This is a genomic window from Shinella curvata, from assembly GCF_022899935.1.
Classification (GTDB): Bacteria; Pseudomonadota; Alphaproteobacteria; order Rhizobiales; family Rhizobiaceae; genus Shinella; species Shinella curvata.
In genome coordinates this window covers 1-230686 of record NZ_JALJCJ010000005.1, presented here as the reverse complement: position 1 = coordinate 230686, position 230686 = coordinate 1, and the positions used below count along the sequence as shown (strand labels likewise).

Below are 230686 nucleotides of genomic sequence, written 5' to 3'. Positions count from 1 at the left end.
AGTAGCCGCCTTCACCGAAGCGCATGGCCATCACGTCGGCGATCGCGCGCGTCTTGGCTTCCTCGATGGGCAGCGCGCCCTCATTGGCGAGCTTCTCGTAGGACGCGATGACGGAAATGGCGGATTCCGTGACGTTGCGCAGCATCTGGCGGCGCTCGGCATTCACCTCCTCGTTTGCGACCTGCGTCTTGTAGATCATGGCAGCCGCCATGAAGACGAGCGCCATGGCGGTAAGGAGATAGATGCGGGTGGAAATGCGGATGTTTTTCACGGCTTGAACCTGAAGAGAGCAATGGTGCGCGAACTGCACCATTAAAAATCTAAACAAAGTTTAAGGAGCCGCCTCAGTTTTAGGGAGAAAACCTTTGGAATATAGGGATTTACCTATGATTTCTATGGGTTTTTAGGCCTTTTTCTCCTTCGGGCGCCCCCATTCGGCAATCGCGATGCCGCCGAGCACCAGAAGGAGGGCGACGAAGTGGAAGGGGCGAATGGTCTCGCCGATAAGGAGCACGGAGAGGAGTGTGCCGAACACCGGAATGGCGTTGATGAACAGGCCGGCCCGGTTTGCGCCGATCATCTCGACGCCGCGTACATAGAGAACTTGCGAGAGGAGGGAGGGAAAGATGCCGGCATAGAGCACGATGGCCCAGCCGGTCGCATCCGGGAAGATCGCGACATCGCGGGACACCTCCCAGAAGAGGAGCGGTATGGCGCTGAGGAGTGCGCCCAGGGCAGGCGCGGCGATGAAGCTCTGCCAGTGCAGGTTCGGTTTCCAGCGTAGCGAGACCGTATAGGCGGCATAGACGATGCAGGCGACCAGCATCAACGCGTCGCCGAAATTGAACTCGAGTTCGGCAAGCGCCGAGAATTCGCCATGAGCGGCTGTTATCAGCACACCGACGAGCGTTACCGTGAAGCCGATGACCTGCGCGATGGATGCCTGGATGCGGAAGAGCAGGAAGTTGAAGACGAAGATCAGCATGGGAATGCCGGCCTGCTCGATGACGGCATTGATGGCGCTGGTGTGGCCGAGCGCGGTATAGAGGAGGGCGTTGAAGGCCGTGAAGCCGAAGACGCCGTAGAGCAGCAGTTGAAGCCAATGCTTGCGGATGACCGGCCAGTCGCGTTTCACCTGTGGCATCATGAAGGCGAGGATGATGAGAAGCGCGACGACCCAACGGAAGGTCGTCAGCACCATCGGGCTCACATGACCGACCGCGAGCTTGCCCGCAACCGAGTTTCCGCCCCAGAAGAGTGACGTGATGCACAGGTATAAATAGGCTCTGGTGGTCAAGGCGGCAGGATCCGGATGGTGAAAAGGGCGGGCAGGACGCACCGGCAGGTGGTCGACGTAACGTGAAAAAGCGCTTGGTGTCATTCAAAAAGCGGATGTGGGCCGTCATAACAGGGTCGCATTCCCAAAGACAACACAGTATAGATGCGCGGGTTTGTGTCAGGCGCACGCGTATGCATGCGTAAACGGTAGCGCGTTCGCGCGCGAAAACGGGATAGGTGAAATGGCGAGTGTCGTAGTTGTCGGTTCTCAATGGGGTGACGAAGGCAAGGGCAAGATTGTCGACTGGCTTTCGGAACGGGCCGAGGTAATCGTTCGCTACCAGGGCGGCCACAATGCCGGCCATACGCTCGTCATCAACGGCGTGAGCTACAAGCTTGCCTTGCTGCCGTCCGGCCTCGTGCGCGGCAAGCTCAGCGTCATCGGCAACGGCGTGGTCGTTGATCCCCACCATTTCGTTGCGGAAGTCGAAAAGCTGCGTGCACAGGGCGTGGCCGTCACGCCCGAAGTGCTGCGGATCGCCGATAACGCGCCGCTCATCCTGTCCCTGCACCGCGACCTCGACGCGCTGCGCGAAGACGCGGCGTCGGCCACCGGCACCAAGATCGGCACCACCCGCCGCGGCATCGGCCCGGCCTATGAGGACAAGGTCGGCCGTCGCGCCATCCGCGTGATCGACCTTGCCGAGCCCGAGACGCTGCGCCCGAAGATCGAGCGCCTGCTGACGCACCACAACGCGCTGCGCCGCGGCATGGGCCTTGCCGAAATCTCCGTCGAGTCGATCGAAGAGGAGCTGACCTCGGTCGCCGGCCACATCCTGCCCTATATCGACCGGGTCTGGGATCTGCTCGACAAGCAGCGCCGCTCGGGCGCGCGTATCCTGTTCGAAGGCGCGCAGGGTGCGCTGCTCGACAACGACCACGGCACCTATCCCTTCGTGACGTCGTCCAACACGGTTGCCGGCCAGGCCGCCGCCGGTTCGGGCCTCGGCCCGACGGCGATCAACTACGTGCTCGGCATTACCAAGGCCTACACGACCCGCGTCGGCGAAGGCCCGTTCCCCTGCGAGCTGGATGACGAGATCGGCAAACATCTGGCGACCGTCGGCCGCGAAGTCGGTGTCAACACCGGCCGCCCGCGCCGTTGCGGCTGGTTTGATGCGGTTCTGGTGCGCCAGACGGTCAAGACCAACGGCATCACAGGCATCGCGCTCACCAAGCTCGACGTTCTCGATGGTCTCGACGAGCTGAAGATCTGCGTCGGCTACAAGCTCGACGGCAAGGAGATCGACTACCTGCCGGCCAGCCAGACCCAGCAGGCCCGCGTCGAGCCTGTTTACATCACGCTCGAAGGCTGGAAGGAATCGACGGTCGGCGCACGCAGCTGGGCGGATCTGCCGGCCCAGGCGATCAAATATGTCCGTCAGGTCGAAGAGCTGATCGGCGCGCCGGTCGCCCTGCTTTCGACCAGCCCGGAGCGGGACGACACCATACTTGTGACGGACCCGTTTGAGGATTAATCTCAAGCCTAGCACCAGTTCCGTGACGTATTCCAATGGGATAGCGTGCGGACACCACGGAAAGTTCTGATGGCGGATTTTGTAGCAGTCATTCGAAGGGCCGTTGATGGCCTCTCGGACAACAATGCCGAGATGCGGCTGAAGGTTTACGAGAAGGCTCGCGGCGCTGTCCGCCGGCAACTCGAATCCATGAACCCGCGCCCTTCCGATGACCTCGTGAAGCGCCAGCTCGACAAGCTCGAGACGGCGATCAGCGATGTCGAAGGCGAGCACGCCGAGGCGCTGCCCGCCGACGATCTTGCGCCGGAAACCGTTCAGGATCCCGTTGTCGAGGCCGCAGAGCCGGAACCCGTGGAAGCGGTGGTGGAAGAGCCCGCCGCCGTCGAAGAGCCTGAAGAGCAGCCCGTCGAAGCGGCACCTGTCGCAGAGGTCGTCGAAGAGCCGGCCGCGCAGGTGCCATACGAAGCCGAGCCGGAGCAGCCTGAAGAAGAAAACAGGGTGGAAGAGCCCCCGGTTGAACAGCCGGTGGTCGAAACCGTTGCGGTCCAGGAGCAGGTTCCTGAGCCTGAGCCTGAGCCTGAGTCCGAACAGGAACCGGAGCCGGTCGTGGAGACCGGGGCGGAAGAGTCTGTTGTCGAGGAGCCTGAACAGCAGCCGGCCGTTGTCGAGGCACATGTCGAGCCTTCCTGGCAGGTCGAGGCCGAGCCGGCGGGCGACTACGTTCCTTCCTGGCAGGAACCGGAACCGCAGAACGATGCGCAGCCCGTCGAGGCTGCCGCGGTCGTGGAGCCGGTCGCCGAAGCCTATCCGGTGCATGACGAGCAGCTGCCGGATGCCGCCCCCGTCGCGGATGCCCGCATGCCCGCCGCAGAGGCGCAGTGGGACTGGAGCGATGTCGCCCCGGTCACCACGCCGGCCGACAAGCAGGAACCTGCCGCCGGCACCGATCCGATGGCATGGGAATGGCCCGAGGAGAAGGCGGCACAAGCCGAAGAGCCCAAGCAGGCACAGCCCGCGCAGAAGAACGAATGGGGCGACCTCGACGATCTCATCGGCTTTACCCCGACGGCCGGCGCTGCCGCTGCCGCGACGGCCTCGTCGATGGAACAGGCTGGTCTCGCGGATGCCGTAACCAAGACGCCTGCCGTCGAAGCCCGCACGCCGCAGCGCTCCTTCCGGGCCGAGCCACGCAAATCGCGTGTCAATTACGGCGCCATCGCCGCGCTGATCGGCGTTATCGCCATCGCGGGCGGCGCAGGCGCCGGTTACTGGTTCAATCGTGATGCGGTGAATGGCTGGGTCAACGAGCGTATCGTCTCCCTGACAGCATCGTCGCCGGACACGACGGAAACACCTGACGCCACGCCTGAAACCGCCGAGGGTGGCCGCAACCCGCCGGCCGCCACGACGACCACGGACACGGCTGCCACTGACACGCAGACCGACGGTGCCGCGACCAAGCCGGCAACCGAGGTGGCCTCGGCTGACCAGAGCAGCGGCAAGTTCACCCAGCGCCTCCTGACGGACGGCACGGAAGTCGATGAAGGCCCCGCGGCGGCCCCTGAAGGGGTTTCTACCGAAGAGGGCAAGTCGGTCGCCGCCCAGACGCCGGAAACGGCGGAGGCAACAACCGAAACCGGTACCGGCACGACCGCCGCCGGTACGACCGATGGAGCGACGCCGGCCACCGGCACCGATGGCACGACGCAGACCCCCGTGACGCCGACCGATACGGGCACGGCGACGACAACCGACACGCAGACGCCTGCCGCCACTGGCGAGCAGCCGGCCGCGATCGGCGTAACGCAGAAGATGTTCCTCTATGAGGAGCGCCTGGGCCAGACGGCGCCGACGGCAATCGAAGGCACGGTCGCCTGGTCCACAGCCGAGGAATCTCCGGGCGGCGATGCCAAGCCGGAACCGGTGGTGCGGGCTCAGGTCAACGTGCCCTCCAAGGGCCTGACCGCACTCATCACGTTCCGACGGAACGCCGACAAGTCCCTGCCGGCAAGCCATATCGTCGAACTGGTCTTCTCGCTGCCGGAGAGTTTCGAAGGCGGCGGTATCGAAGGCGTACAGCGCGTGGCGATGAAGCGGACCGAACAGGATCGCGGTGATGCGCTGATCGCGGTGCCCGCGAAGATCACCGACGACTTCCACATGATCGCGCTCAACGATTTCCCCGAGGCGATCGCCAAGAACACCGAACTGCTGCGCACCCGCAGCTGGATCGACATTCCGATCACCTATCGCAACGGTCGCCGCGCGCTGATCACCTTGGACAAGGGTACCGCTGGTGCGGAAGCCTTCGACAAGGTGATGAAGGCCTGGTCGACGGCGGGCTAAGGGACGAGGCACAAAGAAAAGGCCCGGCAGCGATGCCGGGCCTTTTTGCGTTTCAGTGCTTTGTGCAGAGCCTCAGGCGTCTTCGATGACGCGGACGGCACGGGCCTGCTCGGCCGCGAATTTCTGCACGGCCTCCTGCACCTTCTCGAAGGCGCGGACCTCGATCTGGCGGACGCGCTCGCGGCTGATGTCGAACTCGGCGGAGAGTTCTTCCAGCGTGACCGGATCCTCGGCGAGGCGGCGGGCCTCGAAGATGCGGCGCTCGCGGTCGTTCAGCACGCCCATGGCACGGGCCAGCATGGCGCGGCGCGTATCGAGCTCGTCCTGCTCGATCAGCGTCTGCTCCTGGCTGTCATGGTCGTCGACGAGCCAATCCTGCCACTGGCCGGATTCGCCTTCGCCGGCCTTGATCGGCGCGTTCAGCGAGGCGTCGCCGGAGAGGCGGCGGTTCATCGAGATGACTTCGTCCTCCGAGACCTTGAGCTTGGTCGCGATTTCCTTGACCTGGTCGGGCTTGAGGTCGCCGTCGTCGATCGCCTGAATCTTGCTCTTCATGCGGCGCAGGTTGAAGAACAGGCGCTTCTGGTTGGCCGTCGTGCCCATCTTCACCAGCGACCACGAGCGCAGGATATATTCCTGGATCGAGGCCTTGATCCACCACATGGCATAGGTCGCAAGGCGGAAGCCGCGCTCCGGGTCGAACTTCTTGACGGCCTGCATCAGGCCAACATTGCCCTCGGAGACGACTTCGCCGATCGGCAGGCCGTAGCCGCGATAGCCCATGGCGATCTTCGCCACGAGGCGCAGATGGCTGGTGACGAGTTCGTGGGCGGCGGTACGGTCGCCGTGCTCCTGGTAACGCTTGGCGAGCATGTATTCCTGCTGCGGCTCAAGCATCGGAAATTTGCGGATTTCATCGAGATAGCGGTTGAGACCACCTTCTCCAGCCGTGATCGACGGCAGCGTATTGCGGGCCATTCAGCACCCCTTTCTGAGTAGGCTTCCATATCGGCAAGCCTTGGTACGGAGCTTGATCCTGAAGACCGGATCCCCGTCAGCAACCATGCTCCCCGTGGGACATGGCCGTCCCACTGATCATAAAGATAGGTATGGCGAAACAATGGTTCAAGGCACCGCGGGCTTCACGGCTGCGTGAAGGCGGGAGAACGAAATGGGTTTTGCGACACTCTGCTAAGGTGGGGAGCGAGGCCCGGAAATCAAGGCTCTGAGGGTTTGTCGATGGAGCGGAAGGCCTCGATCAGCTTTTCCATGTCCTTGGCCGGCGGGCTTTCGAAACGCATGGTCTCGCCGGTCGAGGGATGCTCGAACTGCAGCAGGAAGGCGTGCAGCGCCTGCCTGCGGAACTTGTCGACGACCCTCTTCGGGCCTTCGGGCAGGCGATTGGCCTTGGTCTTGAAGGCCGCACCATATTCGGGGTCGCCGACCAGGGGATGGCCGATATGGGCCATGTGCACGCGGATCTGATGCGTGCGGCCGGTTTCGAGGTGGCATTCGACCAGCGAGGCGAGGCAGGTCGCGTCCTCGGTTTCGCCGTAGCGCTCGATCACCTCATAATGGGTGATGGCCTCGCGGGCGTCGTCGGCATCTTCATTCTTGACGGCGCGCTTGGTGCGGTCATGGCCGCGGCCGAGCGGGGCATCGATCGTGCCCTTGATCTGGCGTGGGCGGCCCCAGACGATGGCCTGGTAGGCACGCTCCAGCGGGCCGGTGCGACCGTGGTCGGCGAATTGGTCGGAGAGGTGGCGGTGGGAAAGGTCGTTCTTGGCGACGACCATGACGCCGCTCGTCTCCTTGTCGAGCCGGTGCACAATGCCGGGCCGGCGCACGCCGCCGATGCCCGACAGGCTCGCGCCGCAATGATAGATCAGCGCATTGACGAGGGTTCCCGTCCAGTTTCCGACGGCGGGATGCACGACGAGGCCGGCGGGCTTCACCACCACGATGACGTCGTCATCCTCATAGAGCACGTCGAGCGGGATATCCTCGCCCTTCGGCTCGGGGTCGCGCGGGGCGGGCATGGTGAATTCGATGACGTCGCCGGCGCGCACTTTGCGCTTTGGCTCGTCCATGACCGTTCCGTTGACGACAGCCGCCCCTTCCTCGATCAGCGCCTTGATGCGGCTGCGCGAGAAATCGCCGGCAAGCGTTGCGGCAAGCCACGCGTCGATGCGCCCTTCGGCATCATCCGGCACCGTCAGGACTTTCATTGTGGCGTCGGCTTCTTTAAAGGGGTCGGTCATCGTTCAAATCTACTCACTGCCGGAAGGGCGTCGCCATGTCCAATATCGAAAACGACGAGCAGGAAGACAAGCCGCTCGATCCCGTTATGGAGAATGTGCGCCGCAAGATGATGCGTCTGCAACTCGTTTCGGGCGGCATCATGTTCCTGATGTTCCTGGCGGTTCTCGCGGCCATTGTCTACAAGATCAACACGCGGGAAAGCAAGCCGGACGCCACCCTTTCTGCCTCTTCGAGCGGTGTTGCCGTGCCCAGCGACGCGCCGGTCAAGGCGATGGTGGCGCTGCCGGACGGTTTTGCCGTTTCGGCGGTCTCGCAGTCGGGTGGGCAGATCCTGTTCTACGGCGTGACGGCCGATGGGGCGCGCAAGGCGATCCTCTTCGATATCGCCGCAGGCCGCACGGTCGCCGAGATCGACGTCAAGGGCAATTGACCTGACATGGCAGGCGCGCCGGTCCGCATCGAAGATCCCTCCGACCCGCGCATCGCGGGCTTCGTGTCGATCCGCGAGCGGGACCTGACCGGCCGAGACGGGCTTTTCATCGCCGAGGGTACGGTGGTGTTGCGCATGCTCGGCAGCGCGCAAGCCAAGGCGAACGGATTTGGCTGCGACGCGATCCTGCTTCTGGAAAACCGGCTTTCCGGCCTTTCTGGCGTCCTCGCGGCCTTTGGCAATGAGGTGCCGGTCTATGTGGCGTCGGCCGCGGTTTTCGATGCCGTTGCCGGTTTCAACATGCATCGGGGCGTGCTGGCGCTCGGCCGCAAGCCTGCGTCGCAGACCGGTGCAGGGCTGCTCGGACGTGTGCCGGAAACAAGCCTCGTTCTGGCCGGCTGCGGTCTTTCCAACCACGACAATGTCGGTTCGATCTTCCGCAATGCCGCAGCCTTCGGTGCGGATGCTGTCTTCCTCGACGAAACCTCCTGCGATCCGCTTTATCGCAAGGCGATCCGGGTTTCCGTGGGCTCGGTGCTGAGCGTGCCGTTTTCGCGCGGCCTCGGCGCCCAGGCGATGCTCGAGGGGCTGGCGTCCGCCGGTTTCGAGATCTGGGGGCTGTCGCCGCGCGGTGCGGTTTCGGTCGCGGCCATTCCGGCGGCGCGGCGTATCGCGCTGGTGCTGGGCACGGAAGGTGAGGGGCTGCCGCAGAGCATTCTGTCACGCTTCCACACGGCACGTATTCCGCAGCGCCCCGGTCTCGACAGTCTCAATGTTGCGACGGCGAGCGGGATTGCGCTCTATCAGATTGCGCTGGCCATGGGCCGCGTCGATTGACGTTGCTCAGCAGCGCACGCCATCCCACAATTCGTTCGGGGAACCGGACTGATCCCGCCACTTTCCGGTAAAGCCGCTGTAGTCGGGCTTGAAGGTGAGGATCAGCTTGCCGCTGCCGTATTTGTCGTGCCAGTCCAGCGTATGGTCGAGACCGGCGATGGGGACGGGTTCGTCGAGGGTGCCCGAGGTCATCGTGCCGACATCGGCGAACCGGTAGGTGCCGGTCAGTCGGCCGTCGCTTTCCGTCTTCAATTCGGTGATGGTCTGGACGAGGGCGCCGTTGCTCCACAGCCGGCCGCAATATTGGCCGGCGAGCGTGGCTTCCTGTTTCGGAGACGGTGCGTTGGCACCGGTGAGGCTGAGTGCGAGTGCGATGATGGCTGCCTTCATGCCGCGCTCCTTCGGGGTCAGGCCTCGTCGCGACCGATCTGTTCACGCACGCGCTGGGCCAGGCTGCGTTCGTCGCCGTCGAGGGAAGGATCAAGCGTTGCGATGAGCTCGTGTACCGGTGAGCTCGCGCCCTCGCGCGCGGCGGTCAGTACGATCATCTTGCTGGCGAGATCGGCCATCTCCTCGCGCAGTGCCGTGTCGTTGTCGCCGGTCTTGGCGGCAAGCAGCCGTTCGGAGAGAGCGGTTCCCTGGTTTCGGACGTCTTCTTCCAGCGCGACGATGTCGATGGGCGGCACCAGTTTTTCGGTGCGACGCGGGGCCAGCTTGCCAGGTGCCAGGGCGCGGGCAATGCCATTCGTGCGCGCAGCTTTGACGGCTTCTTTGTTTTCGGCGCTCAACGTCTTCACCTTGTCGCGCAGGCGGCTGATTTCCGCGATGCGCCGTTCGATTGCATTGTCCTTGTCGGCAGCACCGGCAAGTTCCCGCGTCAGCCGCGTCTCGAGCTGGCGCACGCGGCCCTCTTCGCGGGTGAGGCGCAGTTCCAGCGATTTTGCCTTTTCGCTTGCGCTCTTCAGGTCGTCCCGCGCCTTGTCGCGCTCGTCCTTGAGATTGCCGATGCGGCTCTTCAGGTTCTCCATCGTGGTCTCCTGCGTCGCGATATCGAGCTTCATCGCGTCGATATCGGACTGGAGATGGGTGATGGTCATGTTGAGCTTATCGATCTCGGTGAGGCGGCTGCGCACCTCGCGGTCGGCGCTGGCAAGCGCCGTCTTCAATTGCTCGCCCCTCATCTCCTCGCGCCGGAAAGCCGAGCGCATGTCACCGGCCTCGATGTTCATGTCGGCGATCTGCGCATGCAGTTCGGCGTTTTCCGTGCCGATGGCGGCAGCTTGCGCAAGGAGCTTTTCGTTGCGCACCATCTGTTGCGTGTGCTTTTCACGCTCGCGGCGCACGCTCTGGGAAAGCCTGGCATTTTCGGCGGCAAAGGCGGCGCGGGCCATGTCCTTCTGCGCACGCACTTCCTGCGGGCTGAGCGGCATGGTGGCCTTCATGCGGGCTTCAGTGAACTTGACGACGCGTTTCTGGATCGCCGGCGCGATGAGCAGTCCGGTCAGCGTGGCGGCGAGGAAGCCAAGCGCGAAGAGGAGGGCATACTCGATCACGGATCAACTCGCTTCAAAACGGGTCCCAATCCAACGCGGCGGGTCCAAACGGGATGTCGGGCAAGGGCACTATAGCGACTTGCCCGGATTTGCGGGAGGGGTCGCTCCCGCGAAATCAACTCTCGGTTAACCAGACGGTCAAGCGGCCAGGTTCATTCGGAAGGAATTTATCAGAAGGGGTTCCAAGTCGGCTGGCGGGTGAGCTTGAGATAGCCCGCATTGATGCCGAGACGGGCGCCGACGCCGGTGCGGATCGGCACGAGGACCATATCCCGGTTGACGTTCACCTGCATGCCGACGCCGGCGATCACGTAGGCCGAACCGGAGACGCCGCCGAAACGATCGTAGAGGGCGTTCACATCGGGCAGGTTGTAGACGAGCATCATCGTGCGGCTGCCCTGGCCGCCCCAGTCGAGGCCGAGCGAAGGGCCCTGCCAGAAGACGGGGTGCTGACCGGCATTCTTGGTGTTGAGCGTACCTTCGCCATAGGTCAGGCCCGCGACGAAAGCGCCGGAACCTTCCTGGCCGAGAATGTAGCCGTTCGGCAGGCCGTAGGATTCGAAGGCGCGCTCGACAACCTTGGCAAGGCCACCCGATGTGGAGCCGAAGAAACCATGACCGGCATCGACGATTTCCTGCATCGAATACTGGTTGGACTGTTGTGCCTGCGCCGGCAGGGCGAGGAGCAACGTCGCAAAGGCCGCAAGTGCGAGCCTGAATGCCGCCGTGACCAGATTTGTAACAGTCATGTCCCGTTTGCCTTCCTTGATGTCTCGGCCCCGTTCCATGCTGCAATTTGATCTGATGGTCTTAACAATCGGTTTACCAAATGTGGTGTCATTATGGCTGTCTTCAAAACGAGCACGCCTCGCGCAATCATGGCGTGCTATGCGTCGCGCGGAATGGTCCCGCGTGCGCCCTTCACAAGGTGTCCCGCGATGAAAGAATGCGTGGATCCAGGAGAAATTTATGGCGAAAAATCCGAACCTCACGCTGACAGGTCCCGATCTGGCAGCGCTTCTGTGCAGCCGCGTCTGCCATGACGTCATCTCGCCGGTCGGCGCGATCAACAATGGTCTCGAACTGCTCGATGAAGGCGGTGCCGATGCCGAGGCGATGGACCTCATCCGTACCAGCGCGTTGAACGCCTCCGTGCGTCTCAAATTCGCACGCCTTGCTTTTGGCGCTTCCGGTTCGGTCGGTGCGTCGATCGATACGGGCGAGGCGGAAAAGGCCGCGCGCGATTTCGCCGCCGCCGAAAAGAAGACCGAGATCACCTGGAGCGGCCCGCGCGCCATTATCCCGAAGAACCGGGTCAAGCTGCTGCTCAACCTCTTCCTCGTCGCCTATGGCGCCATTCCGCGTGGCGGTTCGATCGACGTGACGCTGGAAAACCCGGAATTCGACGCGGTCTTCAAGCTCGCCGTGAAGGGCCGCATGCTGCGCGTGCCGCCGAAATTCACGGAAATCCTGTCCGGTACACCAGAAGAATCCGTGGATGCCCACTCGATCCAGCCCTACTACACGGTGCTGCTCGCCGATGAAGCCGGCATGGAACTCGATGTTGCCGTCAGCCCGGAAGAGATCGTCTTCAGCGCACGCCTGGTGACACCCTCCGAATGATGCAAAGGCGGCCTGGCATTAACCATGGCCGCTAACGCTTTGTTTGCCAGTGATCGGTACTGTCGCTTTCTGTGCTGTTCCCGCTTAACGGGCGGGAGACCAAGGAGCATCTAATGCAGCGGTTGATGATCGCCGACGGTTCCGATGTCGTCCGGAAGGTCGGCAAACGTATTCTTTCCGGCTTCAATTTCCTCGTGCTGGAAGCGTCGAGTTCGCTCGAGGCGCTGGTGCGCTGCGAGGCGGAGCTTCCCAACATCCTGATCGTCGATGCCACGATGGATGGTGCGCTCGAGTTGATCGGCAACATCCGCAACCTGCCGCAGGGCAAGTCGGTCCGCATCTTCTATTGCGTCGTCGAGGCGGACTTGAAGAAGATGATGATGGGCAAGCGTGCCGGCGCGGATGATTTCCTCCTGAAGCCGTTCGACCGCAAGATCCTGACCCAGGTCTTCAGCAATCTCTCGATCGCCGCGTAAGCGGCGCCCGATCTATACCGTTCTCGAACGCGGCCGCTCGAAGGAGCTGGCCGCGTTTTGCATTTCCGGCATGCCTTTCATCCGGATCCGGACAAAGAAAAACCCGCCGGCAAGCGGCGGGTCGAAGTCTTGAGCGGGGGAGGGGTGTGATTACGCGCTTTCGGCGTAGTCGCCATCGGGCTCGCGCAGCACGTAGCCGCGGCCCCAGACCGTCTCGATGTAGTTGGCGCCGCCGGCGGCGTTTGCGAGCTTCTTGCGCAGCTTGCAGATGAAGACGTCGATGATCTTCAGTTCCGGCTCGTCCATGCCGCCATAGAGGTGGTTGAGGAACATTTCCTTGGTGAGCGTCGTGCCCTTGCGCAGCGAGAGCAGCTCGAGCATCTGGTATTCCTTGCCCGTCAGGTGCACGCGCTGGCCGCCGACTTCGACGGTCTTGGCGTCGAGGTTGACGATGAGCTCGCCCGTCGAAATGACCGACTGTGCGTGACCCTTGGAGCGGCGCACGATGGCATGAATGCGGGCGACGAGTTCGTCCTTGTGGAACGGCTTCGTCATGTAGTCGTCGGCACCGAAACCGAGGCCGCGCACCTTGTCCTCGATACCGGCCATGCCGGAAAGGATCAGGATCGGCGTCTTGACCTTGGACAGGCGCAGCGTGCGCAGAACTTCATAACCCGACATGTCGGGCAGATTGAGATCGAGCAGGATGATATCGTAATCATACAACTTGCCCAGATCGACACCTTCCTCGCCGAGGTCGGTGGTATACACATTAAAACTTTCGGACTTCAGCATCAGCTCGATGCTCTGCGCTGTCGCGCTGTCGTCCTCAATGAGTAGAACCCGCATATCTGTCCCCTTTTCCGCCGCTCAAGGTACCTGGCCCCCTACGCGATACGGATCCAGTCGTTGCCTGATTTGGAGGCTGCCACGAAATGGTTAACAAATCCTGATTCACTTTGGCAAGGTGTATCGATCTGTTAATTATTTTGGGCAGACTCCTGATTTTTAATGTGAATCAGAAATGTGTCTCTTAATTTTTCTCGTTAAGAAACACCGCTAACCGACTCTTTAGACTCATCAATGCGGACCACCCTGTTTTTTGCGAACCGCATTTACTGAGCCTTAAATCATCGAACCTATGATTAACGATGCCCGTAAACGAAAGGTTACCAGCGGTAGGGATTCATTAATTCTCGCTAGGTTTTTTTTAACGCTCGACGTGTTTTGTCGGGCTTCGGGTGGAAATGCCGGTTTCAATAGGCGGTGAGAACCGCTTTTTGGCACTGATTTGGAATGCCGGGTTAAGCGTTCGCCAATGTGTTCGGCGGGCGCCAGCCTTTATGCCGGGGTCTCGCTATCCACGGGAGTATTGCGTATGAAGTCGCGTGAGAGCCTAGTTCGCCTGAAGGAATTTCAGGTGAAAGACAAAAGAAGGCAGCTGTCTCAGTTGCAGCTCATGATGTCCGAATTCGAACGGATGTCGAAGGAGCTGGAGAGCCAGATCGCCATCGAAGAGAAGAAATCCGGGATTACCGATCCCAGTCACTTCGCTTACCCCACCTTTGCCAAGGCGGCGCGGCAGCGCTCCGACAACCTGCAGGTCTCCATCAGGGAACTGAAGGTTCAGCAGGATGCTGCGGAGCTGGCGCTGGAAGAGGCCGAGGCGGAGTTCGCCAAGGCTTCTGCGCTGGAAGAGCGCGACAACGCGGTCCGGCTTCGCGCCTGACGTCGTTTCGGTTCTGAAGAACCCTCGCGAGCGGCCGCAAGACCGCTCACGAGGGCTCTTCGCGTTTTTTTGCGGAGAATTTCAAAGGTTGACGACGTCGGCCCAGTCCGTGTGGCGCAACGCCTGCGCCTTGAAGAACGGGCAGAGCGGCATGATCTTCCAGCCGCCCTTGCGTGCCTCCTCCACCGCATGGGCCGCCAGCGCCTGGCCGACGCCCTTGCCACGCAGTGCATCCGGCACGCCGGTATGGTCGACGATGATGAGCTTCGAGGAGGCGCGCGAATAGGTCACTTCCGCCTCGTGGCCTTCGACGATGACGGAATAGCGGCCTTTCGAGCCGTTGTCTTCGTGGCGGATATCCATGGTCTGCTCCTTGCTGATGGTGTTAGCGCCATCCTTTCCCGTTCGGTCCGCTCCGGCAAGTCATGAGGATGTGAACAGTCCGTGCTGCATCGGAACGAAACGGATGCTATGCAGGGCGAACTCAAACGCGAAGCCTTTCATGATCCTCGTCGTTCCCGCCCTTCTGGTTCTTTCCAGCCTTTGCCTCGCCTTCGGCCTGGTTTTGCCGCTTGTCCGTTTCGAAAAGCTCTATTTCTTCGATGAGGCACCGTCGCTGATCGACATCGTCGTCTCGCTCTGGGGGCAGGGGAGCGGCGGACTGGCCGCACTTGTTGCGTTGTTTTCCATCGTCTTTCCGATCGTCAAGCTTTTCGGCATGGCGCTGGAGGCGACGGCCGCCGTGCAGACAAATGGCGGCAAGGCAAGCTGGCTTTCCCGGCTGCTGCCGGTGCTCGGAAAATGGTCGATGATGGATGTGATGCTGGTGGCGCTGGTCATCGTTGCCGCCAAGACGAGCGGCATGGCCTCCGCCTTCACGCAGCCCGGCCTGTGGTTCTATGCGGCGTCGGCGATCATGACGGGCCTTCTGCAGATGAAGCTCAGGCCGCATTGAGCCGCAGGGCGCAATAAAACAGCGGCCGCGTCAAACGCGGCCGCTGGGGTCTTGATCCAGAATGGGTCTAGTGGCGATACTGCTGGATGCGCGTGGTGCGCAGACCGGCAAGGCCATGATCGTTGATGGAGGACTGCCAGGACAGGAATTCTTCGACCGTCAGCGTATAGCGTTCACAGGCTTCTTCGAGGCTCAAAAGCCCGCCACGCACGGCGGCGACGACTTCTGCCTTCCGCCGAATCACCCAGCGCCGCGTGTCGGCTGGCGGCAAATCGGCGATCGTCAGTGGGCTGCCATCGGGGCCGATGACGTATTTAACGCGGGGTCGTATCAGTTCGGTCATTGGACTCTCTACATAAACTCAAGACCATATGCGGGAACTCTAGCCCGCCACATTTAAGATTTGCCTAAGCGCACACTAACAATTTTCTAATCTTTTGAGCGGCTTCGCACTTGGCGCTCGCCTCGCAAAGCATTGGTTTCCGCTACGTTGGGCAAAAGGCTCGTTCGCGGTCACCGCATGGGAGCCATGCAAATATTTCATTTCCATTTTATTCAAATACTGCTAATACGCCCCCAAATTTAAGGGGGCGGTATCGTGTCGATGCCACCGGAGCTCCCTGGAAGCATCCACATGAATTCCTTCCGCGCGCTGTTTCCCTTGGGGAACACGGCGGCTGTGGCGTTTTTTGACGCTGCCGCATCAGGGATGCTCCAAGATTTTCCGGACCGAGAATGCACACGAGCCCGGCGCGGCGCGCCGGCTGTTGGAAACGGAAAATGAGAGATCCAGACAACATGCTGCTGCAGCAGGGCTGGTCGCCCGAATTCTTGTCCACGGCGAATTTGGAGGCCGTGCAGACCGAATACGAAGTGCTGCACCTGATGCGCCAGTGCGCAAACCACTTCCGGTTCAGCCACTTTTTGGTCTCGCGCTTTCCGGCCAACGAGCAGCAGCGGTTTGCCGAGCGTCTGCTCGTCAGCAACTGGCCGGCCGATCTCGTGCGCAAATATGATGCGATGGCGCTGTTCCATATCAGCCGGCTCGCTATCGAAGCCGGCATGACCAAGCTGCCCATCCAGGGGGACAACACGCTTCTGGCGCCCTCTGACTGGGAAAACACCCAGGCCGGAAGCGCAATCGCGCTGGCCGAGAGCCACGGCCTGACATCATCTACCGCCTTCCTTCTGCATTCCACGACCGGTGATCCCTATCTGATGGTGTTTTCCGGTACGCGTGCTCCGCTTGCCCGCGCCGAGCTGACGGAACTGCATTTTACAGCGTTGCAACTGTTCGAATGCCTCGAAAAGACCTTTGTCGCAGCCACTGCCGGCCGGGAAAAGCTCTCGAGCCGCGAGGTCGAGTGCCTGCGCTGGGCGGCGGCTGGCAAGAGCAGCGACGAGATCGCCATCATCCTCGGCATCTCGGTCTATACGGTCAGCAGCTACTTCAAGAGCGCGACCCGTAAGCTGCAGGCGGTCAATCGCATGCAGGCGATCGCGATCGCGCTGCGCCTGCGTCTCATCTGATTTTCCTTTACGCTGTGATCTGCCCCTCCCGCGGACCGGAAGGGCAATCTCCTGCGTGGCCGGAAAGACGAGGTTTCCGGCCTTCTCTTGCTCTCGGTGCGGCAAGTTTCTATATGTCGCCCGAAGGACGCTCCGACATTGCGGAGCGCTGCAACGGCCGGTTTCGGCCCCAAGCCAAGGTGTGTCGTGGCAGAGGCCGCACCACCGGAACGGACCTCGCGTGAACAGTCTCGATTTCGATCGCAAGCCGGAAGATACCCGTGTCGTCGTCGCCATGTCGGGCGGCGTCGACAGTTCCGTCGTGGCCGGTATCCTGAAACGCCAGGGCTATGACGTTCTCGGCATCACCCTGCAGCTCTACGATCACGGTGCCGCCGTGCACCGCGCCGGCTCCTGCTGCGCCGGCCAGGACATCGACGATGCGCGCCGCGTCTGCGAAACGCTCGGCATCCCGCACTATGTTCTCGACTATGAAAAGCGTTTCCGCGAAACGGTAATCAATCCCTTCGCCGAAAGCTACATCGCCGGCGAAACACCGATCCCCTGTGTTGCCTGCAACCAGACCGTCAAGTTCGCCGACCTGCTGGCCACCGCCAAGGAATTGGGAGCCGACGCGCTCGCCACCGGTCACTATATCCGCTCGCGACCCAATCCGCAGCCGGACGCGCCGGAGCGCCGCGCGCTCTATCGCCCCGTCGATGCCGAGCGCGACCAGAGCTATTTCCTGTTCGCCACGACGCAGGAGCAGATCGATTACCTGCGCTTCCCGCTCGGCCATCTCTCTAAGGCCGAGACCCGCGCGCTCGCCGAAGAGATGGGCCTCGTCGTCGCCAAGAAGGCCGACAGCCAGGATATCTGTTTCGTGCCGCAGGGCAAATACACCGATATCGTCAACAAGCTGAAGCCGAATGCGGCTCTGGCCGGCGAGATCGTGCATATCGATGGCCGTGTGCTGGGCGGCCATGATGGCATCCTGCACTACACGATCGGCCAGCGCCGCGGCATCGGCATCGCGACCGGCGAGCCGCTCTATGTCGTCTATCTCGACGCCCGCTCGCGCCGCGTCATTGTCGGCCCCAAGGAAGCGCTGGAAACGCGCCGCCTCTATCTGCGAGACATCAACTGGCTCGGCGATGGCGACCTTGCGGCCGTGGCTGCCGGCGGCTTCGGCTGCTATGCCAAGGTTCGTTCCACGCGCCCGCCGCGCCCCGCTCGCCTCGCTTCCAACGAGCACGGCATTTATGTCGAGCTTTCCGAAGGCGAAGCCGGTGTAGCACCCGGCCAGGCCTGCGCGCTCTATTCGGGCGAAGGCGAGGACGCCCGCATCTATGGCGGCGGCTTCATCCAGCGCTCGGAACGGGAAGCGGCCGCCGAAGACGCGCTGAAGCGCATCCTCGCCACCCCGGCCGCCGCCTGAAAAGCCGGGTCTACCCAGGCCTTTGCGGACAAAGCGATTTTTCCTGCAAAGGTCGCTTGACACCCGCGGGAGCCGCCCCTTATAAGCCGCGCACCGGACGGAAAACGGACCACGGTCCAATCGTCCTTCGGTCGGCGGAGTAGCTCAGTAGGTTAGAGCAGAGGAATCATAATCCTTGTGTCGGGGGTTCGAATCCCTCCTCCGCTACCATCGAATTCTCCAATGAGTTTTTTCTATTTTTCGAGGGTGTAGCACTCCGCGAAAATCGCATATGCTCGGCAACCTGCCGCGTGATCAACGCTTTGAGAACGTTGATGCCAATCGTCTTCTCCATGTAGTTGTCCGGCTTCGCAGTCGGGTTGCGGCCGGTGTGGTAAGCTTATGCCTTGCGGCATGTCACGCTTGAGCGCTCCTATTGCGACCACCTGAGTGCCTGTCACGGCAATGGAGCCTGAGAAGATACCGAGATTGCTTTAGAGTGCCTGGCTCGGACTAAGGTGGCATCGCTTCGAATCCGGTCAAACGACCGGTATTCTCGGCGATGTACCGAGGCGTAGCCAGCGACCTCCTGCGTTTATGTGGGAGCGCTTCGGGTGAAGATTGCGCCGCTTTTTCGCTTGTATTGCTATTCTTCGAGAAACAAGATAAAACTTGTCAAGTTATTGGTCCTCATGCAGTCGTTTGGTTCGTAGAGTTCCAGTTTGCGACCTCGACAATTTCCCAAATTTACGGTGGAAGAAGTGATCTGAGATGGGCTTTTGGCATTCCATGTCATGGAAAACCGAAGGCATTCGGGTCACATCACCTGTGCAGTGGCGTCAATATGACGGGCTGGTCAGCGTTCTCTGGGAAGCGGAAAGCCAGGCGGGAGCCAGCGGCTATTATCTCGCCGACGATCCTCGCATCATGTTTTTCTTCAATGATGTTTCGTCGAATGTCCGCATTTCGAATGAGGACGACAATTTCGCGAAGAACTCTCGCCCCATGGCGCGGGCAGTCTATGTTCCCGCCGGTGTGCCGTTGTGGACCGGAAGCCAAAAGACCCACAGCTTCAGTCACCTCAATCTCCATCTTCATAGAGATCGGGTGCTTCGCTACCTGACGCCATCCGTCGGGACGTCTGCGGCGCAGACAGCGTTGCGCCGCCCGGTGGAACTGCAGGATGTGGCGGCGATCGATGCCCTGGCCAAGCTGTTGGCGGATGAGATCAAAAGTCCCTCCCGGCACGCGGTCTATGCGGAGAGCCTGATCGGCGGCATCGTTGCGGGTCTTCTGGATATTCCCTCGGAAAGCGAGGAGCGGGTCAGCGGCCGGCTGACGCAGGGCCAGATGAACAAGCTCCTCGCCCATGTCGATGATCTGGGGGACTATCGCATGTCCGTTGCCGACATGGCGGCGGTCGTCGGGCTGTCCGAAAGCTGGTTTGCAAATGTTTTCAAGCAGACGACGGGGTACACGCCTCTGCAATGGCAGCTTGGCAAACGGGTCGAGCGTTCGAAGCAGTTGCTTCGTGAAAGTGGGCTTCCCGTCGCCAGCATCGCCGCGCAGCTTGGCTTCTCCGATCAGGCGCATCTGACGAAGGTTTTCCGCCAGATCGTCGGGGAAACGCCTGCCGCGTGGCGGCGGATGCAGCAGCTGCGGCGTCCATGATATCCCGCCCGTCGAAGCGACGGGCGGGATAGGTCTTTCTTACCAAGTCTGGCGCAGCGTCGCGAGGATGGAGCGGCCCGGATTGTAGTAGACGGCCCCGGAATCCATGCTCGCCACATGCTTTTCGTTGAACACATTGCTGACATTCAGCTGGAACGTCGTGTTTTCCTGCACCTTGTAGGTAAAGGCGGCATCGAACACGACGGCGCTGTCCGATTTCTTGGTGTTTTCGATATTGGTGAAATACGCACCTGAATAGCGCGCACCGAGACCGAATGTCATGTCGCCGCGCCCGCCTTCGCCTTCCAGCGTATAGGTACCCCAGATCGAAGCGATGTTTTCCGGCACGCGCATCAGGCGGTGGCCGTCATTGGCGCCGCCCGGCTCGACGATCTTGCTGTCGATATAGCTATACGCGGCAATGATGTTGATGTTGTTCGTCACCTCGGCCTTGGCTTCGAGTTCGAAGCCGCGATGGCGGACCTTCTCGACGGTTTGCGGGATATAGGTCACCTGGTCGAAGACGGTGATGTTGCCCTTCGTCAGGTCGTATACGGAAGCGGTGATCAAGGCCGGGAAGGCATCCGGCTGATACTTGATGCCGATTTCATACTGCTTTCCGGTCGTCGGATCCGCGCCGATTGCCGGCGGGGCGACCGACTCGGCGTAGCTGATATAGGGCGCCAGCTCGTCGGTAATCTTGTAGCTTACGCCGAATTTCTTCGTGAACTCGCTGTGATCGGCGGCCTTCGTCGTGCCGGCCAGCAGATCCGTCTCGCTCAGATCAAGCCAATCGTTGCGCAATCCGGCACTTACGGTCAGCCTGTCGAAGAAGGTCAGATCCTGCTGCAGATAGATCGCCGTGGTCTGCTGGTCGTTGTTCACGCTGGCATAGGGCGGGATCGCGCCTGGGCCGCCTGAATAGATCGGGTTTTCCCAGTCGATCGACGGTGCTGACGTATAATAGCTGTCGCTGTAGGATTCGTATTTGTTGTAGGTGGCGCCGAGAAGCGTGCGGCTCTCGATGTCGTTGAAATTCGCTTCGTACATCAGGTGCGCGTCGATGACGAACTGCTCGGTCGATTTCTCGTTGCCGAAGAAGTAGCGGCCGGCAACCGTTGAGCCATCAGTCGGCGTGCTGCCGATATAGGCACTGCCGAAACCGTCGTTCAGATTGCTGTAGCGGGCATTGGAGCTGAAGCTCAGGCCGTTGCCGAAATCGTGGTCGAACAACACGCTGTAGCTGTTGCGGTTCGTCTCGCTGAAATAATAGTCCGGCTCGCCGAAGAACACGTCGCGGTCGAAATCCGTGCCGAGCGGGTGGCCACCGCTGCCTGGAACGCCGTCCTTGTCGAGATGGTCGAAGACGAATGTCAGGCTCGTGGCATCCGTCGGGCGCCAGGTCAGGCCACCCATGATGAAATTTTCGTCATTTTGGGAGTAGTCATATTCCGCGTCGGCGCGTTGGAATTTACCCGTCAGACGATAGGAGAGCGTATCGTCCTCGGTGATATTGTCACCGAAATCGAAACCCAGTTCCTTGTGGGCGAAGGAGCCGCCCGTACCATAGACTTCGCCGAAGCGCTCGCTCTTGGGTGTCTTGGTCACATAGTTGACCGAACCGCCCGGCTCGGCTGCGCCGAAGCTCGAAGAACTCGCACCCTTCAGGACTTCGATTCGCTCATAGGCATAGGGTTCTTCCCGAACGCCTGCGAATGTCCGGCCGATGGCGAGGCCATCCCGGAAGGTGTAGGGAGTAAAGCCGCGAATGTCGAAATAGTCAAAACGGTCATCCGAGCCGTAGAAGTCGGTCACGACGCCGGCCGTGTATTGCACGACCTGCTCGACGGTATCGGCAGCGCGCTCCTGGATTTCCTTCGAAGTGATGACGGAGACCGCAGCAGGCGCAACGAGGATATCTGTTGGCATCCTGCCGGTGCCGGTCGTCTGGGTCGCGACGATCGATTTCGAATCGTTCTGCGTGTTGAGTAGGGTCCCGCGGGATGTCTCGATCACGACCGCTTCCAGTGCTGTCGTCCCGTTCTCTGTCGTGGCGGCATCCTGCGCAAACGACAGGACTGGCGTCAGGGCGATAAGCGCCGTGCAACCGAGAAGACGCGCGTTTCGGAAGCGGATCGGCGTCCGTGTTGCGCAACGGCCTTTTTGATCGATATCCATGGTCATGTTCCAATTACGTAGCTGCTGATGCGACCGGGCCCCATGCGTCCGGCTGGCGAGGGCGCATGACGCCCCGTCCGACCGGTCCCCCGCCTGAAGGCCTTGTCCCGATGATCCGCTATTAACTGGAGGATATTTGTCTAGTATTGTATATTCCCCCGGTTTTGTACGATCCGCCGGAAATCTCAACGCACTTTCTTCGGATTGGCTGCTGCGCCGTTGACGTCGCGGAATTAAGCTGAGATTTGGGGTCAACTTATCGCATTGAATGGAGTGGATGATGAAGCGGCTTCGTTTTGCCGGGTTGGCAATGATGATCTTCGTTCTCATCTGCGCGGGCAAAGCCGCGTTGGCCGCCGAGAGCGCTTCCTACCCCATCAGCATCAAACATGCCTTCGGCACCACGGTCATTGAAAAGAAACCGGAGCGGGTGGCAACGGTCGCCTGGGCAAACCATGAGGTGCCGCTGGCGCTTGGCATCGTTCCCGTCGGCATGGCGCGCGCCAACTTCGGTGACGATGATGGCGATGGCGTTCTGCCGTGGGTCGCCGCGCGGCTGGGCGAACTCAAGGCCGAGACACCAGCCCTGTTCGACGAAGGCGACGGTATCGATTTCGAGGCAGTTGCCGCGACGCGCCCGGATGTCATCCTCGCCGCCTATTCCGGTCTGACGCAGGCGGACTATGACACACTGAGCGCAATCGCCCCTGTCATCGCCTATCCACAGGCGCCCTGGTCTACCGACTGGCGGGAGACGATCCGGCTGGACAGCGCCGGCATCGGCATGGCCGCGGAAGGGGAGGCGTTGATCGCCGGCATCGAGGCCGACATTGCCTCCGTGCTCGCCGGGTATCCAGAACTCAAGGGAAAGTCGGCGATGTTCATCACGCATCTGAGTTCCTGGGATCTCAGCACCGTCAACTTCTACACGACCAATGACACGAGGGTGCGGTTCTTCGCCGATCTCGGTCTCACCTCGCCAAAAAGCGTGGTTGAAGCCTCGCAGCCGGGCAAGTTCGCAGGCTCTGTCAGCGCAGAAGAGATCGATGCCTTCGACGATGTCGATATCCTCGTCACCTATGGCGACGGCAAGCTTTTTGACGCCCTGAAAGCCAATGCTCTGATGCTGCATATGCCGGCCGTGGCGGAGGAATCGATTGTCATGCTCGGCAACAATGCGGTCGGCACCGGCGCCAACCCGACCCCGCTCTCCATTCGCTGGGTTCTGAAAGACTATGTGACTCTGCTGAGCGAGGCGGCCAAGAAGTCGAAATGACCGCCGCCACGCTCAACACATCGAAGCCGCGGTGGTCGGCCGCATCCGGTTCCAACCGAACGAGAAGCCTCTGGCTGGCGGGGCTTTTCGTTCTTCTCGCACTGTTTGTGTTCCTCTCGGTCACGGTCGGAACACGCGATGTTGCCTGGGCTGATGTCGCGGCCGCACTCGGTGGCGCGCAAGACACGATCGGCCGCGCGGCGGTCGCGTTGCGTATTCCCCGGACATTGCTGGCCCTGATCGCAGGCGGCGCGCTGGGCCTGGCGGGGGCGATCATGCAGGGCGTGACCCGCAATCCGCTCGCCGATCCCGGCATTCTCGGCGTCAATATGGGCGCGTCGCTCGCCGTCGTCGTCGGTGTTGCCTGGTTCGGCATGTCATCCGTCTATGCCTATATCTGGACGGCCATCGTCGGTGCAGGCTGTGCCGCGATCTTCGTCTATGCCATCGGCTCGCTCGGGCGGGGCGGGGCGACGCCGCTCAAGCTGGCCCTTGCCGGAGCCGCGACCTCCGTCGCCTTCGCCTCCCTGGTCATCGCGATCGTGCTGCCACGCGGCGATATCGCCGGCGGCATCCACTCCTGGCAGATCGGCGGTGTCGGCGGCGCGACCTACGAGCGCCTTGTTCCGGTCCTGCCGTTCCTGCTTGCCGGCTTTGCCATCAGTCTCCTGTCGGCCAGAAAGCTGAATTCCCTCGCGCTCGGCGATGAGCTGGCCGCCGGACTTGGCGAAAACGTTGCGGTTGCTCGGGCCGTCGCGTCGCTGGGCGCCATTCTGCTGTGCGGCGGGACGACGGCGGTATGCGGGCCGATCGTCTTTCTCGGTCTCGTCGTACCGCATGTCTGCCGACTTGTGGTTGGCGTCGATCATCGTTGGCTGCTGCCATTCTCGGCGCTTGGCGGCGCCTGCCTGCTTCTGGCAGCCGACGTGCTGGGACGGATCGTCGCCCGTCCTGCGGAAATCGACGTCGGCATTGTCACCGCCCTGATCGGTGCGCCCTTCTTCATCTGGATCGTCAGGCGGCAACGGGTGAGGGATCTGTGACCATGCAGAACGCCACCATCGACGTCGTCATCGCCAATCGCCGGGAGCGGGTGCGTCGCTATGCCGTCGTGCTCGCCGGACTGCTGGCGCTCGTGGTGGCGATTTTTGCGGTCACCTTGTCGATCGGGAAGACCATCACGCCACCCGGCGAGGTCTTGCGGGTGCTGCTCGGCGAACCAGTGCCGGGCGCCGATTTCAGCGTGGGGCAACTGCGGCTGCCGCGCGCCGTCATGTCGGTCCTCGCCGGGCTTTGCTTCGGGCTTGGGGGCGTCGCCTTCCAGGTCATGTTGCGCAATCCGCTCGCCAGCCCTGATATTATCGGCATCACCTCGGGTGCCGGAGCGGCGGCGGTCTTTGCCATCGTTGTTCTGTCCATGAGCGGTCCGATGGTCTCGGTCTTCGCCATCGTGGCGGGGCTCGGCGTCGCGATGCTCGTTTACGGCCTCTCATTCCGCAACGGCGTCGCTGGCACGCGGCTCATTCTGGTCGGTATCGGCGTCTCGGCCATGTTGCAGAGCGTCATAGCCTACATCCTGCAATCCGCTCCCGCCTGGAGCCTGCAGGAAGCCATGCGCTGGCTGACGGGAAGCGTCAACGGCGCGCAGCTCGACCAGGCCTTGCCGCTCCTCTCTGCGCTCCTGGTGTTTGGGGGCCTTCTCCTCAGCCGCAGCCGCGATCTGGATGCTCTGCGTCTGGGCGACGATATGGCGGCAGCGCTCGGCACCCGCGTGGCGCAAACTCGCATGCTGGTGATCATCGCGGCCGTCGGCCTTATCGCGTCTGCTACCGCCGCAACGGGACCGATCGCCTTCGTCGCCTTCCTCTCGGGACCGATCGCCGGCCGCATCGTCAAAAACGGCGGATCGCCGCTGATCCCCTCCGCGCTGACGGGGGCAGCTCTCGTTCTTGCGGCCGATTACATCGGTCAGCACCTTCTGCCCGGACGGTACCCGGTCGGCGTCGTGACAGGCGCGCTCGGGGCACCCTACCTGATTTACCTGATCATTCGCGTTAACCGGATCGGAGGCACGCTGTGACCGATCATCTGCTCGTCGCCAGCGGCCTTTCGGCCGGCTACGACAACACCGAAATCCTCCACGGCCTCGACCTCACGGTGCCCCCCGGCAAGATTACCGTGATTGTCGGCGCAAATGCCTGCGGCAAGTCCACCTTCCTGCGCACCATATCGCGGCTGATCGTGCCGACGGCCGGCCAGGCGCTGCTGGATGGCAAGTCCATCCACCGCATGCCCTCGCGCGATCTTGCCCGGACACTGGGCCTCCTGCCGCAATCGCCGATCGCCCCGGAAGGCATAACGGTTGCGGATCTGGTCAGCCGCGGGCGGCATCCGCACCAGAGCCTGTTTTCCCGCTGGACGCGGCAGGACGACGAGGCGGTCGACAGCGCGCTTTCGGCCACAAAAACCTTCGATCTTGCCGAGCGACCGGTCGACGAGCTCTCCGGTGGCCAGCGCCAGCGCGTCTGGATCGCCATGGCGCTGGCGCAGCAGACGGATATCCTGCTGCTCGACGAGCCGACGACTTTTCTGGACATCAACCATCAGATCGAGGTGCTCGATCTCCTGACCGACCTGAACCACACGCGCGGCACGACCGTGGTCATGGTCCTGCACGATCTCAATCTCGCTGCCCGCTATGCCGACCATCTCGTCGCCCTCGCATCCGGCCGCGTGCATATATCAGGCACGCCCGAAGAGGTGCTGACGGAGGAGACCGTGCGGCAGGTTTTTGGCCTTGAAAACCGGGTTATCACCGACCCCATATCCGGCCGTCCCATCATGCTGCCGATCGGCCGGCACCGGATGGCCGCGGTCATCGATGACGAGACGGGCCGTCCGTCGCAACAGGAGAAACGCGCATGAACGAGATGTCGTCCTTCAAGCTTTCGGGCATTGCCGTTCCCAGCAATGCCGCCGGCATGCTCGACGAGATATGCGAGCACTTCATCGAACATGCCGATGTGGAGCGGACCGGCGACGTGGCCCTCTTGAAAAGCGGTGTCGGCCTCGCCCATATCCGCATCGACGCGAGCCGTCTGCTAATTGATCTCGACTGCCCGACACAGGAGGCATTGGAGATGAGCCGCACGATCCTTGCGGAACATCTCTTCTACTTCGCCGAGGACCAGCCCTTCGAATTGACGTGGTCGGAGCCGACCTCCCTGTCGGCGCTGCCGAACCTGCATGAAGTCAGGGTCGTTTCCGCCGAGGACGTGACGCCGCATATGCGCCGCGTCATCTTCTCCTGTGCGGATGTTACGCCTTTCGTGGGTGGCGATATGCATGTCCGCCTGCTGGTGCCACCGAAAGGCAGGACACCTGTCTGGCCCGGCTTCCGGGACGACGGCCGCATCGCATGGCCGGAAGGCGAGGATGCGCTGCTGGTGCGCGTCTACACAATCCGCGCCGTCGATGCCGACCGACGGGAAGTGTGGATCGACTTCCTGCAGCATCCCACCCCCGGTGTGGCAACGCCGGGCGCGGATTTCGCTCGCGACGCGCAGCCCGGGGAAGTGGCCGCCCTTCTCGGACCGGGCGGCGGCGATCTGCCGTCGGCGGGATCGATCCTGTTCATCGGCGATGAAAGCGCATTGCCGGCCATCGCCCGCATCGTCGCCGAGGTGCCGGCGGGAACGCGCATGCAGGCGATGATTGAAGTTCAGAATGAGGCCGAAGAACAGCCGCTTCCCACCGGCGGCATCCTCGACGTCCGCTGGCTGCATCGTGATGCCAAGGGTGAGCACGCTTCCGGTTATCTCCTAGGGGAGGCGAAGAAGGCCATCGCTAACTTGGAGGATGGAGCATTTGTATGGGCTGCGTGTGAAAGGGATGATATCCGCGCCATTCGAGCGTGCCTCAAAACACGTCAGCACGATCGCAAAAACATGTATGTCGCTTGGTACTGGGAGAGAGTATAGCCGTCAGCCTGCCACTTCATCGACCAGATCTAACTCGCTTTCGGCTCAAATCCGCCATGGGAAATCATTCCCGTTTTGGAAGCGGCAAGTCGAAATCTCCAGTCACGCATCGAGTGTCATTATGCGAGGAGCAAAGTCCGATGAGCGAAAAGATCATCGACGTCCGCAACCTCACTGGCTCGGGGTCGATTCTCTTCAAGAGCAAAACGTTTATGATTCATTTGGCGGCTGATAGATTAGCGTCGGTTACGCGCCAATTTGACGATTGAAGACGCCGGCGCCAAAGCCTCTGATAGAGACCGCCGGCTTCGGCGAGCGTTTCGTGGGATCCGATTTCGACGACGCCGCCCTGGTCCAACACAATGATCTGGTGTGCGTGTCTGATGGTCGAAAGCTTGTGCGCCACCACAACAAGGGTCTTGTTCTGAACCAGGTGCGAGAGGGCTCGCTGGATTTCACGCTCGCTGGTCGCATCGATCGCGGCCGTTGCTTCGTCGAGCAGGACGATCGGGGCATCCTTTAGGATTGCACGTGCGATCGAGATACGCTGTCGTTCGCCGCCGGAGAGCCGGGACCCTCCCTCGCCGACCCTGGTGGCGTATCCGTCAGGCAGCGCCATGATGAAATCATGGGCCAGGGCTGCTTTCGCTGCGGCCCGGATATCAACCTCATCTGCTCCCATTCGGCCGATCGCTATGTTGTCGAGGATCGTACCCGAGAACAGATAAACCTCCTGGAACACAACGGTTATCAAGTCGTTCAGCCGCTCGGCTGAGATTTCACGCACATCGACGCCACCAATAAGAATGGCGCCGTCATCCACGTCGAAGAAGCGCGGCAGCAGATTGAGAAGAGTGCTTTTTCCAGCGCCGGAGGGTCCGACAATCGCCGTCACGGATTTTTCGGGCACCTCGAATGTAACCTGTTTCAGCACCGGTTGCCCAAGGCCGTATGCGAACTGCACGCGATCGAATTTCAGTGCAAAGCCGCGCGGCTCGCTCGGAAAACATGGTTGGGGCAGCGGCGTCTGCATCATGATCCGGTCGAAGCGGACGAGCGCTGCATCCGCAAGACGGGAAATCTCCATGACGCCGATCAAGGAAAGGAGCGGTGTGTAGATCGAGAAGACGAGAACAATGGCGACAGTCGGGGTATTCTGGTCGATATCTGCGTCGAAAAAACGCAAGCACGCTACAAAGATAGGCAGCGGGACGCCGGTCGTGAGGACGACGCCGAAGGCGATCAGAGGGAAGACCAGATGATGCACGATGCGGACAGATACATCGCGAAAGTCGATCAGGGCCTTGTGAAAGCTTTTCTGGCCGGCGTGGATCCGGTTGAACGCCTTGATGACGGCGATGCCCCGCGCATATTCTATCATTCGGGCTGATGCTTCCGCCTGCAGATCCTGCCTCCGCAAGGCGAGGGCTGCCAGCCTGCGGCTCGACCAGAGGAATACTGGAGCAGACAGGACGATTGATACAAGGGCAACCATCGCAAGCCCGACATCGACCCAGACCAGCAGAGCGATGGCCACAACCGGAATGCCGAATGCCTGTGCCAGCCGCGGAAGTGCATCGGCCAGGAACGTCTCCACCACCTTTATATCCGAAGTGACGAGGGTGACCGGATCGCCGCGATGTTGCGGCATATGCTGTCCGAGCGGCAAAGCGCGCAGGCGGTCGAGTATTGACAATCTCAGATCTCTGCTCACCTGAAAGCTTGCCGTCCAGCTGTTGGCCGAAGCCAGATAACCGAACACGAGCTGGCCGGCCAGGGACAGTGCCAGCAGCAGGGTAACAAGCAGAAAATCTGTCGGGGTGATCAGGCCTCCCTCTCCGGTGGTCTCGACAACCAGGATGACGGCAACGAGAGCAAAGCCAAGACTGATTGACTGAGCGAAACGATAGAGAATTCCGCGCAGCACCCCATCCCGTTGCCGGCCTGCCAGGCTCCACAGGCGCTGCAATCGATGATAGTCGGAGCTTTTGGAGTGGCCCGCATGGCTTTTTCGGTTGCCGGCTTTCATCATGATGCGATGCCTCCGTCGGAGGATCTTGCCATGCCGGTCCCCGTGTCGATGTAGTCGTTCCAGAGGCGAGTGTACCGCCCGTTGCGGGTGAGCAGGTCGTCATGCCGGCCGCACTCGGCTATGCTCCCGTCGGCTACCACCAGTATCTGTTCGGCGAACCGGGTCGTATGCAGCCGATGCGCCACCATGATCAGTGTCCGCCCTTTGCTGAGGGCACCAAGCGCGTCCTGGATAAGCGCCTCATTCTCCGGGTCGGCGAAAGCGGTGGCCTCGTCCAGGATGATCACTGGTGCATCCTTCAGGATGGCACGTGCTATGGCGATGCGCTGCCTCTCGCCGCCCGACAGCCGGTGGCCGCTGGCACCAATCACAGTTTGATATCCATTCGGCAGAGCGAGGATGAAATCGTTGGCGCGGGCGGCTGTGGCAGCCGCCGCCACCTCGGCATCCGATGCGTCGGCCCGCCCGAAGCGAATGTTCGCCGCAATGGTTTCGGAAAACAGAAACGTGTCCTGAAACACAAAGGCGACCGTGTCCAACAGCTGTTCGAGCCTCATATCCCGAACGTCAATCCCGCCGATGGTGATACGGCCGTGTTGCACGTCATGAAACCGAGGAATGAGGCTGGCAATCGTGCTCTTGCCCGAGCCGGAAGGGCCGATCAGCGCCGTTACCTCCCCGGTTTTCGCCGTGAACGAAATGTCGCGCAGGACCTCTTTTCCCTCGTAGCCAAAGCAGACCCGCTCAAAAGTGACATCATGATGGGCAAGGCTCGATGGTTTGCCGATGTCCGCCTGTGGTGTCAGTGCGAGGAACTCTATGATCTCCATGGCATCGGTGCTGATATGGGCAATCGGGTGAAGCTGATTGAACATCCGCAGAAGTGGCTGGCTGTATGTGGCGCCGAGAATGACGAAGAAGAGCAACGTGCCGAGGTCGAGCGATCCCGCTTGCAGCAGGATCATCCCTATGGGCAGAATAAACACGATGTTGGCGAGCGCGAGGGTCTGCGACGTGCTGCCCATCGGAAGATAGTCACGACCCCAGGCGGTTTCGATCCGGGCGTAGTCGCATACCGCGTCACTGACGTCCTTGAAGCTTTCGCCGGTGCGGTTGAAAATTTTGACGACCGGCATGCCTGCCAGATACTCGCTGGTTGCAGCATTCATTCGTGCATTCGCCGCCTGATAGGCGGCCATCCGACGCCCGCCTCTTGCGGTGGCGAACGCCAGCAGGGCCAAGGATATCGGCGTTACGAATATCGTGGCGAGTGCCATGCGCCAGTCCATTGCAAACAGCCAGAGCGAGACCGCGATCCAGCTCGCCACTGCGCTGATACCTTCGGGAAGCCCATGGGCGATGACTGCCTCCAACTGTTCCGGCCCATCGACAATGAGTCTCTTTGCATCAGCGCTGCGCCTTGTGGCGAAGAGGCCAAGCGGCAGGGTGGCCATATGACGGGCGAGAGCGGACCGCAGTCGATAGATGACGTCAAAAGCGACGATGTGGGAAAGAGCGAGAGCGCTGCCCATTGCGACAAAGCCTGAAGCTGTCGCAACGGCTGTGAAGCTTACGAGTTTGATTGCCTCTGGCCATTCCAGTTCACCGACGATGGCGTCGCTGAGCAGTCGATATGCCGCCCATATCGGCAGCAGTTCCAGAAAGACAGCTATAACTGCGAGCATGACGGCGGCCACGAATTTAATCCGTGAGCCGCGCAGATGCGGTGCAAAAAGCTGGAGACTTGCCAGATAGTTGACCTGCTGGGACTCCCCGGCTTGCGTCGTCATGCTCTCAGAACCGCAAGTTCACGCCTGCGCCGAAGGTCATGCCCCGCGCGTAGGAGACACCAAACACGGGAGCACCGGCAGCATCGGTGCCCATGCGTTCCTTGATGGTCATGAATTCCCGGTTGAGAAGATTGTCGCCGAAAAGGTAGGCTTCGCCACCTCCCCAGTCGACAGCCAGCCTTGCGGAAACGATATGGGCGGGCTCAAGCTTTCCAAAATTGGATGCATCCGTATAGCGCGTTCCGATAAAGTTGTACGAAAGCCGGGCATTGAACATCTTGTCGGCCAGCATACCGTTCAATCCAAGTTCGCTGCCTTCCGCCTGATAGTTTATCGAAGCCTTGCCCGACCAGCGGGGCACCGTAGGCAGCCAGTTGCCGTCTTTGAGGCCATCCTGTGCCGCTGCCGCTTCGGCGGAAACGTGCCGAAGTTCGCTGAATGTGTATGCAAGCCCTCCATCCAGCGTCCAGTTGGGCGAAAGCCGGTAGCTGGCATCCAGCTCCAAGCCTGCACTGCGGGCATCCAGATTTACGCCGCTACCCGTAAAATTGGTGTAGTCCCAGGTCTGCATCTGCTCGTCACGCATATCATTGAGGAAGACGGCACCATTCAACTGCAACTCTTCATCGAGCCATGACGACCGCACGCCGGCCTCGTAGCTGATCACCGTCGAGGATTCGTAGGGATTTCTCGCCACGCCACCCCAGACAAGGGAATTGTTGATGGCATAACCGCCGCTCTTGTAGCCGCGCGAAATGCTGGCATAGGTCATCATCTCCGGTGACCACTCGTAGGAGAGCGCGGCCCGGCCGGTGAAAAAGGAATAGCTTTGCTGTCCGTTCTCCGCGAAATATGGAACCGCGCCATTCGACCCGTCGCTGAAGAACTCGCCGTTGAAATCCTTCGATTCATGCGTGGCTCGCGCGCCGACCGTCAGCTTGAGACGGTCCGCCACCGGAAATGTCGCTTCGCCGAAAATCGCCTTGCCGATCGTCGTCTGTTGATAGGTGGATGTGCCAGTCGCCGATGGCCCGAAATACCACATCTCGACCGGACGTATGCGTTCGGCCTTATCCCGATACAGCGAGATACCACCTACCCAGGCGATGTCGGAACCGGGTAACGAGGAGAGGCGAACCTCTTGCGAAAGTCGCGTATCCCGTTTTTCCCAGCCGATGAAGTTCGTTGCGGGATCGAGGAACATCTCGGGCGGCAAACCGCTGAAGTCACTAGCGATATTAGCATCCGGATAGTTGTAGTAGTTGCTGTTGCGCAGGCGCGAGTACCCGGTCTGGACCGTCAGCATCATTGTCTCGAAATCATGCTCAAAGCGCGAATTGATGGCGTACATCCGTGTGTCGTCCATCGTGACGTTCTGCGCAGCGAGCTTCTCCCCTTCCGGCCGATAGGCGATATAAGTGGTCGGCGTCGTGTTCGTGTCTTCACCCAGGAAGCTCATGAGCCAGCGTGTATCGTCCGTGGGCGTGAAGAGGAGTGATCCCCTACCTACCCAGCTGTCATCCGCACCCAACGTGTCGCCAGCGATGTTGTCGATGTGCCCATCGATCGAGGAACGCCGCAGAGCCAGCCGCCCGGCCAGTACGTCGGGCAGGATGGAGCCGTTGACCATTGCCTCGGTCCGATAAAGTCCATCCGTCCCGAACTCACCCAGGATGGAGCTGCTAAACTCGTGTGTCGGCTCCGCTGGAATAAGGTTGATCGCACCACCTGACGTGTTGCGCCCGAACAGGGTGTTTTGTGGTCCCTTCAGTATCTCAACCCGCTCGAGGTCGATGAATGGCGACGAAAACGACGCCCCGATGGGCAATGGCATCCCGTCGATGAATGTCAGGACGGAGCTGTCATCCGGGCTTAGCGGTGACAGGATGGGGGCGACGCCACGCATGACAACAAAACCATTGGATCGGTCGCCAAATGTGCCCAGGCTGGCCCCCGGCACCTCACGCATCACCGACTGCCCGTCGAATGCCCGTCGCTGTTCGAGTGCCTTTCCACTCTCTACATGGACCGATATCGGCACATCCTTAAGCCGTTCTTCCCGTTTTCTCGCAGTCACGGTAACGGGCTCCAGGACGGTGACGTCTTCATCTCCCGGATCCTGGGCCGCGGCTGGCATTGTATGGAATGCCGTAGCCATCCCGGTCAGCATTGAAGTTGCGAGCAAAGCAATCCTGGCATTGTATATCAGCACGTCAGCCCAACCTTTCATTTGTATATTCGGATTTCGTGAAGCAGCGGCGGTTCCTTGACGCCGCAAAGGCAGTGCCGGCACCGGCAAGGCACAGGGCCGCAGACACCCAGAGGAAATTTCCGAAGCCGAGCACGGCAACGAGAAAACCGGAGACGGAGGCCGCCAATATCGACAGGGTCAAATCAAACGAAGCCAACATTGCCGCTTTTGTCGCGGCCTGTTCGCTATCGCTTAAATCCAGCGATAACGCCTTGAATGGCGCGATGTAGGCATAGCCTATGGATAGGAAAACGAGCGACATGGACACGGCCATAACCGGCCCCGCCAGCACCGTGTGGAACAACCCCACGAAAGCAAAAACAACAGCAGCAAGTACACATAGCCCGGCGGTTATCCGCCAACCGTCCCAGCGCAGCAGAAAATAGCCGCTGGTCAAGGCCATCAACAGGCCAAGAATATTGCTTCCGACCGCGCCGAAGAACCCAGCCTGGCTCGCCGATACACCCGCGTCTACCTGCCACACGGGGAGATATCCGGCGATCATGCCCACGCCCAATTTCACGAGAAGCGATAACAGAAGCAGCCGACGTGTTTCCACCCGACGGAAGAAATCGAGGAGGCCGCGCCTGTCTCCCACCCCATCGGCTTGTTCCGCTGGTGGAATTGCCTGCCGCCGGTTTCCGGGCATTCGCAGGACCGGAATGGCCGCGACCAGCATCGTTACTGCGATCAACGTGGTGACTGCTCTCCACTCAAATCCGTCGGTGAGCATCGCACCGATGCCCAGCCCGATTCCGCCGGTCGTGAAACCGACCGTTTGCGCGATGCTGGCACGGCGTCGGGCCATACTGCCGAGCATGGCGATCGTATAGCCATCTAGCGCAGTGGTCCCGGTGGATAAGGCAATGAAGATTGTAAATGCGATCAGGATGATCGCCGCAACATCCTGCGTGGGCTCCACTGCACCCAATCCGAGCGTGCCGGCTGCTGCGGCAAGGACGGCCGCTATCATCACCGTCCGATATCTTGCTGGTCGATGATGGCACCAGCCGTCGACCAGCGGCGCCCAGAGAACCCGCAGCGCATACGGCAGGTAAACAAGCGCCAGCAGACCTATTGTTTCCGCCGAATGCTCATACTGACGCAGTTGCGCCGGCAGGAGGTAGAAGAAGTAGGACATCGGGATGGCTGTCGCAGCATAGAACGCGCCGCTTCCCGCATGTATACGCCAATCATCGTCTTTTTCTGTCGCGTCCGCCCGCACGTGCTTTGCCTCCGGAGACTGATCGGGCTCCGGATTTCATTAGATAATCAGCTGTGGGCTCGCCACGGTTGTTACTTGTGTGCGCCGGGATAAGAGTTGTGCAATTCGGTCACCGGCGGAGACGTTCCGCGCTCGGTGGATGCCCGAAGTGTCGCCGATAAGCTGCGGTAAAATTCGCTGGATCGGAGAAACCGCTCCTGTAGGCGATCTCCGCGATATGCAATCTACCTTCTCTGACGAGATGCCGAGCCTCTTCCAGAAGGCGGTCTCGCACATATTCCGTCATCGAGATGCCGAAGGACTGCTTGAAAGCGCGGCGAAGACTACTCTCGTTGGTACCGAGATTGGCGGCGATTGTAGCCATCGCTGGCAGGTCTGCAACGTGAGCATCGAGATAAAGCTTGGCTTCGTGAGCCAGGTCACGCCGCCGACCTGGCACGGCATTGGTTTGTTTGGTTCCGCCAAGGCATGAAGCCAGTTCTACGACCGCCGCAAGTCCCAGGCTGCCCATATGCAAACGCGCCAGATAGCCACTATAGGGATTATTATGCATCCGCTGCAGGATTGATCTTAAGGCACCTGCGTTGGATAGCTGCAGTACGCTGAGTTTGCCATCACGTAGGAGGCCAGAAAGCTCAGCAGGCATGTCGCTAACGCTGGCAGCGCTCTCAAAAAACTCTGCGCCCACGTAAAGTGCGGACATTTTAATCCGGGCGTTATCGGGTTGCGATTCCGTAAAAGGCAAATCCGATCCGCTGCCATATACCAAGACGTCGTCGCCGGCCTGCATTTCCACAGCTTGTCCACCCAGCCAGCTGTTCCAGCGGCCGCTCATGGCATGGCTTAGGCATATCCCCGGGGCGAACGTGCCCTCGCTGTACAGCCCCTTGGTCGTTTTAAGGTCACAATCGAGATATTGCAGAAACGGCGATAGCGTGTGGGCACGATAGTACCCGACCGCAAAAGCCGTGTCATGATCGTGGCTCGCAGTGTCAATGATGTCCTGGATAAGAACTAAATTATTGGGACTGTCTCGCTCGGGAGTGTCGCGATAGGGAGACCACTCTTGCATACGAGACCCAAAACAGGAGTTGAGCTACAGCGCTTTTGCTATAAACATGATTATTGTATTCATGTTTTTTGAGTTAGCAATGGCGTCAAATTGAATGGACCACCTATAGGCCGACGCTTGTTAAGCGCAGCTCAGAGGTTTTCGTTGCAGTGAAAGCGAATGCGGGTGGTGATGCGGGCCAGTGCCTAAGATGCCCAAACGCGGCCTCTTTCTACGCTTTTGCAGGGGCTCGAACATCAGAAAGCATCCAGTCACGTCTCTGAGAGCTCGGTCAGGTTGCGCGACCACCACTCCTCCCATTCCGTCCGACCGTATGAGCTTGTCTGCCATAGCCGCGCGCTGCAACAATCAATTCCGAAAAATTGAATCATAACTTGACTTTTACGCTCGACATTTGCATCGAGTGTGGAACCTTAAGCACGAGGGCTTTGTGCTCGAGCGCCAAAGAATGTGGTTCCCGCAATGCCGAGCAGGTTAGAAGAAATAGAAGCCCTCTATAATGCTGAGCGCCTCCGCCTGGAGCGCATGGTTGTTCGCACGGTGGGGGCCAGCAATGCCGGTGACGTGGTTCAGGATGTTTTTGCTGCAATCTGGGCGAAGGCCAGGGAACACGTAAAACTTTCCCCATCCTACCTGACACAGGCCGTGAAATACTCGGCAATCAGCCGTTTTCGCGCAGAATGCCGACGAAAGGCATTCTTTGGCGGCATCACCGAGGAGCAGTATTCAGCCCCCGTCGTGATGCCGGACCAGATCGTTTCTGCTCGTGAAGATTTGAAACGCCTGGAGGTGGCAATGCTTGCGCTCTCTACGCGAACACGACAGATATTTCTCCTCAACAGGGTACATGGCTGCACCTATGAGGAGATCGCCATTGGCCTCAATGTCTCTTACAGTACCGTAGAGCGGGAAATGGCCAAGGCGATCCTGTCGTGCAAGGGCGCAAGATAACATCGGCATCTTGTGAGGGTAAATCCTTGCCTTGAGCGATATGATCCGTGAGGCCGCGCATATTTTCATGTGCTGGTTGCCAACGGTTGCCGGGAACGAACGGACTGATGGAAAACGACGAAGCTCCCGCCGCGCGGGATAGGGCTCTTATCGAGAAGGAGGCCGTCGCCTGGTTTACACGTATGAACGGCAAGCCGACGAAGGCCGAACAGGTTGATTTCGCAAGCTGGCGGGCCTTGTCGCCGGACCACGAGCGGGCGTATCGGGAAGTCGGCTCGCTGTGGGGCGATCTTGGCGTGGCGGCGAGGGAACTTACGGATAAGGTAAGCGATGATCTGGCGGTGCCCCTGCAGAAAATTGCTCACTTCCGTAAGGATAAGCGGAGATCGAAGGCTGGTCCGATCGTCACAGGCTTTCTGGCGCTTTTCGTCGGTGCAACCTGGGCCTGGCTTGATCATCCTCATTTCGTCCAGAACCTGGCGGCAGATTTCAGTACGGCCAAAGCGGAAAGACGTGCTGTAACGCTTGCTGACGGTTCCACTGTGCTGATGGACGCGGATACGGCATTCGATGCGAATATCTCCGCAGCGGGGCGGCGGGTCCGCCTGTTGCGCGGAAGTGCTTACTTCACGGTTCAGCGGTCAGTTGTTCCCTTTATCGTAGAGGCAGGAAACGGCCAGGCAAGCGTGCTCGGCACGCAATTCGATGTCGTTCTCATGAATGACAGCAATGTCGCCGTGACATTGTCGAGCGGCAGCCTGGAAGTTGCTTTCAGCGGCGACGAGAACGCCGTCGTGCTGAAGCCGGGAGAAAGCATCGAATACAATGAGGCTGGTCTCGGAACGGTAAGGACCGTGAACCTTGCCGAAAGCATGGCGTGGCATGAAGGGCGACTGATCTTCAACAATGCGCGCCTTTCTGACGTTCTTGCGCAGATCGAGCGTTACAGGGATGGCAGGATCATCGTTCTTGGCTCCGAGCTGGGAGAAAAGCGCGTCAGCGGCAACACCTCCCTGGAAAACACCGAAGCGACAATTGCCGCCTTGCAAGCCTCTCTCGGTTTCCGCGTGACAAGGCTCGGCGGAAAGGTGGTGCTGATCGGTCCATGACGGCATGCTTCTGTTTTTGAAGAATATTCGTATCTGCGTCGATATTTTTGGTTTTTCCGTGAGGGTACGGCGGCCTCTCTGGCGATAGCCAGTGTGAGAGGTCAGGGAAGCGTATCAAGGCACCACTGCTCTCGATGTTTGGTTTTGCGCAGAGGGTGGCGAGAGATGAGTAAGGCAATGAGCCGCAGGAGACTGGTTGTTCTGCTGGCAACGACGATCTTGACGGTGGGTGGTGGCGACGGCGTTGGATACCGAGCGGCATTCGCACAAGCCACGGCGCAGGTCTATCAGTTCAACATTTCCGCCAAGCCGATTCGTCAGGCGATCAACGATATCGTTCGGATAAGCGGCATCGACGTGGTTTTCCCCGAGACCGCCATCGCCTCGGCAACAGGGCAGCCCGTTCGCGGCTCGATGACCGCCTCGCAGGCGATTTCCACGCTCCTTGCCGGCTCGGGTCTTCGGCACAATTTCACCAGCGCCAATACCGTCGCGATCTTCGATTTGAGCCAAGCCGAACTTGGATCGAGCGGCGCCGATTCGACCGTTCTCGAGGCCATCACCGTGCAAGGCCAGGGCGCCGTCACCGAGGGAACCGGTTCCTACACTGCCGAGTGGATGAAAACGGCCAATGGCCTGGCATTGCCACAGCGGAAAACCCCTCAGTCGACGAGCGTCATAACACGCCGGTTGATCGAGGACCGGGGAATGACGGCTCTGCGGGACGTGATGGAGAACGCCACGGGCGTAACGGTCAATCAGGCTGAAACCGACCGGTTGAACTTCTATTCGCGTGGCTTTGAGATTGACAGCTATCAATATGACGGCGTGCCGACAACGCTTGACGCCACGTACCAGTACGGTGACGGCATGCTTGATACGGTGATCTACGATCACATCGAAATCGTAAGGGGCGCGACCGGATTGATGCAGAATACCGGCGAGCCTGGAGCTTCGATCAACTTCATTCGCAAGCGGCCGGCGGATGAATTCAAAGGCTATGTTTCCGGTCTGGCAGGAACCAATTCCAATTATCGAACGGAGATGGATGTCGCAGGCCCGCTCAACAGCGAGGGCACGGTGCGCGGGCGAATTGTCGGTGCCTTGCAGACCAGGGAAGATACGATCGATCTCTACAAGCAGGAAAAGAATGTCCTCTTCGGTATTGTCGAGGCCGATATTGGTGACGCAACGACAATAACCGTAGGGGCAAACCGGCAGGAAACGGATTCCACCGGCACGACATGGGCCGGGTTGCCGGCCTTCGATTCCCTGGGCAACCTTATCGATTGGCCGAAAGGATCAACGACGGGAACACCGTGGTCCGGCTGGAACACGGTCGCAACCGAAGGCTTTCTCGCACTCGATCACACATTCGAGAACGACTGGAAGGCGCGATTTGCCTATAATCATGCGCAAAACGACTTTTATGCTCCCCTGATAATAATGGAGGGGAATCCCGATCCGGTAACCGGCCTTGGCGTTTTGGGTTTTACAACGCTTTATGATGGGGATCGAAAGCAGGACTCGCTCTCCGGAAGCCTGAACGGCGAATTTGAAGCCTATGACAGAACGCATGAGTTTGTCGTCGGTGCCTTTGCTTCGCGCACCAGCGGGCGGGTCATCGAGCGCAAGCAGGTGGGCAGCGAACATCCGATCGGCAATATATTCGAGTGGACGGGCGACTACCCGGAACCCGAATGGAAAGACGAGTACAATAACGTTCGGGACACCGCGACCCGGCAGTTCGGGATTTACGGTGCCGCGCGATTGTCGCTGACGGACGAATTATCGTTCATCGGCGGCGCCCGGATCAACTACTGGGACGGCAAACTCGCAAGCTATTGGGAGAACTTCGACTACAAACACTCTGGCGTCGTCACGCCCTACGCTGGCATCACTTACGATCTGACCGATCAGCATACGCTTTACGCAAGCTATACGAACATCTTCAAGCCGCAGACCTATCAGGATGTAGAAGGCAACTATCTACAGCCGGCGTATGGCCATAATTACGAGGTCGGGATCAAGGCTTCTCTCTTCGATGATCGGGTGAATGCGTCTTTTGCTGTGTTCCAGACGGATCAAAAGGACGTTGCCGAATACGTCACATGGGATATGGACCACCAGCGTGCCGTTTATCGTTCGATTGACGGAACGACGACGCGCGGGTTCGAATTTGAGGTCGCTGGCGAAATCTATGACGGCCTCAATCTTTTTGCCGGCTTCACCTATCGGGATGCGCAGGACAATGACGGCAATGCGGTCAACACGTTCCAACCCCGCAGCTCATTGAAACTGGGGGGAACATACCGTTTCCCGGGAGAATGGGAGAAGCTAGTGATCGGTGGATCAATGCGCTGGCAGAGCAAGACCGCGAATGTCGCGCATTATCTTGATGCGTCGCAGAGCATCGAACAGGAGAGCTACGCGATATTCGACGCCATGCTACGTTACGATTTCGACGACAAGACGTCATTGAATCTGAACGTGTACAACATCGCGGACAAGCGATACTTCCGGACGATGGGTTTCTACAACTCCGTCTTTTATGGAGAGGGGCGTAGCGCAACGCTCTCGCTGAAACGTACGTTCTAATCCGCCATGCCGGGCGGTCGTCATCCTAGGCTCGGGCGTCGCAACACGCTTCCGTCCGGCATGAAGGGCCTTCCTTCAGCCGGGTTCGCGAACGTTTGCGGCGCATGGTTCGAGGAGGCTGGCAGACCCCACCATTGCGAACACAGTAAAAAGCAATCTCCGCGCGCTTGTGGTCCATCGAGCGCCGGAGAGGGCTCCATTCCGGCGCCCAGGCAGCCGGATACGAAAGCAGGGTGCCGAACTGTTCAGAACAACTGGCTCGAAGAACTATACGTTGAAGCGCGGCCGAGCCTGTTACGGCGGATTGGTCGAAAGCTCGGGTGCCATGCCACGGCGTCGGACCTTATCCAGGACGTGTTCCTGCGCCTGCACGAGCGTACGGGTGTGCTGCCGGAAGATGCTGTAGCCTATGTGAACCGGGCACTCTACAATGCGGTGATCGACCATGCCCGCGCCCAGCGAGTCCGCCGCGAATTCGGCGATGCTGTTCTGCCGGAGCAAATCCTGTCGCCTGCTCCCTCTCCGCTTTCCGCTCTTGAATCCAGGCAGGAGGTCCGGAAGATCGATGACGTGATCCGCGCGCTGCCGGAGCGTACGCGCGATATCTTCTTCCTCAATAAGATCAATGGTTACACCTACACAGACATCGCAGCTATCGTCGGGATATCGAAAAGCGCCGTCGAAAAGCACATGGCGCGCGCCATGTTTGCGTGCAGGGCCGCCACAGAGTAGTCTCTGATCATTGCAAGTTCTACCAGCGGTACTTCAGCGTTGCCGTGACGTTCCGGCCCTCTCCGTAGAAGCAGCCCTCCCAGAACGAGCAGGTCGAAACGTACTCTCTGTCGAAGAGGTTGCGCGCGCTAACCGTGAGGTCGAGCCCGGCCAAGTCCGGGTTTTTCTTGCCAAAATCGTAGGTCAGGCTCGCGTCGAAAAGAGTGTGGGACGGGACCTCGATCTCATGGCCCGACCCCCAGACACTGCCGCGATATCGGACGCCGACACCGGCACCGAGACCTGCTGCCGGACCGTCTTCGATCGTGTAGTTTGCCCAGAGCGAGAATTGATGTTTCGGCGTCAGGAAGAGAGGCATCCCGAGATCGGGATTGTTGCTCTTGGTGATTTCGGAATCGAGATAAGTATAGGCACCGACGAAATCGAAGCGGTCGGTTATGCTGATTCTTGCCTCGGCCTCCAGGCCGCGCACCCGTGCTTCGCCGGTCTGTGTCTCAGCCCAGGGGTTGGTCGGCGGCGGATTGAGGTCGCGTGTGCGAATGTTCTGGCGCGTCAGGTCGAAGACGGAAAGTGTGAAGAAGCTGTTGCCGCCGACGGGTTGGTACTTGATGCCGACTTCGTACTGTTGCGCGGTTGTCGGCTTGAAGGGGGTTCCGGTGCCGTCGAGGCCGAATTCCGGGTCGAAGGACGTGGAATAGCTGATATAGGGCGCAACGCCGTTGTCGAAGAGATAGCCGAGACCGACACGGCCGGTGAAGGCCTCGTCCTTCTGGGTCGTGCTCGTCGCCCAGAGGCGGTCCGTCGTTACGCCCTCCGCCCAGTCGTAGCGACCGCCGAAGGTAAGGCGCCAATTCTCCCAGGCGATCTGGTCCTGGGCGTAAAGACCGATCTGTGTTGCCGTCTTGAGCTCCGATATAGCCGGTACGAGCGGTCCGATGGGGCCGCCGTAGACCGGATCGAAAACATCGATCGGAGAAAGCGTTGCTGATGCGAACCTCCAGTCGCTCCGTGATCGGGAATAGTCGAGGCCGAGGATAAGCTTGTGTGCCAGATTGCCGGTGTCAAATTCACCGACAAGCTGGTTGTCGACCCCGAATGTGCCAATTTCGTTGATGTCGTTCCAGCCGGTCCGGTCCGCTGTGCGCCCATCCACAGCAAAGGAGCCGTAGTCGAAAGCCATCAGCGACGTGTTCTCGGTCTGGTCGACATTGGAGTAGCGCAAGTTCTGGCGAATACTCCAGCCATCATTGAAATGATGCTCGAATTCATAGCCGAGTGAATATTGCGTACGCTCGAAACTGTCAAAGCCGGGCTCGCCGAGAAAGCGGTCACGCGGGATCTTACCATGAATGCTTTGGAAGATCGTGCCGAAGGCCGGCAGGGGGACCGGCCGCAGGGCGTCCTTGTCGCGCTGAAACTGGCCGAAGACGGTGAGCGTTGTTTCCGCGTCCGGGGACCACGTCAGCGCAGGCGCGATGAACAGGCGGTCGTCGCCCTGAAAATCCATTTGCCCATCTGCGTTGCGACCCAAGCCCGTCAGCCGATAGAGCAGCGTCCCGTCGTTATCGATGGGACCGCCGAAATCGAACGCCGCTTGTAGGCGTTGAGGGTCGCCAAAGGTCGTTTGAACTTCGCGGAACGGCTCGATCGTCGGCCGCTTGACCACCTGATTGACGATTCCGCCCGGTGCGATCTGGCCATAGAGGACGGAAGCCGGGCCGCGTACGGTCTCGATGCGCTCGAGACCATAGGGTTCCACGCCAAGCTGCGCACCGACGATATAGTCCCGGTATTGGCGTGTTCCGTCGAGGAAGAACGGAACCTGGAAGCCGCGCATGAAGACATAGTCCTGCTCCGGATTGAAGCCATAGCTGCCGACGCTGACGCCGGGCGTATAAGTGAGCGCATCCTCAAGGCGTTTCGCACCCTGCTTTTCGATCTGGGCGTGGGTGACCACGGAGATCGATTGTGGTGTCTCGACGAGTGCCGTGTCGGTCTTCGTGCCGGATGCGCTGCGGGTCGCGACGAAACCGTCAACCCGCCCCCAGGCGCTCTCGCCCTCGTTATCGACGGTGATCCGCTCGAGCGACGTCGACCCGTCGGCCGGAAGGCCACCAATATCGGCGCTTGCCGCGGTGATGAGGACGGAAGAGGGATCCGTGAAGGAATAGCTGAGCCCGGTACCGGAGAGGAGGCGGGCGATGGCCTCCTCCCGACCTATGGAGCCGGTAAGCCCGGGCGATATCTTGCCACGCGCTATGGACGCCTCATAGGCGATCTGGGTGCCTGACTGGCGGCCGAAGGCGGCGAGTGCCCCAGCGAGCGGGCCTGCGGGGATTGCATAGGTGTGAACCTGTGCGAGGGCGTTTGTCGGCGTGAATGTCCCAACGGAAATCGCAGTGGTCGTCAACATAGCGGCCAGCATCGTCCTGCGGCCAACGCCAGCCAGCCTCTTCATGGATCCCCGTGTCATGTCATGAACTCCGTCGTAAACTGTCATCCGCACGGTCTTTCACCATGCGCCCCGATAAGCTCTACGAACGGGCGACCGGAATTTTCTCTTTTTCCGAACTAGACGGGGGTGAGGATGGTCAGGAAGGGACCCGCTTGCCGGAGCCGCGCACCGAAAGGCCTGATAACAGCGGCAAGCGCTCGCTCGGGATCGCTGAGATCGAAGACCCCGCTGACAAGGCGTGCACCCAGGAAAGGATCAGCGATCACAATCTTGCCGGGCAGCCAGCGGCCGATCCGCGCGACCAACACCGAGACACTTTCGTGTTCTGCCACGATCATGCCGTTGCGCCAGGCGGCGATCTGCGAAATGTCGCGCGTGCCTCTGCTCATCACGGCATGTGTCCCCGGATTATAGACTATCCAGTCGCCGGCCATGAGTTCCTCTCCGATCCGGCCGCTTTCGATCCGCGCCGCTACCCTCCCGTGGTCGACGGAGACGGAAATGATGCCGGCATCGTTGGAAACGTCATAGGCTGTGCCAAGCGCCGTCGCCGCAACTTCATCCGATATGACCGAAAACGGGCGGGTGGTGTCGCTCGCGACATCGAAATAGGCCATGCCGGCAAGCAGGCGCACGATCCGGTGTGAGGCCGCGTAGTCGATTGCGATAGCACTTGCCGGACCGAGCGTGACCACGCTGCCGTCCTCAAGGTCGATCCGCTGGATTTCACCTTTGACCGTAGCATGGTCTGCCTGAATTCTCACGACCAGATCGGGAACTGCCACAGAGCCGGTTGCGATTGCGCCCGCTCCGACGAGGCCGGTGACCAGGAGCGTGCGGCGGCTTATGGCGCCCCGCTTCGGTTCCAAGGCTTCATAGCGTTCCGTCAGGACCTGGCCGGACATTCCATGAATTTCGGCAACCCGTTTCCAGGCGCTGCGGTGGGAAGGGCTGCGCGAAATCCAGGCATTCACCATGTCGACCGAGACCCTGTTGTCGGGATCCCCTTGCAGGCGGATGGCGAGATCGGCTGCCTCGCGGAAAAGGCGTCTGTCTTCGGGCAGCTCGTTCATAATCGTCCTTCGCGCCGGAATCACCGTTCGGGAGATATCTCACAAAGGTCTACGAATGAAAGTGCGGAAATTTCCGTCAGGATTTTTATTACGGGCGGTTGAGGCGCGCGTCGATATGTTCGTAGGCGTCGCGCAGGAGCGTCCAGGTTGTCGTGCTCGAAAGACCAATGGTGGCGGCTGTTTCCGCAATGGTCAGCTCGCCAAGTCTGTGCAATTCGAAGGCTCGGCGGGTTCGGTCAGGTAATTCTGCCAGCGCCGCCTTGGTGAGTTCCAGCCTCTGGCGGTCGTAGACGATCGTCTCGGCGTTGGGCGACTGATCGGTGATCTCGGCGAATTCGTCGTCGCTTAGATCGACCATTTTCAGCACGCGTTCGCGGCGTTGATGGTCTATGCGCAGGTTTCGGGCGATGCGAAAGAGGTAGGCGACAGGATTGTTGACGCCGGCTGCCTCCTTGGGCGGGGATACCAGCAAACGTACGAACGTATCCTGCGTCAGATCCGCAGCAGTTTCCACCGTCAGTCCCCGTCGGTGCAGCGTTCGAGCGATATCCTTGGCGTGACGGCGGAAGAGGGTTGATAGGTCCCAACTCATGACGATGTTTAAACTCGCTCGGGTCGTTGTGGTATCGAGCCAACTGAGGCAGCGTTGAGAGAAATTATTACGTCTTGATGATTGTGACGCAAGATCAACAAATTAGATGCGCCGTATCGCCAAGAAACCGTGCTCCATAAAACCTTCCCTGAAATCTCATATTTATCTGACACATACGCATGGGCCGGGAGACGCTTGAGGCCAATCGAGTGCGGTAAACACTTTGGCAATGTTGCTCGATTGCTACGGTCGATGGAGTGAGACGACAGGTACGCATTGCCAACTGCGTGTCTTGGTCAAATAGGACGCACGATTGCACTCGCGGATATAGAGCATAGGTTTAAGGTTTATGATGAGCTTGGGGCGTCACGCGCAGGCGGGGTATCGAGACGTTGGGGGAGACGGGGATTGCTCGGCCGAACGGGCACCGAGGAGAAGGCGCTTTCGCTGGTGTTGGATGACGCCGGGATGACATCGCCGTTCCACGGCGATGTCCCTAGTGCACGTCGGAGGGGCACCGTTTTTGGCCGGTAAAGGTATTACTTCTCAGTAGCTTGATTGTCTGACGAGCTTGGGCACGTCCTCGCGCTGACCCCATTCATGCCACGAGCCGTCGTAGAGACGCCAGTCTGGATTGCCAAGTTGCTCGACCATGAAACCAAGAATGCAGGCCGTGACGCCAGAGCCGCAGGTCGTGATGACCTTGCCGGAAATATCGGCCTTGGCCTCCACGAAGACGGCGCGCGCTTTTTCAGGTGAGACGAATTCGAAATTCCTGTCGGCGTCGAAGAACCGTGCCCAAGGCGTGTTGATCGCACCGGGCATGTAGCCAGAGGCGACGCCAGGGTAGCCAGAGCCTTCCAGACCGTCGAAGCGAGCTGCCGTTCTGGCGTCCAGGATTGTAGCATCGTCGCTCTCAATGGCGACGCGAACCTCTTCGAGGGTCACCACACGACCTGGAATCAGACGAGCGGAAAACGAACGCTGTTCGACCTGCCCGCTTTCACCGGTTTCGATTGGCCGGCCCTCTGCCTTCCATTTCCGCCAGCCGCCGTTCAGAATACGGACACGGTCGTGGCCGAAGGTGCGGAACATCCACCAGAGACGGCAGGAAACGTAACCCGCATCATAGATGATGACATCGGTTTGGTTGTCGATCCCCAGACGACCGACATGGGTCGCGAAGAGATCCTCGGTGGGCAGCATGTTGACATAGGGCGAGTCCGGATCCGAGATGTCTCTCGCAGGGAGAAATTGTGATCACGGATAGGCGGAGCGGCGGCCGTGTTTTTCGACCCAGCTGTCTCCGGAGAGTACGCCTCCGTCAACCACGACGCTTCGACCGGTCACATAGCGCGAGGCGGGGGCAACGAGGCTGAGCGATGTGGTGATCAGGTCTTCCGGCACGGCGAGATGGCCGGCGGGTAAATAATCCGCGAACCAGCGGCTGCAGTATTCATCGTCCCAGAGCTCCCTGGCCACGGATTGCCGTTCGAATCCTGTCAAAACCAGAATAATTGTTGGTCGGAACCTCATTGATAGAAAGTCTTCAGAGCGCCGACCGCGGCCATGCTCACACGGCATATTCATATGATAGAGAAGCTTTAACTTGACAATTATTGTCAACATTTTATGGGTTCACTTGCATCAAAGATGGGTGACGGAGGCTTGCTGACCTCTCGGAAATGACATGAACGATATCAAGGCAGAACAATTGGAGCAGCTTTATCGCTCAGAGTCGGCCCGGCTGGAGCGTATTGCCATCCGAAAAGTCGGGCACGGGTCGGGTGCGGATGTTGTTCAGGATACATTTGCACGCCTGTGGGCCAAGGCGCTCGAGCAAATCGTTCTGACACCCGCTTATCTCAGCCGGTGTGTTTGCAATGCCGCGATTGATCAACTTCGCAGCGACAAGAGGTCCGCGCGACTGCCGCAGCTCATTACCGAAGAACAGTATATCGCACCTGCACCGACACCGCAGCAGATCATCATAGCGATCGACGCGCTTCGACATGTCGATCGGGTGATCGGTCAACTTCCTGAACGCACGCGGCATATTTTTGTGCTGAACCGGACGCACGATTGCACCTATGACGAAATCGCGACCGCGCTGGGAATTTCCTACAGCACCGTGGAACGCGAAATTGCCAAGGCCTTGCTGGCGTGCCGTGCCGCACTAGACGACATGGTTTCGGATTGAGGGTAGGCCTTATCTGCCGTCGTTATAGGATTGAGGCAGCACCGCGACTGCGAAAGATGTGAAAATGGTACCCGAAAACCGGCCAGGCCAGGAGACCGAGCGAGAGGCGATTGCCTGGTTCACGCGCATGAACGGAAGGCCTTCGCGGGCTGATAGGAAGAATTTCGAGGAATGGCGCAAGACACCGGCTCATGCGGCCGCCTATGAGCGCGTCTCATCGTTGTGGTCGTCGGCTGGTGGGGTCGGGATCTCCCTCGAGCCCTCCGAGAAGAATGCGATCGCTGTATACCTGACCCGTATCGAGGACATTCGCCGGCGTCGAAGCGGGAAGAAGGCAGGATCTGCCATGCTTTTGCTGCTCCTTTCGCTCGGCGTCTCAGCCTGGCTCTGGTTGGAAGAACCGCATCTTCTTCAAGATATGCGCGCCGACTATGTCGCCGCACGTGGTGAGCAAGTTTCGATCACGCTGTCTGACGGTTCAACGATGTTGCTCGACGCAGATAGCGCTGTGACTGTTGATCTAACCGACAAAGAGCGACGTGTAGATCTTCTGAGAGGCACAGCCTATTTCGAAGTGCAGGCCTCTCCGGTGCCCTTCATCGTTGATGCAGCAAATGGCCATTCTCGTGTTCTCGGAACTGCTTTCGACGTCTCCGTGACGCAGGAGGGGGTGAATGTGACCTTGGCGCACGGCAGCCTGCAGGTCTCGCTCGAGGGTGTCTCGACAAAGGTGGTTCTGAGACCAGGTGAAAGCGTTGCCTATGGCGACGACAAGCTTGGTTCGCCAACTCCGGTCGAAATCTCGGAGGCGATGGCATGGCGCGAGGGTCGTTTCGTATTCAACAACATGCGTCTTGCCGACGTTCTTGCGCAGATCGAGCGAAACCGTCAAGGCCGTATTGTCGTGCTTGGCAACGCGCTCGCCGACCGGCGGGTTAGCGGTAGCCTGGTACTTGCTGATACCGACGCGGCATTGGACGCCGTGCAGTCTATTGCCGGCTTCCAGATGCAGAAGCTCGGTGGCCGCCTGGTGATCGTCAGGTAGCCGGCTCTCATAGCTTCATCGAAAGCTGTAAAGAAAAATCCACTTTTTTGTGAGGGTGCCCCTACACGGAGATCGTTAGCCCATTGAGAGGGTGCGCAATGCGCATCGGGTAATCGATGAGTTGGAAAGGCTTCCCCATGAAGGGTTCAAGGATGCGCAAACGAGCGCTGTTTCTGGCAGCGACGATGCTGATGGCCGCGGAAGGCGCGGCGTTTGTTGCCGCGCCCGCCTATGCGCAGTCGGTATCCGATACCGTTCATGCCTTCAATGTCGCGGAAAAGCCTATCCGAAAAGCGCTGCATGATATCGCGCGTGTCGCCGGTATCTCGGTGATGTTTAACGAGACCGCAGCGGCTTCGGTAGGTGGCAAAGCCGTCATCGGTTCTATGACGACATCAGAGGCCATCAGCCGGGTGCTGTCTGGAAGCGGGCTTTCGTGGAGGTTCACGAATGATAGCACGGTGACGATCTTCGATCCGTCGGCGGCCGTCACATCCGGGGCTGCGGTTACTGGAGACACAACCGTTCTGGAATCCATCGTCGTCCCAGGCGGGTATGAAGAGGCCCGTGGTTCCTTCGAGGGCTATCTGGCCGGACTGACCGCGACCGCTACCAAGGTCGGAACCGTTCTGCCTGAAGTGCCGCAGACGATCAACGTCATCGGCCGGGAAGAAATCCGCAGCCGTACCGCGGCAAGGCTTTCGGAGACGCTGCGCTACACGCCGGGGGTGACCGTCGAGGCGGATGGCGTGGATTCGCGCTTCGATTCGATATCGATCCGCGGCTTCAATACCGATAATGCCACCTGGCTGGATGGAATGCCCTATCAGGCGGGATCGAGCTTGGGGAGCGGTAACAACTGGACGATCCCGCAGATCGACCCGTTTACGCTGGAGCGGGTCGAGGTTCTGAAAGGGCCATCATCCTCGCTCTATGGTCAACTACCTCCCGGTGGCATGGTGAACCAGCTTTCCAAGCGACCGCGCCGGGAAGCGGCGACCGAAATCGAAACGGGGATCGATGGCTATGGAAAGCCGTCCTTTGCCTATGACCATACGGGCCCCATCAACGATTCGATCAGCTATCGACTGATCGCAAAGGCGTCCGAGGTCGGCGCGCGGGTGGATGAAGGCAAGCGGCAGCGGCTTCTGATCGCGCCGTCCGTCACCGTCGATGTGGGGGAAGGACAGTTCACCCTGCATGGCCAGATCCAGCGGGATCGGGGCGGCATCGAGTACTCCTGGCTTCCTGCCTATGGAACGCTGTTGGATAATCCGAATGGGCGGATCTCACGCTCACTTTTCACAGGCGATCCGGCGTTCAACCGCTACGATCGTGACCAAAACATCCTCGGTTACGAATATGAAACACCGCTGACCGAGGGTTTGACACTGCGCCACGCGACGCGCTGGTCGCAGGTGAAGTCCGACCTGAACATGTTGCAGAGCGATCTCTATTGGGACGACGTGGCCGACTGGGACGGGCGCACGATGGAGCGTTATGCCGTCAAAGCGGACGGAACGACGAACAACATCGTCACCGACACGTCATTGACGTGGGATGTGGATGCCGGCGCGGTTCGTCACCGCGTCGTGGCAGGTATCGACTATGCCAGCAGCCGCTTCAATGCGTCGCGGTTTTCCGGTGATGCCCCGTCCCTCGACCTCTACAATCCGGTCTACGGGAGCGGAGGGATCGGAAACTTCTCACTGCTCAGCCACATCGATTCCAGGCTGGATCAAATCGGGGTCTACGCGCAGGACCAGATGGAGTTTGGAAACTGGCGCCTGCTTGCCGGTGTCCGCCAGGACTGGACGCGTTCCGAGGCGGATATCGAATCTGCACGCAGTGGTATCAGCACGATCGACCAGAACGAATCCGCGACGAGCGGGCGGGTCGGGCTGCTCTACCGGTTCGACAATGGCATCATCCCCTATGTGAGCTATGGCACATCGTTCCAGCCGGTCGTCGGTGCCACGGCGGATGGGCGGCCGTTCCAGCCGATGACGGGCAGGCAGATCGAGGCGGGTGTGCGTTTTGCACCGTCGGACGACATTCTTCTTACCGCAGCGGTCTTCGATTCCCGACAGACGAACCGGCTGACGGACGACCCGGTCAATGGCTATCCGGATCAGGTTCAGACGGGCGAAGTGCGGATCAGGGGCTTCGAGGCGGAAATCAAGGCAGATCTCTCCGGTGGAAAAAGTATTACCGCAGCATATTCCTATCTCGACTCGAAGGTCACGCGGAGCGAGATCCCCGAGGAACTGGGACGCAGCCTTCTCTATACGCCCCGCCATCAGGCGAGCGTCTGGTTCGATTACACGGTCGAGCAGGAGACACTTGAAGGCTGGCAGTTCGGTGCCGGGGCTCGCTATATCGGCGCAAGCCGAGGCGGCGATATCGAAACGCCGTCGGGCTATGCTGGCATCGACGTTCCCGGATATGTGCTTGTGGATACACGCATTTCCGCGCCGCTTAACGATCTGCACGATGGCGCCCGCCTGAACCTCTCCGTAAGCAACCTGTTCGACAAGCGTTACGTCAGCGGCTGCGGCAGCGTCTGGACATGCGGCTACGGTTATGGGCGGACGGTTCAGCTGACATTGTCGACGAAGTTCTGATGGCTCCGTCGGTAAAACGGCCGGCGGTCGCCCTTGACCGCCGGAAATTCCTGCTGACGTGCGGGCTTCTGGCGCTCAGCCGCCGAACTGCGTCCGCAGCGTCTTTCGATACGCCCTTCGGCCCGGTCGATCTGCCGTCAGATCCACGCCGCATCGTCGCGTTGGATACCGCCGGTGCGATCGCCCTCAATTATGGGGTGAAGCCTGTCGGAATGACAGCGCCGGATGCCAACGCGCTGACACCGGCGGCCAGGATGCTCGCAGAGCATGTGCCGCTCGTTGGCCAGAGCACATTCGACGGTCAATTGCGCTACGAGCGCATCCTCGTGTTGCAGCCCGATGTCATCGTCGGGATGGTGCGCGGCGGGACGGACTATTCCGCTTTGCATGACAGGCTCGCCCGGATAGCGCCGACCGTTCTTCTCCGGGCCGATGGCGCCGGCACATTGCTCGACGTCACGTTCCGCCTTGCGGTCGCGATGGGGCTGGGCATGCCTGCCCAGGCCGAAAGGGCACGCTACGAACAGCGCTGCATGGAGATACGTGCGCGCTGGGGCGATGTTCTGACAACGACGACATTCGCCGCGATTTCGAGCCAGGATCGTCAGATCGTTGTCTACACACCGAATTCCTGGGCAGGGCGAGTTCTGCAAGACCTGGGTGCGCGCTTTGCCGATTTCACCCAAAATGCGGATCGAAACGGTGTTTTCCTGTCCTACGAGGAAATGGGGGTGTTACGCGATGTCGGCGCCCTCCTTTATCCCTTGGTCAAGGGACGCCCGGCGCCTGAAATGGCTGACCTCATGCAGGTCGCGGGTTTTCGTGACCTGCCGTCGGTTCGTGTCGGAAACATGGTCGGCATCACCGATATGTGGCCGGAAACGCACCTGACCGCGCTACGTCTTCTCGACGAGATCGAACCATTCTTGAAGACAATCGGTGAGAGTAAGCGATGATCTCCATCACCCATCTTCCCATCGTCCTGCGCGAGCTCGAAGTGGTTGGCATCACCGATGTCGCACCGCGTCTTCGGCGGATTTCGCTCGGTGGACCTCAACTGGGGGTGTTTCAAAGCGCGGAGGGCGTGCAGCCTGCCTTCAGCAGTCCGGGGCCGGATGATCACATCAAGCTGTTTTTTGCCGATCCCCGTTCCGGAATATTGACTCTTCCCGTGCAGGAGACGAGCCGCCTGCGCTGGCCACGGTCACCGCGCGCCTTGTCGCGGGAGTACACGCCAAGGGCGTTCGATCCAGGCAGCGATACGCTCGAACTGGATTTCGTGGGTCACGATGGCGGCGTCGCGGCGCAGTGGGCCTATGGCGCGGGTGTGGGTGACCGAATTCATATCGCAGGCCCCAAGGCCTCGATGGCAATACCGCAAGCAAAGCGGGTCTTGTTGTTCGGAGACGAAACGGCCATCCCGGCTATTTTTAACTGGTGCCGTATGCGTCCAGCCGACGTCGCCATCATGGCTTTCGTCTTTTCCTCGGACGAGGCGATGCACGGTCTGTTGCCATCAGACGAGGGCGTCGAGGTGTCTTGGCTTCGAAAGCCGCTGATCGAGCCGGAAGCCTTCGTCGATCTTCTGCTCTCGGTTCACCTATCGGACGAAGACTTTGTCTGGTGCGGCAGCGAGAAGGCCTCTGCCGATGCGTTACGTCGGGCGCTTGGCAGGCCGGATTTTCCAACCGTCTCAAGCGATATCTGCAATTACTGGACGAAAACGCCGGCGCGCGACCCATGAGTGCTCGTCAGATCGTTGCGCTGTGGGTTGGCATTGTCACCGTCGTTTTTCTTGCTGTCGGCAGTCTTTTTGTCGGCCGTTCCGGGCTTCCGGCTGGCGACGTTATCGACGCCATCGTTGGCGGGGCGGGGCGGGATGCAGATACCGTGCTGGGCCTGCGGATGCCCCGCATGCTTCTTGCCATCCTTGCAGGTCTCGGACTTGGCGTTTCCGGGGCGCTGATGCAACTTCTCACGCGAAACCCGATCGCCGACCCTGGCCTCCTTGGCGCCAATGCCGGTGCTGCGATGGCAGTCATCCTGGGTTTTGTCGCGTTCGGGATAGAGCAGACATGGCAACAGGTGGGGCTGGCATTTGCCGGCGCGGGAACGACGAGCCTCCTCGTCCATGCACTGGCCGCGCGCGTGGCGGCTAGTCCAGCGCGGCTCGTGCTGGTCGGCGTCGCAGTGAGCTCCGTTTTCGGTGGTATCAGTTCGATTGTCCTGACGCGGGATGCCGAGCTGGCGCGTTCGATCCTGGGCTGGGCCGCGGGTTCGTTCATCATCGTCGATGTGTCGATCCTTTACACGGTTGCGCCGCTGATCGTGTTGGGCGTCGTCATGGCCTTTTCGTTGAGGGCCTCTCTCGACGGCATGGCGCTGGGTGACGACGTGGCGCGATCGATCGGAGTGGACGTGCGCCGGGCGCGCCTTCTTGCTCACCTTTTCATTGCAGCGCTCGCCGGTGCGGCAACCGCAGGCGCTGGTCCGATTGCATTCGTCGGGCTTGTCGTGCCGCACATGGTTCGACTTGTTCTTGGTCAATCGGCCATGGTTCTGCTTGTCGGCAGCGCGGTCTTTGGGCCGGTCCTGACGCTCCTTTCGGATATGGCGGCCCGGCTTCTCTTGCCGCATGGAGAACTGGCCGTCGGGCTTGTGACATCCGCGATCGGTGCCGCATTCCTCATTCTTCTGGTCAGGGGGAGGGTGAGGTTATGGGTATGATGGGTTGGCGGCAAAAGGCGCGAATTTTCCCGCGCCGCTGCATCATATTTACAGGCCTCATCGCGCTTTTGATCGTCCTTTTCACGCTGTCTCTGTGTCTTGGCGATTTTCCCGTCACATTGATGCAGGTCCTTGCCGCATTGATCGGGCGCGGCGATGAGACAGTGGCGATGGTGATACTGGAATGGCGCTTGCCACGCTCCGGCGTGGCCATCCTGATGGGGGCTGCGCTGGGCATGTCCGGCGCGATCTTCCAATCCCTGTTTCGCAATCCGCTCGGAAGCCCCGACATCATAGGCTTTGATGCGGGCGCGTTCACGGGAGCCACCCTGGCATTGCTGGCCGGCTATGGTTTCATTGGCAGGATGGCCGGCGCACTGGGCGCGGGTGCGCTCACGTCGGTCGCCGTCTATGCGCTTGCATGGAAAAACGGCGTCCAGGGAATGCGGCTGATCCTGACAGGTATCGGGCTAGGACAACTCCTTGCCGCAGTGGGGCAATGGCTGCTGCTCAGCGCAGAGCCGGAGACCGCGGTAAGTGTCTCCGTCTGGGCTATCGGCACACTGAACGGGGTGGAGACCCACCAATTTTTCGTCACACTCGGCTTCGCGGTTGTGCTTGTTCCTGTCGGCATCGCTCAAACGCGTGCCCTCAGGCAACTCGAACTCGGAGACGACGTTGCTCAGGCCAGTGGCCTTGCGGTCGAGAGAGCCCGCCGCCGTCTGGTCGTAACGGGTGGTGCGCTTGCCGCACTTTCGACAGCCGTGGTTGGCCCCATTGCCTTCGTGGCTTTGATTGCGCCGCAGCAGGCACGTCTTTTCATGCATGGTTCCGGCGTCTCCCCGGCCGCGGCTGGCCTGGTCGGTGCTGCGCTGCTGTCGTCAGCGGATATTGCCGCGCAGCATCTGTTTGGTGAAACGCAGGTGCCGGTGGGGACGGTCATGCTTTGCCTGGGCGGTGTCTGGCTGCTCTGGATGCTGAGTGCGTGGAAAACAGGATGATCATGTCAGGCAGGCTGCAAATCGATAAACTCATTCTCGGCTATAGGCAGCGGACGATCCTGCGCGACGTTTCAACCATCATTCCGGATGCACGGTTCACGGCGATCGTCGGTGCGAACGGTTGCGGAAAGTCCTCGCTTTTAAGGGCCATCGTCAATCTTGTGCCGCTTGCGGGCGGCGCCATTCGCCTGGACGGCGGTGCCGTGTCGACGATGCGTCCGCGAGACCTTGCGCGCCGGATTGCCCTGCTTCCCCAGTCACCCATCACGCCGGACGGTATCATTGTTCGCGAGCTCGTTGCGCGGGGTCGCTTCGCCTGGCAAGCTCGGTATTTCAGAGACAGCGGCGCCGATGCCAAGGTGATCGACGAGGCGCTTGAGCTGACCGGCATGACCCTCTTGTCGGAGGCGCCTCTGTCCGAGCTGTCAGGCGGCCAACGGCAACGGGCGTGGATCAGCATGGTTCTCGCGCAGCAGACGCCCATTCTTCTCCTCGATGAGCCAACCAGTTTCCTCGATATTGCCCATCAGGTGGAACTCATGGAACTTCTGGTTTTTCTGCGCTCGATCGGCAAGACGATCATCGCGGTCCTTCATGACATCAACCAGGCCAGCCGTTATGCGGACCATCTGATCGCCCTGGGTGATGGTGGTCTGGCCGCAAGCGGTGCTCCACAAGAGATTGTCGATGCGTCCTTCATTCATCGTCTTTTCGGGCTGGAATGCGTTGTCATTCCCGATCCGGTGGCCGGTTCTCCGATGGCCGTCGCTTCGAGCAGGATCATTGAGAAGGGGGCGATATGATATCGAGTGCGAAGATTTCCAAGACGATAGAAGGCTGGACAAGGTTTGTGGGGGAGGATGAGCCGGGTTTTGCCGTCGGTGTCTGGGCGGCAACACACGAGATGGTCTCTCATTGTTGCGGCAGGGCATATCGCGGAGGCCCGCCGATCGATACGAAAACGCTGTTCGATCTGGCATCCGTCTCGAAGATGTTTACCGCTCTCGGCGTTTTGCTTGTTCTTGACGAGAAGAATCTGTCCCTGGATACGGAGCTTTCGGCGATACTGCCTGAAATGGCGATGGCGGCGCCCGGGGTGCGGCTGCGACATCTGCTTTATCACACATCGGCCATGCCGGATTACATGGAGCTCTTCGCGGAAAACGGGTGGGGAACGGAGACGCGGCTGGGCATGCAAGAGACGCTCGATATTCTTGCTGCCCAGTCTTCAGCCGGCCGTCGGCCGGGAAGCAGCTTCAGCTATTCGAATACGGGTTATGTTCTGCTTTCGGCGGCGATTGAACGGCTGTCTGGTGTCAGCATGGCGGCGTTTGCCGCAGAACGGATTTTCAAACCGTTGGGAATGAAGCGCACTCGCATTGTGGACCGCATGCCCCTGCGTGGAGAAAACATCGCGGTCTCCTACGTCGACGGGTTCGGGCAGGAGATCAATCCACTCTGGGACATGACCGGAGATGGTCAGGTTTACACCTGCCTTGAAGATATGAGCGCCTGGGTGTCGGAGATCGTATCGCCGCGGCATTTCCCGTCGGTCATTCCACGTCTTCTAACCCGTGGCGCTCTCGACGATGGATCCCCTCTTGAATATGGCGGCGGGGTGCAGTTTGAAACGTTTGGAGAGCGTACTGGCTTTGGTCACGATGGAGGATGGGCCGGGTTTAGCTCGACACTCCTTTTTGAACCGGAAATGGGGGTGTCACTGGTCGTTCTGACCAACCGGATGGACATTGAAGCGGGCGAAATTGGCCGCAGCCTTATGCGCGCGATGGAAGAGACGCCTTAGGACCAATCGACATTCAGGACGCAATTAGGTCGTGATGTGTGATTCATGAACCTCCAGATTTTCATCTGGAGGTTCATGATGGCGAAGCCGAAACGCAACGAACTGACAGCTGAGCAATGGCGCGGGATCTGCGATCTGTTGCCCGGCAAGGTTCCTGACCCCGGCCGCTCTGGGATAGACAATCTCAATCTATCATTCGACGTTGAGCCGCAGTTCCGGTTCAACTGCGAGCATTTTCAGTTGCGTCGGTTTACGTTGGGCCTTTGCGTGGATGGTTCGAATCCTATCAAAGCGTTCGAGATGATCGAGTTCTCGCGTTGGCCAACCGGAGAGCGAAAACTGGATGAAAAATTCCGCTTTCCCATTCGGGATCTGGTGTCCCGTCGATGCCTTTGATTTGCGGTAGCTGCACGATATGGCCCGAAGCGGGCGCGGTTCAATTTTGGCCAGCGATACGCACCGCTTCTTTTTCCATTTCTGCAATGTCCTGGAAGCGATCGGCGATGCGGGCGTGGGGGCGACCGCCATCGGCGGCGGCGATGGCGATGACGATCTCGTCGGGATGCGGCGCATCGGCAATCTGGAAATTGGCGGTGAGGAAATGGGAGCGCTTGCCGTTCTCGCTCTTGTGCATCATCGGCAAAGAGAGGAGGGCACCGGGCGCGTTTCGCGTATTGGCGAATTCCAGATAGTTCGTGCCGCCGATCGCATTGCGGAACGGATTGCCGAAGCGCAGCGTGTGGATCATCGCCGAGGCATGCTCGATTTCGCCGTTGACCCCGACAGCGGCTGCCTTGCCGCAAGCCTCGATTTTTTCGGCCGGCATTTGCACCAGCAGCCGGCGGGTCATCTCCTCGCTCAGTGGCCCCGCAATGTCGATGATCTCGGGCCGCAGGTTCTCGACGAAGCCCTTGCCGGCCCAGGGATTTTGAATGATGGCGGCGACGACGACGATGTTGAGGGGACGCGGCGCGGCCCTGCCGCCCTCGATGTGGGTTTCCTCGAGGAAGGTGCAGATCTTTCTGATGCCGAGCGCCATGTCTTTTCCGCCGTCTGTTGAAACGTTTCCTCAACCTAGCGTGCAGACGCTCGCGATCTTCCTATCGTTCCGAGGAAACGGAGCAGTGACGATCCTCCGAAAACAAGTAGCATTCGTGGGCTTCGCGCCGCATTATCTCCGGGCTCAGACGGGAGTGCGCAGCGGGTTGAACCAGAAATCACGGATATTGTCGCTTCGCGACGTTGCCAGCCAGATCAACAGCGGCGGTGACCTGACCACAGTGCTGCAGCACCTGATTGCCGCCGCCTGCCGGCATGCGGACTGGGCGCTCGGCTCCATCATGGCTATCGATGCCGCGCATGGATATGCCCATGTCATCGTGCGGCATGATCCCACGCTCATCCAGCGCGATCTGCCAGACCGCTGGGAGCTGGCGACCAGCCCGTCGCTGATCGCGCTCCAGCGCAATGAGCCCGTCTATCTGCGCGACGCACGCGAAAGCACGGAGTTTCCCGGCTACCGCAAGGAGGCCTTCGAGCGGGACTACCGCACCGTGCTGGTCATGCCGATGAACTGCGCCGACGCCGAGGGCCGGCCGATGGTGCTGAGCGTCATCGCCCGTACGGTGACGGATGTCACGGAAGACGATCTCGCCTTTCTTGGAACGATCATCCATCTCGGTGCGATCGCAGTGGAAAAGCAGCATCGCCTTGCCGCGGAGAAACGGGCGTCCGATCGGCTGGAGCGGGCGCTCACGGCGCATACCTCGCTGCTGGAACATGTGCTGAGCGACGGCTCCGTGTCCTCGCTTGCCGCCATGGTCGGAAGGCTGCTGCCCAATCCGTTGGTCGTCGTCGATTTCACAGTCAACCAGGTGATCGCTGGGCGCTCTCCGCTGGCGGCAGACTTCGACGATGTGGCATGGCAGGTGGCGGTCCCTACGGTCTTTTCCCGTGCGTTGATCAAGGCGGCCCGCGACGCCGTCGAGCGTGGGGCCTTGGAAACGGCGGCGATCCTGCTGGATGACGGCACGCGGCGGCTACGTGTTTCCGCTCGTATTGAGGCCCTGACGGTCGATCGGCAGCTCGTTGGCGCGCTCGTCGTCTTTCCCGGTGCGGTTGCGGAGGGCGAGTTGGACCAGCTCATGCTCGATAGCGCCAAGTTTGCTCTCAGCGTCCAGATGATGCGCAGCTTTCTGCGCTTCCGTTTCGAAACACGCACGCAAAGCGAACTGTTTTTCGAGATCGTCGAGCGGCGCTGGCGCGACGCGGCCGATATCGGCCAGCGCGCCGCTCGGTTCGGTCTCGATTTGTCGCTGGCGCAGCAGATGATTGTGGTGGATTTTCCCGAGCAAGCCAAGGCTTTCGGTGGAGGATCCGTCGATGTGGAGCACACACTCGCGCGCGTTATCCAGCAGGCTTCCGTTGAAGCCGGGCTTGTGGCCATTGACGGCGGTGTCGTCTGCCTGATGCAACACGACGCCAGTCCTCGGCAGGAGCGAACGACAAAGCTGATGCGCCGCATGGCCGAGGAGCTCGGACGTTATCTCGGTGAACCTCCGATTGTCGTCGCGGGACAGCGATGCAGCGGCCTCGACGACTATGCCGTGGCCTGGGAGAGGTGCAGCCGGATGATCCGCATCGGACGCTCGTTCGGTTTGACTGGCGCGCTTTCGACCCAGGATTTCGGGCCGCTGCCCATGCTCGTTTCCGCAGCAGATGTAGGAGACGTGCGCAGTTTCGTCCGCGAAAGCATCGGCATCATTGCCGAACACGACCGGGAGAACGGCACGCCCTATCTGGAAACGCTGTCGGCCTATCTCGAGGAAGGTTGCCGCAGCCAGGCCTGCGCCGACCGCCTCGGCCTGCATGTGACGACGCTGCGCTACCGGCTCTCGCGCATCCAGGAGCTTTTCGGCATTGATGTCGAAACGGCGGAAAGACGCTTTGCCGTCGAGCTCGCCCTGCGTCTTTACGGTGTCATCGAGAACCACGCCTTCAGCGAACGCTGACGCTTTCGGGTTCTCCTTCGAAGCGCAGGAGAACTCTTCGCCACTCTCCTTCATCTCAGAGGAAGAAGCAGTCGGCCGGTGACGGTAGCGTCCTCTCAATGAACCGGAGAGGAGGTCGGGATGGTGGAGCAAGCGGCAGCACAGGATGCACCGATCGACCCGATCGCGCTGCGCCGGGCCTTCGGCACCTTCGTCACCGGCGTGACGGTCATCACGACACTCGAAGCCGATGGAACGCCGCGCGGAATGACCGCGAATTCCTTTACTTCCGTGTCGCTCGATCCGCCGCTCCTGCTGGTCTGCGTGGCCAAGTCGGCGTCCAGCTATGCGGTGTTCAAGGCGGCGGACTGTTTTGCGGTCAATATCCTGCATGAAGGACAGGTCGACGTATCGGCGACCTTCGCCTCGAAGGCGCAGGACAAGTTCCAGTCGGTCAACCACGACCGGGCGCACACGGGTGCGCCGGTTCTGACGGACAGCCTGACCTGGTTCGATTGCAGCCTTCACAGCGCGGTGGATGCCGGCGACCACGCCATCCTGATCGGCCAGGTGCGCGCCTTCGGCACCAGCCCGACCGCGCCGCTCGGCTTCTGCCGTGGCCGTTATGCCAGCGTGAAGGACCCGTTGCCGAGCGGCTGGCTCGCCTCGCACGGCATGATCATCGGCTACCTCATCGAGGCGGGCGACAGCCTGCTGCTGCGCTCGGACGGGAAGGGCGGCTGGGTGTTGCCGTCGGCACGCCGGCGCAAGGCGGACAGCCAGCTCGTGCTCGACGGCGGCGATGCGCTGCGCCTCGTGCCGGAGGAAACCTTTCTCTATTCGGTCTTCGACGTCGCCGATAGCGACCCCGGTTATCTCGTCTACCGGGCGCGCCTGGCGGGAGAGGGCGCCGCGGGCAATCTCCCCGCCGACCTTCGCTTCTTCCCAATCGACGACCTGCCTTACGACACGATCGCGACCCATGAACTGAGCTCGATGCTGCGGCGCTATGGGCGTGAGCGGCTGGCGGGCCGCTTCGGCATCTACATGGATTCCGACGACGGCGGCCGTGTCGCGATGATCGACGGCGAAGCCCGCGCCTGGCTCCAGGCCTCCCAAGACCAAGGACAATGACATGAAGACGACAGTCAGCTCCATCGAGGGCTCCCGCCAGCTGCTGTTCATAGACGGCCGGTTCGTGGCCCCGAAGAACGGCAACTACATCCAGAGTTTCGATCCGACGACGGGCGCGTCCTGGTACGAATTTGCCGAGGCCGATGCTGATGATGTCGAGGCGGCTGTCGCCGCTGCCAATGCCGCCTTCCGCAACCCCGAATGGCGGCGTATGACGCAGACCGATCGCGGCGCGCTGGTGCGCCGGCTCGCAGAATTGGTGCGGGCCAATGCCGATACGCTCGCCGAGATCGAGACGCGCGACAATGGCAAGCTGCTCAAGGAAACGCGGGCGCAGATGCGCGCCATGCCCGACAGCTACCACTATTTCGCCGGCATGGCCGACAAGCTGCATGGTGACACGATCCCGATCAACCGGCTCGACACGCTGAACATCAACCTGCGCGAGCCGCTCGGCGTCATCGGCATGATCACGCCGTGGAACTCGCCGTTGATGCTGCTCACCGGCACGCTGGCGCCATGCCTTGCGATCGGCAACACCATCGTCATCAAGCCTTCCGAACATGCAACGGCTTCCACGCTGGCGCTCGCCGAACTCATCCACGAGGCGGGCTTCCCGGCCGGCATCGTCAATGTGGTGACGGGCACCGGCAAGAGCGCCGGCGAGGCGCTGACCCGCCATCCAGGCGTCGCGAAATACGTCTTCACCGGCAGCACCGCCACCGGCCGCCGCATCGCTGGCAACGCCGCGCAGAACCTCGTGCCCTGCTCGATGGAACTCGGCGGCAAATCGCCCCATGTCGTCTTCGGCGATGTCGATATCGAGCATGCGGTGAACGGCGTCGTCTCCGGCGTCTTCGCTGCGGCCGGCCAGACCTGCGTGGCCGGTTCACGCTGTTTCGTCGAGGCGAGCATCTACGACAAATTCATCGATGCGCTCGTCGCCCGCACGCAGAGAATCCGCGTCGGTCTCCCGACCGGCGATGACACCGATATCGGCCCGCTCGCGCTCGCCGACCAGCTTTCCAAGGTCGAATCCTATGTTGCCTCCGGCGTGAAGGAGGGCGCGACGATCGCTGCCGGCGGACGACGGCCGCAGAAGGACGGGCTTGCGCCCGGCGGCTGGTATTTCGAGCCGACCGTAATGGTCGATGCCGAAAACGACATGACCTTCATGCGCGACGAACTGTTCGGCCCCGTGGTCGGTGTGATGCCGTTCCGCGACGAGGCGGAGATGATCCGGCTCGCCAACGATACCCGCTATGGCCTCGCCTCCGGCATCTGGACGAAGGATATCGACCGGGCGCTGCGTTTCGCCAATGAGATCGAGGCGGGCACCGTCTGGGTCAACACCTATCGCTCCGCCTCCTTCATGTCCGCCAATGGCGGCTTCAAGGAAAGCGGTTACGGCCGGCGCGGCGGATTCGAGGTGATGCACGAATTCTCCCGGCTGAAGAACGTGATCATCGACTATTCCGGCGCGATGCAGGACCCCTTCGTCATCCGCCTCAAGTAACAAGCATCGAAAGGCAGAACCATGAAGTTCGCAGTCTCGCTCACGATGGAACGCTTCTCGCCGGATGTGCCGATGGCGACCGCGAAGAACAACCTGCTGACGCTGGCCCGCATGGCCGACGAGGGCGGTTTCGAGATGCTCTGGACCGCCGAGCATCACACGATCGAATGCACGATCTCCCCCAATCCGTTCCAGACGCTCGTCTGGCTGGCGCAGCACACCGAGCAGCTGCGGCTCGGCACCTCGACGCTGGTCGCACCCTACTGGGACCCGATCCGGCTGGCTGGCGAATCGGCCCTTTGCGACCATCTGACCAACGGCCGGCTTGAATTCGGCATCGCGCGCGGCTCCTACCAGTATGAGTTCGACCGGATGGCGGGCGGCATGCCGCAGCAGGAAGGCGTCGCCTACATGAAGGAGATCGTGCCGGCGGTTAAGAAGCTCTGGGCCGGCGATTATGCCCATGACGGGCACTATTGGAAATTCCCGCTCGCCACCTCCGTGCCGAAGCCCTTGCAGCAGCCGCACCCGCGCATCTGGGTCGCCGCGCGCGATCCCGGCACCTTCGACTGGGCGATTGCTAACGGTGCGAGCATCCTGTCGACGCCGCTTTCGGCACCCGCCGCCGAAATCCAGGTGCTTTCCGACAAGTTCCACAAGGCCGTGGCCGACCATCCGGAGGTGCCGCGCCCGCGTTTCATGATGCAGCGGCGCACCTGCGTCTACGACCGGCCGGATGGCTGGGAAAAGGCCGTACAGCACAGCATGGATTATGGCCGCACCTTCGAGAATCTCATGCAGAATGTCGGCACGGTGCAGAACGGTTTTCCAGAGGCGGTGCCCTATGAGGCGGTCAAGGGCAAGGAGAACTACAATCCGGAAAACATCCGCAAGAACCTGATGTTCGGCACGCCGGACGAGGTGATCGAGAAGCTGCTTGTGTTCGAAGCGGCGGGCGTCGACCAATATTGCCTCGGCCTCACCTTCAACCTGCCCTTCGAATTGCAGAAGCGCACGATCGAGCTTTTCGTGAAAGAGGTGATGCCGTTCTTTGCCGCGCGCGAGAACGACCGGAAGCGGGCGGCTGCGGGGGGCTGATCATGGCGGAGGCGCGAGAGCACACGGTCGGCGAGGTCACGCTCAACTATCGCATCGATGGCGATGGCGGCGAGCCGCTCGTCTGCATCCATGGCGTCGGCTCCTACCTGGAAGCCTGGTCTGGCGTGGTGGAGCGGTTGAAGGACCGGTTCACGATCCTGACCTTCGATCTGCGGGGCCATGGACGGTCGAGCCGCGTCAAGGGTCGCTACGAGATCGACGACTTCGTGGCCGAGACGCTGGAACTCGCCGACAAGACCGGCTTCCCGACCTTCAATCTCGCGGGTTTTTCGCTCGGCGGCCTGATTGCTCAGCGCCTCGCGCTGACGCATCTGCCGCGCCTGCGCCGGCTCGTGCTTTTGTCCACGGTCGCGGGCCGCACGCCCGAGGAACGGGAACGGGTTCTCGCGCGGCTCGCGGCCCTTCAGGCCGGAACGCCGGCGGATCACCACACGGCGTCGCTTTCTCGTTGGCTGACGGAGGCATTTCAGGAAGAACATCCCGACGTGATCGCCTGGCTACGGGCACGCGATGCGGAAAACGATCCGGACTGCTACGCGGCCGCCTATCGGGTGCTGGCCGAGACGGATTTCGGCGGCTTCCTCGACCAGATCCGCTGCCCGACGCTGATCGCGACCGGCGAGGAGGATGTCGGCTCCAACCCGCGCATGGCCCGTTACATGCACGACCGCATCCCGGGATCGCAGCTCACGCTTTTTCCGGGCCTGCGCCATTCTATCCTCATCGAGGCACCTGATGTCGTGGCCGAAGCTATCGACAACTTCGTTTCTAATACGGAGGCCGCCCATGGATGAGACTTTGCGCAAAGAGGGCGAAGCGGTCCGGCGGCGCGTGCTCGGCGACGACTATGTCGATCGTGCCAAGGCAGGCGCCGATGCCTTCTCCGCACCCTTGCAGGACCTGCTCAACGAATATTGCTGGGGCCTGGGCTGGACGGACGACGGCCTCGACCTCAAGCAGCGCAGTCTCCTGAACCTCGGCATGCTTGCCGCCAGCAACCGCATGCATGAATTCGGCATCCATTTTCGCGGCGCCGTCCGCAATGGCCTGTCGGACAGGGAATTGCAGGCAGCCCTTCTCCAGATCGCGATCTACTGCGGCGTGCCGGCGGGCGTCGAGGCGTTCCGGGTGGCCCGCGCCATCCGCGCGGAAATGGGCGGGGAGGGCACGACTTGATTTCCGTCATTTCGATGAAGCCAGAGGCCATGCGCTGCTTGGGAACGCCGGAAGACGGGAAGGGGCAATAAGCCTGAAGATTGATACCATCGGCAGGGAGAGGAACCCGCGCCGTCGACAGAAACGACAATGGACAGAGGGAACAAACACATGATGAAGACATCGACACTTGCGGCGCTCGTCGCCTCTCTCTCGCTTTCGCTCGCCGCCGTGCCGGCCCAGGCCGGCGCCGTTCTCGACCGGGTGCTCGTCGCCAAGACCCTGAAGGTCGCGACCGATGCCAACTGGGCACCGCAATCCTTCGTCAACGACAAGAACGAGATGGACGGCTTCGACATCGACGTCGCCAAGGAGATCGGCAAACATCTCGGCGTTTCCGTCGAATTCGTGACGCCGGGCTGGGACATCATCACGGCAGGCAAGTGGCAGGGCCGCTGGGACATGCATGTCGGCTCGATGACGCCGACCAAGGCACGCGCCGAAATCTTCGATTTCCCGGCAGTCTACTACTACACGCCCGCCGCCGTCGCCGTTCACAAGGACAACAAGGCGGAAAAGCTTTCCGATCTCGAAGGCAAGGTCGTCGGCGTGACGGCAACCTCGACCTTCGAGGCCTATGCTAATCAGGACCTTACGCTGGATGCGGCCGGCGCGCCGCCTTTCACCTATGATTTCAAGGCGGGCGAGGTGAAATCCTACGCCAACTCCACCACCGCCTTCGACGACCTGCGCCTCGGCGACGGAACGCGCCTCGATGCCGTCGTTTCCACGTTGCCAAGCATTCTCGATGCGGAGAAAGCCGGCTACCCGATCAAGCAGCTCGGCAAGCCGGTCTTCTTCGAGCCTCTTGCCGTTGCCGTCGAGCATGGCGACAAGGAGCTGAGCGAGAAGATCGCCGAGGCCGTGAAAGCGATGCAGGCCGACGGCACGCTGAGCAAGCTTTCGGTCAAATGGTACGGTGTCGACTACACGGTCACGCAGTAAAAGACCCATCCGTTCGCGCGCGCCCGGAAAACCGGGCCGCGCCTTACATGCAGGGAGCGGAGATGCTGTATCCGGATACTGTCGAGTCCGAAGTGCTCGTCCACAAGCCGTGGTTCGTCGCGGTGATGTTTGCGGCGATCTTCGCCCTGTTCCTCGCCTTCGACCTCACGGGAACGTCGATGGGCGAGCTGATGCGCCCGGTGATTGGCGAACCGCTGGAAAGCGGCCTCTATGGCCGTTTCGCCATCGCCTTCGTCATCGCGGTGCTGTTCTGCCTGAACATCGTCCTGATCGGCTTCGCCTCGCTACGGGTGCAGATCACGATCGTCTGGCTTGAGCTCCTGCTGCTGTTCCTCGCCTTCTTCAAAACGTTCAATCTCAGCCTGCCTTTCATGGCCGAGAAATTGCCGTTCCTCATCACGCAGGGGCTTTTCACGACGATCTACGTCTCGGCGATCTCCATCGTCATCGCTTCCTGCATCGCCATTCTCGGCGCGGTTGCGAAGCTTTCGACGAACGGGTTCGCCTATGCGATCGCGAGTTTCTACACCTCGTTCTTCCGCGGCCTGCCGCTCCTGATGCAGGTCTACCTCATCTATCTCGGCCTGCCGCAGCTCGGCTTCATCATCGATGCGGTGCCGGCCGGCATCCTTGCACTGTCGCTCTGCTACGGCGCCTATATGACGGAGATCTTCCGTTCGGGTATCCAGAGCATCGACCGCGGCCAATGGGAAGCCTCGCGTTCGATCGGCTTCGGCTTCGGCATCACTATGCGCAAGATCATCCTGCCGCAGGCGTTGCCCGTCATCATCCCGCCGACCGGCAACCAGTTCATCTCCATGTTGAAGGACAGTTCGCTCGTCTCGGTTATCGGAGTGTGGGAGCTGATGTTCCTGGCGCGCACGCTCGGCCAGAAGTCGTTCCAGCACATGGAAATGCTGATCTCGGCGGCGATGCTCTACTGGGGCGTGTCGATCTGCCTCGAACTCATCCAGTCACGCATCGAGCGTCATTATGCGAGGAGCAAAGTCCGATGAGCGAAAAGATCATCGATGTCCGCAACGTCTCCAAATGGTATGGCGCGTTCCGGGTGCTGACCGATGTGAACCTGACGGTCGAGAAAGGCGAGCGCATCGTCATCTGCGGTCCATCCGGCTCGGGAAAGTCGACGCTGATCCGCTGCTTCAATCGGCTGGAAGCGCATCAGGAAGGCGACATCGTCGTCAACGGTATCCCGCTGCATGACAAAATGCGCAATGTCGGCGAGGTGCGCAAGAATGTCGGCATGGTCTTCCAGCACTTCAATCTCTTCCCGCACATGACCGTGCTGATGAACTGCATGGTCGGGCCGATGTGGATCAAGGGCGTCTCGCAGGCTGAAGCCCGCAAGACCGCGCTGAAATTCCTGGAGCGCGTGCGCATTCCCGAGCAGGCTGACAAATACCCCGTCCAGCTCTCCGGCGGCCAGCAGCAGCGCGTGGCGATCGCCCGTTCGCTCTGCATGCAGCCGGCCGTCATGCTGTTCGACGAGCCGACATCCGCTCTTGACCCGGAAATGGTTTCCGAAGTGCTCGACACCATGACGGGCCTGGCGCGCGACGGCATGACCATGGTCTGCGTGACCCATGAAATGGCCTTTGCCCGCGCTGTTGCCGACCGGGTGATCTTCATGAATGCGGGCCAGATCGTCGAGCAGGGCAAGCCGGATGAATTCTTCGGTAACCCGCAGCACGAGCGCACGAAACTTTTCCTAAGCCAGATCCTAAAGCATTGAAAGATTGACACAAAGGCAACCGAGCTGACTCTGGTTCGATTGCCTTCAAGCGCGCCCTGCGGCCATTGCCGCGACCGAGATGCCATTTGATTAGCGCATGTCGGGCCGTGCGTTCGGAGAAGATTGCGTGACCGGGTGACTGGTCGCTGTGCACGTCTCGTGCCCTCGTTTTCAGCTTCGAATGCTTCTAAAAGATAAATCTTGACTGCAAAAGTCATAAAATAATAAGTGCGGGCAGTTTCCACCGGAGATCATCCGCATGCGCTTTCCTGGCAAGTCCACCCTTCTCGCCCTCGGCCTTCTCGCCTCCACCGCCCTTCCGGCGATGGCAGACCCTGTTACCGTTAAAGACGTGACGGGCCGCGACGTCGAAGTGAACGTGCCGGTCAACCACGTCATTCTCGGCGAAGGTCGGCAGATCTACTTCCTCGCCGCACTCGACAAGGACAATCCGTTCCAGCATGTCGTCGGCTGGCGCGACGACCTGCCGAAGGCCGATCCGGAATCCTACGCCGCCTATCTCGCGAAATACCCCGACGTCGCCAAGCTGCCGACCTTCGGCGGCATGAAGGATGGCACCTTCGATATCGAGCAGGCCGTGGCGCTGAAGCCGGATGTCATCCTGATGAATGTCGATGCCAAAACGGCGACGGAAGAGGCCGGCTACATCGAGAAGCTCGCCAAGGTCGGCATCCCGCTCGTCTATGTCGATTTCCGCGAAAAGCCGATGGAAAACACCGAGCCGAGCATGCGCATCATGGGCACGCTGATGGGCAAGGAGAAGGTCGCGGAAGACTTTATCACCTTCCGCGCCGATGCGATCAAAAAGGTCACGGACGTTCTGGAAAAGAACAACCCGGCAAAACCGCTTGTCTTCGTCGAGCGCGCCGGCGGCTATTCCGACGACTGCTGCATGTCCTTCGGCAACGAGAATTTCGGCAGGATGGTCGAGCTCGCCGGTGGCACGAACATGGCCAGGGACATCATTCCCGGTACTTTCGGCACCGTGAATCCCGAGCAGGTTATCGCCTCCAATCCTGATCAGGTGATCGTCACGGGCGGCATGTGGGAAGGCTATGTGCCGGGCGGAAACTGGGTCGGCGTCGGTTATGGCGCGGATGCCACGGAAGCTCGCCGCAAGCTGGAAAACCTGACGAAGCGTCCGGCCTTCACCGGCATCAAGGCAGTCAAGGATGGCAATGTCCATGCCATCTGGCACCAGTTCTACAACAATCCCTACCAGTTCGTCGCAATCCAGCAGATCGCCAAGTGGCTGCACCCGGACCTGTTTGCCGATCTCGATCCGGAAGCGACCTTCAAGGACCTGCATGCCCGCTTCCTGCCGCTCGATTACAAGCCGGGCTATTTCGTCTCGCTGAAGGGCGAATAGGCGATGGGCGCTGCGGCGATCGAAACCGGGGCTACGGGGCGCGATCAATATCGCGCCCTTGCCTTTCGGCGCATTCTCATCCTGACCGGCCTCGCCGTCGCGCTTGCCGTCAGCATCGCGGTCGATATGGCGCTGGGGCCGGCGAATTACAGCCTTTCGCAGGTACTTTCGGCGCTCGTTTCACCGGAGACGAGCGGTGACCAGCTGCGCGTCGTGATCTGGGATATCCGCATGCCGATCGCGCTGATGGCGGTGACGGTCGGAGCTTCGCTGTCGGTCGCCGGCGCACAGATGCAGACGATCCTGTCGAACCCGCTTGCCAGCCCCTTCACGCTCGGCATTTCGGCCGCCGCGAGTTTCGGCGCGGCCCTTGGGCTGGTTGGCGGCGTCGCGATCTTTCCGGGCGCGGTGCAATACATGGTGCCGGTCAATGCTTTCATCATGGCGATGGTCGCGGCACTGTTCATTCATTTCGCCTCGACATTGCGGGGCGTGACGGTGGAAACCATCGTGCTGCTCGGCATTGCGCTGGTCTTCACCTTCAATGCCGCGCTGTCGCTGCTCGAATATCTTGCCTCCGAGCAGGCGCTGGCGGCCGTCGTCTTCTGGACCATGGGCAGTCTTACCAAGGCAACATGGGACAAGGTCTTCGTCACCGCCGCCATCCTCGTCGTGACGCTGCCGCTCTTCATGCGCAATGCCTGGGCACTCACGGCGCTGAGGCTCGGTGATGACAAGGCGGCGAGCATGGGTGTCAATGTCCGCCGGCTGCGTCTACACACGATGCTGATCGTCAGCCTGCTCGCTGCCATCCCGGTGTCCTTCGTCGGCACCATCGGTTTTGTCGGTCTCGTCGGTCCGCATATCGCCCGCATGGTGGTCGGCGAGGACCAGCGCTTCTTCTTGCCCGGCGCGGTGATCTGCGGTGCGCTGCTGCTCTCGACGACGTCGGTCGTCAGCAAGGTGCTGATCCCCGGCGCTATCCTGCCCATTGGGGTCATCACTGCGCTTGTCGGCGTTCCCTTCTTCTTCGTCCTGATTTTCTCGAACCGGAGGCGCGCATGGTAAGCTTGGTGCTGAAGGATCTCGGCGCGCGTTACGGACGTGCGACGGTTCTCTCCAAGGTGGCAATCGAGCTTTTGACGCCCGGCGCCACGACGGCCGTGATCGGCCCGAACGCGGCGGGAAAATCGACGCTGTTCAAGCGCGTCGCCGGCCTGATCTCCGGGCCGGGCGTCGTCCAGCTTTCGGAAGCCACGCGCGGCGACCGCGCGATCTGCTACATGCCGCAGGATACCGGTTCGAATGCCGTGTTGACGGTGTATGAATCCCTGCTGCTTGCCGCAAAGCAGGGTGGCGGCTGGCGGGTGAACGACGACGAACTCTTCGAGATCGACGCGATCCTGAAGGCTCTGCGCATCGAGGATCTTGCCTTTCGCGGGCTTGATGCTCTCTCGGGTGGCCAGCGGCAGCTCGTCTCGCTCGGTCAGGCACTGGTGCGCAAGCCCGAAGTGCTGCTGATGGACGAGCCGACCTCGGCGCTTGATCTGCACCGCCAGATCGACGTCCTGGAATTTGTCGCTGATCTTGCCCGCCGCACCGGCATGATCGTGCTCATCGCGCTGCACGACCTCAACCACGCCCTGCGCTACTGCACGAACACCATCGTCATCGCCAATGGCGAGATGGCGGCAAGCGGCACCACGGCCGATGTGATCACGCCGGCGATGTTGCGCGACATCTATCGGGTGGATGCCCGCATCGAATCCTGCTCCCGCGGCCGGCCGATGGTGATCGTCGATGGCGCGCTTTAGCCACAGGATCCGCAATGCAAATTCGTCCGCCGCATTTCCGCGAACCAGATGGAGATAACTCCAAAAGGTTCGCGTGAAAAACATGACAATCGACTTGCCGTCGACGCTTGACCTGACACCGACGCTTATCTGGGGGATTATGGCTGGCCTACGGCGCTGGCACGGGCGCGATCTCGACTGGAACCCGCGACCGAAAGCAGGTCGCAAGCTGGCGCGAAGGCCTCATCGTCGTCGAGCGGAGACGGTCGCCGCGCTTGTGGCGAGGATCTTCCGATAGACCCAGGTTGAGATGCTTGTCACGAGTTCCGCACTTGGCAGCAGCTTTATAAGCGGGGTCTACGATCTTGGCGCACCAGCATTGGCCCTTGAGGTCATCTGTTCTCCACTCGTAAGGAACATCAGCCGTTCTTTGGTGTTGTCTCATGCATGCGGATTGCCCGCTTCAGAGGAGAAGAACATGCTGACCAAACTCACCACGATTGCCGCGGCTGCCACGCTCATCAGTTTCTCTGCATTTGCCCAGACGAGCACCGGCGACGCTTCCGAAACCACCAATGCGGGCGATCAGGCCCAGATGCAGATGGACGACGCGACGGCCAACGTCTTTTACAGCGATGTGAAGGCCCGTACGCTGCGGCCGGAAGCCGAGTGGTCGAAGAATTGGGCGGGCCTCAATGACGAGCAGCGCGCCAAGATGAAATCGGACTGCTCGACCAATGGTGCCACGGCTCGTAGCGAAGGTGACACCCGTGTCTGCGCCTGGGCCGGCAACAACTGAGCGGGCGTGAGCGCCGCCAAGGAGGCTCCGAGCAATCGGGGCCTTTTTTGTATCCGCTGACCTGAGGCTGCGTGAAAACCATTCGATGACTTGCCGCTGTGGTACCAAGGTCGAGCATACCGATGCGCTTGTGACCTTGCGCAAGACAAACCAAATCACCCGGAACGCGACACATCGCGGAGAAAAACTCCATCGGTAAGCGCCCCTGAGCAGCCCCCGGGCGCTTTGTTGCTCGTTCGCCTTCTTGCGAGCTTGCGTGACAGGCAGGAGCGTTTGTTTCTTTCAGCCATGTTCCCTTGCAGATGCGAGATCGTTCACCAGCAAGGGCGGTAGCGCCAAGGCATTTCACGATTGGCGCAAATATTGGAATTGCTGCCTTTGATAATTGATAAAATCCATAGAAATTATAAATAACAACGGCGGGAGAGCGCAATGAAAGTCCTGGGAATTTCCGGTAGCGTCAAGCGGCCATCGCGCACCGCACATATCGTCGAGCGTATCGTCACAGCGATTGGACGGGCGGCGGATGTCGAAGCTGATCATATCGATCTTGCCGATGCCGCGCCGGTCCTCTTCCGGGCGCTACGCGCCGATAAACTTGACGAGGCCGGGCGTGCGATCGTCGATGCTGTCGAGGCGGCAGACGTTCTCGTCGTCGGCTCGCCGGTCTATCGTGCTTCCTATACCGGTGCGCTCAAGCATCTTTTCGATCTCGTCGATTTTCGTGCGCTTCAGGGCCGGCGGGTTATCCTTGCTGCGACCGGCGGCACGCCGCTGCATGGCCTGATGCTGGAGCATCAGTTCCGTCCGCTTTTCGGCTTCTTCGGCGCCGTCACCGTGCCGACGACCGTCTATGCCGTCGAGGCGGATTTCACCGAATACACGCTTTCGAACCCGGCCGTCGAAGCGCGCATCGAGCGCGCCGTCGCCGAATTGTTCGATCTGTTGCCCGCCACGGCCCTTGCCACCGGCGAAACCCATCCGGCCCTTCGCGTCGTCTCGCGCGAAACGGCCGCCAATTGACATCAGGAAGAGAGGAGTAACCCATGACTGAACAGAGCAGGGACGCCGTGAAATTCGCCTATTGGGTGCCGAATGTCTCCGGCGGCCTCGTCATTTCCAATATCGAACAGCGCACCAGCTGGACGATCGAGTATAACCGCAAGCTCGCCCAGATCGCGGAAGCCAGCGGCTTCGACTATGCGCTGAGCCAGATCCGCTTCACGGCCGGCTATGGTGCGGAGTTCCAGCACGAATCCGTCTCCTTCAGCCATGCCTTGCTGGAATCGACCACGACGCTGAAGGTTATCGCCGCGATCCTGCCCGGGCCGTGGAACCCGGCGCTTGCCGCCAAGCAGATCGCCACGATCAATCACCTGACGAACGGCCGCGTCGCCGTCAATGTCGTCAGCGGCTGGTTCCGCGGCGAGTTCCAGGCTATCGGCGAGCCGTGGCTTGATCACGATGAGCGCTACCGCCGCTCGGAAGAGTTCATCCGCGCACTGCGCGGCATCTGGGCGGAAGACAACTTCACCTTCCGCGGCGATTTCTACCGCTTCAACAACTATTCGCTGAAGCCCAAGCCGATCGACCCGCAGCCGGAAATCTTCCAGGGCGGTTCGTCGCGCGCGGCGCGCGACATGGCCTCGCGCGTCTCCGACTGGTACTTCACCAATGGCAACACGCCGGAGGAAATCGCCAAGCAGGTCAATGACATCAGGGCGAAGGCGCGGGAGAACAACCATTCGGTCAAGGTCGGCGTCAATGCCTTCGCCATCGTGCGCGAGACCGAGGAAGAGGCGAAGGCTGTTCTGGCCGAGATCATCGAGAAGGCTAATCCCGAGGCGGTCAACGCCTTCGGCCATGAGGTGAAGAATGCCGGCAAGTCTTCGCCGGAAGGCGAGGGCAACTGGGCGAAGTCGAGCTTTGAGGATCTCGTCCAGTACAATGACGGCTTCCGTTCCAACCTGATCGGCACGCCGAAACAGGTGGCCGAGCGCATCGTGAACCTGAAGCGCGCCGGTGCCGATCTCATCCTGCTCGGCTTCCTGCACTTCCAGGAAGAGGTCGAATATTTCGGCAAGCACGTCATTCCTCTGGTGCGCGCGCTGGAAGAGGCCGAGGAGAGCGCCGCCATCGCGGCCGAATAAGGCAAACCGAACAAGACGGAGCGGCGGCCTGCCGCCGCTCCCTGCAACGCGGGCGCGATCGTGTCCGCGAAGGGAAACCTGCGCCCATCGCGGCGAAGCACGGAACGAACCATGTCGGCATCGAATTTTCTGCTCGTCGGCCTCAGCAGCGAGGTGGCTGTCCCGCCTGACATTGCGGAGCATCTTGCTCTGCGGGCTACGTCTGCGGAGGTGCCCGGCCCGCGGCCGGACGAGGCGCTTGCGCTGGAACTGTACGGGATCGATCTGTCCTTCGGCGGCGTGGTGGCGCTCAAGGATGTCGATCTCTCGGTGCGCCATGGCGAGATCCGCGCGATCATCGGCCCGAATGGTGCCGGCAAGAGTTCGCTGATCAATGTCATCTCGGGCGTCTATAAGCCGGATCGTGGCCATGTCGCGATCAACGGCGCCGCCTACCGGCCGGTCCCGACGCAGAAGCTGGCCAAGTTGGGTATTGCCCGCACCTTCCAGAATCTCGCTCTCTTCAAGGGGCTGAGCGTGCTCGACAATGTCGCCGCCGGCCGCGCCTATGCCGGCCGCTCGAATTTCCTCAGCCAGATCATCGGCCTGCCCCATGCGCGGCGCGAACAGACGGATGCACGCGAACGGGCGCGCCGGGTCATCGATTTCCTGCATTTGACGCCCTATCTCGACCGACTCGCCGGCACGCTGCCCTATGGTCTGCAAAAGCGCGTCGAGCTCGCCCGTGCACTTGCTGCCGAACCGCGCATCCTGCTGCTCGACGAGCCCATGGCGGGCATGACGGCGACGGAGAAGAACGAGCTTGCCGATTATGTGCGCCTCGCCCGCGACGAATACGCCATCACCGTCGTGCTGATCGAGCACGATATCGGCGTCGTCATGGGCTTGTCCGACCGCATCGCCGTGCTTGATTACGGCCGCAAGATCGCCGACGGCACGCCGGAGGAGATCGCGAGCGACCAGCGCGTCATCGATGCCTATCTCGGCGTGCCGCCGGAAAACGAAGACGGGGAGGGCATCTGATGGCCGAATTCGACTGGCTTTTCTTCACCGAGGTGCTGATCGGCGGGTTGCTCTCCGGCGTGATGTACTCCCTCGTCGCGATCGGTTTCGTGCTGATCTACAAGACCTCGGGCGTCCTGAATTTCTCGCAGGGCGCGCTGCTCCTCTTCGCCGCGCTCACTTTTGTCAGCCTCGTGGAGAAGGGCGTGCCCTTCGCGGCCGCCTTTGCCATCACCTTCGCGGCGATGGTCGTCATCGGCGTCGCCATCGAGCGCACGGTGCTGCGGCCGCTGACCAACAAGCCGCCAATCACGCTGTTCATGGCGACACTCGGTCTCTCCTACATCATCGAGGGGGCAGCCCAGCTCATCTGGGGCACGCAGGTTCATGGTCTCGATCTCGGCATCGAGGATATTCCCTTCGATGTCGGCGGCGTGTTCATCAGCCAGTTCGACATCTTCGCCGCCGTGGTTGCGGCCAGCATGGTGGGCGCACTCTCGGCCTTCTTCCGCTACACCCGCATCGGCCTCGGCTTCCGCGCGGTGGCGGACGATCAGTTCGCGGCCCTTGCGGTCGGTCTGAAGCTGCCCTGGATCTGGGCGAGCGTCTGGGCGGCGGCCGGCCTCGTCGCATTGGTCGCCGGCCTCCTTTGGGGCGCGCGCCTCGGCGTGCAGTTCTCGCTGTCGCTGGTGGTGCTGAAAGCCTTGCCAGTGCTGGTGCTCGGCGGCTTCGATTCCATTCTCGGCGCCATCGTCGGCGGCCTCCTGGTCGGCGCGTCCGAAAAACTCGCCGAAGTCTATATCGGCGATTATTTCGGCGGCGGCATCGAGGGCTGGTTTGCCTATGTCGTGGCGCTCGCGTTCCTGCTCATCCGGCCCTCCGGCCTATTCGGCCAGAAGCTCGTGGAAAGGGTCTGACATGTCCACAGTCACAGCCGATCTTTCTCCGCCCCTTTCGCTGCCGTTCCACGCGGGAGCGCTCGCGGTGCTCGCCGTCGCCTACCTGGTCGTCCCCTTCATCGGCTCGAGCTATCTCTTCGAGGCGATCCTGCTGCCCTTCCTGGCGCTCAGCCTTGCCGGCGTCGGGCTCAATATCCTGACGGGTTATGCCGGCCAGGTCTCGCTCGGCTCGGCCGCCTTCATGGCCGTTGGCGCCTTCGCGGCCTATAATTTCAACCTGCGCGTCGAGGCGCTGCCGCTCATAGGCTCCATCGTTCTCGCCGGCCTGTCGGCGGCGGCGATCGGCATCGTCTTCGGCCTGCCGAGCCTGCGGCTGCGCGGTTTCTACCTCGCCGTCTCGACGCTCGCGGCGCAATTCTTCGTGCAATGGGCGCTGACGAAATTCGGCTGGTTCTCCAACAATTCCGCCTCAGGCGTCATCGACGCGCCGCCGTTGTCGCTGGCTGGCCTTTCCTTCGAAGGCCCGGTCGGCCGTTATCTCTTCGCGCTGACGGTCGTGGCGGTCCTCACCTTCCTCGCTTATCGTCTCGTCTCCTCGCAGACCGGCCGCAACTTCATCGCCGTGCGCGACAACGAGACTGCCGCGCGTATCATCGGCGTGCCGGTGTTGCGCACGAAACTGCTCGCCTTCGGGGTCTCCTCTTTCATTATCGGGGTGGCTGGGGTGCTCTGGGCCTTCGCCTATCTGCGCACGGTGGAGCCGGCCGGCTTCAACCTCGACCGCTCGTTCCAGATCCTCTTCATCGTCATCATCGGCGGGCTCGCCTCGATCCGCGGCGCCTTTTTCGGCGCAGCGCTGATCGTCGTCTTCCCGCTAGTGCTCTCGCGGCTCGGCGCCTTCTTGCTGGGCGATATCTTCGATTCCGGTGTGCTCGACATGACGCAGCGCATCGTCATCGGTGCCTTCATCATCCTGTTCCTGGTGCTTGAGCCGGATGGCCTCGTTGCGCTGTGGGATCGCCTGAAATCACGCATAACGGCCGCCCTCCGGCGGGCGTGAGATCCGAAGCTTTTCGCTTCCAACAACAAGAACCGCGAATCCCTTAAACAACGGACGGCCGAGCGCCGCCGACAGACGGAGTGTGTCCAGACATGACCCTTTATACCAAGATCAGAGCCGCTGCTTTCGCCGCCGGCATCGGCCTTGCGGCCATCGCCGCTCCCGCCCTTGCCGACGAGCAGCATTTCCCGCTGCAAAGCTACCGCGTCGGCCCCTATGCGGCCGGCGGCACGGGCTTCTTCGGCGGCTTCATCGATTATCTCAACCTCATCAACACCAGGGACGGCGGCGTCAACGGCGTGAAGCTCACCTGGTCGGAGGCCGAAACCCAGTATGAGGTCGAGCGCGGTGTCGAAGCCTACGAGCGCCTGAAGAGCAACCAGGGCATCGCCGCCTGGAACCCGCTGTCGGTCGGCATCGCCTATGCCATGATCGATCGCATCACCCAGGACAAGGTGCCGCTGATCACCATCAACCACGGTCGCACGGATTCGACGGACGGCCGCGTCTTCCCCTATGTCTTCCCGCTGCTGCTCAATCCCTACAGCGAGACCTCGGGCATCGTGAACTACATCGCCTCCAAGGAAGGTGGCCTCGAAAGCCTGAAGGGCAAGAAGATCGTCGTGCTCTATCACGGCTCGCCCTATGGCAAGGAGACGATCCCGATCTACGAACTGCTCGCCGAGAAATACGGTTTCGAACTGCAGCAGATCGAGGTTCCGCATCCGGGCAACGAGCAGCAGTCGCAGTGGCTGACGATCCGCCGCGCCAAGCCTGACTACGTCGTGCTGCGCGGTTGGGGTGTGATGAACCCGGTCGCGTTGAAGACGGCCGCCAAGACCGGCTTCCCGGTCGATCACATCATCGGCAATGTCTGGTCGAACTCGGAAGAGGACGTCATCCCGGCGGGCGACGCGGCCAAGGGCTATACGGCCATCACCACGCAGGCTTCGGGCGCAGAGTACCCTGTCGTCAAGGAGATCGTGAAGACGGTCTATGATGCCGGTAAGGGCAATCTCGAAGACAAGAACCGCATCGGTTCGGTCTACCACAATCTCGGCATCGTCAACGGCATCCTGAATGTTGAGGCCGTACGCATCGCGCAGGAGAAATTCGGCAAGCGCACGCTGACCGGCGACGAGGTGCGCTGGGGCTTCGAACATCTCCAGCTCGATCCGGCCCGCGTCGAGGCGCTGGGTGCCAAGGACCTGTTCCATTCAATCAACGTGACCTGGGACAACCACGAGGGCAACGGCTACGTGACCTTCCAGCAGTGGGACGGCAAGAAGTGGAACGTCGTCTCCGACTGGATCGCTCCGGACTGGGCGTTGCTGCGCCCGATCATCGAGAAATCTTCCGAAGCCTATGCCGCTGAAAAGGGCATCAAGCTTCGCACGGCTGAAGATGCCGAGGCTGCGACGAACTGATGCCTTTGACCGCGCGCCCTACCGCGCGGCTTTGTCGCCGGGCATCGGGGAAAGCTTCCCGGTGTCCGGCCGCAAGATCCCGAAAATTGCGAGGGGAATTCGACATGTCCGAGGACAGCAGGCTGCTCACCGTCGAGGGCCTTCATGCGACCTACAATCATTCCATCACCGCCCTGCATGGCGTGACGCTCTCGCTTGCTCGTGGCGAAATTGTTGCTCTTCTCGGCGCGAATGGCGCCGGCAAGACGACGACGCTGAAGGCGGTGTCGAACCTGCTGCCGGCCGAGCGCGGGCAGATCCTTGCTGGAAGCGTGCGGTTCGAAGGCCGCGACGTGACGCGTGATGCGCCGGCAAGCCTGGTGCGGCGCGGCCTCGTGCAGGTGCTGGAGGGGCGGCACTGCTTCAAGTCGCTGACGGTCGAGGAGAACCTCGTTTCGGGAGGTCTCGGCCGTAGCGGATCGCGTTCCGAAATCGCCCGTGACCTCGAAAAGGTCTATGCCCATTTTCCGCGGCTGAAGGAGAAACGCCGGGTGCTGTCCGGCCTCACGTCGGGTGGCGAGCAGCAGATGACGGCGATCGGCCGGGCGCTTCTTTCGCGTCCGCGTCTGCTGGTGCTCGACGAGCCCTCCATGGGGCTGGCACCGCTCGTCGTGCAGGACATTTTCCGCACCTTGAAGCGTCTCAATCGCGAGGAAGGCTTGTCCATCCTCGTCGCCGAGCAGAATTCGGCGGTGGCGCTCACCTATGCCGACCGGGCGGTCATTCTCGAAAACGGCGTCAGCGTGCTCTCGGGCAGCGCTGCCGATCTCAAGGCGCGCGACGACGTCAAGGCCTTCTATCTTGGCCAGAAGCCCGTCGCGGCCGCACCCGCCCTTGCTCACTGAACCCAATCGAAGAGGAGACTTACATGACCATTTCCAACGTCAATACGAAGGGCGCCGCCGAAGGTGTTCCGGCCGTGCCGCGGCCCAGCGAGCCGGCGCATATCATCAAGAGCGACGCCGAGGCGATCGCGGTCGCAAAGACGCTGGCGGCGGAGATTGCGCCGGGCGCGGCGATCCGCGATCGCGATCGCATCTGGCCGGTCAAGGAGCTCGATGCTTTTTCGCAGAGCGGCCTCTGGTCGATCAACGTGCCGAAGGCGTTCGGTGGTCCGGAAGTCTCCTATGCGACGCTTGCGAAGGTGATCGAGATCGTCTCGGCGGCGGATTCCTCCATCGGCCAGATCGCTCAGAACCATCTCGGTGTCGTCGCGGCCATCCGTACGGTGTCCGACGCGGCGCAGCAGAAGCTGCTCTTCGCCGAGGTGCTGCGCGGCACGCGCTTCGGCAACGCCTTCTCCGAATTCGGCTCCAAGCGCGCGGCGGATTTCGAGACGAAATTCACCGATGCCGGCGACCACGTCGTCGTCAACGGCCAGAAATTCTATTCCTCCGGCGCGCTGCTCGCCCATCTGGTGCCGATCGTCGCCCTCGATGAGGAGGGCCGCGCCTGGTATGCAATTGCCGAGCGCGACGCGCCGGGCCTCACCGTCATCGACGACTGGTCGTCCTTCGGCCAGCGCACCACGCTGTCGGGCACCGTCATTCTCAACAATGTGAAGGTACCGAAGACCCATCTCGTGCCCGGCTACAAGGGCTATGCGGTGCCGACGGCTGACGGCGCGATCTTCCAGATCATCCAGGTGGCGGTCGACACCGGCATCGCGCAGGCGGCGATCGACGAGACCGTCTCCTTCGTGCGTACCAAGAGCCGCGCCTGGGTGGACAGCGGCCTGGAGCGTGCCTCCGACGATCCCTACACGATCCAGGCTATCGGCGACCTGACGCTGCGCCTTCACGCTGCCCAGGCGCTGCTCGAAAAGGCCGGCTACGCCATCGACCGGGCCATCGAAAACCCTAATGCCGAGACGGTTGCGGAAGCCCAGATTATCACCGCCGAGGCCAAGATCCTGTCGACGGAAATCGCCATTGCTGCGACCAACAAGCTGTTCGAGCTTGCCGGCACACGCTCCACGCTCGCCGAGCATCACCTGGATCGCCACTGGCGCAATGCCCGCACCCACACGCTGCACGATCCGGTGCGCTGGAAGTATGCCATCCTCGGCAGGTATTTTCTCAATGATGAGAAACCCCCGCTTCACGCCTGGAGTTGATTGGCCGCACAAGCTGTCAAGCCAGCCCGATCGGCGATCGGGCTGGCTTGACCGGCGCGCAAAGGTTGGCTCTCTGCTTCGAACATCATTGTGCTCGCCATCATAAGCCGCACCCTTGTGGCGGATGCTAACGTTCGACGTCCAGCTCTTGCTGGATCACGACATGATCAAGCCGCCATCGACATTGATGGTCTGGCCAGTGATGTAGGCAGCGTCGGGAGAAGCGAGGAAGGCGACGAGCGCGGCGACTTCGGCCGGCGTGCCGGCCCGTCCCATAGGAATGCCTTCGACCCATTCGGCCATCAGTTCACCCGGACCGTATTCGCCGAGCATCTGGCCCCAGACGCGGTCGTTGTAGTCCCACATCTCGGTATGGATGATGCCGGGGCAAATGGCGTTGGCGGTAATGCCTTCTCGGGCGAGTTCCTTGGCGAGGCTCTGGGTGAGGCCGACGACGCCGAACTTCGAGGCGGCGTAGTGCGGGGTGTAGATGAAACCCTGGCGGGCTTGGCCGGAGGCGGTGTTGATGAGCCGGCCCTTCGTACCGCTGGCGCGGAAGCGGCGGATCGCCTCCTGGCAGCACAGGAAGACGCCCTTGGTGTTGACGTCGAGATTGAGGTCCCATTCACGCTCGGTCAGGTTCTCGACCTTGGCGATGGTGATGACGCCGGCATTCTGCACGGAAACGGAGATGGCGCCCAGCTTCGCCTCGGCCTCGCCATAGGCCTCCTGCACAGCTTTGGCGTCGGTCACGTCAAGCGCGAGACCGAGAATTTCGGCGCCGGTTTCCTTGGCGAGTGCGGCGGCCGCGTCCACCGTGTCTTTCTCGACTGCGGCAATCGCGACTTTCGCGCCCTCTTCGGCAAAGCGCTTGGCGATGCCGCGGCCGATGCCTTTGTTGCCGCCGGTCACGAATACCGTCTGGCCTGCAAAACGTGTCATGGTCTTTTCTCCATAATGCGCAGCAGGCCGATGTCCGATCCGGGATGGATCAGGCCGTGAGCCGTGCCGCAGTGAACTTGTCGGTGACGAGCACATCGATGACGCCCAGCTTCAGGGCGCCGGCGATGGCCTGGGTTTTCGATTCTCCGCCTGCGAGCGCCATGACGCGGGCGGTCTTGCGCAACTCTTCCAGTGAAAGGCCGATGACGCGGTCGTTGAGCGGCGTTTCGACCGGCCTGCCGTCCTGGTCGTAGAAGCGATAGGAAATCTCGCCGACGGCACCGGCCTCGTGCAGCATCGCCATTTCCTGGCGGGAGAAGGTATTGCCGGATCGGGCAAGAAGCTCCGATGGCTCAACCGCACCTATGCCGACGATGGCGAGGCTGAGGCGGCCGAAGAGGTCCATCGTCTCTCGCACCACCGGGTCGGCCAGCATGACGAGCTTGGCTTCGCGCGACGAGGTGATGCCTTGAACGAGAAGAAGCCGCGGCTCGCCGCCGGTCAGCCGCGCGAGGCGGGCCGTCAGCTGCGTGGCATGCGTCTGCACCGAAGCGTCGCCCATGCCGCCCAGGATCTGCACGATGTATTTGGCCTTGGCGTTCTTCAGCGGGTGAATGTTGTCCACCATGCGCAGGATCGTCTGGCTCCAGCTCGAGACGCCGACGATTTCATCCTGCTGCAGCGTGACCTCGAGAAAGTGGGCGGCCGCTTCGCCGATGCGCGCCATGATCGCGCCATCGCGGTCTTCCGAACAGTCGACGACGATGGCTTCGGTGAGGCGATAGCGCTCGCGCAGTGCCGTTTCCAGCTCGGCAAAGGTACCCGCCGGCGGGATGACCGTCGTGCGCACGATGTCTTCCTGCTCCGCCCGCTTCAGCATGCGCGAGACGGTGGCCTGCGACATATGCATGAGTTCTGCGATCTCAGCCTGCCGCTTGCCTTCGATGTGGTACATCTGGGCAATGCGGGCAATCAGTCGTAACTCGTTGAGCCGTCCCATGGAGCCTCCGGTGGTGAATTTTTATTCACTCATAGAGGAAGGACCTGAGACGGTCGAGCGGTAGATTGCATCCTGCCAGACGAGCAGGCGATCCACGGTATCGGAGACCTGCGGGGGGATGGCATTCACGGCGCGCGGCAGGGCAGCGACGGCCGCGAGGTCCGGCCAGACGCTGAGCGTCAGGCCGGCGAGATAGGCGGCGCCCAGTGCGGAGGCCTCCGGTGCGTCGCACTGGATGATAGCGTGATTGAGCGTATCGGCGACGCACTGCATCAGGAATGTATTCTTGCTTGGCCCGCCATCGGCATAGAGTCGGCCAAGCGGTGTCGGCGATTGCGCCGACATGGCCTTGAAGACATCGTGCACCTGGAAGGCGATGCTGTCCGTCACGGCGCGTGCCATCTGGGCGCGGCTCGTGTTGAAGGTGATGCCGGAAAACAGCGCCCGGGCATCGGAATGCCAATATGGCGCGCCAAGGCCGACGAAGGCCGGGACGAAGCCCGGGCCGCCGGCGTGAGCGGTTGCCGCAAGTTCGGTCAGCGCCTGCACATCGGCAAGGCCGAGCATGTCTGCCATCCAGGGCAGCGAGGCGGCAGAGACGAGGATGTTGCCCTCGAAGGCGTAGGTCGGCTTACCACCAATCGACCAGGCGATGGTCGTGGTGATGCCCTGTTGCGGCGCGATGAAGCGGGGCAGGGTCGTCATGATCGACGAACCGGTGCCGAAGGTCACCTTGCCGTCGCCGGGATTGAAAGCGCCGTGGCCGAACAGGGCGGCGTGGCTGTCGCCGATGGCGGAGGCAATCGGGATGCCGTCTGAAAGGCCGGGCACGTTCTTCGTGACGCCGAAGCGGGATGCACTGTCGCGAACCTCAGGCAGGGCGGATTTCGTCACGCCGAAGAGATCGCAGAGTTCGTCGCTCCACACCTGTTCGTTGAGATCGTAAAGCTGGCTGCGCGCGGCATTGGCGGCGTCGCAGGCATGCACCGCGCCATCCGTGAAGCAATGGATCAGCCAGGCGTCGATCGTGCCGAGCCGAACCTTGTTTCCGGCGGGCACGCGATCCAGCAGCCACTTCATCTTGGGGCCGGGGAACATCGGGTCGATGGGTAGGCCGGTGAGGGCCTGGACGCGCGGCGCATGGCCGGCGGCAATCAGCTCGGCGCAGGCGGGTGCGCTGCGGCGGCACTGCCAGCTGACCACGGGACCCAGCGGCTTGCCGCTGTCCGCATCCCAGATGGTGACGGATTCGCGCTGGTTGGAAATGGCGATGCCGAGGATTTCGACAGACGGCGCGGCCGCAAGGCAGGCCGCAATGGCTTCCTGCACGGACTGCCACAGCCGCAACGGGCTCTGCTCCACCCAGCCCGGCTGCGGATGCTCAATGCCGACGGGAGACGAGCCGCGCGCCAGAATGTCGCCGTCCGTGGAGACGAGCACGGCCTTCGAATTCGTGGTGCCCTGGTCGATGGCGAGAATGGCGGTCGTCATGGCGGCTCCGGTCGGCGGAAGAAGAGGAGGGCGCGGCATCGGGAGGTCTTGCCGCGCCCGGCACGCAATCTAGTCGCGCACGTCAGGTGCGGGAAGATTTACGCGCAATCAAGTCCACGGCTGCCTCGGCGATGCCGGCGGGCGACATGCCGAACTCATCAAGCAGGAATTCCGCCGATCCGGTCGGGGGGAAGATGCCGGGAACGCCGAGGATCTTCATCGGCACGGGCGCTTCCGCGACCACGACTTCGGCGATGGCCGAGCCGAGACCGCCGAAGGTGGAATGCTCCTCTGCCGTGAGGATCGCGCCGGTGTCGCGGGCCGCGGACACCACGGCCTCGACGTCGATCGGGCGTACGGTTGCCATGTTGAGGACGCGTGCCTCGATGCCCTTTTCGGCAAGGATGGCGGCTGCCTTGACCATGCGGTGCGTGACCGTGCCATTGGCGATCAGCGTGACGGCGTCGCCGTCGCGCAGCAGGTTGGCCTTGCCCAGTTCGAACTTGTGGCCCGCCGGCAGAAGGTCCGGCACGCCGACGCGCGAGAGGCGCAGGAAGACGGGACCGTTATAGGAGGCTGCCCATTCCACGGCGGCGGCCGTCTCGATGGAATCGCAGGGAGCGACGACCGGAAGGTTCGGCAGCACGCGCGTCCAGGCAAAGTCCTCGATGGAATGGTGCGTTGGGCCGAGTTCGCCATAGGCCATGCCGGAGGAGATGCCGATCAGCTTCACATTGGCGTTGGAGTAGGCGATGTCGGCCTTGATCTGTTCCAGCGAGCGGCCGGTCAGGAAGCAGGCGGCGCCACAGACGAAGGGCAGGAGGCCGCCATTGGCGAGGCCGGCGCCGACGCCGACCAGCGCCTGCTCGGCGATGCCGACATTGACGAGCCGCTCGGGCCACTTGGCCTTGAAGCCGCCGAGCTTGGAGGAGCCGACGGAGTCGTTGCAGACGGCGACGATCTTGGGATTGTCGGCGCCCAGGCGCTCCAGCACGGCAACGAAGGCGTCACGGCAATCGTGCAGCTTGGGAGATGGGGTGATGGCGTTCATTACAGGGCCTCCGAAAGCTCAGCGACGGCAATCTTGTATTGTTCGGCATTGGGCACCTTGTGGTGCCAGTCGACGGTATCCTGCATGAAGGAAATGCCGTGGCCCTTGTTGGTGTGGGCAACGATGCAATGCGGCCGGCTGCCGCGCTTTTCCAGCGCCGGCACGATCTCGTCCATGGCATTGCCGTTGATCTCGGTGACATCCCATCCGAAGGCTTCGAGCTTCGCGGGGAAGGGCGCGAGATTGTTGGTGTCCTTCAGCGACGCACCCTGCTGGAAGCGGTTGTGGTCGATGATGAGCGTCAGGTTATCGAGGCCGAACTGCGCCGCCGAAGCGATGGCCTCCCAGTTGGAGCCTTCCTGCATCTCGCCGTCGCCCGTCAGCACATAGGTGCGATAGGTCGCACCTGTCAGCTTGGCGGCTTTCGCCATGCCGACGGCGACGGGCAGGCCGTGACCGAGCGGGCCGGTGTTGGTCTCGACACCGGGAACCTTGTTGCAGTTCGGGTGGCCGTTGAGGCGCGAATGGGGCTTCAGGAAGGTCGCAACCTCTTCTTCCGGAATGAAGCCGCGCTTGGCCAGCGTCACATAGAGGGCGAGCGCCACATGGCCCTTGGAAAGAACGAAACGATCCCGGTCCGGATGCTTCGGCTGATCCGGCCAGATGCGCAGCACGCGGAAATAGAGCGCGGTCAGGATGTCGATTGCAGACATCTCACCACCGATATGGCCTGCGCCAGCTTCAAAAACCGCTTGCAGATCACGGAGGCGGATCTGTTGAGCGATGCGGTCGAGATCGTTCGGCTGCATGAAACCCTCGTTGTGAATAAATATACACTGATAGATATATTTGCACGGATGGTCGCGAAGTCAAGCGGAAATGACATTAGACGATCCTGAAAAATTCGACTTGCCAGCCTTGACACCCTTCAGCAGGATGCGCTACGAATTTACACACACTAATGAATATTTATGCGATAAGCCAAGTGCGAAGCCGCGAACGACCGGGAGGAGTGTCCATGGTGGCGGATGTGAAAGAACGACAGGGGTTCGCAGGCATTATGTTGCCTTCGCTGCGCGGAGCCACGGGCCCGCTCATCGGCCTCATCGTGCTGTGCCTCTTTCTCACCTTTGCGACGGACAAGTTCCTGTCGGTACGCAACTTCCTCAACGTGCTCGACCAGATCACGGTGCTGGGCGTCATGGCCGTTGGCATGACGATGGTCATCCTGATCGGTGGCATCGACCTGGCGGTCGGCTCGGTCATGGCGCTGGCCATGATGGTGCTCGGCTATCTCAATGTGACGGCCGGCGTGCCGATGGGCATCGCGATCCCGCTCGCCTTGCTCGTTGCGTCGCTGAATGGTTTGGTCGCAGGGCTTCTAATCACACGCTTCAACGTGCCGGCCTTCATTGCGACGCTTGCCATGATGTCGATCACGCGCGGCCTTGCGAACATGATCACCGACGGGCAGCAGATCATCGGTTTCCCGGCCTGGTTCAACATGATGGCCATCGTGCGTTTCGGTGGTTTCCTGACGCTGACGGTCGCCGTGATGGTCGTCGTCTTTGTCGTCGGCCTGCTCTATCAGCGCTACCGTCACGGCGGCCGTGTGCTCTACGCGATCGGCGGCAATGCCGAGGTGGCGCGCCTTGCCGGCATCAATGTCCAGCGTGCGACCGTGCTCGTCTATGTCGTGTGCAGCTTCCTGGCCGGCCTTTCGGGCATGGTGCTCGCCGCCCGCCTCGACTCCGTGCAGCCGTCCTCGGGCGTTTCCTATGAACTCGACGCGATCGCCGCGGTCGTCATCGGCGGCACGTCGCTGTCCGGCGGCACGGGTGGCATCGGCGGCACCATCATCGGCGTGCTCATCATCGGCGTGCTGCGCAATGGCCTCAACCTGCTCAGCGTCTCGCCCTTCATGCAGCAGGTCATCATCGGCGCCGTCATCGTGCTTGCCGTCACCGCCGAAACCTATCGCAAGCGCAAATAATGACTTTCACCCCCGCAGCCCAAGCGGCGGGGTGGATAAAACGGTCCGCAATCGTGCGGGCCGGCAAAAGGGAAGGTGGTGTTCTGGGAGACAGGCGCCGCCGGGTAACTTGGAGGAGAAACCATGACACTGTCCAAACTGCTGATGGCGGCAACCGCTGCTTCCGTGCTCGCCCTTCCGGCCTCCGCTGCCGAAGTCAAGAAGATCGGCCTTGCCGTTCCGAACCTGCAGGCCGACTTCTTCAACCAGATCAAGCTCGGCGTTGAAAAGCATGCCAAGGAAAAGGGCATCGAAGTCGTCGTCGTCGATGCGAAGAACGACACCAACACCCAGGTCAGCCAGGTGCAGGACCTGATGACGCAGGACATCAACGCCTTCATCTACATCCCGGCCGGTGCTGCCGCCGCTGCCGTCCCGACCCGTCTCGCCCGCGAAGCCGGCATTCCCGTCATCAACGTCGACCGCACGCCCGAGGGCGCGCCGGGTGATACGTTCATCGCCGGCGAAAGCGTCGAATCCGCCTACGAAGTCTGCAAGTACATCATCGGCAAGGCCGGTGGCGCAGGCAAGATGGCGATCATCCACGGCCAGAAGGGCACGACGCCGGAAGTCGACCGCTTCACCGGCTGCAAAAAGGCCATCGACGAGAACAAGGGTGTCGAGCTGGTCGACCAGCAGTGGAGCAACATGTGGTCGGCCGACGAAGGCTTCACGATCGCGCAGAACATGCTGCAGGCGAACCCCGATATCACGATCATCTTCGGTCAGGCTGACGGTCTCGCGATGGGTGCCGCCAAGGCTGTCGACGTTGCCAACCTCTCGGACAAGGTGATCATCGGCGGCTATGACGGCGACGTCTCCGCACTTGAATACCTCGCCAAGTGCAAGGGGCCGTTCATCGCGACCGCAACGCAGAGCACGCAGAAGATGGGTGTTCTCGCCGTCGAATCCGCGCTCGCCGTCGCAGCCGGTCAGAAGGTGGAAGAGCGCCAGACGCCGAACGCCGTCCTGACGACCTGCGAAAACGCGCCGGAATTCGTCAAGAGCCATCCGTAATCCGGGCTCATAGCAGAAAGGCAGCAGCGCCATGACGAACCGCTCTCCCATCCTGTCGCTCCGTGGAATCCAGAAATCCTACGGTCCGATCAAGGTGCTCCACGGTGTCGATCTCGACATCTATCCGGGAGAGGTCGTGGCGCTGCTCGGTGAAAACGGTGCCGGAAAATCGACCCTGTCGAACATCATTTCCGGCACCGTCCAGCCCTCCGCGGGCGAGATGACCTGGCTTGGCAAGCCCTACGCCCCCGCCAATCCCCGAGCCGCGATGGACGAGGGCGTGGGCATGATCCATCAGGAATTGAAGCTCCTGCCGAAGCTCTCCATCGCGGAAAACGTCTTCGTCGGCCGCTATCCCATGAAATCCGGTCGCCTCGATCGTCATGCGATGGAGGAGCGCGCCCGCGCCGGCCTGCAGCGCCTCGGTCTCGACGTGTCGCCCGACCGCCTCGTCGAGGGTCTCTCGACCGGCCGGCAGCAGCTCATCGAAATCGCAAAGGCGCTGACTCTGAATGCGCGCCTGCTCATTCTCGACGAACCGACGGCCGCACTCGGCGGCGAGGAGACGCAGCTTCTCTTCCGCCAGATCGAGCGCCTGAAGGCCGAGGGCGTCGGCATCATCTATATCTCGCATCGCCTTGAGGAAATCCGCCAGATCACCGATCGCATCGTTGTCATGCGCGACGGCGCCAAGGTGCAGGAATTCGACCGTGGCGACGTGCCGATCCGCACCATCGTCGAGGCCATGGTCGGGCGCTCGCTGGAGCGCATGTTCCCGACGCTTCCCACGCCGACGGATGAGGTGACGCTCGAAGTGCGCGGCCTGTCCGCGCCATCGAAGACCTTCCGCGACATCAATTTCTCCGTCCGCAAGGGCGAGGTCTTCGGCATTGCCGGGCTGATGGGCGCCGGCCGTACCGAACTGGTGCGCGCCATCACCGGCGCCGACCCGATCGCCAGCGGCGAAGTTCTGCTGCACGGCAAGCCTGTGACGCCGCGTTCGCCGATCGATGCGATCCGCAACGGTATCGTGCTCGTGCCGGAGGATCGCAAGCTGCAGGGCGTCGTGCTCGACCATTCCATTGCGGAAAACATCGGTTATGCCAATCTCGGCGAGATTTCCCGCAATGGCTGGATTTCGTCGCGCCGCATCCGGGAATTCGCCGAGGACTACATCAAGCGCTTCGGCGTGAAGGGGCGTGGCGGGCAGAATGCCGGCGAGCTCTCCGGCGGCAACCAGCAGAAGGTGGTTCTGGCCAAGTGGCTGGCACGCAAGCCGCAGGTGGTGGTGCTGGATGAGCCGACGCGCGGCATCGACGTCGGTGCGCGCTCCTCGATCTACGATCTCATCGTGGGCCTGGCGCGCGAAGGCGTCACCGTCATCGTGGTCAGCTCCGACCTCGAGGAGGTGCTTGGCGTCTCCAGCCGCATCATGGTCATGGCACAGGGAAAACAGGCCGGTATCCTGAACCGCGAGGACGCCAACGACGTCTCGGTCATGGAACTGGCGACACTTTGAACAGGGAATAAGGCAGCATGTCGGAAATCAAGCTCAACGCACCGAAATTGTTCGATCTCTCGGGCAACGTCGCCCTCGTTACAGGTGCCGGCAGCGGTATCGGCCAGCACATCGCGATGGGCCTTGCCCAGTGCGGTGCCGATGTCGCGCTGCTTGACCGCCGCACGGATGACGGCCTCGCTCAGACCGCTGATTTCATCGCGCGTGCCGGTCGCCGCAGCATCCAAATCGCGGCCGATGTCACCAGCGGTGCGGCGCTGACCGACGCGGTTGCGCGCACGGAAGCGGAGCTCGGCGCGCTCACGCTCGCCGTCAACGCGGCCGGTATCGCCAATGCCAACCCGGCGGAGGAGATGGAGGAGAGCCAGTTCCAGACGATGATCGACATCAACCTGAAGGGCGTGTTCCTCTCGTGCCAGGCCGAAGCGCGTGCCATGCTGAAGACCGGTCGCGGCGCCATCGTCAACATCGCCTCCATGTCCGGCGTCATCGTCAATCGTGGCCTGAGCCAGTGCCACTACAATGCTTCCAAGGCCGGCGTCATCCACATGACGAAGTCCATGGCCATGGAATGGGTCGACCGCGGCATCCGCGTCAACACCATCAGCCCCGGCTACACCGCAACGCCGATGAACACCCGGCCGGAAATGGTGCACCAGACGAAGCTTTTCGAAGAGCAGACGCCGATGCAGCGCATGGCAAATGTTGACGAGATGGTCGGCCCGGCCGTCTTCCTGCTCTCGGATGCGGCAAGCTTCGTGACCGGCGTCGACCTGCTCGTCGATGGTGGTTTCTGCTGCTGGTGATATTAGGGGCCGGCTTGAAGCCGGCCTCTTGCATTTCTGTCCGGAAATTCTTTATTTACGAATGTTCTCAGGGCGGGGTGAAATTCCCCACCGGCGGTATCCGGAGCGATCCGGGAGCCCGCGAGCGCCTTCCAATGGAAGGGTCAGCAGATCCGGTGCGATGCCGGAGCCGACGGTTACAGTCCGGATGGAAGAGGACATGTCTGCAAGCGTTCCGGCTGGAGCGCGTGCGGACCTGTTCGCCCAAGGGATGAAACGCCACTATCGGCAACCCTTGAAAGGCACATGAAATGGCACTCTCGAAAATTGAAGATGCAATCGCGGCTTTGGCGCGTGGTGGCATGATCGTTGTCGTCGATGACGAAAACCGCGAGAACGAAGGCGACATCATTGTCGCGTCGGATGCGATAACCCCGGAGGCGATCGCCTTCATGATGAAACATGCGCGCGGTCTGATCTGCGTGGCCGTGGAAGGGGAGCGTCTCGATGCGCTCGATATCCCGCTCATGGTGCCTGAGAACACCGAATATCTCAAAACGGCGTTCACTGTCTCCGTCGATTATCTGCCGGCTACCACGACGGGCATTTCCGCTTCGGACCGCGCCGCAACGGTCAAGGCGCTCATGAACCCATCGGTGAAGGGTGATGATTTTGCGCGTCCGGGGCACATCTTCCCGCTGCGGGCTCATCCACGCGGTGTGCTTGGCCGCCCGGGCCACACCGAAGCTGCCGTCGATCTGGCGCGCCTTGCCGGCAAGACGCCCTCTGGCGTGATCTGCGAGGTCGCCAACGATGACGGGACCATGGCGCGGTTACCGGAACTGCTTGCCTTTGCCGAATTTCACCGGTTGCCGCTGATCAGCATTGAAGAGCTGATTGCATATATTGCCTCTCGGGGAGAGGCCGGGTCGATGGCTGCTGCGTAGCTGAAGGGTCGTTCATCGCCTTCTGGCGTGCTCGGCGGTCTGGCTGACGGGCAGGCAGCGCTCCTCCATGGCGCGCCGGATGGCTCAGATTCCGTCCGTCTGTATCGACAGCGTGAAACCTGTCGGACGTCGCAGACAGGCTGTTTCAGCTTTTGCAAGAGCGATCCCACTTGCCTTGCCGTTCTCGGGCGGTTACTCCGACGTCTAAATATGATTATTATAGTCATGTTAATTGCGGTTATGGCAGGCCGCACTTCGGCGAGGGAGAGCGAACCGTGACAGAGGCCGTTGCAGTGTTGGACCAGCCTTCCGCTGCCGCGACAATTGCGGAGCCGGTGGAAATGCAGGGCGACGCACGACGCTGGCGCGAAGTCGGTCCCGGCATGTTCCTAGGTGTCACCGATCTCTCGCTGGAGCAGCCGCTCGCCTATCAGAGCCGGACCTTTCCCGCGATCTGCCTTTCCGTGGTGCTCGAAGGTTACGCGACCAATACAACCGAAGGCATAGAGGGCGGCTTCTGCCCGGACGAGGTGTGGATCACGGCGACCGGTGAGAGCGTGCCGACGAGCATGACAATTCATCCAGACACGCCCGTGCGCGTGGTGGAGCTGCTCCTGACCCCCGCCTGGGCGGAGCATAACCTTTCTGCCATGAAGGATGATCCGACCTTCGAGGCGATGCAGCGCGCCATGCGCCAGCCCGTCATGATCCGTCGGCATCCGCTGGATGCGCGGCTTCGGCAGATCGCGTGGTCCGTGCTCAACCCATCCGCAGTCGGTGCGTTCGTCAACGTGCATCTCGATGCCAGCGCGATGAGCCTGCTCGGCTTCCTTGCCGAGGCGTTCCGCCCGTCCGAGGTCGCGGCGACGGCTGGTCTTACGGCGAAATCGCTGGAACGCATGCTGGAGATCCGGCGGCATATCGATGCCAATGCCGCGGCGATTGACACCCTTGCCGCGCTTGCTGCCCGCTTCGCCATCAGCCAGAGCAAGCTCAAGCAGGACTTCCAGCGCGCCTTCGGCGTCAGTGCCCGGGAATACCTTCTCGAAAGACGCCTCCTGATCGGCCGCAATGCCATCCTGCGGGATGGATTGAGCATTGCCGAAGCGGCCTACAAGGCCGGCTACCAGCACCCGGCGAACTTCACGGCCGCCTTTACGAAGCATTTCAGCTATCCGCCTAGCCGATTGAAATCTTGAATCATTTTAAACTGGATAAGAATCGTAAGCTTTTTGTCGAAACGCATAAGCCGATCGCCTCGACCCTCCCGTCCGCCATGATGATAATCCGCGCCAAATCGGGTTCGAGGATTGATCAATGAAGACTGCTATCGGCTTTGCCGCGCTTCTGGCCGGCGTCAGCCTGCCTGTTCTTGCTCTCGCGCAGGAGGCTACCCAGGGAACCGTTCTGGAGCCGATCATCGTGACGGCGGAAAAACGAAGGGCCGAAAGCAAGGACGTGCCGGCCAGCATCGTGGTGAAGACGGGTGAAACCCTCTCGCTGCGCAAGACGAAGCGCCGTGAGGATGCGATCGCCGCCGAGCCGAATGCCCAGACGGGGGCGGTGACGGCAAAGCTCTACACGTCTTTCACCGCCATCCGCGGTGTCGGCTCCGCCCTCATCGAGAGCGACCCATCGGTCGGCATCTATGTGGACGGCGTGGGCATCGGCAATGCGCAGGCCCATAGCGGCACGCTGCTCGATGTCGATCGCATCGAAATCCTGCGTGGCCCGCAAGGAACGCTCTATGGTCGCAACAACATTGCCGGCTCCGTCAACATCATTTCGAACCTGCCTGATCCCGATCATACCGGCGGTGAAATCGGCATGGACTTTGGCCGGTTCGGTACGCTTGGAACGACCGGCGTCTTCAACACGCCGATCGGCGACAATGGCTGGGCGGTGCGCGGTGCCTTCTCGGCTTCGAAGACGGACGGCTTTCTTCACTCGACGGTGGATGGCAGCGATCTCGGCGGCGGCAAGGACGTGCATGGCCGCCTCAGCATCGCCGGCGACATTACCGACAATCTCGAATTTCTCGGCATCGTGGATATCGAGCGCCAGGTGCTGGACGGCGAGATGTTCGGCATGCCGGAGGCGGATTTCCTGAAGGGCAGCCGCGGTGTCGCGGTCGATGACCCGACCCGCATCGACAGCGACCTCGTCACCGCCTCGGGCCAGCTGACCTACCAGCTCGACAATGGCGACAAGATCGTCTCGATCACAGGCTTTCAGAAAAGCGCGGTGGGGGTAAGCGGCAATGGCTTCCCGGTCGGCTATTTCGCTGCCTATGACGCCCTTTTCCAGTCTATGGGCTTTGCGAATTTCCGTTACCGTTCGGACAACCCGTTCGATGGCCGCTATCGCCAGTGGTCGCAGGAGGTGCGCTACGTTTCCGAGGACAACGACCGCCTCAACTGGGTCGCCGGTCTCTACGGCGAGTTTTCCCAGGCCTCGCGTGTCTATGGTGCAAACAGCACCTTCACGGGTGGCGAGGCGACGCTTTCGACCCGCGGCGATACGGATACGGTTTCACTCTCCGCCTTCGCAGACGGCACCTATGCCCTGAACGACCAGTGGAAACTCTTCGGCGGCCTGCGTGTCGGCCATGATCGAAAGACCTTCGACTACGACTTCAACGCCAATGCCACGGCGCAGCTTCTCGGCCTGACGGGCGCCTTTGCGCCCGGCTATAGCGCAAAACTCTCCGAAGCCTATGTCACGCCGCGCATTGGCCTGCAGTTCGAGCCGATGGATGGACTGAACCTCTATGGTGGCATTTCCAGCGGCTACAAGTCGGGCGGCTTCAATTCCGGCTTCGTCGGTCTCGGAGACGAGGGGGCCTACGATTCGGAGCGCGTTATAAGCTATGAGCTCGGCCTGAAATCGGCCACGCTCGATGACCGGCTCAAGGTGGAGGCATCCGTCTTCTACATCGATTGGCGCGACCAGCAGGTTCAAGGCTTCAACGCGCTGACCGGTGCAACGCCGATTTCCAATGCCCCGCGCAGCGAATCCTGGGGTGGCGAATTGTCCGTCGCCTACGATCTCGATGATCACTGGACGCTTACGGCCGGCGCCGGATATGCGGATGCGACCTACAAGGACTATCGCAACGCGCGGGCGCTCGACGGTTCCGGCTCGGTCGACGTCAGTGGCAACCAGCAGCAGTTCGTCTCGCGCTTCACTGGCTCGGCGGGCGTCACCTATCAATGGGAGGCCGGATGGGACGACCTCGTTGGCAAGGTCGGCGTGAACTATCGTTATCGTTCCAGCTACTATTTCGATGTCCAGAACACGATCAGCCAGAAGGGGTATGGTCTCGTGGACGCCTATGCCGGCCTGGAGAACGACCGCTATGCGGCCTATGTCTTCGCCAAGAATATCGGCGATCTCGACTATCGCATCGTCGCTGCGGATCTCGGTACCGGCAAGCTGCTCTCTCCGGGCGATCCGCTGACCTTCGGCGGCAGTTTCAAGGTCAAGTTCTGAGCGTCCGATGAGAGGGGACGAGGCAGGCGCGCCGGGTAGGCCAGGGCGAGAAGGCGATGTGGCAGGCAAGGGGACTGCCGGTCGGCTCTGGTCGCTCACACAGGGACGGCGCGGCCGAATGGGGGTCGTCATGGCGCTTGCGACCGTCTCTGCGGCTTTGGAAACCGGCGGTGCGGCGCTGGTCGCGCTCGCCGCGGGCGCACTGGTCGCCATGGATCGGAGCGGAGCTCTGTTCTGGTCCGCCGGCGTTTTGGGCGCGGTATTTGTGTCCTGCATCCTGCAAACGGGCTCGAACCTTCTTGCCCATCGTATGGCGATCGACATCCAGGCGGAGACCCGGCTGGCCATGGGCCGGAAGCTCTGGTCCGCGCCCCTCGGCGCCATCCAGCGTGTCGATGCCGCCGAGCTTCGTCGCACGCTCATGGAGGATGTCGAGCGCATCGAGGACGGCGTTGCCCATCTGATCCCCGATCTGGTTGCTGCACTCGTCGCGCCGGTCTTCATCGGTTGTGCCATGCTCGTCATCGACTGGCGTCTGGCCCTGGCCGCTTTTCTGCCGGTCTTCGCCGGCTTCCTCATTTTCTCATTCATTCTGCGCGGTGATGGCGGTCTGTCGACACGTTTCGTCGCTGCGCAGGCGGGTGTGGACACGGCCCTGCAGGAGGCTGTCAGCATGGTGCCCGTCATCAAGGCCTACGGCATGGCTCCCGAGAATTTGCGCCGTGCGGAGGGCGCCTTCAAGGAACTTGCAGATGCCGTGGGCCGGTGGCTTGCCTTTGCCGCGACGGGAACGAACTGGTTTTTCCTCGCCACGACGTCCAGCCTCCTGTTCGTCGCCCCGTTGGGGCTCTGGCTCTATCCGTTGCCGGAGGGTATCGCCGTCCTGACGTTCTTTATGCTGGGTGCCTTCTTGCTGTCCTCCATCGGTGCGCGTCTTTTCGGCGCGATGGGACGCCTCAGGATTCAGGAGGCATCGCTTGCCCGTGTCGACGCCTTGCTCCGGCTGCCGGACCTGCCTTTGCTCGAAGGCGTCGCGGCAGATGGCGACAGCATTCGCTTCGAAAAGGTCGGGTTTTCCTACGGCAGGGATTTTGTGCTCGAAAACATCGATCTCGAAATAGAGGCCGGCCAGAAGATCGCCCTTGTGGGGCCGAGCGGGGCTGGCAAATCGACGCTGGCGCGCCTTCTTCTGCGTTTCTTCGATCCGGATACCGGCCGCGTCACGCTTGGCGGTCGTGATATCCGCTCGTTTTCACAGCCTGTTCTTGCCGAAAGGTTCGCGGCGATGTTTCAGGACAACTTCCTGTTTTCCCAGACGATCCGCGCCAACATAGCGATCGGGCGTCCTGGGGCAAGCGATGCGGAGATTGCCGAGGCCGCGCGCCTTTCCCGTGCGGATGATTTCATTCGCGCACTGCCGGCGGGCTATGACACGGTGCTGCATCGGGGCGAGGGGTTATCAGGAGGGCAGAAGCAGCGGATCGCGATTGCCCGTGCTTTTCTCAAGAATGCGCCCATCCTCGTTCTCGACGAGGCGGCAGCCTATCTTGACCCCGATGGGCAGTACGAGATCCAGGCCGCCCTGAATGCGCTGGCGACAGGCCGGACCGTGATCGCCATCGCCCACCGCCTGTCTTCCGTGCGCCACTTCGATCGTATCGTCTATCTGGAAGGCGGGCGGATCACCGAGTGCGGCTCGCATGATGCTCTCATCGCTCTTGACGGGGCCTATGCACGTCAATGGCGCTCGCATGCCGCCGCCCGATCCTTCACCCTTCGAAACGCTGGAACGGTCTGATGGGCGTGAACGACAGACTTCCCGATTTTGGTTCCGGTGGCGACGCAGGGCTGGTCGGCCGCATGATCGATGGCATTCTGCTCGGTGCTCAGCCGCTGCTCGTCGCATTTTTCCTGTGGCGGGCGCTCGACGCGGATCCGGCCCCAGCGGCCTTGTGGTGCATCATTGCCCTTGCCGGAACGGCCATCCTGCGACGCCTTTTGCTGTGGCCCGCGTCACGCCGGCTTTATGCGCTTGCCTATGGCGGCGGGGTGCGCATGAGGCGCGCCATCCTGGCCCATCTCGTGGGCATGCCGCTCGGCGCGTTTCGCGCCATTGGCGGCGGGAAGGTCATGCAGGCCGTCTCGGAGGATATCCTCTGGCTTGAGAACCATGCGTCCCATACACGCCCGGAAATCGTCGCCAATGCCGCTGTGCTCGCCGTTTGTCTCGTCGGAGCGGTGGTCGTCTGGCCGGTGACGGGCTTGTCCGCCATTTTCGGCATGGCGATCGGCCTGGCTCTTCTTTCCTTTGCGCGACGCAGGCTTGCTGTAGGGCTGGAGCGTCGGGCCCGCAGCCTGGCGGAGGTGTCGTTGGTCTTGCAGGAGCAGGCCGAGGGTGTTGCGGTGTTGCGGGCCTTTGCGGATGGTGCGGATGCCGATGGTGTCTTCGCCCGCGCCGTCGAGCGCCTGCGGGATGGCGCATGGCGCGGCGTGCGCAAGATCACGCCGATTGCCGTGCTGTTTCGCATGGTGATCGATCTGTCGGCCGCGCTTGCGATTTTCCTGGCGGTTTTTACCTTTGGCGATGCATCCCACGCTGACGCCGCCCGGCTCGCAATCTCAGCGCTTCTGGTGGTTTGCGCAACAGTTCCGGCGCGAAACTTCGCCAGTCTTTCGGCCATGCTGGAGCTCGCGCGGATCGGCCGCGCGAATGTCCGTGAGCTTCTTGCCGTTCCGCTAACTCCGACGGGTCGGGATGGCAGCCCCGAAGCCTTCGACGTACACTATGAAAATGTGAGCTTCACGCATCGGGGACGAACGGCACCCGCTCTTGAGGACATCACCTTCAAGGCGGCGCAAGGAGAAATGACGGTCCTGATCGGTGCCAATGGCAGTGGGAAAACCACCTGCATGCAGCTCCTCATGCGATTTTGGGAGCCGGATCGCGGCAGAATCCTGATCGGTGGCCGGGATATCCGCGATATCGACAGCCGGGCGCTCTCCACGATAATCGCCCCTGTCTTCCAGGAGGCCCTGCTGTTCGATGACACTATTGGGGACAATATCCGTGTCGGCCGGCCGTCTGCCTCGGATGAGGAGGTTGAGGCCGCGGCCAGAGCTGCCGCCATTCACGACGTTATCCTCGGCTTCGAACGCGGCTACCAGACCCGGGTCGGTGCGCTTGGCGCCCGGCTATCCGGTGGTGAGCGCCAACGGATGTGCATCGCGCGGGCAATCCTGAAGGACGCGCCGATCGTCATTCTCGACGAGGCGACGTCAGCGCTCGATCCGGAGAATGAAGAGGCGATCCAGCGGGCTATCGCAGCGCTTGCCGCCGGCCGTAGCCTTTTCGTCATCGCCCACGATCTTGCTTCCATCGTCGCAGCGGATCGGATCGTGCTTCTGGACGGCGGCAGGATTGAAGCCAGCGGCAGCCACGAAGCCCTGCTGGTCTCGTCGCCGACCTACCGGCGGCTGTGGCGGCGGTCGGCGGAAATGCGCCGCTGGAAAATGGCGCAGAGCTGATTTTTTGCCGTACCTCTATGGACCTATGTGCCGCGCCGGTGGTTTTTCGACGGAGGTAGCGGACGGCTCAGTCAAGCTCCACCGGCGGTGCCGCCAGCCGGCTCGACGTGAACCGGATGAGGAGCGGCGACAGCATGATCGGTAGGATCCACGCCTGCAGACGCATGCCGAAGGTGCTCTGCGGAATGTAGTGGCCACCGATCTTGCGCGAGACCGCCTGCATCCTCGTCACCAGCGGCCGCATGCGCGCCTCATAGCTATCGAGCGCTTCCGGGAGGCTTTTCCTCGCGAGTTCCGATGCGAGAATATACGCGCCGGCCATCGCCGTTGACGTTCCCTGGCCGGCAAGAAAGGTCAGGCACCAGGCGGAATCGCCCAACAATGCTATTCGCCCTCTCGACCATTTCGGGACTTCGATCTGTGACACCGTGTCGAAGAAGGCCTGGTCCCAGTCAATGGCAGATGTGAGTGCGGAGGCGACCGGTTCCGGCCAATGGCCGAATTCCTTCTGCAGGATGGCCCGGCGTGCCTCGGGATCGAGGCGATCCGTCCGCTCGTCCCGCCAACAGAACAAGGTGGCGGCCGTGCCATCGCCGACGGCGTAGAGCCCGCCTTGATGGTCGATATCCATCATGCCGACGAAACTCGCACCGAGTGGCTCGGCAAGCGGCACACGCCACGCGCTGGCGCGGTAGCCGAGTGGCCGGAGAAAATCCTCATGAGGGCCGAAGGCCAGGGCGCGGACAGCGCTGCGATAGCCGTCTGCGCCGATGACCAGGTCGAAACGGTCGCGATTTCCGTTGGAGAATGTAACGGTGACGCCGTCGCCATCGTCCTCGAGCGCCGTGATCGTGGTCTCGTAGTGGATGGGGCATTGCCCCTCGACAGCAGCGTACAGGATCTCCTGGAAGTCGTTGCGCATGATGGCGAGCAGACGGCCCTCTGCCGCCTTTGCCAACACACGATAGTCATAGGAGAAGAGCTTGCGGCCGCGCCTGTCCAGGTGGTGGGCGGGGCCGAGCGGCATGGCCTTGGCGCGAAACGCCTCGACGAGACCAAGCCGTTCCGCGACACGCCAGCCGTTGACATGCAAGCCGATGGAATAGCCGCCGGTCCGGCCACGTGCGGCCTTTTCCACGACGACGGGCTCGATACCATGACGCAGCAGGCAGGCGGCAAACGTCAGGCCCGCAGGCCCGCCGCCGACAATGAGGATACGCATGGAACTTCCTCAGAACGTCATGTTGATACGGCCGCCGATCGTGCGACCCTGGCCGAGCTGGTAGAGATTGCCGAGACCGGGATACTGGAAGCCGTAGGTCGTGTAGGTCTTGTCGAAGACATTCGTGACGAAGGCTTCGGCCGTGACCTTATCGTCGACTTCCCACTTCACGCCGACATCGGCCAGCGCGTAACCCTTTTGCCCGATCGTGTTGGTCTCGTCGAAATAGTGCTCGCTCACATAGGTGATACCGACATAGGGAACGAGTGTCCCGCGACCATTGTCCAGCTCGAAGCGATAATCGAACATGAGGTTTGCGGTAAATTCGGGAGCATAGGGCACGGTGTTGCCCGTCATGTCGGTGCCTGGGGTCACCGGGTTCTTGTAGTCGGTGAAACGCGTGTGGTTGTAGGCAAGGCCTGCGGTAACGCCGAGTTCCTCGGTTGGCTTGGCGCGCACCTTCAGGTCGATGCCCTTGGATGTGACCTCGCCGACATTCTGCAGATACTGCCACGGCTGCACGCCGACAAACATCTGGTAGTCTTTGGTGATGTTGTAATAGGCCGAGAGCTGCGCCTCCAGGGTGCCGGCCTCGTTGCGATATTTGAGCCCGACCTCGCCGTTGTAGGTGTGCTGCGGGTCATAGGTGAAGGCATTGTTGGCGGATGTCACGGTTCGCGTAAAGCCGCCGGCCTTGAAGCCCGTGCTGAGAAGGCCATAGGCGCGCCATTCGTCGCTGAGGCCGTAGCTGGCACCTAGTTTCGGCGAAAGGGCGGTAAAGCTGTTGTCTTCGTTGAAATTCACGCCACCGGCCGCTTCGGCCGCCGCATGTTCATAATCCAGGCGCAGGCCGGGCGAGATATCGAGCCGATCGGTGGCGTGCCATGTCAGATCGCCGAAAAGTGCGTAGGAATCGATCTTCTGTCGTGAGGTCTGGCTTGCGACCGGTATGCTCCGTGTAAAATCAAGATGCTGGTAGTAGAGGCCGGCCACGTAGTCGATCGGGCTGCCCTGGTCCGGATTGGAGGCAATGCGCAGCTCCTGGCTCAAAGTCCACTGTCGTTCCGGCGTGTAGCTTCCGAAGACCGTGCGGTCGAGATCGCTCTTCTGGTAGCCGGTCAGCGCCGTGATGGTCGCAAAACCGAGATCGTAGGCCGCGTTGATGCCAAAGTTCCAGGTGTCGAGATCGTATTGCGACGGCGCGGGGTAGGCGATGCGATCTTCCAGCATCGATTCGAGCACAAAATATTCTTCCGTCGACGATACATGGCCCCGGCCCGCCGTGACGGTCACATCCCAGGGGCTATCGGTTGGCGCATAGCGCAGGCGGACCTGGCCGTTGATATCCCGCGTGCCGCCGACATCCTCGCCGGTCATGGTCGTGTAGGTATCGTTCCCGTTCAGGAAGGAAAAGTTGGCGTCGCCATAGAGAACGTCATCGATGATCGGCGTGCTGGCATGGAATGTGCCGCCGGCGCCCTGATCCGTAAGGTTGGCATTGAACCCGATGCGTGCCTCGTTGTCTGGCTTGCGGGTGACGATATTGATGACCCCGCCGATGGCACCGCGGCCATAGAGCGTTCCCTGCGGACCATAGAGCAGTTCGACGCTCTGGAGGTTACCCGGCAGGGAGCGGGTCAGGTTGAAGCTGTCCTGCGGCAGACCATCGACATAGACCTGCGTGCTCGGATTGTAGAAATCGAGCGAGGCCTGGCCGCGAATGGTGAAATTGGCGTAGGTGCGGCTGGAGCGCGACCGGATGTTGACGTCGGGGAAGATACGGTCGAGATCGGCCACCGTATCGATATCGCGCATCAGCAATTGGTCGGCATTGGCTATGTCGGTCGCAGATGGCAGCAGGAAGTAGTCTTCACTGCGCTTTGTCGCGGTGATGACGATGGGTTCGAGCGTCGAGGTCTCTGCGGTGTCTTGCGCAACGGAGATCTGCGGGGAAAGGCCGACGGCAAGGGCGAGGAGGGAAACGCCGGACAAACGGTGACGCATCATGATTCCGATACCTTTTTTGGGAGTGCAAAGTTTTGTGGCGCCTTGGCGGAGGCGCCGAGTGTGCGGGGCGCGATGAGGATGGCAGCCAGGATGAAAATCGCCGAGGCGGAGAAGAGCGTGCCATATCCAAAGGCATTGCCGAGCACCCCGGCCACGGAGGAGGCGGCAATGGCGAGGATCGCGTCGATGCTCTGGAGTGCTGCAAAGTCCGTCGCCGTCTGTTCGGGATTGCACCAGTTCATCATCGCTGCGTAGAGCGCAACGAAGGAGAAGGCGACGGCAGCCACCTGCGCCAGGAGAATGCCGAGCGCGAGCATCGGCGTGGCTGTGCCGGTGAATTCCACCGTAGCGAGGGCGAGAAGCAGGAGAGCATTGAGGACAGCCGCGATGACGATCGAACGCGTGATTCCCGCCGCCTGCACAAAAAGCGCACCGAGCGAAGAGGCGATGAAGCCGGCAACAGCGCCGCCGGCGCCGCGCAGCAGGCCGATCGTGTCCAGCGCGATGCCTTTGTCGACGAGATAGGGGCCGGTCAGTGCCGAGCCCATGCGAAGGCCGACCTGATAGACGACGAGGAAGATGAGACCGTACATCAGCGCGCGGTTTCGGATTGTCTTCCTGAAGCCGATCGCCTGTGTCGTGGACGCTGTCCGCACGCGCGGACCGGCGAGATTGCCGGAGAGAAAAACCGGAATGGTAAGCAGGCAGACGAAGCCGGCCATCGCACCCATCGAAACCGCCCAGCCGGCATGCTGGTAGACGACGAGCCAAAGGCCGCCACCGATCAGGAAGCCGAGATAGGCGCCGGCCGTCGAGGCGCCGCTGGCAAGCCCGCGTGTCTCCGCATCGGAAGCGCGGACGGCGAGGGAGTCCGTCGCAACATCCTGCGTGGCGGCGAAGACGCCCATCACGAGCAATACGGCGGCGAGTGCTGCCATATGGGTTTGCGGTGGAAGGGCGATGGCGGCGAGGAAGCACAGGATGATGCCGGCCTGGCAGAGCAGGATCCAGGTGCGCTCGCTGAGGAACCGGTCGATCAACGGTGCCCAGAGGAATTTCAGCGCCCAGGGCAGAAAGAGAACAGCGAGGTAGCCGATCTGGTCGAGCGGCATGCCGGCATCGCGCAGCACGACCGGAAGGGCCGTTTGCACCATGGAGCCCGTGACGGACTGGGCAGCATAGAGGCCGGCCAGCAGGCCGAGCACGGACCAGCTTGCCGAGCGACCGGCAAAATTCGTAAAAGCAGTCGACATGACCCCTCGCAATGCAGTTGGCGACCTCACTAGGCCGATGCGTAAAACTTGACTATTGTAATCAGGTTCAGCGATATTGCGATCGGGTCTATTATTTGGTGGGCAGATGAATCTCCGTGTTGAACAGCGCGCTTTGGCGCAGTCCGATCAGGACGACGTAATCGTGCTTGGGCCGAGCCCGGCCGACTCAAGTTTCTCCGCGACATCGACAGAGGGCGCCTACAAGATCCTCGGCGTGCGGCCAGGCCTCACCATCTCGGTCTTCGACATGGTGATCGGTGCCGATTTTGTCGGCCGCTTCGCGACGGAGCCCTGCGTTGCCATCGATTTCCTCTTCGAGGCCTCGGGGCAGGGCTGGATTTTGGGCAGCGACGCCGAGCAGCGACTGTCATCGATCCCCTACCGACCGGGCCGTATCTACATCATGGTGGCACCGCAGGGTTCGGTCGGTCTCTACGACGTACCGGTCGGTACCCGCTTCAAGGGGATGGACATCCGGGTCGATATCGGCCTCTGGCAGAAGCTTGGGGCGGGCGATCTCCTTGCCAATCTTGACGAGCATCATGCGCTGCACATGGCGTCGGGCAATGGCACCTGGGTGGGCGTGCTGCCGGTGCCGCCGGATCTCCTGGCTGTCGCGCGGGCGCTGTTCGACAGTGCCATGGTGGAGAACGACGATCTTGCATTCGAGGCCCGCGCTCTCGACATCATCAACGCTTCCATCGCTGCGATGCGCCGCACCCAGCCGGCGCAGACCGTTCCGCCGCGCGACCGTCGTCCGCTGCAGCGTGCCCGCGACCTCCTGATCGCGGAGCTTGCGCACCCGTGGACGCTGGACGATCTCGCCCGCGCGGTGGGGCTGACGCAGAAGCGACTGAAATCCGGCTTCAAGAGCCTCTACGGCTTTGCCGTCTATGCCTTCCTGAAAGAGCGGCGATTGCTGGAAGCCCGCCGGGTCATCGAGAGTGGCGAGATGAACGTCACCCAGGCTGCGATTGCCGTCGGCTACAGCAATCCAAGCCATTTCTCCCAGCTGTTCCTGCGTCGCTTCGGCGTGCAGCCGTCACGCGTTCTGGCTTTGCGGTCTGGGGAGCCGGTCTCGTCGGAACGGCCGGCAGTGCCAGCTTCTGGCCCCACTCCATGACATAGGTCTTGTTCGCAGGATTTCTCGACGTTGGGAGTGGCCTTCACTTCGAATCGAGAGATTGGCGAAGCGTTGATGACATGCAGGCCCTCTTTCAGTCTGGGCCGGCTTGGTGGCGCATTCAGGAATCCCGGCCGATATTCGAAAACGCAACAATGTGGTGTCTTGCGACCGCCGCTCGCCGGTCGGAATCGAATATCCCGATGTTCTCATTGCCAATTCAGTCCTGACGTTCGACGCTGTCTGGCGAATACATGTTGCGACACCAAAAGCGGCTGACGTTCAAATGCGACATGGGAACGTCAGGGTTGTTCAAATCCCTAATCGATGATGTCAATTAATAGAAGAAAATCCGGCGACTTGTCTGCGCTCCTGAATGTCTGAATACTAATCAAAAGCTGTTGCTTAGGGGCGCATTGAGTGATGAAGAACGTAGAAGCCTTAATCGATAATCCCGGGGATACGATTGACCAGCTGGTTGCAGGACATCGAGTTGCTTACGGTCTTGCCCGTCCGTTCTATCACGACCCCGAGATCTACCGGCGTGACATGGAGCGGGTCTTCCGGCGGCATTGGCATTGCGTCGCGCATGAGAGCATTATCCCTAATGCGAACGACTTCGAGGTTTTTCATATCGACACGGAGCAGGTGATCATAACGCGCGCGGCCGATGGTGCGATCCATGCCATCCTCAACGTCTGTCGCCATCGCGGCGCGGAGGTCTGCACCAAGCAGAAGGGCAATGCGCGTGTTTTCGTCTGTCCCTACCACGCCTGGACCTACGGCAATGACGGAAGCCTGCGTGCGGCACGCCTGATGCCGAAGGATTTCCGGCGCGAGGATCACGGGCTGAAAACGCTGCATGTGCGCGTTGTCGAAGGTTTGATCTTTATCTCCTTCGCCGAGGTTTCGCTGGATTTCGGCGAGGTGGAGCATCTGCTGCACGCGACCTGCGGCCAATACGGCTGGGCCAACGCCAAGGTTGCTCATCGCGAGACCTACCCGGTTGCGGCCAACTGGAAGCTGGCCGTCGAGAATTATGTCGAGTGTTACCATTGCGGTCCTGCGCATCCGGAGTATTCGCAGACCCACGCGCTGGAACAGCCGTTGCATATGATCGAAGCGATGAACGATGCCCTGGAAGCGCGAACCTGCGCCCTCGGCATTGAGGTCGGCTCCGGCAATCACTGGCAAACCTCGCGGGAAGGCCGTGAAGCGATCCATGCCTTCCGCTATGCGCTCTACGAGGGGGTCGAGAGCGGCAGCGAGGACGGCAAGGCCGTCGCCCCGCTGATGGGGCGCTTTACCGATTTCGACGGCGGCGTCACCTCCATTCACCTCGGCGGAACCACCTTTCTCGTCTGCTATCCCGATCACGGCATGATCTACCGCTTCATTCCGAAGACGGCAGAGACCTGCGAAATGGAACTGATCTGGCTTGTCGATGGCAAGGCCGAGGAGGGCAAGGATTTCGATCTCGACAGGCTGACCTGGCTCTGGAAAGTCACGACGGCGGAAGACAAGGCGATCATCGAGCACACGGCGCGTGGCGTGCGCTCACACTATTTCGTGCCTGGTCCGATCGCGCCGATGGAGCACAATGAGCTTCGCTATATCGAGTGGTATCTCGACGAAATCAGCCATCCATGAAGATAAAGGCATAAGCATTTCTTTATATCTATTGACAATTGCCCCTTGATGACGTGAAGTCTGTGCGTCGTGGTTCCCTGGAGCGGCTTTGCCGTTTCAGGGCTAAGAGGGAATCCGGTGCGCCGAACATTCGGCAAAGCCGGGGCTGCCCCCGCAACTGTGAGCGGTGAGCCACTGTCCAGCATGTCACTGAGGCGCAAGCCTTGGGAAGACGGACAGCGGCGATGACCCGCGAGCCAGGAGACCTGCCAAGACGAAATAACGTCCACGGGCGGGGTGTCCCGGTGGTTGCTGCGCTCCCGCCACAGTGCGGGTACTCGCACGCGTCCGCTTTACCCATGCCCCCACAAACCAATGGGGTATGATCATGTCCAAACAAACTCTCTCCGTCGCCTCTCTCGGCTTTCCGCGCATCGGTCGCCATCGCGAATTGAAGGCCGCGCTCGAAGGCTTCTGGTCTGGAAAGATTGCTGAAAGCGATCTTCTCGAGACGGCGAGGAATCTGCGTGCCGAAAACTGGTCGCTCCAGCGCGACGAGGGGATAACACGGATTCCCTCGAACGATTTCTCTCTCTACGACCACGTTCTCGATACTGCCGTCATGGTCGGCGCGATCCCGGCGGCCTATGGTTGGACGGGGGGCGATGTCTCGCTGGCCACCTATTTTGCCATGGCGCGCGGCAGCCAGGGTGGCGGCCACGCCGATTGCGGCCATGCCCACCACGGCCACGGTGTTCCTGCGCTTGAAATGACCAAGTGGTTCGATACGAACTATCACTACATGGTTCCCGAGGTTTCCGAAGATCAGGTTTTCGCGCTCACATCGCAGAAGCCGGTCGATCATTTCCTTGAGGCCAAGGCGCTCGGCATCCACACGCGTCCGGTCGTGCTCGGCCCGGTCACCTTCCTCAAGCTTGCCAAGGCGCGGCCCTCGACCTTCAAGCCGCTCGACCTCCTCGCCAAACTGCTGCCTGTTTACGAGGAACTGTTCCGCAGGCTCGCCGCTGCCGGTGCCGATTGGGTCCAGGTGGACGAGCCGATCCTTGTCCTCGACCTGACCGAAGGCGAGCGTCATGCCTTCAAACTCGCCTATGAGGCACTGGCCAGGGCCGCGCCCGGCCTGAAGATCATGTTGGCGACCTACTTTGGCGCATTGACGGACAATCTCGACGCCGCCGCCACGCTGCCGGTTGCTGGGCTTCATGTCGATCTCGTGCGCGCCCCCGAACAGCTTGAAACGGTGCTCGCTGCGGTGCGGGCCGATCAGGTCGTCTCGCTTGGCGTGATCGACGGGCGCAATATCTGGCGGGCCGACCTCGCCGTTCTCCTTGATCGGCTGGCGCCGGTCGTGGCGTCGCGCGGTGCCGGTGCATTCGAGATTGCGGCCTCGTGCTCGCTGCTGCATGTGCCGATCGATCTCGAACTGGAAACGGGGCTCGATGCGGATCTGAAATCCTGGCTTTCCTTCGCCACCCAGAAGCTTGGCGAGCTGGCGGCTCTCGGCAAGGGTCTGGCGCAGGGCAAGGAGGCCGTGTGGGAGATCGTCAACCGTGCCTCGCAAGCCATCGCTGCCCGTGCGGCTTCGCCGAAGGTAACGGATCCGCTCGTGCAGGGGCGCATTGCCGGCATCGACGCGGCCATGGGGACGCGCAAGAGCATCTTCGAGACGCGCCGCCAGGTCCAGGCCGCGGCCATCCGGCTGCCGCTCTTCCCCACCACGACGATCGGTTCGTTTCCGCAGACCAGCGAGGTGCGCAAGGCGCGCTCCGCCCATACCAAGGGTACGCTCAGCTACGTGGATTACGAGAGCTTCCTGCAAAAGGAAACGGCGGCGGCCATCCGCTGGCAGGAGGACATCGGTCTCGACGTGCTCGTTCACGGCGAATTCGAGCGTAACGACATGGTGCAGTATTTCGGCGAGCAGCTTTCGGGCTTCGCCTTCACGCAACATGCCTGGGTGCAGAGCTATGGTTCGCGCTATGTCCGCCCGCCGATCATCTTCGGAGACGTTTCTCGTCCGAACCCGATGACCGTGCGGTGGTGGCACTATTCGCAGTCGCTCACCGACAGGCCCGTGAAAGGCATGCTGACCGGACCGGTGACGATCCTGAACTGGTCCTTCGTGCGCGACGATATTCCGCGCAGTGCGACATGCCGCCAGATCGCGCTTGCCATCCGGGATGAGGTCGTGGATCTGGAAAGCGCCGGCGCCAGGATGATCCAGATCGACGAGGCGGCCCTGCGGGAAGGTCTTCCGCTTCGCCAGAAGGACTGGCAGCACTATCTCGACTGGGCGGTGGAATCCTTCCGCCTGTGCTCGACCGGCGTTGCGGACGAGACGCAGATCCACACCCATATGTGCTACTCGGAGTTCAACGACATCATCTCGGCCATCGCGGCGATGGATGCCGACGTCATCTCCATAGAGACCTCGCGCTCGAAGATGGAGCTGCTCGATGCCTTCAGGAACTTCCGGTATCCGAACGAGATCGGCCCCGGCGTCTACGACATCCATTCGCCGCGCGTGCCCGAGGTGAAGGAGATGACCGATCTCCTGTCGCTTGCCCGCGAGCGTCTGCAGGATCGCCAGCTGTGGATCAATCCCGATTGCGGCCTGAAGACCCGCAAATGGGAGGAGGTCAGGCCGGCGCTAGTGAACATGGTGGAAGCGGCGCGCCGCCTGCGCAATGCCGATGGTTCCTCCGTGGCGGCGCAATGACCCGCTAGAGCGAGAAAGCAGCGATGCCGGGAGCAATCCCGGCATCGTCGAACTGCTTCATCGCTGCGGCCCACTCAGGAAATAGGTCGCTTCGATCCTCTTCGCGCGCGCCGAATGCCGACGAAAACCACAACTTCCTGTCCGGCTCCGGCTCGTCCGTGTCATCGGCAAGGCGGTCGCCACCGAGGACGAGGCTGGAATTCCGATCGTTCCTGTGTCGCCGTAAACACCGGGAATGTCGTAATCTCGAAGGTCATTGCGCCCGGTTGGTGGAATGCTTGAAGCGTTCAGGGTGCCATCGCGACATCGTCGGGATGGATAATTGGGAAGCCGGTCAAAAGCCGGCGCTGCCCCCGCAACGGTAACGGAACGAAATCTCGGCGAATGCCACTGGCCGCAAGGCTGGGAAGGTGTCGAGAGGGTCCTTCAGGACAGTTCCGAAGCCCGGAAACCAGCCTTGAATCCATGACTCGGCCGATTGCGGTGGGCGATCGAGAGGCGAACGGCGTTCCCTCGTGATCGCTCCGTTCCATCCTCTTTTCCATCCTTCGTCGAGAGACGTTTTCGCGGGCCGCCCGGCGTTCCGCGTTTGCATTTTGACCATGATCCTGCCCGCGGAGGAGCGGGCAGGGCGGCATCAATTCAGGAGGATAGAGAGCATGAGCAGGAACAGAGGCGTCGTCTACATGCGGCCGGGCAAGGTCGAAGTGCGGGATATCGACGATCCGAAACTGGAAGCGCCGGATGGCCGCCGCATCGAACACGGCGTCATTCTCAAGGTGATTTCCACCAATATCTGCGGTTCGGATCAGCACATGGTGCGCGGCCGCACCACGGCGATGCCGGGCCTTGTCCTCGGCCACGAGATCACCGGCGAGGTCATCGAAAAAGGCATCGATGTCGAGATGCTCGAGATCGGCGACATCGTCTCCGTGCCCTTCAATGTCGCTTGCGGTCGCTGCCGTTGCTGCAAATCGCAGGATACCGGCGTCTGCCTGACGGTGAACCCGTCGCGCGCCGGCGGTGCTTATGGCTATGTCGACATGGGCGGCTGGATCGGCGGGCAAGCGCGTTACGTGACGATCCCCTATGCCGACTTCAACCTTCTCAAGATCCCGGATCGCGACAAGGCCATGTCGAAGATCCGCGATCTCACCATGCTCTCGGACATCCTGCCTACGGGTTTCCATGGCGCGGTGCGCGCGGGCGTCGGCGTCGGTTCCACCGTCTATGTCGCCGGTGCCGGCCCGGTCGGTCTCGCGGCCGCCGCTTCCGCCCGTATCCTCGGCGCCGCCGTCGTGATGATCGGGGATTTCAACAAGGAACGTCTGGCGCATGCCGCAAGGGTGGGCTTCGAGCCGATCGACCTTTCCGCCAGCGATCGGCTGGGCGACATGATAGCGCAGATCGTTGGCACGAACGAAGTGGACAGTGCCATCGATGCTGTCGGCTTCGAGGCGCGGGGCCATGCGGGTGGCGAGCAGCCGGCCATCGTTCTCAACCAGATGATGGAGATCACGCGGGCTGCTGGCTCGATCGGCATTCCCGGTCTCTATGTCACCGAGGATCCGGGTGCGGTTGACAGCGCGGCCAAGCAGGGCAGCCTGTCGCTGCGCTTCGGTCTCGGCTGGGCGAAAGCGCAGTCCTTCCACACCGGCCAGACGCCTGTGCTGAAGTATAACCGCCAGCTCATGCAGGCCATCCTGCACGACCGTCTGCCGATCGCAGATATCGTCAATGCGAAGGTTATCGCACTGGATGATGCCGTCCAGGGCTACGAGAGCTTCGACCAGGGCGCGGCGATGAAGTTCGTGCTCGATCCGCATGGCGACCTGCTGAAAGCCGCCTGACAGACCATGGTCGCCGGGCGTCTCGCGGCCGGCGACCCCTCCATCATGCAGAAGGAAAACGACCGTGTCAGAAATCCGGGATGTGTTGAGAGATCACCTGATCGACCACAGGACGCGATGGAGCATGGGCTCCTTCGGTGCCATCGCCGAATTCCATCAGGATAAAGGCGAGTTTCTCGAGGTCGACGCATTGGCGATGTTTGCCCGCGCAACGCCCCGCGGCGCAATCCGACTGCACGTTGAGACGATAGGGCAAAGCATTCCTGTTGCCTACGAAACCCTCAGTCCAAAACCCCACCGCTGGGGCCACGGACTTGCCCTTTGCCTGCCGCAGAACCATGCGGGGATGGCTGGGCGGAAGACCCTGACCGAACTTGGACCCGATGAACACGCTGTCCGCCCCGGAGACAGGGGAGGCGTCCTGTTCGATATCGGTCTTGACCTGCCTCAGTGCGATTTCTGTATCCGCACCAGGGATCCGGATTTGCTCGCAGTCTTGCGGGCCAATACCGGCCGCAGCCTCTTCGATCCCGGCAACCCCGTTGGTGCAGCGATAATCGCCACCCATCCGCATCGCGTCGCGCTGACGCGTATAGGTCGCATCGAAGTCTTCCAGAAGATCGGCGGACCGGACACGGGAGGTGTTTCTCCTCGAGGGCCGCATAGCCATCTCCTCCCGCACTTGCTGAAATCCCGGCATATACATTCGGCGAACATTCCAGTCCCTCGCCACCACATTCCTGTTGGTTATTTCCATCCTGCAAATCCGGTACTGGACAGCACAGGACGTGACCTCGAATTCGACATCGACGCCCATGCGCGTTTTCAGGAACTCTTCGAACGCTTTGCGCGCCGTGACCTGCCGACTTTGCGCGCTGCGGTCCTGGACGGCCTCGCGCGGAAAATCGAACCCGAACAGTTCCTGGCGCACTCAGACCGCTTCAGCCGGGCGACGGTGCGCATTACACTGCGCCAGCAATACCGTCTCGCAAAGCGTTTCGGCGGCGGCTCCTATCTCGATCTGATAGCGAAATGGTGTGATGTCCTCGATCGTTGCTCGGATACTTCGATGGCGGAGGACGATGCGCCCGGCTACAGAGCTTCCGAATGGGGTGCGTCCGCTATTCCGTTGGTCGCAACGGGATAGTCGCTTCACAGCCCCCGAGGCGAACCAAGTGCCTGCTCTGCCCATTGTGGCAGGCCCGGTCATTGGCGTCTAACGTCCAATAGCCTTTCCAGTACGGCTTCGATATCGTCCAGAAACCCGGCCCAGGTGCCATCCTCATCGATGCCGACAATGCGCAGGAGAAACAATCCTTCGACTGCGAGAAATGCCACCCTTGCGGTCTGTGCTTCCGCTGACGCTTCCCCGAGCCGCTCGAAGATCCCTCGATACCACTGGCGCGTCTCCCGCATATTGTCGGGGTCCTGGAGATAGGTGCTCATGAGGCCTGCCATCTTGGCGTTCATCGCTGGCTGGGAGGCGCGCATCGCGCGGATGTAGCTTCGGATCAGATCGGCCGGGCTCGATGTCTCGTCCGTAATCAGCATGGCGTCGAACTGGCTGGTCCACCGCTCGATCAATGCGCGCACCAGATCATCCTTCGATGCAAAGGAATACTGCACGCCGCCTTTCGATATCCCGGCGGCACGGGCCAAGGCGTCGATCGTCAGTGCCTTGGCGCCTTCGGTGCGGACGATCTCTTCGGCGAGATCCAGCAGTTGCTGGCGAGTGATTGTCGGTTTCCGGCCCATTTTCCATCCGATCACATAGGATTTTCATGTTGAAATCCATACGTATGTATTTATATCGATGCCGGCAACGTATTTCAGGTGAACCATGTTCGTTACCCACGCCGATCCGAGACGCTGGCTGGTTTTGATAGCCGTTATGCTTGCCTTCCTGCCGGTCGTGCTGGACATGACGATCCTGCATGTCGCCGTGCCCACGTTGACCCAGGCATTGGGTGCTTCAAGCACCGAGGTTCTGTGGATCATCGATATCTATCCGCTGCTGATGGCGGGCCTTCTCGTGCCGATGGGCACGCTGGCTGACCGGGTCGGTCAGCGTCGCATTCTGTTGATAGGCCTTGTTGTGTTCGGCGCGGCATCCGCGCTTGCCGCCTTCGCGCCGAACGCACCAATGCTGATCGCGGCACGCATGCTGCTGGCGCTGGGCGGATCGATGATCATGCCTTGCGTTCTCGGCATCATCCGCCGCGCCTTCGAGGATGAAGGCGAGCGCGCCATGGCGCTGGGCCTCTGGGGTACCGTCGGTGCGGCGGGCGCTGCCGTCGGCCCGTTGATCGGAGGCGGCCTGCTCGAACATTTCTGGTGGGGATCCGTCTTCCTGATCAACGTGCCCGTGATGCTGGTCGTTGCTCCCGCGTGCTTTCTTCTTTTGCCGCGTGTCGAGGTTACAAGCCCGGGAAAATGGGCGATCGGCCAGGCACTCCTCCTGATCGTCGGCATGATTTCCGTTGTTTACAGTCTCAAGGCCGGAGTGGGAGCCAAGCAACCGCTTGCCGTCGTTTTCCTTGTCCTCGTCTTCGGACTGGCGATGCTGACGGTCTTTGCGCGCAAGCAGTTGCACGCCCGCGAGCCGATGCTTGATCTATCGCTTTTCACGCATCCCGCTATTGCAGCGGGAATGATCATCGCAGTCGTTGCGAGCGGGGCGCTGGCCGGGGTCGAACTGACGCTGGCGCAGGAACTGCAATATGTTCTGGACAAGACACCGTTTCAGGCGGGGGTCTTCATGATTCCCATCATGGCGGCTGCGGCGGTGGGCGGGCCCGTCGCGGGGTATTTGTCGAACCTCTTTGGCTTGCGCCTCGTGGCCAGCCTGTCGCTGCTCGTATCGGCAGCCGCGCTCGGTTTTCTTGCCACAAGCGATTTTCATGACCCGGGCGTGAGCGTTCCGGTGTTGCTTGCTGTGTTGGGCTTGATGCTCAGCATCGGCCTTACCGCATCGTCCATCGCGATCATGGGCTCGGTGGAAGCCAGCAAGGGCGGTGCGGCGGGCTCGCTCGAGGCAACGAGCTATGAACTCGGTACAGGCCTGGGGATCTCTCTGTTCGGCGTCTTCATGTCGGCAGCGTATCGTCATGCCATCGCAATCCCCGAAGGCCTGACCTTGGAAGAGGCCGGGGAGGCCACCCGCTCGATTGGCGATACCTATCTCGTCGCCCGTCGGCTTGGCATGGAACAGGGGGCGCCGTTGATCGAAGCCGGGAAAGACGCGTTCAGTTCGACCCACTCGGTATTGCTGTCGACCGCCGCCGGCTTGATCGGCGTTCTCGCCGTTTTGGTCTTCTTCATGCTGGCCAGCTATCGCGACAAGGAAGCGGCCCACGACTAGGTCAAGTCTTGCGAAAGGCCCGAAGCACGAAGTCTGCGCCCTCACGCGCCAGCCGGTCGGGATCCTCGATCGTCGCCTCTTCTGCATATTCGAGATGAGCGATCGTAATGCTCGCGACCATCAAGCGGCCGAGGGAAGGGTCGATATCGACGAATTCGCCGCTGCGTATTCCCTGTGAAATCAGGTCCTCGAGCGAGCGGTAGAATGTTTTGAGCTTTTCGGCGAGTTCGGCCAGTTCCGGCGATTTCAGTGCGTCGCCGGTATAGATCGCGGACATGGCGATCGGCATGCGATGCAGCGTCGACAGATCCCAGACAAGATACTGATGCAGCCGCTCGGAGGCCGGCCCCGCTGTGCGGCACGCGTTCTCGATGCGGACGGCCGCCTCGTTGAGGCTGAGGGAGAAGATCTCCTCCACGATCGCCTTCTTGTTGGGAAAGTGGTGGAAGAGCGAAGGCTGCTTGATATTCACAGCCTTCGCGATCTCGCGCGTCGTCGTGGCGCGGTAGCCGAGCCTTTTGAACAGCCTCGACGCCTGGATCAGGATTTCCTGTCTGGTGTCGGCGGCTTCCATGAGGCTTCTCCTGCGTTAAAAGTCGTCTCCAATCTCACGCCGCCGATTGACGGTCAGATTGAAGACGTCCCTGCGGTCATAGTGACCGACGACATCGAGATCGTGTTTAAAGCGGATCGTGTCTGCAAGATCAATCGTCGCCACGACCGTTTCCCCGCTGAAGACGGGACCGACGATATATTCACCGTCCGGTCCGACGACCCCCGAACCGCCCTGCAGCCCGTCCTGCCCACCGAGCCCGATGACGAAGGCGCCCCGAAGTTGTTCGGGAACCCGGTCGACGGGGAGATAGGTGCCGGCGCTGACGACGAAGCAACGCCCCTCGAAGGCGTAGGAGCGGCAGGCGAGTTGATGAGCAGCCGGCATATCGGGCCAGACAGCGATGTGGATCTGCTCGTCGGCGGCGTGCAGCGCCTGCCGGGCGAGGGGGTGCCAATGCTCCCAGCAGACAAGTCCGCCAAGACGGCCTGCCGGCGTCGGTACGGCGACGAGACCGGCCGCGTCGCCCGGCGCCCAGACAATCCTTTCGGTATGCGTCGGCAGCAGCTTGCGGTGCACGTTGAGGATGCCGCCGTCAGGTCCGATGGTGACGAGGCTGTTGAACAGGATGGCCGATGACGGCCGTGCCCGCTCATTGATACCCATGACCACGGTGATGCCCGCCTCGCGCGCTGCCGTGCAAAGCCGTTGGGCCTCAAGGCTATCGAGCACGAGGCTGGCTTCCACCAGCCTGCCGAACCAGTTGCGGGCTTCCGCACTGTCCCACCCGGCCATGCCGAAAACCCAGGCGGGATACCCGCCGAGCCAGGTCTCGGGAAAGACGATGAGGTCGGCACGATCGTCGCCTGCGGCGCGAATGGCCTGCTCGGCCATGGCGATACCCGCCTCCAGATCGAGCAGCGGCGGCGTATCTTGTATGATGTGAAGTCTTGTCATGGGAACCTCAGGCGATAACGAAAGACGAGACGGCGGCGGCGGTCAGGCCGAGCGCGAAGCTTGAAAGCGAGCCGAAATCCAGCCACCAGGCGAGCCGCGTGTGCGTCGGCCAGTCCGGCCACCAGGCTAGCGCACCTGTGGCGAGCGCCGTGTAGTAGCCGCTGACGACGAGCGTCCAGCCGATCGCCGTGGGGAGTGCGGTGAAAGAGCCGAGCGCCAGCAGGATGGTACCGATGACGAGCGCATCGACGTGGCCCTGCCGAAGCCGCGCGATCTGCTTGATGGCGAGCCACCCTTTGGGCTTGTCGAGCGCCATGTAAAGCAGCATGCCGGAGAGGCCGCCGATTGAAAGAAGGACGAGTCCGGCCTGGGTCAGGAAAATCATGCGGCTTCCTTGCGGTGTTTGCGGGCGGCGCTGATCATTGCGAAGGCCGCGACGAGCGCGAAAATCATCAGCGGCGCCCATATGAGAAGATCGGATGCGCCGGGCGGGGCGAGTTCGGCCCGCGGCCAGGCAATATTGGTCGTTTCGAAGGCCAGCCAGACAAAGGCGACGATGTTGACAGCATAACCGAAGCCGCCGGTGCGGAATGCGCCGTTCGGCTGCCAGCGTCCGGTTATGCGGGCATAGAGGGCAGCTGCAACGACGAGGAAGAAGGTGGCGTAGAGACCCATCGTTCCGAACGAGATCATGGTGCCGATCGCGTTGTCGTTCAGGCCAAGCAGCAGGGCGAGAGCCGTCATTACGGTGACGAGCGTCATCGCTGCCACCGGAACCTTGTTGCCCAGGCTCACCCGGGCAAGACGGTTTGCCCCCGGCAGCATACCATCGCGGGCGAGGCCGAAAACGATGCGTCCGGTATAGGCCTGCATCGAGACGATGCATGCGAGGAAGGTGGCGACCACGATCGCGTAGAAGGGGCGCTCCGACCAGCCGCCAAGGCTTTCGGTAACGACCGCCGTGACGGGATCGGCAATGCCGCCAGAGACGATCGACTGGAGATCGGTGCTGGCAAGCGTGATCGCAATGGCGACGAGGACCACGAGAGTGCCAACGGCGGCCGTCGCGCCGATGATGGCCTTGGGAATGTTGTTGCCCGCTCCATCCGTTTCCTCGGCAACGGAGGCACTGGCATCGAAGCCAACGAATGCCCAGCCGCAAACCGCCAGCGCCGTCAGGAATGTCGCAAGGGTCGGTGCCGTGCCAAGCGTGTCGAAGAGGATGCTGAAGGGCTGGTTCTGGAAGAAAATGATGAGCACGACGCCGATTCCGAGCGAGCCGATGACTTCTGCCGCGATGCCGATATTCACCAGCACCGCGACAAAGCGGATGCCGCAGCTGTTGACGACGAGGGACGCCAGCAGCAGAGCCATCGCGATCAGGGCGCGGTTCATGCCTTCTGGCTCGGCCCCGGTGATCAGAAGGCTGGCCCACGGAGCTGCGAGATAGGCGACGGTGGCGAGAGCCGCTGTGACGGCAAGGGCATAGACAATGCCTGTGAACATGCCGTAGCGCCGGCCGGCGAGCCGGGTCGTCCAGTGATAGGGGCCGCCCGCGATGGGGAATTCTGACGCCAGTTCCGAATAGACGAAGGCGACCGTGAGCTGCCCCGCGAGCGACAGAAGCAGCATCAGGATCCAGGCCGGTCCTGTCAGCTGAATGCCGAGCGAGAAGATCGCGTAGAGGCCGACGACCGGTGCGACGGTCGCGACGCCGATCGAAAAGACCGAAAACAGTCCGATGTCACGCTTCAGTTGTTGATCGTAGCCCAGTCCCGCCAGTTGGCCGGCATCGCCTTGCAATGGTGTGGTCATGCTGTGCTCTCCCATTTTTTGCTCCCTATCATTTGATAGGGAAGCTATGCGAGAGCTTCCATCCTTGTCAATTGGCTATTCTGGAAAAGGCTTTTTGAGAGGGCGAGGGCGCGCGACGGCGTGATCGGCAGGGCGGGGTGAAGAGGCTCGATCAGGTCGGCACGTTGGCCGACGGCGGCTTGTTCTGCGCAGGCGTCTGCCGAACTTCAAGGCAGGTGCAATCGGCTAAGCCATTGACCGCGAGGAGGTTTGTAGCGGTTTTCACCGCCTGCCTTTTTACGCCACCTGCGACGAGTGAGGGAATGCGGACCAGCAACACATCAATTGCATGGTCTCGCCTGCGTGAAAAAGCATATGGGTTCTACTCGCCTGGAGAATTGCAGCTGCGGCGAGGTCTTGTCCAATGGGGCCGCGATCTGCCACGCGCTTCGCCCGGCTAGAGTCGCCAATGGTGAAGGCGCGCACTGTGCGTATGTCTGAGGAGCCATGAACGACCTATGCGTTCAACGGAACCGCGGTACGTTCCAGAACGCTGCAACGTTTCCACCGACGCAATCGGCTGTCTGCGCTAGCCGCCGGCGAGCCTCGGCAGAAGATAGATTTCCGCTCCCGCTGGTAGTTCCTTCGACCACGTGTCGCGGTAGATCGTTCCGTCTATCGCCACCGCAATCCCGCGATCCATCAATGGCGTGAGCCCAGGGAACCGTTCACTCAACTTCTTGAACAGTTCCCTGATGTTTTTTGCCTCGACCTCGACCTTGCTGTTGCCCTCGGCCGCCGCTGCGAGCGCACCCCAGAGCGTCACTTCGACCATCGGACCTCCTTATGCCTCCAGCGCCGCCAGGATTCGCGGCGGCGACATGGGGATATGCTGCATTCGCACACCCACCGCATTGGAAACCGCATTGGCCACTGCGGCAAGCGGGGGAACGATGGACGTTTCCCCGACGCCGCGAACCCCATAGGGGTGATTGGGGTTTGGTATCTCCAGGATCTGAGTGTCGATCATGGGCAGATCCGAGCAGACGGGGATGCGGTAGTCGAGAAAACCAGCATTCTGCAGCCGGCCATCCTTGCCGTAGATATATTCCTCGTTGAGCGCCCAGCCGATGCCCTGCGCGGCACCCCCTTGATACTGTCCCTCGACATAGGTGGGATGCACGGCCTTGCCGGCGTCCTGCACCACGGTGTAGCGCAGGACCTTGGTGGCTCCGGTTTCGGGATCGACCTCGATGTCGCAGATATGGGTCGCGAAGGAGACGCCGGCGCCGTCCGCCACGATTTCGCTATGACCGGCAATCGGGCCGCCCGTGGTTCCTGATGCTGCCGCGATCTCCTTCAAAGACAGATTGGGAAGGTTTCCGTGTGTTTCACCCTTGGCGACGGCGTGGCCCTTTTCCCAAGTCACGTCCTCAACCGGTATGTCCCACATCTGCGCCGCGCGGGCGCGGAGGATTTTGATGGCGTTGCGGGCGGCGGAAATGGTGGCCATCGAGGACGAGAAGGTGCCGCGGCTGCCGTCGGTCATGTCGTTATAGCCGAGGCTTGATGTATCGGCGATCACGGCTCTGACCTGTGCGTAGTCGATCCCGAGCTCTTCGGCTGCCACCAGCGAGAGCGACGCGCGCGAACCACCCACATCCACCGTCCCGACAGCCAGCGAGACCGTGCCGTCCATGCCGATATTCAGATCGGTGCATGTCTGGCCCCCGAAGTTGAACCAGAAGCCGCAGGCCATGCCGCGCCCCTGATTCTTGCCGAGGGACGCTTTCATGTGGGGATGATTTTTCACGGCTTCCAATGTCGGGCCAATGCCGATCGGGCCATAGACCGGACCGTACGATGCCTTGGTGCCTTCCTGCGCGGCGTTCTTGATACGGAAGTCCACGGCATCCATGCCGACCTTTTTGGCCAGTTCGTCGATGGCGCTTTCCACGGCAAACGCCGCCATCGGTGCCGAAGGCGCGCGGTACGCAGCGGTTTTGGGTCGGTTCACCAGGACCTCGTAACCGACGGTCCGGACATTTTCGAGCTTGTAACAAGCGAATGCGGTCATGGCGCCGACTTCGGCCCATGATCCCGCATAGGGGCCGCACGAATAGCGAAGCGTCGCATCGGCGGCGATGATCGTTCCGTCCTTCATCGCGCCGATTTTCACGTCGATCGATGTGGCGCTGGTCGGGCCGGTTGCACGAAACACCTCGTCACGCGTCATGACCAGCTTGACCGGCCTGCCGGCCTTGCGCGAAAGCGCGAGCGCGACCGGTTCAGCCCAGACATGCGTCTTGCCGCCGAAGCCGCCGCCGATTTCCGACGACGTCACGCGCAGCCTGGAGGCTTCCAGGCCGAGCAATTGTGCGCAATGCTGGCGATAGACGAAATGGCCCTGCGTGCAGACCCAGAGATCCGCCGTGCCATCCGAACTGACATTGGCCACGCAGGCATGAGGTTCGATATAGCCCTGATGGGTCTGTTCGGTCTTGAACGTCCGTGCGACCACGAAATCCGCCTCTGCCATGCCGGCATCGACGTCGCCATGCCCGAACTGGCTGCGCATCGAAACATTCGACGCGCGATCCGGCTTCGGATCAACGCCGGTCGTGAAGATCGTCTCGTTGATGAGGGGAGCATCCGCGGCAAATGCCTGGTCGACGTCGGTGACGTGTGGCAGGAGTTCGTATTCGACGTCGATGAGCTTGAGCGCCTGCTTGGCGGTGCGCGCGTCGATCGCCGCCACAGCGGCCACGGCATGCCCGTCGTAGAGCGCCTTGTTGCGTGCCATGCAGTTGTCGAGAATGTCATACATCGACGTGTCGCCGTCGGTGAGGTCGGGCAGATCCGCCGCCGTCACCACAGCCTTTACGCCAGGAAATTGCTCGGCCTTCGACGTGTCGATCTTGCGAATTACGGCGTGGGCGTGCGGGCTGCGCAAAATCCGTCCAATCAACTGGCCGGGCATGTTGAAATCGGCACCGTAGCGCGCACGGCCCGTCACCTTGTCGACGCCATCAGGCCGGATCGGGCGCGTGCCAACGGAGGAGAAGCTGCGTGCCGCGTGGCTGGGATCAAAAGTCATGGTCATGCTCCTCTCATAACGCTGGCGGCGTCCTGAACGGCGCGCACGATTTTGTCATAGCCGGTGCAACGACAGAGATTTCCGGCAAGGCCGAAGCGTATTTCCTCTTCGGTCGGATCCGGGTTCTTGGCCAGAAGATCCTTGGCGGCGATGAGAAATCCGGGAGTACAGATCCCACATTGCAAGGCGGCATGCTCAAGGAATTTCTGCTGCAGCGGGTGAAGCCGGTCGCCCTGCGCCATACCCTCTACAGTAGCGATCTGACGGCCTTCCGCCTCGGCCCCAAGCACCAGACAGGAACAGACCAGGCGGTCGTCGAGAATGACGCTGCAGGCGCCGCAGTCACCCGTGCCGCACCCCTCCTTTACGCCCATGAGGCCCAGGCGTTCACGCAGCACTTCAAGCAGCGTTTCGTCGGGATGACAGAGGAACTCGGCATGATCGCCATTGATCGTCGTCGAAACTGCAATACCTGCCATCACTTTTGTCCTGCACGTTGATAGGCGGTCAGCGCGACGCGCTTGGCCAGCACGCCCGCGACTTTCTTTCGGAATTCCACGGTGCCCCGCTTGTCGTCTATGGGGCGACAGGCGCCGGAACAGACCTCGGCAAGGCGCTCCAGCGTGCTGTCGTCGACGCGGGAACCAATCAGGATATTGGCCGCCTCTTCGACCAGAAGCACGGTCGGTGCCGCAGCGCCGAGCGCGACGCGCGCTTTCTCGACCACACCCTGATCATCGAGGGTGAGATTAACCGCAGCACTGACGACGGCGATGTCCATCTCTGTTCGCGGCGTGAACCGTTGATAGGCGTCGCCCGAATGTGGCGGGCGCTTGTCGAGTAGAATGGCTTCGATGATCTCTCCGGGCGCAAGCGATGTTTTGCCGGGAGCGACCGGCACCATTTCGACAGCAATCGTGCGAGAGCCGGCCGGGCCTTTGATGACGGCCTTTGCGCCGGCTGCCACAAGCGCGGGCACGCTGTCAGCCGCCGGAGACGCGTTGCAAAGGTTTCCAACGATGGTGCAACGCCCCTGCACTTGCTTGGAGCCGATCAGTTTGGCCCCCTCGACCACGCCGGGCCAGGCGTGCCGGAGGGCTGTATTCTCGCCCAGGACGGCGCACGGTACGGCAGCGCCGATGACAAAACAGTCGTCGCTTTCGGTGATGCGTCCCAGGGCATCTATGGCTTTGATGTCGATGATCAGGTCAGGCTCGATGAACCCGCCTTTCATTCTAACCAGCAAATCGCTTCCGCCGGCCAGGATCGCGGCCTTGCCTGACGCTTCAGCCAGCAGGCCAACGGCATCCTCCAACGAACTTGGGCGAATATAGCGCAAAAGGATACTCCTTGTGATGAAGTCGGGCCGGAAGCGAATATCGCAGCCCGCAATAACCGATGCTGCGACGATAGGGGTGTCGCAACCGCCCGACAACGCTATTGGAAGCACCGGTTCGACACAAGCCGGGTCCCCAGTCCCGATGAGGGGCCGGTGCAAGTCCCAAGACGGCGTGCAGTCTGGGCTTGGTCCTGGCGATACCAACTCACGCCTTGCAAGCAAACTCGATAACGCGATTATGCGCTGCGTTTGCCGACATTCTCAGCGGAGTTTTCCAGGCGTCGTTTTCCGTCGGCACAAGGAGCGCACCGGCTTGTGCCCAGAAGCAGTTCGTTGTTCGTTATGACTTCGGTCATATCAGGCGCCTTCTGCCGCAATGCCATTCGTGACCAGGTCGGCGATGGTTTTGCCCCAGCCGTTCTGTTCGGTGGCGAAGAAATCGCCGATCACATAGTTGGCGGCCAGAACCCGCACCGGACCGAGCGGAGAGAGCGGGTCGGTGGCGAGCGCGCCGAGCGAGACCGCGGCCGTGCCCCAGCGGCAGGAGGTCATCTGGAAATCCGGTGAGGTGTCGCGGGCGATCACCCGCTTGTTGAGGATCTTTCCGTCGGGTGCGGGCTGGATGTGGATGTTGAGGTGCGGCGTTGTCTTTAGCGGCTCGGCTTGTGTGCCGTCGAAGGTGCAATCGATGGTGATCAGCGGTACGCCATGGCGGACGACGCTTGCCGTCGCTCCGTTCGTACGCTCGGTGAGGTCGATCGTGCCGAATTTTTTCGGATAACCCCAGAGATCGCGACCTGCCGCGATGGCTGCGTCATTGTCCTCGTATTCGAACAGGAAATAGCCGCCTTCGCGGTCTCCGAAGCGCACCGGGATGACGATGCCGGCATCCATAAAGGGTGCCTTGCGGCAGTTCGTGAAGTCCGAGACATAGACCAGGAACCGGTCCCCGGCGAGCGTGAAAGGCGTGTTCTCCAGATATTGGCCGAGTACCGCCGGATCGCCCTGGCATATGGCGTTGAGGCTGCGGTTGCCCGGGCACTCATAGGGCACGAAGGGGTCGGGGATCAGCGGTGCCTGGAGCGGCATGTTGTTGGCATTGTGGAGCGGAATGCGGGTCATGCTGCCTCGGGTCTTATGAGAGGGAGTGGGTAGAAATGAAAAATATTCAGAAATAATTCATTTTCGTGAATTTTTTACCCATGATTCCGAGCGCGTCAAGTGCTTGTGGCGGCGGCGAATGGCATGTGGACGGATCGTGCAAACACTTTTCCATTGCTCGGATCGTAAGAATCATCGGAATTCGTCTTCCGTCACCATCGTCCCCGCCCTGATGCGCCGGCACATGGCATACAATTCCGACTGAGTGTCCAACGGCTGTTCAAGGACCCCGTTTGACCTACCCGATGGACATGCGAAATCTGGCGGGCTTGCCGATATCGGGAGGCCGGGCTAAACGAGACACGTTCCGTAACGGCGCCTGCGTGGCGCGGCGAAGCAATTGCCATGGTGACGAACTTGTCCTCTGATGACCCGAAAAGTGCTGACGATACCGATCCGCTGATGGTGCGATCGGTGGAAAAGGCGTTTCGGGTGCTGGAAGCTTTCGACGGCACCAACAGGAGCCTCAGCCTTGCGCAGATCGGTGCGAATGTCGGCCTCGACAAGAGCGCCGCACAACGCTTTACCCATACGCTGAACAGACTGGGTTACCTGCAAAAGGACCCGGTGACCAAGCGGTTCGAGCTCAGCCTGCGCAGCCTCGAAATGGCGCGCCATTTCATCACTGCCAACCCGCTGGTCAACCAGGCGATGCCCTATCTTCTCCATCTCAGCCGCGAGACGGAGGAGGCCGTCAACCTGACGCTGCCCGACGGCACGGAGATCGTCTTCGCCGCCCGTTTCATGAGCCGGCATATGCTCAACACCGATGTCGTCGTCGGCACGCGAATGCCTGCCTTCTGCACCGCGCCCGGCCGGGCGATTCTTTCCCGCCTGCCGCCCGCGGAAGCCCTGTCGCTCATCGAGCGGTCCCCCTTGCAGGCCTTCACGCCGCAGACGGTGCATACGGTCGACGGGCTGGTCGAACGGCTCGATGCCGCACGCGGTGCCGGCTATGCCACGACCTGGGGTGAATTCTTTCCGGGCGACCTTTCGGTCGCTGCCGCGGTGCTCGATCAGACCGGACGTCCCGTCGCGGCGGTCAATATCGGTGTTTCCAATGCGCGTTACACGCCTGAAAAGGCGGAAGAGACATTCGCGCCTCTCGTCGTTGCTGCCACGCGCTCGATCTCGCAGGCCGCTTCCACCTTCTGACGTTTTCAAAGGACGATTTTTGAGCCTTTGCCGGCCTGCCGGCGAAGGTTTTTTTGTGCCGTGAAAAATGCCGTTGACAATTTCATGTATTGAAATACGATACTGTGTATCACAATACGATACGATGGATCGCATGACAAATTTCATTCTGACAGAGCAGCGCGGCTCCTGCCGCGTGATCACGCTGAACCGCCCCGAGGTTCTCAATGCCTGGCATTCCCCGATGCGCCTTGATCTCATGGCTGCGCTGGAGGCAGCCGAAGAGGACGCTGCCGTCGGTGCGATCATCATGACCGGCGCAGGCGAACGCGCCTTTGGTGCAGGTCAGGATCTCAACGAGACTAAGACCTTCGACCCCGACCGCGCCGAACTCTGGATCGGCGAGTGGGAGCGGCTCTACGATCGTATCCGCAGCCTCTCCAAGCCGTTGATCATGGCGCTGAACGGCCTGGCTGCAGGCTCGGCCTTCCAGGTGACCCTGCTCGGCGATTTCCGCATCGGCCATGACGGCGTGAAGATGGGGCAGCCGGAGATCAATTCCGGCATCGCCAGCACGACCGGCCCTTGGATCATGATGGAGATGATCGGGCTTGCGCGCACCACCGACCTGACCCTCAGCGGCCGCATGATGGATGCGGCGGAATGTGTCGCCATCGGTCTCATCAACCGGATCGTCCCGCGCGAGGAGGTGCTGGACGCATCCTTGGCGCTCGGCGAGCAGCTTGCCGCCAAGCCGCGGCTTGCCATGAAGCTCAACAAGCAGCGCTTCCGCGAAGTCACCGAGGCCCGTTTCCGCGATGCGCTTGCGGCTGGCGTGCGCAATCAGCGTATCGCCTATGGCGACGGCGAGCCCAACCGCATGATGGAGCAGTTCCTCGCCGCCAAATCAAAGGCGAAGTCCGGCTGAGTCCCGCCTTCAATCCGCTTTTCAAGATCAATGACTTTTCAGGACTGTAGCGTGGAAGACCAAGGTTTCATTTCTCGCCTGCCGGCCCGGGCCATGGCCTCGCCCGATGCCATTTATGCGACGTTTGACGGCGATCCGATCACCTTTGCCGATCTGCACCGCAAGTCGGACAGTGTCGCGGTCGCACTTCGTCGTCTCGGCGTCGAGAAGGGCGATCGCGTGGCGCTGATGCTGCGCAACAGCCCTGACAGCCTCGCCGTGCTGTTCGCCATCGCCAAGTGCGGCGCCGTCTGGGTGCCGGTGAATGTGCAGCTGCGTGGCGACGGGTTGAAGTACATCCTGGAACATTGCGATCCGCGTGTCGTCTTCGCCGATCGTGATCTGTTCCAGAACATCTCGGAGTGCGGTGCCGACACCACGGTGTTCCGGCTCGTCGCGGAGGCAGGTGATGCGGGTTCGCTCGACCGGCTCGCCAGCGGCGATCACGTCTTCGACGAGCCGCTGCCGTCGGCCGATGATCTCTTCGCGCTGAACTATACGTCCGGCACGACCGGCCGCCCGAAGGGGGTGCGCGTCACCCATCGCATGCTGCGCTATGCGGCGGAAGGCGCGATGCTTTGCTCGGATGCGCGTGATGGCGATGTCTTCTTCGTCTGGGAGCCGCTCTATCATATCGGCGGTGCGCAGCTCATCCCGATCCCGCTGTTGCGCAATGTCACGCTTTCCATGGTGCAGCGCTTCAGCGCCAGCCGATTCTGGGATCAGGTGCGTGACTGCGGCGCGACGCAGATCCACTATCTCGGCGGCGTGCTGCAAATCCTCCTCAAGCAGCCGGTGAGCGCACGTGACCGCGACCACAAGGTCCGCGTCGCCTGGGGCGGTGGCTGCCCGCGCGATATCTGGCGCGCCTTCGAGGAGCGCTTCGGCACGCCGCTTCGCGAATGCTACGGGATGACAGAATCGTCCAGTATCACCACGTTCAACGCGGACGGCCTGGTCGGTTCGGTTGGTACCCCCGTGCCGTGGCTTTCCGTCGAGATCCTCGACGAACAGGGTGCGCCCGTGGCGGCGGGCGTGCATGGCGAGATCGTCGTCCATCCGCGTCAGGCGGGCGCGGTCTTCGCCGGCTATTTCCGCAATGAAGAGGCGACCGCAAAGGCGCTGCGGCCTGACGGTTTCCACACCGGCGACCTTGGCATGATCGATGCAGACGGCAACCTCTATTTCCTCGGCCGCCTGACGGACAGCGTGCGGGTGAAGGGCGAGAACGTCTCGGCCTTCGAGGTGGAGCACGTTGCCGGCAGCCATCCGATGGTCGAAGACTGCGCGTTGATCGGCGTCAAGGCCGAGATCGGCGAACAGGAGATCAAGCTGTTCATCAAGCCCAAGGAAGGGGCCGCGATCGACTACCCGGCCTTTTCCGACTGGCTTGCCCATCGTCTGGCGCCGTTCCAGAACCCGCGCTACCTCGCCGTGGTCGAGGATTTCGAGCGTACGCCGAGCCAGCGCATCATGAAGCACCGGCTGCCCGCATCCGTCGAAGGCAGCTGGGACAGGCAGCAACGCACCGGGCGATAAGGTCCGGTACAGATACGCACATAACCGCATACCCCAAGGGGAGACAGTCAGAATGAAGGCCGCCGTTCTCTACACGTTCAACGAAGACCTCGTCATCGAGGATGTGCCGATCGCCGATCCCGGCGATCGCGAGGTGCTGGTGCGCATCATCGCGACCGGCGTCTGCCACAGCGATCTCAGTGCCGCAAAGGGCAAGTCGCGTCCCAAGCTGCCCGTCATTCTCGGCCATGAAGCGGCCGGCATTGTCGAGCGTACCGGTTCGGCGGTGTCCAAGGTGAAAAAGGGTGACCACGTCATCCTTTCCTGGGCGCCCAATTGCGGCGAATGCTTCTATTGCCACAAACGCCTGCCGACCATGTGCGACACCTATGGTGACGCTGCAGGCGGCAACACGCTCTGGAACGGTGCCCTCCGGCTTGGCAGTGCGCAGAAGCCGGTCAATCACTTCACCTGCGTTTCGAGCTTCGCAGAGCTCGCGGTCGTGCCGGAAGCGGGCTGCTCCAAGATCGAGCACGACATTCCCTTCGAGGTCGCGGCCCTTGTCGGTTGCGCGGTGACGACGGGTTTCGGGGCGGTGGTGAACGACGCGCGCGTCGAGCCCGGCGAAATCGTCGGGGTCATCGGTGTCGGCGGTGTCGGCATCAATGCCATCCACGCGGCGTCGGTTGCCGGGGCGGAAGCGGTCGTCGCCATCGATATCAATCCGGAAAAGGAGGCGGTCGCCCGTTCGTTCGGCGCGACGCACTTCCTGAACTCCGCAACGCAGGATGTTACCGCGGAACTGAAGGCTCTGAGCCGCGGTCGCGGACCCGACAGCATCATCGATTGCACCGGGCGACCCGCGGCAATCGCACTTGCCTATGACAGCGTCCGGCTCGGCGGTTCGGTGATTTCCGTCGGTATCGCGGCCAAGGGCGAGATGGTCTCGCTGCCGGCCTCGACCTTGCCCAACACCCAGAAGCGCATCATCGGCAGCAACTATGGCGGCGGGGTTCCGGAGCGTGATTTCGAACGCATCCTCGGCCTCTACCGGGCCGGCCGTTTCGACCTGGATCGCCAGGTCGGCGCGCGCGTGCCGCTGGAGCAGATCAATGAGGCCTTTCGCTGGCTGGAGCAGGGCGTTCTTGCCCGCACACTCGTGTGCTTCGACCGCTGACCGACGAAATCCAAAATGAGACAGAACATGTATCCTGATACCCAACTCTTCATCGCCGGCGAATGGACGAACGGCTCAGACGCTGAAACGCTCGCGGTTCTCAATCCGGCGACCGGCGGCGAAATCGGCCGTGTCGCGAAAGCGACGGCGACGGACATGGATCGCGCGCTCGCCTCTGCCGCCAAGGCCTTCGAGCAGTGGCGCAAGACGACTGCACGCGACCGCGCAAAACTGCTCCATGCCGCCGCCGACAATCTGCGCGCCCGCATTGAGGACATCGCGCCCATCCTGACCATGGAACAGGGCAAGCCGCTTGCCGAAGCCCGCTCGGAACTGCGCAATGCCGATGACGTCATCCGCTGGTTCGCGGAAGAGGCCATCCGCTCCTACGGCCGCATCATCCCGGCGCGCAAGCCCGGCGTGCAGCAGATGGTCATGAAGGAGCCGATCGGCGTGGTCGCTGCGTTCACGCCCTGGAACTATCCGGTCGCCCAGGCGATCCGCAAGATTTGCGCGGCGCTTGCCGCCGGCTGCACGGTGATCCTGAAGGCCGCCGAAGAGGCGCCGGCCTCCTGCGCAGCCATGGTTCGCGCCTTTGCCGATGCCGGTTTCCCTGTTGGCGCGATCAACCTGCTCTACGGCACACCTTCGGAAATTTCCGAGTATCTCATTCCGCATCCGGTGATCCGCAAGGTGTCCTTCACCGGTTCGACGCCGGTCGGCAAACATCTGACCGCGCTCGCCGGCGCCCACATGAAGCGGGTGACGATGGAGCTGGGCGGCCATGCACCGTATATCGTCTGCGCCGACGCTGACCTCTCGTCCGCCGTTTCGATGCTGGCCGGCCACAAGTTCCACAATGCCGGCCAGGTCTGCATCGCGCCGACACGTGTGCTGGTGGAAGAGCCTGTCTTTGACAATGTCCTCCAAGACTTCGTCAACGCGGCGAAGGCCGTGAAGGTGGGAGACGGTCTTTCCGACGGTATCGACATGGGGCCGATGGCGAATGCCCGCCGCCTCGACGCGATGGATCGGCTGATCGGCGACGCCGTCGCCAGGGGCGGCCGCCTGCTGACCGGCGGCAGCCGCATCGGCAATGCCGGGTTCTTCTTCGAGCCGACGGTTCTGGCCGATGTGCCGCAGGACGCTGCGATCATGAACGAGGAGCCGTTCGGACCGGTTGCGGTCGTCAACCGTTTCGCGGCGGTGGATGCGGCGATTGCCGAGGCGAACCGGTTGCCGTTCGGCCTGGCCGCCTATGCCTTCACGCGGTCCCAGAGGCACGCGCAGCGTTTCGCCGAAGACATCGAGACGGGCATGCTTTCGATCAACGATTACGGCCTTGCCTATGCGGAGGTTCCGTTCAACGGCGTGAAGGATTCCGGGTACGGCTCCGAGGGCGGTCCTGAGGCGCTGGAGACGTTCCAGACGATCAAGTTCGTTTCACAGACGAATTTGTGAAAATCACATAAATGAAATCTTGACTTAATTTTTTCATTAGTGTGAATTTCATCTCGAAGTGAACACTCAGGAAAGACCTCTCTGCCATGTCCCAGAACGCCTATGCCCTCCCGCAGCGCGCGCCCCTCTACCAGGCACCGCCGTTCGACTACAAAGCCTTCAGCAAGGTCAGCGTGTTCTGCCGCGTTGACGAGGCGGCGATCCGTGCGGCTTTGCCGGCGCAGTTCGAGGTCCGGGGCGACGTGATCGAATTCTTCATCATGGACGTGCCAGCTGGTGGGGCGCTCGGGTCCTATGCGGAAGGCGGCATCGTGGTGCCGATGAGCTATCAGGGTCGCCCGGGCGGTCACGTGCTTTACGAGATCGTCACCAATGACGACTCCATGGCGGTCGGCCGCGAGGTCTGGGGCTATCCGAAGAAAATGGGCGAAGTGGACTGGAAGGCGAGCGAAACGGCAATCACGGCCAAGCTCTCGCGCCGTGGCACTTCACTGATCGAGATCGACTTCAGGGCTGATGGCCCGGCCTTCGAGAAGCCGGCTCTGCATCCGCGTTTCCAGACCCGCATCATTCCGTCGCCGGAAAGTGCTGCCGTCGAAACGCAGATCATCGAAAACTCGCTCGGTCAGTCCGAAACGCTCCGTCATGCCCTCGGCACGGCCGAGATCAAGATCGGCGGCAGCGCCAGCGATCCGTTCTCCGATTTCCAGATCCGCGAGATCGTCGGTGCGGAAATGATCGTCGCCAACTTCGTCCTCGGCTTCGGCAAGATCGTCGGCTGAAAACGAGCTTAACAGGGAACCGTACACATGATGTGTGCAAAAGCGCCCGAAAAGATGTTCAGGCTCGATGAAAAACGGGTCTTCATCACCGGTGGCGGTGGTGGCATCGGTCGTGCCGCGGCGCTGATGTTCGCCGCTTTCGGCGCGCGTGTTGTGGTTCTCGACCGGGATCGGCCGGCGGCGGAAGCCGTTTGCCGGGAGGTGCGAGAGGCTGGCGGTGCGGCGACAGCCTCCGCCCTCGACGTCACCGATGAGGCCGATGTTCTGTCTGTCTTCGCCGCGGCGGAGCAGGAGGCAGGCGGTCTCGACATCCTGGTCAACAATGCGGGCATCTCGATCCGGCGACCATCGACCGAGCTTGCGATCGAAGACTGGAACAGTGTCGTCTCGGTCAATCTGACGGGCATGTTCTTGTGCTCGCGGACGGCTGCCCGCTCCTGGATCGCTCGGGGCATGCCCGGCGTGGTGATCAACACGGCTTCGATCATGAGCTATTCGGGTGGTGGCCTCCATCCGAATGTCTCCTACCAATCGACCAAGGCCGGCGTGGTGAACCTCACCCGGACGCTGGCCGTCGAATGGGCCGATCACGACATTCGCGTCAACGCGGTGGCGCCGACCTGGGTTCGTACGCCGCTGATCGATCATTTGATGGCCGACGGAGCGCAGATGGAAAAGATCCGCAGCCTGACGCCGCTGAAGCGGTTGGCCGAGCCGGACGAGGTGGCCTCCGCCATGATTTTTCTGGCCGGACCGGCCTCGGCAATGACCACCGGCCACGTGCTGGCGGTTGACGGGGGGTATCTCGCGAAATGAGGAGGGGAAGGGAAACTTCAGGTAGCCGCGTGCCTGGTCACTGTCGTGAAGAATGTATCGAATAATTTCATGCATGCGTTGCCGGGACGGGAGTTCCGTGCGACGAATCTCAACGAGCAAAAGGGGAACCAAAATGAACAGAACCCGCATACTTCTTTCCGCCGCAGCACTCCTTTTCGCCTCCGGTGCCATGCCGGTGCTGGCGGATGACATCGTGCTGGGTGGCAGTGCGCCGATGTCCGGCGCGCAGGCCGAGTTCGGCCAGTCGCAGATCGACGGCGCCCAGCTCTATTTCGACCAGCTCAACGAGAAGGGCGGCATCAAGGGCAACAAGGTAGTCTTCCGCCCGCTCGATGATCGCGCCGACCCACGCCAGGGCACGCTGGTTGCCCAGCAGTTCTGCGACGACAGCGCCGTCATCGGTGTCATCGGCCACATGAACAGCGGCGTCACCATGCCGGCCCTCGACATCTACTCGGAATGCGGCATGCCGCAGGTCGTGCCCGCCACGAACCCGGAACTCATGCGCATGGGCTTCAAGACCGTTGTGCGTCCCGTTGCAAACGACTTTGTCCAGGGTGCGCTGCCGGCGAAATACGTCACCGAAAAGCTCGGTCTGAAGAACGCCGTTCTCGTGCATGACAAGACCGTCTTCGGCCAGGGTATTGCCGGCGTATTCAAGGACAATTTCGAAGCCGGCGGCGGCAAGGTCTCCGGTAGCTACGGCACGAACCCCGAGGACGTCGATTTCTCGGCGCTCATCGCCTCCATCAAGCTGGAAAACCCTGATGTCGTCTATATGGGCGCCGGCATGCCCCAGCTTGCCCTGTTCCTCAAGCAGATGCGCGAGCAGGGCCTGAAGGCCCAGTTCATCGGCCCGGATATCGGCTTCACCGTCGATTTCATCACGCAGGTCGGTGCGGCCTCCGCCGAGGGTGCGCTGATGACCTTCCAGCTTCCGCCCTATGATTCCTCGCCGGAACTGAAGGATTTCTCCGATCGTCACCAGGCCCGCTTCGGCCGCGCACCCGGCCCCTATGCCTCGCTTGGCTTTGCCAATGCACAGGTGATGGCTGCGGCGGTGGAAAAGGCTGAAAGCCTGGACCGCGCGGGCGTTCTCGCGCAGTTGCATGGCGTGACGGTAGAGACGTTGCTCGGCCCGGTCGCCTTCGACGAGAATGGTGAAAACACCACCGCGCCGATGTACCTCTACGTCGTCAAGGACGGCAAGTTCGAACTGATCAAGCAGTAATCAGCCGGACATTTGTTCAACGGGGCCGGCGCAATCCGTGCCGGCCCGTCGTCATAGAGGCGGTCCCCTTGCTCGACTACTTTCTCCAACAGCTGATCTTCGCGCTCGCCATCGGTGCTATCTACGGATTGATCGCCCTCGGCTACACGATGGTCTACGGCGTGATGCGCCTGATCAACTTCGCCCACGGCGAGTTCTTCATGCTCGGTCCGTACGTTTACACGTTCATTTTCAGTGGGCTCATCGGCCTGGGTGGTCTGGCGCCGGTGCTTGATTCCGTCATCGCGATCGTCGCGAGTTTCGTTATCGTCGGCCTGCTCGGCGTGGCGATCGAGCGCTTCGCCTATCGACCGCTGCGCGCCTATGGCCGCCTTGCGCCGATGTTGAGCGCGCTCGGCATGTCCATCGTTCTACAGAGTGCGGTGCGTGTGACGGTCGGCCCGCAGCCGGTGCATTTCCCGGCAATCGTTCCCAGCACACCGATCGATGCGCTCGGCGGCATGGTGACGACGGTACAGTTCGGCATCCTTGTGGCTGCGGTCCTGCTGATGGTGGGCTTGACGCTCTTCGTCAACGGCACGCGTCTCGGTATCTGGATCCGTGCGGCGTCCGAGAGCTGGACGACATCGAGCCTGCTCGGCATCCGCGTCAACCGCGCCGTCAGCCTCGTCTTCTTCATCGGCCCCGGGCTGGGCGCCATGGCCGGCATCATGTACGCGTCCTATTACGGCATCATGCAGCCGACCATGGGCTCCGTCATCGGCCTGAAGGCCTTCACGGCGGCCATTCTCGGCGGCATCGGGTCCATTCCGGGCGCCATGCTCGGCGGCTTCCTGCTCGGCGCAATCGAGACCTTCGGCACCGCTTTCCTGCCGATTCTCTCCTTCGGCTATATCGGCACGGAATATCGCGATGTCTTCGCCTTCGCCGTTCTCATCCTCGTTCTTCTGTTCAAGCCCGCCGGCCTGCTCGGCGAGACAGTCTCGGAAGAAACGACCGTCGCAAAGAAGGATTACTGACCCATGGGGAACTCGGTGATCGCCCGGCGGCTCGGCCTTCTTGCAGTCCTCGCGCTTTGCGTGGTTCTGCTGGCGCTGGTGCCGTACCTTCCATCTTATTACGTCCGCGTCGTGGACAGCATCCTGATCTACATCATCCTCGCGGTCGGCCTGAATCTCGTGGTCGGCTATGCAGGTCTGCTCGATCTCGGCTTCATCGCTTTCTACGCGGTGGGCGCCTATGCCTATGCCCTGCTTGCCAGCGGGCAATTCGACATCCACCTGCCGTTCATCGTCATCCTGTTCATAGGCGCCGCGGCCGGTGCCATAGCGGGCGTCCTCCTCGGGTTCCCGGTGCTGAAGCTGCGCGGTGACTATCTCGCCATCGTCACGCTCTCCTTCGGCGAAATCATCCGCATCGCCATCAACAATGCCGATGATCTGACCAACGGTCCGCAGGGTATTGCCGGCCTCGACAGGGCGAGCCTCTTTGGCCTGCCCTTGACCACTCCGGTGCATTTTTACTGGTTGCTGCTGGTGCTGGCGATCATCGTCTGCGGCGGCGTCTACTACATGGAACGCTCGATCCTCGGCAAAGCCTGGCGGGCGCTGCGCGAGGACCAGGACGTGGTGCGTGGCCTCGGCATCAACACGACGACGCTGAAGCTGCTCGCCTTCGCGCTCAGTGCGGCGATCGGCGGGGCAGGCGGGGTGATCTTCGGTGCGTTCCAGCGCTTTGTCAGCCCGGAAAGCTTCACCTTCCAGGAATCGCTGCTCGTCGTCCTGATCATCATCATCGGCGGTGTCGGCAATATCGTCGGCGTCATCGCGGGGGCGGTCGTGCTCGTGGTTCTGCCGGAAGTCCTGCATTTTGCTGCGCAATACCGCCTGCTGATCTACGGCGTCGTGCTCGTGACTGTCATCGTTCTTCGCCCGGGTGGTCTCGTTTCGCCCCGTTTCAACCTCGGCTTCATCATTCGAAAGGTCCGGACCCTATGGCTCTCGCCCTCGAAAACGTAAGCAAGCATTTCGGCTCGCTCGTCGCGATCCGCAACCTGTCGCTGTCCTTCGACGTCGGGTCGATCTACTCGATCATCGGGCCGAACGGTGCCGGCAAGTCGACCGTTGTCAACATGATCGCCGGCTCCTATTCGGTGACTTCAGGCACGATCCGGCTCGGCGCGACGGCACTCAATCAGTTGCCCAAGCACCGCATTGCCCAGCTCGGCGTATCGCGTACCTACCAGAACCTTCGCCTTTTCGATGGCATGACGGTTCTGGAGAATCTGGAGGTCTGCTTCTTCCCGCAGTCGTGGCTGACCTTCCTGACGGGCGCAAAACGGCTGAGCAAGGCCGAACGGCTCGAAATCTGCCACGCCTGCCTCGCCGAATTTCATCTGTCGGATGTAGCGGATGTTCTGGCCGGCGACCTGCCATATGGACGCCAGAAAATCCTCGAACTGGCGCGCGCCTTCGTCACGCAGGCGCCGATCGTGCTGCTGGATGAGCCGGCCGCCGGTCTCAACCATACCGAAACGAAAGACATGGCGGCGATGATCGCCGGCCTGAAACGTGAAGACCGCGCGATCATCCTCGTCGAGCACGACATGGACATGGTTATGTCCATTTCCGACCGGATCGACGTCTTGAACTATGGCGAGCTGCTTTGCTCCGGCACGCCGGATCTGGTGCGCACGAACGAAAGAGTGCAGGAGGCCTATCTTGGAACCACGGAAGAACTCGACGACATCCGCAAGCTTGCTCAAAGTCGCCGGGCTCAAGGCGGGCTACGGGCGAACGCAGGTATTGTTCGGCATTGATCTGGAAGTTCGCGCCGGCGAGATCGTCACGATCATCGGCGCGAACGGCGCGGGCAAGACATCGACCCTGCGCTCGATTTCGGGCCTGACGCAGATCTATGCCGGCGAGATCGAATTCAAGGGCAGGCCGATCAGGGGCCTGCCGCCTGAAGAGATCACCCGCCTCGGTCTCGCCCATTGCCCCGAAGGGCGCCAGATCCTCCAGCGGCTGACGGTGGAGGAGAACTTGCTGGCCGGCTACATCCCCGGCCGCGGGCGCAGCTTCGACGAGATCAGGACCCAGGTCTACGACATGTTCCCGATCCTCAAGGAGAGGCGTCATTCGCTGGCGAGCCGCATGAGCGGCGGCCAGCAGCAGATGCTGGCGATCGGCCGCTCGCTGATGGCGACACCCGAACTCCTGATGCTGGACGAGCCATCGCTCGGTCTGGCGCCGAAGATCATCAACCAGATCTTTGAGATCATCATCACGCTGTCGAAATCCGGTATCAGCCTCGTCGTCGTCGAGCAGAATGCCGCGGTGGCCCTGGAAATCGCCGACTATGCCTATGTGATCGATGCCGGGCGCTGCTCGGTGGAGGGGGGCGCCAACAATGTGCTCAACGATCCCGATCTCAAGGCTGCCTATCTCGGCGCCTGACTGGGCATATAGGAGGAAACATGCCTAAAGCCCAGACATCCGTCCTGATCTCCGGCGCGGCCTCCGGGATCGGGCGGGCAACCGCGATTTATCTGGCCAAAGACGGCGTCGCGCTCACCCTGTTCGATCGCAACGTGTCGGCGATGGCGGAGGTGGCAAGCGCCTGCCAGAACCGGGGAGCGTCGGTCATTGCGGTGGCTGGTGACGCGTCCGTGAACAGCGATGTCGGAGGTGCGGTCGGCCGGGCTGTCGAAGGACACGGCTTTCTCTCCGGTGTTGTCGCCGCAGCCGGCGTCGCACGGAAAGGCGACGTCACGACGCTGACCGACGAGACTTGGGAGATCACGCTGGCTGTGAACCTGACAGGTCCCTTCCTGCTGGCGCGGCATGCGGTTCCGCACCTGTTGCACAATCCGTCCTCCGCCTTTGTCGCGGTCAGTTCGGACTCCGGCGTGCGTGGTTCACGCGGTTATGCCGCCTACAGCGCATCAAAGCATGGTGTGGTCGGTCTGATCCGTTGCATGGCGCTCGATCATGGCCCCCAAGGCCTGCGCAGCAACGTCGTCTGCCCGAGCTTTGTCGACACGCCGATGGCCGACGGTCTCCTGAAGGAAGGCGGCGGCTACGATCGTGCCTTCTACGAGCGGCGCGTACCACTCGGCCGTTTCGCACGGCCGGATGAAGTGGCCGATGCCATTGGCCACCTGCTGTCGCCGCAGGCAAGTTATGCCAACGGCATGGTCTATATGCTGGATGGCGGCACGACGGCGGGAACGTTTGGCTGAGATGGCCCAGCAGATGGGGACAAAGGCTCCATCGACGATTGCAATCCAAGGCTGACATTGACTTCGATGAAGTATTTGATCAATTCCATCATTCAAATGAATTTGTCAGGTTGTGCGCGATGTCCAATTCCGTTTTCGAAGTCCCGACGCCCGATCATGTGGGGAAGACGCTGCGTGAGCTTAGGCGTTCGCGGCGCATCACCATCCAGCAACTTGCCGAGGGGCTGAACCGTTCAACCGGCTATGTCAGCCAGCTCGAACGCGGTCTGTCGCAGCCGACACTGAAGGATCTCTACGCGGCCTGTACGATCTTCGGCGTGCCGATGAGCTGGTTCGTCGATCTGGAAGAGAAGCAGCCGGACGCCGAGCGCGAAAAGGATATCGTCGTTCGCAGCGGCCAACGCCGCTTCATGCTGCATCGGGGTGCGCGAACGGAACTCCTGACGCCGCAGCTCGATTCCGATGTCGAATTCATGATGTCGACCTTCGAGCCCGGCCTGGAAACGGAACCCAAGAACGTGCCGACGTCGGGCGCCGAATACGGTTACATCCTCAAGGGGCGTCTGGAACTCTGGGTGGACGAAGAAAAGTTCGAGCTCGTCGAGGGCGACAGCTACCGCTTCAATCGCTCGTCGACCTATCGCTCCCACAATCCCTCGAAGACCGAACCGACCATCATCATCTGGGTCGGTGTTTACAAGTAGATCACGACAGACGGGCACGCATGGCATCTTCCCTTATCGATCCCACGGCGTTTTCGGGCAAGGTTGCCTTCGTTTCAGGCGCCGCTTCGGGTATCGGCGCTGCGACCGCCCACAGACTGGCCGATCTCGGTGCAAAGCTCGTTCTCGCGGATCGGGACAAGGTACGGCTGGACGCCTTCGCCAATACGCTCGCATCCGAGACCGTGCTGGCGGTCGAAGTCGACGTCACGGTGATTGCCAGCGTAGAAGAGGCAATCAGGCGTGGTGTCGACAATTTCGGTGGCCTCGATCTCGCCGTCAATTCCGCCGGCATCGACCTGCCGCGCTGCGAGACGGCGTCTTATCCGTCTGAGCAATGGGACAGGATCATTGCGGTCAACCTGACCGGCGTGTTCAACGCGGTGCGACATCAGGTTCCGGCCATGCTGGCGAGGGGCGGCGGTTCCATCGTCAATGTCTCGTCCATCATGGGGTTTCGTGGCTTTGCCGGCCAGCCGGCCTATACCGCGGCCAAACACGGCGTCATCGGCCTTACCAAGGCGGCAGCCCTCGACCATGCCGGGCAAGGCATCCGCATCAACGCCGTTGCGCCGGGTTTCATCGACACGCCTCTGCTCGGTCATCTGAGCGACGAAAAGCGCAATGCCGCAGCCGCACTACACCCGATGCAGCGGGTTGGTCAGGCCGATGAGATCACCAATGTCATCCTGTTCCTGCTCTCGGATGCGGCGTCCTTCGTGACAGGCGCGTGCCTTGAGGCTGACGGAGGATATCTGGCGAAGTGAAATGTCACCCGTGTGACCGGCTGGATCAGCGTCGATACCGAAAGCTCAGAGCTATCGAAATCTGCGTCACTCGGCGGGGTTGATGAACAGTGCGAACAGGCCCCTTTCCTGAATTTCTTGGCTATCTGCCGCTACTTGGGGCATACCCGTAGCGCTTCTTGAAAGCGTTAGAAAAGTACTGGCTTGAATTGAATCCGCAACTCAAGGCGATTTCCGTGACGCTGGTATTGTGCGGTTCCTGGAGGAGACGCGAGGCCTGTTCCAGGCGCAGATGCTGGAGATACTGGCGTGGCGCCATATTCGTGAGTTTCTTGCAGTAGTCGGCAAAGCGCGTGCGCGAGAGCCCACACTCTTCGGCCATGCCCTCAAGCGACCAATCCTCTTCGAGCGCATGGGCGAGCCGTCGCAGGAAGATCGCGACGGTGTGCTGCGAGGTCGATAGGTCGGGGTCGAGCGTCGGCGCCTGTTCGCCCATCCGGTCGACAAGGCTGAGCATCATGGCATTGATCGCCACCTTCAGGCGCGTTTCGCCGTCCTGTGGGCTACGGTCGAGCAGGATGGAAGGGATCGCCTCGAAGGCGCGGCAGAGCTCGGCGCCACCATCCCAGACCGGCTGATTGTTCTGTGTCAGGATTTCGCCAAGCCGTTCGGCCTCGTCCCGCGAGAGGACAAGCCAGTCCGGCCATTCGGGCCTTTCGCTCGGCCGGCGAAGGCCCGCATCGAGAATGATCCACAGAAGCCGGCTTGGGCCAACATTCGGATTGCCGATGGCGTGCAGCTGCCACGGACGGATAACGATGAACTGGCCCTGCTTGAGCGCATAGGTTCGATCGTCCACCACCAGATCCAGGCTGCCACGCGCCAGATAGGCGATCTTGAAGCCTTCGTTGCAGTGCCGGCCGAGTCCCCAGGATTGGCTATGGCGCGCATCCCAGAAGCCGACGGTGCGGATGCCCGGCAGGCGTTCGCCGAGCGAAATGCCGGGATAGCTTCCGCGTGTCCAGGCGTGAAGCTCGACCTCGCCCTGACGGGCGGCGGCCTGCAGCTCCTTGCAATTGTCGGCGTACATGACCGAGTCGGGTTGGCGGAAGACCGAGGGCCGGTAATCGGCCGGAGATATGACGGCATGTCTGTTCAATTTGCGCCTCCCAACACAAAATGACTTAAGAAATTTACCACTGTTGTTGTCCGCAAGAATTGCCGAGTCAAGCCTGCCATTGTGCTTTCGTCGCGGACGGCCGAGGGAGACGGGCTGGCGCGGCGAAGAGGAGGACATCAGTGAAAGTCGCATTCAACCTGCTCGTCATCGGCGCAGACATCGGCCTGCAGCATGCGCGCCAGCTCGAAAGGCTGAAGGCGCTCGGCTATGACGCGGTGGAAATTCCCGTGTTTTCCGGCAGCGAGCAGCACTACGTGGCACTCGGCCGGTTGCTCGGCGATATTGGTCTGGTAGCCGGTGCCGCCGCTGTCGCCACGTCGGAGGCCAATCCGGTCAGCCCAGATGCATCCGTGCGGGCAAAGGCACGTGACCATCATCGCTGGATCGTTGATTGCACCGCGGCGATGGGTGGCGAGATCATTGCAGGCCCGCTCCATTCGCCCGTCGGCGTTTTCACCGGCTTCGGGCCGACGCCCGAGGAATTCGATCGCTGTGTCGAAGCGATGCGCGCAATGGCCGAGTATGCCACCCCCGCCGGCATTCGCATTTCGGCCGAGGCCGTCAACCGTTTCGAATGCTACATGATGTCGACCATCGCGCAGGCATCGGCGATCCACCGCGCCGTCAATCACCCCAACTATGGCTATATGTTCGACACGTTCCATGCGAATATCGAGGAAAAGGACCCGCCGGCGACCTACGAGCGCTATCACGGCGAGATCAACCATTTCCATGTCTCCGAAAACGACCGTGGCGTGCCCGGTTCCGGCCATGTGCCGTTCGCGGCGCATTTCGACGCGCTGCGCCGCTGCGGTTATGACGGCTGGCTGACGGTCGAATCTTTCGGTCGCGCGCTGCCGGAGCTTGCCGGTGCGACGCGCGTCTGGCGCGACCTGTTCGACGATCTCGATGGCCTGTTTGCCGACAGCATCGCCTTCATCCGCCGGGAATGGGCGGCGGCGGGAGAGCGGCTGGCATGACGGTCGTTCCTGCACTCAGCATGACCGGCATCAGCAAGGCCTTTCCGGGTGTGCGTGCGCTCGATGGCGTCGATTTCGAGTGCCTGCCGGGTGAGGTTCACGCGATCTGCGGCGAAAACGGCGCCGGGAAATCCACGCTGATGAAAATCCTCGGTGGCAGTTACAGGCCGGATGCCGGTGCCATTCATCTCGCCGGAAAGGCGATGCAGTTCACACATCCGCGGCAGGCAGCGGAGGCCGGCATCGCGATCATTCACCAGGAGCTGAGCCTTCTGCCGCACCGGACCGTCGCGGACAACATCTTCATGGGGCACGAGATCGCCCGGCGTGGTCTCCTGGACAAGGCGGCGATGCGCGAGAGGGCGGCTGAACTTCTTCGCCGCATCGGCGCGCGGATTGATCCGCAGGCGCTGGTTTCCTCGCTCTCCATCGCGTTTCAGCAACTCGTCGAGATTGCCAAGGCACTCCTCCTCGATACGCGCATCCTCGTCATGGACGAACCCACCGCCGCCCTCGACGAACGCGACAGCCGGACTCTGCTCAATCTGGTCGACAGCCTTCGCGGCGACGGTGTCTCGATCGTCTATATCTCACATCGTATGCCGGAGGTCACGGCGATTGCCGACCGCATCACCATCCTCAAGGACGGGCGGAAGATCTGGACGCGGCCGCGTGACGCTGCGCCGATCAGCGAGATCGTGCGCGCCATGGTCGGCCGCGATCTCAAGGACTTCTATCCGGCTGCGCCGGCCTCCATGCCGCGTGAGGTTCTCCTGTCTATCAAGGGCGGGACGAATGGCGCTCTGCGCGACGTGACCTTCGATGTACGGGCAGGCGAGATCATCGGTGTCGCGGGGCTGGAGGATTCCGGTAAGGGCGCGCTGGCGCAGGCGCTGGTCGGGGATGCTCCTTTCACGAGCGGCACGGTCGCGTTGCGGGGCCAGCCGATCGCGCTTCGCACGCCGCGGCAGGCCACGGCCGCAGGCATCGGTTATCTACCGGGCGACCGAAAGCGCGAAGGGCTGGCGCTTCGTCAGTCCGTGCGCGACAACGCGCTCCTGACGCTGCGGTCCATGGTCGGCCTTTTGACGCGTCCGCAAAGGGGTGCTCTTGCGGATGGCGTCATCGACGAGAGGCTGCGCGCGATGGATGTGCGCGCTGCGGATTTCGGCCAGGAGATCGGCACGCTCTCCGGTGGCAACCAGCAGAAGGCCATCATCGTGCGTTGGCTGGCCCAGGCGTCGGACATTCTCGTCTTCGTCGAGCCGACGCGCGGCATCGACATCGCGGCCAAGGCGGCCATCTACGAGACGATGCGCGTTTTCGCCGATTCCGGCCGGTGCATTGTCGTCGTCTCCTCCGATATGCCGGAACTGATCGGCATCGCCGATCGCGTACTGGTCATGCACCAGGGCCGCATATCCGGCGATGTACCGCGCGGCGCGAGCGAGGAGGAGATCATGCATCTTGCGCTCGGCCTTGCGGATGCGCCATCGGAGGAGACCGGCGCATGACGGCGGACATTGTGAAGCCGAAGCCCGGCGTGCCCGTGGCCGTGTTGCTTGCGGGACTTTCCATCGGGTTTTTCGTCGTCGTGGCGCTCGCGACCGGGGAGACTGCGCAACTGAGCGGGCAGGGCGTTACCGGCCTGCTCCAGCGCATGGTCGCGCTCGGGCTTGTAGCGATTGGCCAGACTTTCGTGATCCTCGTCGGTTCGATCGATCTTTCCGTCGCCGCGCTGATCAGCGCCGTCGCCGTTCTCGCTTCGCATGTCATGCAGGGCGATCCGGCCATGATGCTGCCAGCGATCCTTGTGTGTCTCGGCCTTTGCGTCGCGGTGGGCTTCGTCAATGGCGCTCTGGTCGCCTATGGCGGTATCAATCCGCTGATCGCGACGCTCGGCACCGGGCTCATCATCCAGGGCGTGCTTGCCGCCTCGTTCGGTGCGCTCCAGGGTTCCGTGGCGCGAGAGTTTCAGATCATCGCCTATGGCGGCGTGCTGGGTGTGCCTTACTCGCTGCTGCTTCTCGCCACACTGTCGCTCTGCGCCGCTTTCGTGCTCGACCGAACGCTGTTCGGCGCGCGTATCTACGCGGTGGGCGGCAATCCCGACGGAGCGCGACTTGCCGGTATCCGCACGGAGCGGGTCATCCTCTCGGCCCATATGGTCGCGAGCCTCTTTGCCGGCGCTGCAGGACTCTATCTCGCCGCCCGGCTGCAATCCGGCACACCATGGATCGGCCGCGACGGTATCTACGATCTCGAATCCATCGCCGTCACCGTCATCGGCGGCACGATCCTTGCCGGCGGCAAGGGCGGCGTTGCGGGCACGCTTGCCGGTGTTCTGCTCTTTGCCAGCCTCGATGCGGGTTTCAACATGCTTGGCATCGACGCCTTCCTGAAACAGGTGCTGCGCGGAACCATCGTGATCGCCGCCGTCGCCGTCCATGCCGTTCGCGCAAAGGGGCATGTCGCATGACGACCGTTCCGCAAACCTCTCCGTCACGACACCGACCGGCGCGCATTGCCGTCAATGCCGGCCTCGTGATCTTCATCGCGCTCTATGCCGCCATCGCCTTTCTTCAGCCGAACTATCTGGAGCCGGGCCTGTTCATGAACTTCCTGCGGCGGGCGGCGCCGCTCGTCATTCTCGCCTGCGGACAGCTCTATGTCATCCTGACGGGCGGCTTCGATCTTTCAATGGGGGCGGTCGCGACGCTCGTGGTGCTGGCGGCATCGATCCTCATCAACGGCGATCCCGACGCTACCTGGGCGGTTATCGGCGCTCTCTATACCATGGGCATCGCCGTTGGCCTGGTAAACGGCCTGGTCATCACCTTTCTCAAGGTGCCCTCGATCATCACCACGCTTGGCACCATGCTGCTCGTCAACGGCCTGGCGCTTGCCTGGTCGGGTGGTGCGGCGCGCGGTGACCTGCCGGATAATTTCCGCAATCTCGGACGGCTCGTCTGGCGCGATGTGCCCTTGATCGGCACGTTGCCGCTCGCGGCTCTGGTTCTCGCCGCTTTCGTGGCGCTCGCCTGGTTCGGCCTGAGCGGCACGGTCTACGGCAAGCGAGCGCTTGCCGTCGGTGACAATCCACGCGCGGCCGAACTTGCCGGAACGCCTGTCGCGGCGACACGCATTCTCGCTTTTGTGGTTTCGGCTGTCTCGGCCGTGACGGCCGGCATCCTGCTCGGCGGCTTTTCCGGCGTTTCCGTGAATGCTGGCGAGGGGCTGGAACTGCAGGCGATTGCCGCCTGTGTCATCGGCGGAGCGCAACTTCTTGGCGGGCGTGGTTCCATCTGGAGTGCGGTCTTCGGGGCCCTCAGCCTCTTCGCGCTCTTCACCTTGCTCAATCTCCTGGGCCTGCCGCAGGCGCTGCGAGACAGCATTCAGGGCCTGATCCTGATCGCCGCCGTCGGCGCCACCGTGTGGCGCACCCGCCGGCGGACCTGACCCGACATTCATATCAACCGCCGGCGCGGCCGGCATTCTGGAGGAGGAAGACATGACATTGAGGACACTATTGGCGACGACGGTGGCGCTCACATTCGCCGGTCAGGCGCTGGCGCAGGATTTCAACGATCCGGCCGAATTCAAGAAGCAGCGCGAGCAGCTGTCCATGACGCCGCAAGGGCCGGAAGGCCAGCCCTGGGCACAGCATCTCGGTGACGGTATGGTCGAGACGGCGAAGTACAAGAAGGACGGCCAGGTCACGCTCTGCTTCTCGAATGCCGGTGTGTTCAACCCATGGCGCGTGGTTGGTCTCAACAATCTCAATGCCGAGGCGGAACTGCACAAGGATCGCCTCAAGGAGCTGATCGTCGTCGATGCCGAGGGCAAGGACGACAAGCAGATTTCCGACATCGAGGCCCTGGTCAGCGGCGGCAAGTGCGATGCGCTTATCGTCTCGCCCAACACGACGGCGGCGCTGACGCCGGCCGTGGAGGCAGCCTGCGCCAAGCTTCCGGTCATCGTCTTCGACCGCGGGGTCAACACCAGCTGCCCCGTGACCTATATCCATCCGGTCGGCGGCTACGGCTTCGGCATCACCTCCGGTGAATTCATCGCCAGCAAGCTGAAGAAGGGCGACAATGTTCTCGCGCTGCGCATCATGCCCGGCGTCGACGTTTTGGAAACCCGCTATTCGGCGGCCAAGAACATCTTCGACGAGGCCGGCATCAACGTGGTCGGATCGGAATTCACCGGCAGCGACCGGGCGAAGACCAAGTCCGTCGTCGAGGACTATATCAACCGCGGCGAGAAGATCGATGCCGTGTGGATGGATGCCGGCGATACGGCCACCGCCGCACTTGAGGCTTTCGAGGATGCCGGGCTGCCCTATCCGGTGATCAGCGGCGAGGACCAGCAGGACTTCCTGCGCAAATGGCAGTCTGAAAAGCTGACCGCGATCGGCCCGTCCTATCCGACCTACCAGTGGCGCACCGCCGTCATTGCCGCCCTCGACGTGCTCGACGGCAAGCAGGTTCCCGGCCCGGAATGGGTCCTGCCGCAGCCTGCAATCACCGAAGACGTGCTCGCCAAATACATCGACGAGCGCATGCCGCCGCTGCATTACAGCCTTTGCGGTTGTCAGGAACTGCCGGGATATCCCGAGCGCTGGGGCGGAAAGTAACCAACCGCCTCGCCTCGGAGGACCGAGCTCCCTTCGAGGCGAGGCGAAGCATTTCGGCAATGTTATTTCTCCTGGTTGCCGATCGTGATTTGAAAGCCTGCCGCTCCTTCTGCGGCAGGCTTTTTGTTTGCATCTTCTATTCCGCCGATGAACTGAGGGGCATGTGGACTTCGCGTGCCTTTTCAACCTGCCTTGCCATAATGCACATCGGCTCGAACAGAATGGTCGCGCCGAAGATTGACGTCATTCCGGTGCGGTCGGTCGAGCCACCGTTCCCGGGGATGTCAAAAATGGACGCAGACATTTCGGATTCGGTTGGATAACGCTTTCCACGAACAAATGACGATGCATCGTTGCCTGACGGTCGGATCGAGCGGCGTGGCGCGGAACTGTGCGCTTCGTATCGGAAGCAGAGGCCCGTTGCGTTGGGCGGGTCTGGCAACGCGCAGGACGAATACGGGCAAGGCGTCGGCTGTTCGCGTGGTTGGTGTATTTTCAACACACGACGCAATTCTTTTGCGCGCGGCCCACGCTGAGTACAACCATGGTTTGATCTCTTTCCTGTTTTTGAGGAAAGGTTCGTCCGGAATGATGTGATTTTTCGATGGCACACGCCGTCGCTGGGGGCTGTAAAATGCGGGCATGGGGTACTGGGACCTGGGGAGGCCTCGGCGCTGTCTTCGAGCGTGGCTGTGAAATTATCGTTCGCGTGTGGTTTCTTGCGCTCGCGGTGATGTCCTTGACATCGGCGTCCCGCCCTCAATCGCTCATGTCGGCCGCGCAAACCCCTTCTGCCGGCGGCCTCAAGGCGCCGAGATTGACATCGGCAAGGTGGCTCGGGCTCGTTCGCGCCCCCGTATTGGCAGGGCTGCTCTGGCTGGCCGGCGCCGCTGTCGCGCATGCTTGCACATGGAATGTGGCATTTACAGCCGTTGGTCAAACGCAGACGATCAATACCAGTTCCTGCGAGAATACCTGGAACGGCGACTACAGCAGTTTCTACAACACGTCGATGGACATCACGAACAACTACGGACTCGGCGCAGAAGATGAAACTGGCTTGATGGACGCCGAGACTGAGCCAGGTAGTAATGGCGGATTGTATGAATTCCAGTTCGACATCAATACCGCTCAGCTTCAGATAAAGCTGCTGACGGCACCGTCTTCGAGCACGGATACATATTCCGGCTACATGTTTACCGGCGCGAACGATGCCAATCCTCCGATCGCCAGCACGCCCGCGACGATCAACTTCACCTATTCCGTGACGCCGACCGTGACGTCGGTGTCTCCTGGCGCCGGTCCGACGGGCGGCGGCACGACGGTCGTTATCACGGGCACCGGGTTCTCGGGTGCCAATGCTACGGGGGCGGTCAAATTCGGCGCGACGAACGCGACCTATACGATCAACAGTGATACGCAGATCACGGCGACGTCTCCGGCCAATTCGGCAGGTACCTACGACATCACCGTGACCACGCCCGGCGGCACGAGCGCGACCAGCGCGGCTGACCAGTATACCTATGTTTCGGCACCGACGGTGACGTCTGTGTCTCCGACAGCTGGCCCGACGTGGGGTGGCACGTCGGTTACGATCACTGGAACCGGCTTTACGAACGCCACGGCAGTAACGTTCGGCAGCACAGCGGCGAGCGGGTTTACGGTCATCAGCGCGACCACGATCACGGCGACGGCGCCGGCCGGGACGGGTACGGTCGATATCCGCGTGACCACCGTGGGCGGCACGAGTGCGACCAGCGCGGCCGACCAGTACACCTATGTTTCGGCACCGACGGTGTCGTCCGTGTCTCCGACGGCAGGTCCGACGGGGGGCGGCACGACAGTGATCATCACGGGCACGGGTTTCGCGGCTGCGAATCCAACCGGAGCGGTGAAATTCGGCGCGACGAACGCGACCTATACGATCAACAGCAACACGCAGATCACGGCGACGTCGCCGGCCAACTCGGCGGGCACCTACGACATTACCGTGACCACCGTGGGCGGTACAAGCGCGACCACCGCGGGCGATCAGTTCACCTATGTTCCGGCCCCGACGGTGACGTCTGTGTCTCCGACGGCCGGCCCGACGGCGGGCGGCATGTCCGTTACGATCACGGGCACCAATCTTTCGGGTGCCACGGGCGTAACGTTCGGCGGCACGGCGGCGAGTTGGTTTACGGTTCTCAACGGGACCACCATCACGGCGACATCGCCGGCCGGGGCGGTGGGTACAGTGGACATCCGCGTTACCACTATCGGTGGAACGAGCGCGGTCAGCGCAGCTGATCAATATACTTATGTGGCGGCGCCGACGGTGACGTCCGTGTCTCCGACGGCCGGGCCGACGGCGGGCGGCACGTCGGTCGTCATCACGGGCACCGGCTTCTCGAGCGCCACGTCGGTAACGTTCGGCGGCACGGCGGCGACCGGGTTTACGGTCAACAGCGCAACCCAGATCACGGCGACGGCGCCGGCCGGGACGGGTACGGTCGATATCCGCGTGACCACCATCGGTGGAACAAGCGCGACCAGCGCGGCTGACCAGTTCACCTATGTTCCGGCACCGACGGTGACGTCTGTATCTCCGACGGCCGGCCCGACGGCGGGCACCACGTCGGTCGTCATCACGGGAACCGGCCTTTCAGGTGCGACGGCGGTAACCTTCGGCGGTACCGCGGCGACCGGGTTTACGGTCAACAGCGCCACCCAGATCACGGCGACCGCGCCGGCCGGTGCGGCGGGCACGGTAGACATCCGTGTTACCACCATCGGTGGAACGAGCGCGACCAGCGTAGCCGACCAGTTCACCTATGTCGCGGCGCCGGTGGCCACGAGCTTCACCTATGGGGCAATCGTCCCCTACAATGACGGCGCTAACACCAGTGTATCGTTCGATCTGTCGAGCCATGCGGCCAACAACCCGACCGGCTATGCTGTCGGCTCCGCAACAACGGCCCAGGGCGGCTCGGTCAGCGTCGACAACAGCGGTCAGGTGACCTATACGCCGCCGACCTTTTACCGCAACGCCAATGACAGCTTCTCTTTCACGGCGTCCAATGTGGGTGGCACGTCGAGCCCTGCCATCGTCACCCTGACGATCGGCAATCCGACGATTTCGGTATCGCTGCCGTCGGCCACAGCCACCGTCGGCACGGCCTACAACACCGGCGGCGCTGAAGTGACGCTCTCGGGCGGCAAAGCACCGTACACGGTCAACAGCATGAGTGGCCTGCCCGCCGGCATGGCCAGCAGCGGCGCCGTTCTGGACGGTACGCCGACTGTCGACGGAACCTTCACCGTCAACATCTACGTCACCGACAATTCGACGGGCGCTGGCCCCTACACCGCCAACGTCACGGCGACCCTGACGGTCGTCTTGCCGCCGCCACCGGTGGTGACGGGTTTTGCCGCCCCGGCGGTGGCCTACAACGCGGGCTCCGCGTCGGCCACGACGTTCAGCCTGGCGGCGCAGGCCACCGGCAATCCGACCGACTATGCCGTGGGGTCGGCGACTTCAGCCAATGGCGGCTCGGTCAGCATCGACAGCGCCGGACTGGTCACCTACACGCCGCCGGTCGGCTTCCGCGGCAATGACAGCTTCACCTTCACGGCCATCAATCAGGGCGGGGCGTCGAGCGCCGCCACCGTCACGGTACCGGTGAACGATCCGGTTTTCTCGGTCACGTTGCCGGCCTCCACCGGCACGGTCGGCGACGCCTATAACAGTGGCGGGGCGACCGTCAGCGTCAATGGTGGCGCCGGTCCCTATTCCAACTTCTCGGCAAGTGGCCTGCCTGCCGGCCTGTCGATCAGCAGCTCGGGCGTCATCTCCGGCACGCCGACGACGGCGGGCAATGCAACGGTGGTGATCACCGCCACCGACAGCTCTTCGGGTCTCGGCGCGTTTACCGGCACGGCCTCGGTCGCTCTCGGCATTGCTGCCCCGACCATCACCATCAACCCCGCGACGCTTTCGAATGCCGCCATCGGCGTCTCCTATAGCGCGACCCTGAGCAATACCGGCGGGCTCGCTCCGGTGAGCTTCGCGATCACGGCCGGCGCGCTTCCCCCCGGCCTCACACTGGATACAACGGGCTCCATCTCGGGTGTGTCGACGGGGGGCGGAACCTATAATTTCACCGTCACGGCTACCGACGGCGCGACGACGTCGGGTCCCTATACGGGCTCGAGAACCTATGCGTTGGCCGTCGACGCGGCGACAATCGCACTGTCGCCGGCTGCGGGCGCTCTGCCCACCGGCACGACGGGCATTGCTTACAGCCAGACCGTCACGGCCGCCGGCGGGATAGCGCCCTACAGCTATGCTCTCACCGCCGGTACGCTTCCTGATGGCCTCACTCTGGCCATGAGCGGCACCCTGTCAGGCACACCGACGACCAGCGGCACGTTCAGCTTCACGGTGACCGGTACGGACAGTTCGACCGGGGCAGGTCCTTACACGAACGCAAACGCTTATACCCTGACGATCGGTAATCCGACGCTTTCACTTTCGCCTGCTGCAGGGGCACTGCCGGCCGGCACCGCCGGTACGGTCTACAACCAGACCTTTACCGCTTCGAACGGCACGGCACCCTACAGCTATGCCGTGACCAGCGGCGCGCTGCCGAACGGGCTGGCGCTGAGCACGGCCGGCGTGGTCTCCGGAACTCCCGATGCCGACGGGGCCTACAGCTTCGATGTCACGGCGACCGATGCGCATGGCGCCACGATCACTGCAAGCTACAGCCTGGCCGTCGGCGTTCAGGCGCCGATCGCCAATGCGGTGGCGCTGACGGTTGCCGCCAATGCTTCGGCCAAGGCGGTGACGCTCAACATCACCGGTGGCGCGGCGGCATCCGTTGCCGTCGCGACGGCCGCCTCGCACGGCACGGCGACGGCATCCGGCAACAAGATCACCTACAAGCCGGTCGCCGGCTATTCCGGCACGGACAGCTTCACCTATACGGCCACCAATGCGACCGGCACGTCGTCGCCGGCAACCGTGACGGTGACCGTGACGGCGCCGACGCTTGTGCTGTCGCCGGCCGCCGGTGCGCTGCCGGCCGGTACGGTCGGCACGGCCTACAGCAAGACCTTCTCGGCCACCAAGGGCACGGCACCCTACAGCTATGCCGTGACCAGCGGCGCGCTGCCGAACGGGCTGGCGCTGAGCACGGCCGGCGTGGTCTCCGGAACTCCCGATGCCGACGGGGCCTACAGCTTCGATGTCACGGCGACCGATGCCTTTGGCGCCACGATCACCGCAAACTACAGTCTGGCTGTCGGCGTTCAGGCGCCGGTCGCCAATGCGGTCGCGCTGACGGTTGCTGCCAATGCGTCGGCCAAGGCGGTGACGCTCAACATCACCGGTGGCGCGGCGACATCGGTTGCCGTCGCGACGGCCGCCTCGCACGGCACGGCGACGGCATCCGGCAACAAGATCACCTACAAGCCTGTCGCCGGCTATTCCGGCACGGACAGCTTCACCTATACGGCCACCAATGCGACCGGCACGTCGTCGCCGGCAACCGTGACGGTGACCGTGACGGCGCCGACGCTTGTGCTGTCGCCGGCCGCCGGTGCGCTGCCGGCCGGTACGGTCGGCACGGCCTACAGCAAGACCTTCTCGGCCACCAAGGGCACGGCACCCTACAGCTATGCCGTCACGACGGGATCGCTGCCCGCCGGCCTCACGCTGGACGGCGCGACCGGCAAGCTCAATGGCAAGCCGACGGCGGCGGGCAGCTTCGACTTTGCCCTCACCGCGACCGACACCTATGGTGCCACCGGGACGGCAAGCTACAGCCTCGTCGTCGGCGGAGAGGCGCCGATCGCCAATGCGGTGGCGCTGACGGTTGCCGCCAATGCGTCGGCCAAGGCGGTGACGCTCAACATCACCGGCGGAACGGCGACATCGGTTGCCGTCGCGACGGCGGCCGCGCACGGTACCACGACTGCTTCGAAGAAGGCGATCACCTACAAACCCGTCGCCGGCTATTCCGGTCTGGACACGTTCACCTATACGGCCACCAATGCGGCCGGCACATCCTCGCCGGCAACCGTCACCGTCACCGTGACGCCCCCGAAGCTCGCCCTGTCGCCGGCCGCCGGTGCGCTGCCGCGCGGCACGGTCGGCAAGGCGTATCGCCGCGTGCTGACCGCCTCCAAGGGCACGGCGCCCTACAGCTATGCGGTCACGGCGGGAGCGTTGCCGACGGGCCTCGTGCTCGATGGCACGGCCGGCACGATTGGCGGGACACCGACGACGGCGGGCAGCTTCGGCTTCACGGTCACCGCGACCGATGCCTATGGCGCGACGGGATCTGCCGCATACGAGATGGTGGTCAAGGTGCCGGTGGTGGTCTTCGCCTTCACGCCGCCGGCGGGCAGCCTCGGCAAGACGATGGCAGGTGAGGACTATAGCCAGCAGATCAAGGCGACCGGTGGCGCGGCGCCGCTGCTCTACAGCCTTGCCTCCGGCAAACTGCCGAAGGGCATGGTGCTGAATGTCTCGACGGGAGAACTGACCGGACCGCTCGATGCGGCAAGCAAGGGCAACTATAGCTTCAAGATCGCCGTGCGCGACAACAACGGTGCGACCGGCTCGGCGACCTACTCGCTCAGTGTTACCGCGCGTCAGGTCACGGCGTCGAACCACGTGGTCAACGTGCCGGCAGGTGGATCGCCTGCCGATGTCTACCTGAACGGCGGTGCGACCGGTGGGCCGTTCACCGCGGCCGAAGCGACTTTCGTCGAGCCTGCCAATGCCGGCACGGCGAGCATCATCCGCGGGCAGGTGGCGCAGGCCGGCCCGGTGAGCGAACCTGTCGGCTGGTATCTGCAGTTCAGCCCGAACCCCGCCTTCTCCGGTGCGGCGAAGGTCGGATACCGCCTGTCAAGTGAACTCGGCACCTCCAATACCGGGACGGTCACGTACAATCTGCAACACGACGCCCAGCAGGTCGCCGAGGATATCGACGCCCTGGTGCGGGGCTTCGTGGAGACGCGTCAGGGCCTGATCGCAAACGGCATCTACGTGCCGGGTCTTCAGGAGCGGCGGCAGATGGAACAGGCGACGGATACGGTGACGGCCCGCATGACGCCCTCGGAAGACGGCATGACGGCAAGCTTCTCCACCAGTCTTGCGCAGATGGATGCGGCCCGCGACCGTGCCGACGGTATCGAAGGGGCGGCTTCCTCCGCCTTCAACGCTTGGATCGACGGCGCGTTCCTGGCGCACAAACGCGACCAGAACGACGGCAGGTGGGGCAGCTTCGCCATGCTCAATCTCGGTGCCGACTATCTGATTTCGGAGAAGGCGCTGGTCGGTCTGTCCTTCCATCTCGACCGGATGACCGATCCGAGCGATGCGGATGCGGAGCTGACCGGCAACGGCTGGCTCGCCGGTCCCTATGCCTCGCTGGAGATCGGCAAGGGCGTGTTCTGGGATACGAGCCTGCTCTACGGCGGCTCGGCCAACGACATCGACACTGCCTTCTGGGACGGTTCGTTCGACACGCAGCGCTGGATGATCGATACGGCCATCAAGGGCGAATGGCAGATCGGTGAGGCGACGGTGCTGACGCCGAAGCTCCGGGCGATCTACTTCAACGAAAAGGTCGATGACTACACGGTGCACAACGGCGATGGCGACGAACTGGATATCGAAGGCTTCGACGCCGAACAGTTCCGGGTGAGCCTCGGTGCGGAGATCGCACGGTCCTTCACGCTCGAGAGCGGTGCGACGGTGACGCCGAAGCTGGGTGTGACGGCGGGTTATGCCGGCATCGACGGCTCCGGCTTCTATGGATCGGTCACCGCCGGTATCGCCATGCAGACCTCGGACTTCTGGATGCTCGAGGCAAGCCTCCTGCTCAACCTCGAAGGTGACGGCCAGAAATCCGTCGGTGCAACCGTCAGGGCCGGAAAACAGTTCTGAGTAGGGACTGCGTCCAAAAACACAAGACCGGTATCGACGCGGAAACGCGACGGTTCCGGTCTTGTCACTTCCGCACTTGCTCCCGCAGGGTCCATTGTCGAAGCCTTCAAGGAGAATGATCCCGTCACAAGACACCAGAGCGGGTCGGCGGCCGATCAATCCTAGCGGTTGTCGCTGCTCGGAAGCGGCGGCAGGACCGCGAGACGGCGCCCGAGAGGGAGGGCGTCGAGCAGGATCGACACGCCCGCACCGTCGTGCCGGCTGAAGGCCACGCCGATCTTGGTGAAGACGTCCTTGCCGCCCTCCCGTTCACGAATGGCAAAGACGTCAAAATCGGGTTTTCGTCCCTCGGACATGGTCGTTCTCCTTTGGTCGGGTTGCAGGTCATGCAGTCGTCATCGGTTCGTCAGGAATCGCGGAAGGCGCGGCTGAAATAGTCGGTGAGCGGTTTCATCACATAACTCACGGGCGAACGGCTTTCCGTCGTGATGAAGGCCTCGACCGGCATGCCGGAGACGAGCACGTTCTCGCCAAGTCGGCCGATTTCGGTTTGCGCAAGCGCGATCTCCGCAAAATAATAGAGACCCTGGCTGCGCTCATCGATGAAGGCGTCCGCCGAAATCTCCGAAACCTTGCCGAAGATGACCGGTGTCGTGCGCCGGTGGAAAGCAACGAAGCGCAGGGCGGCATCCTGACCGAGGTGAACCTGGTCGATGTCGGCGGCGTCGACACGCACGGTCACGGTCTGCGGCAGGATATCCGGCACGATGAACATGAGGGCCTGACCCGGCTGCACCACCGAGCGCAAGCCCTCGACCTTGAGGTCGTGCACGATGCCGCCGATGGGCGCGCGAACTTCCAGTGTCGCCAGTTTCCGCAGGACGGCGCGGCGGCTCTCCAGGAGCCGGATGCGCGATTGGCCGAGCCCGTTCAGCTTGTCGGCATTCGCCTTGCGTTCGCCTTGCAGCTTGGCGTTCAGCTGCACCTCGAGCTCGACGATCTCTCCCTTGAGCTCGGCGACCTTGGCGGCCGAGACGCCGATTTCGCCCTGTGTGTTGATGACGTTGTTCTTGGCGGTGTTGAGGTCCGCGACAAGGCCGACCTTCCGGCTGAAGAGCCGCTCCGAAAGGCCGAGCTGTGAATTGAACACATCGAGCTTGCCTTTGCGCGACAGCAGCAACGCCTCCTCTCCGGCGATCTGCTCCCGGATTTGGGCGATCTGTTCGCCAAGCAGCCGCTCCTCGGTCCGGATGGACGTGTAGTGGGCGTCGAGTTGAAGCTGCTGTCTCTCGATGAGCCGGCGATAATAGGGGTTCGTTTCGGACGCCTGCAGCAGGAGGGGATCCGGCGACAGCTCGGTCGCCCCGGTGATCGCGGCCTCCAGCCGTGCCTCGTTTGCGAAGATCTCGTAAAGTTCGCCCTCGATGACGGAAAGGTCGGAGCGCAGCAGGTCTTCGTCGAGCTTGACCAGGACCTCTCCGGCGGCAACCTTGTCGCCATTGTGCCGGTAGACTTCGGCCACCACGCCGCCGATCGGGTGTTCAACCGCCGTGCGCGTCGTCGATGCCTGGACCTGGCCCTTGGCGATCACGGCGCCGGATATGCTGAAGCTGGTGCCCCAGCCGAACACGACGCCAATGAGGGCGATGGCCGCTGCGAGGCCGATACTGAGCGGCTGCCAGATCATCCAGGTTCGCCTTGGCATTGTGTCCACCTCCGTTTGCGGCGTTGAGGGGCGGGATCCTCAGATCTTGTGCTTGCTGTCGAGTTTCACCACGTTGCCGGTCTTTCCGGCTTTCGGCGCGCCGTCCTCGGTCACTTCCTTCAACTGCCCGTTGGCGACGCTGAACCGCCGCTTCGACTGAAAGGCCTGCAATCCCTTCCGGCTGAAGATGATCATGATGCCGCCGCTGCCGAGGAAATCCGTCACGAATGCCTTGAACCGGCCCGGAAGGCCTTCGCGCAGCACCTGATCCGGCTCGTCGATGACAAGCATTCTCGGTTTCCGGTAGAGCGCGCGGGCAAAGGCAATCATGTGCCGCTCGCTCTTGGAAAAGGAGCTGCCCGCCGCGTCGATCATGGTCTTGTAGCCGTCCGGCAGGCTCATGATCAGGTCGTGGACCGCCGCAAGCCGGGCGGCATCGACAAGCGCCTCCGGATCGGGCGCTACATCGAAGCCTGCGATATTGTCCTCGATGGTGCCGGGCAGGAAGGATACGGTCTGCGGCACGTAGCCGATGGCCGCGCGGGCCTGGTCGAGCGAGAGCCGTTCGATCTGGATACCACCGATGAGGATGGTTCCATTGCTGCGTTCCAAGCGGCCGAGTATCGCTTCGGCGAGCACGCTCTTGCCGCTGCCGGAGCGGCCCGTGATTTCGACGGAGGTACCGGGCCCTATGTCGAGGTTGATGCTGCGCAGGATCTGCTGGCGGCTCATCGGCGAGCGGACATAGAGGTTCGTCAAGGCGATGCTCGCGGGCAGGTCGCCGTCGCCTGCATTGGACAGCCGCGTCTCGCGCTGGCCGAGGCTCGCATCCAGCCGCTTCCAGTCGGCCATGCTCTCCCGCAGCCGGGGCATTTCGCCGAGAAAACGCTCGAATGGGAAGACCACGCGGACAGCCAGATAGTTGGTCGCGACCATGGCACCGATCGACAGGTCACCCTTGATGGCGAAGTAGGCGCCCCCCGCCAGGAGGCTGTATTGCAGCAGCATCGCCAGATGCTTCGAGCCGATTTCGAACCAGGCGTCCCAGTCCTTCAGCTCGATCGCCCGATCGCGGGAATCCTTGCGCGCGGCTTGCCAGCGGTCGATGAAGGCGGACGTCATTTCATGCGCCCGGATGACGCTTCTAGACCCGCCGATCTGGTCCTTCAGCGTGCCGATGGCGTCGCTCGCCTGGGTCGCGCGCAGATCATATTCCTTGATGAAGTGCTGGCGCAGAACGGCGATGGCGAAGATCACCAGAAGTCCACCGACGACGATCCAGCCAAGGGCGGCATGCAGGATGAAAATCGGCACCAGGAAGATGGGCGACCAGAGAAAGTCGAGGATCGCAATGAGTGAGCCGGAATGAAAGAACGAACGCAACCGGTCGAGCTCGTTGAGCTCCTGCGCAGGCTTTGTGCCCGCGGACGTGAAATAGGCGTTGCGATTGCGTACCTGGAAAATCCCGGCTTCCACCGCCTCCTGGAACTGTGCGCCGAACCGGGCCATGATCCGCCTGCGGGAATAGTCGATGAGTGCCATCAAGACCAGAAGTGCCGCGACAAGCACGAAGAGGGCGATGAGCGTTTCCTCGGCGCGGGAGGTCAGAACGCGATCATAGACAAGGATCATGAAGAGCGGCCCTGTCAGGCGCAGGACGTTGTAGAAGAAACTGAAGGCAAGGGAGAACAGGAAGATGTAACGAACCCTGTGCAACGCCTGACGCAGTATCGTACGGCTTGGAGCAGTGGACATGATCTGACCCGCGGGAAGCATGGCCGCAAGCACAAGGCTTGCCGGCCACGAACCCGATCCTTCTTCGCCAATGCGGCCGTCCGGGGCGAAGGCCGTGCGCCCAGGCCCCGTTGGCCTGCCTACTTCTTCTTCACCTGATTGATGTTGAAGGAGATGATGACCCGGTCGGCATTGCGGCCGGGCGCCGTCGCCATGTTGGAATCGACGCCATGGTAGAGCCAGCTCGGGAAGAACAGCATCCTGCCCGCCACCGGCTTGTAGTTGACCTTGGTCCAGCAGTTGCGCGGCCGTTTCCGCTTCGGCAGGTATTTCGGCTGGTTCATCAGAAGCGCGGTGCGCGGGTCGACGAATTCGATATCGCCCGAGGCTTCCGGCGTCTGCACATAGTAGACCCCGCTCCAGATCGCTCCGGGATGAACATGCATGCGGTTGCCATTGCCGGGCGGGTTGATGATCGACCACATCGTGGTGACGCTCAATTCATGATCGCGGGCATAGCCGAGTTCATCGGAAATATGTCCGCCGACCTCGTGGATATGGGAAAGGATGGCGCTGTAGTCCTTGGATTTGTGCAGGTTCGTGTTGCTGTGCCAGCTTCCCAGCTCGGCGGTATTCGACTTCGTGACGCCGAGTTTGTCGGCCTCGCGCTCCCGGTAAATGAGGTCGATCAGTTGCGCATTGAGCCCGTCGGGATCGGGAAGATCGAACTGATAGACCATTGTCGGAAAGTAGTCGGTTCGGCTGATGTTCACCATTTCGTTCATCGTCATCGTCCTTACGCACAATTCGGTGGGTGCCGCTTGCCGTGATCCGCCGGTCTGTCCCGGTGGCCGCAGGCGGCTCGCTCGCCGCGCATCGGCTGTCGGTCGGCCTATCTTTCATACGCGCAAGAATCGTCGGCTTCGTGCGACGTTTGTGTGATGCAGATTAGAAAATCATCATTTAGATTTCCCGGTCGGATGGCTGCCGGTTTTCCAGTGGCCAGACGGATTTGGCGCATTTTTCCCTATGCAGGATCGCGCTGCGTCCTGCGAGAGATGCACTGGGGATCGGATCGGCTCATGGGCCTGTTTTGCCAAAAAATGCGTGCGTGCGGCGTAGCGGGCCTGGTTTTGGGTGCCGGCCTGTGTCCGGCCGCCGCCGGCGGTACGCCGCCCTATGACAGCACGGCCGACACCGTTTTCGACATCATTGAGGCCGACGATCCGAGCAGCTTCCGGTGCCTGACCGATATCGGTCGCGGCGCCCGCCAGATCTGGGACAAGCGGGTGGATGGCGAGCCGGTCGTCGAGGCGTTTCTCTTCACGGCGGACTATTCCGACGGGGCGTCGATAGAGATCGCCGTCAATCCGGAATTCGCGGCGGCCGACAAGGCACGGGCGGAAGCGATGCGCTACGCCGTCCCCCTCGGGCGACTGCCCCCACTGCTGCGCGAAGGCATCGGCCGGTTCAGCGTTCACGGCGGAGATGAGGGGTTCCATGCGGGAACGGGGCAGATCGTGGTCTATGCGGAGCGGGCGACGCGCCGGATCGCGCAGGCGCATCTGGAGGAGTCGCTCTTCCACGAGGCCGTCCACGCGACGCTTGACGACGATCACAGGCTTGCACCCGCCTGGCAGGAAGCCCAGCGTCGTGACGGCGGTTTTCTGACAGCCTATGCACAGGCCACGCCGGACCGCGAGGATCTGGCGGAGACAGCGCTGTTCGCCTTCGCCCTTCTGCGTTATCCCGAACGGTTTCCTCCCGTCGATACGCAGACGGTACGCCAGGTCGTGCCGAACCGGCTCGCCTACATTGCGCGATTGTTCCCGAGGGAGCAGCCTTTGACATCCGAAGAACAGGATACCCGCCCGTGCCCGGGCGATCATTCCTGATGCCCATGGGAGGGCGGGGACTTCGAACATGATCGTCGTGGATGAGAGTTTCGACACAAAGACCTCGAACAATCTCGGCGAATGGCTCGATCTTCACGGTTTGAGCGAGCCCAGATGCTGTGCGCTGCTGCGTGCCGTCGAGGATGATCTCACGGAGAGCCTGCCCTCTTTGCCGATGGCGACTTGGCCGGGGCCGCTCGATCCGAATGGCGCATGGCAACGGGCGCTCGCCGCCATGCTCGATTATTTTCCTGACAGGGCGGACAGCATCGCGCGTGCCTACACGGCGACGCACAAGGTGCGGGCGGCCGGCGATATCCGCGCACCAAGGGCGATGACCGTCGCCGACGGCGGCGACGGCTTTCCGACTGTCTATTTCTCCTTTGATGGCGGTGCGGCAAGCCAGATGGCGATCGCGCACGAATTCGCCCATGCCTTGCAGGTCGTCGCCAGTGGCGGCGTCTTCACACCGCCGGTCACGCGCGAGATCTGCGCCTTTGTCGGAGAAGCCGCACTTCTGCAGTATCTGGAGGCCTTCAGCCACCCTGAATACATGGCCGTGGTGCTGGTCTGGCGACGGGACGAATATGTCTATTGCCATCACTATGCGGCCGCGTTGAAGCTCGCCTTGCACAAACCGACGGCCAAATACAGCTACGAATGGAACTACCCGATCGCGCGGCTTCTCGCGCGCGAAGCGAAGAAGAACCTGTCCCCCGACGAGGTCTGGCGGCTTTTTGAAGGTAAGGAGGATCTGGGCGGCCTGATGGCCGCACTTGGCTATTGACGAATATTCCGTTTAGCAGGATCGTCTAATCGGAAGAGATGGTCGGCTCCCTATCGGGCCGGTCGTCCGAGGGAGGAACAGGCCACCATGGTCTGGTGAGTCGGCGCCGTAAACAGGCGCTGCCCCACGTTTCCTCCCCAATGCGCATGTTGTGGATTGCCTGCGACGGTCAAGACCCTCATTGGCTTCGGCCACCCCGTTTCAGACAGGAACATGCGTTCAGAAGCTGGCGCTATCGGAGTGGTTCCGCCGGCCGGGTCCTATGGGCAGGTCCAAGTAGATCAGCCGAAACTTCACGCACAACGAAGCAACGCGACGGCGGAATGATTCCGTCCGGACGATCTATTCAGGAGAACTCCGATGTCTGCAATTTTTGAGAGCAATGAAGCGCTGAAATCTGCCATGGGTGGCGGTATTGCCGAAACGACAGCCTCCTTGCTGGACCTCGCCGAATTCTGGCGTGCCGGCGACGACGACCTGTACAGCAATGTCAGTTTCGCCCTGCAGCCGATCTCCAATGACGGCAATGAAGGTGACGAGGGCGACGAGGGAGACGAAGGCTCCGAGGGTGACGAGGGCGAAGAGGGTGATGAAGGCGACGAGGCGGACGAGGGTAACGAAGGCGACGAGGGCGACGAGGGTAACGAGAACGACGAAAACGATGAAAACGATGAAGGTAACGAAGGCGACGAGAACGACGAGGACAACGAGAACAACGAAGGCGACGAAGGTGACGAGGGCGACGAGGACGACGAGGGCAACGAAGGCAACGAGGGCGACGAGAACGATGAGGGCAACGAAGGCCAGGGCGATGAGGGCGATGAAGGGGACGAGTTCAACGAAGGCGACGAAGGCAATGAGGGCGACGAACTGAACGAAGGCGACGAAGCCGACGAGGGCGACGAGGGCAACGAAGGCGACGAGACCGACGAGGGCGACGAGGGCAACGAGGGTGACGAAGCCGGCGCCGACGAGAGTGACGAGGGCGACGAGGACGACGAAGCCAACGAAGGCAATGAAAACGATGAAGGCGACGAGGATAACGAGAACGACGAGAACGACGAGGGCGATGAAGGCGACGAGGACGACGAGGGCAACGAAGGCAGCGAAGGCAACGAGGGCGACGAAGGCGACGAAGGCCAGGGCGACGAAGGTGACGAGGGCGACGAGGCCAACGAGGGAACCGAAGGCAACGAGGGCGACGAGGGCGAGGAGGGTGACGAAGGCGACGAGTCGAGCGAAGGCGATGAAGGCGATGAGAACAACGAAGGGTCCGAGGGCGACGAAGGCGACGAGGGGGATGAAGGCGACGAGGGTGACGAGGACAGCGAGGGTAATGAAGGAAACGAAGGCGACGAAGCCGACGAGGCCGATGAGGGCAACGAAGGCTCCGAGGGCGATGAGGGCGACGAAGGCGACGAGAATGACGAGGGTGACGAGGGCAACGAGGGCGATGAGAATGACGAAGGCAATGAGGGCCAGGGCGATGAAGGCGACGAGGGCGACGAGGCCAATGAAGGCAGCGAGGGCGACGAGGGCGACGAACTGAACGAGGGCGACGAGGGCGACGAAGGCGACGAAAGCAACGAGGGCGACGAAGCCAATGAAGGCGAGGAAGGCAACGAAGGCGACGAGGCCGGCGCCGACGAAGGTGATGAAGGCGACGAGGACAACGAAGGCGACGAAGGCAACGAAAGCGACGAGGGCGACGAGGATAACGAAGGCGACGAGAGCGACGAGGCCAATGAGGGTGACGAGGACGATGAAGGGTCCGAAGGCAACGAGGGTAACGAGGGCGACGAGGGTGACGAGGGCGAAGGCAACGAGGGTGATGAGGGTGACGAGGCCAATGAAGGCTCCGAAGGCGACGAAGGCGACGAGGGTGACGAGGGCGATGAAGGCGACGAGGACAACGAAAACAACGAGGGCGACGAAGGCGACGAGAATGATGAAAACGACGAGAACGACGAAGGCAACGAGAACAACGAGGGCGACGAGAACGACGAGAACGACGAAAATGACGAGGGCGACGAGAGTGATGAGGACGATGAGGGCAATGAAGGCAATGAGGGCGACAAAGGCGATGAAACGTAAGGCGGCGTGACGCGCTAGCCCAAAGGTCGCTCCGGCATCGCCCGCCGGAGCGACGATGATCTATGAACAGGCAAAGCCCGTTCCGCCGGGCTTTGCCGTGTGGTGGAGCAAAAGGGAGGTGGCTGGTCGTTTTTTAGCACCTGCTTTACCAAATCCGGGACTGTTTCCGGTCGGTCGCGAATGGAATGGCAACGCCGTCCGTTACAAAGACAGAACAGGCTGCATCTGTTTTTCAGATGATTGCCGGCAGACAGGCAGTCTCGCCGGACCTCGTGATTTTCCCTGGGACGGAGGGTGTGATGAGCTTGCCTTCGTTTGATTCGGTCCTGACGGCGATCTATGAGACGGCGCTCGATCCCGATCCCTGGAACGATGTTCTTTGCAAGATCGCCGATTTCTGCGGAGGGGCGAATTCGGCCCTCGTCTATGACTATCGGCAATGCGGCTTTTCCGGTGTCGTCACGCCGCGGGCCGATCCGACGATAGTGTCGGAATACCGCCAGCATTGGTGGAGCCTCAATCCCATTATCGACACCCGGACGAGGGTGGGCGTTGTGAGGAGCCTCGACGACTGCGGTCGCGAGGCCTATTTCGCAAGCGCGTTCCACAACGAGTACTGGCGGCGTACAGGCCTTGGCGCCGAACGCCTCGCCGCCAACATCATAAACGACGGCCGAAGCCATTGCTGCCTCATTCTCCAGGCCTCCGTCCGGCATGACGAGTTCGCGTCGGATGTTCGCAGGCGTTTCGAGCAGCTGGTGCCTCACGTCGCGCGATCGATCGAAATCGGCACCAGGCTCCGAAAGCTGGACTTCGATTTCTGGATTGAAAGCCATGCCGGCAAGGCGTCGCGCATGGCCGCATTCGGCGTCGGTGCCGACGGAGGGCTCATCTTCGCAAACCGGACGGGGGAGCAGATGCTCCAGGCCGGCAATCCCTTTACCGTGCGGGAGGGGCGGTTGTGTCTCGCGAATCCGCGACGGCAGGCGGCGCTGGAAAACACGGTGCGCCGCTCCCTGGCCGGCTCGGCCGGCGCGGTGGCCCATCTGGAAACCGCACAGGCGCCCGGATATGTGCGAGCCTACAAGCTGTGCATCGTGCCATGCACGGGCGCCGTGCCGGCGATCCCCGTTCCGGGTGTGCGGGCGCTGGTTCTGGTCGAAGAGGAGATCGACGAAGCCGCTGCGCGCATCAGGAATCTTCGGCTTGCCTTCGGGCTGACCAGCGCAGAAGCCCGGCTGACCGTGGAAATGCTCGAATGCGACGGAAGGGCCGCCGCCGCCAAACGCTGCGGCATTTCGGCCAACACGGCTCGCACGCACTTGTCGCGTATTTTCGAGAAGGTCGGCGTGAGCAGGCAGGCGCAGCTGGTGGTGGCGATAAACGAAGCCCTGGGCCCCCGCTGACGTCGCTGCAACCTGTGGCTCTGCCGATATCCTTCTGCCTGTCAGCCCGCCGGTGCGGCTTTGAAAACAGCGAGCTGCGCGTCGAAGGCGCGCTGGTAGGCGGGGCGCGCCTTGCCGCGGGCGATATAGGCGCCCAGATTTGCGTGGCTGACCAGAAGCGTCGAGCTTTCCAGCCGGCGCAGCACCGTGACCATCAGGATATCGGCGGCGCTGAACGCGCCGTCGAGCCATTCCGCATCACCGAGATGAGCCGAGAGTTCGCCCAGTCGTTGATGGATACGGCGTTCCATGAGAGGCAGGCGCTGCGCGTACCAGCTTTCGCCACGCTCCAGATAGCCGGCGGCTTCGCGCTCGAGGATGACCGGCTCCACCGTGTTGAGCGCGGCAAACATCCAGGCGACGGCGCGCGCCCGGCCGTTCGCATCGACGGGCAGCAGGCCCGCATGGCAACAGGCGATATGAAGGACGATCGCGCCGGACTCGAAGAGAGCGAGGTCGCCCTCTTCATAGGTCGGAATCTGACCGAAGGGATGAAGCGCCAGATGCGCGGGTTCCCTCAAGGCCTCGAACGGGAGAAGGCGGACGTCATAGGGCTGCCCCACTTCCTCCAGCGCCCAGCGAATGCGCATATCGCGCGCCATGCCTCTGCCGCGATCGGGCGAGCTTTCGAAGGCTGTAATGGTGATCGTCATGGATGTTCTCCCTTATGCGTCTGTCTTGAAGACGAATGGACGAACGGGTTTGCGACATGCCTGCTTGAGATAGTCCGCCCGCCCAGTCTAGACATGGATCCTGCAATGCAGAAGGGCCTGCTCGTCGGAAGCGAGGAGCGGCTGCAGCTTTATGGAGGAGCCAACGATGCCGCATGTCATATTGAAGATGGTCGAGGGGCGGACCGAGGAACAGAAGCAGGCGCTCGCGGATGCGCTGACGAAAGCCGTCACGACGACGCTCGGCTGCGGTGAAGACCTCGTATCGGTTGGGATCGAGGATTTCAGCGACGCGGAATGGATGGCGAAGGTTTACGGACCGGACATCGAGCAGCGATCGGGCACGATCTACAGAAAGCCGGGCTACGGTCCCGAAGGCTGAAACACCACCTGCCGTTCTTGTGCAGGTCGCTGGTCACGGAACTGGATGCTTTCGCGCCTCTAAAAACGCCCGATTTGTCACGCCGAGAGAATGGACGCTTCGATCCCTCGGCTTTCGGCGATGTGGCCTGGGCATTGGACCGGGTCCGTCGCGGAGCCGGGATGTACCATTGTCACACCATCGGTGGGCGCTGCGGCCAGAAGGCGGGGCAGCCAGCGCGCGACCTGATCGGGATGGTCGAGGTGCAGGAAACCCGAAAAGTCGCGGTTCCTCGCCCAGCCCGCCTTGCGGAAGGTTCGCCCTGCGAGGAGCGCGAGCGTGGCGATCAACAGAACCTTCGGGCCGCCCGCGCGAAGGTTCAGAACAAGGCCGGCCAGCGTTGCGGGCACGGGAACCCGGATCCAGGTTCCCGCGTCGTGCGGCAGGTCGGCGGCAACCGTGTCGAGACCGGGCAGGCAGTGGCAGTGCTGGTGCCCGTCATAATAGTCGGGTGTAAAGCCGAAAACCGTCTGGAATTTCTCCGACTGTCGCTGGAATTCGCCGCGGATGCCCTCCGGCAGCCTTCCGGAAAGGCAGGCGAGCAACAGGCGCCCAACATCGCGATGGGCGGCCTTCCCGGAAAAGTCGTGCGTCACGTTGAGGTGAAGCCCCACCTGTACGCCATGGCTACGCAACTGGCGGAGACGGTCCACATCGCGAGCGGCGATATCGCCGTCGATCATCACCGACGTGCCATCCAGTCGGCGGCGCTCGATAAGGTCGAGGATGACCTTGTCGTGCTCCCTGCCAAGCCCGAAATCGTCGGCGATCCGCATCCTGTCCTCACTCCGGCCGGATATAGACGACCGCCAGTTCGAAATCGATCTGTTTGGGGAAGCGGAATCCGGAACGGTGCACCGTGAGAACCTTTGATTCGGCCTTGAGCCCGTTTTCCGCCGCCCAGGTGATTGCCTCGGTGATGCAGGCCGTCTTGACCTTGCCTGGCAGCGCCAGGGAGCAGACGACGACGCCGGCTTCGTTCCTCCAGTCCGCGCGCGGCGGGTAATAGCCGGGCAGGCGGTCGGGCAGGGCGGGCAGGGCCTCTATCGTTTCCGGGAAGAGGAAGGCGAGCGATGCCGCATCGTTGCCTTTCGCGATCCACCGCAACGGCTGCACGTTTTCCTTCTTCCAGGTCTCGACGATCGCGTTGGCGCCTTCTTTCCACGGCGTATACTGTTCGACATTGCCCTTCGTGCTTGCCATGACGCCGGACACGATGCCCCCGATGATCATGAGCGGCCAGATGAAGCGGAAAGCGGCGACGATCTTGGGACCGTTCACATCCAGTGCCGGCTGGTCCGCATTGCGCACGAGATAGAGTGTGAAGGCAAAGCCGATCGGGATCGCCCACGGGGTGGAAAGCACCGCAAGGCCCGCCACTGCGAAACCGAGCGTGGTAAGCCAGGGGCCAATGGCGAGGAACGCCAGCATGCTGTTGCCGGCGGGGCGCTTCAGCAATTTTGCGAGGCGCTGCAGCGGCGATCCGGTGACCAGGAAGAGGGCGGCCAGGATAAGCGGTATGGGCCAATAGAAGAACGGTGAGACCGCGAATTTCGCGATGTAGTAGACGGCCTCCTTCAAACCGCCGCTGCCGCCCTGTTCGCCGGCATAGGCTATGGCTTCACGGTGCTGCACCAGCCAATAAAGATGCGGCGAGAGGATGAGAACAAACGCGATAAAGGCCAGCCATGGAACGGTCGTCAGCCAGAGGTATCGCCGTGCGGGCGTAAACGTGCTGGCGAAAAGCGGGATGAGCAGGACGATGGAATAGTATTTGCCGAGGATCGACACGGCTGCGAGCATGCCGAACAAAACGGCGTAGAGGTTTCTGCGGCTGGCCTGCGGGGCCGTTGCACGCACGAAGGCCCAGGCGGCCCACGGCCAGGTCGCCAGGCATATGGAGTTCATGTTGAGCTTGCTGGTCAGCGTCAGGTAGGGCAGTGCCAGAGCGCACAGGGCAAGCGCCACCGCGATATGGCGGTCTTCGAAGTTCAAGCCTCGTGCCAGCGCGCGGATACCGAACAGCGCAACGGCCAGATTGACGGCCGAGAGCAGGTAGAAGGATGCGACGCTTTGCGGCGCGACCAGGAACCAGAGCTTCGCCATCCAGGGAAGGAACTGTGGGTGTTTGTCGGATCCGAGCAGCCAGTGTTGCGACCAGGCATAGACCTCGGCCATGTCGCCATAGCCGTCGAGCACGGTCTTCGCGGCGATGGTCATCAGCCACCATACCAGGGCGTGGATCAGGATGAAGGGCGTGGTCTTGATGAAGGATGCGTCTTTGCCTGCGGTCATGGGGAAGCCTGATTGTCCTTCGCCTTGTCACCGGCGGTCTGTGTGTGTGCGTCGAGCGTGACGTCCTGGGCCAGAAGGTATGCGGGACGGCGCTTGGCCTCGAGGACGGTCTTGCCGATATATTCCCCGAGAAGGCCGAGGAAGATCATCTGGATGCCGCCGAAGAAGGAAACGAGTGCGAGCACGGAGGAAATGCCGATGCCGCCCGACATGAAGAAGAGCCGTTCGATCACGATGTAGAGACCGTAGAGCGCACTGAGGCCGGCGATGAAAAGGCCTGCCAGTCCCATGAGCCTGAGCGGCGCCGTGGTGAAGCTGGTCATGGCATCGAAGGAGAGCGCCACGAGGCGCCAGGCATTGAAGCTGGAAACGCCATGCTGGCGCGGCGGCGGCGTCATGGGAACGCCGCGTTGCCGGAAGCCGACCCAGCCGTAAAGGCCCTTCATGAAGCGTTCGCTTTCCGGCAGCCGCCGCAGGGCATCGGCGAAACGGCGGTTGATCAGCCGGAAGTCGCCGGCATTCTGCGTGATGTCGAAACGGGTGCCGCGGTTGATGATCCAGTAGAACCCGCCGGTCAGCGCGGATTTCAGCCAGCCTTCCGAGGCGCGGCGGTCTTCCTTGTAGGCGTAAACGCTGTCGATGCCTTCGGCGTGCCAGATGCGCACGAGATCAAGGACCAGTTCTGGCGGATGCTGCAGGTCTGCATCCATCATCACGACCGCATCGGCGTCGAGCGCCGCTTCGATACCGGCCGACAGGGCGGCCTCCTTGCCGAAGTTCCGGGAAAACTGCAGCAGGCGGACGGCGCGGCCCTGAAAGTCGGTGCCGGCGAGCAGGTCGAAGCTGCTGTCGCGGCTGCCGTCGTCGATGAAGACGTAGGAGGTCGTCACGCCGTGTTCATCCGACAGGCGCGCGGCGATGAGGTTCAGCCTCTCGACGAGCGCCGGCAGGTTCTCCGCCTCGTTGTAGATGGGCACGACGATCGCGATGGTGCTCATTCGCTTCCCTTCAGGAAGATTAACATGGACGAGACGGCGAAATTGAACACCGACACGATGACGATGACGATGGCAAGGGCGACGGGAACCGGAATCCCGGCGAGCACGAAAGCGTGCAGCAGAAGGGCGCGCAGCGCGAAGACCACGACAGCGAGCAGAAGGAAGCGTATGTAGCGCCTTTGCCAGCCCGTCCTGCTGCCGGGAAAGGTGACCTTCTCGTGATAGGCGAAGACCACGGAGGCGCTGACAGCCATGGAGAGCGCAAGGGCGACACTCGGTGAAATCCCAAGCAGGGAAATCAGGACCAGCGTCGCCACATAGTCGATGGCTGCCCCGATCAGCGAGCCGCCCCCGAAGGTCAGAAAACGCTTTGCAAGCGATATGTAGGGCGTAATTGCTGCCATCGTCTGCGAAAAGGCGCCGTCGCGCGCGCGATCGGCCAATGCGGGGTTCATACAGCATTCGCTGAGGATTGCCATGGGCTCCTGTGGACGGGCGGCAGGTCGCATGCGTCGATGGTGTTTCGGTAACCATATCTTCAAGAGATCGTCGCACTGTCCTGCCCAGGAGATCGGATATGGCGAAGAAGACGACCAGGCGAAAGAAAACGGCGGGTGCGAAGCGGGCTTCGCCGCCCGCACGGCGCGGCATGGCGCATTGGTATGTGCTGGGTGCGGCGGTGATCGGCGGGATTGTCTATATGGACTATCGCGGGCCTGGGCCGGAGCCGGCGGCGACGGGCATTCGCACGGCCTCCATCGAGCGCAAGGAAAAGAAGGTCGAGCGGGAGACGGTGCAGGTCAAGCCGAAGCAGCGGCCGTCGCCGCTTGCGGAGCAGGCATTGCCGGCCGTCGAAAAACTACCGGCCTTTTCCGGAAAATGGTTCATCTGCACGACGCAGACCGATTACTGCGTGCTGGACGGCAGCACGATTCTCTATGCCGGACGCAAGGTGCGGATTGCCGATATCGATGCGCCTGCCATTGCGGAGGCGAAATGCGATGCCGAGCGCTCGCGCGGTGGGGATGCGAAGCTGCGTCTGCGGGAAATCCTGAGCGAGGGCGATGTCTCGCTGGTCGCCGCCAAGGGTGAAGGGCGCCATATCGTGCTGCGCGACGGCCGGTCGATCGGCGGCCGGCTTGTCCAGGAGGGCTTTGCCAGGCCCTGGACGGGGCGTCATCAATCGTGGTGCGGCTGACATTCGTTCTTGCGAAAGCTGTTTCTTTCCGGCACAAGCCATGCGCAAGCCTGCGTCCCTATGCTTTCCGTTAACCGGGATGGTGCCGGCTGAAAAGGGACAATGACATGTCGAACGACCTCGAGCGCTACAGCGATCCTGACAATGCTACGGTCGCGCTCTTCCTCCTCGAAAACGACGCGGATCAACTGACGGACATCCTTGTGGCCGCTCTGGATGAAGCGTTCCGCATTCTCGACGATGAAGCGTCGCCCGCGACCTTCCACTGATCGCTGAAACGAAAGAGGGGCCCTTGAGGCCCCTCTCGCTTTTTCAGGGATTGCTTAACCCGCCGCCACGACCTGGTGCTGCGTGCCGAGGCCGGCGATGGAGACTTCCATGCGGTCGCCCGGCTTCAGGTAGCGCGGGGGCTTCATGCCCATGCCGACGCCGGGCGGCGTGCCCGTTGTGATAACGTCGCCGGGCTCCAGAACCATGAACTGCGAGATGTAGTGGATGAGGAACGGCACCTTGAAGACCATGGTGCTCGACGAGCCGTTCTGCACCAGTTCGCCGTTGACGCTGAGCGTCATGGCGAGGTCGGCCGTATCCACCTCGTCCGTCGTCACCAGCCAGGGGCCGATCGGACCGAAGGTCGGGCAGCCCTTGCCCTTGGTCCACTGTCCACCACGCTCGATCTGGTAGGCCCGCTCGGAAATGTCGTTGCAGACGCAGTAGCCCGCCACATAGTTCAACGCATCGGCCTCGGAGACGTAGGACGCACGCTCGCCGATGACGACGGCAAGCTCGACTTCCCAGTCGGTCTTTTCAGAGCCGCGCGGAATGAGGATCGTATCGTCTGGGCCGCCGATGCAGGAGGGAGCCTTGTTGAACAGGACGGGTTCGGCCGGCACCGCCATACCGCTCTCAGCAGCGTGGTCGGCATAGTTGAGGCCGACGGCGATGAAGTTGCCGACGCGGCCAACGCAGGCGCCGTAGCGGCTGCCTTCCGGCGCAAGCGGCAGGCTCTTCGGGTCGAGCGCGCGCAGACGCTCCTGCCCGGCGCGGCCGAGCACGTCGCCGGAAATATCCGCAACGATGCCCGAGAGGTCGCGGATATTGCCGTCCGCGTCGATCAATCCGGGCTTTTCCGCGCCCGCCGCGCCAAAGCGCACCAATTTCATATCCGTCTCCATTCAAATGCCGGCCCTTGATGCCGGCGTGGCCGATTTCGGTTGCATGCACCTTCTATCCGGTTTTACATGGAGTCAACGATTTTCGAAAATCTTTTCCATCTTATAAAATGTGAGGCGATATGGAGCAGAAGCGCACAGGCAGCCGGACGCTTGCGGGGGACGCGTACGAGGCGATCCGTCAGGCGATCGGCGCCGGGGATTTCAAGCCGGGCGACCGCTTGCGCTTCGCCGATCTCCAGACGCTCTGCAACATGAGCGTCACGCCGGTGCGCGAAGCCCTGGCGCGATTGACGGCGGAGGGCTTTACGGTGCTCGACGATCACCGTGGTTACAGCGTCGCGCCGCTGTCGCTGGAGGAACTGCGCGACGTCACGGCGACGCGACAGCTCTGCGAGGGCGAGGCGCTCAGGCTATCGGTGCTGAACGGCGACGCGGATTGGGAGGCAAGGCTCATTGCCGCGCATCATCTGATGGTGCGCATTCCGCAGGTGCGGGACGATATGCCCACGGCGATGCGTGAGGATTGGGAGGTGCGGCATGCGGCCTTCCATGCCGCGCTGGTTTCGGCCTGCGGGTCACCAATCCTGCTGGAAATCTGTGAGAAGCTGTTTTCGCGGGCGGACCGCTATCGGCGCCTGTCGGTCAGCCTGGACGACGGTGCGCGGGATGTCGCGGGCGAGCATCGCCGGGTGATGGAACTCGCACTGGCGCGCGACGCGGAGGGCGCGGCGAGCGCCCTTCGCGAGCACTACGGCCTGACGGCCGCAGCGCTCGAAGGGTTTTTTGCCGTCTAGTTACTTGGTGGCGACGACGGCCGGCGTGCCGATCGCGGATCCGCCGCCGATGGCGACGTTCAGCGAGACGTAGTCGCGGGCGAGCTGGCGGATTGCCGCAGCGAGCGACAGGCGGGCATCGGCGACGTTGCGTTCGGCATCGAGCACGTCGAGGATGGTGCTGGCGCCGCCGCGATAGCTTTCGCGGGCGAGCACCAGGGTCTGGTCGAAGGTGTCGACGACCTTCCGCTGGGCCGCGACCGTCTGGTAGTCGCGAATGAGCGCCGTTTGGGCGTTCTCGACTTCCTCGACGGCGTTCAGCACCGTGGACTTCCATGTCAGATACTGCTGCTCGGCTTCCGACCGTGCGATCTTGACCTGGGCCTTGAGCGCGCCGCCGTTGAAAATCGGCAGCGAGAGCGACGGGCCGAAGGACCAGCTGGAAAGGCTGCCGACCCTTGCATTGAAGTTGCGCGCCGCGCCGATCGAGCCGCCGAGTTCGATGCTCGGATAGAGATCGGCTTCCGCCACGCCGATGGCTGCCGTGGCGGCCTGAAGACGGCGCTCGGCCGCGCGGATATCCGGGCGGTTGCGGATGAGATCGGCCGGAATGCCGGTGCGCGTTGCATAACGCGGCATCGGCTGGGCGGATCCCTTGAGCAGGCTGGAGGTGATCGTGCTGGCGGGAACGCCGAGCAGGGTCGCGATGTGGTTGGCCGCCTGGTGGAAGCCGGTTTCGAGCGCCGGCAGGTTGGCGAGCGTCTGGTTGACGAGGCCTTCGGACTGCAGGACGTCGAGGCTGGAAGCGGCACCCGCTTCCTTGATCTCGTTGGTGAGTTTCAGCGTCTCGCGGCGCGATACCAAGTTCTTGCGGTTGAGCGCCAGCGCTTCCTGATAATAGCGCGCATTGACGTAGCTCGACACCAAATCGGAGAAATAGGCGAGGCGGGCGACGTTGACGTCGTCATAGGCGGCGTCGAGCGAAGCGTTGGCAGCTTCCTTCTGGCGGCGATACTGGCCGAAGAAGTCGATCAGCCACGATGCGCTGAGGCCGGCATTGATGGACTTCGACTGGGAGTGATCGCTGCCTGTGGTGCGGCGCAGATAGCTGCCGTCCTGGCCGCTCACATTGCCACTGGCCGACGCGCCGAGGCTCGGCAGGGCGCCGGCACCCGCGACGATGACATTCGCCTCGGCCGCTTCGATGCGCTGCAACGCCTGCAGAACGGTAAGGTTTTCACCCATGCCCTGATGGACGAGGTCGTTGAGGCGCTTGTCGCGGAAGGATTCCCACCAGGGATTGAGCGTCACATTGTCGGCGCTTGCCGACTTGCTTTCCGAGAATTTCGCGGGGAGAGCGGTCTCAGGCTTCTGGTAGTCGGGGCCGACGACGCAGCCTGACAGGAGGAGCATGCTCAGAGGAAAAAGCGTCCTGGTGAAATTCATGGGTCTATCCTGCCGGCCGTCGCGGCCTACTAAACTTAACGGAACATATTTGCGATTCACTCTTTATTCATGTTTGGACCCCAGATCGAGTCCCTCGCAAAAAAAGAATGGTCCCACAGCGTTTTTTCCCCGCTTCGCTTCGCGTGTGTGTCCTCAGCGCAACTGAACCATTTTGCCCAATGTAATGAAGTTGCCCGCTTGACGAAAGTGACGAAGTGCGTGGCGCCCCGCAAGGTTGCGCCACGGCATTTCCCCGGAATGTTCGTCTTTGCGACATATTTTTCTGAAAAATGCTGCGAGCGCGAACATTATTTTGCGATTCGAATTGTCACACAAATTCGACAGCAATTTATTCCAAAATCTTATGGATTCCATTGACATCGGAAGGAGACCCTATTATGTGTTGCAGCATCGCATGAGGGCCGCATGCGTTTTGTTTCGGTCCACACCTGACGCGTCTTTTTTCAGCGTCAGCGCCAACAAGAGGGAGTGTGACATGTATCATATCAACGACATCGCCTCCGCGTGTGTGGCGTGCTCCTGTCGTGAAACGATTACCGGGAAGACATCGACGCTCCGTCGTATGTAGTTCGAACTTCCCTCTTCGATTTAAGCGCAAATGAAAATTGGCTGTGCCTTCGGGTGCGGCAGGAGTTGTTATGCAAAAGCAGGTTATCGAAATCGGTGGAGAAGCCTTGGGCGTCGTCGTTCCCGATGAGGATCGGCTGAAGTTCGTGGCTGTCAAATATTCTGTATGGGATCTGGATTCCCAGCGTTTTTCCTCGGCGGACGAGGTGCGTATGGCTATCCGGCGTCTCCTCAACGACCCGTCCGCTGCGCAGCGGGCGATGAACCCGGCCAACGTTGCGGCCTGAACCTGAATTCTGACGGATCGGCACTGTTTCGTGCCTGAAGACGACGGGCCCCTTGCTTTGCGCGAGGCCCGTTTGTTTTTGTGAACAATCCATTCACCGCACGCTGGCTGGCGCGGGGTGCCGAATTTTGATTGGGTACCTCTCGAAAGGAGGTGCCCCATGCAGAGCGGCATCCATCACATCACGGGTATTACCCGGAAAATCCAGGCAAACGTCGATTTCTACGCGGGCTTCCTGGGCCTGAAACTCGTCAAGCGCACGGCCGGCTTCGAAGACGCCGACCAGCTTCACCTCTTCTATGGCGACGCGGCGGCCAGCCCCGGTTCGCTGGTCACCTTTCTGGCCTGGGAGGATGGTTCTCCCGGCCGAGTGGGTCTCGGCCAGCCTGCCGAGATCGCCTTTGCGATCCGGCCGGAGGCGATCGGCTTCTGGCTGACGCGGGCGCTGACGAAGAATGTTGCCATGAGCGGCCCCACGCAGGAGTTCGGCGAGCCCGTGCTCCGGCTGAAGGATCCTGATGGCATCATCGTCAAGTTGGTCGGTGAGACGGGCGTGGAAGGCCCGGCGCCGCATGTCACCAAGGAGATCACGGCCGCGGACGCCATCCAGCGCATCCGCGGTGCGACGATCTTCTCGGAGAAGCCGGCGGAGACAGCGGCCTTCATCGGCAGCCATTTTGGTTTCCGCTCGGTCGCCGAGGCAAACGGTATCAAACGATTGGCCGGGGATGCCGGCGACATCCTCGATATTCGTGATGCCAGCGGTTTCTGGACCTCGGCGCCTGGCACGGGGACGATTGACCATATCGCCCTGCGCGCGCCCGACCGCGCCGCCGTCGAGGCTGCAGCCGAAAGGCTTGCGGCCGAGGAGGCGGGCGACGTCAACATGCATGACCGCACCTACTTCTATTCGCTCTATGTGCGCGAACCCGGCGGCTCGCTTGTCGAATATGCGACCGACGGTCCCGGCATGGCGATCGATGAAACCCTGGAGACGCTGGGCACCACGCTCTTCGTCCCTAAACATTTTGGCGCTGCCCCGGAGGATGTCCGGGCACGCCTCCCGCAGTTTTCCTTGCCAGGAGAAGAAAGAATGACCGAACGAGACCTTCCCTTCATCCACCGGGTGCATCGCCCGGAGACGCCTGATGGTACGGCGGTCGTACTGCTGCACGGTACGGGCGGGAACGAGACGAGTCTTCTGCCGTTTGGTGCACGGTTGGCGCCGGGCGCGGTGCTGCTGAGCCCGCGCGGCCGCAGCGCGGATGAGGGCTATCCGCGCTTCTTCCGCCGCATCACCGCGACGACCTTCGACCAGAAGGACATCGCCGGCGAGGCGGAGGCCTTCGCCGCCTTCATGGAAGGGGCGAATACCGCCTACGGGCTCGATCCGGCAAAAACGCTGTTCGTTGGCTATTCCAACGGCGCGAACATGATCGGCGCCGTCATGTTGTTGCATCCCGGCATCATTCGCAATGCGGTGTTGCTGCGGGGCATGAATGTGCTGGAAAACGCGCCGGCCGCCGATCTCTCAGGCGTCAACGTACTGGTGGTGTCGGGCCAGTCGGACCCCTATGGCCGGTTTGCCGGGGATCTCGAAGCGCTCCTCAGGGCATCCGGCGCGACGGTCGAAAGCACATTGCTGGCCGCCGGCCACGATATCGGAACAGCCGATCTTGAGCTGGCGAAGGCCTACAAGGAACGCATCATCGGCTGAAGCCGGTGATGGAAAAAGAAAAAGGGGGCGCACCGCAAGGTACGCCCCCTTATTTATGTCCTCGGATTATCGTGTGTAGTTCGTCACGAAGGCGGCGAAGCCGGCGACGAAATCGCGCAGTTTCTTTTCCGTCGCCTCGTCGATGATCTTACCATCTGCGATGACCGATCCGGCGCGCGAAACCATCAGCTTGGCGCCGAACCACGGAACCGTTCCCAACGTGCGCATGATCGGTAGCCAGGCTTCCTGGGAAAGCAGCGTGCCGAAATTGCCGGGCGATGCGCCGGTAATGGCGAAGGGCTTGTTGCCGAAGACGCGGGCGATGTCGGAGGAGGGGCGGCTCATCCAGTCGATGGCGTTCTTGAACACGCCGGGAATGCCGTTGTTGTATTCTGGCGTAAACAGAATGACGCCGTCGGCATCGGCGACGAGATCCTTTAGGCGCGTCACGGCACCCGGGATGCCTTCTGCCGCTTCCATGTCGCCGTCATAAAGCGGAATGCCGTGGATCGAGCCTTCGATAAGTTCGACACCGCCGGGCGCCATTGTCAGAGCGGCGCGCAGCAGCGCGGTGTTGAAGGAGCCCTTGCGCAGGCTGCCCGAGATGAGGACCAGTTTCGTCATGTCGTTTCTCCGTTTTCAGACATCAAAAACCCCGGCGGACAGTTTGCCACGCCGGGGTTTTGGCTAGGGGGTTAAGCGAGCGGCTTCAGCCTGGCCTCGATCTGCGCGCGGCGCGGCTCGAGGAAGGGCGGCAGCGACAGGCTTTCGCCGAGCGTTTCGAGGGGCTCATCCACGGCAAAGCCGGGACCGTCCGTGGCGATCTCGAACAGGATGCCGTTCGGCTCGCGGAAATAGAGCGAGCGGAAGTAGAAGCGCTCGACCTCGCCGCTGGACGGCAGGCGGAAGCCGCGCAGGCGCTCCGTCCATGCATGCAGGGCCTCGACATCGGGGGCGCGGAAGGCGACGTGGTGCACGGCGCCGGCACCTTGATGTGCGGCCGGAAGGTTCGGCTCGACGGCGACATGCAACTCGGCGGCCGGGCCGCCTTCGCCCATCGAGAAGACATGCACCTCTCCTTCGCCATCCGGGTTCGGATAGGTCGAGGTTTCCGTCATGTTCATCACATGGACGAGCACCGTCTCCGTGTTTCGGATATCGGGCACGCTGAGCGTGATCGGGCCGAGGCCCTTGATCTGGTGTTCGGCCGGGACCGGGCTCTTCTCCCACGGATTGGACGGTGCGCCGGCATTATCGACCGTCAGGCGGAAGCGCTGGCCTTCGCCGTCCTCGAAATCGAGCGTGGCGCGGCCGCCGATCTCCCTGATGTCGCCGGCCTTGACCTTCTCCTCGGCAAAGCGCGCCTTCCACCAGTCGAGCGTGGCGCGGGTTGCGACGCGCAGGCCCGTGCGGGATACGCTGTGCGTGCCGCGTCGCTCGTGGCCGACCGGCCAGTCGAAAAAGGTGAGATCGGAGCCCGGCGAGGCGAGCCCGTCTGCATAGAAGAGATGGTAGGCGCTGGTATCATCCTGGTTGACGGTCTTCTTGACGAGGCGCAGGCCGAGGATCCGGGTGTAGAAGCGCAGGTTCTCCGCCGCATTCGCGGTGATTGCGGTCAGGTGATGGATGCCGGTAAGTTGAAGGGTCATGGTTAACTCCTCTCCGGAAACGTCCGGGATGTTCGCGCGGTCCCGCCGTCGGGGCCGTCTGTTGAAGCGAATATCGCCCCTTGTCGCCGCTGTCGGAAGACCGGGTGCGGCGAACGGATTGTTCACTTTTTCTGAACGGCGCCGCCCGTCCGCTCAATGTTGTCCACGCGGGCGCGGATCGGCCTTGCTTGGAACAGCGTTTTATCCACCCATTCTGTTCCAATGCGTGATCATTCGAATTTTATCGTTTCATAAACCAGCATTCGCTTACGCTGCCCGCCTGCGAAATGATTTCGTCTCTGTTTCGCCGGTCGCCGGCATGTGTCCCGCAATTTTTTGATGATTGCCGGCGCGCTCCTCGCGCCCTTCAGGAGACGTTTCATGCTGCCCAAGACTGCGACTGCCCGAAACATGTTCGCCATTGTGGCGGCCGGTGTTGCCACGACTGTGGCGACGGCGGGCGTTTTGCTCTGGCTCTCCTACCACGCGGTGCAGGAGCGTTCGGTCTCCGAAATGGTGAATGCGGCACAGGCGAGTGCCGGTAAGGTGGAGACGACCTTTGCCGGCGTGAAGGCGCTGAGCTGGAACATGCGTTCCGTGCTCTTTGCGATGAAACAGGACGAGGCGCCCAGCCGCGAAAAATTCGATGCGATGATGAGCCGGCTGCTGACGGAAAATCCGATCGCGGTGGGTGTCTATACCGCCTGGGAACCGAACGCCTTCGACGGCAAGGACGCCGACTATAGCGGCAAGCCGGGCCATGACGCGACGGGTCGCTATGTTCCTTACACGATCCGGGCAAATGGTGGCACGACGATCGAGGCGCTGATCGATTACGACAAGCCGGGACCGGGTGACTACTACCAGGTGCCCAAGAATACCGGCAAGGATTTCCTCGCCGAGCCCTATCTGTACAGCGTTGGCGGCAAGGAGACGATGCTGACATCGTTCGTGGTGCCGCTGCTGTTCGATGGTACCTTCAAGGGCATGGCCGGCACTGACATCGCGCTGGATGCGCTCGCAGCCGATATTGCCAAGCTGAAGCCGCTCGGTGAGGGCTACGTCGCGCTCCTGAGCACCGGCGGTAGTGTCGTCAGCCATCCGGACAAGGCTGCGCTCGGCAAGTCCCTGAAAGATTCCGGCCTCGATGCGGCCGCGTGGCAGCAATTGATCGACAATCCGGGCAAAGCCTTCGAGATGACGGATGCAAGCGGCATTGCCTCCATGGCGGTTGCCGTGCCGGTCAACATCACGCCCGGATCCGCATGGTTTGCCGTCGTCTCGGTGCCGAAATCCGTTCTGTTCGCCAGCCTGTCGACGTTGGCCATCACCTCGATCATTGTCATCGCCGTCGCCGCCGGTCTCATGATCGCCGTCGGCTGGCTGCTCGCTACGCGGTTCCGCAAGCGCCTTGCCACCGTCATCACCGCAACGAGTGAAATCGCCCGCGGCCGCACGGATGTCGATCTGTCGGAATCCGAACATCAGGACGAAATTGGCGAAATGGCCCGCTCGCTTGCGGTGCTTCGCGATGCGACGCTCGCCAAGATCCGCCTCGAAGGCGAAGCTGAACAGAATCGCGCCTTGTCGGAAGACGAGCGCCGTCAGCGTGCCGAAGAGGCTGCGGAGCAGGAGCGCCAGACACGCCGTGCCGTAGAGGCACTGGCCGATGGTCTCCAGAGATTGGCCAATGGCGATATGACCCATCGCATCGACACAGCCTTTGCCGGTTCGCTCGACGAGGTGCGTCACGATTTCAACGCTTCCGTCGAAAAATTGCAGGCGGCGCTTCGCTCGGTTGGCGGCAACGCAAACGCCATTCAGGCAGGCTCGGCGGAAATCCGTTCGGCGTCCGACGATCTCGCCAAGCGCACGGAACAGCAGGCGGCCTCCGTCGAGGAAACGGCTGCGGCGCTGGAAGAGATCACCACCTCGCTCAAGGATGCCACCAGGCGGGCGGAAGACGCCGGCCAGTTGGTCGAGCGGACCCGCATGGGCGCTGAAAAGTCCGGCGAGGTCGTCCGCCGTGCCGTTACGGCGATGAGCGGCATCGAGACGTCTTCGCGCGAAATCTCCAACATCATCGGCGTGATCGACGAGATCGCTTTCCAGACCAACCTCTTGGCGCTGAATGCCGGTGTAGAAGCCGCACGCGCCGGGGAAGCCGGCAAGGGATTTGCGGTCGTCGCGCAGGAAGTCCGCGAACTCGCCCAGCGTTCGGCGAACGCCGCCAAGGAGATCAAGGCGCTCATCACAAAATCGGGCGAGCAGGTTCATCTCGGCGTGGCGCTTGTTGGCGAGACCGGTTCGGCGCTTTCGGAAATCGTCGACCAGGTGCAGGAGATCGACCAGAACGTTGCCGCCATCGTGCGCTCGGCCCGGGAACAGTCGACGGGCCTGCATGAGATCAGCTCGGCGGTGAACTCCATCGACCAGGGCACGCAGAAGAATGCGGCCATGGTCGAAGAGCAGACGGCGGCGAGCCATGCGCTGGCAACGGAAGCCTCTGCACTCAACGCTTTGCTCGCGCAGTTCCGCCTCGGTTCAGGTGCCGACAGCCATCGTCCGGTTGCGGTTTCGTCTGGAGAACATCGCCCTGCCGCGTCCGGTGCGCGTGCTCTCGGCGGAAAGCTGGCTCGCGCCTTCGGCGGCGGTCAGGCGGCAACAGCCACGGCGGCGCAGGACTGGGAAGAATTCTGACATCTGCTCAGAGGGGCTTGAGGGAAAAGGCGGTCCGGCAACGGGCCGCCTTTTTGTTTTGCGCAATTGCGTGCAAATTTTGGGCGTTGCCCGGAAATTGTACAGCCCTCGCACGCCACTCCGTGTCCTTTGTGGCTTAGAAATGCCTTTAGTAATATGAAATCATTTTTTGAATCGGCTTTCTTCGTGTTTGGCACGCTTCCTGCTTTCTCCGAAACAGGTCCAGAGGGGACCGAAAGAGAAGCATCACAAGAATGATGCTCCGATCAAGCCGCCGTGCAGCTCTGTGGGAACCAGGAGGTTTCGAGGCTGCCGGCGGCTTTTTTGTTTCCGCCGCGGGGAACGCCCTTGCGCCCTGTCGCGCGCTAGTGCGCTGACAAATATGATTTATTATATTTTTCTGTCGCGCCGTCTTGCCGATTGGCTTTTTTCCGGAACTTCGCCAAACTTGGGCGTTCCGGGCGCGACGCCCGGTGGCATGAAGGCTTGCCAGTCTGATCTTCGCAATATAATGAGGACCCACATTAAATGGGGTGTCTACAAAGGTGGAGGCGACGATGACCCGATCGGGCAAAATGATGCTGGCGGCCCTCTTGCTGTCCGCCACGGCCTTGCCGGCGCTCGCTGATGACAGGGCGCGGCCGGTGCGTATCGCACCGGTGCATTTCGAGGAACGCGAGCAATCGGTAACGATCACGGGCGAGGTCGTCGCGCGGGTGGAAACGGATCTCTCCTTCCGCGTCGGGGGGCGTATTACCGGATGGTTCGTCGATGTCGGCGGCGCGGTCAAGGAAGGTCAGATCCTTGCCCGGCTCGATCCCGAGGAGCAAAAGGCGGACGTGGAGGCGGCCGAGGCTGGGGTGCGCGCAGCCGATGCGCAGCTGAAGCTTGCCCGTGCCAATTTCGACCGCCAGAAATCCCTTCTGAATGACGGCATCAGCACGCGGCGCGATTTCGACGACGCGGAAACAGCCTTGCGCACCGCAGAAAGCGCTCGCGAGGCGGCGATCGCCCAGCGTGATACGGCCAAGGACGTGCTCTCCTATACGGAGCTGAGGGCGCCTGCCGATGGCATCGTCACGGCCCGGCTCGCCGAAACCGGACAGGTGGCGCAGGCGGCGCAGACCATGTTCACCATCGCCGATACAGGCCCGCGTGATGCTGTCTTCGATGTCTACGAATCGTTGTTCTTCGCCCAGCCGTCAAAGGATGGCGTGGTCGTCGCCCTTCTCAGCGACGACAGGGTGCGCACCACGGGCAATGTCCGCGAGGTCTCGCCGACCATCGATGCACAGACCGGCACGGTGCGTGTGAAGATCGCCATGGATAAAACGCCGCCGGAAATGACGCTGGGCGCCTCCGTCGTCGGCATGGGATCGCTCGCACCCCGCCGCGTCGCGGCCGTGCCGTGGCAGGCGCTATCGGGTGTCGATGGCAAACCGGCTCTCTGGATCGTCGACAAGGCGAAGAATACCGTCAGCCTGCGGCCTGTCGAGGTGCTGTCCTTCGAGACCGGTTCCGCGCTGGTGACCGCCGGCGTCGAGGAGGGCGAGACATATGTGGCCGATGGCACGAAGCTGCTGCGCCCTGGCCAGAGCGTGACCGCCATTGAAGGAGCCGCTCAATGAGGATCTCCGTTCCGCTCGCGATGACCATCGCTGCCGCCCTGGCCTTGTCCGCATGCAAGAAGGAAGAAGAGGCTGCAGCCCCGCCAAGGCCCGTTCTGTCCATGATCGTCACCCCGACGGCGTTGCCCGGCACGCGCTTTGCCGGCACGGTGCAGGCAAAGGTGCAGGCAGCGCTCGGTTCACGGGTCGCCGGTCGGCTCGTGTCGCGTTCCGTGCATGTCGGCGATCTCGTGAGGAAAGGCGATGTGCTCGCCGTGCTGGATGCCACGGCCTATGAGCTTGCCGTCCGCTCGGCCCGTGCGGAGCTTTCCAGCGCGGAGGCGACGCTGTCGAGCGCCGTTGCCAGCGAGGACCGGCAGAAGACGCTGCTGCAATCCAATGCCGCTGCCAAGGCCGCTGTCGAAAGCGCCGAGCAGTCGCGCGAGGCGGCCGATGCCGGCCTCATCCGCGCACGCACCGCGCTGCGAAAGGCGGAGGAGCAGCTTTCCTATACTCGCATCGAGGCGGAATTCGACGGCGTGGTCGTCGCGACGGGTGCCGAGGTCGGCCAGACCGTCTCCCCCGGCGAGGCCATCGTTACCGTTGCCCGACCGGACGAGCGCGACGCGGTCGTCGACATCCCCGAGACGGCGGAAACCATCGTGGTCGGCAGCCGCTTCATTGTTTCGCTGCAGATCAACCCTGCCGTCACCGTAGACGGCACGGTCCGCGAAATAGCACCGTCCGCCGATGCCGTGACGCGCACGCGTCGGGTCAAGATCGCGCTTGAGAACCCGCCGGATACCGTGCGGCTCGGTACGACGATAACGGCCGAGCTCAAGGGGCCGAATCTCACGGCGATCATGGTGCCGGAGACGGCGGTGCTTCAGAAGGACGCTGCGCCGCATGTCTGGCTGATCGATGCCGTAAAGGGCGAGGTGCGCCTTGCCGTCATCGAGACGGGGCCTGCCCGTGGCGGCGTCGTACCGGTGGTAAACGGGCTGAAGGACGGTGACCGTGTCGTCACCGCCGGGGTGCACAGTCTCGAAGAAGGCCAGAAAGTGAAGATCCAGGACGGGGCAAGCCTATGAAGAAGTTCAACCTCTCGGACTGGGCGCTCGATCATGCATCGCTCGTCTGGTACTTCATGATCGTCTTTGCGCTGCTCGGCTTCTTCACCTACCAGAATCTCGGCCGCGAAGAGGATCCGTCCTTCGTCATCAAGACCATGACGATCAGTGCCGCCTGGCCGGGTGCTTCCGTGGAGGAGACGACGCGGCAGGTGACCGAACGCATCGAACGCAAGCTGGAGGAGCTGGAATCGCTTGATTTCAGCCGCAGCGTGACGACGCCGGGCCAGACGCTCGTCTTCGTCAACCTGAAGCCGACGACGCGGGCGCGCGACGTGCCCTCCACCTGGCTGACCGTCCGCAACATGATCAACGATATCAGGGGCGACTTCCCGTCGGGTGTCGTCGGCCCCGCCTTCAACGACCGCTTCGGCGACGTCTTCGGCAATATCTACGCCTTCACCGCCGACGGCCTGACGCCGCGGCAGCTGCGCGACTATGTGGAGGAGGCGCGCACACGCATCCTCACAGTGCCGAATGTCGGCAAGGTCGATCTCGTCGGCGCGCAGGACGAAGTGATCTATCTCGAGTTCTCGACCCGCCAGCTTGCGGCGCTCGGCATTTCCACCCAGCAGGTCGTTTCGACCCTTCAGGCGCAGAACGCCATTACGCCTTCCGGTGTGGTGCAGGCCGGCGGCGAGCGCGTCAGCGTGCGTGTCGGCGGGCAGTTCTCCTCCGAAGCCAGCCTTCGAGACGTCAATCTGCGGGTCAACAACCGCTTCTTCCGCCTCAGCGATATTGCCACCATCACCCGTGGCTACCAAGATCCGCCGTCAAGCCTCTTCCGCTTCAACGGCGAGCCGGCGATCGGTCTTGCCATCGGCATGAAGCAGGGCGCGAACCTTCTCGAATTCGGCGCGGCGGTGGAAAGGGAGATCGAGATCCTCTCGCGCGATCTGCCCGTCGGCGTGGATGTGCATCTCGTTTCCGATCAGCCCAAGGTGGTCGAGGAGGCGGTATCCGGTTTCACGCAGGCGCTGTTCGAGGCGGTCGCCATCGTGCTTGTCGTCAGCTTTGTCAGCCTTGGTATCCGCGCCGGCCTCGTCGTCGCGCTCTCCATTCCGCTGACGCTCGCCATCACTTTCGTGTTCATGTATTACGATGGCATATCCCTGCAGCGCGTCTCGCTGGGCGCCTTGATCATCGCGCTCGGCCTTCTCGTCGACGACGCCATGATCGCCGTCGAGATGATGGTGGCACGACTGGAAGCGGGCGATTCTCTGCGCAAGGCGGCGACCTACGTCTATACTTCAACCGCCTTTCCCATGCTGACCGGCACGCTGGTGACGGTGGCGGGCTTCATCCCGATCGGCCTCAACAGCAGTGCCGCTGGCGAATTCACGTTCAGTCTCTTCGTGGTCATCGCGATCTCGCTTGTCGTGTCCTGGGTGGTTGCGGTCATCTTCACGCCGCTGCTCGGTGTCACGATCCTGCCGAAGAGCATGAAGAAACACCACGAGCAGAAAGGCTGGTTCGGCCGCATCTTCGCACGCATCCTCGACGTCTGCATGCGCTGGAAGTGGACGACGATCGTCGCGACCGTGCTCATCTTCCTCGTGTCCGTTTTCGCCATGCGCTTCGTGCCGGAGCAGTTCTTCCCGTCCTCCGACCGTCCGGAGCTCGTGGTCGACTGGGCGCTGCCGCAGAATGCCTCGATTGCCGAGACCAATGCGCAGATCGCCAAGTTCGAAGAAGAGAAGCTGAAGGGCAATCCGGATATCGAACGCTGGTCGTCCTATGTCGGGGAAGGGGCGGTGCGTTTCCTCCTGTCCTTCGACGTGCAACCGCCGTCGCCGGCCTTCGGCCAGACGATCATCGTCAGCAAGGATCTCGAGGCGCGCGATCGCCTGAAGGCCGACCTTCAGAAATATTTGCGTGAAACCTTTGTCGGTACGGATGCGCTGGTCAAGCTGCTCGATATCGGCCCGCCGGTCGGCCGGCCGATCCAGTATCGTATCAGCGGCCCCGACATTCAGGAGGTGCGCAGCCGGGCGCTGGCTTTCGGTGAACTGCTTGGCGGAAACAGCCGTCTTGGCGATATCGTCTACGACTGGAACGAACCGGCGCGCGTGGTGAAGGTCGATGTCCTTCAGGACAAGGCCCGCCAGCTCGGTGTAACCTCGCAGGATATCGCCTCGGCGCTGAACGGCGTCACCGGCGGTACCACCGTCACCCAGATCCGCGACGACGTCTATCTGATCGACGTCATCGGCCGGGCGAAGGCGGCGGAGCGCGAATCCATCGAGACCCTGCGCCAGCTCCAGCTGCCGACGGCAAACGGCACCTCCGTACCGCTCGCCGCCGTCGCGAACTTCCGCTACGAGATGGAGCAGCCCGTCGTCTGGCGCCGTTCGCGCCAGCCGACGATCACGGTCAAGGCGAGCATTACGGGCGGCGTACAGCCGGCGACGATCGTCTCGGAGATGGACAAGCAGGTCGCGGGCTTCCGCGAGGCCCTGCCGTCGGGCTATCAGATTGCCGTCGGCGGTTCCGTGGAGGAAAGCGCCAACAGCCAGGCGCCGATCGTGGCGGTTGTTCCGCTGATGCTGTTTGCCATGGCGACGATCCTGATGCTGCAGCTGCAGAGCTTCTCACGGCTCTTCCTCGTCTTCGCCGTTGCGCCGCTCGCGCTGATCGGGGTCGTCATCGCGCTGCTCGGCAGCGGCGCGCCGCTCGGTTTCGTGGCGATCCTCGGTGTGCTGGCCCTGATCGGCATCCTCATACGAAACTCCGTGATTCTCGTGGTGCAGATAGAGGATCTGAGGCGTGAGGGCATGCAGGCCTGGGACGCGGTGCGTGAGGCGACGGAACACCGCATGCGGCCGATCATGCTGACGGCGGCGGCCGCGAGCCTTGCGCTCATTCCCATCTCCCGCGAAGTGTTCTGGGGACCGATGGCCTTTGCCATGATGGGCGGCATCATCGTCGGTACGGTGCTGACGCTGCTCTTCCTGCCGGCCCTCTACATCGCATGGTTCCGCATCCGGCCGGGAGAGACGGAAAAGGTGGCGCCTGACACGATCGAGGCGGTATAGGCCCTCTCAATTTCGCCCATATCCCTCGACAGGGTCGAGCAAGGTACGGCTTGGAAAAGGGGCTGTGCCCGGGCTTTGCTGATTCCCTTCGGCAAGCCTGCGGCCAGCTTTCTGGCCTTTGTATCGCGTGGGGCGGTTGCGTTCTTTTTGTCGCACCTCCCATGAAAAAGCCGGTGGAAAAAGTTGATTTCGAACGCAAATGGGCAAGGCTGCTTTTCAGGCCGTAACGAATGTGCAAGGGATTTGCTCCATGGTGTCGGCGGGGGCCGCATGGATGTGTCTGAGTGGGACAAGGTTTGGTCATGGGACTTGACGAAACGTCTGAACTGCATGTCTATGCCGATCCGTCGTGGCGAGCGGCCGGCTCTTGCCTCGTGTCTATGAAGGCGCGGTCAACAGGAAATGCAGTGTGATGATCGGAATTGAAGACGTGAGCGGGCCGCGCAAAGGGTTGAGTGTTTTTGCGCGTATCCTCATGGCCGGTGCGGCCTTGACACTTTCGGGTTGCGTGGTCCCGAACGACGGACCGCTGACCCAAGAGGTGCTGTCCGCCGGCGCTGGCGGCAAAGCCTACGAAATTCCCCAGACGAAGCTTGTCTTCGACGTCGTCAGCATCGACCAGCGCGTGGCCAACAGCGTCAGCGCGGGTACGCGCCAGGGGTTTGCCAGCACCTTCGGCCTGGGCGGTGGTGGCAGCACGCCGGTTATCGGCGTTGGCGACCGTCTGGAAGTCACGATCTTCGAAGCCGGTCCGGATGGGCTGTTCTCGACGTCCGAGCGCAAATCGACGAGCATTCCCGTCGTTGTGCAGCCGGACGGTCACGGCCAGATCCCCTATGTCGGTTCTGTCCGCTTCGCCGGCATGACCATCGATTCCGCCCGCTCGACAATCGTCGATGCGCTGAAGGCCAAGGCTGTCGAGCCCGACGTGATCGTGGCGATGGCAGACAATGCCTCGCGCACGGTCTCCGTACAGGGCGCCGTGAACAGGGCCAGCATCGTGCCGCTCGGGCTCAACGGTCTGCATCTCAGCGAGGTGCTGGCCATGGCGGGTGGTGCGTCCAAGCCGCCGTATGATACCTATGTCAGCCTGAAGCGTGGCGGTCGCTCGCGCTCGGTGCTGCTGCAGACGATCATCGACAATCCGAGGGATGACATCTACGTCAAGCCTGATGATCAGATTTTCGTCAGCTTCGATCCGCAAACCTTCTCGGCGCTCGGCCAGACGGAAAAGAGCGGGAAGATTCCCTTCAATGCCGCAAAGCTCAGCCTTGTCGAGGCCGCAGCGCTTGCTGGCGGTGGCAATGTCGCAACGGCCGATCCCAAGGGTTATTTCGTCTTCCGTTATGAAGACGAAAGCGTTTATCGCAGCGTCGTCGGCGACGATCGCTTCCGTGATCTGATTTCCCGCGGCATGGCTCCGGACGGAGAGGGACGTTATCCGATCGTCTATCGCCTCGATCTGGGAGCGACGCAAAGCTATATGGTTGCGCAGAACTTCCCGGTGCGGAACAAGGACGTGATTTATCTGTCGCGCCATGTGGCTACAGACCTGGCAAAGTTCCTGAGCATCATTTCCAGCGGATCCAGCGCGGCTTACAATATCACGCGTACTGCCAGAACGTTCTGATGGCGTTTTGAGCGGATCGGCCGCAGTGCCTGAGCGCGCTGCGGAGCCTCTGGCGGCGATCCGCCTGATCGATGGGAAGCTGGATGGCCGGTCGGGCACGCAAAATCTATGCGCTTCTTTCGCATGGCCTCTGGCAGCAGCGGCAGGATATCGAACGGCTGCTCGATGCGGATATCGTTGCCTGGCCTTTCGTTCTTCCAAACAGGATCGACGGCTTTATCGGCTGGGGTCGGCGTCCGTCGGGCTTGCGCGCCGTGCGGCTTGCTAAACGGTTCGGCAAGGAGGCCCTTTCGCTCGAGGACGGCTTTCTGCATGGCTTTGCTCCAGGGCAGGGGGAGCCAAGCCAATCCTATGTGATCGACCGGCGGGGCATCTACTTCGACGCGCGCCATCCGAACGATCTCGGCAGTCTCCTGGCGCAGCCGCAAACCGATCCTGAGGCGCTCGAGCGTGCGCGCCGGCTGATGGTCCTGTTGAGGCAGGAGCGCCTGTCCAAATACAATAACAGCCCGCTGCTCGCCCCGGCAGCTGCCGGCGTACCGCAGGACCGCCCCTTCGTTCTCCTTGTCGATCAGGTTGCCGGCGATGCTTCCATTGCGGGAGCCGGTGCGAGCGCCGAGCGTTTCCAGGCGATGCTGGAACACGCCGCGGCATGCAATCCGGGCAAGACACTTGTCGTGCGCACGCATCCCGCAGCCGGCGAGAGAAGCCTTCTGCGACAGGCTGCAACGGCGCTCGGCCTTGCGATCGTCGTGCCGGAGCGCATGAATCCCTGGCCGCTGCTGGAAGAGGCCGACAGCGTCTACACGGTGTCGAGCCAGCTCGGCTTCGAAGCGCTTATGGCCGGCAGGCCGGTTCATTGTTTCGGTTCGACCTACTATTCCGGCCGAGGATTGACGACCGACCACGGTGAGATGGGGACGGCCAAGCCGCTGGCCTCCCTGGAGCAGGTCTTTCATGCGACCTTCTTCGAATACGCGCGCTATCTGGATCTCCATACGCGACAGGTCTGCACCGCGGAGCACGCGGTGGAACAGGCGATCGCCGTTCGCAATCAACGCTGCCGTCTCGAGCGCAAGATATTCACGGTCGGGTTCTCGCCGTGGAAGCGCCGTGCCATGACGCCGTTCCTCAAGGGCATGGCGGGTGATCCTGTTCATATGCGCAGCATGGACGCCGCCGTTCCGGCCGCGCAGGCGGCGGGCGGCACCGTGGCTGTGTGGGGCAGTGACAGGTTGCTACCTGTTTCCGTGCCCGCCATTCGTCTCGAAGATGGCTTCGTCCGCTCGAAAGGCCTCGGCGTGGCACTGACGCTGCCCTCTTCCATCGCTGTCGATGACGAACATGTCTACTACGATGCGCGGGGTGTGAGCCGGCTTGAAACCATCATCGCGCAAGGGGAGTTCGACGAACCCCTGCGAGCGCGGGCGCGGAGCCTCGCTGGACTGCTGATCCAGCGCGGTGTCTCGAAATACAATCTCGGCACGACCGCCGACCTGCCTGTCGTGGCGGAGGGGCGTGTGAAAATCCTCGTTCCTGGCCAGGTGGAGAAGGACGCCTCCATCCGCTATGGTTCACCGCAGGTCCATTCCAATGCCCAGCTCGTCACGGCGGTGCGGCGGCTCTATCCAGACGCCTTCGTTGTCTACAAGCCGCATCCGGATGTGGTCTCCGGCGTGCGGGATGGCGGCGAGGAGCCGCGTGATGCCGACAGCATCGTGCGAAGCGGTGACATCCTTCACTGGATTGCCTGGGCGGACCGAGTGGAGACGATGACCTCGCTTACAGGTTTCGAGGCGCTTCTGCGGGGCAAGGCGGTCGGTGTGCATGGCATGCCGTTTTATGCCGGATGGGGCCTCACCGACGACCGTATGGCCATGCCGCGCCGCACGCGCCGAATCGATCTCGATATGCTGGTCGCTGCGAGTCTGATTCTGTATCCGTTTTATGTTCATCCGCTGAGTGGCCTGCCTTGCCGGCCGGAAGATCTCGTCGAGGAAATTTCCAACGGCGCCATGAAAAAGTCCGGTCCGCTCGCGATGCTTTTTTTAGGTGCAGCGCAGCAGATTAATCGTTTGGCAGTACTGTTGCGCGACTCGAAGTTGCGTTAATGTGCCCACCGGCAAGCGAGTGGGGAATGCGTCCGGATCAGGCTAGAGCCGAGGAGCAGTTCGCTTGTTCACGCTGCACATGGGATTTTCGGGGAAGGGTGGCGGATGCAGTTGCTAAAAAGACGGGTTTGTGCGATGACGAGTGCCTTCAGCACTATTCCGAGTTGAGTCAGCCTGTCATGACTGAACAGCATGATCAAGATTTGAAGGCGGACCGCTCCGAGTCCGATCACGCTTCTCTGCGTGGTTCGCGCCTGATCAATCTTTCGCTCCGCCGCAAGCTTTCCAAGCGTTTCCCCTCCAAGAGCGCGCAGCGCGTTCTTTTGTTGCAGGGACCGGTCGGCCCATTCTTCCGCAAGGTACAGGCTCTTCTCAACCAGAATGGTTTCGAGGCCTGGCGGGTCTGCTTCAATGCGGGAGACCGGCTTTTTGCCCGTGGTAGCCAGAACCTTCATTTTTCAGGTACGGCAGAGGCTTGGCGCGATTGGTTCACAGAGATCGTCGGTGAACACGGCTTCGATTATGTGGTGCTTTTCGGCTGCGAGCGAGAAGTCCACAGGATCGCAATGGAGCAGTGTGCGGCGGTTGGCGTTCCCGTCCTCTGTCTGGAAGAGGGCTATATTCGTCCCGGTTTCGTGACGATGGAGCTCGGCGGTAACAACTGGCGCTCCCCGGTCATGGGCAAGCTGCCGGCGGAGGACGATGCCGAATCGAAATTGGAGCGCCCGAAGGGCGCGAGCTATCCCTCCTCCTTCGGGGCGATGGCGACATATGCCTATACCTATTTTGCCGTTCGCGGCGTGTTTTCCAGGCCGAGCGAACGCAAGCTTTTCCACAAGCCCAAACGCTCGTTCGTGCGGGAAATGTTCTATTGGATCAAGAACTACTACCGCAAGTTCAGCAATCTCGGCCGTAACTATCGCAGCATGGAGCGATTGCTCGAACATCACGACAAGCGGTACTATCTGGTGCCGTTGCAGGTGCATGACGACGGCCAGCTTGGCGCGGCCGCGGGCGGTTGGAGCAACCAGAAGCTCGTTCTGAAGTCGATCGTGTCCTTCGCGCGAAACGCGCCGGCGACATCTCAGCTCGTGTTCAAGATCCACCCGATGGAGCGGGGTCACAGCCAGGACAGCCAGTTCATCCGTCAGGTGAGCGTCCTGAACAATGTGGCGGACCGGGTTCATATCCTGGACGGCGGTTCGCTGGGACTTTTGACGCGCCATTCCGCGGGTATGGTAACGATCAACAGCACATCCGGTCTGTCGGCCTTGCAGCATGGTGTTCCGCTTGCCGTGTTGGGACAGGCATTCTACCGCCATCCAACCCTTGCCCATTGTGTGAACAAAGGCATCGAGCTTGACCAGTTCTGGTCGTCAGGCCATGTGGCGCCTGCGAACCTGCGGCGCGAATATCTGAACTGGATCAACCGCAAATGCCTGCAGCCGGGCGACTTTTACGCTTATGAGGGCATGGAAGTGGCCGCGAATTCGCTTCTGGCGAAGCTTCGCGCCATCGATGAAGCCTCTGGCTCGGTGCGGCCGCTGCGCCTGTCGGTGGATTATGCGCCCGAGCGTTTGCGCTCTGTCGGTGGAACGCCGACCTGATTTCCTAAAATATGCGGGATAGATCGGCTGTTAGGCCGATCTGCGTTGCGCTGCCGATGAGGAGCGCAGGATTTCTTCATGCACCTGAATGGCTTCTTCTATGTCGTTGAAGAAGGTCAGCTTGCCGTTGTTCATCACCCCGCCGATATCACAAAACGAGCGGAGCAGGCCTGCCGAGTGCGAGACGAGCAGAAGCGAGGCGTTTTCCCGCCGCTGCTCGAAGACTTCCTTGCATTTCTTCTTGAAAATGGAATCCCCGACCGCGATGACCTCGTCGATCAGGTAATATTCGAACTCGATCGCCATGCAGATGCCAAACGCGAGGCGCGCTCTCATGCCGGCGGAATAAGTCCTGACCGGCATGTCCAGATACGGGCCGAGTTCGGAGAATTCAGTGACGAAGTCGAGCACCTTGTTGCGCGGCTTGCCGTAGATGTCGGCAATAAAGCGGGTGTTTTGGGCGCCCGTAAGCTTGCCGTGCACGCCACCATTGAATCCGAGCGGCCAGGAAATCTTGCCATCACGCAGAATGCGCCCTGAGTCCGGCATTTCGCTGCCGGAGATCATGCTCATCAGCGTGGATTTTCCAGCACCGTTCCTGCCGAGGATGCCGATATTGATGCCGGGAGGGAAGGTCGCGGTGAAGTTTTCAAGAATGATTTTCTTGCCCCCGCCGGGGCGAGGATAGGCTTTGCTGACATTATCGAAAATGATCATGAGGCGACGATCTTTCGGCGGAAGATGCGTTCGATGCTCAGGGCAGCCGCAAGCAGGCCTGTCGAAACACCCAGCAGGTACGACTTGCTGAGCAGGGCATTGTAATCAAGATAGGTCGAGGTGCGGAACCATTCAACGCAATGCAGAAATGGATTCCACCAGAGAATGGCCTGAAAATCCGGCGGCAACTGGGTTGGAACGAAGAAGACCCCGGACGCCAGCATTAGCGGCATGCTGAGCATGTTGATGAAGGTGTCATAGCGCGGAATAAGCGCGCTGATCATTGCGTTAAATGCCGCAAAGGAAAGTGCGAAGTACAGGATCGCCAGCAAGCATTCCGCAAAATCCGCGGGATAGACGATGACAGAGCGATCCATCATGAGCGAAAGTCCGCCCATGAACAGCCAGCAGATGATCAGCCAGATCGTCGATTCCGTAAGGAAAGTGGCGATGATGGTGTCCAGCGGACGAACCAGCGGATAAGTCAGCATCGGCTGGTTGCTGATGATGGCGCGTTCGGTCTTGCGCGCGATGCCGCGCGTCATGCGGAAACCGAAGATACCGGTCAGAACGAAGAGGAGAGCACTGTCCCCGAAGGGTATGCTCGCATCCATCGAAGCGTGAACGAGAAGGTACACGCCGACATAGGCGGCCGGCTCGATCAGAACCCAGACGAACCCCATGCGGCTTTCGCCGAAACGCGTCACCGCGCTTCTCACCACGAGCGCGGCGATGACCCGCATGTTCTCGCTGAGAGCGTAGGTGAAATTCTTCTCGGTTAGCACCTTTGTCATACCGCCCGGTTTCTTTGCGCCGTCAGATCGCATGATCCTTGACGGAGCGGAATACGAAGTAGCCGATGACCCAAAGGCTGATCGACGCCAGGAAGACGATAGCCGTATTCAGCAGGCTGAAGGGATAAAGGGCGACCTCCGGCTCGCGCGGCGGGACATACACGGCAAAATACCGCTCCTGCTTCTGGGCTTCCTGCATTGCCGTTTCCAGCGCTGCCAGAGATGCCGTATAGGCCTTCACCGCAAATTCCTGTTCAACGCCAAGCTCGGAGAAGCGGCTGATCATCTGCGGTAGGGCGCTCGATGTGTCGACGCCGCTGCGCGTCGTCTTGTTGTTGCTCGGCTGCTCGGTGTCACCGGTCAGTCGCTGTCTCTGCTCGATCAATTGCGCTTCGAGCGCGCTGATCTTCCGTTCGATCACGCGTGCGGACGGGGCATCGCTGCTGATGGAATCGACGAGTGCCTTGTAGCGCGTACGAAGGCTTGCCAGCTCCTGTTCGAGCGAACTGATGATCGACGCTTCCATATTGGCGACCGTCGAGGGATCGACAGCCTGCTCTGTGATTTGCAGTTCCGTCATCTGCTTGCGAATGTTGCGCAGACGTTCCTCGGAACGCGCCACCTGCTGGTTGGCGACATCAACAACCTGTCGGCGCGTCTTGTCCGAGAGGGTATTCACGAGATGCTCGGAAACAGACAGGATGGACTGGGAGACCTGCGTCGCGTCGCTCGGCGAGAACGCGAAGACGCGCATCGTCACGTTCCCGGTGGTCGAATTGAAGCTGACATTGACCATGTCGCGCCAATAATCGCGGAACTCGTCCAGCGAGCGGGTATCATTTTCACGATAGAGAAAATCGATATCCGGCCGGGAATAGACCGTCCGGACATCGACGCCGGTCTGTTCGCGGATGTCGGGCAGAATCTGGGCGGAATGGATATAGTCCGCGACGATATAGGAATCGCCGGACTGCGAACCGCCTCCGACAAGCGCGGGCAATCCGAGCGCGCTGAGTGATGCCTGGTTGGCACCGCGAACCGCGAACTGCGTCTCGACGACATATTGCGGGCTGGCGATGAAGGCGAAGTAGAGCGCCGTCAGGATTGTCGGGATAGCCACCACGAGGCCGAAGGATATCGGCGTCCAAGGAAGTTCTCTCTTCCGCTTCGGCATCTCCGGCAGCGTCAGGATGTTCTTGACGATATCGGTTGTCTTGCGGTCACGCAGACCCAAGTCTTCTTCGTCATCGCCATCCGGCTCAGGCATGCGCCTGGCGGTCGATCTCTTGAGGGCGACGACCTTCTTGTCTTCTGCACGCTGTCTGGCGCGCTGCTTGGCGATATCAAGCAGGCTGCTGGCTCCGGTGGCGACGTGGGGCTGGGCTTCCGCCTGTACGGGCGTTTTCTCTTCTTTCACGTCGGACCACTCTTTCCCAAAGAAAACTGGTTTGTCGCCTAAATGCTTGTCGGCGGCAGATTATTCGAAATAACCTTTACAGACAACAAAAATGCCGCCTGGAATTCTGTGCAACAGCCTTCCAGCGACGAATTCCCGCAGTTTCGAGCCCTCGCTGTAGGCGCTTTCTCGCCGACCAATCGGGTTATTTTGTGGCCCCGGCAGCCGTTGCGCTCCAACCAGCGCCCGAAGCGATGAAGTTCGGATTGGCGAAATCGCTGTCGTGGCGTTGCCGACGCTTGCCGTAGACGAGGGGCCGGCCGTCGAGTGTGCGGGTTTCCCCGCCTGCCGCCCGTAGCACCGCGTCGCCGGCGGCGGTGTCCCATTCCATTGTACGGCTGAAGCGGGGATAGACATCGGCAAGGCCCTCGGCGACGAGGCAGAATTTCAGCGACGAGCCGATCGCAGTGCAGGCGTCGATACCGTGATCGTCGAGAAAGCGCGCGGTCTCCGGCGTATCGTGAGAGCGGCTGGCGACGGCGGTTAGCGCCGCGCCGCGGCCGCGGCAGCCGATATCCTGTCGGCCGGCGATGGTGCGCTCATCTGGTGCCACGGTGAAGCGTTCGGCGCGCTTGTCGACGGCGATGAAGCCGGCTGCGAGGGCAGGGGCATAGACGATGCCGGCGATCGGTACGCCGTCCCGAACAAGGGCGATGTTGACGGTGAATTCGTTGCGGCCGGCGACGAATTCCTTTGTCCCGTCGAGCGGATCGACGAGGAAGAACAGGTCACCGGAAATGTCGGGTATCCGACCGGCTGCGACGGCTTCCTCGGCAACGACGGGGATTTTGGGGAAATGTCGGGCGAGTGCCTCGAGAATCACGCGCTCGGCTTCCTCGTCAGCTTCGGTGACCGGTGAGCTGTCGGGCTTGTAGTGCACGTCCGTGCCGGCCTTGTGAACAGCCATGATGGCGCGGCCTGCGGCGAGCGCTGCGATCTCCATGACGCCTTTCAGCTCTGGTATCTCTGCCTGCATGGTCTCCGGCCTTTCTGTCCCAAGGCTTAGACGCGGACCGGTCGGAAAGCAAATGCCGCGTGTGGAAACAGTGCGATGCGCGTGGTCCGGTCTTGCCGTTTGTGCTGCATATGCGAATGTGGCGTGACTGATCCGGGATTTTTCATGCGTTACTCAGCCCTTTCGATTCTCAAGCAAGCCTTTGCCGGAAACCTCGGCTGGAAACCCGCCTGGCGGGAGCCGCAGCCGAAATCCCATTACGACGTGATTATCGTCGGCGGCGGCGGACATGGCCTGGCGACCGCTTATTATCTTGCCAAGGAGTTCGGCATCCGCAACGTCGCGGTCATCGAGAAGGGCTATCTGGGCTCTGGCAACGTCGGCCGCAACACGACGATCGTACGCTCGAACTACATGCTGCCCGGCAACGAACCGTTCTACGAGTTTTCGCTGAAGCTCTGGGAGGGGCTGGAGCAGGATCTCAATTACAATGTGATGCTCTCGCAGCGTGGCATCATCAGTCTCTTCCACAATGACGGCCAGCGCGATCACTATATCCGCCGCGGCAATGCCATGATGATGGAGGGCGTCGCGGCGGAGCTTCTCGACCGCGAGACGCTGAAGAAGATGCTGCCCTTCCTGAATTTCGACCACGGGCGCTTCCCGATCATCGGCGGCCTTTTGCAACGGCGGGCGGGAACGGCGCGACACGATGCGGTCGCCTGGGGTTTTGCACGCGGGGCCGACCGGCTCGGGGTCGATCTCATCCAGAACTGCGAAGTCACCGGCATCCGCCGCGAGAACGGCGTGGTCACGGGTGTCGAGACGACGAAGGGGTTCATCGGCTGCAACAAGCTGGCGCTGGCGGCGGCGGGCAACTCGTCGCGCGTCGGCGAGATGGCGGGGCTGAAGCTGCCGCTGGAAAGCCATGTGCTGCAGGCTTTCGTGACGGAGGGGCTAAAACCCTGCATCGATCACGTCATCACCTATGGTGCAGGACATTTCTATATCTCGCAGTCGGACAAGGGCGGGCTGGTCTTCGGCGCGGAGATCGACGGTTATTCCTCCTATGCGCAGCGCGGCAACCTCGCGACGGCCGAGCATGTGATGGAGGAGGGGGTGACGATGATCCCCGGTCTTTCGCGCGTGCGTGTGCTGCGCAGCTGGGGCGGGGTCATGGACATGTCGATGGATGGCTCGCCGATCATCGACCGGACGTCCATTGAAAATCTCTATCTCAATTGCGGCTGGTGCTACGGCGGCTTCAAGGCGACGCCGGCCTCCGGATTCTGTTTCGCGCATCTCCTGGCCAAGGGCGAAAGCCACCATGTGGCGCGCGCGCTGCGGCTCGATCGCTTCGAGCGCGGCTTCCCCATCGACGAGGCGGGTGCCGGCACCCAGCCCAACCTGCATTGAGCTGAACCATGGCAAGCCTGATTTCCTGCCCGCATTGCGGCACGCGACCCAAGGAAGAGTTTTTGATCCGCGGCGATGCCACGCCCGTTCGCCCGGCGCCGATGGCGGCCGAGGAGGCGTGGCACGATTATGCGCACCTGCGCGCCAATCCGCGCGGCCGCATTCGCGAACACTGGCAGCATGTCGCCGGCTGCCGGCGCTGGCTGGTGGTGGAGCGGGACAATTTCACCCACGAGGTGTTCGGCGTCACCGATGCGGCCAAGGCCGGGGAGGGCGCACGATGACCGCCTATCGTCTGGCCTCAGGCGGTCTCGTCGATCGCAGCCATGCCGTCCGCTTCTCCTTCGACGGCAAGAGCCTCACGGGCCATGCCGGCGATACGCTGGCGTCGGCCTTGCTTGCCAATGACACGCTGCTCGTTGCCCGCAGCTTCAAATATCATCGCCCGCGCGGTGTCGTGACCGCAGGCCCCTCCGAGCCGAACGGGCTGGTGACGGTTGGCAGCGGCGCGCGGCGCGATCCCAATACCAAGGCGACGGTTGCCGAACTCTATGACGGCCTGGAGGCCCGCAGCCAGAACCGCTGGCCGAGCCTTGCCTATGACGTCGGTGCCGTGAACAATCTGATGTCGCGGTTCCTTTCGGCCGGGTTCTACTACAAGACCTTCATGTGGCCGGCCGCCTTCTGGGAAAAGGTCTATGAACCGCTGATCCGCCGCGCCGCCGGCCTTGGCCGTACCGACCTGCCGCGTGATCCCGACAGCTACGAAAAAAGCTGGGCGTATTGCGACCTGCTCGTCGTAGGCTCCGGTCCGACGGGTCTGTCCGCAGCACTCGTTGCTGCCCGCTCGGGCCTGCGTGTCATCCTTGCCGAGCAGGATTTCGTTCTCGGCGGCGCGCTGCTCTCGGAGACGACGCCCATCGGCGGTGAGCCAACCTATGTCTTCGCCCGCCGCGTGGTCGAGGAATTGCAGAACAGCCCCAATGTCACGCTCCTGCCGCGCACCACGGTGTTCGGCTGGTACGACGACAATGTTTTCGGCGCAGTCGAGCGGGTCCAGAAAGATGTCGCCGTCGTCGATGCTGCAAAGCCCGTCGAGCGGATGTGGCGCATCGTGGCGAAACACGCGATCCTTGCGACCGGTGCGGAGGAGCGGCCTTTGGTGTTCGGCGGCAATGACCGGCCGGGTATCCTGACGGCGAGCGCAGTCAGCACCTATGCCAACCGATTCGGTGTCGCGGCCGGCAAGTCGGTCATCGTTTTCACCAATGGTGCGTCCGGTTATCGCACGGCGCGCGATCTGGCGGCGCAGGGCGTCGAGATCGCGGCGCTGATCGACAGCCGCATGGCATCCGGGGATGTTGCGCCCACCGGTGTTCGCCTGCTGCACGGCAGCTCGATCGTCGATACGAAGGGCCGCTACCGCGTGCGCGCCGTCGTCGCCGATCGTGGCGGTTTCGAAGAGCTGATCGCCTGTGATGCGGTCGCCATGTCGGGCGGCTGGAGCCCGGTCATCCATCTCGCCTGCCAGCGCGGCGGCAAGCCGGTGTGGTCAGAGGCGCTTCAGGCGTTCATGGCGCCCGATGTCGGCGCGGGGCTTGTCATGGCGGGGGCTGCGGCGGGGCACTATCGCCTCTCGGAATGTTTTGACGATGGCGCGCGCAAGGCTTCGGCCATTGTGGAAGCGCTTGGCCGGCCGGCGGCCGGTCTCGAGCGGACCGCAATCGGCGAGGAAGCCGATCCGTCCTTCACGGCGCTCTGGCATGTGCCGGGTGCGAAATCCAAGGCCTTCGTCGATTTCCAGAACGACGTGCACACCAAGGATCTGGGCCTTGCCGTGCGCGAGGGTTTTGGCCATGTCGAGCACGCCAAGCGCTACACGACGGGCGGCATGGCGACGGACCAGGGCAAGCTCGGCAATATCAACGCCATCGGCATTCTCGCCGGCATGCGCGGGGTGAGCCCCGCGGACGTGGGCACCACAACATTCCGGCCGTTCTACACGCCGGTTTCCTTCGGGGCACTCGCCGGCACCTCAATCGGGGAACACGCCATGCCCACCCGCCGCTCGCCGCTGCATGGCTGGGCGGCGCGCAACGGCGCGGTCTTCATCGATGCCGGGCTGTGGTATCGCTCCTCCTGGTTCCCGAAGGCCGGTGAGAAGACCTGGCGCGAGAGCGTCGATCGGGAAGTGCGCAACGTGCGCGAAAACGCCGGCCTCTGCGATGTATCGACGCTCGGCAAGATCGAGGTGTTCGGGCCGGATGCGGCGGAATTCCTCAACCGGCTCTACTGCAACCCCGTGCTGAAACTGCCCGTCGGCAAGGCCCGCTACGGGTTGATGCTGCGCGAGGACGGCATGGTCTATGACGACGGCACCGTGAGCCGGCTTGGCGACCAGCATTTCCTCGTCACCACGACGACGGCGATGGCCGGCGGCGTGCTCTCGCATATGGAATTTGCCGCGCAGGTGCTCTGGCCGGACTTGCGCGTGCGCTTCCTTTCCGTCTCCGACCAATGGGCGCAGATGTCGATCGCCGGGCCTAAGGCGCGCACGATCCTGCAGGCCGTGGTGGAGGACGATATTTCTGGCGCGGCCTTCCCGTTCCTGGCGGCGCGCGAGGTGCGGCTGAAGGGCAACCTCAAGGCTCGATTGTTCCGCATCTCGTTTTCGGGCGAGCTTGCCTATGAACTGGCCGTGCCGGCGGGACATGGCGAGGCGGTGGCCGATGCGCTCATGCGGGCCGGCGCGACGCACGGCATCTGCGCCTATGGCGTGGAGACGCTGAACGTGCTGCGCCTCGAAAAGGGCCATGTCACCCATGCCGAACTCGACGGCCGCGTGACGCCTGATGATGCCGGCCTCGGCCGCATGATGGGCTCGGGCAAACCCGATTTCATTGGCAAGCGCCTCTCAACCCGCTTCGGCCTGACGGCGGCGGACCGGATGCACCTGGTCGGCCTCAAGTCTATGGAAGTCGAAAAGGATATGCGGGCCGGCGCGCACTTGCTGAAGGATGGCGCGAAGCCCTCGACGATCAACGATCAGGGCTGGGTCAGCTCCACCTGTTTCTCGCCGACGCTCGGCGGTCACATTGCGCTCGCCTTCCTGAAATCCGGCCGTGAACGCTACGGCGAGAAGATCGTGGTCTGGGATCAGTTGCGTGGCGTGGAGACCTTCGCCGAGGTCTGCGATCCCGTTTTCGTCGATCCCGAAAACACCAAGCTGATGGCGTGAGGTAGAGGCGATGGCTTACGAGTATCAGGCGGTGCATGCGCTGGACGGGACGATTGGCGCAATTGCCGAGCAGCGAACGAATCACCTTTCCGTTCATCGCATGACGGCCGTTGCCATGGTGCTTGCTGCCCCCGGCCAGACGGCTGAGGCCGCCGGCATTCTGGTGTCTAACGGCGAGTTCGAGGCGCGCTTCTCCGGCCCCGGCGAGTGGCTCGTCCTGTCGGAGGTGCATGCGCCGGAAACGCTTGCCGCGGAGCTGTCCGTCCGGCTCGGCGATTTCGCCTTCGTCGTTGATCAGAGCCATGGCCGTGTCGTGCTGACCTTGTCGGGGCGGGATGCCGCCCGCATTCTGGCAAACGGTATCGCGGTCGATCTGCATGCCGATGCCTTCCCGATCGGACGCGCGGCGAATGTGTTGTGCAGCCACCTTTCGGTCAACCTCGCCCGCACTGGTAACGAGAGTTTCGACCTCGTGGTGATGCGCAGCTTCGCCGAGGCGCTGGTCGATGATCTCAAGGTGATGGCGCGCAGCCACGACCTGTCGGTGGATTTCGCGACGCGCTGACGGTGCTCTGCGCGCCGCTGCCCGACATTCAAAATCGACAAAGCGACATGAGGTTTCGCACCACGGGCTTGTGAGGCCTCCGGGGGACAAAATAGGCTGCGCTTCGTCTGCAGCACGAAGTTCCCTTCAACCCGCCAAGCCGGAGTTTTTCATGAAGAGCCATGCAAGGGTCGTCGTCATCGGGGGCGGCGTCGTCGGCTGTTCCGTCCTGTATCACCTCACCAAGTTCGGCTGGACCGATGTCGTGCTCGTCGAGCGCTCGGAGCTGACCTCCGGCTCGACCTGGCATGCTGCCGGCGGCATGCACACGATCAACGGCGATCCCAACGTCGCCAAGCTGCAGAAATACACGGTGGAGCTCTACAAGGAGATCCAGGATTATTCCGGGCAGGATATCGGCCTGCACATGACCTCAGGCATGATGCTGGCCTCGACCAAGGACCGGTTCGACTGGATGAAGTCGATCCTCGCCAAGGGCCGTTACATGGGGCTCGACGCGCATCTTCTGACGCCGAAGGAAGCGCATGACCTGATGCCGCTTCTCGATCCCGACCAGTTTGTCGGCGCGGTGTTCGATCCCGTCGAGGGCCATCTCGATCCCTACGGCACGACCCATGCCTATGCGAAATCGGCCAAGAAGAACGGCGCCGACATCTATCTGCACACCAAGGTGGAAGACCTCGTGCAGCGCGAGGACGGCAGCTGGCGCGTCATCACCAACAAGGGCGAGATCATCGCCGAGCATGTCGTCAACTGCGGCGGCCTGTGGGCGCGCGAGGTCGGCCGCATGGTCGGTCTCGAACTGCCGGTCCTTGCCATGGAGCACATGTATCTCATCACCGAGGACATGCCGGAGGTGACCGAGTTCAACCAGACGCGCGGCAAGGAGCTGATGCACTGCGTCGACTTCGACGGGGAAATCTATCTCCGCCAGGAGCGCAACGGCATGCTGATGGGCACCTATGAAAAGGCCTGCCGCCCCTGGTCGCCGCTCAACACGCCCTGGGATTTCGGCCACGAGCTGCTCGCAGAAGACATCGAGCGCATCACGCCGGAACTGGAAGTCGGTTTCCGCCACTTCCCGGCTTTCAACAAGGCAGGCATCAAAAAGGTCATCAACGGTCCCTTCACCTTCTCGCCGGATGGCAATCCGCTTGTCGGCCCGGTGCGCGGCATGACGAATTTCTGGTCGGCCTGCGCGGTCATGGCCGGTTTCAGCCAGGGCGGCGGCGTGGGGCTGGCGCTCGCCAACTGGATGATCAACGGCGATCCCGGCTTCGACGTCTTCGCCATGGATGTCTCGCGCTACGGCGACTTTGCGACGCTCGGTTACACCAATGCCAAGGTGCGCGAAAACTATTCCCGCCGCTTCTCCATCCGCTATCCGAACGAGGAGCTGCCGGGCGGACGTCCGCTGCTGACCACGCCGATCTATGACAAGCTCAAGGCCGCCGGTGCCGTCTTCGGCGCGTCCTATGGTCTGGAGGCGCCGCTGTGGTTTGCGCCCGAGGGCGTCGAGGATCAGTTCTCCTGGCGCCGCTCGACCGATTTCGACACGGTCGGCGCGGAGGCCAAGGCGGTACGTGAAAGCGTCGGCCTGATGGAGACGTCGGGTTTTGCGAAATATGCGGTGAAGGGCAGGGGGGCGGAAGCCTGGCTCGACCGGCTGCTGACCTGCCGCATTCCGGCGACCGGCCGCATGACGCTCGCGCCCATGCTGAAGGATGATGGCAAGCTGATTGGCGATTTTACGCTGGCCAAGCTCGGCGAGGGGGACTTCCTGCTCATCGGCTCCGGCATTGCGGAAGATTATCACATGCGCTGGTTCGAGAGCCATCTGCCGGATGACGGCTCCGTGACGCTCGAAGCGCTGAACCTCTCGCTCGTCGGCCTCGCTATTGCCGGCCCGAAGGCGCGTGACGTGCTGCAAAAGCTGACGCATCAGGATCTGTCGACGTCGGCCTTTGCCTTCATGGATGTGCGCCGCATGGATCTCGGCATGGCGCAGGCCATAGTCGGGCGTGTCAGCTATACCGGCGATCTCGGCTATGAAATCTGGATGAAGCCGCAATATCAGCGCTATCTCTACGATCTCATCCTCGAAGCCGGCGCCGAATTCGGCATCCGCCTTTTCGGGCTCCGTGCCTTGAATGCGCTGCGCCTCGAAAAATCCTATGGCAGCTGGTCGCGCGAATATCGCCCGCTCTATGGGCCGGTCGAGGCGGGACTGGAGCGTTTCGTCGCCCTTCGCAAGGGTGCTGATTTCATCGGCAAGGAAGCGGCCAAAGCGGAGCGCGAGACGGGCGGCGCGCTCCGCCTGCGCACCTTCATCCTCGAGGCGAAGGATGCGGATGTCATCGGGGACGAGCCGATCTATCTTGACGGCGAGGTGCGTGGCTGGGTGACGTCGGGCGGCTACGCGCACGCCGCCGGTCTTTCGGTCGCGGTCGGCTATGTGCCGAAGGAGATCGCGGACGTCGCGACCGGCTGGTCGATCGAGCTTCTCGGCGACGTGTTGCCGGCGCGACTTCATGCCGAACCACTGTTCGATCCCTCAGGTGCGAAAATGCGCGGCTGATTGTCCCGTAACGTGAGGCGGCGGTGTCCCAAATCGGGACATCGCCGTTTTCGCTTTTTGCGCATCATTTTGCACAAGGGCGGCGGTTTTCCTGCCGTTTTTTTGGTTTCAGTGGCGTTAATTACGTCATTTGACGCTTCTTGCTAAAGAATTTGTCGATCAGGGCATTTTGGGCTTCCCTTTTGTACCGAAAGCGGTATGGAATCTCATTGTCTAAACAAGCTCAAAAATGAGCGACAAGAACAAGAGATGCGGCCCTCAGGGAACCGCATCCGGGGGATTATATATGGAGTACTTCATCCAGCAGCTCGTCAACGGGCTGACTCTTGGATCTATTTATGGTCTGATAGCCATCGGCTACACCATGGTTTACGGCATCATCGGCATGATCAATTTCGCCCATGGCGATATCTTCATGCTGGGTGGATTTGCCGCTCTCATCACCTTCCTCGTCCTGACCAGCGTGTTCGTCGGCCTTCCGGTCGTCATCCTGCTTCTGGTCATGATCGCCGCGGCGATGCTGACGGCATCGCTGTGGAACTGGACGATCGAGAAGGTGGCCTACCGACCGCTGCGCGGATCTTTCCGCCTGGCGCCGCTGATCACCGCAATCGGCATGTCGATCGCGCTTTCGAACTTCATCCAGGTGACGCAGGGCCCGCGCAACAAGCCGATCCCGCCGATGGTCTCCTCGGTCTATAACGTCTTCGGCATCGCGATCTCGCTGAAGCAGCTCATCATCATGTTCCTGACGGTCACTTTGCTTGCGGTGTTCTGGTACATCGTCAACAAGACCTCTCTCGGCCGCGCCCAGCGGGCGACCGAGCAGGACCGCAAGATGGCGGCGCTGCTCGGCATCGATGTCGACCGGACGATCTCCGTGACCTTCATCATGGGCGCCTCGCTCGCGGCCGTCGCCGGTACCATGTACCTGATGTATTACGGTGTGACCGTCTTCACCGATGGCTTCATTCCGGGCGTCAAGGCCTTCACGGCTGCGGTTCTGGGCGGCATCGGCTCGCTTCCGGGTGCTGTTCTCGGCGGCCTGCTCATCGGCCTCATCGAGAGCCTGTGGTCCGCTTACTTCACCATCGACTACAAGGACGTCGCGACGTTCTCCATCCTCGCCATCGTCCTGATCTTCAAGCCGTCCGGTATTCTCGGACGACCGGAAGTCGAGAAGGTTTGATCCATGTCCATCACTACGAACACCAATGAGAGCGCCGGCGGTAATCTGACGGCGCGGGCTCTCCGCGAGGGCATTTTTGCCGGTATCGTCGCGCTCGGCCTCTTCGTGCTCTTCGTCGGTCTCGAGACCACGCAGAACATCCGCAACGAGCTCGTGCTGAACCAGCGCTGGGGCCTGCTGGCGATCTTCGTGATCATTGCGGCCGTCGGACGCTTCCTGACTGTCGCCTATTTTCAACCCTCGATGGCTGCCCGCAAGGCTGCGGCGTCGAAGACGGCGGTGGACACGGAAGAAAGCTTCTTCAAGCGCAATTTCAGCAAGATCGCCATTGCGGCACTGCTGATCTATCCGCCGCTGATGGTCATGCTCTTCGGCGTGCAGGGCTCGCTGAAGTGGGTCGATAACTTCGGCATCCAGATCCTGATCTACGTGATGCTGGCCTGGGGGTTGAACATCGTCGTCGGCCTCGCCGGTCTGCTCGACCTCGGCTATGTCGCCTTCTATGCGGTCGGCGCCTATTCCTACGCGCTGCTCTCGCAGCAGTTCGGCTTTTCCTTCTGGCTCCTGCTGCCGCTCGCCGGCATCCTCGCCGCCTTCTGGGGCATGATCCTCGGCTTTCCGGTGCTGCGCCTGAAGGGCGACTATCTCGCCATCGTGACGCTCGCCTTCGGGGAAATCATTCGTCTCGTGCTGATCAACTGGACGGAAGTGACCCGCGGCACCTTCGGCGTCTCGGGCATTCCGAAGGCATCGGTCTTCGGCATCTGGTCCTTCGACGTCAGCGCGCCGAACAACTTCGCCAAGGCCTTCGGCCTGCCGATGTCGTCGGCCTACTACAAGATCTTCCTCTTCTATCTCATCCTGGCGCTGGCCCTGCTCACCGCCTATGTGACGATCCGCCTGCGCCGCATGCCGATCGGCCGCGCCTGGGAAGCGCTGCGTGAAGACGAAATCGCCTGCCGCTCGCTCGGTATCAACACGGTGACGACAAAGCTGACGGCATTTTCCATCGGCGCGATGTTCGGCGGCTTTGCCGGCTCGTTCTTCGCCGTGCGCCAGGGCTTCGTGTCGCCGGAAAGCTTTGTCTTCCTGGAATCGGCGATCATCCTCGCCATCGTGGTTCTCGGCGGCATGGGCTCGCTCGTAGGCATCGCAGTTGCTGCCGTGGTCATGGTCGGCGGCACGGAACTGCTGCGCGAGATGACTTTCCTGAAGGCGGTCTTCGGTCCGGACTTCACGCCGGAACTCTATCGTATGCTGATCTTCGGCCTTGCCATGGTCGTCGTCATGGTCTGGAAGCCGCGCGGCTTCGTCGGAAGCCGTGAACCGACCGCCTTCCTTCGGGAGCGCAAGGCAGTCTCCGGCAGCTTCACCAAGGAAGGGCACGGCTGATGGCGCCCGAGACGAAGATAGCGACGAATACGATGACGAAAGATCCCATCCTGAAAGTCGAGCATCTCTCGATGCGCTTCGGTGGTCTGATGGCCATCAACGACCTCTCCTTCGAAGCCTATCGCGGCGACATCACCGCGCTGATCGGCCCGAACGGCGCAGGCAAGACCACGGTGTTCAACTGCGTGACCGGCTTCTACAAGCCGACCATGGGCATGATCACCATGCGCCAGAAGGCCGGCAAGGAGTTCCTGCTGGAGCGGATGACCGATTTCGAGGTCAATCGCGATGCCAAGGTGGCGCGTACCTTCCAGAACATCCGGCTGTTCTCGGGTCTGACGGTTCTGGAAAACCTGCTCGTCGCCCAGCACAACGCGCTGATGAAGGCTTCCGGCTACACGGTTCTCGGCCTGCTCGGCATGCCCGCCTACAAGAAGGCAGCAGCCGAATCGATCGATATCGCCAAGTACTGGCTGGAGAAGGCGAACCTCATCGAGCGGGCCGACGATCCGGCGGGCGATCTGCCCTATGGCGCCCAGCGGCGTCTCGAAATCGCGCGCGCCATGTGCACCGGGCCGGAATTCCTGTGCCTCGATGAACCGGCCGCCGGTCTCAACCCGCGTGAGTCGCTGGCGCTCAACGATCTGCTCCGCTCGATCCGCAACGACAGCGGCACGTCGATCCTGCTTATCGAGCACGACATGTCGGTCGTCATGGAAATCTCCGATCACGTGGTCGTGCTCGAATACGGTCAGAAGATTTCCGACGGCACGCCGGACCATGTGAAGAACGATCCGAAGGTTATCGCGGCCTATCTCGGTGTTGAAGATGATGAGGTCGAAGAGGTGATCGAGGAAATCGAGGTGATCGCTGAGAGCGAAGGCCCGCAGGGAGGTACGCACTAATGAGCGATACGCTTCTCAGCGTCCAGGGCGTGGAAACCTATTACGGCAACATCCGCGCGCTCGCCGGCGTCAATGTCGAGGTCAAGAAGGGCGAGATCGTTTCGCTGATCGGCGCGAACGGCGCCGGCAAGTCGACGCTCATGATGACGGTCTGCGGTAGCCCGCAGGCCCGCACCGGCTCCGTCATCTTCGACGGCGAGGACATCACCCGTCTGCCGACGCATCTTATCGCCCGTCGTCGCATCGCACAGTCGCCGGAGGGACGTCGCATCTTCCCGCGCATGACCGTGTATGAAAATCTTCAGATGGGTGCGAGCCTCGACAATCTGAAATACTTCAACGAGGACGTGGAAAAGATCTTCACGCTCTTTCCGCGGCTCAAGGAGCGCCAGTCGCAGCGCGGCGGCACGCTTTCGGGTGGCGAGCAGCAGATGCTCTCCATCGGCCGCGCGCTGATGGCGCGCCCGAAGCTGCTGCTTCTCGACGAACCGTCGCTCGGTCTGGCACCGTTGATCGTCAAGGGCATTTTCGACGCGATCAAGAAGCTGAACCAGACGGAAGGCCTTACCGTCTTCCTCGTCGAGCAGAACGCATTCGCCGCGCTCAAACTCTCCGACCGGGCCTATGTGATGGTCAACGGTCAGGTGACGATGAGCGGTTCCGGCAAGGAACTTCTGGCCAATCCGGAAGTGCGCGCCGCCTACCTGGAAGGCGGACGCCACTAAGGCGGTCGAGAGGAGAAGAAAAATGCAGGGAATTCTCTACGAAGAACCGTCCGTCTGGCAGTTCCTGTTCGTCACTGTCATCATGGGTGGCTGGACCGCGTGGCGCACGGGCAAGAGCGTCGCCGAGAACTGGCAAAACTACAGCACGCTGGTCGTCTACGTCCTTCTTCTGGGCGCAGCGATCCGCTTCGTTCACCACGCGCTGTTCCACGGCAGCATGCTGACGTTGCAGTACTATATCGTGGACACCGTGGTGCTTTTGTTGTTTGCTACGCTCGGCTACCGCTACTACCGCACGCGGCAGATGACCAACAATTACTACTGGCTCTATGAAAAGGCCTCTGCCTTTTCCTGGAAGTCGAAATAACCAGAGGGAACTCCGCGGCCGGCCTTCGGCCGCGGCATAACGATACCGGCGCAATGAATGCGGGTGTTGCGACCGGTCGAAACGAACCCGCTCTTAAATTTGGGAGTAATAATATGAAGAAGTCTCTCATGTCGGCTGTTGCTTTGGCTGCAATGGTCGCTTTCAGCGGCAGCGCCTGGGCCGACATCCTGATCGGCGTCGGTGGCCCGATCACCGGTCCGAACGCCGCCTTCGGCGCGCAGCTGCAGAAGGGTGCCGAGCAGGCTGCTGCCGACATCAACGCAGCCGGTGGTATCAACGGCGAGCAGATCAAGATCGTGCTCGGCGACGACGTTTCCGACCCGAAGCAGGGCGTTTCGGTTGCCAACAAGTTCGTTGCTGACGGCGTGAAGTTCGTTGTCGGTCACTTCAACTCGGGCGTTTCCATCCCGGCATCGGAAATCTACGCTGAAAACGGCATTCTGCAGATCACGCCGGCTTCCACGAACCCGACCTACACGGAACGCGGCCTGTGGAACACGTTCCGTACCTGCGGCCGTGACGACCAGCAGGGCGCCGTAGCTGGCTCCTTCATCGCTGCCAACTTCAAGGACGCCAAGGTTGCCGTCATTCACGACAAGACCCCGTATGGCCAGGGCCTTGCCGACGAAACCAAGAAGGCAATGAACGAAGCCGGCATCACCGAGTCGCTCTATGAAGGCGTCAACATCGGCGACAAGGACTTCTCGGCTCTCATCGCCAAGATGAAGGAAGCCGGCGTTTCCGTCGTCTACTGGGGTGGTCTTCACACCGAGTTCGGCCTGATGGAACGCCAGGCTGCCGACCAGGGCCTGAAGGCGACCTTCATGTCGGGTGACGGCATCGTTTCGAACGAACTGGCTTCGATCGCCGGCGACGCCGTCGACGGCACGCTGATGACGTTCGCTCCGGATCCGCGCAAGAACGAAGCAGCAAAGGAACTCGTCGAGAAGTTCCGCGCAGCGGGCTTCGAGCCGGAAGCCTACACTCTGTACTCCTATGCTGCCGTTCAGGTCATTGCTGAAGGCGCCAAGGCTGCCGGCGGCGTAGACCCGCAGGCCGTTGCCGAAGCCATCAAGGCGAAGGGTCCGTTCAAGACCGCCATCGGCGAACTCGGCTTCGACGAAAAGGGCGACATCACCCGCCCTGACTACGTCATGTACACCTGGAAGAAGGGTGACGACGGCAAGTACACCTACGTCGAAAACCAGTAATCGGTTTTACGGAACGGGCGGCGCATGCACGCCGCCCGACCGGATCCGCTTCAAGCCCGGCCTTTGTGCCGGGCTTTTTCTTTGGACGGATGATCGAGTTCTGACCATTCGCACGACGGCGCCGCGGCATTCGCCAGGCACAGGCCGGGCTCGCCGCCCTGTCACGTTGAAGATACCTAGCGCTTCGAAAAAAACGCGTCCCGCTCATTTCGCGCTTGCATAGAGACGCCGGTCTGCCGAAAGTCAGGAACCCTCCGAGGTGCGATACCAACGAGGCTGAAGACCGTGCACGGAACCGACCGGTGAAATCAAATGCTTGAGCTCAGACCCAACTGCGAATGCTGTGACCGCGACCTGCCGCCGGAAAGCCCGGAGGCGATGATCTGCACCTTCGAATGCACGTTCTGCGCGGACTGCGCGACGGGTGTTCTCGACGGGGCCTGCCCGAATTGCGGTGGTGCGTTCGAGCGCCGGCCGGTGCGGCCCGCCGCGATGCTGGCAAAGTATCCTGCACCCACCAAGCGGATCCTGAAAGCCGGAGGCTGCGGGCCGGCGGAGGCCGCATGAAGGGGAACCGGATCTCCGGCCCTGTTCTCGACCAACGAGATGGGTATTGCCGCGCGCCTCTCTCCGGCTTCCGACAGAAAGTGATAGGGAACTCCGACATGCCGATCCATGCTCTTCTCCAACTGGCCGCTGCCGCATTCCTTCTGTCCGCATCCGTTTCCGCAGCGCAGGAAGCCGATATCGACTGCGAGAATGCGATGACGCAGATGGAGATGAACATCTGCGCCGACCGAGACTATAAAGACGCTGACGTCGCGCTGAACGCCGCCTACAAGAAAGCGCTTTCGGCTGCGCGTGAAACGGACGACGACGTCAGGGACCTCGGCGAGAACTATGTCGGTGCGGTGGATGCACTGAAGCGCGCCCAGCGCGCTTGGATCGGTTATCGCGATGGCCAATGCGAATTCGCCGGGTTTGGCGCGCGGGGTGGGTCGATGGAGCCGCTGCTCGTATCCAGCTGCCTTGCCGACCTGACGCGCAAACGGACGGACGAGCTGAAGGCGGGTTACGAGCAGGAAAATTGAGGGCCGTACCGGTGTCGCGCAGGATCGTCATCGTCGGTAATGGCCTCATCCCGGAAGGGGTGGCGGAAACGATCGATTCCGCCGACCTGGTGATCCGTTTCAATGGTTGCCGCTCGGCCGGCCGGGGCGGCTGGAGGACGGATGTCATCGCGGCCTGCAACACAGGTCGTCCGGCGCTGGAGATGCTGGCCAGTGGTCGCTGGAAGGCGAGCAGGACCGTGCGGCAGGCGAAGGAGTTCTGGTGTGTGCGCACCGCGGAGGTCTTTGCCGCCATGCGCACGTCGCTTGCAAGAAGCCATCCCGACCTCGACGATTTCTGTGACGATTACACGATCGGCTTTGAAACCTTCGCCCGTGTCACCGGCCGGTCGCTGCGCGTTGTACCAGCGGACATGCAGCGCACCGTCGATGCGGAACTGTCAGCCTTCGACCCGCAGCCCTATGTCGTGCCGAGTTCGGGGGTGGTCGTCATCGCCCATGTGCTCGCCAATGTCGCCGCTCAGGGAGACCGTGTTTCCCTTGCCGGCTTTGGCCATGAGGGATGGCAATGGCATCCCTTCGCCGCCGAGCGACGCTGGGTGGATGCACTTGTCGCCGCCGGTCGTCTTGACCGCCTCGAGCTTTCCTCCGCCTCCGGGACACGCTGACCCAGACGCTGTGCAAGAGCCCGTGCCGGCACCCGAATTTTCTGGTGGTCTGCTGCGCGGCTGCCTGCTCCGCGCCTCAAAACGGGACGGTTAAACTTCTATCGAATACTTTAGTCGTCTCTGAAAGAAAATGCCGTAAGGTCTCCTGTAGGTCAGGGCGTCTTCGCTTGCGTATGTGCGAAAACGCTCTGTTTTTGTTGATGCAGTTCCGCGGCCTATCGGCTGCACCTTGATGGAATTGCTCTGTGGAGAGATTTATGCGTGCCAAGCTGGCCCTTTGGCTGAGGGCTCAGATCGATTTTGTCGGCTTCGAGACGAAGGCTGATATTGGCACTTTCGTGCTGAACGTCGTTCTGGTGGCGGTGGCGCTCGCGACCGCGACGTATTTGATGTTTGCCGCCATTCTGGCGAGTTTGGGCCTTCTGCCCTATCCTTTCGGCACCGCGCTCCGGTTTGGTGGCCTGACGACGATCCTGATCGCGGCAAGCGTCACCGCGCTGCTCGCCTGGCTGATCGGTGCGGCGATCCGTGAGCTCTCCCTGTCGCGGGCCGAATTCGAGCGGCTGAGCCGGCTCGATCCGCTGTCGGGCCTGTTGAACCGCCGGGCGTTTACCGACACGCTGGCGGAGACGAAGATCAGCGGTTTCTTCGTGCTGTTCGACGTCGATCGTTTCAAGGCCGTGAACGATACGCATGGTCACGCCGTGGGCGATGCGGTCATCGTTGCCGTTGCGGAAGAGCTGCAAAGGGTTTTTACGCCGGCGCATATCGTCGCCCGCTTCGGCGGAGAGGAGTTTGCCGTGGTGATATGCGGAAACGATCGGGGCGACTGCTGTCTGCTGGTTGAGGAGGCGCGCCGCTCGGTTGCCGCACGCCGTATAGAAACGGGCGAGGGAACGATATCGGTAACTCTGTCGGCCGGTATAGCCGATCATATGCCGCAGCGGCCGTTCACCTCTGTTTTCGAGGCGGCGGATCGCGCGCTTTATCTTGCGAAATCCTTCGGCCGCGACCGCGCCATCCACGAGGACGAAAGCGACGAGTTGCTGGCCCCAAGCCGTCGTGTCGCTGCAGGCGGCCGGCGGCGCTGATATACGCGGAAATGATGGAAGCGGACCGAACGGCGGTTTCCTTGCCGAGGCAAACATGCTTTTGTCGATGGTATCGATCCACCGACTTCAGAGGTTAGCCTTGCCCTATCGCTCCACGCAAATCCTGTCGCACGGCGCTGGCGCAGACCGCTCGCCCATTGATGTCGTGGTTCTGGCGCATGACCAGCGCCATGTGCGGCGCAAGCTGCTGCACATGCAGCACGACGATGTCGTGATGCTCGATCTCAAAGAGCCGGTACAGCTGGCCCATGGCGATCTGCTTCTGACCGAAACCGGCGAGACGATCGAAGTGATCGCCGCCGAGGAACTGCTCTATGAGGTGATGCCGCGCGACAGGCTGCATCTGGTCGAACTCGCCTGGCATCTCGGCAACCGCCATCTGCCGGCGCAGATCGAAGAGGCGCGCATCCTCATCCTGCGCGATCATGTCATCAAGGACATGCTGATCGGGCTTGGGGCCGGCGTGCGTGATGTCTCGGAGCCGTTCCATCCCGTGCGCGGGGCCTACCACGGTTCAGGGCATGGCCACGATCACGGGCACCATCACCACAGTCATGGCTGAGACAATGCCGCTCGCATCGCCGGTCAGAGCCGGCGAAGCGCCTCGGGATCGCCGATATGGACCAACCGGCCTCGGACATTGACGCCATAGCTGCGCAGCATGGAAAAGGCCCGGGAGAGCGCCTCCGGCGCCAGCCCTAGTTTGCCGGCGAGCAGGCTCTTCTGATAGGGCAGGCGGAAGCTGGTCGCCTTGCCTTCGACTGAACAATGGGCAAGCAGGTAGCGCGCCACGCGCTGCGGAGCGGTGTGCAGCCGGTCGTTGGAGAGGCTTGCGAAGGCTTTTGCCAGTTGAGCGGAGAGCGCATTGGCGAGCGCTACGGCAAGGTCCGGCCGGCGGTTTGCGATGTCGCGCACGCGCTTCAGATCGAAGCGCGCGATGAGCGCCGGTTCGGCCGCCTGTGCCGTTGCCGCGTAGCGGCCGCCGTCGAGGACGACGCTTGCACCGATGAGATCGCCGGGACCGTAGAGTTCGACATCGGCCTCGCGTCCGTCAGGGTCGAGCTTGTAGACGCGGATGTAACCCGATAGCACGCAATGCAGGAGATCGGCCGGCTCGCCCTCTCGGAAGAGAATCTGGCGTGCCGGCAGGCTGCCGATCACCGCGATCTCCATCATCGCCGCGACGCTTTCCACGCCGAGTGCCGCCAGCAGGCCGGAACTCAGCAGGGTTTCACGCTCCCGTGCGCCGGGTTTCATCAGCCTGTTCATCGATCTCACTCCATGCTCCCGCAGGCATTTCTGGTTCTTTGATGGGAGAACGATAGTCGAGGTCGTGTAATCGTTACTTGATTTCGATCAATCAACGAAAAAACGGCCGGCTCGAAATCAATCGAACCGGCCGTTTTGGATCGAAACCGTGTTGGCCTACTCGGCGGCGAGCGGCGAGTGATGTACCACGGTAAAGGGCTTGCGCTCGCCGGGGGCTTTCTTCTCAAGCGTCTCGATGCGCTTTTCGAGATCGGCGACGTCGCGGCTCGTCTGGTCGGCAAGGCGGGTCAGCGCTTCCGGCTCCATGGCGAGCAGCTCATCGTCCTTCTTGCCGACGAAGCGGCCGAACAGCCAGGCCAGCAGGCGCGACAGGTCGTCCATGATCAGGAAGAACGAGGGAACGACGATGAGCGATAGCACCGTCGAGACGATGATACCGCCGATCACGGCAATCGCCATCGGTGAGCGGAACGAGCCGCCTTCGCCGACGCCGAGCGCGGATGGCAGCATGCCTGCGGACATGGCGATCGAGGTCATGACGATCGGGCGGGCGCGCTTGCGGCCGGCTTCGATCATCGCTTCTACGCGGTGCATGCCCTTGTGCATCATCTCGATGGCGAAATCGACGAGCAGGATGGCGTTCTTCGTCACGATGCCCATCAGCATCAGGATGCCGATGAGTACGGGCATGGAGAGCGCGTTCTGCGTCAGGATCAGACCGGCCGCCACGCCGCCGATGGCGAGCGGCAGCGAGAACAGGATGGTGAAGGGCTGGATCACGTCCTTGAAGAGCAGGATGAGAACCATCAGCACCAGCAGCAGGCCAAGCAGCATGGCGTTGCCGAAGGACTGCACCATTTCTGCCTGCACTTCGGCGTCACCGCTTTCCGTGAACTGCACCGTTGGCGGCATGTCGATGCTGGCGGCGATCTCCTTGAAGCGCGCTGTTGCCGTGTCGAGCGCGACGCCAGGACGAAGGTCGGAGCCGATTTGCACGACGCGATTGCGGTCATGGCGCTTCACCGAGCTGGGGCCTTCCGAATAGTCGATGTCGGCCACGCTCGACAGCGGCACGAACTGGCCGGCTGCGGTCTGGATCTTCAGGTTGCGGATCGCGCCGAGATCGGCCCGGAAGTTCCGGTCGACCTGGATGCGGATCGGGATCAGGCGGTCATCCAGCGAAACCTTGCTGAGTTGGGAATCGATGTCGCCGATCGTGGCAACGCGGATGACTTCCGAAATCTGCGCGGTGGTGATGCCAAGGCGCGCCATCTGCTCGTCACGGGGACGAATCTGCAGCTCCGGACGCGGCAGCGAGCCTTCCGAGCTGACATTCGACAGGATCGGGTCCGCCCGCAGCTTGGCTTCCAGCAAACCGACGGTGGCGTTGAGATCCGCCTCGTTGTTGGAGAGCACGTTGAAGGCAAGGTCACGTTCGCCGCGGTCATTGAGCTTTATGATGCGGACATCGGGGATCGTGCGAAGGGTCGCGAAGATTTCCTTCTCGATATCCCACTGGGGACGCAGGCGGCCCTTGGCTTCCATCTTCGGCAGATAGGGGCCGATGAGCGGGATCTTGCCGGCCACGTCATTGACCAGCTTGTGCAGCAGCGAATGCTCCAGCTTGTCGAGAATGACGGTCACGGATGCGCGGCGCAGTTCGAGATCGCCCTTGGGCGAGGAGCCGCCGAGCACGAAGACGCCCGCGACGCCGTTGATATCCTTCACACTGTCATAGATCTTCGTGGTGGTGCGATCGGTGTCGGCCAGCATCGCATCCGGCGGCAGTTCGACGGACAGCACGATGCGCGAGGCGTCTTCCGGCGGCAGGAAGCTGCCGGGCACGGTCGATAGAAGCATGACCGAGCCGACGAGGAACGCGATGGCCGCGGCGAGCGTGGCATAGCGCGCGTACCAGGTACCCGTCGTTTTGCTGACGAGCCAGGTGTAGCCGCGCATGAAGCGGCCTTCCTCTTCATCGCCATGGCCATCCGCATCGCCGGAGCGCATGAGATAGGCGGCCATGACCGGTGTGATCAGGCGTGCCACGACAAGGGAGAAGAACACCGCGACGGCGACTGTCAGGCCGAACTGGATGAAATACTGGCCTGCGACGCCCGGCATGAAGGAGACGGGAACGAAAACCGCGATGATGGTGAAGGTCGTCGCGATGACGGCAAGGCCGATTTCGTCCGCCGCCTCGATGGCTGCCCGATAGGGCGTCTTGCCCATGCGGATGTGTCGCGCAATGTTTTCGATTTCCACGATCGCGTCATCGACCAGGATGCCGGTGGCGAGCGTCAGCGCCAGGAACGAGACGAGGTTCAGCGAGAAGCCCATCATGTCCATGACGAAGAAGGTCGGTATGGCCGAAAGCGGCAGGGCAACGGCGGAGATCAGGGTTGCGCGCCAGTTGCGCAGGAAGAGAAGCACCACGATGGTCGCAAGCAATGCACCTTCGATCAGCGTGTGGAGTGCCGACTCGTAGTTGCCATAGGTGAAGTAAACCGCATCGTCCACCAGCTCGATGGAGGTGTCGGGATACTGTTTGCGGACCTTCTCCAGCGCGCCGGCGACGGATTCGGCGACGGTCACCTCGCTTGCGCCCTTCGACCGGAAGACGGCGAAGGTAACGACCGGATTGCCGTTGAAGCGCGAGAAGGAGCGCGGCTCCTCGAAGGTGTCCGTTATGTTGCCGAGCTCCGAAAGGCGCACGAAACGACCGTTCGACAGCGCGATCATCGTGTTGGTGAGCTTCTCGACGGAGCGGGCGTCGCCCAGCGTGCGGATGGCCTGTTCGGCTCCGGCGATCTGGCCGCGGCCGGAACCGGCGTCGGCGTTCATGCTGCGGACCTGACGGTTCACGTCGGCCGCGGTGATGCCGAAGGATTCCAGCTTGTCCGGGTTGAGATCGATGCGCACCTCACGGTCCGCGCCGCCGAAGCGGTCGATCTTGCCGATGCCCGGTTGGCCTTGCAGGGCGCGCTTGACCTTGTCGTCGACGAACCACGACAGCTCTTCCAGCGTCATGTTCGGAGAGGACACGGCGAAGGTCTGGATGGCCTGGCCTTCGACATCGACCTTGGTGACGACAGGTTCATCGACTGAGGCCGGGAGGTCGCTGCGGATGCGGTCGATCGCGTCCTTGACGTCCTGAAGGGCCTGGTTGGTCGGCTTTTCGATCTCGAAGACGACGGAGGTCAGCGAGGTGCCGTCCGTCACGGTCGACATGATGTCCTTGACACCCTCGATGCCGGCGACCGCGTCCTCGATTTCCTTGGTGACCTGAACCTCGAGCTCGGCCGGTGCCGCGCCACTCTGCGTCACGTTGATCGCGACGATCGGCACGTCGATATTCGGGAAGCGCGTGATCGGCAGCGAATAAAACGAGGATATGCCGACATAGATCAGCAGGAAAAACGCGAGCAGCGGCGCAATCGGATTGCGAATGGACCAAGCTGAAAAATTCATGTCCCCAAAGTCCTTGTAAAGAGACCAGACGTCGTTCGGGCTCCGGCCCCTCCCGGCTCACCCGTCATGCCACCGGGCGCCCCCGCCCGGCACTACCGGCCTCGCCGCGGCGAGGCCTCACGTCATTTCGTTGCCGAAGCCTGTTCGGCATGCACCGGATTGACCTTGTCGCCGTCGCGCACATAGGCTCCGGCCTTGGCCACCACCTCGTCGCCGGCTGCAAGGCCGCTGACGATCTCGATCACCTGGCCGTCCTGGATGCCGGTCTGGACCGGGACAAGCTTGACGACGCCGCTCTCGACCTTGCGAGCCACAGTCTTGCCGTCGGCGGTCGTGATGGCCGAAAGCGGAAGCACGATGCCTTCGTGCTCCTCCACAATGATTTCGGCGCTGGCGAACATGCCGGCGCGGGCCTTGTCCGGCTCGTCGAAGCGGATATAGACGCGGCCAAGGCGGCTCTGCGGGTCGAGCGTCGGCTCGACGAGGCGAATTACGCCCGTGAGCGATGCAGCGCCACCGGCCAGCTTGACGGTAGCCTTCTGACCGGCTGCGAGCTTGAGCACGGAGTCTTCCGAAACGTCGGCTTTCAGCTCGATCTCACCATTACGGATGACGGTGAAGAGCGGCGAGCCGGCACCGCTGGCGATCGCGCCGATCTTGGCCGTACGGGCGGCGACGACACCGGCGACCGGCGACTTCACGGCGGTTCGCGCCAGCTTCAGGGCGATGTCGTCGATCTGGGTTTCCGCGACCTTGATGTCGGCCTCCGAAACGGCGATCGCCTGTTCGGCGGAGTTGACGCGGGCGAGCGCGGCATCGGCCGTTGCCACGGCCTGATCGGCATTGGCCTGCGATTGTGAGCCGGATTTCACGAGCTTCAGCGCACGATCACGGGCGCGGATGGCCTCGTCGGCATTGGCCTTCGCTTCCACGTGCTGGGCCTTGATCTGCGCCAGTGCGGCCTTCGCCTTGGCGAGCGAGGCTTCGTTCTGGCTCTTCTGCAGGACGAGCGTGTCGTCGTTCAGCGTGGCGAGCGTGCCGTCCGCCGCGACCGTGTCACCGACATCGGCGGCGAGCGTGCGGATGGAGAGGCCGTCGACCAGCGGCACGACATAGACCTCTTCGACGGCCTGCACCGTGCCGGTCGCGATGACGCGGTCGACGATGGTGCGCGTCTCGGCGGCACTGACGACGATCGCCGGGAGGTTCTGGGTCTGCTGCTGCGTTTCACCGGTGGCCGTTGCCGCATCGGCAGCGAGCGCAAGACCCGGCGTTGCCGTCATGAAAGCGGCGACGGAAAAAGAGAGGACTTTCCTGTGTCCAGAAGCCATTGGCCGAACTTTCCCAAAGAGCATGACTTTATATGATCGTGATCCGGGCGTTCTTTTTGTGTTCCGGACCCTATTCCTGCCAGTATAGCGGACACGGAAAGGGCAATGTCGGCCTCTCCCAGGTTTCCCACTGTGCGGTCTATGTAATTGGCGTCCGTCACCCTTACAAGAGGTAACGGAATGGTGCCTCATTATTTTATGCGTTTGGCTTTTCCATGGCAATGGCGACAGGACGCCGTAGTGTTTGCCGCGGAAACGAAAACGTGCGGGGCTTGCGGCCCCGCACGTCGATGCCCTCGGGTGAGGGATTATTTCAGCGCTTCGTCCGTGACTTCATGCGTCCAGGCGCCTTCCGGCTCCTTGGAGATAACAGGATCGGAACCGCCAGCCAGAAGCGAGGCGACGGTGCGTTTGTAGTCCGCTTCGTCGAGCGCGCCGTTGGAGCCGGCCGTCAGCTTGGCGACTTCGCCCATCATGCGTTTCTGGTGGGCTTCGGTCTGTGCGCCGGTCGAGTCGTTTTCGAGAACGATGGCAGCGGCCTCATCCGGGTTTTCCTCGGCATATTTCCAACCCTTCATCGAGGCGCGCACGAACTTGACCATCTTTTCCTTGAAGGCCGGGTCCTTGAGCTTGTCTTCCAGCACGTAGAGGCCGTCTTCCAGCGTGGCGACGCCCTGGTCCTCGTACTTGAAGGTCACGAGGTCCTCCGGCTTGATGCCGGCATCGAGAACCTGGCCGTATTCGTTGTAGGTCATGGTAGAAATGCAGGCGGCCTGCTTCTGGATCAATGGATCGACGTTGAAGCCCTGCTTGAGGACGGTCACGCCCTCGGGCCCGCCATCGGTCGGAATCTTCAGGTGGCTCATCCAGGAGAGGAAAGGATACTCGTTGCCGAAGAACCAGACGCCGAGCGTCTTGCCCTTGAAATCGTCCGGACCCTTGATGCCGGATTCCTTCAAACAGGTCAGCATCATGCCCGAGGATTTGAACGGCTGGGCGATATTGACGAGCGGCACGCCTTTTTCGCGGGTGGCGAGCGCCGATGGCATCCAGTCGACGATGACGTCGGCGCCGCCGCCGGCGATTACCTGCGCGGGAGCAATGTCAGGTCCGCCGGGCTTGATTTCGACGTCGAGACCTTCCTCTTCGTAGAACCCTTTGTCCTTGGCGACATAGTAGCCGCCGAACTGGGCCTGGGTCACCCATTTCAGCTGGAGCGTCACCTTGTCGGCGGCGTTCGCGTGGAACGCGGCAAGCGAGAAGGCGCTTGCGAGCAGCATCGATGCAATCGTCTTTTTCATGTCAGTTCCCTCTTTCTTCTTTGTTTTACGCCTGTCCACCACGGACAGACGGATGCCAGAACGTGACGATCCGCTCGATGAGCGCGACCGCCCCGTAGAAAGCGGAGCCAGCCACCGCGGCAACCGCGATTTCGGCCCAGACCATGTCGACATTCATGCGTCCCACTTCCGTGGAAATCCGGAAGCCCATGCCGACGATGGGGGTTCCGAAGAACTCGGCGACGATCGCGCCGATCAGCGCCAGCGTCGAGTTGATCTTGAGAGCGTTGAAGATGAAGGGCCAGGCGGCCGGAAGGCGCAGCTTGACGAGCGTCTGGAACCAGTCGGCGGCATAGGTGCGCATCAGGTCGCGCTCCATGTGGCTTGTCGCGGCAAGGCCGGAGACCGTGTTCACCAGCATGGGGAAGAAGGTCATGATGACGACGACGGCGACCTTTGACTGCCAGTCGAAGCCGAACCACATGACCATGATGGGGGCGACGCCAATCACCGGCAGCGCCGAGACGAAATTGCCGAGCGGCAGCAGGCCCTTCTGCAGGAAAGGCGAGCGGTCGATGAGGATGGCGACGAGGAAGCCGAGGCCGCAGCCCAGCGCATAGCCCGTGATTACCGATTTCAGGAAGGTCTGGCGGAAATCCGCCCAGAGCGTCGGCACCGAGCTGATCAGCCGCGCCCAGATCATGCTCGGGGGCGGCAGCAGCACGGAGGGCACGTTGAAGCCGCGCACGATGCCTTCCCACAGCACGAGGATGGTCGCGCCGAAGATCAGCGGCACGGCGATGCGCGCGGCGCGGTTGGCCGCGGGGTTCAAGAATCTCTGGCGCACCAGCCATTCGTTGAAGGCCCAGGCGGCAAGCCAGAAGACGATGGCGGAAAGCAGGATGGAAAGGTTCATGCCCGTGCCCCCATGCGCTTGAGGACGAGGGTGTGGGCAAAGCCGACGACGATGACGAGCAGGGCCGCGACTGCGGCCGCCATGAAGAGGGCGGCCCAGATCTGCACCGTCTGGCCATAGTAGGAGCCGGCGAGCAGGCGCGCGCCGAGGCCTGCGACGGCACCGGTCGGCAATTCGCCGACGATCGCGCCGACGAGCGAGATGGCGATCGCCACCTTCAGCGACGTGAAGAGATAGGGCATGGAGGACGGCCAGCGCAGCTTCCAGAAGGTCTGGGTGGCAGACGCATTGTAGGTGTGCATCAGGTCGAGCTGGATCTGTTCGGGGCTGCGCAGGCCCTTCACCATGCCGACGACGATGGGGAAGAAGGACAGATAGGTCGAGATCAGCGCCTTCGGCATCAGGCCGGATATGCCGACCGCATTGAGGACGACGATGATCATCGGCGCGATGGCGAGGATGGGGATCGTCTGGCTGGCGATGACCCAGGGCATCAGCGAGCGGTCCATGGCGCGGTTGTGCACGATGGCGATGGCCAGCAGGATGCCGAGCACCGCGCCCATGCCGAAGCCCATCAGCGTCGCCGACAGCGTGACCCAGGCATGATACACGAGGCTGCGCTTCGAGGTGATCGCCTTGTTGACCGTCGTATCCCAGAGCTCGGCGAAGACCTGATGTGGCGCCGGCAGGACGGGGCGCTCCTGCGCCATGGTCTTCGGCAGCAGCTCTGCGAAGCTGATAGTCGTGCCTGCGCGGGCGGCGGTGTCGCGCTCGAAGGGCGCGTTCAGCACCACGACGAAGACATACCAGAGAGCAAGCAGCGCGAGCACCACGGTGCCGATGGGGAGAAGGCGGTCTCTTAGAATACTTGCTTCCCCCATGGCTCAGCTCCGCGCCGATGAGGGCATGAGCATCAGCCCCATGGCAAGGATGCCGAGCGCGACGCCGGCAAGCTGCGTCTGGCTCAGCCGCTCGCCGAAGAAGAAAAAGGCGATGACATTGACCAGCAGCAGCTGCGTGATGGCGGATAGCGAGATGGCAAGCCCGAGCCCGCCTTCACGCATCAGTTTCAGCATCATCAGGTTGCCGACGATGTAGAGCGCCATGGACAAGAGGAGATAGAGGATATTCGTGGTGCCGATATAGGCCCGCGAAGACGTCGCCGCGCCGATGAAGACGGCGGTGGCGCCGAACAGCCAGAGCATGAAGGAGAGCTTCATCAGGCATGCTCCTCGTAGCTGTGGCCGGCGCGCAGGCCCTCGCGGACCCGGTGGGCGATTTCGAGGAATTCCGGGGTTTCGCGGATGCCGAGCGGACGCTCCCGGGGCAGCGGCGAATCGATGACGTCGGTCACGCGGCCGGGGCGGGGGCTCATGACGACGATCTTCGTCGAGAGATAGACGGCCTCGGGGATCGAATGGGTGACGAAGCAGATCGTCTTCTGGGTGGCGTCCCAGAGTTTCAGGAGCTGCTCGTTGAGATGGTCGCGCACGATCTCGTCGAGTGCGCCGAAGGGCTCGTCCATCAGGAGAAGATCGGCGTCGAAGGCGAGCGCGCGGGCAATCGAGGCGCGCTGTTGCATGCCGCCCGACAACTGCCAGGGATATTTCTTGCCGAAGCCCGTAAGGTTGACGAGGTCGAGCGTTTTGGCGATGCGCGCCTGCTGTTCGGCCTTCGAATAGCCCATGATTTCGAGCGGCAGCGCGATGTTCTTCTCGATCGTGCGCCAGGGATAGAGCGCTGCGGCCTGGAAGACATAGCCATAGGCGCGGCGTTTGCGGGCCTCTTCCGGTGTGAGGCCGTTGACGGTGATGGTGCCGGAGGTCGGCTTTTCCAGATCGGCGATGACGCGCAAAAAAGTCGTCTTGCCGCAGCCGGACGGGCCGATGAAGGAGACGAAATCGCCCTTTTCGACGTTGAGATTGACGCCCGTCAGCGCCGTGACGGGGCCATCGGCGGTCTGGAAGGTGAGGCCGAGATCCTTTGCACAGACGACGGTATTCGCTGGGGCCATGCTCATCATCTTTCGGCGCCTCGCACGGCGCGGTTTCCGGCAGACTGCATGTCCCGTCCCGGCATTGCAATCGGCATTGTCTTCGCTATCACTTTGGGCACGGAAATCTTTCGGGGGAGAGGAACATGACGGGTGAAACGAAAGCCGACTGCCGGATCGTGCGACCAGGCAGCACCTATGACGGCAAGCAAGGGTTCAGCTATTTCGAGGGTATTGCGCGCGAAAGCGTCGGCGCCTCGGGCATCTGCATGCATCTTCTGACGATCCCGCCGGGCGGGCGTGCGAAGGCGCATATGCATGAGAGCCATGAAACGGCGATCTACATGCTCTCCGGCGAGGCGCATACCTGGTACGGCGAACGGCTGGAGAATCACGTGATCGTCAAGGCGGGCGAGATGTTCTACATCCCCGCCGGCATGCCCCATCTGCCCGCCAATCTCTCCGATCAGCCGGCATCCGCGGTCATTGCCCGGACAGATCCCCACGAGCAGGAGAGCGTGGTGCTTCTGCCGCATCTCGAGGCGCTGGTTCCGCGCTAAGGGTCTTCGCCCACCCATTATTTCTTGCACCTTGTCAGAGGTCCCCAGCGTGTGCCGTCGGGGAAGCTGACCGTGTAGCCGCCATTGTCAGGCGTCAGCGTCAACTCGTAAGTTATCGGCGGTTCTCCGCCCTCGTCGCTGCATTCGGCCTTCACGACGGTGGCGCCGCCAACTTTCTTGGCGTCGCCTTTGAACTCGCAATAGGAGGCTGCCGTGGTGACGCCCTCCTTGTTCAGGAGAAAGAAGACATCGGCACCGGAGGATTCTTCGGTTTCCGAATAGTGGCAGCCTTCGGCGTTGCCATAGCTGCCATCGACGATATCGGCTGCCGCCCCCGCCGGACCGGCAAGCGCAAGGCCGAGAAGGAGCGCCGGGAGCGCGCGGGCGGCCGGCATCAGACGCCGCTCGCCGGAATGCCGCTGCGCTCCACCTTGCGCGGCGCGGTGATTTCCTTCCAGGTCGACAGCGCCTTGCTGACGGCGGCGAAGGGCTCGCGCTTGACGAACTGGCCATGGCCCTCGCGGGTCTTGACCGTACTTTCCTCGATGGCGACGACGCCGCGCGTCAACGTGTAGCGCGGCAGGCCGACAACCTCCTTGCCCTCGAAGACATTGTAATCGATCGACGACTGCTGGCTCTTGGCGGAAATGGTCTTGGAGCGCTTCGGATCCCACACGACGATATCCGCATCCGCGCCGACGAGGATCGCTCCCTTGCGCGGATAGACGTTGAGGATCTTGGCGATGTTGGTGGACGTCACGGCCACGAACTCGTTCATGGTGAGGCGACCGGTGTTGACGCCGTTGGTCCAGAGCATCGGCATGCGGTCTTCAAGGCCGCCGGTACCGTTGGGGATCTTGCGGAAATCGCCGGCACCGGTGCGCTTCTGGTCGGTCGTGAAGGCGCAATGGTCGGTCGCCACCACCTGCAGCGAGCCGCTGGCAAGGCCCGCCCAAAGCGAATCCTGGTGCTGCTTGTTGCGGAAGGGCGGGCTCATCACGCGGCGGGCGGCGTGGTCCCAGTCCTTGTTGAAATACTCGCTCTCGTCGAGCGTCAGGTGCTGGATCAACGGTTCGCCATAGACGCGCATGCCGTTCTGGCGGGCGCGGCGGATGGCTTCATGCGCCTGTTCGCAGGAGGTGTGCACGACGTAAAGCGGGCTGCCTGCCATGTCGGCGATGATGATGGCGCGGTTCGTCGCCTCGCCCTCGACGGACGGCGGGCGCGAATAGGCATGGCCCTCGGGGCCGTTATTGCCCTCATCCATCAGCTTGGTCTGCATGGCGGCGACGACGTCGCCGTTTTCGGCATGGACGAGCGGCAGCGCGCCGAGCGCCGCACAGCGCTGGAACGAGGCGAACATCTCGTCGTCGTTCACCATCAACGCGCCCTTGTAAGCCATGAAGTGCTTGAAGGTGTTGATGCCCTTTTCCTCCACGATGGCCTTCATTTCGTTGAAGACCTGTTCGCCCCACCACGTTACGGACATGTGGAAGGAATAGTCGCAATTGGCGCGGGTGGACTTGTTGTCCCAGCGCTTCAGCGCGTCGAGCAGCGACTGGCCGGGATCGGGCAGGCAGAAATCCACTACCATGGTCGTGCCGCCGGCAAGGCCGGCGCGCGTGCCGCTTTCGAAATCGTCGGCCGAATAGGTGCCCATGAAGGGCATTTCGAGATGCACATGCGGATCGATGCCGCCCGGCATGACATAACAACCGGCCGCATCCAGCACCTCGTCGCCCGAGAGATTGGGGCCGATCTCGACGATCTTCCCACCCTCGATCTTGACGTCCGCCTTGTAGGTCAGATCGGCGGTGACAACGGTTCCGCCCTTGATGACTGTGCTCATGTTGGTTCGTTCCCTGTCTTTAATTTTTGCTGGCGCTTGAAGCGCAAGACCGCCCGGCGTGCCGGGCGGGAAAGATCATTCGGCGATGCCCGCCGTCTCGATCACCGCATGCAGCAGCACATCCGCACCGGCGGCGGCCCACTCCTTCGAAATGTCCTCCGCCTCGTTGTGCGAGAGGCCGCCGACACAGGGGCACATGATCATCGTGGCAGGCGCGACCTTGGCGGCCCAGCAGGCGTCGTGGCCGGCGCCGGAGATGATGTTCATGTGGCTGTAGCCGAGGTCTTCCGCCGCCTTGCGCACGGCCGAGACCAGCGTCGGGTCGAAGGTGACGGGATCGAAATGGCCGACGGCCTCGACGGAACAGCCCACGCCGAGCGCGTCGCAGATTTTTGGCGCTTCCGCCTCGATACGGGCACGCATGCTGTCGAGCTTCGCCTGGTCGGGCGAACGGATATCGACGGTGAAGACGACTTTGCCGGGCAGCACGTTGCGCGAATTCGGCGAGAAGAACACCTGGCCGACACCGCCGACGGCGCCTGGCTGGTTTTCCATGGCGACAGTCTGCACCATTTCGAGGATGCGCGACATCGCAAGACCGGCATTGACGCGCAGGTTCATCGGCGTCGAGCCAGTATGCGCCTCGCGGCCGGTCAGCGTGAATTCCAGCCACCACAGGCCCTGACAGTGCGTGACGACGCCGATGTCCTTCTTCTCGGCTTCGAGGATCGGACCCTGCTCGATGTGATATTCGAAATAGGCGTGCATCTTGCGCGCGCCGACCGTCTCGTCACCGACCCAGCCGATGCGTTTCAGCTCGTCGCCGAAGGTCTTGCCTTCGGGATCCTTGCGGCCATAGGCATAATCCTGGCTGTGCACGCCGGCGAAAACGCCGGAGGCGAGCATGGCCGGGGCGAAGCGCGCACCTTCCTCGTTCGTCCAGTTGGTGACGACGATCGGGTGCTTCGTCCTGATGCCGAGATCGTTCAGCGAGCGGATGACTTCGAGGCCGGCGAGCACGCCGAGCACGCCGTCATATTTGCCGCCGGTCGGCTGGGTATCGAGATGCGAGCCGACATAGACGGGAAGAGCCTCGGGGTCGGCGCCCTCGCGCGTCATGAACATGTTGCCCATGGTGTCGACACCCATGGAAAGGCCGGCGCCTTCGCACCAGGTCTGGAAGAGGCGGCGGCCTTCGGCGTCTGAATCGGTCAGCGTCTGCCGATTGTTGCCGCCGGCAATGCCGGGGCCGATCTTCGCCATGTCCATGAGGGTGTCCCACAGGCGGTCCGCGTTGACACGCATGTTCTCGCCGGGTGCGGCCATGTCGTATGCTCCCACGTCTTCGGGCTTTGAAAGCCTCAATCTGTTCCCACCGGCTGGCGGCGCGCTTGTTTGTTTTGCGCCTGTCCGACTCAGCAGTTGCCTTTACTTGATAACTGTCTGATAATTTGACCGGTTGGTAAACATTACAGCTTCCGTTGCGGCACTCAAGCCGAAAAACCAAAAACCTTGAGGTCTCGCCCAAGAAAATGGCGGCTGGTTAAACTGGTGAATTTGGCGGCACTTTTCGCAATTCCGGAAAGCGCCGAGGGGGCAAGATGGCACTACCAAGGGCGGCCAGGACACAGCGGCGCACGCGCATCCAGGAGGCGAAGGAGGAGCAGATCCTCGAGGCGGCGCTGGAGGTCTTTTCGCTGCACGGGTTCCGCGGGGCGACCGTGGACCAGATCGCCGAAGTGGCCGGCATGTCGAAGCCCAATCTGCTCTATTATTTCCGCACCAAGGAGACGATGCACCGGGCACTGATCACGCGCGTGCTTGACACCTGGCTGGATCCGCTGCGCGAGTTCGACGCGGAAGGCAATCCCGTCTCGGAAATCCGCAGCTATATCAGGCGCAAGCTCGAGATGGCGCGCGATTTTCCCCGCGAAAGCCGGCTTTTCGCTAATGAAATCCTGCAGGGGGCGCCCAATATCGAGGACGAGTTGAAGGGCCCGCTGAAATCCCTCGTCGATGAAAAGGCCGAGGTGATCCGGAGCTGGGCCAAGGCGGGCAAGATCGCCAAATGCGATCCCTATCACCTCATCTTCTCGATCTGGTCGACGACCCAGCACTATGCCGACTTCGATGTGCAGGTGCGTGCCGTGCTGGGGCAGGGTCAGTCCGGCGAAGGCCGGTTCGAGGATGCGGCGCGTTTCCTCGAACAGCTCTTTCTCGGCGGACTTAATGTCAGCGAGCAGCCTTCCGAGGCTTAATCGGGCAGGAGGGCCATGAGCGCGAGACCACAGGCCGTGATCAGCGCGCCTGCCAGCACCGGCAGACTTGCCCAGCCATGGCCTAAAATACCTTCCAGCAGGATGATGAAGCTCGGCGTGAGATAGCCGTAGCCTAGAACCTTCGAGGCTGGCAGGCGCATCGAGGCATATTGCAGCAGGAGAAACGTGCCGGCCGTCGTGACGACGGCGAGATAGGTGACGGCGGCATAAACGGTCAGCGGCAGGGCGGAGAAATCCGTCGCGACGAGGCCGCGGATGCCCGGCGCGATCAGCCAGATCGTAGCACCGGCCGTAACCCAGAAACCGAAGGCGACGGCGGGCTCGCCGCGGTCGAAGCGGCGGATCAGCGGCACATAGAGCGCATGGCAGACGACGCCGGCAAAGAAGATCATCTCGCCGGTGCCGACATCGAAAGCTAGGATATCGGCGATATTGCCGCGAAAGATCACCCAGACGGCGCCGGCGGCGGCGATGACGAGGCCGGCGAGCACGCCGGGCCGCGTCCTCTGGCCGAGCACGGGCAGGGCGAAGCCGGCGCTCAAGAGCGGCATCAGGGTAAAAACAGCACCCGTCGCGATGGGGCTGGTATATTCCAGCGCGGTGAACATGGTGAGCATGTAGATGGCGATGAGCCCGCCGAGCAGAAGGAAGCGCCAGATTTCCTTTGGCCAGACGGCCGGAACCCGAAAGGCGCCGAAGGCAAGGGCGGCCATGACGACGATGGTCATGATGTAGCGCCAGAGCGTCAGCGGCTCGGCCTCCATGTATCGCGCCGCCAGCCCACCGAAAGAGAACGAGCCGGCGATCAGCACGGCGAAGAGCAGCATTGCGAGATGGCCCTTGAGCTTCTCACGGCCCGTGGCATGGGTGGAGAGGCCCGCCCGGGCCGGCATACGTTTCGTCAAGAAAATCACCCTATTGTCAGCGGCGCGGCACGGTCATAGACCGGCGCGTCTCGGTGCGCTACCCCACAGGAATGCCGCAATCGCCACCCATATCCCCGGCGACACAGCAAAGGACATGCAATGACCACGGCCATCGGCTTCAAGGATACCGACCGCAAGACGAGCGAACTGCTTGAGGATATCATTCATGCTATCAAGGGCGAGCACATCACGCTGCGCGACCTTCTTGCCATGATGGGCGAAAGCGGACTGCTGCTCCTCTGCGCCTTCCTGTCGCTGCCCTTCCTGTTTCCTGTTTCCATTCCCGGTGTCTCGACGGTGTTCGGCGCGGGCATCGTGCTGATCAGCGCGGCGATCACGCTCAACCGTCTGCCCTGGCTGCCGGCAAAGGTGGCCGACCGGCGCCTGGAAAGCAGCAAGCTCCGGCCGGTGCTGGAGCGTGGCGTGACATTCCTGCGCAAGATCGACCGCTTCTTCAAACCGCGCATGACGGGCCTCACGACCGGTGCGGTGATGAACCGCGTCAACGGTCTGGTGCTCATGGGGGCAGGCATCCTGCTGATGGCTCCGCTCGGGCTCATTCCCTTTTCCAACACCCTGCCGGGCGTGGCGATCCTGCTGCTCGCCGCCGGCATTTCGCAGCGCGACGGCCTGATCGTGCTCGCGGGCTATGTGATGGTGGTGCTGACGATCGTGTATTTTGCGGCGCTTGCTTTCCTCGCCTACAGCGCGGGCAATAGTTTCTTCGGGTGAGGCCGATTTCAGTCGCATCGCTCGTTGCCGAGTTGGGCAACGGCCTCTCCTCCGTCATCCTCGGGTCAAGCCCGGGGATGACGAAGGTGGAGGAGCGGGCTTTGCTTGAAAGAGCGCTCGCTGAGGGCATTCGCTTGGACACAAGGCCGGGGCATGACCCCGGCCTTTTCGTTTATTCCGCAGCCTGCCGGGCCATCGGATTGTTGGGGTGCGTCGTCCAGTTCGCATAATTCGGGTCGACCGTCTTGCCGGTGCGCTGGTCGAGCGTGCCGGGCTCGAGGCCGACCATGGTGATGCAGTTCTCGACGGGGCAGACATTGACGCAGAGATTGCAGCCGACGCACTCGTCTTCCATCACCTCGAAATGCCTGACGCCATCGACGAACTGCGTGATCGCCTGGTGCGAGGTGTCCTCGCAGGCGATGTGGCAGCGGCCGCATTTGATGCAGGCATCCTGGTCGATATGGGCCTTTGCGATGTAGTTGAGGTTGAGATACTGCCAATCGGTGACGTTGGGTACGGCGCGGCCGCAGATGTCGTCGAGCGTGCGGTGACCCTTGGCGTCCATCCAGCTCGACAGGCCCGTGATCATCTCCTGCACGATCTTGAAGCCGTAGGTCATCGCCGCCGTGCAGACCTGCACATTGCCGGCGCCGAGCACCAGGAATTCCGCCGCATCGCGCCAGGTCGTGACGCCGCCGATGCCGGAGATCGGCAGGCCGTAAGTCTCCGGATCGCGGGCGATCTCGGCCACCATGTTGAGCGCGATGGGTTTCACGGCAGGGCCGCAATAGCCGCCATGCGTGCCCTTGCCGCCGACCGTTGGGTTCGGGGCAAAATTGTCGAGATCGACGGACACGATCGAGTTGATCGTGTTGATCAGCGATACTGCATCGGTGCCGCCGGACTTGGCCGCGCGGGCGGGCTTGCGGATGTCGGTGATGTTGGGTGTCAGCTTGGTGATGACGGGCATGCGCGTGTACTGCTTGCACCAGCGCACGACCATTTCGATATACTCCGGCACCTGACCGACGGCGGCACCCATGCCGCGCTCGGACATGCCGTGCGGACAGCCGAAATTGAGTTCGATGCCGTCAGCGCCGGTTTCTTCCACCAGAGGCAGGATCGCCTTCCAGCTCTCCTCCTCGCAGGGCACCATGATCGAGGCGATCAGCGCCCGGTCCGGCCAGTTCATCTTGACCTGCTTCATCTCGCGCAGGTTGGTATAGAGGTCGCGGTCGGTGATCAGTTCGATATTGTTGAGGCCAAGCAGGCGGCGGTCGGCGCCCCAGATCGCGCCGTAGCGCGGGCCGTTGACGTTGACAACAGGCGGGCCTTCCTCGCCGAGCGTCTTCCAGACCACGCCGCCCCAGCCCGCCTTGAAGGCGCGCTCGACATTGTAGGCCTTGTCGGTCGGCGGCGCGGAAGCGAGCCAGAACGGGTTGGGCGATTTGATGCCGACGAAATTGTTGCGAAGATCAGCCATGTCTCATCTCCTCAAGCGACGGCAGAGGCCGGCTGCGCACCGGCAGCGAGCATGCGGTTGATCGAATCGGCCGCATCGCGGCCCTGGGCGACGGAGGTGACCGTCAGGTCCTCGCCCGCCTTCACGCAGTCCCCGCCCGCCCAGACATTGGCGACGGAGGTGCGGCCTTCGCTATCGATGGCGATGCGGTTGCCGGACAGGGCCAGCGCGCCAAGGCCTGCTGCTTCGAAGGTCTGGCCGATGGCCTTGAAGATCTGGTCGGCGGTGAGAACACCCGTCTCGCCGGTGCCGGCGAGCCTGCCGTCCTGGAGTTCGGTATATTCCATCTCGATGCCGGCGACCTGACCGTCACGGGCGATCACCCGCTTCGGCCGCAGCCAATGGCGGATCATCACGCCCTTGGAGGCGGCGAGGTCCTGCTCGAAGGGCGAGGCGTTCATGTGCTCCTTGCCGCGGCGGTAACAGATCGTCACTTCCTCGGCGCCGAGCAGCTTTGCCTGGACGGCGGCGTCGATGGCGGTCATGCCGCCGCCGATGACGACGACGCGGCGGCCGACCGGAACGGTCGCCTTGTCGGCGGCCTGGCGCAGCTCCGCGATGAAATCGACCGCGTCATAGACGCCGGGCAGGTTTTCGCCTTCCGCGCCGAGAGCGTTGACGCCACCCAGACCCATGCCGAGGAAGACGGCATCGAAATTGGCGGTGAGATCGGCAAGGGTGAAGTCGCGGCCGAGCTTCAGGCCGTTCTTCACCTCGATACCGCCGATGGCGAGCACGTAATCGACTTCGCGCTGGGCGAAATCGTCGACCGCCTTGTAGGTGGCGATGCCGTATTCGTTGAGACCGCCGGCCTTTTCGCGGGCTTCGAAGATCACGACGTCGTGGCCTTCCACGGCCAGCCGATGGGCGCAGGCGAGACCGGCCGGGCCGGCGCCGACGACGGCGATCGCCTTACCGGTGCGCGCGGCACGTTCGTAGAAATGCTGGTTTTCGGTGATCGCGACATCGGTCGCGTAGCGTTGCAGGCGGCCGATTTCCACCGGACGGTGCTCGGCGGTGTTGCGCACGCAGGCCTGTTCGCAGAGCGTCTCGGTGGGACAGACGCGGGCGCACATGCCGCCGAGAATGTTCTGGTCGAAGATGGTCTTCGCCGAACCGACCGGATTGCCCGTCGAGATCTGGCGAATGAACAGCGGAATGTCGATGGAGGTCGGACAGGCCGTCATGCACGGCGCGTCATGACAGAAGTAGCAGCGATCGGCTGCAACCAGCGCCTCGTGGTCGTCGAGGCGCGGATGGAGGTCGGAAAAGTTCGTCTCGTATTCGGCCGGCGTCAGACGCCCCCGATGAATCCCAGATTGCGTCGTTCCCATAATTATCTCCCATTCGCGTGGGCTTTTTGAATAAGAGAACGGTAACTCAGCTTTATTTTTTTATCAAACGGTAAAACTTCAGAAAAAATGCTGGTTTTTCAGTGCCTGCAGCAAAAATAAACATGATAATTCCGGTTATGTTTTTCGCCCCCAAGAAAGGGCGGCGTCCTTACCTGTCCTTGCTGCGTCATCAGATGACGTTTGACAGGTGACGGGAAAAGATGCAGCAAATCAGGACAAACAAGGGGAATACGATGGCGAAGCGGACCGAGACGGCCGGACGGCTGGACGATGCGGCACGGGCTGGCTGGCTCTACTATGTCGCGGGTCGAACGCAGGACGAGATCGCGTCCGCCATGGGGATCTCCCGTCAGTCCGCGCAACGCCTGGTTTCGCTGGCGGTGGCCGAGCGCTTGATCAAGGTGCGGCTCGACCACCCGATCGCCGAATGCCTGGAGTTGGGAGAGGCGCTGCGTAAGAAGTTTGACCTCGTGCATGTCGATATCGTGCCGAGCGATCCCGGCTCGACCTCCACGACGATCGGTATCGCCGAGGCAGGGGCGGCGGAAATCGAACGTTGGCTGAAGAAATCCGAGCCCATCGTGCTTGCCGTCGGTACCGGCCGTACGCTGAAGGCGGCGATCGATCAGCTGCCGACGATGGAATGTCCCCAGCACCGTATCATGTCTCTGACCGGCAATATCGGGCCGGACGGCTCGGCGTCTTACTACAACGTCATCTTCTCGATGGCCGATGCGATCAAGGCGCGGCACTTTCCGATGCCGCTGCCCGTTCTCGTCTCCTCGGCCGAGGAGCGTGACCTGCTGCACAAGCAGAGCCTTGTCCAGACGACGTTGCAGCTCGGGCGGGAGGCGGATGTCGCCTTTGTCGGCGTCGGACAGCTGGGGGAGGACGCGCCGCTGTGCCTCGACGGCTTCCTCAAGCCGGAGGAAGTGAGCCAGGTGATGGACGAAGGGGGCGCCGGCGAGATTTGCGGTTGGATCTTCGACCGCAACGGCAAGCTGCTCGAAGGCAGCATCAACGAAAGGGTCGCCGCCGTACCGCTTCCGCCGCGCGAAACGACCACTGTCATCGGCCTTGCCAAGGGCAAACGCAAGTATCTCGCCATTCTCTCGGCCCTGCGGGGACGCATGATCAACGGTCTCATTACAGATGAAGCGACCGCGCGGCATCTGCTTTCGGCCTGATCGCCGGTCATGCGCCCGCTCTGAAATAGCGTTCTCCACGTAGAAATTTCCCATGGGATTCAAGGCTTGCTGCTCTGCGTTGTGCGGTGCAGCAACGATTGTTCGTTGACTTTGTGCGCCATTATGTGGGTAATTGCTCACGAGCAAAGCAAATGCTCATAACTCTTCTGGGAGGAAGATGATGAATTTGAGAACCCTTCTGCTGGGCGTCAGCTCGGCTGCTCTCCTGTGCGGTTTCGCCAATGCCGAAACGCTGACCATCGCTACCGTCAACAACGGCGACATGGTGCGCATGCAGGGACTGACGGAAGATTTCACCACCAAGAACCCCGACATTCAGCTCGAGTGGGTGACGCTCGAGGAAAACGTGCTGCGTGAGCGCGTCACGACCGACGTCGCGACGAAGGGCGGCCAGTACGACATCATGACGATCGGCACCTATGAAGTTCCGATCTGGGCCAAGCAGGGCTGGCTGGTGCCGCTCGACAATCTCGGCGCCGATTACGACGTCGACGACCTGCTGCCGGCCATCCGTTCCGGTCTGACCGGCGAGGACGGCAAGCTCTATGCCGCGCCGTTCTACGGCGAAAGTTCGATGGTCATGTACCGCAAGGACCTGATGGAAAAGGCTGGGCTCACCATGCCCGACGCCCCGACCTGGGAGTTCATTGCGGATGCTGCCCGCAAGATGACCGACCGCAATGCCGGCATCAACGGCATCTGCCTGCGCGGCAAGGCCGGCTGGGGCGAGAACATGGCCTTCCTGACCGCAACCGCGAACGCCTTCGGCGCCCGCTGGTTCGACGAGAAGTGGACCCCGCAGTTCGATCAGCCGGAATGGAAGAACACGCTCGACTTCTACGTCAAGCTGATGAACGACGCCGGCCCGCAAGGCGCGTCCTCGAACGGCTTCAACGAGAACCTGGCGCTGTTCCAGCAGGGCAATTGCGGCATGTGGATCGACGCCACGGTCGCGGCGTCCTTCGTTTCCAACCCGAAGGAATCGACGGTTGCCGACAAGGTCGGCTATGCGCTCGCTCCTGATACGGGCCTCGGCAAGCGCGGCAACTGGCTCTGGGCCTGGAACCTCGCAATCCCCGCTGGCTCGCAGAAGACCGCATCGGCCGAGAAGTTCATCGCCTGGGCAACCAGCAAGGACTACACCAAGCTCGTCGCCGAGAAGGAAGGCTGGGCAAACGTTCCTCCGGGCACGCGCTCCTCGCTCTATGCGAACGAGGAGTACGAGAAGGCTGCTCCTTTCGCGAAGATGACGCTCGACTCGATCAACGCAGCTGACCCGAAGAACCCGGCCGTCAAGCCGGTGCCCTATGTCGGCGTGCAGTTCGTCGCCATCCCGGAATTCCAGGGTCTCGGCACGACGGTCGGTCAGCTCTTCTCGGCAGCGCTTGCCGGCCAGATGTCGGTCGACGATGCACTCGCACAGGCACAGTCGGTCACCACCCGTGAGATGACCCGCGCCGGTTACATCAAGTAAGCAACCTCCTCCCCAAGGACAGGCTGCCCGGAATGCGTTCCGGGCAGCCGTGAAAACGGGGTGCTTCTTCCCGGCGCGGCGCGGCCCGCCGCCGTCCGCGCCGGAAAATCCAAAGCAGTGACGAGAATATCTGGGGTTCCATCCATGGGAGGGTGGAAAGCCTGTCCGGCGCCTGATGCTGCCGGCGAAACGGGGAGGTCAGGTTTATGGCGACGGAGAACACGCGCGGCTTGGCGCGGATGATGTTGGCACCCTCAGTGGGTTTGCT

The 230686-nt window shown here is 62.0% G+C and carries 199 protein-coding genes, 1 tRNA gene and 3 riboswitches (1 of these 203 cut by a window edge); of the genes, 127 read left to right on the top strand and 73 right to left on the bottom strand.

Going from position 1 to position 230686, the window contains the following annotated elements; all coding sequences use genetic code 11:
* Together MUU55_RS19125 and MUU55_RS19120 are read right to left on the bottom strand one after the other, a co-directional pair.
* Window positions 1-271 carry the beginning of a methyl-accepting chemotaxis protein gene (locus MUU55_RS19125; RefSeq protein ID WP_244762365.1) on the bottom strand. Its footprint begins 1541 nt before the window's first position, so only the first 271 of its 1812 coding nucleotides appear in the window; its start codon is at window positions 269-271; its stop codon lies beyond the left edge, outside the window.
* Window positions 272-403: 132 nt separating this feature from the next.
* Window positions 404-1297, bottom strand: coding sequence for a DMT family transporter (locus MUU55_RS19120; RefSeq protein WP_244762364.1), 894 nt, complete (start codon window positions 1295-1297; stop codon window positions 404-406).
* Between the two features lie 223 nt (window positions 1298-1520).
* Between MUU55_RS19120 and MUU55_RS19115 the strand changes: the two genes are divergently transcribed.
* Together MUU55_RS19115 and MUU55_RS19110 are read left to right on the top strand one after the other, a co-directional pair.
* On the top strand, window positions 1521-2816 hold the full coding sequence (locus MUU55_RS19115) for an adenylosuccinate synthase (RefSeq protein ID WP_244762363.1): 1296 nt from the start codon (window positions 1521-1523) through the stop codon (window positions 2814-2816).
* Between the two features lie 69 nt (window positions 2817-2885).
* On the top strand, window positions 2886-5162 hold the full coding sequence (locus tag MUU55_RS19110) for a hypothetical protein (protein ID WP_244762362.1): 2277 nt from the start codon (window positions 2886-2888) through the stop codon (window positions 5160-5162).
* A 72-nt stretch (window positions 5163-5234) separates the two neighbouring features.
* Here the strand turns inward: MUU55_RS19110 and rpoH are convergent, their stop codons facing one another.
* Window positions 5235-6140, bottom strand: a complete 906-nt coding sequence (rpoH, locus tag MUU55_RS19105; protein WP_244762361.1) for an RNA polymerase sigma factor RpoH — start codon at window positions 6138-6140, stop codon at window positions 5235-5237.
* Window positions 6141-6379: 239 nt separating this feature from the next.
* Complete coding sequence (locus MUU55_RS19100; RefSeq protein ID WP_244762360.1) at window positions 6380-7423, bottom strand: RluA family pseudouridine synthase; 1044 nt, start codon at window positions 7421-7423, stop codon at window positions 6380-6382.
* A 35-nt stretch (window positions 7424-7458) separates the two neighbouring features.
* Between MUU55_RS19100 and MUU55_RS19095 the strand changes: the two genes are divergently transcribed.
* Window positions 7459-7854 (top strand): hypothetical protein, encoded by a 396-nt coding sequence (locus MUU55_RS19095; RefSeq protein WP_244762359.1) that lies wholly within the window; start codon window positions 7459-7461, stop codon window positions 7852-7854.
* A gap of 6 nt (window positions 7855-7860) precedes the next feature.
* Complete coding sequence (locus tag MUU55_RS19090; protein WP_244762358.1) at window positions 7861-8691, top strand: TrmH family RNA methyltransferase; 831 nt, start codon at window positions 7861-7863, stop codon at window positions 8689-8691.
* A gap of 6 nt (window positions 8692-8697) precedes the next feature.
* Here MUU55_RS19090 and MUU55_RS19085 read toward each other — a convergent pair whose 3' ends face one another.
* From MUU55_RS19085 to MUU55_RS19075, 3 genes are all read right to left on the bottom strand, one after another.
* A complete protein-coding gene (locus tag MUU55_RS19085; RefSeq protein ID WP_244762357.1) occupies window positions 8698-9081 on the bottom strand; it encodes a hypothetical protein in 384 nt (127 codons plus the stop codon).
* 17 nt (window positions 9082-9098) lie between these two features.
* Window positions 9099-10244, bottom strand: coding sequence for a coiled-coil domain-containing protein (locus MUU55_RS19080; protein WP_244762356.1), 1146 nt, complete (start codon window positions 10242-10244; stop codon window positions 9099-9101).
* A gap of 170 nt (window positions 10245-10414) precedes the next feature.
* A complete protein-coding gene (locus MUU55_RS19075; RefSeq protein WP_244762355.1) occupies window positions 10415-10993 on the bottom strand; it encodes a DUF1134 domain-containing protein in 579 nt (192 codons plus the stop codon).
* A gap of 220 nt (window positions 10994-11213) precedes the next feature.
* Here MUU55_RS19075 and chpT point away from each other — a divergent pair, with 220 nt between their 5' ends.
* Together chpT and MUU55_RS19065 are read left to right on the top strand one after the other, a co-directional pair.
* Window positions 11214-11867, top strand: coding sequence for a histidine phosphotransferase ChpT (gene chpT, locus MUU55_RS19070; RefSeq protein ID WP_244762354.1), 654 nt, complete (start codon window positions 11214-11216; stop codon window positions 11865-11867).
* A gap of 113 nt (window positions 11868-11980) precedes the next feature.
* Window positions 11981-12343 carry a response regulator gene (locus MUU55_RS19065; protein ID WP_244762353.1) on the top strand — a complete coding sequence of 121 codons (363 nt, stop codon included), beginning with the start codon at window positions 11981-11983 and terminating at the stop codon, window positions 12341-12343.
* Window positions 12344-12493: 150 nt separating this feature from the next.
* Here the strand turns inward: MUU55_RS19065 and ctrA are convergent, their stop codons facing one another.
* Window positions 12494-13192 carry a response regulator transcription factor CtrA gene (gene ctrA, locus MUU55_RS19060; protein WP_018327818.1) on the bottom strand — a complete coding sequence of 233 codons (699 nt, stop codon included), beginning with the start codon at window positions 13190-13192 and terminating at the stop codon, window positions 12494-12496.
* 529 nt (window positions 13193-13721) lie between these two features.
* On the opposite strand from ctrA, the gene MUU55_RS19055 reads away from it, so the two are divergent.
* Window positions 13722-14072 carry a flagellar export protein FliJ gene (locus MUU55_RS19055; protein ID WP_244762352.1) on the top strand — a complete coding sequence of 117 codons (351 nt, stop codon included), beginning with the start codon at window positions 13722-13724 and terminating at the stop codon, window positions 14070-14072.
* Window positions 14073-14153: 81 nt separating this feature from the next.
* Here MUU55_RS19055 and MUU55_RS19050 read toward each other — a convergent pair whose 3' ends face one another.
* The gene (locus MUU55_RS19050) at window positions 14154-14435 is read right to left on the bottom strand and encodes a GNAT family N-acetyltransferase (protein ID WP_244762351.1); all 282 of its coding nucleotides are present in this window, start codon (window positions 14433-14435) and stop codon (window positions 14154-14156) included.
* Window positions 14436-14574: 139 nt separating this feature from the next.
* Here MUU55_RS19050 and MUU55_RS19045 point away from each other — a divergent pair, with 139 nt between their 5' ends.
* The gene (locus tag MUU55_RS19045; RefSeq protein WP_244762350.1) at window positions 14575-15027 is read left to right on the top strand and encodes a paraquat-inducible protein A; all 453 of its coding nucleotides are present in this window, start codon (window positions 14575-14577) and stop codon (window positions 15025-15027) included.
* Window positions 15028-15094: 67 nt separating this feature from the next.
* Here MUU55_RS19045 and sciP read toward each other — a convergent pair whose 3' ends face one another.
* Complete coding sequence (gene sciP / locus MUU55_RS19040) at window positions 15095-15370, bottom strand: CtrA inhibitor SciP (protein WP_244762349.1); 276 nt, start codon at window positions 15368-15370, stop codon at window positions 15095-15097.
* Window positions 15371-15807: 437 nt separating this feature from the next.
* Here sciP and MUU55_RS19035 point away from each other — a divergent pair, with 437 nt between their 5' ends.
* From MUU55_RS19035 to MUU55_RS19020, 4 genes are all read left to right on the top strand, one after another.
* The gene (locus MUU55_RS19035; protein ID WP_244762348.1) at window positions 15808-16557 is read left to right on the top strand and encodes a helix-turn-helix transcriptional regulator; all 750 of its coding nucleotides are present in this window, start codon (window positions 15808-15810) and stop codon (window positions 16555-16557) included.
* A 220-nt stretch (window positions 16558-16777) separates the two neighbouring features.
* Window positions 16778-17974 (top strand): tRNA 2-thiouridine(34) synthase MnmA, encoded by a 1197-nt coding sequence (mnmA, locus tag MUU55_RS19030; RefSeq protein WP_303277011.1) that lies wholly within the window; start codon window positions 16778-16780, stop codon window positions 17972-17974.
* A 133-nt stretch (window positions 17975-18107) separates the two neighbouring features.
* A tRNA-Met gene (locus MUU55_RS19025) sits at window positions 18108-18184 on the top strand.
* Window positions 18185-18724: 540 nt separating this feature from the next.
* Complete coding sequence (locus MUU55_RS19020) at window positions 18725-19624, top strand: helix-turn-helix domain-containing protein (protein ID WP_244762347.1); 900 nt, start codon at window positions 18725-18727, stop codon at window positions 19622-19624.
* Between the two features lie 39 nt (window positions 19625-19663).
* Here the strand turns inward: MUU55_RS19020 and MUU55_RS19015 are convergent, their stop codons facing one another.
* A complete protein-coding gene (locus tag MUU55_RS19015) occupies window positions 19664-21802 on the bottom strand; it encodes a TonB-dependent siderophore receptor (RefSeq protein WP_244762346.1) in 2139 nt (712 codons plus the stop codon).
* A gap of 280 nt (window positions 21803-22082) precedes the next feature.
* Here MUU55_RS19015 and MUU55_RS19010 point away from each other — a divergent pair, with 280 nt between their 5' ends.
* Genes MUU55_RS19010 through MUU55_RS18990 form a run of 5 tightly spaced genes read left to right on the top strand, consistent with a single transcriptional unit; the run spans window position 22083 to window position 27058 of the window.
* Window positions 22083-23078 (top strand): iron-siderophore ABC transporter substrate-binding protein, encoded by a 996-nt coding sequence (locus MUU55_RS19010; RefSeq protein ID WP_244762345.1) that lies wholly within the window; start codon window positions 22083-22085, stop codon window positions 23076-23078.
* Window positions 23075-24121, top strand: coding sequence for a FecCD family ABC transporter permease (locus MUU55_RS19005; protein WP_244762344.1), 1047 nt, complete (start codon window positions 23075-23077; stop codon window positions 24119-24121). Before MUU55_RS19010 ends, MUU55_RS19005 begins: the two co-directional genes overlap by 4 nt.
* A gap of 2 nt (window positions 24122-24123) precedes the next feature.
* Complete coding sequence (locus MUU55_RS19000; protein WP_280519030.1) at window positions 24124-25158, top strand: FecCD family ABC transporter permease; 1035 nt, start codon at window positions 24124-24126, stop codon at window positions 25156-25158.
* Complete coding sequence (locus tag MUU55_RS18995) at window positions 25155-26003, top strand: ABC transporter ATP-binding protein (RefSeq protein WP_244762342.1); 849 nt, start codon at window positions 25155-25157, stop codon at window positions 26001-26003. The genes MUU55_RS19000 and MUU55_RS18995 overlap by 4 nt, the downstream gene beginning before the upstream one ends.
* Entirely contained in the window at window positions 26000-27058 is a 1059-nt protein-coding gene (locus MUU55_RS18990) for a DUF2218 domain-containing protein (protein WP_244762341.1), read from the top strand. The genes MUU55_RS18995 and MUU55_RS18990 overlap by 4 nt, the downstream gene beginning before the upstream one ends.
* Window positions 27059-27275: 217 nt before the next feature.
* Here MUU55_RS18990 and MUU55_RS18985 read toward each other — a convergent pair whose 3' ends face one another.
* From MUU55_RS18985 to MUU55_RS18965, 5 genes are all read right to left on the bottom strand, one after another.
* Entirely contained in the window at window positions 27276-29090 is a 1815-nt protein-coding gene (locus MUU55_RS18985) for an ABC transporter ATP-binding protein (protein ID WP_244762340.1), read from the bottom strand.
* A complete protein-coding gene (locus MUU55_RS18980; protein ID WP_244762339.1) occupies window positions 29087-30880 on the bottom strand; it encodes an ABC transporter ATP-binding protein in 1794 nt (597 codons plus the stop codon). The genes MUU55_RS18985 and MUU55_RS18980 overlap by 4 nt, the downstream gene beginning before the upstream one ends.
* A 4-nt stretch (window positions 30881-30884) precedes the next feature.
* A complete protein-coding gene (locus MUU55_RS18975) occupies window positions 30885-33110 on the bottom strand; it encodes a TonB-dependent receptor (protein WP_244762338.1) in 2226 nt (741 codons plus the stop codon).
* Window positions 33094-34356 (bottom strand): MFS transporter, encoded by a 1263-nt coding sequence (locus MUU55_RS18970; protein ID WP_244762337.1) that lies wholly within the window; start codon window positions 34354-34356, stop codon window positions 33094-33096. The genes MUU55_RS18975 and MUU55_RS18970 overlap by 17 nt, the downstream gene beginning before the upstream one ends.
* Before the next feature lie 109 nt (window positions 34357-34465).
* The gene (locus tag MUU55_RS18965; RefSeq protein ID WP_244762336.1) at window positions 34466-35428 is read right to left on the bottom strand and encodes a helix-turn-helix domain-containing protein; all 963 of its coding nucleotides are present in this window, start codon (window positions 35426-35428) and stop codon (window positions 34466-34468) included.
* Between the two features lie 525 nt (window positions 35429-35953).
* On the opposite strand from MUU55_RS18965, the gene MUU55_RS18960 reads away from it, so the two are divergent.
* The 4 genes from MUU55_RS18960 (at window position 35954) to MUU55_RS18945 (ending at window position 40818) form a co-directional block, all read left to right on the top strand.
* Window positions 35954-36379, top strand: a complete 426-nt coding sequence (locus MUU55_RS18960; RefSeq protein WP_244762335.1) for an RNA polymerase sigma factor — start codon at window positions 35954-35956, stop codon at window positions 36377-36379.
* 107 nt (window positions 36380-36486) lie between these two features.
* Window positions 36487-37488: a FecR family protein gene (locus MUU55_RS18955; protein WP_244762334.1), complete on the top strand. Its 1002-nt coding sequence runs from the start codon at window positions 36487-36489 to the stop codon at window positions 37486-37488.
* A 165-nt stretch (window positions 37489-37653) separates the two neighbouring features.
* The gene (locus tag MUU55_RS18950; protein ID WP_244762333.1) at window positions 37654-40086 is read left to right on the top strand and encodes a TonB-dependent siderophore receptor; all 2433 of its coding nucleotides are present in this window, start codon (window positions 37654-37656) and stop codon (window positions 40084-40086) included.
* A 6-nt stretch (window positions 40087-40092) separates the two neighbouring features.
* Window positions 40093-40818, top strand: coding sequence for an RNA polymerase sigma factor (locus MUU55_RS18945; RefSeq protein WP_342346066.1), 726 nt, complete (start codon window positions 40093-40095; stop codon window positions 40816-40818).
* Window positions 40819-40837: 19 nt separating this feature from the next.
* On the opposite strand, the gene MUU55_RS18940 is transcribed toward MUU55_RS18945, so the two are convergent.
* The 5 genes from MUU55_RS18940 to MUU55_RS18920 form a co-directional block, all read right to left on the bottom strand.
* Window positions 40838-43291 (bottom strand): TonB-dependent siderophore receptor, encoded by a 2454-nt coding sequence (locus MUU55_RS18940; RefSeq protein WP_244762331.1) that lies wholly within the window; start codon window positions 43289-43291, stop codon window positions 40838-40840.
* A gap of 98 nt (window positions 43292-43389) precedes the next feature.
* Window positions 43390-44346: a FecR family protein gene (locus tag MUU55_RS18935; RefSeq protein ID WP_244762330.1), complete on the bottom strand. Its 957-nt coding sequence runs from the start codon at window positions 44344-44346 to the stop codon at window positions 43390-43392.
* Between the two features lie 88 nt (window positions 44347-44434).
* Window positions 44435-44938 (bottom strand): RNA polymerase sigma factor, encoded by a 504-nt coding sequence (locus MUU55_RS18930; protein ID WP_244762329.1) that lies wholly within the window; start codon window positions 44936-44938, stop codon window positions 44435-44437.
* 546 nt (window positions 44939-45484) lie between these two features.
* The gene (locus MUU55_RS29325; RefSeq protein ID WP_244762328.1) at window positions 45485-46144 is read right to left on the bottom strand and encodes a sulfurtransferase; all 660 of its coding nucleotides are present in this window, start codon (window positions 46142-46144) and stop codon (window positions 45485-45487) included.
* Between the two features lie 54 nt (window positions 46145-46198).
* A complete protein-coding gene (locus MUU55_RS18920; protein WP_244762327.1) occupies window positions 46199-46420 on the bottom strand; it encodes a Rossmann-fold NAD(P)-binding domain-containing protein in 222 nt (73 codons plus the stop codon).
* A gap of 208 nt (window positions 46421-46628) precedes the next feature.
* On the opposite strand from MUU55_RS18920, the gene MUU55_RS18915 reads away from it, so the two are divergent.
* The 10 genes from MUU55_RS18915 to MUU55_RS18870 all read left to right on the top strand — a co-directional run bounded on the left by MUU55_RS18915 (window position 46629) and on the right by MUU55_RS18870 (window position 56735).
* On the top strand, window positions 46629-47138 hold the full coding sequence (locus MUU55_RS18915) for a sigma-70 family RNA polymerase sigma factor (RefSeq protein ID WP_244762326.1): 510 nt from the start codon (window positions 46629-46631) through the stop codon (window positions 47136-47138).
* 64 nt (window positions 47139-47202) lie between these two features.
* Entirely contained in the window at window positions 47203-48183 is a 981-nt protein-coding gene (locus MUU55_RS18910) for a FecR family protein (RefSeq protein ID WP_244762325.1), read from the top strand.
* A 137-nt stretch (window positions 48184-48320) separates the two neighbouring features.
* Complete coding sequence (locus tag MUU55_RS18905) at window positions 48321-50807, top strand: TonB-dependent siderophore receptor (RefSeq protein WP_244762324.1); 2487 nt, start codon at window positions 48321-48323, stop codon at window positions 50805-50807.
* Window positions 50753-51763, top strand: coding sequence for an ABC transporter substrate-binding protein (locus tag MUU55_RS18900; RefSeq protein WP_244762323.1), 1011 nt, complete (start codon window positions 50753-50755; stop codon window positions 51761-51763). The genes MUU55_RS18905 and MUU55_RS18900 overlap by 55 nt, the downstream gene beginning before the upstream one ends.
* Window positions 51760-52551 (top strand): siderophore-interacting protein, encoded by a 792-nt coding sequence (locus MUU55_RS18895; protein ID WP_244762322.1) that lies wholly within the window; start codon window positions 51760-51762, stop codon window positions 52549-52551. The genes MUU55_RS18900 and MUU55_RS18895 overlap by 4 nt, the downstream gene beginning before the upstream one ends.
* Window positions 52548-53534, top strand: coding sequence for a FecCD family ABC transporter permease (locus MUU55_RS18890; RefSeq protein WP_244762684.1), 987 nt, complete (start codon window positions 52548-52550; stop codon window positions 53532-53534). Before MUU55_RS18895 ends, MUU55_RS18890 begins: the two co-directional genes overlap by 4 nt.
* On the top strand, window positions 53525-54535 hold the full coding sequence (locus MUU55_RS18885) for a FecCD family ABC transporter permease (protein WP_244762321.1): 1011 nt from the start codon (window positions 53525-53527) through the stop codon (window positions 54533-54535). The genes MUU55_RS18890 and MUU55_RS18885 overlap by 10 nt, the downstream gene beginning before the upstream one ends.
* Complete coding sequence (locus MUU55_RS18880; RefSeq protein WP_244762320.1) at window positions 54532-55338, top strand: ABC transporter ATP-binding protein; 807 nt, start codon at window positions 54532-54534, stop codon at window positions 55336-55338. Before MUU55_RS18885 ends, MUU55_RS18880 begins: the two co-directional genes overlap by 4 nt.
* Window positions 55335-56339 carry a serine hydrolase domain-containing protein gene (locus tag MUU55_RS18875; protein WP_244762319.1) on the top strand — a complete coding sequence of 335 codons (1005 nt, stop codon included), beginning with the start codon at window positions 55335-55337 and terminating at the stop codon, window positions 56337-56339. Before MUU55_RS18880 ends, MUU55_RS18875 begins: the two co-directional genes overlap by 4 nt.
* A 45-nt stretch (window positions 56340-56384) precedes the next feature.
* Window positions 56385-56735, top strand: a complete 351-nt coding sequence (locus tag MUU55_RS18870; protein WP_244762318.1) for a hypothetical protein — start codon at window positions 56385-56387, stop codon at window positions 56733-56735.
* A gap of 40 nt (window positions 56736-56775) precedes the next feature.
* On the opposite strand, the gene MUU55_RS18865 is transcribed toward MUU55_RS18870, so the two are convergent.
* A complete protein-coding gene (locus MUU55_RS18865; RefSeq protein WP_244762317.1) occupies window positions 56776-57378 on the bottom strand; it encodes an amino acid synthesis family protein in 603 nt (200 codons plus the stop codon).
* Window positions 57379-57544: 166 nt separating this feature from the next.
* On the opposite strand from MUU55_RS18865, the gene MUU55_RS18860 reads away from it, so the two are divergent.
* From MUU55_RS18860 to MUU55_RS18755, 21 genes are all read left to right on the top strand, one after another.
* On the top strand, window positions 57545-59350 hold the full coding sequence (locus tag MUU55_RS18860; RefSeq protein ID WP_244762316.1) for a helix-turn-helix domain-containing protein: 1806 nt from the start codon (window positions 57545-57547) through the stop codon (window positions 59348-59350).
* A gap of 120 nt (window positions 59351-59470) precedes the next feature.
* The gene (locus MUU55_RS18855) at window positions 59471-60463 is read left to right on the top strand and encodes a flavin reductase (protein ID WP_244762315.1); all 993 of its coding nucleotides are present in this window, start codon (window positions 59471-59473) and stop codon (window positions 60461-60463) included.
* A 1-nt stretch (window position 60464) separates the two neighbouring features.
* Window positions 60465-61979, top strand: a complete 1515-nt coding sequence (locus MUU55_RS18850) for an aldehyde dehydrogenase (protein ID WP_244762314.1) — start codon at window positions 60465-60467, stop codon at window positions 61977-61979.
* 21 nt (window positions 61980-62000) lie between these two features.
* Window positions 62001-63077 carry an LLM class flavin-dependent oxidoreductase gene (locus tag MUU55_RS18845; RefSeq protein WP_244762313.1) on the top strand — a complete coding sequence of 359 codons (1077 nt, stop codon included), beginning with the start codon at window positions 62001-62003 and terminating at the stop codon, window positions 63075-63077.
* Window positions 63078-63079: 2 nt separating this feature from the next.
* Window positions 63080-63892, top strand: a complete 813-nt coding sequence (locus MUU55_RS18840; protein ID WP_244762312.1) for an alpha/beta fold hydrolase — start codon at window positions 63080-63082, stop codon at window positions 63890-63892.
* Complete coding sequence (locus MUU55_RS18835; protein WP_244762311.1) at window positions 63885-64274, top strand: carboxymuconolactone decarboxylase family protein; 390 nt, start codon at window positions 63885-63887, stop codon at window positions 64272-64274. Before MUU55_RS18840 ends, MUU55_RS18835 begins: the two co-directional genes overlap by 8 nt.
* Window positions 64275-64424: 150 nt before the next feature.
* Complete coding sequence (locus MUU55_RS18830) at window positions 64425-65258, top strand: transporter substrate-binding domain-containing protein (RefSeq protein WP_244762310.1); 834 nt, start codon at window positions 64425-64427, stop codon at window positions 65256-65258.
* Between the two features lie 62 nt (window positions 65259-65320).
* Window positions 65321-66295: an amino acid ABC transporter permease gene (locus MUU55_RS18825; RefSeq protein WP_244762309.1), complete on the top strand. Its 975-nt coding sequence runs from the start codon at window positions 65321-65323 to the stop codon at window positions 66293-66295.
* The gene (locus MUU55_RS18820) at window positions 66292-67032 is read left to right on the top strand and encodes an amino acid ABC transporter ATP-binding protein (protein WP_280519029.1); all 741 of its coding nucleotides are present in this window, start codon (window positions 66292-66294) and stop codon (window positions 67030-67032) included. Before MUU55_RS18825 ends, MUU55_RS18820 begins: the two co-directional genes overlap by 4 nt.
* A 259-nt stretch (window positions 67033-67291) precedes the next feature.
* A complete protein-coding gene (locus MUU55_RS18810; RefSeq protein ID WP_244762308.1) occupies window positions 67292-68422 on the top strand; it encodes an ABC transporter substrate-binding protein in 1131 nt (376 codons plus the stop codon).
* 3 nt (window positions 68423-68425) lie between these two features.
* Complete coding sequence (locus MUU55_RS18805; protein ID WP_244762307.1) at window positions 68426-69490, top strand: FecCD family ABC transporter permease; 1065 nt, start codon at window positions 68426-68428, stop codon at window positions 69488-69490.
* Window positions 69484-70236 carry an ABC transporter ATP-binding protein gene (locus tag MUU55_RS18800; RefSeq protein WP_244762306.1) on the top strand — a complete coding sequence of 251 codons (753 nt, stop codon included), beginning with the start codon at window positions 69484-69486 and terminating at the stop codon, window positions 70234-70236. The genes MUU55_RS18805 and MUU55_RS18800 overlap by 7 nt, the downstream gene beginning before the upstream one ends.
* Window positions 70237-70693: 457 nt before the next feature.
* Complete coding sequence (locus tag MUU55_RS18795) at window positions 70694-71014, top strand: hypothetical protein (RefSeq protein WP_244762305.1); 321 nt, start codon at window positions 70694-70696, stop codon at window positions 71012-71014.
* A gap of 432 nt (window positions 71015-71446) precedes the next feature.
* Complete coding sequence (msuE, locus tag MUU55_RS18790) at window positions 71447-72037, top strand: FMN reductase (protein WP_244762304.1); 591 nt, start codon at window positions 71447-71449, stop codon at window positions 72035-72037.
* Between the two features lie 23 nt (window positions 72038-72060).
* Window positions 72061-73164 (top strand): dimethylsulfone monooxygenase SfnG, encoded by a 1104-nt coding sequence (sfnG, locus tag MUU55_RS18785; RefSeq protein ID WP_244762303.1) that lies wholly within the window; start codon window positions 72061-72063, stop codon window positions 73162-73164.
* A 111-nt stretch (window positions 73165-73275) separates the two neighbouring features.
* Complete coding sequence (locus MUU55_RS18780; RefSeq protein WP_244762302.1) at window positions 73276-74187, top strand: ABC transporter ATP-binding protein; 912 nt, start codon at window positions 73276-73278, stop codon at window positions 74185-74187.
* Window positions 74187-75083: a branched-chain amino acid ABC transporter permease gene (locus MUU55_RS18775; protein WP_244762301.1), complete on the top strand. Its 897-nt coding sequence runs from the start codon at window positions 74187-74189 to the stop codon at window positions 75081-75083. Before MUU55_RS18780 ends, MUU55_RS18775 begins: the two co-directional genes overlap by 1 nt.
* A 1-nt stretch (window position 75084) precedes the next feature.
* Window positions 75085-76125: a branched-chain amino acid ABC transporter permease gene (locus MUU55_RS18770; protein ID WP_244762300.1), complete on the top strand. Its 1041-nt coding sequence runs from the start codon at window positions 75085-75087 to the stop codon at window positions 76123-76125.
* Between the two features lie 92 nt (window positions 76126-76217).
* Window positions 76218-77552, top strand: coding sequence for an ABC transporter substrate-binding protein (locus MUU55_RS18765; protein WP_244762299.1), 1335 nt, complete (start codon window positions 76218-76220; stop codon window positions 77550-77552).
* A gap of 104 nt (window positions 77553-77656) precedes the next feature.
* Entirely contained in the window at window positions 77657-78436 is a 780-nt protein-coding gene (locus MUU55_RS18760; protein ID WP_244762298.1) for an ABC transporter ATP-binding protein, read from the top strand.
* Window positions 78437-78459: 23 nt separating this feature from the next.
* The gene (locus tag MUU55_RS18755; protein WP_244762297.1) at window positions 78460-79707 is read left to right on the top strand and encodes an SfnB family sulfur acquisition oxidoreductase; all 1248 of its coding nucleotides are present in this window, start codon (window positions 78460-78462) and stop codon (window positions 79705-79707) included.
* Between the two features lie 156 nt (window positions 79708-79863).
* On the opposite strand, the gene MUU55_RS18750 is transcribed toward MUU55_RS18755, so the two are convergent.
* The 5 genes from MUU55_RS18750 to MUU55_RS18730 all read right to left on the bottom strand — a co-directional run bounded on the left by MUU55_RS18750 (window position 79864) and on the right by MUU55_RS18730 (window position 85000).
* Entirely contained in the window at window positions 79864-80649 is a 786-nt protein-coding gene (locus tag MUU55_RS18750; RefSeq protein ID WP_244762296.1) for an SDR family oxidoreductase, read from the bottom strand.
* Window positions 80650-80698: 49 nt separating this feature from the next.
* Window positions 80699-81649, bottom strand: a complete 951-nt coding sequence (locus tag MUU55_RS18745) for a sugar-binding transcriptional regulator (RefSeq protein ID WP_244762295.1) — start codon at window positions 81647-81649, stop codon at window positions 80699-80701.
* Window positions 81650-81670: 21 nt separating this feature from the next.
* Window positions 81671-83140, bottom strand: a complete 1470-nt coding sequence (locus tag MUU55_RS18740) for an FGGY family carbohydrate kinase (RefSeq protein ID WP_244762294.1) — start codon at window positions 83138-83140, stop codon at window positions 81671-81673.
* A gap of 82 nt (window positions 83141-83222) precedes the next feature.
* A complete protein-coding gene (locus MUU55_RS18735) occupies window positions 83223-84191 on the bottom strand; it encodes a transketolase family protein (protein WP_244762293.1) in 969 nt (322 codons plus the stop codon).
* Window positions 84191-85000 carry a transketolase gene (locus MUU55_RS18730; protein ID WP_244762292.1) on the bottom strand — a complete coding sequence of 270 codons (810 nt, stop codon included), beginning with the start codon at window positions 84998-85000 and terminating at the stop codon, window positions 84191-84193. The genes MUU55_RS18735 and MUU55_RS18730 overlap by 1 nt, the downstream gene beginning before the upstream one ends.
* A 209-nt stretch (window positions 85001-85209) precedes the next feature.
* On the opposite strand from MUU55_RS18730, the gene MUU55_RS18725 reads away from it, so the two are divergent.
* The 9 genes from MUU55_RS18725 (at window position 85210) to MUU55_RS18685 (ending at window position 97508) form a co-directional block, all read left to right on the top strand.
* Window positions 85210-86184 (top strand): ABC transporter permease, encoded by a 975-nt coding sequence (locus MUU55_RS18725; RefSeq protein WP_244762291.1) that lies wholly within the window; start codon window positions 85210-85212, stop codon window positions 86182-86184.
* Between the two features lie 123 nt (window positions 86185-86307).
* Window positions 86308-87240 carry a substrate-binding domain-containing protein gene (locus MUU55_RS18720; protein ID WP_244762290.1) on the top strand — a complete coding sequence of 311 codons (933 nt, stop codon included), beginning with the start codon at window positions 86308-86310 and terminating at the stop codon, window positions 87238-87240.
* A gap of 31 nt (window positions 87241-87271) precedes the next feature.
* Window positions 87272-88759 carry a sugar ABC transporter ATP-binding protein gene (locus MUU55_RS18715; protein WP_244762289.1) on the top strand — a complete coding sequence of 496 codons (1488 nt, stop codon included), beginning with the start codon at window positions 87272-87274 and terminating at the stop codon, window positions 88757-88759.
* A gap of 17 nt (window positions 88760-88776) precedes the next feature.
* A complete protein-coding gene (locus tag MUU55_RS18710; RefSeq protein ID WP_244762288.1) occupies window positions 88777-89565 on the top strand; it encodes an SDR family oxidoreductase in 789 nt (262 codons plus the stop codon).
* A gap of 59 nt (window positions 89566-89624) precedes the next feature.
* A riboswitch (FMN riboswitch) is annotated at window positions 89625-89768 on the top strand.
* Window positions 89769-89855: 87 nt separating this feature from the next.
* Window positions 89856-90491, top strand: a complete 636-nt coding sequence (gene ribB / locus MUU55_RS18705) for a 3,4-dihydroxy-2-butanone-4-phosphate synthase (RefSeq protein WP_244762287.1) — start codon at window positions 89856-89858, stop codon at window positions 90489-90491.
* Between the two features lie 275 nt (window positions 90492-90766).
* A complete protein-coding gene (locus MUU55_RS29320) occupies window positions 90767-91690 on the top strand; it encodes a helix-turn-helix domain-containing protein (protein WP_244762286.1) in 924 nt (307 codons plus the stop codon).
* 118 nt (window positions 91691-91808) lie between these two features.
* Entirely contained in the window at window positions 91809-93983 is a 2175-nt protein-coding gene (locus MUU55_RS18695; protein WP_244762285.1) for a TonB-dependent receptor, read from the top strand.
* 130 nt (window positions 93984-94113) lie between these two features.
* Window positions 94114-95781, top strand: coding sequence for an ABC transporter ATP-binding protein (locus MUU55_RS18690; protein ID WP_244762284.1), 1668 nt, complete (start codon window positions 94114-94116; stop codon window positions 95779-95781).
* The gene (locus MUU55_RS18685) at window positions 95781-97508 is read left to right on the top strand and encodes an ABC transporter ATP-binding protein (protein ID WP_244762283.1); all 1728 of its coding nucleotides are present in this window, start codon (window positions 95781-95783) and stop codon (window positions 97506-97508) included. The genes MUU55_RS18690 and MUU55_RS18685 overlap by 1 nt, the downstream gene beginning before the upstream one ends.
* Window positions 97509-97575: 67 nt before the next feature.
* Here MUU55_RS18685 and MUU55_RS18680 read toward each other — a convergent pair whose 3' ends face one another.
* From MUU55_RS18680 to MUU55_RS18670, 3 genes are read right to left on the bottom strand one after another with little or no spacing between them, the layout of a single operon-like run.
* The gene (locus tag MUU55_RS18680; protein WP_244762282.1) at window positions 97576-98730 is read right to left on the bottom strand and encodes an FAD-dependent monooxygenase; all 1155 of its coding nucleotides are present in this window, start codon (window positions 98728-98730) and stop codon (window positions 97576-97578) included.
* 9 nt (window positions 98731-98739) lie between these two features.
* Window positions 98740-100737: a TonB-dependent receptor gene (locus tag MUU55_RS18675; RefSeq protein WP_244762281.1), complete on the bottom strand. Its 1998-nt coding sequence runs from the start codon at window positions 100735-100737 to the stop codon at window positions 98740-98742.
* On the bottom strand, window positions 100734-101990 hold the full coding sequence (locus MUU55_RS18670; protein ID WP_244762280.1) for an MFS transporter: 1257 nt from the start codon (window positions 101988-101990) through the stop codon (window positions 100734-100736). Before MUU55_RS18670 ends, MUU55_RS18675 begins: the two co-directional genes overlap by 4 nt.
* A gap of 106 nt (window positions 101991-102096) precedes the next feature.
* Between MUU55_RS18670 and MUU55_RS18665 the strand changes: the two genes are divergently transcribed.
* The 5 genes from MUU55_RS18665 (at window position 102097) to MUU55_RS18645 (ending at window position 110500) form a co-directional block, all read left to right on the top strand.
* Window positions 102097-103134 carry a helix-turn-helix transcriptional regulator gene (locus MUU55_RS18665; protein ID WP_244762279.1) on the top strand — a complete coding sequence of 346 codons (1038 nt, stop codon included), beginning with the start codon at window positions 102097-102099 and terminating at the stop codon, window positions 103132-103134.
* 423 nt (window positions 103135-103557) lie between these two features.
* Window positions 103558-104784 (top strand): aromatic ring-hydroxylating oxygenase subunit alpha, encoded by a 1227-nt coding sequence (locus MUU55_RS18660; protein ID WP_244762278.1) that lies wholly within the window; start codon window positions 103558-103560, stop codon window positions 104782-104784.
* Window positions 104785-104837: 53 nt separating this feature from the next.
* Window positions 104838-105051: riboswitch (cobalamin riboswitch) on the top strand.
* A 100-nt stretch (window positions 105052-105151) separates the two neighbouring features.
* Window positions 105152-107503: a 5-methyltetrahydropteroyltriglutamate--homocysteine S-methyltransferase gene (gene metE / locus MUU55_RS18655; protein WP_244762277.1), complete on the top strand. Its 2352-nt coding sequence runs from the start codon at window positions 105152-105154 to the stop codon at window positions 107501-107503.
* A 273-nt stretch (window positions 107504-107776) separates the two neighbouring features.
* A riboswitch (cobalamin riboswitch) is annotated at window positions 107777-107977 on the top strand.
* Between the two features lie 185 nt (window positions 107978-108162).
* Window positions 108163-109353, top strand: coding sequence for a formaldehyde dehydrogenase, glutathione-independent (gene fdhA / locus MUU55_RS18650; protein ID WP_244762276.1), 1191 nt, complete (start codon window positions 108163-108165; stop codon window positions 109351-109353).
* A 64-nt stretch (window positions 109354-109417) separates the two neighbouring features.
* Window positions 109418-110500, top strand: coding sequence for a DUF6925 family protein (locus MUU55_RS18645; RefSeq protein ID WP_244762275.1), 1083 nt, complete (start codon window positions 109418-109420; stop codon window positions 110498-110500).
* A 59-nt stretch (window positions 110501-110559) separates the two neighbouring features.
* Here the strand turns inward: MUU55_RS18645 and MUU55_RS18640 are convergent, their stop codons facing one another.
* Complete coding sequence (locus MUU55_RS18640) at window positions 110560-111108, bottom strand: TetR/AcrR family transcriptional regulator (protein ID WP_244762274.1); 549 nt, start codon at window positions 111106-111108, stop codon at window positions 110560-110562.
* 85 nt (window positions 111109-111193) lie between these two features.
* Between MUU55_RS18640 and MUU55_RS18635 the strand changes: the two genes are divergently transcribed.
* Window positions 111194-112714: an MFS transporter gene (locus MUU55_RS18635; protein WP_280519028.1), complete on the top strand. Its 1521-nt coding sequence runs from the start codon at window positions 111194-111196 to the stop codon at window positions 112712-112714.
* A gap of 1 nt (window position 112715) precedes the next feature.
* On the opposite strand, the gene MUU55_RS18630 is transcribed toward MUU55_RS18635, so the two are convergent.
* The 9 genes from MUU55_RS18630 to MUU55_RS18590 all read right to left on the bottom strand — a co-directional run bounded on the left by MUU55_RS18630 (window position 112716) and on the right by MUU55_RS18590 (window position 121576).
* Window positions 112716-113288, bottom strand: a complete 573-nt coding sequence (locus MUU55_RS18630) for a TetR/AcrR family transcriptional regulator (protein WP_244762272.1) — start codon at window positions 113286-113288, stop codon at window positions 112716-112718.
* Between the two features lie 15 nt (window positions 113289-113303).
* Window positions 113304-114224 (bottom strand): carbon-nitrogen hydrolase family protein, encoded by a 921-nt coding sequence (locus MUU55_RS18625; RefSeq protein ID WP_244762271.1) that lies wholly within the window; start codon window positions 114222-114224, stop codon window positions 113304-113306.
* A 7-nt stretch (window positions 114225-114231) separates the two neighbouring features.
* Window positions 114232-114609 carry a hypothetical protein gene (locus MUU55_RS18620; RefSeq protein ID WP_244762270.1) on the bottom strand — a complete coding sequence of 126 codons (378 nt, stop codon included), beginning with the start codon at window positions 114607-114609 and terminating at the stop codon, window positions 114232-114234.
* A complete protein-coding gene (locus MUU55_RS18615; protein WP_244762269.1) occupies window positions 114606-116039 on the bottom strand; it encodes an APC family permease in 1434 nt (477 codons plus the stop codon). The genes MUU55_RS18620 and MUU55_RS18615 overlap by 4 nt, the downstream gene beginning before the upstream one ends.
* 568 nt (window positions 116040-116607) lie before the next feature.
* Entirely contained in the window at window positions 116608-116853 is a 246-nt protein-coding gene (locus tag MUU55_RS18610) for a MoaD/ThiS family protein (RefSeq protein WP_244762268.1), read from the bottom strand.
* Window positions 116854-116862: 9 nt separating this feature from the next.
* Entirely contained in the window at window positions 116863-119115 is a 2253-nt protein-coding gene (locus MUU55_RS18605) for a xanthine dehydrogenase family protein molybdopterin-binding subunit (protein WP_244762267.1), read from the bottom strand.
* A 2-nt stretch (window positions 119116-119117) separates the two neighbouring features.
* On the bottom strand, window positions 119118-119594 hold the full coding sequence (locus tag MUU55_RS18600; protein ID WP_244762682.1) for a (2Fe-2S)-binding protein: 477 nt from the start codon (window positions 119592-119594) through the stop codon (window positions 119118-119120).
* On the bottom strand, window positions 119594-120454 hold the full coding sequence (locus MUU55_RS18595; protein ID WP_244762266.1) for an FAD binding domain-containing protein: 861 nt from the start codon (window positions 120452-120454) through the stop codon (window positions 119594-119596). The genes MUU55_RS18600 and MUU55_RS18595 overlap by 1 nt, the downstream gene beginning before the upstream one ends.
* 357 nt (window positions 120455-120811) lie before the next feature.
* Window positions 120812-121576, bottom strand: a complete 765-nt coding sequence (locus MUU55_RS18590) for an acetoacetate decarboxylase family protein (RefSeq protein WP_244762265.1) — start codon at window positions 121574-121576, stop codon at window positions 120812-120814.
* Between the two features lie 387 nt (window positions 121577-121963).
* On the opposite strand from MUU55_RS18590, the gene MUU55_RS18585 reads away from it, so the two are divergent.
* The 15 genes from MUU55_RS18585 (at window position 121964) to MUU55_RS18515 (ending at window position 136454) form a co-directional block, all read left to right on the top strand.
* Window positions 121964-122770 (top strand): IclR family transcriptional regulator, encoded by an 807-nt coding sequence (locus MUU55_RS18585; RefSeq protein WP_425314206.1) that lies wholly within the window; start codon window positions 121964-121966, stop codon window positions 122768-122770.
* A 133-nt stretch (window positions 122771-122903) separates the two neighbouring features.
* Window positions 122904-123677, top strand: a complete 774-nt coding sequence (locus tag MUU55_RS18580) for an enoyl-CoA hydratase/isomerase family protein (protein ID WP_244762263.1) — start codon at window positions 122904-122906, stop codon at window positions 123675-123677.
* Window positions 123678-123728: 51 nt separating this feature from the next.
* Window positions 123729-125255 carry an AMP-binding protein gene (locus tag MUU55_RS18575; protein WP_342346065.1) on the top strand — a complete coding sequence of 509 codons (1527 nt, stop codon included), beginning with the start codon at window positions 123729-123731 and terminating at the stop codon, window positions 125253-125255.
* A 52-nt stretch (window positions 125256-125307) separates the two neighbouring features.
* Window positions 125308-126411 (top strand): Zn-dependent alcohol dehydrogenase, encoded by a 1104-nt coding sequence (locus tag MUU55_RS18570; protein ID WP_244762262.1) that lies wholly within the window; start codon window positions 125308-125310, stop codon window positions 126409-126411.
* A gap of 27 nt (window positions 126412-126438) precedes the next feature.
* On the top strand, window positions 126439-127872 hold the full coding sequence (locus MUU55_RS18565; RefSeq protein ID WP_244762261.1) for an NAD-dependent succinate-semialdehyde dehydrogenase: 1434 nt from the start codon (window positions 126439-126441) through the stop codon (window positions 127870-127872).
* Between the two features lie 86 nt (window positions 127873-127958).
* On the top strand, window positions 127959-128654 hold the full coding sequence (locus tag MUU55_RS18560) for an acetoacetate decarboxylase family protein (RefSeq protein ID WP_244762260.1): 696 nt from the start codon (window positions 127959-127961) through the stop codon (window positions 128652-128654).
* Between the two features lie 27 nt (window positions 128655-128681).
* The gene (locus MUU55_RS18555) at window positions 128682-129470 is read left to right on the top strand and encodes an SDR family NAD(P)-dependent oxidoreductase (RefSeq protein ID WP_244762259.1); all 789 of its coding nucleotides are present in this window, start codon (window positions 128682-128684) and stop codon (window positions 129468-129470) included.
* 133 nt (window positions 129471-129603) lie between these two features.
* Entirely contained in the window at window positions 129604-130722 is a 1119-nt protein-coding gene (locus tag MUU55_RS18550) for a branched-chain amino acid ABC transporter substrate-binding protein (RefSeq protein WP_244762258.1), read from the top strand.
* A gap of 68 nt (window positions 130723-130790) precedes the next feature.
* Window positions 130791-131741 (top strand): branched-chain amino acid ABC transporter permease, encoded by a 951-nt coding sequence (locus MUU55_RS18545; RefSeq protein WP_244762257.1) that lies wholly within the window; start codon window positions 130791-130793, stop codon window positions 131739-131741.
* A gap of 3 nt (window positions 131742-131744) precedes the next feature.
* Window positions 131745-132740: a branched-chain amino acid ABC transporter permease gene (locus MUU55_RS18540; protein WP_244762256.1), complete on the top strand. Its 996-nt coding sequence runs from the start codon at window positions 131745-131747 to the stop codon at window positions 132738-132740.
* Entirely contained in the window at window positions 132716-133540 is an 825-nt protein-coding gene (locus MUU55_RS18535) for an ABC transporter ATP-binding protein (RefSeq protein WP_244762255.1), read from the top strand. The genes MUU55_RS18540 and MUU55_RS18535 overlap by 25 nt, the downstream gene beginning before the upstream one ends.
* The gene (locus MUU55_RS18530; protein ID WP_244762254.1) at window positions 133479-134180 is read left to right on the top strand and encodes an ABC transporter ATP-binding protein; all 702 of its coding nucleotides are present in this window, start codon (window positions 133479-133481) and stop codon (window positions 134178-134180) included. The genes MUU55_RS18535 and MUU55_RS18530 overlap by 62 nt, the downstream gene beginning before the upstream one ends.
* A gap of 20 nt (window positions 134181-134200) precedes the next feature.
* Window positions 134201-134965, top strand: a complete 765-nt coding sequence (locus tag MUU55_RS18525; RefSeq protein ID WP_244762253.1) for an SDR family NAD(P)-dependent oxidoreductase — start codon at window positions 134201-134203, stop codon at window positions 134963-134965.
* A gap of 119 nt (window positions 134966-135084) precedes the next feature.
* Window positions 135085-135669, top strand: a complete 585-nt coding sequence (locus MUU55_RS18520) for a helix-turn-helix domain-containing protein (RefSeq protein ID WP_244762252.1) — start codon at window positions 135085-135087, stop codon at window positions 135667-135669.
* A gap of 20 nt (window positions 135670-135689) precedes the next feature.
* The gene (locus MUU55_RS18515) at window positions 135690-136454 is read left to right on the top strand and encodes an SDR family NAD(P)-dependent oxidoreductase (protein ID WP_244762251.1); all 765 of its coding nucleotides are present in this window, start codon (window positions 135690-135692) and stop codon (window positions 136452-136454) included.
* A 121-nt stretch (window positions 136455-136575) separates the two neighbouring features.
* On the opposite strand, the gene MUU55_RS18510 is transcribed toward MUU55_RS18515, so the two are convergent.
* The gene (locus tag MUU55_RS18510; protein WP_244762250.1) at window positions 136576-137592 is read right to left on the bottom strand and encodes a helix-turn-helix domain-containing protein; all 1017 of its coding nucleotides are present in this window, start codon (window positions 137590-137592) and stop codon (window positions 136576-136578) included.
* 140 nt (window positions 137593-137732) lie between these two features.
* Between MUU55_RS18510 and MUU55_RS18505 the strand changes: the two genes are divergently transcribed.
* From MUU55_RS18505 to MUU55_RS18480, 6 genes are all read left to right on the top strand, one after another.
* On the top strand, window positions 137733-138593 hold the full coding sequence (locus tag MUU55_RS18505; protein ID WP_244762249.1) for a sugar phosphate isomerase/epimerase family protein: 861 nt from the start codon (window positions 137733-137735) through the stop codon (window positions 138591-138593).
* Window positions 138590-140107 carry a sugar ABC transporter ATP-binding protein gene (locus MUU55_RS18500; RefSeq protein WP_244762248.1) on the top strand — a complete coding sequence of 506 codons (1518 nt, stop codon included), beginning with the start codon at window positions 138590-138592 and terminating at the stop codon, window positions 140105-140107. Before MUU55_RS18505 ends, MUU55_RS18500 begins: the two co-directional genes overlap by 4 nt.
* Complete coding sequence (locus MUU55_RS18495; RefSeq protein ID WP_244762247.1) at window positions 140104-141072, top strand: ABC transporter permease; 969 nt, start codon at window positions 140104-140106, stop codon at window positions 141070-141072. The genes MUU55_RS18500 and MUU55_RS18495 overlap by 4 nt, the downstream gene beginning before the upstream one ends.
* A complete protein-coding gene (locus MUU55_RS18490) occupies window positions 141069-142052 on the top strand; it encodes an ABC transporter permease (protein WP_244762246.1) in 984 nt (327 codons plus the stop codon). The genes MUU55_RS18495 and MUU55_RS18490 overlap by 4 nt, the downstream gene beginning before the upstream one ends.
* 52 nt (window positions 142053-142104) lie before the next feature.
* Window positions 142105-143232 carry an ABC transporter substrate-binding protein gene (locus MUU55_RS18485; protein ID WP_244762245.1) on the top strand — a complete coding sequence of 376 codons (1128 nt, stop codon included), beginning with the start codon at window positions 142105-142107 and terminating at the stop codon, window positions 143230-143232.
* A gap of 916 nt (window positions 143233-144148) precedes the next feature.
* Window positions 144149-151174 (top strand): putative Ig domain-containing protein, encoded by a 7026-nt coding sequence (locus MUU55_RS18480; RefSeq protein WP_244762244.1) that lies wholly within the window; start codon window positions 144149-144151, stop codon window positions 151172-151174.
* A 161-nt stretch (window positions 151175-151335) separates the two neighbouring features.
* On the opposite strand, the gene MUU55_RS18475 is transcribed toward MUU55_RS18480, so the two are convergent.
* From MUU55_RS18475 to MUU55_RS18460, 4 genes are all read right to left on the bottom strand, one after another.
* On the bottom strand, window positions 151336-151530 hold the full coding sequence (locus MUU55_RS18475; protein ID WP_244762243.1) for a hypothetical protein: 195 nt from the start codon (window positions 151528-151530) through the stop codon (window positions 151336-151338).
* Window positions 151531-151580: 50 nt separating this feature from the next.
* Window positions 151581-152861, bottom strand: coding sequence for an HlyD family type I secretion periplasmic adaptor subunit (locus tag MUU55_RS18470; RefSeq protein WP_244762242.1), 1281 nt, complete (start codon window positions 152859-152861; stop codon window positions 151581-151583).
* Window positions 152862-152918: 57 nt separating this feature from the next.
* Window positions 152919-154634, bottom strand: a complete 1716-nt coding sequence (locus MUU55_RS18465) for an ATP-binding cassette domain-containing protein (protein ID WP_244762241.1) — start codon at window positions 154632-154634, stop codon at window positions 152919-152921.
* A gap of 119 nt (window positions 154635-154753) precedes the next feature.
* Window positions 154754-155398: a TIGR02466 family protein gene (locus MUU55_RS18460; RefSeq protein WP_244762240.1), complete on the bottom strand. Its 645-nt coding sequence runs from the start codon at window positions 155396-155398 to the stop codon at window positions 154754-154756.
* 195 nt (window positions 155399-155593) lie between these two features.
* On the opposite strand from MUU55_RS18460, the gene MUU55_RS18455 reads away from it, so the two are divergent.
* The 5 genes from MUU55_RS18455 (at window position 155594) to MUU55_RS18435 (ending at window position 160795) form a co-directional block, all read left to right on the top strand.
* Window positions 155594-156508: a hypothetical protein gene (locus MUU55_RS18455; RefSeq protein ID WP_244762239.1), complete on the top strand. Its 915-nt coding sequence runs from the start codon at window positions 155594-155596 to the stop codon at window positions 156506-156508.
* Between the two features lie 28 nt (window positions 156509-156536).
* Window positions 156537-157295 carry a hypothetical protein gene (locus MUU55_RS18450; RefSeq protein ID WP_244762238.1) on the top strand — a complete coding sequence of 253 codons (759 nt, stop codon included), beginning with the start codon at window positions 156537-156539 and terminating at the stop codon, window positions 157293-157295.
* A 360-nt stretch (window positions 157296-157655) separates the two neighbouring features.
* The gene (locus MUU55_RS18445) at window positions 157656-159389 is read left to right on the top strand and encodes a putative sodium/potassium/calcium exchanger (protein ID WP_244762237.1); all 1734 of its coding nucleotides are present in this window, start codon (window positions 157656-157658) and stop codon (window positions 159387-159389) included.
* 55 nt (window positions 159390-159444) lie between these two features.
* Window positions 159445-159708, top strand: a complete 264-nt coding sequence (locus MUU55_RS18440) for a hypothetical protein (protein ID WP_244762236.1) — start codon at window positions 159445-159447, stop codon at window positions 159706-159708.
* Window positions 159689-160795: a helix-turn-helix transcriptional regulator gene (locus MUU55_RS18435; RefSeq protein WP_244762235.1), complete on the top strand. Its 1107-nt coding sequence runs from the start codon at window positions 159689-159691 to the stop codon at window positions 160793-160795. The genes MUU55_RS18440 and MUU55_RS18435 overlap by 20 nt, the downstream gene beginning before the upstream one ends.
* A gap of 41 nt (window positions 160796-160836) precedes the next feature.
* Here MUU55_RS18435 and MUU55_RS18430 read toward each other — a convergent pair whose 3' ends face one another.
* Complete coding sequence (locus tag MUU55_RS18430) at window positions 160837-161487, bottom strand: glutathione S-transferase family protein (RefSeq protein WP_244762234.1); 651 nt, start codon at window positions 161485-161487, stop codon at window positions 160837-160839.
* Between the two features lie 166 nt (window positions 161488-161653).
* Here MUU55_RS18430 and MUU55_RS29130 point away from each other — a divergent pair, with 166 nt between their 5' ends.
* On the top strand, window positions 161654-161887 hold the full coding sequence (locus MUU55_RS29130) for a tautomerase family protein (protein ID WP_280519026.1): 234 nt from the start codon (window positions 161654-161656) through the stop codon (window positions 161885-161887).
* 77 nt (window positions 161888-161964) lie between these two features.
* Here MUU55_RS29130 and MUU55_RS18420 read toward each other — a convergent pair whose 3' ends face one another.
* Genes MUU55_RS18420 through MUU55_RS18405 form a run of 4 tightly spaced genes read right to left on the bottom strand, consistent with a single transcriptional unit; the run spans window position 161965 to window position 165698 of the window.
* The gene (locus MUU55_RS18420; RefSeq protein ID WP_244762233.1) at window positions 161965-162702 is read right to left on the bottom strand and encodes a ChbG/HpnK family deacetylase; all 738 of its coding nucleotides are present in this window, start codon (window positions 162700-162702) and stop codon (window positions 161965-161967) included.
* A gap of 7 nt (window positions 162703-162709) precedes the next feature.
* Window positions 162710-164221, bottom strand: a complete 1512-nt coding sequence (locus tag MUU55_RS18415; protein WP_244762232.1) for a glycosyltransferase family 39 protein — start codon at window positions 164219-164221, stop codon at window positions 162710-162712.
* On the bottom strand, window positions 164218-165219 hold the full coding sequence (locus MUU55_RS18410) for a glycosyltransferase family 2 protein (protein WP_244762231.1): 1002 nt from the start codon (window positions 165217-165219) through the stop codon (window positions 164218-164220). The genes MUU55_RS18415 and MUU55_RS18410 overlap by 4 nt, the downstream gene beginning before the upstream one ends.
* Window positions 165216-165698: a GtrA family protein gene (locus MUU55_RS18405; protein ID WP_244762230.1), complete on the bottom strand. Its 483-nt coding sequence runs from the start codon at window positions 165696-165698 to the stop codon at window positions 165216-165218. The genes MUU55_RS18410 and MUU55_RS18405 overlap by 4 nt, the downstream gene beginning before the upstream one ends.
* Before the next feature lie 98 nt (window positions 165699-165796).
* On the opposite strand from MUU55_RS18405, the gene MUU55_RS18400 reads away from it, so the two are divergent.
* Both MUU55_RS18400 and MUU55_RS18395 read left to right on the top strand, forming a co-directional pair.
* Window positions 165797-166417 carry a thermonuclease family protein gene (locus tag MUU55_RS18400; protein ID WP_244762229.1) on the top strand — a complete coding sequence of 207 codons (621 nt, stop codon included), beginning with the start codon at window positions 165797-165799 and terminating at the stop codon, window positions 166415-166417.
* 107 nt (window positions 166418-166524) lie between these two features.
* The gene (locus tag MUU55_RS18395) at window positions 166525-166686 is read left to right on the top strand and encodes a hypothetical protein (protein WP_244762228.1); all 162 of its coding nucleotides are present in this window, start codon (window positions 166525-166527) and stop codon (window positions 166684-166686) included.
* A gap of 54 nt (window positions 166687-166740) precedes the next feature.
* On the opposite strand, the gene MUU55_RS18390 is transcribed toward MUU55_RS18395, so the two are convergent.
* Window positions 166741-167580: a fumarylacetoacetate hydrolase family protein gene (locus tag MUU55_RS18390; protein ID WP_244762227.1), complete on the bottom strand. Its 840-nt coding sequence runs from the start codon at window positions 167578-167580 to the stop codon at window positions 166741-166743.
* Between the two features lie 131 nt (window positions 167581-167711).
* On the opposite strand from MUU55_RS18390, the gene MUU55_RS18385 reads away from it, so the two are divergent.
* Window positions 167712-168386, top strand: coding sequence for a GntR family transcriptional regulator (locus MUU55_RS18385; RefSeq protein WP_244762226.1), 675 nt, complete (start codon window positions 167712-167714; stop codon window positions 168384-168386).
* Here the strand turns inward: MUU55_RS18385 and MUU55_RS18380 are convergent, their stop codons facing one another.
* Window positions 168387-169811, bottom strand: coding sequence for an efflux transporter outer membrane subunit (locus MUU55_RS18380; RefSeq protein WP_244762225.1), 1425 nt, complete (start codon window positions 169809-169811; stop codon window positions 168387-168389). It lies immediately after the preceding gene.
* Between the two features lie 659 nt (window positions 169812-170470).
* Between MUU55_RS18380 and MUU55_RS18375 the strand changes: the two genes are divergently transcribed.
* Together MUU55_RS18375 and MUU55_RS18370 are read left to right on the top strand one after the other, a co-directional pair.
* Entirely contained in the window at window positions 170471-170686 is a 216-nt protein-coding gene (locus MUU55_RS18375; RefSeq protein WP_244762224.1) for a hypothetical protein, read from the top strand.
* Window positions 170687-170845: 159 nt separating this feature from the next.
* Complete coding sequence (locus tag MUU55_RS18370) at window positions 170846-172402, top strand: VOC family protein (RefSeq protein ID WP_244762223.1); 1557 nt, start codon at window positions 170846-170848, stop codon at window positions 172400-172402.
* Between the two features lie 66 nt (window positions 172403-172468).
* Here the strand turns inward: MUU55_RS18370 and MUU55_RS18365 are convergent, their stop codons facing one another.
* Both MUU55_RS18365 and MUU55_RS18360 read right to left on the bottom strand, forming a co-directional pair.
* A complete protein-coding gene (locus tag MUU55_RS18365; protein ID WP_244762222.1) occupies window positions 172469-173026 on the bottom strand; it encodes an NADPH-dependent FMN reductase in 558 nt (185 codons plus the stop codon).
* 71 nt (window positions 173027-173097) lie between these two features.
* On the bottom strand, window positions 173098-174051 hold the full coding sequence (locus MUU55_RS18360; RefSeq protein ID WP_244762221.1) for a ring-cleaving dioxygenase: 954 nt from the start codon (window positions 174049-174051) through the stop codon (window positions 173098-173100).
* 381 nt (window positions 174052-174432) lie between these two features.
* Here MUU55_RS18360 and MUU55_RS18355 point away from each other — a divergent pair, with 381 nt between their 5' ends.
* The 7 genes from MUU55_RS18355 (at window position 174433) to MUU55_RS18325 (ending at window position 187871) form a co-directional block, all read left to right on the top strand.
* Entirely contained in the window at window positions 174433-176751 is a 2319-nt protein-coding gene (locus tag MUU55_RS18355; RefSeq protein ID WP_244762220.1) for a methyl-accepting chemotaxis protein, read from the top strand.
* Window positions 176752-177308: 557 nt separating this feature from the next.
* Window positions 177309-178379: an efflux RND transporter periplasmic adaptor subunit gene (locus MUU55_RS18350; protein WP_244762219.1), complete on the top strand. Its 1071-nt coding sequence runs from the start codon at window positions 177309-177311 to the stop codon at window positions 178377-178379.
* Window positions 178376-179449 carry an efflux RND transporter periplasmic adaptor subunit gene (locus MUU55_RS18345; protein ID WP_244762218.1) on the top strand — a complete coding sequence of 358 codons (1074 nt, stop codon included), beginning with the start codon at window positions 178376-178378 and terminating at the stop codon, window positions 179447-179449. Before MUU55_RS18350 ends, MUU55_RS18345 begins: the two co-directional genes overlap by 4 nt.
* On the top strand, window positions 179446-182523 hold the full coding sequence (locus tag MUU55_RS18340) for an efflux RND transporter permease subunit (protein WP_244762217.1): 3078 nt from the start codon (window positions 179446-179448) through the stop codon (window positions 182521-182523). The genes MUU55_RS18345 and MUU55_RS18340 overlap by 4 nt, the downstream gene beginning before the upstream one ends.
* Window positions 182524-182935: 412 nt before the next feature.
* A complete protein-coding gene (locus MUU55_RS18335) occupies window positions 182936-184153 on the top strand; it encodes a polysaccharide biosynthesis/export family protein (protein ID WP_244762216.1) in 1218 nt (405 codons plus the stop codon).
* A gap of 83 nt (window positions 184154-184236) precedes the next feature.
* Window positions 184237-186264 carry a capsular polysaccharide biosynthesis protein gene (locus MUU55_RS18330; protein WP_244762215.1) on the top strand — a complete coding sequence of 676 codons (2028 nt, stop codon included), beginning with the start codon at window positions 184237-184239 and terminating at the stop codon, window positions 186262-186264.
* A 26-nt stretch (window positions 186265-186290) separates the two neighbouring features.
* On the top strand, window positions 186291-187871 hold the full coding sequence (locus MUU55_RS18325; protein ID WP_244762214.1) for a capsular biosynthesis protein: 1581 nt from the start codon (window positions 186291-186293) through the stop codon (window positions 187869-187871).
* A gap of 30 nt (window positions 187872-187901) precedes the next feature.
* Here MUU55_RS18325 and MUU55_RS18320 read toward each other — a convergent pair whose 3' ends face one another.
* The 4 genes from MUU55_RS18320 to cysQ form a co-directional block, all read right to left on the bottom strand.
* Entirely contained in the window at window positions 187902-188588 is a 687-nt protein-coding gene (locus MUU55_RS18320) for an ABC transporter ATP-binding protein (protein ID WP_244762213.1), read from the bottom strand.
* A complete protein-coding gene (locus MUU55_RS18315) occupies window positions 188585-189331 on the bottom strand; it encodes an ABC transporter permease (protein ID WP_244762212.1) in 747 nt (248 codons plus the stop codon). Before MUU55_RS18315 ends, MUU55_RS18320 begins: the two co-directional genes overlap by 4 nt.
* Before the next feature lie 73 nt (window positions 189332-189404).
* A complete protein-coding gene (locus tag MUU55_RS18310; protein ID WP_244762211.1) occupies window positions 189405-190799 on the bottom strand; it encodes a KpsE/RkpR family capsule polysaccharide export protein in 1395 nt (464 codons plus the stop codon).
* A 184-nt stretch (window positions 190800-190983) separates the two neighbouring features.
* Complete coding sequence (cysQ, locus tag MUU55_RS18305; protein ID WP_425314205.1) at window positions 190984-191793, bottom strand: 3'(2'),5'-bisphosphate nucleotidase CysQ; 810 nt, start codon at window positions 191791-191793, stop codon at window positions 190984-190986.
* Window positions 191794-191958: 165 nt separating this feature from the next.
* Between cysQ and MUU55_RS18300 the strand changes: the two genes are divergently transcribed.
* The 16 genes from MUU55_RS18300 (at window position 191959) to ureE (ending at window position 208812) form a co-directional block, all read left to right on the top strand.
* Window positions 191959-193209 carry a sarcosine oxidase subunit beta family protein gene (locus MUU55_RS18300; RefSeq protein ID WP_244762209.1) on the top strand — a complete coding sequence of 417 codons (1251 nt, stop codon included), beginning with the start codon at window positions 191959-191961 and terminating at the stop codon, window positions 193207-193209.
* An 8-nt stretch (window positions 193210-193217) separates the two neighbouring features.
* Window positions 193218-193493, top strand: a complete 276-nt coding sequence (locus MUU55_RS18295) for a sarcosine oxidase subunit delta (protein WP_244762208.1) — start codon at window positions 193218-193220, stop codon at window positions 193491-193493.
* A complete protein-coding gene (locus MUU55_RS18290) occupies window positions 193490-196447 on the top strand; it encodes a sarcosine oxidase subunit alpha family protein (protein ID WP_244762207.1) in 2958 nt (985 codons plus the stop codon). Before MUU55_RS18295 ends, MUU55_RS18290 begins: the two co-directional genes overlap by 4 nt.
* Before the next feature lie 10 nt (window positions 196448-196457).
* Entirely contained in the window at window positions 196458-197012 is a 555-nt protein-coding gene (locus MUU55_RS18285; RefSeq protein ID WP_244762206.1) for a sarcosine oxidase subunit gamma, read from the top strand.
* A 151-nt stretch (window positions 197013-197163) separates the two neighbouring features.
* Window positions 197164-199590, top strand: coding sequence for a GcvT family protein (locus tag MUU55_RS18280; RefSeq protein WP_244762205.1), 2427 nt, complete (start codon window positions 197164-197166; stop codon window positions 199588-199590).
* Between the two features lie 286 nt (window positions 199591-199876).
* On the top strand, window positions 199877-200779 hold the full coding sequence (locus tag MUU55_RS18275) for a branched-chain amino acid ABC transporter permease (protein WP_244762204.1): 903 nt from the start codon (window positions 199877-199879) through the stop codon (window positions 200777-200779).
* Between the two features lie 3 nt (window positions 200780-200782).
* Window positions 200783-202171, top strand: coding sequence for a high-affinity branched-chain amino acid ABC transporter permease LivM (livM, locus tag MUU55_RS18270; protein WP_244762203.1), 1389 nt, complete (start codon window positions 200783-200785; stop codon window positions 202169-202171).
* On the top strand, window positions 202171-203076 hold the full coding sequence (locus tag MUU55_RS18265; RefSeq protein WP_280519025.1) for an ABC transporter ATP-binding protein: 906 nt from the start codon (window positions 202171-202173) through the stop codon (window positions 203074-203076). The genes livM and MUU55_RS18265 overlap by 1 nt, the downstream gene beginning before the upstream one ends.
* The gene (locus tag MUU55_RS18260; protein WP_023517493.1) at window positions 203076-203801 is read left to right on the top strand and encodes an ABC transporter ATP-binding protein; all 726 of its coding nucleotides are present in this window, start codon (window positions 203076-203078) and stop codon (window positions 203799-203801) included. The genes MUU55_RS18265 and MUU55_RS18260 overlap by 1 nt, the downstream gene beginning before the upstream one ends.
* Window positions 203802-203823: 22 nt before the next feature.
* On the top strand, window positions 203824-204168 hold the full coding sequence (locus MUU55_RS18255) for a DUF6867 family protein (RefSeq protein WP_244762201.1): 345 nt from the start codon (window positions 203824-203826) through the stop codon (window positions 204166-204168).
* Between the two features lie 113 nt (window positions 204169-204281).
* On the top strand, window positions 204282-205400 hold the full coding sequence (locus MUU55_RS18250; protein ID WP_244762200.1) for a branched-chain amino acid ABC transporter substrate-binding protein: 1119 nt from the start codon (window positions 204282-204284) through the stop codon (window positions 205398-205400).
* A 312-nt stretch (window positions 205401-205712) separates the two neighbouring features.
* Complete coding sequence (locus tag MUU55_RS18245) at window positions 205713-205967, top strand: DUF1272 domain-containing protein (protein ID WP_244762199.1); 255 nt, start codon at window positions 205713-205715, stop codon at window positions 205965-205967.
* A 98-nt stretch (window positions 205968-206065) separates the two neighbouring features.
* Window positions 206066-206491 carry a lysozyme inhibitor LprI family protein gene (locus tag MUU55_RS18240; RefSeq protein WP_244762198.1) on the top strand — a complete coding sequence of 142 codons (426 nt, stop codon included), beginning with the start codon at window positions 206066-206068 and terminating at the stop codon, window positions 206489-206491.
* Window positions 206492-206502: 11 nt separating this feature from the next.
* On the top strand, window positions 206503-207138 hold the full coding sequence (locus tag MUU55_RS18235) for a glycosyltransferase family 29 protein (protein ID WP_244762197.1): 636 nt from the start codon (window positions 206503-206505) through the stop codon (window positions 207136-207138).
* A 257-nt stretch (window positions 207139-207395) separates the two neighbouring features.
* Window positions 207396-208229: a GGDEF domain-containing protein gene (locus tag MUU55_RS18230; protein WP_244762196.1), complete on the top strand. Its 834-nt coding sequence runs from the start codon at window positions 207396-207398 to the stop codon at window positions 208227-208229.
* 100 nt (window positions 208230-208329) lie between these two features.
* On the top strand, window positions 208330-208812 hold the full coding sequence (gene ureE, locus MUU55_RS18225; protein ID WP_244762680.1) for an urease accessory protein UreE: 483 nt from the start codon (window positions 208330-208332) through the stop codon (window positions 208810-208812).
* Between the two features lie 23 nt (window positions 208813-208835).
* Here the strand turns inward: ureE and MUU55_RS18220 are convergent, their stop codons facing one another.
* The 8 genes from MUU55_RS18220 to MUU55_RS18185 form a co-directional block, all read right to left on the bottom strand.
* The gene (locus tag MUU55_RS18220; protein ID WP_244762195.1) at window positions 208836-209519 is read right to left on the bottom strand and encodes a Crp/Fnr family transcriptional regulator; all 684 of its coding nucleotides are present in this window, start codon (window positions 209517-209519) and stop codon (window positions 208836-208838) included.
* 156 nt (window positions 209520-209675) lie between these two features.
* On the bottom strand, window positions 209676-212990 hold the full coding sequence (locus MUU55_RS18215; protein ID WP_244762194.1) for an efflux RND transporter permease subunit: 3315 nt from the start codon (window positions 212988-212990) through the stop codon (window positions 209676-209678).
* 122 nt (window positions 212991-213112) lie between these two features.
* On the bottom strand, window positions 213113-214321 hold the full coding sequence (locus tag MUU55_RS18210; RefSeq protein WP_244762193.1) for an efflux RND transporter periplasmic adaptor subunit: 1209 nt from the start codon (window positions 214319-214321) through the stop codon (window positions 213113-213115).
* A gap of 308 nt (window positions 214322-214629) precedes the next feature.
* On the bottom strand, window positions 214630-215622 hold the full coding sequence (locus MUU55_RS18205; RefSeq protein ID WP_244762192.1) for an ABC transporter substrate-binding protein: 993 nt from the start codon (window positions 215620-215622) through the stop codon (window positions 214630-214632).
* Window positions 215623-215647: 25 nt separating this feature from the next.
* Entirely contained in the window at window positions 215648-216517 is an 870-nt protein-coding gene (locus tag MUU55_RS18200) for an ABC transporter permease (RefSeq protein WP_244762191.1), read from the bottom strand.
* Window positions 216514-217398 (bottom strand): ABC transporter permease, encoded by an 885-nt coding sequence (locus MUU55_RS18195; RefSeq protein WP_244762190.1) that lies wholly within the window; start codon window positions 217396-217398, stop codon window positions 216514-216516. Before MUU55_RS18195 ends, MUU55_RS18200 begins: the two co-directional genes overlap by 4 nt.
* Before the next feature lie 3 nt (window positions 217399-217401).
* Complete coding sequence (locus MUU55_RS18190) at window positions 217402-217737, bottom strand: hypothetical protein (protein ID WP_244762189.1); 336 nt, start codon at window positions 217735-217737, stop codon at window positions 217402-217404.
* Window positions 217737-218531, bottom strand: coding sequence for an ABC transporter ATP-binding protein (locus MUU55_RS18185; protein ID WP_425314197.1), 795 nt, complete (start codon window positions 218529-218531; stop codon window positions 217737-217739). The genes MUU55_RS18190 and MUU55_RS18185 overlap by 1 nt, the downstream gene beginning before the upstream one ends.
* A 125-nt stretch (window positions 218532-218656) precedes the next feature.
* On the opposite strand from MUU55_RS18185, the gene MUU55_RS18180 reads away from it, so the two are divergent.
* On the top strand, window positions 218657-219070 hold the full coding sequence (locus MUU55_RS18180; protein ID WP_117371607.1) for a cupin domain-containing protein: 414 nt from the start codon (window positions 218657-218659) through the stop codon (window positions 219068-219070).
* Window positions 219071-219087: 17 nt separating this feature from the next.
* Here the strand turns inward: MUU55_RS18180 and MUU55_RS18175 are convergent, their stop codons facing one another.
* The 3 genes from MUU55_RS18175 to MUU55_RS18165 form a co-directional block, all read right to left on the bottom strand.
* The gene (locus MUU55_RS18175) at window positions 219088-219465 is read right to left on the bottom strand and encodes a hypothetical protein (protein WP_244762188.1); all 378 of its coding nucleotides are present in this window, start codon (window positions 219463-219465) and stop codon (window positions 219088-219090) included.
* Window positions 219465-220919, bottom strand: a complete 1455-nt coding sequence (gene hydA, locus MUU55_RS18170; protein ID WP_244762187.1) for a dihydropyrimidinase — start codon at window positions 220917-220919, stop codon at window positions 219465-219467. Before hydA ends, MUU55_RS18175 begins: the two co-directional genes overlap by 1 nt.
* A gap of 75 nt (window positions 220920-220994) precedes the next feature.
* The gene (locus tag MUU55_RS18165; protein WP_244762186.1) at window positions 220995-222245 is read right to left on the bottom strand and encodes a Zn-dependent hydrolase; all 1251 of its coding nucleotides are present in this window, start codon (window positions 222243-222245) and stop codon (window positions 220995-220997) included.
* A gap of 275 nt (window positions 222246-222520) precedes the next feature.
* Between MUU55_RS18165 and MUU55_RS18160 the strand changes: the two genes are divergently transcribed.
* Window positions 222521-223177 (top strand): TetR family transcriptional regulator C-terminal domain-containing protein, encoded by a 657-nt coding sequence (locus MUU55_RS18160; protein WP_244762185.1) that lies wholly within the window; start codon window positions 222521-222523, stop codon window positions 223175-223177.
* Here MUU55_RS18160 and MUU55_RS18155 read toward each other — a convergent pair.
* Window positions 223174-224103, bottom strand: a complete 930-nt coding sequence (locus tag MUU55_RS18155) for a DMT family transporter (protein ID WP_244762184.1) — start codon at window positions 224101-224103, stop codon at window positions 223174-223176. The genes MUU55_RS18160 and MUU55_RS18155 overlap by 4 nt on opposite strands.
* Window positions 224104-224223: 120 nt before the next feature.
* On the opposite strand from MUU55_RS18155, the gene MUU55_RS18150 reads away from it, so the two are divergent.
* Window positions 224224-224856, top strand: coding sequence for an exopolysaccharide biosynthesis protein (locus tag MUU55_RS18150; protein ID WP_244762183.1), 633 nt, complete (start codon window positions 224224-224226; stop codon window positions 224854-224856).
* 172 nt (window positions 224857-225028) lie between these two features.
* Here MUU55_RS18150 and preA read toward each other — a convergent pair whose 3' ends face one another.
* Complete coding sequence (preA, locus tag MUU55_RS18145; RefSeq protein WP_244762182.1) at window positions 225029-226342, bottom strand: NAD-dependent dihydropyrimidine dehydrogenase subunit PreA; 1314 nt, start codon at window positions 226340-226342, stop codon at window positions 225029-225031.
* A gap of 11 nt (window positions 226343-226353) precedes the next feature.
* Complete coding sequence (locus tag MUU55_RS18140) at window positions 226354-227715, bottom strand: NAD(P)-dependent oxidoreductase (RefSeq protein WP_244762181.1); 1362 nt, start codon at window positions 227713-227715, stop codon at window positions 226354-226356.
* Window positions 227716-227969: 254 nt separating this feature from the next.
* Here MUU55_RS18140 and MUU55_RS18135 point away from each other — a divergent pair, with 254 nt between their 5' ends.
* Both MUU55_RS18135 and MUU55_RS18130 read left to right on the top strand, forming a co-directional pair.
* The gene (locus tag MUU55_RS18135; RefSeq protein WP_244762180.1) at window positions 227970-228923 is read left to right on the top strand and encodes a sugar-binding transcriptional regulator; all 954 of its coding nucleotides are present in this window, start codon (window positions 227970-227972) and stop codon (window positions 228921-228923) included.
* 181 nt (window positions 228924-229104) lie between these two features.
* Window positions 229105-230418, top strand: a complete 1314-nt coding sequence (locus MUU55_RS18130; RefSeq protein ID WP_244762179.1) for an ABC transporter substrate-binding protein — start codon at window positions 229105-229107, stop codon at window positions 230416-230418.
* Here the strand turns inward: MUU55_RS18130 and MUU55_RS18125 are convergent.
* Window positions 230411-230686 (bottom strand): hypothetical protein (locus MUU55_RS18125; RefSeq protein WP_244762178.1); only part of this gene is annotated, 276 nt, incomplete at its 5' end. The genes MUU55_RS18130 and MUU55_RS18125 overlap by 8 nt on opposite strands.

Excerpts from the sequence above, each read along its gene's own strand:
- MUU55_RS19115 (WP_244762363.1), top strand. The coding sequence starts at position 1,521 with ATGGCGAGTGTCGTAGTTGTCGGTTCTCAATGGGGTGACGAAGGCAAG.
- MUU55_RS19110 (WP_244762362.1), top strand. The coding sequence starts at position 2,886 with ATGGCGGATTTTGTAGCAGTCATTCGAAGGGCCGTTGATGGCCTCTCG.
- rpoH (WP_244762361.1), bottom strand. The coding sequence starts at position 6,140 with ATGGCCCGCAATACGCTGCCGTCGATCACGGCTGGAGAAGGTGGTCTC.
- MUU55_RS19100 (WP_244762360.1), bottom strand. The coding sequence starts at position 7,423 with ATGACCGACCCCTTTAAAGAAGCCGACGCCACAATGAAAGTCCTGACG.
- MUU55_RS19095 (WP_244762359.1), top strand. The coding sequence starts at position 7,459 with ATGTCCAATATCGAAAACGACGAGCAGGAAGACAAGCCGCTCGATCCC.
- MUU55_RS19090 (WP_244762358.1), top strand. The coding sequence starts at position 7,861 with ATGGCAGGCGCGCCGGTCCGCATCGAAGATCCCTCCGACCCGCGCATC.
- MUU55_RS19085 (WP_244762357.1), bottom strand. The coding sequence starts at position 9,081 with ATGAAGGCAGCCATCATCGCACTCGCACTCAGCCTCACCGGTGCCAAC.
- MUU55_RS19075 (WP_244762355.1), bottom strand. The coding sequence starts at position 10,993 with ATGACTGTTACAAATCTGGTCACGGCGGCATTCAGGCTCGCACTTGCG.
- chpT (WP_244762354.1), top strand. The coding sequence starts at position 11,214 with ATGGCGAAAAATCCGAACCTCACGCTGACAGGTCCCGATCTGGCAGCG.
- MUU55_RS19065 (WP_244762353.1), top strand. The coding sequence starts at position 11,981 with ATGCAGCGGTTGATGATCGCCGACGGTTCCGATGTCGTCCGGAAGGTC.
- ctrA (WP_018327818.1), bottom strand. The coding sequence starts at position 13,192 with ATGCGGGTTCTACTCATTGAGGACGACAGCGCGACAGCGCAGAGCATC.
- MUU55_RS19055 (WP_244762352.1), top strand. The coding sequence starts at position 13,722 with ATGAAGTCGCGTGAGAGCCTAGTTCGCCTGAAGGAATTTCAGGTGAAA.
- MUU55_RS19050 (WP_244762351.1), bottom strand. The coding sequence starts at position 14,435 with ATGGATATCCGCCACGAAGACAACGGCTCGAAAGGCCGCTATTCCGTC.
- MUU55_RS19045 (WP_244762350.1), top strand. The coding sequence starts at position 14,575 with ATGATCCTCGTCGTTCCCGCCCTTCTGGTTCTTTCCAGCCTTTGCCTC.
- sciP (WP_244762349.1), bottom strand. The coding sequence starts at position 15,370 with ATGACCGAACTGATACGACCCCGCGTTAAATACGTCATCGGCCCCGAT.
- MUU55_RS19035 (WP_244762348.1), top strand. The coding sequence starts at position 15,808 with ATGAGAGATCCAGACAACATGCTGCTGCAGCAGGGCTGGTCGCCCGAA.
- MUU55_RS19020 (WP_244762347.1), top strand. The coding sequence starts at position 18,725 with ATGGGCTTTTGGCATTCCATGTCATGGAAAACCGAAGGCATTCGGGTC.
- MUU55_RS19015 (WP_244762346.1), bottom strand. The coding sequence starts at position 21,802 with ATGGATATCGATCAAAAAGGCCGTTGCGCAACACGGACGCCGATCCGC.
- MUU55_RS19010 (WP_244762345.1), top strand. The coding sequence starts at position 22,083 with ATGAAGCGGCTTCGTTTTGCCGGGTTGGCAATGATGATCTTCGTTCTC.
- MUU55_RS19005 (WP_244762344.1), top strand. The coding sequence starts at position 23,075 with ATGACCGCCGCCACGCTCAACACATCGAAGCCGCGGTGGTCGGCCGCA.
- MUU55_RS19000 (WP_280519030.1), top strand. The coding sequence starts at position 24,124 with ATGCAGAACGCCACCATCGACGTCGTCATCGCCAATCGCCGGGAGCGG.
- MUU55_RS18990 (WP_244762341.1), top strand. The coding sequence starts at position 26,000 with ATGAACGAGATGTCGTCCTTCAAGCTTTCGGGCATTGCCGTTCCCAGC.
- MUU55_RS18985 (WP_244762340.1), bottom strand. The coding sequence starts at position 29,090 with ATGATGAAAGCCGGCAACCGAAAAAGCCATGCGGGCCACTCCAAAAGC.
- MUU55_RS18980 (WP_244762339.1), bottom strand. The coding sequence starts at position 30,880 with ATGACGACGCAAGCCGGGGAGTCCCAGCAGGTCAACTATCTGGCAAGT.
- MUU55_RS18975 (WP_244762338.1), bottom strand. The coding sequence starts at position 33,110 with ATGAAAGGTTGGGCTGACGTGCTGATATACAATGCCAGGATTGCTTTG.
- MUU55_RS18965 (WP_244762336.1), bottom strand. The coding sequence starts at position 35,428 with ATGCAAGAGTGGTCTCCCTATCGCGACACTCCCGAGCGAGACAGTCCC.
- MUU55_RS18960 (WP_244762335.1), top strand. The coding sequence starts at position 35,954 with ATGGTTGTTCGCACGGTGGGGGCCAGCAATGCCGGTGACGTGGTTCAG.
- MUU55_RS18955 (WP_244762334.1), top strand. The coding sequence starts at position 36,487 with ATGGAAAACGACGAAGCTCCCGCCGCGCGGGATAGGGCTCTTATCGAG.
- MUU55_RS18950 (WP_244762333.1), top strand. The coding sequence starts at position 37,654 with ATGAGTAAGGCAATGAGCCGCAGGAGACTGGTTGTTCTGCTGGCAACG.
- MUU55_RS18945 (WP_342346066.1), top strand. The coding sequence starts at position 40,093 with ATGCCGGGCGGTCGTCATCCTAGGCTCGGGCGTCGCAACACGCTTCCG.
- MUU55_RS18940 (WP_244762331.1), bottom strand. The coding sequence starts at position 43,291 with ATGACACGGGGATCCATGAAGAGGCTGGCTGGCGTTGGCCGCAGGACG.
- MUU55_RS18935 (WP_244762330.1), bottom strand. The coding sequence starts at position 44,346 with ATGAACGAGCTGCCCGAAGACAGACGCCTTTTCCGCGAGGCAGCCGAT.
- MUU55_RS18930 (WP_244762329.1), bottom strand. The coding sequence starts at position 44,938 with ATGAGTTGGGACCTATCAACCCTCTTCCGCCGTCACGCCAAGGATATC.
- MUU55_RS29325 (WP_244762328.1), bottom strand. The coding sequence starts at position 46,144 with ATGCTGCCCACCGAGGATCTCTTCGCGACCCATGTCGGTCGTCTGGGG.
- MUU55_RS18915 (WP_244762326.1), top strand. The coding sequence starts at position 46,629 with ATGAACGATATCAAGGCAGAACAATTGGAGCAGCTTTATCGCTCAGAG.
- MUU55_RS18910 (WP_244762325.1), top strand. The coding sequence starts at position 47,203 with ATGGTACCCGAAAACCGGCCAGGCCAGGAGACCGAGCGAGAGGCGATT.
- MUU55_RS18905 (WP_244762324.1), top strand. The coding sequence starts at position 48,321 with ATGAAGGGTTCAAGGATGCGCAAACGAGCGCTGTTTCTGGCAGCGACG.
- MUU55_RS18900 (WP_244762323.1), top strand. The coding sequence starts at position 50,753 with ATGCGGCTACGGTTATGGGCGGACGGTTCAGCTGACATTGTCGACGAA.
- MUU55_RS18895 (WP_244762322.1), top strand. The coding sequence starts at position 51,760 with ATGATCTCCATCACCCATCTTCCCATCGTCCTGCGCGAGCTCGAAGTG.
- MUU55_RS18890 (WP_244762684.1), top strand. The coding sequence starts at position 52,548 with ATGAGTGCTCGTCAGATCGTTGCGCTGTGGGTTGGCATTGTCACCGTC.
- MUU55_RS18885 (WP_244762321.1), top strand. The coding sequence starts at position 53,525 with ATGGGTATGATGGGTTGGCGGCAAAAGGCGCGAATTTTCCCGCGCCGC.
- MUU55_RS18880 (WP_244762320.1), top strand. The coding sequence starts at position 54,532 with ATGATCATGTCAGGCAGGCTGCAAATCGATAAACTCATTCTCGGCTAT.
- MUU55_RS18875 (WP_244762319.1), top strand. The coding sequence starts at position 55,335 with ATGATATCGAGTGCGAAGATTTCCAAGACGATAGAAGGCTGGACAAGG.
- MUU55_RS18870 (WP_244762318.1), top strand. The coding sequence starts at position 56,385 with ATGAACCTCCAGATTTTCATCTGGAGGTTCATGATGGCGAAGCCGAAA.
- MUU55_RS18865 (WP_244762317.1), bottom strand. The coding sequence starts at position 57,378 with ATGGCGCTCGGCATCAGAAAGATCTGCACCTTCCTCGAGGAAACCCAC.
- MUU55_RS18855 (WP_244762315.1), top strand. The coding sequence starts at position 59,471 with ATGGTGGAGCAAGCGGCAGCACAGGATGCACCGATCGACCCGATCGCG.
- MUU55_RS18850 (WP_244762314.1), top strand. The coding sequence starts at position 60,465 with ATGAAGACGACAGTCAGCTCCATCGAGGGCTCCCGCCAGCTGCTGTTC.
- MUU55_RS18845 (WP_244762313.1), top strand. The coding sequence starts at position 62,001 with ATGAAGTTCGCAGTCTCGCTCACGATGGAACGCTTCTCGCCGGATGTG.
- MUU55_RS18840 (WP_244762312.1), top strand. The coding sequence starts at position 63,080 with ATGGCGGAGGCGCGAGAGCACACGGTCGGCGAGGTCACGCTCAACTAT.
- MUU55_RS18835 (WP_244762311.1), top strand. The coding sequence starts at position 63,885 with ATGGATGAGACTTTGCGCAAAGAGGGCGAAGCGGTCCGGCGGCGCGTG.
- MUU55_RS18830 (WP_244762310.1), top strand. The coding sequence starts at position 64,425 with ATGATGAAGACATCGACACTTGCGGCGCTCGTCGCCTCTCTCTCGCTT.
- MUU55_RS18825 (WP_244762309.1), top strand. The coding sequence starts at position 65,321 with ATGCTGTATCCGGATACTGTCGAGTCCGAAGTGCTCGTCCACAAGCCG.
- MUU55_RS18820 (WP_280519029.1), top strand. The coding sequence starts at position 66,292 with ATGAGCGAAAAGATCATCGATGTCCGCAACGTCTCCAAATGGTATGGC.
- MUU55_RS18810 (WP_244762308.1), top strand. The coding sequence starts at position 67,292 with ATGCGCTTTCCTGGCAAGTCCACCCTTCTCGCCCTCGGCCTTCTCGCC.
- MUU55_RS18805 (WP_244762307.1), top strand. The coding sequence starts at position 68,426 with ATGGGCGCTGCGGCGATCGAAACCGGGGCTACGGGGCGCGATCAATAT.
- MUU55_RS18800 (WP_244762306.1), top strand. The coding sequence starts at position 69,484 with ATGGTAAGCTTGGTGCTGAAGGATCTCGGCGCGCGTTACGGACGTGCG.
- MUU55_RS18795 (WP_244762305.1), top strand. The coding sequence starts at position 70,694 with ATGCTGACCAAACTCACCACGATTGCCGCGGCTGCCACGCTCATCAGT.
- msuE (WP_244762304.1), top strand. The coding sequence starts at position 71,447 with ATGAAAGTCCTGGGAATTTCCGGTAGCGTCAAGCGGCCATCGCGCACC.
- sfnG (WP_244762303.1), top strand. The coding sequence starts at position 72,061 with ATGACTGAACAGAGCAGGGACGCCGTGAAATTCGCCTATTGGGTGCCG.
- MUU55_RS18780 (WP_244762302.1), top strand. The coding sequence starts at position 73,276 with ATGTCGGCATCGAATTTTCTGCTCGTCGGCCTCAGCAGCGAGGTGGCT.
- MUU55_RS18775 (WP_244762301.1), top strand. The coding sequence starts at position 74,187 with ATGGCCGAATTCGACTGGCTTTTCTTCACCGAGGTGCTGATCGGCGGG.
- MUU55_RS18770 (WP_244762300.1), top strand. The coding sequence starts at position 75,085 with ATGTCCACAGTCACAGCCGATCTTTCTCCGCCCCTTTCGCTGCCGTTC.
- MUU55_RS18765 (WP_244762299.1), top strand. The coding sequence starts at position 76,218 with ATGACCCTTTATACCAAGATCAGAGCCGCTGCTTTCGCCGCCGGCATC.
- MUU55_RS18760 (WP_244762298.1), top strand. The coding sequence starts at position 77,657 with ATGTCCGAGGACAGCAGGCTGCTCACCGTCGAGGGCCTTCATGCGACC.
- MUU55_RS18755 (WP_244762297.1), top strand. The coding sequence starts at position 78,460 with ATGACCATTTCCAACGTCAATACGAAGGGCGCCGCCGAAGGTGTTCCG.
- MUU55_RS18750 (WP_244762296.1), bottom strand. The coding sequence starts at position 80,649 with ATGACACGTTTTGCAGGCCAGACGGTATTCGTGACCGGCGGCAACAAA.
- MUU55_RS18745 (WP_244762295.1), bottom strand. The coding sequence starts at position 81,649 with ATGGGACGGCTCAACGAGTTACGACTGATTGCCCGCATTGCCCAGATG.
- MUU55_RS18740 (WP_244762294.1), bottom strand. The coding sequence starts at position 83,140 with ATGACGACCGCCATTCTCGCCATCGACCAGGGCACCACGAATTCGAAG.
- MUU55_RS18735 (WP_244762293.1), bottom strand. The coding sequence starts at position 84,191 with ATGAACGCCATCACCCCATCTCCCAAGCTGCACGATTGCCGTGACGCC.
- MUU55_RS18730 (WP_244762292.1), bottom strand. The coding sequence starts at position 85,000 with ATGCAGCCGAACGATCTCGACCGCATCGCTCAACAGATCCGCCTCCGT.
- MUU55_RS18725 (WP_244762291.1), top strand. The coding sequence starts at position 85,210 with ATGGTGGCGGATGTGAAAGAACGACAGGGGTTCGCAGGCATTATGTTG.
- MUU55_RS18720 (WP_244762290.1), top strand. The coding sequence starts at position 86,308 with ATGACACTGTCCAAACTGCTGATGGCGGCAACCGCTGCTTCCGTGCTC.
- MUU55_RS18715 (WP_244762289.1), top strand. The coding sequence starts at position 87,272 with ATGACGAACCGCTCTCCCATCCTGTCGCTCCGTGGAATCCAGAAATCC.
- MUU55_RS18710 (WP_244762288.1), top strand. The coding sequence starts at position 88,777 with ATGTCGGAAATCAAGCTCAACGCACCGAAATTGTTCGATCTCTCGGGC.
- ribB (WP_244762287.1), top strand. The coding sequence starts at position 89,856 with ATGGCACTCTCGAAAATTGAAGATGCAATCGCGGCTTTGGCGCGTGGT.
- MUU55_RS18695 (WP_244762285.1), top strand. The coding sequence starts at position 91,809 with ATGAAGACTGCTATCGGCTTTGCCGCGCTTCTGGCCGGCGTCAGCCTG.
- MUU55_RS18690 (WP_244762284.1), top strand. The coding sequence starts at position 94,114 with ATGGCGCTTGCGACCGTCTCTGCGGCTTTGGAAACCGGCGGTGCGGCG.
- MUU55_RS18685 (WP_244762283.1), top strand. The coding sequence starts at position 95,781 with ATGGGCGTGAACGACAGACTTCCCGATTTTGGTTCCGGTGGCGACGCA.
- MUU55_RS18680 (WP_244762282.1), bottom strand. The coding sequence starts at position 98,730 with ATGCGTATCCTCATTGTCGGCGGCGGGCCTGCGGGCCTGACGTTTGCC.
- MUU55_RS18675 (WP_244762281.1), bottom strand. The coding sequence starts at position 100,737 with ATGATGCGTCACCGTTTGTCCGGCGTTTCCCTCCTCGCCCTTGCCGTC.
- MUU55_RS18670 (WP_244762280.1), bottom strand. The coding sequence starts at position 101,990 with ATGTCGACTGCTTTTACGAATTTTGCCGGTCGCTCGGCAAGCTGGTCC.
- MUU55_RS18665 (WP_244762279.1), top strand. The coding sequence starts at position 102,097 with ATGAATCTCCGTGTTGAACAGCGCGCTTTGGCGCAGTCCGATCAGGAC.
- MUU55_RS18660 (WP_244762278.1), top strand. The coding sequence starts at position 103,558 with ATGAAGAACGTAGAAGCCTTAATCGATAATCCCGGGGATACGATTGAC.
- metE (WP_244762277.1), top strand. The coding sequence starts at position 105,152 with ATGTCCAAACAAACTCTCTCCGTCGCCTCTCTCGGCTTTCCGCGCATC.
- fdhA (WP_244762276.1), top strand. The coding sequence starts at position 108,163 with ATGAGCAGGAACAGAGGCGTCGTCTACATGCGGCCGGGCAAGGTCGAA.
- MUU55_RS18640 (WP_244762274.1), bottom strand. The coding sequence starts at position 111,108 with ATGGGCCGGAAACCGACAATCACTCGCCAGCAACTGCTGGATCTCGCC.
- MUU55_RS18635 (WP_280519028.1), top strand. The coding sequence starts at position 111,194 with ATGTTCGTTACCCACGCCGATCCGAGACGCTGGCTGGTTTTGATAGCC.
- MUU55_RS18630 (WP_244762272.1), bottom strand. The coding sequence starts at position 113,288 with ATGGAAGCCGCCGACACCAGACAGGAAATCCTGATCCAGGCGTCGAGG.
- MUU55_RS18625 (WP_244762271.1), bottom strand. The coding sequence starts at position 114,224 with ATGACAAGACTTCACATCATACAAGATACGCCGCCGCTGCTCGATCTG.
- MUU55_RS18620 (WP_244762270.1), bottom strand. The coding sequence starts at position 114,609 with ATGATTTTCCTGACCCAGGCCGGACTCGTCCTTCTTTCAATCGGCGGC.
- MUU55_RS18615 (WP_244762269.1), bottom strand. The coding sequence starts at position 116,039 with ATGACCACACCATTGCAAGGCGATGCCGGCCAACTGGCGGGACTGGGC.
- MUU55_RS18610 (WP_244762268.1), bottom strand. The coding sequence starts at position 116,853 with ATGGTCGAAGTGACGCTCTGGGGTGCGCTCGCAGCGGCGGCCGAGGGC.
- MUU55_RS18605 (WP_244762267.1), bottom strand. The coding sequence starts at position 119,115 with ATGACTTTTGATCCCAGCCACGCGGCACGCAGCTTCTCCTCCGTTGGC.
- MUU55_RS18600 (WP_244762682.1), bottom strand. The coding sequence starts at position 119,594 with ATGGCAGGTATTGCAGTTTCGACGACGATCAATGGCGATCATGCCGAG.
- MUU55_RS18590 (WP_244762265.1), bottom strand. The coding sequence starts at position 121,576 with ATGACCCGCATTCCGCTCCACAATGCCAACAACATGCCGCTCCAGGCA.
- MUU55_RS18580 (WP_244762263.1), top strand. The coding sequence starts at position 122,904 with ATGACAAATTTCATTCTGACAGAGCAGCGCGGCTCCTGCCGCGTGATC.
- MUU55_RS18570 (WP_244762262.1), top strand. The coding sequence starts at position 125,308 with ATGAAGGCCGCCGTTCTCTACACGTTCAACGAAGACCTCGTCATCGAG.
- MUU55_RS18565 (WP_244762261.1), top strand. The coding sequence starts at position 126,439 with ATGTATCCTGATACCCAACTCTTCATCGCCGGCGAATGGACGAACGGC.
- MUU55_RS18560 (WP_244762260.1), top strand. The coding sequence starts at position 127,959 with ATGTCCCAGAACGCCTATGCCCTCCCGCAGCGCGCGCCCCTCTACCAG.
- MUU55_RS18555 (WP_244762259.1), top strand. The coding sequence starts at position 128,682 with ATGATGTGTGCAAAAGCGCCCGAAAAGATGTTCAGGCTCGATGAAAAA.
- MUU55_RS18550 (WP_244762258.1), top strand. The coding sequence starts at position 129,604 with ATGAACAGAACCCGCATACTTCTTTCCGCCGCAGCACTCCTTTTCGCC.
- MUU55_RS18540 (WP_244762256.1), top strand. The coding sequence starts at position 131,745 with ATGGGGAACTCGGTGATCGCCCGGCGGCTCGGCCTTCTTGCAGTCCTC.
- MUU55_RS18535 (WP_244762255.1), top strand. The coding sequence starts at position 132,716 with ATGGCTCTCGCCCTCGAAAACGTAAGCAAGCATTTCGGCTCGCTCGTC.
- MUU55_RS18525 (WP_244762253.1), top strand. The coding sequence starts at position 134,201 with ATGCCTAAAGCCCAGACATCCGTCCTGATCTCCGGCGCGGCCTCCGGG.
- MUU55_RS18520 (WP_244762252.1), top strand. The coding sequence starts at position 135,085 with ATGTCCAATTCCGTTTTCGAAGTCCCGACGCCCGATCATGTGGGGAAG.
- MUU55_RS18515 (WP_244762251.1), top strand. The coding sequence starts at position 135,690 with ATGGCATCTTCCCTTATCGATCCCACGGCGTTTTCGGGCAAGGTTGCC.
- MUU55_RS18500 (WP_244762248.1), top strand. The coding sequence starts at position 138,590 with ATGACGGTCGTTCCTGCACTCAGCATGACCGGCATCAGCAAGGCCTTT.
- MUU55_RS18495 (WP_244762247.1), top strand. The coding sequence starts at position 140,104 with ATGACGGCGGACATTGTGAAGCCGAAGCCCGGCGTGCCCGTGGCCGTG.
- MUU55_RS18490 (WP_244762246.1), top strand. The coding sequence starts at position 141,069 with ATGACGACCGTTCCGCAAACCTCTCCGTCACGACACCGACCGGCGCGC.
- MUU55_RS18485 (WP_244762245.1), top strand. The coding sequence starts at position 142,105 with ATGACATTGAGGACACTATTGGCGACGACGGTGGCGCTCACATTCGCC.
- MUU55_RS18475 (WP_244762243.1), bottom strand. The coding sequence starts at position 151,530 with ATGTCCGAGGGACGAAAACCCGATTTTGACGTCTTTGCCATTCGTGAA.
- MUU55_RS18470 (WP_244762242.1), bottom strand. The coding sequence starts at position 152,861 with ATGATCTGGCAGCCGCTCAGTATCGGCCTCGCAGCGGCCATCGCCCTC.
- MUU55_RS18465 (WP_244762241.1), bottom strand. The coding sequence starts at position 154,634 with ATGTCCACTGCTCCAAGCCGTACGATACTGCGTCAGGCGTTGCACAGG.
- MUU55_RS18460 (WP_244762240.1), bottom strand. The coding sequence starts at position 155,398 with ATGAACGAAATGGTGAACATCAGCCGAACCGACTACTTTCCGACAATG.
- MUU55_RS18455 (WP_244762239.1), top strand. The coding sequence starts at position 155,594 with ATGGCTGCCGGTTTTCCAGTGGCCAGACGGATTTGGCGCATTTTTCCC.
- MUU55_RS18450 (WP_244762238.1), top strand. The coding sequence starts at position 156,537 with ATGATCGTCGTGGATGAGAGTTTCGACACAAAGACCTCGAACAATCTC.
- MUU55_RS18445 (WP_244762237.1), top strand. The coding sequence starts at position 157,656 with ATGTCTGCAATTTTTGAGAGCAATGAAGCGCTGAAATCTGCCATGGGT.
- MUU55_RS18440 (WP_244762236.1), top strand. The coding sequence starts at position 159,445 with ATGATCTATGAACAGGCAAAGCCCGTTCCGCCGGGCTTTGCCGTGTGG.
- MUU55_RS18435 (WP_244762235.1), top strand. The coding sequence starts at position 159,689 with ATGAGCTTGCCTTCGTTTGATTCGGTCCTGACGGCGATCTATGAGACG.
- MUU55_RS18430 (WP_244762234.1), bottom strand. The coding sequence starts at position 161,487 with ATGACGATCACCATTACAGCCTTCGAAAGCTCGCCCGATCGCGGCAGA.
- MUU55_RS29130 (WP_280519026.1), top strand. The coding sequence starts at position 161,654 with ATGCCGCATGTCATATTGAAGATGGTCGAGGGGCGGACCGAGGAACAG.
- MUU55_RS18420 (WP_244762233.1), bottom strand. The coding sequence starts at position 162,702 with ATGCGGATCGCCGACGATTTCGGGCTTGGCAGGGAGCACGACAAGGTC.
- MUU55_RS18415 (WP_244762232.1), bottom strand. The coding sequence starts at position 164,221 with ATGACCGCAGGCAAAGACGCATCCTTCATCAAGACCACGCCCTTCATC.
- MUU55_RS18410 (WP_244762231.1), bottom strand. The coding sequence starts at position 165,219 with ATGAGCACCATCGCGATCGTCGTGCCCATCTACAACGAGGCGGAGAAC.
- MUU55_RS18405 (WP_244762230.1), bottom strand. The coding sequence starts at position 165,698 with ATGGCAATCCTCAGCGAATGCTGTATGAACCCCGCATTGGCCGATCGC.
- MUU55_RS18400 (WP_244762229.1), top strand. The coding sequence starts at position 165,797 with ATGGCGAAGAAGACGACCAGGCGAAAGAAAACGGCGGGTGCGAAGCGG.
- MUU55_RS18395 (WP_244762228.1), top strand. The coding sequence starts at position 166,525 with ATGTCGAACGACCTCGAGCGCTACAGCGATCCTGACAATGCTACGGTC.
- MUU55_RS18390 (WP_244762227.1), bottom strand. The coding sequence starts at position 167,580 with ATGAAATTGGTGCGCTTTGGCGCGGCGGGCGCGGAAAAGCCCGGATTG.
- MUU55_RS18385 (WP_244762226.1), top strand. The coding sequence starts at position 167,712 with ATGGAGCAGAAGCGCACAGGCAGCCGGACGCTTGCGGGGGACGCGTAC.
- MUU55_RS18380 (WP_244762225.1), bottom strand. The coding sequence starts at position 169,811 with ATGAATTTCACCAGGACGCTTTTTCCTCTGAGCATGCTCCTCCTGTCA.
- MUU55_RS18375 (WP_244762224.1), top strand. The coding sequence starts at position 170,471 with ATGCAAAAGCAGGTTATCGAAATCGGTGGAGAAGCCTTGGGCGTCGTC.
- MUU55_RS18370 (WP_244762223.1), top strand. The coding sequence starts at position 170,846 with ATGCAGAGCGGCATCCATCACATCACGGGTATTACCCGGAAAATCCAG.
- MUU55_RS18365 (WP_244762222.1), bottom strand. The coding sequence starts at position 173,026 with ATGACGAAACTGGTCCTCATCTCGGGCAGCCTGCGCAAGGGCTCCTTC.
- MUU55_RS18360 (WP_244762221.1), bottom strand. The coding sequence starts at position 174,051 with ATGACCCTTCAACTTACCGGCATCCATCACCTGACCGCAATCACCGCG.
- MUU55_RS18355 (WP_244762220.1), top strand. The coding sequence starts at position 174,433 with ATGCTGCCCAAGACTGCGACTGCCCGAAACATGTTCGCCATTGTGGCG.
- MUU55_RS18350 (WP_244762219.1), top strand. The coding sequence starts at position 177,309 with ATGACCCGATCGGGCAAAATGATGCTGGCGGCCCTCTTGCTGTCCGCC.
- MUU55_RS18345 (WP_244762218.1), top strand. The coding sequence starts at position 178,376 with ATGAGGATCTCCGTTCCGCTCGCGATGACCATCGCTGCCGCCCTGGCC.
- MUU55_RS18340 (WP_244762217.1), top strand. The coding sequence starts at position 179,446 with ATGAAGAAGTTCAACCTCTCGGACTGGGCGCTCGATCATGCATCGCTC.
- MUU55_RS18335 (WP_244762216.1), top strand. The coding sequence starts at position 182,936 with ATGATCGGAATTGAAGACGTGAGCGGGCCGCGCAAAGGGTTGAGTGTT.
- MUU55_RS18330 (WP_244762215.1), top strand. The coding sequence starts at position 184,237 with ATGGCCGGTCGGGCACGCAAAATCTATGCGCTTCTTTCGCATGGCCTC.
- MUU55_RS18325 (WP_244762214.1), top strand. The coding sequence starts at position 186,291 with ATGCGTCCGGATCAGGCTAGAGCCGAGGAGCAGTTCGCTTGTTCACGC.
- MUU55_RS18320 (WP_244762213.1), bottom strand. The coding sequence starts at position 188,588 with ATGATCATTTTCGATAATGTCAGCAAAGCCTATCCTCGCCCCGGCGGG.
- MUU55_RS18315 (WP_244762212.1), bottom strand. The coding sequence starts at position 189,331 with ATGCGGGTCATCGCCGCGCTCGTGGTGAGAAGCGCGGTGACGCGTTTC.
- MUU55_RS18300 (WP_244762209.1), top strand. The coding sequence starts at position 191,959 with ATGCGTTACTCAGCCCTTTCGATTCTCAAGCAAGCCTTTGCCGGAAAC.
- MUU55_RS18295 (WP_244762208.1), top strand. The coding sequence starts at position 193,218 with ATGGCAAGCCTGATTTCCTGCCCGCATTGCGGCACGCGACCCAAGGAA.
- MUU55_RS18290 (WP_244762207.1), top strand. The coding sequence starts at position 193,490 with ATGACCGCCTATCGTCTGGCCTCAGGCGGTCTCGTCGATCGCAGCCAT.
- MUU55_RS18285 (WP_244762206.1), top strand. The coding sequence starts at position 196,458 with ATGGCTTACGAGTATCAGGCGGTGCATGCGCTGGACGGGACGATTGGC.
- MUU55_RS18280 (WP_244762205.1), top strand. The coding sequence starts at position 197,164 with ATGAAGAGCCATGCAAGGGTCGTCGTCATCGGGGGCGGCGTCGTCGGC.
- MUU55_RS18275 (WP_244762204.1), top strand. The coding sequence starts at position 199,877 with ATGGAGTACTTCATCCAGCAGCTCGTCAACGGGCTGACTCTTGGATCT.
- livM (WP_244762203.1), top strand. The coding sequence starts at position 200,783 with ATGTCCATCACTACGAACACCAATGAGAGCGCCGGCGGTAATCTGACG.
- MUU55_RS18265 (WP_280519025.1), top strand. The coding sequence starts at position 202,171 with ATGGCGCCCGAGACGAAGATAGCGACGAATACGATGACGAAAGATCCC.
- MUU55_RS18260 (WP_023517493.1), top strand. The coding sequence starts at position 203,076 with ATGAGCGATACGCTTCTCAGCGTCCAGGGCGTGGAAACCTATTACGGC.
- MUU55_RS18255 (WP_244762201.1), top strand. The coding sequence starts at position 203,824 with ATGCAGGGAATTCTCTACGAAGAACCGTCCGTCTGGCAGTTCCTGTTC.
- MUU55_RS18250 (WP_244762200.1), top strand. The coding sequence starts at position 204,282 with ATGAAGAAGTCTCTCATGTCGGCTGTTGCTTTGGCTGCAATGGTCGCT.
- MUU55_RS18245 (WP_244762199.1), top strand. The coding sequence starts at position 205,713 with ATGCTTGAGCTCAGACCCAACTGCGAATGCTGTGACCGCGACCTGCCG.
- MUU55_RS18240 (WP_244762198.1), top strand. The coding sequence starts at position 206,066 with ATGCCGATCCATGCTCTTCTCCAACTGGCCGCTGCCGCATTCCTTCTG.
- MUU55_RS18230 (WP_244762196.1), top strand. The coding sequence starts at position 207,396 with ATGCGTGCCAAGCTGGCCCTTTGGCTGAGGGCTCAGATCGATTTTGTC.
- MUU55_RS18220 (WP_244762195.1), bottom strand. The coding sequence starts at position 209,519 with ATGAACAGGCTGATGAAACCCGGCGCACGGGAGCGTGAAACCCTGCTG.
- MUU55_RS18215 (WP_244762194.1), bottom strand. The coding sequence starts at position 212,990 with ATGAATTTTTCAGCTTGGTCCATTCGCAATCCGATTGCGCCGCTGCTC.
- MUU55_RS18210 (WP_244762193.1), bottom strand. The coding sequence starts at position 214,321 with ATGGCTTCTGGACACAGGAAAGTCCTCTCTTTTTCCGTCGCCGCTTTC.
- MUU55_RS18205 (WP_244762192.1), bottom strand. The coding sequence starts at position 215,622 with ATGAAAAAGACGATTGCATCGATGCTGCTCGCAAGCGCCTTCTCGCTT.
- MUU55_RS18200 (WP_244762191.1), bottom strand. The coding sequence starts at position 216,517 with ATGAACCTTTCCATCCTGCTTTCCGCCATCGTCTTCTGGCTTGCCGCC.
- MUU55_RS18195 (WP_244762190.1), bottom strand. The coding sequence starts at position 217,398 with ATGGGGGAAGCAAGTATTCTAAGAGACCGCCTTCTCCCCATCGGCACC.
- MUU55_RS18190 (WP_244762189.1), bottom strand. The coding sequence starts at position 217,737 with ATGAAGCTCTCCTTCATGCTCTGGCTGTTCGGCGCCACCGCCGTCTTC.
- MUU55_RS18185 (WP_425314197.1), bottom strand. The coding sequence starts at position 218,531 with ATGGCCCCAGCGAATACCGTCGTCTGTGCAAAGGATCTCGGCCTCACC.
- MUU55_RS18180 (WP_117371607.1), top strand. The coding sequence starts at position 218,657 with ATGACGGGTGAAACGAAAGCCGACTGCCGGATCGTGCGACCAGGCAGC.
- MUU55_RS18175 (WP_244762188.1), bottom strand. The coding sequence starts at position 219,465 with ATGCCGGCCGCCCGCGCGCTCCCGGCGCTCCTTCTCGGCCTTGCGCTT.
- hydA (WP_244762187.1), bottom strand. The coding sequence starts at position 220,919 with ATGAGCACAGTCATCAAGGGCGGAACCGTTGTCACCGCCGATCTGACC.
- MUU55_RS18165 (WP_244762186.1), bottom strand. The coding sequence starts at position 222,245 with ATGGCCGCACCCGGCGAGAACATGCGTGTCAACGCGGACCGCCTGTGG.
- MUU55_RS18160 (WP_244762185.1), top strand. The coding sequence starts at position 222,521 with ATGGCACTACCAAGGGCGGCCAGGACACAGCGGCGCACGCGCATCCAG.
- MUU55_RS18150 (WP_244762183.1), top strand. The coding sequence starts at position 224,224 with ATGACCACGGCCATCGGCTTCAAGGATACCGACCGCAAGACGAGCGAA.
- preA (WP_244762182.1), bottom strand. The coding sequence starts at position 226,342 with ATGGCTGATCTTCGCAACAATTTCGTCGGCATCAAATCGCCCAACCCG.
- MUU55_RS18140 (WP_244762181.1), bottom strand. The coding sequence starts at position 227,715 with ATGGGAACGACGCAATCTGGGATTCATCGGGGGCGTCTGACGCCGGCC.
- MUU55_RS18135 (WP_244762180.1), top strand. The coding sequence starts at position 227,970 with ATGGCGAAGCGGACCGAGACGGCCGGACGGCTGGACGATGCGGCACGG.
- MUU55_RS18130 (WP_244762179.1), top strand. The coding sequence starts at position 229,105 with ATGAATTTGAGAACCCTTCTGCTGGGCGTCAGCTCGGCTGCTCTCCTG.